The sequence below is a fragment of the Shimia sp. SK013 genome (assembly GCF_001292625.1).
Classification (GTDB): Bacteria; Pseudomonadota; Alphaproteobacteria; order Rhodobacterales; family Rhodobacteraceae; genus Shimia.
Window position 1 is genome coordinate 1 of the sequence record NZ_LAJH01000028.1, and the last position, 227786, is coordinate 227786.

215 protein-coding genes and 1 riboswitch (1 of these 216 running past the window's edge) are annotated in these 227786 nt (G+C 57.6%); of the genes, 102 read left to right on the forward strand and 113 right to left on the reverse strand.

Annotated elements, in window-relative coordinates:
• Positions 1–412, reverse strand: a 412-nt coding sequence (locus SHIM_RS18410) for an Arm DNA-binding domain-containing protein (RefSeq protein ID WP_342585522.1), incomplete at its 3' end; no start/stop codon positions are given.
• 450 nt (positions 413–862) lie between these two features.
• Between SHIM_RS18410 and SHIM_RS18415 the strand changes: the two genes are divergently transcribed.
• Positions 863–1144, forward strand: a complete 282-nt coding sequence (locus tag SHIM_RS18415) for an SCP2 sterol-binding domain-containing protein (protein WP_054004165.1) — start codon at positions 863–865, stop codon at positions 1142–1144.
• Between the two features lie 117 nt (positions 1145–1261).
• Positions 1262–2428, forward strand: a complete 1167-nt coding sequence (locus SHIM_RS18420; RefSeq protein WP_054004166.1) for a nucleotide sugar dehydrogenase — start codon at positions 1262–1264, stop codon at positions 2426–2428.
• 31 nt (positions 2429–2459) lie between these two features.
• On the opposite strand, the gene SHIM_RS18425 is transcribed toward SHIM_RS18420, so the two are convergent.
• Positions 2460–3554, reverse strand: coding sequence for a DUF2793 domain-containing protein (locus SHIM_RS18425; protein ID WP_054004425.1), 1095 nt, complete (start codon positions 3552–3554; stop codon positions 2460–2462).
• 195 nt (positions 3555–3749) lie between these two features.
• Here SHIM_RS18425 and SHIM_RS18430 point away from each other — a divergent pair, with 195 nt between their 5' ends.
• From SHIM_RS18430 to SHIM_RS18440, 3 genes are all read left to right on the forward strand, one after another.
• Positions 3750–4721, forward strand: coding sequence for a glycosyltransferase family 2 protein (locus SHIM_RS18430; RefSeq protein WP_054004167.1), 972 nt, complete (start codon positions 3750–3752; stop codon positions 4719–4721).
• A 96-nt stretch (positions 4722–4817) separates the two neighbouring features.
• Entirely contained in the window at positions 4818–5363 is a 546-nt protein-coding gene (locus SHIM_RS18435; protein ID WP_152926608.1) for a hypothetical protein, read from the forward strand.
• A 51-nt stretch (positions 5364–5414) separates the two neighbouring features.
• Positions 5415–7955: a M10 family metallopeptidase C-terminal domain-containing protein gene (locus SHIM_RS18440; protein WP_082358472.1), complete on the forward strand. Its 2541-nt coding sequence runs from the start codon at positions 5415–5417 to the stop codon at positions 7953–7955.
• Between the two features lie 56 nt (positions 7956–8011).
• On the opposite strand, the gene SHIM_RS18445 is transcribed toward SHIM_RS18440, so the two are convergent.
• Complete coding sequence (locus SHIM_RS18445; protein ID WP_054004170.1) at positions 8012–11065, reverse strand: FG-GAP-like repeat-containing protein; 3054 nt, start codon at positions 11063–11065, stop codon at positions 8012–8014.
• 142 nt (positions 11066–11207) lie between these two features.
• Between SHIM_RS18445 and SHIM_RS18450 the strand changes: the two genes are divergently transcribed.
• Positions 11208–11966: a sulfotransferase domain-containing protein gene (locus SHIM_RS18450; RefSeq protein ID WP_054004171.1), complete on the forward strand. Its 759-nt coding sequence runs from the start codon at positions 11208–11210 to the stop codon at positions 11964–11966.
• A 74-nt stretch (positions 11967–12040) separates the two neighbouring features.
• Here the strand turns inward: SHIM_RS18450 and SHIM_RS18455 are convergent, their stop codons facing one another.
• The 5 genes from SHIM_RS18455 to SHIM_RS20640 all read right to left on the reverse strand — a co-directional run bounded on the left by SHIM_RS18455 (position 12041) and on the right by SHIM_RS20640 (position 17413).
• Complete coding sequence (locus SHIM_RS18455; RefSeq protein ID WP_054004172.1) at positions 12041–13180, reverse strand: hypothetical protein; 1140 nt, start codon at positions 13178–13180, stop codon at positions 12041–12043.
• A 61-nt stretch (positions 13181–13241) separates the two neighbouring features.
• Positions 13242–13538, reverse strand: coding sequence for a hypothetical protein (locus tag SHIM_RS18460; protein WP_152926609.1), 297 nt, complete (start codon positions 13536–13538; stop codon positions 13242–13244).
• Between the two features lie 285 nt (positions 13539–13823).
• Complete coding sequence (locus tag SHIM_RS18465) at positions 13824–14990, reverse strand: tetratricopeptide repeat protein (protein WP_054004174.1); 1167 nt, start codon at positions 14988–14990, stop codon at positions 13824–13826.
• Positions 14987–16522 (reverse strand): tetratricopeptide repeat protein, encoded by a 1536-nt coding sequence (locus SHIM_RS18470; protein ID WP_054004175.1) that lies wholly within the window; start codon positions 16520–16522, stop codon positions 14987–14989. Before SHIM_RS18470 ends, SHIM_RS18465 begins: the two co-directional genes overlap by 4 nt.
• A 105-nt stretch (positions 16523–16627) precedes the next feature.
• Complete coding sequence (locus tag SHIM_RS20640) at positions 16628–17413, reverse strand: prepilin peptidase (RefSeq protein WP_054004176.1); 786 nt, start codon at positions 17411–17413, stop codon at positions 16628–16630.
• A gap of 100 nt (positions 17414–17513) precedes the next feature.
• On the opposite strand from SHIM_RS20640, the gene gspG reads away from it, so the two are divergent.
• The 7 genes from gspG to gspM are packed head-to-tail and all read left to right on the forward strand — an operon-like array spanning position 17514 to position 22015.
• Positions 17514–17978 (forward strand): type II secretion system major pseudopilin GspG, encoded by a 465-nt coding sequence (gene gspG / locus SHIM_RS18480; protein ID WP_054004177.1) that lies wholly within the window; start codon positions 17514–17516, stop codon positions 17976–17978.
• Entirely contained in the window at positions 17975–18436 is a 462-nt protein-coding gene (locus SHIM_RS18485) for a prepilin-type N-terminal cleavage/methylation domain-containing protein (protein ID WP_054004178.1), read from the forward strand. Before gspG ends, SHIM_RS18485 begins: the two co-directional genes overlap by 4 nt.
• The gene (locus tag SHIM_RS18490) at positions 18421–18828 is read left to right on the forward strand and encodes a prepilin-type N-terminal cleavage/methylation domain-containing protein (RefSeq protein WP_054004179.1); all 408 of its coding nucleotides are present in this window, start codon (positions 18421–18423) and stop codon (positions 18826–18828) included. Before SHIM_RS18485 ends, SHIM_RS18490 begins: the two co-directional genes overlap by 16 nt.
• The gene (locus SHIM_RS18495) at positions 18825–19490 is read left to right on the forward strand and encodes a type II secretion system protein GspJ (RefSeq protein WP_054004180.1); all 666 of its coding nucleotides are present in this window, start codon (positions 18825–18827) and stop codon (positions 19488–19490) included. The genes SHIM_RS18490 and SHIM_RS18495 overlap by 4 nt, the downstream gene beginning before the upstream one ends.
• The gene (gene gspK, locus SHIM_RS18500) at positions 19487–20401 is read left to right on the forward strand and encodes a type II secretion system minor pseudopilin GspK (protein ID WP_054004181.1); all 915 of its coding nucleotides are present in this window, start codon (positions 19487–19489) and stop codon (positions 20399–20401) included. The genes SHIM_RS18495 and gspK overlap by 4 nt, the downstream gene beginning before the upstream one ends.
• A 13-nt stretch (positions 20402–20414) precedes the next feature.
• Positions 20415–21527 (forward strand): type II secretion system protein GspL, encoded by a 1113-nt coding sequence (gspL, locus tag SHIM_RS18505; RefSeq protein ID WP_054004182.1) that lies wholly within the window; start codon positions 20415–20417, stop codon positions 21525–21527.
• A complete protein-coding gene (gene gspM, locus SHIM_RS18510; RefSeq protein WP_054004183.1) occupies positions 21524–22015 on the forward strand; it encodes a type II secretion system protein GspM in 492 nt (163 codons plus the stop codon). The genes gspL and gspM overlap by 4 nt, the downstream gene beginning before the upstream one ends.
• A gap of 30 nt (positions 22016–22045) precedes the next feature.
• Here the strand turns inward: gspM and SHIM_RS18515 are convergent, their stop codons facing one another.
• Positions 22046–22579 carry a hypothetical protein gene (locus tag SHIM_RS18515; RefSeq protein WP_054004184.1) on the reverse strand — a complete coding sequence of 178 codons (534 nt, stop codon included), beginning with the start codon at positions 22577–22579 and terminating at the stop codon, positions 22046–22048.
• Between the two features lie 139 nt (positions 22580–22718).
• Here SHIM_RS18515 and SHIM_RS18520 point away from each other — a divergent pair, with 139 nt between their 5' ends.
• The 4 genes from SHIM_RS18520 to SHIM_RS18535 all read left to right on the forward strand — a co-directional run bounded on the left by SHIM_RS18520 (position 22719) and on the right by SHIM_RS18535 (position 28066).
• Positions 22719–23207, forward strand: a complete 489-nt coding sequence (locus SHIM_RS18520; protein WP_054004185.1) for a type II secretion system protein N — start codon at positions 22719–22721, stop codon at positions 23205–23207.
• 242 nt (positions 23208–23449) lie between these two features.
• Positions 23450–25390, forward strand: coding sequence for a secretin N-terminal domain-containing protein (locus tag SHIM_RS18525; RefSeq protein ID WP_054004186.1), 1941 nt, complete (start codon positions 23450–23452; stop codon positions 25388–25390).
• Positions 25332–26855, forward strand: coding sequence for a GspE/PulE family protein (locus tag SHIM_RS18530; protein ID WP_082358474.1), 1524 nt, complete (start codon positions 25332–25334; stop codon positions 26853–26855). The genes SHIM_RS18525 and SHIM_RS18530 overlap by 59 nt, the downstream gene beginning before the upstream one ends.
• Positions 26852–28066 (forward strand): type II secretion system F family protein, encoded by a 1215-nt coding sequence (locus tag SHIM_RS18535; RefSeq protein WP_054004187.1) that lies wholly within the window; start codon positions 26852–26854, stop codon positions 28064–28066. The genes SHIM_RS18530 and SHIM_RS18535 overlap by 4 nt, the downstream gene beginning before the upstream one ends.
• A gap of 18 nt (positions 28067–28084) precedes the next feature.
• Here the strand turns inward: SHIM_RS18535 and SHIM_RS18540 are convergent, their stop codons facing one another.
• Positions 28085–29506 (reverse strand): mannose-1-phosphate guanylyltransferase/mannose-6-phosphate isomerase, encoded by a 1422-nt coding sequence (locus SHIM_RS18540; RefSeq protein ID WP_054004427.1) that lies wholly within the window; start codon positions 29504–29506, stop codon positions 28085–28087.
• 364 nt (positions 29507–29870) lie between these two features.
• On the opposite strand from SHIM_RS18540, the gene SHIM_RS18545 reads away from it, so the two are divergent.
• A complete protein-coding gene (locus SHIM_RS18545; RefSeq protein WP_054004188.1) occupies positions 29871–30473 on the forward strand; it encodes a sugar transferase in 603 nt (200 codons plus the stop codon).
• Positions 30474–30614: 141 nt separating this feature from the next.
• On the opposite strand, the gene SHIM_RS18550 is transcribed toward SHIM_RS18545, so the two are convergent.
• Together SHIM_RS18550 and SHIM_RS18555 are read right to left on the reverse strand one after the other, a co-directional pair.
• A complete protein-coding gene (locus SHIM_RS18550) occupies positions 30615–31313 on the reverse strand; it encodes an ABC transporter ATP-binding protein (protein ID WP_054004189.1) in 699 nt (232 codons plus the stop codon).
• Positions 31310–32377, reverse strand: coding sequence for a sugar transporter (locus tag SHIM_RS18555; RefSeq protein WP_241488927.1), 1068 nt, complete (start codon positions 32375–32377; stop codon positions 31310–31312). Before SHIM_RS18555 ends, SHIM_RS18550 begins: the two co-directional genes overlap by 4 nt.
• A 422-nt stretch (positions 32378–32799) precedes the next feature.
• Between SHIM_RS18555 and SHIM_RS18560 the strand changes: the two genes are divergently transcribed.
• Positions 32800–33597, forward strand: coding sequence for an ABC transporter permease (locus SHIM_RS18560; RefSeq protein ID WP_054004190.1), 798 nt, complete (start codon positions 32800–32802; stop codon positions 33595–33597).
• On the opposite strand, the gene SHIM_RS18565 is transcribed toward SHIM_RS18560, so the two are convergent.
• Together SHIM_RS18565 and SHIM_RS18570 are read right to left on the reverse strand one after the other, a co-directional pair.
• Entirely contained in the window at positions 33588–34832 is a 1245-nt protein-coding gene (locus tag SHIM_RS18565) for a glycosyltransferase (RefSeq protein WP_054004191.1), read from the reverse strand. The genes SHIM_RS18560 and SHIM_RS18565 overlap by 10 nt on opposite strands.
• Positions 34829–36154, reverse strand: a complete 1326-nt coding sequence (locus SHIM_RS18570) for a glycosyltransferase (RefSeq protein ID WP_054004192.1) — start codon at positions 36152–36154, stop codon at positions 34829–34831. Before SHIM_RS18570 ends, SHIM_RS18565 begins: the two co-directional genes overlap by 4 nt.
• Positions 36155–36453: 299 nt before the next feature.
• Between SHIM_RS18570 and SHIM_RS20250 the strand changes: the two genes are divergently transcribed.
• The 3 genes from SHIM_RS20250 (at position 36454) to SHIM_RS18585 (ending at position 41036) form a co-directional block, all read left to right on the forward strand.
• Entirely contained in the window at positions 36454–39450 is a 2997-nt protein-coding gene (locus SHIM_RS20250; RefSeq protein WP_193749966.1) for a calcium-binding protein, read from the forward strand.
• Between the two features lie 191 nt (positions 39451–39641).
• Positions 39642–40118 (forward strand): hypothetical protein, encoded by a 477-nt coding sequence (locus SHIM_RS18580; RefSeq protein ID WP_152926611.1) that lies wholly within the window; start codon positions 39642–39644, stop codon positions 40116–40118.
• A gap of 54 nt (positions 40119–40172) precedes the next feature.
• The gene (locus SHIM_RS18585; protein WP_054004195.1) at positions 40173–41036 is read left to right on the forward strand and encodes a sulfotransferase; all 864 of its coding nucleotides are present in this window, start codon (positions 40173–40175) and stop codon (positions 41034–41036) included.
• A 58-nt stretch (positions 41037–41094) separates the two neighbouring features.
• Here the strand turns inward: SHIM_RS18585 and rfbA are convergent, their stop codons facing one another.
• The 6 genes from rfbA to SHIM_RS18615 all read right to left on the reverse strand — a co-directional run bounded on the left by rfbA (position 41095) and on the right by SHIM_RS18615 (position 46325).
• Positions 41095–41970 (reverse strand): glucose-1-phosphate thymidylyltransferase RfbA, encoded by an 876-nt coding sequence (gene rfbA, locus SHIM_RS18590; RefSeq protein WP_054004196.1) that lies wholly within the window; start codon positions 41968–41970, stop codon positions 41095–41097.
• A gap of 1 nt (position 41971) precedes the next feature.
• A complete protein-coding gene (rfbD, locus tag SHIM_RS18595) occupies positions 41972–42847 on the reverse strand; it encodes a dTDP-4-dehydrorhamnose reductase (RefSeq protein WP_054004197.1) in 876 nt (291 codons plus the stop codon).
• 55 nt (positions 42848–42902) lie between these two features.
• Positions 42903–43952 (reverse strand): dTDP-glucose 4,6-dehydratase, encoded by a 1050-nt coding sequence (gene rfbB, locus SHIM_RS18600; RefSeq protein WP_054004198.1) that lies wholly within the window; start codon positions 43950–43952, stop codon positions 42903–42905.
• A complete protein-coding gene (gene rfbC, locus SHIM_RS18605) occupies positions 43952–44515 on the reverse strand; it encodes a dTDP-4-dehydrorhamnose 3,5-epimerase (protein ID WP_446740613.1) in 564 nt (187 codons plus the stop codon). The genes rfbB and rfbC overlap by 1 nt, the downstream gene beginning before the upstream one ends.
• A 126-nt stretch (positions 44516–44641) precedes the next feature.
• Positions 44642–45358, reverse strand: a complete 717-nt coding sequence (locus SHIM_RS18610; protein WP_054004199.1) for a sulfotransferase-like domain-containing protein — start codon at positions 45356–45358, stop codon at positions 44642–44644.
• 58 nt (positions 45359–45416) lie between these two features.
• Complete coding sequence (locus SHIM_RS18615; protein ID WP_054004200.1) at positions 45417–46325, reverse strand: D-amino acid aminotransferase; 909 nt, start codon at positions 46323–46325, stop codon at positions 45417–45419.
• Between the two features lie 165 nt (positions 46326–46490).
• Between SHIM_RS18615 and msrA (SHIM_RS18620) the strand changes: the two genes are divergently transcribed.
• Positions 46491–47153, forward strand: coding sequence for a peptide-methionine (S)-S-oxide reductase MsrA (gene msrA / locus SHIM_RS18620; RefSeq protein ID WP_054004201.1), 663 nt, complete (start codon positions 46491–46493; stop codon positions 47151–47153).
• 75 nt (positions 47154–47228) lie between these two features.
• Here the strand turns inward: msrA (SHIM_RS18620) and SHIM_RS18625 are convergent, their stop codons facing one another.
• Positions 47229–48098, reverse strand: coding sequence for a ribokinase (locus tag SHIM_RS18625; protein ID WP_054004202.1), 870 nt, complete (start codon positions 48096–48098; stop codon positions 47229–47231).
• Between the two features lie 162 nt (positions 48099–48260).
• Here SHIM_RS18625 and mutS point away from each other — a divergent pair, with 162 nt between their 5' ends.
• On the forward strand, positions 48261–50873 hold the full coding sequence (gene mutS, locus SHIM_RS18630; protein ID WP_054004430.1) for a DNA mismatch repair protein MutS: 2613 nt from the start codon (positions 48261–48263) through the stop codon (positions 50871–50873).
• Between the two features lie 3 nt (positions 50874–50876).
• On the opposite strand, the gene SHIM_RS18635 is transcribed toward mutS, so the two are convergent.
• From SHIM_RS18635 to hrcA, 3 genes are read right to left on the reverse strand one after another with little or no spacing between them, the layout of a single operon-like run.
• Positions 50877–51929, reverse strand: coding sequence for a TPM domain-containing protein (locus SHIM_RS18635; RefSeq protein ID WP_054004203.1), 1053 nt, complete (start codon positions 51927–51929; stop codon positions 50877–50879).
• A gap of 53 nt (positions 51930–51982) precedes the next feature.
• Positions 51983–52543: a nucleotide exchange factor GrpE gene (locus SHIM_RS18640; RefSeq protein WP_054004204.1), complete on the reverse strand. Its 561-nt coding sequence runs from the start codon at positions 52541–52543 to the stop codon at positions 51983–51985.
• A 9-nt stretch (positions 52544–52552) separates the two neighbouring features.
• A complete protein-coding gene (gene hrcA, locus SHIM_RS18645) occupies positions 52553–53617 on the reverse strand; it encodes a heat-inducible transcriptional repressor HrcA (RefSeq protein ID WP_054004205.1) in 1065 nt (354 codons plus the stop codon).
• 116 nt (positions 53618–53733) lie between these two features.
• Between hrcA and rph the strand changes: the two genes are divergently transcribed.
• The 4 genes from rph to SHIM_RS18665 are packed head-to-tail and all read left to right on the forward strand — an operon-like array spanning position 53734 to position 56562.
• A complete protein-coding gene (gene rph, locus SHIM_RS18650) occupies positions 53734–54450 on the forward strand; it encodes a ribonuclease PH (RefSeq protein ID WP_054004206.1) in 717 nt (238 codons plus the stop codon).
• Complete coding sequence (gene rdgB, locus SHIM_RS18655; protein WP_054004207.1) at positions 54447–55058, forward strand: RdgB/HAM1 family non-canonical purine NTP pyrophosphatase; 612 nt, start codon at positions 54447–54449, stop codon at positions 55056–55058. The genes rph and rdgB overlap by 4 nt, the downstream gene beginning before the upstream one ends.
• A complete protein-coding gene (gene hemW / locus SHIM_RS18660) occupies positions 55051–56208 on the forward strand; it encodes a radical SAM family heme chaperone HemW (protein ID WP_054004208.1) in 1158 nt (385 codons plus the stop codon). The genes rdgB and hemW overlap by 8 nt, the downstream gene beginning before the upstream one ends.
• Entirely contained in the window at positions 56209–56562 is a 354-nt protein-coding gene (locus tag SHIM_RS18665) for a YbaN family protein (RefSeq protein ID WP_054004209.1), read from the forward strand.
• On the opposite strand, the gene SHIM_RS18670 is transcribed toward SHIM_RS18665, so the two are convergent.
• The 7 genes from SHIM_RS18670 to SHIM_RS18700 all read right to left on the reverse strand — a co-directional run bounded on the left by SHIM_RS18670 (position 56552) and on the right by SHIM_RS18700 (position 63916).
• Complete coding sequence (locus tag SHIM_RS18670) at positions 56552–57442, reverse strand: ParB/RepB/Spo0J family partition protein (RefSeq protein ID WP_054004210.1); 891 nt, start codon at positions 57440–57442, stop codon at positions 56552–56554. The two genes, SHIM_RS18665 and SHIM_RS18670, sit on opposite strands and share 11 nt — an antisense overlap.
• A gap of 15 nt (positions 57443–57457) precedes the next feature.
• Positions 57458–58261: a ParA family protein gene (locus SHIM_RS18675; protein WP_054004211.1), complete on the reverse strand. Its 804-nt coding sequence runs from the start codon at positions 58259–58261 to the stop codon at positions 57458–57460.
• A complete protein-coding gene (gene rsmG / locus SHIM_RS18680; RefSeq protein ID WP_054004212.1) occupies positions 58254–58877 on the reverse strand; it encodes a 16S rRNA (guanine(527)-N(7))-methyltransferase RsmG in 624 nt (207 codons plus the stop codon). The genes SHIM_RS18675 and rsmG overlap by 8 nt, the downstream gene beginning before the upstream one ends.
• On the reverse strand, positions 58877–60739 hold the full coding sequence (gene mnmG / locus SHIM_RS18685; RefSeq protein WP_054004431.1) for a tRNA uridine-5-carboxymethylaminomethyl(34) synthesis enzyme MnmG: 1863 nt from the start codon (positions 60737–60739) through the stop codon (positions 58877–58879). The genes rsmG and mnmG overlap by 1 nt, the downstream gene beginning before the upstream one ends.
• Before the next feature lie 24 nt (positions 60740–60763).
• Positions 60764–62062 (reverse strand): tRNA uridine-5-carboxymethylaminomethyl(34) synthesis GTPase MnmE, encoded by a 1299-nt coding sequence (gene mnmE, locus SHIM_RS18690; protein ID WP_054004213.1) that lies wholly within the window; start codon positions 62060–62062, stop codon positions 60764–60766.
• Between the two features lie 10 nt (positions 62063–62072).
• Positions 62073–63344 carry a transcription termination factor Rho gene (gene rho, locus SHIM_RS18695; protein ID WP_054004214.1) on the reverse strand — a complete coding sequence of 424 codons (1272 nt, stop codon included), beginning with the start codon at positions 63342–63344 and terminating at the stop codon, positions 62073–62075.
• Between the two features lie 122 nt (positions 63345–63466).
• Complete coding sequence (locus SHIM_RS18700) at positions 63467–63916, reverse strand: CopD family protein (protein ID WP_054004215.1); 450 nt, start codon at positions 63914–63916, stop codon at positions 63467–63469.
• A gap of 411 nt (positions 63917–64327) precedes the next feature.
• Here SHIM_RS18700 and SHIM_RS18705 point away from each other — a divergent pair, with 411 nt between their 5' ends.
• The 4 genes from SHIM_RS18705 to dnaQ are packed head-to-tail and all read left to right on the forward strand — an operon-like array spanning position 64328 to position 67074.
• A complete protein-coding gene (locus SHIM_RS18705; protein ID WP_054004216.1) occupies positions 64328–64927 on the forward strand; it encodes a Maf family protein in 600 nt (199 codons plus the stop codon).
• Positions 64924–65757: a shikimate dehydrogenase gene (locus SHIM_RS18710; protein WP_054004217.1), complete on the forward strand. Its 834-nt coding sequence runs from the start codon at positions 64924–64926 to the stop codon at positions 65755–65757. Before SHIM_RS18705 ends, SHIM_RS18710 begins: the two co-directional genes overlap by 4 nt.
• Complete coding sequence (coaE, locus tag SHIM_RS18715; protein WP_054004218.1) at positions 65754–66347, forward strand: dephospho-CoA kinase; 594 nt, start codon at positions 65754–65756, stop codon at positions 66345–66347. Before SHIM_RS18710 ends, coaE begins: the two co-directional genes overlap by 4 nt.
• Positions 66340–67074: a DNA polymerase III subunit epsilon gene (gene dnaQ / locus SHIM_RS18720; RefSeq protein WP_054004219.1), complete on the forward strand. Its 735-nt coding sequence runs from the start codon at positions 66340–66342 to the stop codon at positions 67072–67074. Before coaE ends, dnaQ begins: the two co-directional genes overlap by 8 nt.
• 34 nt (positions 67075–67108) lie before the next feature.
• On the opposite strand, the gene secB is transcribed toward dnaQ, so the two are convergent.
• A complete protein-coding gene (gene secB, locus SHIM_RS18725) occupies positions 67109–67591 on the reverse strand; it encodes a protein-export chaperone SecB (RefSeq protein ID WP_054004432.1) in 483 nt (160 codons plus the stop codon).
• Between the two features lie 57 nt (positions 67592–67648).
• Complete coding sequence (locus SHIM_RS18730) at positions 67649–68161, reverse strand: FxsA family protein (RefSeq protein ID WP_054004220.1); 513 nt, start codon at positions 68159–68161, stop codon at positions 67649–67651.
• Positions 68162–68265: 104 nt separating this feature from the next.
• Between SHIM_RS18730 and SHIM_RS18735 the strand changes: the two genes are divergently transcribed.
• From SHIM_RS18735 to SHIM_RS18745, 3 genes are read left to right on the forward strand one after another with little or no spacing between them, the layout of a single operon-like run.
• Entirely contained in the window at positions 68266–68922 is a 657-nt protein-coding gene (locus SHIM_RS18735) for a Tim44/TimA family putative adaptor protein (RefSeq protein WP_054004221.1), read from the forward strand.
• Positions 68919–69956, forward strand: coding sequence for a murein transglycosylase A (mltA, locus tag SHIM_RS18740; RefSeq protein WP_054004222.1), 1038 nt, complete (start codon positions 68919–68921; stop codon positions 69954–69956). Before SHIM_RS18735 ends, mltA begins: the two co-directional genes overlap by 4 nt.
• Positions 69953–70531, forward strand: coding sequence for a Smr/MutS family protein (locus SHIM_RS18745; protein WP_054004223.1), 579 nt, complete (start codon positions 69953–69955; stop codon positions 70529–70531). Before mltA ends, SHIM_RS18745 begins: the two co-directional genes overlap by 4 nt.
• Here the strand turns inward: SHIM_RS18745 and SHIM_RS18750 are convergent.
• From SHIM_RS18750 to hslV, 5 genes are all read right to left on the reverse strand, one after another.
• Positions 70528–71754: an MFS transporter gene (locus tag SHIM_RS18750; protein ID WP_054004224.1), complete on the reverse strand. Its 1227-nt coding sequence runs from the start codon at positions 71752–71754 to the stop codon at positions 70528–70530. The two genes, SHIM_RS18745 and SHIM_RS18750, sit on opposite strands and share 4 nt — an antisense overlap.
• Positions 71751–72803, reverse strand: a complete 1053-nt coding sequence (locus SHIM_RS18755; protein WP_193749968.1) for an alpha/beta hydrolase — start codon at positions 72801–72803, stop codon at positions 71751–71753. The genes SHIM_RS18750 and SHIM_RS18755 overlap by 4 nt, the downstream gene beginning before the upstream one ends.
• Positions 72804–72925: 122 nt before the next feature.
• Complete coding sequence (hslU, locus tag SHIM_RS18760; RefSeq protein WP_054004226.1) at positions 72926–74236, reverse strand: ATP-dependent protease ATPase subunit HslU; 1311 nt, start codon at positions 74234–74236, stop codon at positions 72926–72928.
• On the reverse strand, positions 74233–75267 hold the full coding sequence (locus SHIM_RS18765) for an aldo/keto reductase (RefSeq protein ID WP_054004227.1): 1035 nt from the start codon (positions 75265–75267) through the stop codon (positions 74233–74235). The genes hslU and SHIM_RS18765 overlap by 4 nt, the downstream gene beginning before the upstream one ends.
• A complete protein-coding gene (gene hslV, locus SHIM_RS18770) occupies positions 75264–75821 on the reverse strand; it encodes an ATP-dependent protease subunit HslV (RefSeq protein WP_054004228.1) in 558 nt (185 codons plus the stop codon). Before hslV ends, SHIM_RS18765 begins: the two co-directional genes overlap by 4 nt.
• 100 nt (positions 75822–75921) lie before the next feature.
• On the opposite strand from hslV, the gene SHIM_RS18775 reads away from it, so the two are divergent.
• Entirely contained in the window at positions 75922–76827 is a 906-nt protein-coding gene (locus SHIM_RS18775) for a hypothetical protein (RefSeq protein ID WP_054004229.1), read from the forward strand.
• 56 nt (positions 76828–76883) lie between these two features.
• Here the strand turns inward: SHIM_RS18775 and trxA are convergent, their stop codons facing one another.
• From trxA to regB, 8 genes are all read right to left on the reverse strand, one after another.
• Positions 76884–77204: a thioredoxin gene (gene trxA, locus SHIM_RS18780; protein ID WP_054004230.1), complete on the reverse strand. Its 321-nt coding sequence runs from the start codon at positions 77202–77204 to the stop codon at positions 76884–76886.
• 42 nt (positions 77205–77246) lie between these two features.
• Positions 77247–80645: a double-strand break repair helicase AddA gene (gene addA / locus SHIM_RS18785; protein WP_054004231.1), complete on the reverse strand. Its 3399-nt coding sequence runs from the start codon at positions 80643–80645 to the stop codon at positions 77247–77249.
• Complete coding sequence (addB, locus tag SHIM_RS18790) at positions 80642–83569, reverse strand: double-strand break repair protein AddB (protein ID WP_054004232.1); 2928 nt, start codon at positions 83567–83569, stop codon at positions 80642–80644. The genes addA and addB overlap by 4 nt, the downstream gene beginning before the upstream one ends.
• On the reverse strand, positions 83562–84254 hold the full coding sequence (locus tag SHIM_RS18795; protein ID WP_054004233.1) for a nucleotidyltransferase family protein: 693 nt from the start codon (positions 84252–84254) through the stop codon (positions 83562–83564). Before SHIM_RS18795 ends, addB begins: the two co-directional genes overlap by 8 nt.
• On the reverse strand, positions 84230–85249 hold the full coding sequence (locus SHIM_RS18800) for an aminoglycoside phosphotransferase family protein (RefSeq protein ID WP_054004234.1): 1020 nt from the start codon (positions 85247–85249) through the stop codon (positions 84230–84232). The genes SHIM_RS18795 and SHIM_RS18800 overlap by 25 nt, the downstream gene beginning before the upstream one ends.
• Positions 85242–85706: a tRNA (adenosine(37)-N6)-threonylcarbamoyltransferase complex ATPase subunit type 1 TsaE gene (tsaE, locus tag SHIM_RS18805; protein ID WP_054004235.1), complete on the reverse strand. Its 465-nt coding sequence runs from the start codon at positions 85704–85706 to the stop codon at positions 85242–85244. Before tsaE ends, SHIM_RS18800 begins: the two co-directional genes overlap by 8 nt.
• Positions 85707–85743: 37 nt before the next feature.
• Positions 85744–87171, reverse strand: coding sequence for a PAS-domain containing protein (locus SHIM_RS18810; protein ID WP_152926612.1), 1428 nt, complete (start codon positions 87169–87171; stop codon positions 85744–85746).
• 147 nt (positions 87172–87318) lie between these two features.
• The gene (gene regB / locus SHIM_RS18815; protein WP_054004237.1) at positions 87319–88692 is read right to left on the reverse strand and encodes a sensor histidine kinase RegB; all 1374 of its coding nucleotides are present in this window, start codon (positions 88690–88692) and stop codon (positions 87319–87321) included.
• Positions 88693–88776: 84 nt separating this feature from the next.
• Here regB and SHIM_RS18820 point away from each other — a divergent pair, with 84 nt between their 5' ends.
• Together SHIM_RS18820 and SHIM_RS18825 are read left to right on the forward strand one after the other, a co-directional pair.
• Entirely contained in the window at positions 88777–89406 is a 630-nt protein-coding gene (locus SHIM_RS18820; RefSeq protein ID WP_054004238.1) for an SCO family protein, read from the forward strand.
• 69 nt (positions 89407–89475) lie between these two features.
• Entirely contained in the window at positions 89476–90030 is a 555-nt protein-coding gene (locus SHIM_RS18825) for an ActR/PrrA/RegA family redox response regulator transcription factor (RefSeq protein ID WP_054004239.1), read from the forward strand.
• A gap of 164 nt (positions 90031–90194) precedes the next feature.
• Here SHIM_RS18825 and SHIM_RS18830 read toward each other — a convergent pair whose 3' ends face one another.
• Positions 90195–91241, reverse strand: coding sequence for a Glu/Leu/Phe/Val family dehydrogenase (locus SHIM_RS18830; RefSeq protein ID WP_054004240.1), 1047 nt, complete (start codon positions 91239–91241; stop codon positions 90195–90197).
• 145 nt (positions 91242–91386) lie between these two features.
• Here SHIM_RS18830 and SHIM_RS18835 point away from each other — a divergent pair, with 145 nt between their 5' ends.
• Positions 91387–91842: an Lrp/AsnC family transcriptional regulator gene (locus tag SHIM_RS18835; RefSeq protein WP_054004241.1), complete on the forward strand. Its 456-nt coding sequence runs from the start codon at positions 91387–91389 to the stop codon at positions 91840–91842.
• A gap of 6 nt (positions 91843–91848) precedes the next feature.
• Here SHIM_RS18835 and SHIM_RS18840 read toward each other — a convergent pair whose 3' ends face one another.
• The 3 genes from SHIM_RS18840 to SHIM_RS18850 form a co-directional block, all read right to left on the reverse strand.
• Positions 91849–92340, reverse strand: coding sequence for a GNAT family N-acetyltransferase (locus SHIM_RS18840; protein WP_054004242.1), 492 nt, complete (start codon positions 92338–92340; stop codon positions 91849–91851).
• 47 nt (positions 92341–92387) lie between these two features.
• Entirely contained in the window at positions 92388–92951 is a 564-nt protein-coding gene (locus SHIM_RS18845) for an HD domain-containing protein (RefSeq protein ID WP_054004243.1), read from the reverse strand.
• A gap of 112 nt (positions 92952–93063) precedes the next feature.
• On the reverse strand, positions 93064–94017 hold the full coding sequence (locus tag SHIM_RS18850; protein ID WP_193749970.1) for a glycosyltransferase: 954 nt from the start codon (positions 94015–94017) through the stop codon (positions 93064–93066).
• 277 nt (positions 94018–94294) lie between these two features.
• Between SHIM_RS18850 and SHIM_RS18855 the strand changes: the two genes are divergently transcribed.
• Together SHIM_RS18855 and ahcY are read left to right on the forward strand one after the other, a co-directional pair.
• Positions 94295–94630, forward strand: a complete 336-nt coding sequence (locus SHIM_RS18855; protein WP_054004245.1) for a hypothetical protein — start codon at positions 94295–94297, stop codon at positions 94628–94630.
• Positions 94631–94687: 57 nt separating this feature from the next.
• Entirely contained in the window at positions 94688–96070 is a 1383-nt protein-coding gene (gene ahcY, locus SHIM_RS18860) for an adenosylhomocysteinase (protein ID WP_054004246.1), read from the forward strand.
• 275 nt (positions 96071–96345) lie between these two features.
• Here the strand turns inward: ahcY and SHIM_RS18865 are convergent, their stop codons facing one another.
• Both SHIM_RS18865 and SHIM_RS18870 read right to left on the reverse strand, forming a co-directional pair.
• Entirely contained in the window at positions 96346–97224 is an 879-nt protein-coding gene (locus SHIM_RS18865) for a hypothetical protein (protein WP_193749972.1), read from the reverse strand.
• A gap of 256 nt (positions 97225–97480) precedes the next feature.
• Positions 97481–98464, reverse strand: a complete 984-nt coding sequence (locus tag SHIM_RS18870) for a Gfo/Idh/MocA family protein (RefSeq protein ID WP_054004433.1) — start codon at positions 98462–98464, stop codon at positions 97481–97483.
• Positions 98465–98660: 196 nt separating this feature from the next.
• Between SHIM_RS18870 and SHIM_RS18875 the strand changes: the two genes are divergently transcribed.
• Positions 98661–99002, forward strand: coding sequence for a DUF2853 family protein (locus SHIM_RS18875; RefSeq protein ID WP_054004434.1), 342 nt, complete (start codon positions 98661–98663; stop codon positions 99000–99002).
• A 73-nt stretch (positions 99003–99075) separates the two neighbouring features.
• Here SHIM_RS18875 and SHIM_RS18880 read toward each other — a convergent pair whose 3' ends face one another.
• Genes SHIM_RS18880 through tsaD form a run of 5 tightly spaced genes read right to left on the reverse strand, consistent with a single transcriptional unit; the run spans position 99076 to position 102261 of the window.
• Positions 99076–99471, reverse strand: a complete 396-nt coding sequence (locus tag SHIM_RS18880) for a DUF1761 domain-containing protein (protein WP_054004248.1) — start codon at positions 99469–99471, stop codon at positions 99076–99078.
• A 44-nt stretch (positions 99472–99515) separates the two neighbouring features.
• Positions 99516–99935 carry an EVE domain-containing protein gene (locus SHIM_RS18885; RefSeq protein WP_054004249.1) on the reverse strand — a complete coding sequence of 140 codons (420 nt, stop codon included), beginning with the start codon at positions 99933–99935 and terminating at the stop codon, positions 99516–99518.
• Positions 99935–100210 (reverse strand): YciI family protein, encoded by a 276-nt coding sequence (locus SHIM_RS18890; protein ID WP_054004250.1) that lies wholly within the window; start codon positions 100208–100210, stop codon positions 99935–99937. The genes SHIM_RS18885 and SHIM_RS18890 overlap by 1 nt, the downstream gene beginning before the upstream one ends.
• Before the next feature lie 3 nt (positions 100211–100213).
• Entirely contained in the window at positions 100214–101167 is a 954-nt protein-coding gene (locus tag SHIM_RS18895) for an NAD(P)H-dependent glycerol-3-phosphate dehydrogenase (RefSeq protein ID WP_054004251.1), read from the reverse strand.
• Positions 101164–102261, reverse strand: coding sequence for a tRNA (adenosine(37)-N6)-threonylcarbamoyltransferase complex transferase subunit TsaD (gene tsaD, locus SHIM_RS18900; RefSeq protein ID WP_054004435.1), 1098 nt, complete (start codon positions 102259–102261; stop codon positions 101164–101166). The genes SHIM_RS18895 and tsaD overlap by 4 nt, the downstream gene beginning before the upstream one ends.
• Before the next feature lie 76 nt (positions 102262–102337).
• On the opposite strand from tsaD, the gene SHIM_RS18905 reads away from it, so the two are divergent.
• The 3 genes from SHIM_RS18905 to SHIM_RS18915 are packed head-to-tail and all read left to right on the forward strand — an operon-like array spanning position 102338 to position 105911.
• Positions 102338–103072: a uroporphyrinogen-III synthase gene (locus SHIM_RS18905; protein ID WP_054004252.1), complete on the forward strand. Its 735-nt coding sequence runs from the start codon at positions 102338–102340 to the stop codon at positions 103070–103072.
• Between the two features lie 57 nt (positions 103073–103129).
• On the forward strand, positions 103130–104398 hold the full coding sequence (locus SHIM_RS18910) for a COG4223 family protein (protein WP_054004253.1): 1269 nt from the start codon (positions 103130–103132) through the stop codon (positions 104396–104398).
• A 10-nt stretch (positions 104399–104408) separates the two neighbouring features.
• Positions 104409–105911, forward strand: coding sequence for a heme biosynthesis protein HemY (locus SHIM_RS18915; protein ID WP_054004254.1), 1503 nt, complete (start codon positions 104409–104411; stop codon positions 105909–105911).
• A 78-nt stretch (positions 105912–105989) separates the two neighbouring features.
• Here the strand turns inward: SHIM_RS18915 and SHIM_RS18920 are convergent, their stop codons facing one another.
• From SHIM_RS18920 to SHIM_RS18950, 7 genes are all read right to left on the reverse strand, one after another.
• Complete coding sequence (locus SHIM_RS18920) at positions 105990–108416, reverse strand: response regulator (protein ID WP_152926614.1); 2427 nt, start codon at positions 108414–108416, stop codon at positions 105990–105992.
• Between the two features lie 5 nt (positions 108417–108421).
• Positions 108422–109351 carry a phosphate/phosphite/phosphonate ABC transporter substrate-binding protein gene (locus SHIM_RS18925; RefSeq protein WP_054004256.1) on the reverse strand — a complete coding sequence of 310 codons (930 nt, stop codon included), beginning with the start codon at positions 109349–109351 and terminating at the stop codon, positions 108422–108424.
• Between the two features lie 195 nt (positions 109352–109546).
• A complete protein-coding gene (locus tag SHIM_RS18930; RefSeq protein ID WP_054004257.1) occupies positions 109547–110107 on the reverse strand; it encodes a DUF3833 domain-containing protein in 561 nt (186 codons plus the stop codon).
• Positions 110104–111330, reverse strand: a complete 1227-nt coding sequence (locus SHIM_RS18935) for an MFS transporter (RefSeq protein ID WP_054004258.1) — start codon at positions 111328–111330, stop codon at positions 110104–110106. The genes SHIM_RS18930 and SHIM_RS18935 overlap by 4 nt, the downstream gene beginning before the upstream one ends.
• Positions 111330–111824, reverse strand: coding sequence for a hypothetical protein (locus SHIM_RS18940; protein ID WP_082358475.1), 495 nt, complete (start codon positions 111822–111824; stop codon positions 111330–111332). The genes SHIM_RS18935 and SHIM_RS18940 overlap by 1 nt, the downstream gene beginning before the upstream one ends.
• Positions 111817–112974: an SAM-dependent methyltransferase gene (locus tag SHIM_RS18945; RefSeq protein WP_054004260.1), complete on the reverse strand. Its 1158-nt coding sequence runs from the start codon at positions 112972–112974 to the stop codon at positions 111817–111819. Before SHIM_RS18945 ends, SHIM_RS18940 begins: the two co-directional genes overlap by 8 nt.
• Positions 112965–114257, reverse strand: coding sequence for an NAD(P)/FAD-dependent oxidoreductase (locus SHIM_RS18950; RefSeq protein ID WP_054004261.1), 1293 nt, complete (start codon positions 114255–114257; stop codon positions 112965–112967). Before SHIM_RS18950 ends, SHIM_RS18945 begins: the two co-directional genes overlap by 10 nt.
• Positions 114258–114423: 166 nt before the next feature.
• Here SHIM_RS18950 and SHIM_RS18955 point away from each other — a divergent pair, with 166 nt between their 5' ends.
• Positions 114424–115197: a DUF1365 domain-containing protein gene (locus SHIM_RS18955; protein WP_054004262.1), complete on the forward strand. Its 774-nt coding sequence runs from the start codon at positions 114424–114426 to the stop codon at positions 115195–115197.
• A complete protein-coding gene (locus SHIM_RS18960) occupies positions 115194–115919 on the forward strand; it encodes an SDR family NAD(P)-dependent oxidoreductase (RefSeq protein ID WP_082358476.1) in 726 nt (241 codons plus the stop codon). The genes SHIM_RS18955 and SHIM_RS18960 overlap by 4 nt, the downstream gene beginning before the upstream one ends.
• An 11-nt stretch (positions 115920–115930) precedes the next feature.
• Here the strand turns inward: SHIM_RS18960 and SHIM_RS18965 are convergent, their stop codons facing one another.
• The 3 genes from SHIM_RS18965 to SHIM_RS18975 all read right to left on the reverse strand — a co-directional run bounded on the left by SHIM_RS18965 (position 115931) and on the right by SHIM_RS18975 (position 117778).
• Positions 115931–116437 (reverse strand): hypothetical protein, encoded by a 507-nt coding sequence (locus tag SHIM_RS18965; protein ID WP_241488928.1) that lies wholly within the window; start codon positions 116435–116437, stop codon positions 115931–115933.
• Between the two features lie 73 nt (positions 116438–116510).
• Positions 116511–117146 (reverse strand): ChrR family anti-sigma-E factor, encoded by a 636-nt coding sequence (locus SHIM_RS18970; protein WP_054004263.1) that lies wholly within the window; start codon positions 117144–117146, stop codon positions 116511–116513.
• Complete coding sequence (locus tag SHIM_RS18975; RefSeq protein ID WP_082358477.1) at positions 117143–117778, reverse strand: sigma-70 family RNA polymerase sigma factor; 636 nt, start codon at positions 117776–117778, stop codon at positions 117143–117145. Before SHIM_RS18975 ends, SHIM_RS18970 begins: the two co-directional genes overlap by 4 nt.
• Before the next feature lie 247 nt (positions 117779–118025).
• Here SHIM_RS18975 and SHIM_RS18980 point away from each other — a divergent pair, with 247 nt between their 5' ends.
• Positions 118026–120035, forward strand: a complete 2010-nt coding sequence (locus tag SHIM_RS18980; protein ID WP_054004265.1) for a hydantoinase/oxoprolinase family protein — start codon at positions 118026–118028, stop codon at positions 120033–120035.
• 32 nt (positions 120036–120067) lie between these two features.
• Here the strand turns inward: SHIM_RS18980 and msrA (SHIM_RS18985) are convergent, their stop codons facing one another.
• From msrA (SHIM_RS18985) to SHIM_RS19010, 6 genes are all read right to left on the reverse strand, one after another.
• Complete coding sequence (msrA, locus tag SHIM_RS18985; protein WP_054004266.1) at positions 120068–120574, reverse strand: peptide-methionine (S)-S-oxide reductase MsrA; 507 nt, start codon at positions 120572–120574, stop codon at positions 120068–120070.
• Positions 120571–121023 (reverse strand): peptide-methionine (R)-S-oxide reductase MsrB, encoded by a 453-nt coding sequence (msrB, locus tag SHIM_RS18990; RefSeq protein WP_054004267.1) that lies wholly within the window; start codon positions 121021–121023, stop codon positions 120571–120573. Before msrB ends, msrA (SHIM_RS18985) begins: the two co-directional genes overlap by 4 nt.
• A 91-nt stretch (positions 121024–121114) precedes the next feature.
• On the reverse strand, positions 121115–122155 hold the full coding sequence (locus tag SHIM_RS18995; RefSeq protein ID WP_241488929.1) for a GlxA family transcriptional regulator: 1041 nt from the start codon (positions 122153–122155) through the stop codon (positions 121115–121117).
• Positions 122156–122312: 157 nt separating this feature from the next.
• Positions 122313–122720 carry a thioredoxin family protein gene (locus tag SHIM_RS19000; RefSeq protein WP_054004268.1) on the reverse strand — a complete coding sequence of 136 codons (408 nt, stop codon included), beginning with the start codon at positions 122718–122720 and terminating at the stop codon, positions 122313–122315.
• A 16-nt stretch (positions 122721–122736) separates the two neighbouring features.
• Complete coding sequence (locus tag SHIM_RS19005; RefSeq protein ID WP_054004269.1) at positions 122737–123450, reverse strand: cytochrome c biogenesis CcdA family protein; 714 nt, start codon at positions 123448–123450, stop codon at positions 122737–122739.
• Between the two features lie 57 nt (positions 123451–123507).
• On the reverse strand, positions 123508–124383 hold the full coding sequence (locus tag SHIM_RS19010) for a DMT family transporter (protein WP_054004270.1): 876 nt from the start codon (positions 124381–124383) through the stop codon (positions 123508–123510).
• Positions 124384–124722: 339 nt separating this feature from the next.
• Between SHIM_RS19010 and SHIM_RS19015 the strand changes: the two genes are divergently transcribed.
• Together SHIM_RS19015 and cysK are read left to right on the forward strand one after the other, a co-directional pair.
• On the forward strand, positions 124723–125091 hold the full coding sequence (locus SHIM_RS19015; RefSeq protein ID WP_054004271.1) for a VOC family protein: 369 nt from the start codon (positions 124723–124725) through the stop codon (positions 125089–125091).
• A 190-nt stretch (positions 125092–125281) separates the two neighbouring features.
• Positions 125282–126349, forward strand: a complete 1068-nt coding sequence (gene cysK / locus SHIM_RS19020) for a cysteine synthase A (protein ID WP_054004272.1) — start codon at positions 125282–125284, stop codon at positions 126347–126349.
• A 123-nt stretch (positions 126350–126472) separates the two neighbouring features.
• Here the strand turns inward: cysK and SHIM_RS19025 are convergent, their stop codons facing one another.
• The 3 genes from SHIM_RS19025 to ade all read right to left on the reverse strand — a co-directional run bounded on the left by SHIM_RS19025 (position 126473) and on the right by ade (position 130174).
• Entirely contained in the window at positions 126473–126760 is a 288-nt protein-coding gene (locus tag SHIM_RS19025) for an HU family DNA-binding protein (RefSeq protein ID WP_054004273.1), read from the reverse strand.
• Between the two features lie 130 nt (positions 126761–126890).
• Complete coding sequence (locus SHIM_RS19030; protein WP_054004274.1) at positions 126891–128369, reverse strand: AMP nucleosidase; 1479 nt, start codon at positions 128367–128369, stop codon at positions 126891–126893.
• Positions 128366–130174, reverse strand: a complete 1809-nt coding sequence (ade, locus tag SHIM_RS19035; RefSeq protein WP_054004275.1) for an adenine deaminase — start codon at positions 130172–130174, stop codon at positions 128366–128368. The genes SHIM_RS19030 and ade overlap by 4 nt, the downstream gene beginning before the upstream one ends.
• A gap of 303 nt (positions 130175–130477) precedes the next feature.
• On the opposite strand from ade, the gene SHIM_RS19040 reads away from it, so the two are divergent.
• Positions 130478–131233, forward strand: coding sequence for a class II aldolase and adducin N-terminal domain-containing protein (locus SHIM_RS19040; protein WP_054004276.1), 756 nt, complete (start codon positions 130478–130480; stop codon positions 131231–131233).
• A gap of 36 nt (positions 131234–131269) precedes the next feature.
• Complete coding sequence (locus SHIM_RS19045; protein ID WP_054004277.1) at positions 131270–132265, forward strand: sterol desaturase family protein; 996 nt, start codon at positions 131270–131272, stop codon at positions 132263–132265.
• Here the strand turns inward: SHIM_RS19045 and SHIM_RS19050 are convergent.
• Positions 132262–133227 carry a GlxA family transcriptional regulator gene (locus SHIM_RS19050; protein WP_241488930.1) on the reverse strand — a complete coding sequence of 322 codons (966 nt, stop codon included), beginning with the start codon at positions 133225–133227 and terminating at the stop codon, positions 132262–132264. The genes SHIM_RS19045 and SHIM_RS19050 overlap by 4 nt on opposite strands.
• 54 nt (positions 133228–133281) lie before the next feature.
• Between SHIM_RS19050 and SHIM_RS19055 the strand changes: the two genes are divergently transcribed.
• From SHIM_RS19055 to SHIM_RS19075, 4 genes are all read left to right on the forward strand, one after another.
• Complete coding sequence (locus SHIM_RS19055; protein WP_054004279.1) at positions 133282–134442, forward strand: acyl-CoA dehydrogenase family protein; 1161 nt, start codon at positions 133282–133284, stop codon at positions 134440–134442.
• 229 nt (positions 134443–134671) lie between these two features.
• A complete protein-coding gene (locus tag SHIM_RS19065; protein ID WP_054004281.1) occupies positions 134672–136693 on the forward strand; it encodes an acetate--CoA ligase family protein in 2022 nt (673 codons plus the stop codon).
• Positions 136693–137298 (forward strand): DJ-1/PfpI family protein, encoded by a 606-nt coding sequence (locus tag SHIM_RS19070; protein WP_054004282.1) that lies wholly within the window; start codon positions 136693–136695, stop codon positions 137296–137298. The genes SHIM_RS19065 and SHIM_RS19070 overlap by 1 nt, the downstream gene beginning before the upstream one ends.
• A 4-nt stretch (positions 137299–137302) precedes the next feature.
• The gene (locus tag SHIM_RS19075; protein WP_054004439.1) at positions 137303–138088 is read left to right on the forward strand and encodes a carnitinyl-CoA dehydratase; all 786 of its coding nucleotides are present in this window, start codon (positions 137303–137305) and stop codon (positions 138086–138088) included.
• Here the strand turns inward: SHIM_RS19075 and SHIM_RS19080 are convergent, their stop codons facing one another.
• Positions 138089–138721, reverse strand: a complete 633-nt coding sequence (locus SHIM_RS19080; RefSeq protein ID WP_054004283.1) for a class I SAM-dependent DNA methyltransferase — start codon at positions 138719–138721, stop codon at positions 138089–138091. It lies immediately after the preceding gene.
• Between the two features lie 80 nt (positions 138722–138801).
• Here SHIM_RS19080 and SHIM_RS19085 point away from each other — a divergent pair, with 80 nt between their 5' ends.
• Positions 138802–139653: an SDR family oxidoreductase gene (locus tag SHIM_RS19085; protein ID WP_054004284.1), complete on the forward strand. Its 852-nt coding sequence runs from the start codon at positions 138802–138804 to the stop codon at positions 139651–139653.
• 174 nt (positions 139654–139827) lie between these two features.
• Here the strand turns inward: SHIM_RS19085 and dxs are convergent, their stop codons facing one another.
• The 4 genes from dxs to SHIM_RS19105 all read right to left on the reverse strand — a co-directional run bounded on the left by dxs (position 139828) and on the right by SHIM_RS19105 (position 143899).
• Positions 139828–141756, reverse strand: a complete 1929-nt coding sequence (gene dxs, locus SHIM_RS19090) for a 1-deoxy-D-xylulose-5-phosphate synthase (protein ID WP_054004285.1) — start codon at positions 141754–141756, stop codon at positions 139828–139830.
• Positions 141757–141771: 15 nt separating this feature from the next.
• Positions 141772–142641, reverse strand: a complete 870-nt coding sequence (locus SHIM_RS19095) for a polyprenyl synthetase family protein (RefSeq protein ID WP_054004286.1) — start codon at positions 142639–142641, stop codon at positions 141772–141774.
• Between the two features lie 83 nt (positions 142642–142724).
• Entirely contained in the window at positions 142725–142967 is a 243-nt protein-coding gene (locus SHIM_RS19100) for an exodeoxyribonuclease VII small subunit (protein WP_054004287.1), read from the reverse strand.
• Positions 142964–143899, reverse strand: a complete 936-nt coding sequence (locus tag SHIM_RS19105; RefSeq protein WP_054004440.1) for a histone deacetylase family protein — start codon at positions 143897–143899, stop codon at positions 142964–142966. The genes SHIM_RS19100 and SHIM_RS19105 overlap by 4 nt, the downstream gene beginning before the upstream one ends.
• A gap of 203 nt (positions 143900–144102) precedes the next feature.
• On the opposite strand from SHIM_RS19105, the gene SHIM_RS19110 reads away from it, so the two are divergent.
• The gene (locus SHIM_RS19110) at positions 144103–146391 is read left to right on the forward strand and encodes a Hint domain-containing protein (RefSeq protein ID WP_054004288.1); all 2289 of its coding nucleotides are present in this window, start codon (positions 144103–144105) and stop codon (positions 146389–146391) included.
• Positions 146392–146397: 6 nt separating this feature from the next.
• On the opposite strand, the gene SHIM_RS19115 is transcribed toward SHIM_RS19110, so the two are convergent.
• Positions 146398–147099 carry a response regulator gene (locus SHIM_RS19115; protein ID WP_054004289.1) on the reverse strand — a complete coding sequence of 234 codons (702 nt, stop codon included), beginning with the start codon at positions 147097–147099 and terminating at the stop codon, positions 146398–146400.
• 12 nt (positions 147100–147111) lie between these two features.
• Positions 147112–147609 carry a MarR family winged helix-turn-helix transcriptional regulator gene (locus SHIM_RS19120; RefSeq protein ID WP_054004290.1) on the reverse strand — a complete coding sequence of 166 codons (498 nt, stop codon included), beginning with the start codon at positions 147607–147609 and terminating at the stop codon, positions 147112–147114.
• Positions 147610–147777: 168 nt separating this feature from the next.
• Between SHIM_RS19120 and SHIM_RS19125 the strand changes: the two genes are divergently transcribed.
• Positions 147778–148647, forward strand: coding sequence for a branched-chain amino acid aminotransferase (locus SHIM_RS19125; RefSeq protein WP_054004291.1), 870 nt, complete (start codon positions 147778–147780; stop codon positions 148645–148647).
• A gap of 136 nt (positions 148648–148783) precedes the next feature.
• Here SHIM_RS19125 and thiQ read toward each other — a convergent pair whose 3' ends face one another.
• The 3 genes from thiQ to thiB are packed head-to-tail and all read right to left on the reverse strand — an operon-like array spanning position 148784 to position 151993.
• The gene (thiQ, locus tag SHIM_RS19130) at positions 148784–149476 is read right to left on the reverse strand and encodes a thiamine ABC transporter ATP-binding protein (protein WP_054004292.1); all 693 of its coding nucleotides are present in this window, start codon (positions 149474–149476) and stop codon (positions 148784–148786) included.
• Positions 149463–151019, reverse strand: a complete 1557-nt coding sequence (locus SHIM_RS19135; protein ID WP_054004293.1) for a thiamine/thiamine pyrophosphate ABC transporter permease ThiP — start codon at positions 151017–151019, stop codon at positions 149463–149465. Before SHIM_RS19135 ends, thiQ begins: the two co-directional genes overlap by 14 nt.
• Positions 150995–151993 (reverse strand): thiamine ABC transporter substrate binding subunit, encoded by a 999-nt coding sequence (gene thiB, locus SHIM_RS19140; protein WP_054004294.1) that lies wholly within the window; start codon positions 151991–151993, stop codon positions 150995–150997. The genes SHIM_RS19135 and thiB overlap by 25 nt, the downstream gene beginning before the upstream one ends.
• A 37-nt stretch (positions 151994–152030) precedes the next feature.
• Positions 152031–152140: riboswitch (TPP riboswitch) on the reverse strand.
• 148 nt (positions 152141–152288) lie between these two features.
• Here thiB and aroC point away from each other — a divergent pair.
• Both aroC and SHIM_RS19150 read left to right on the forward strand, forming a co-directional pair.
• Complete coding sequence (gene aroC / locus SHIM_RS19145) at positions 152289–153395, forward strand: chorismate synthase (protein ID WP_054004295.1); 1107 nt, start codon at positions 152289–152291, stop codon at positions 153393–153395.
• Positions 153395–154048: an HD domain-containing protein gene (locus SHIM_RS19150; protein WP_054004296.1), complete on the forward strand. Its 654-nt coding sequence runs from the start codon at positions 153395–153397 to the stop codon at positions 154046–154048. The genes aroC and SHIM_RS19150 overlap by 1 nt, the downstream gene beginning before the upstream one ends.
• On the opposite strand, the gene SHIM_RS19155 is transcribed toward SHIM_RS19150, so the two are convergent.
• Positions 154045–155208, reverse strand: a complete 1164-nt coding sequence (locus SHIM_RS19155) for a cytochrome P450 (RefSeq protein WP_054004297.1) — start codon at positions 155206–155208, stop codon at positions 154045–154047. The two genes, SHIM_RS19150 and SHIM_RS19155, sit on opposite strands and share 4 nt — an antisense overlap.
• A gap of 133 nt (positions 155209–155341) precedes the next feature.
• On the opposite strand from SHIM_RS19155, the gene SHIM_RS19160 reads away from it, so the two are divergent.
• Complete coding sequence (locus tag SHIM_RS19160; RefSeq protein ID WP_054004298.1) at positions 155342–156265, forward strand: DMT family transporter; 924 nt, start codon at positions 155342–155344, stop codon at positions 156263–156265.
• 64 nt (positions 156266–156329) lie between these two features.
• Here SHIM_RS19160 and SHIM_RS19165 read toward each other — a convergent pair whose 3' ends face one another.
• Entirely contained in the window at positions 156330–157373 is a 1044-nt protein-coding gene (locus tag SHIM_RS19165) for a TRAP transporter substrate-binding protein (RefSeq protein ID WP_054004299.1), read from the reverse strand.
• 387 nt (positions 157374–157760) lie between these two features.
• Between SHIM_RS19165 and SHIM_RS19170 the strand changes: the two genes are divergently transcribed.
• From SHIM_RS19170 to SHIM_RS19180, 3 genes are read left to right on the forward strand one after another with little or no spacing between them, the layout of a single operon-like run.
• Positions 157761–158465, forward strand: a complete 705-nt coding sequence (locus SHIM_RS19170; RefSeq protein ID WP_054004300.1) for an ABC transporter permease — start codon at positions 157761–157763, stop codon at positions 158463–158465.
• Entirely contained in the window at positions 158459–159178 is a 720-nt protein-coding gene (locus SHIM_RS19175; RefSeq protein WP_054004301.1) for an ATP-binding cassette domain-containing protein, read from the forward strand. Before SHIM_RS19170 ends, SHIM_RS19175 begins: the two co-directional genes overlap by 7 nt.
• Positions 159175–159975, forward strand: a complete 801-nt coding sequence (locus SHIM_RS19180) for a substrate-binding domain-containing protein (RefSeq protein ID WP_054004302.1) — start codon at positions 159175–159177, stop codon at positions 159973–159975. Before SHIM_RS19175 ends, SHIM_RS19180 begins: the two co-directional genes overlap by 4 nt.
• Before the next feature lie 39 nt (positions 159976–160014).
• On the opposite strand, the gene SHIM_RS19185 is transcribed toward SHIM_RS19180, so the two are convergent.
• Genes SHIM_RS19185 through SHIM_RS19200 form a run of 4 tightly spaced genes read right to left on the reverse strand, consistent with a single transcriptional unit; the run spans position 160015 to position 162481 of the window.
• Positions 160015–160494: a DUF6505 family protein gene (locus tag SHIM_RS19185; RefSeq protein WP_054004303.1), complete on the reverse strand. Its 480-nt coding sequence runs from the start codon at positions 160492–160494 to the stop codon at positions 160015–160017.
• A complete protein-coding gene (locus tag SHIM_RS19190) occupies positions 160494–161219 on the reverse strand; it encodes a biotin/lipoate--protein ligase family protein (RefSeq protein WP_054004304.1) in 726 nt (241 codons plus the stop codon). Before SHIM_RS19190 ends, SHIM_RS19185 begins: the two co-directional genes overlap by 1 nt.
• Positions 161216–162280 carry an Mrp/NBP35 family ATP-binding protein gene (locus SHIM_RS19195; RefSeq protein ID WP_054004305.1) on the reverse strand — a complete coding sequence of 355 codons (1065 nt, stop codon included), beginning with the start codon at positions 162278–162280 and terminating at the stop codon, positions 161216–161218. The genes SHIM_RS19190 and SHIM_RS19195 overlap by 4 nt, the downstream gene beginning before the upstream one ends.
• Entirely contained in the window at positions 162281–162481 is a 201-nt protein-coding gene (locus tag SHIM_RS19200; protein ID WP_054004306.1) for a DUF6494 family protein, read from the reverse strand.
• A gap of 68 nt (positions 162482–162549) precedes the next feature.
• On the opposite strand from SHIM_RS19200, the gene SHIM_RS19205 reads away from it, so the two are divergent.
• The gene (locus SHIM_RS19205) at positions 162550–163293 is read left to right on the forward strand and encodes a cytochrome c (RefSeq protein ID WP_241488931.1); all 744 of its coding nucleotides are present in this window, start codon (positions 162550–162552) and stop codon (positions 163291–163293) included.
• Here the strand turns inward: SHIM_RS19205 and SHIM_RS19210 are convergent.
• Positions 163287–165248, reverse strand: a complete 1962-nt coding sequence (locus SHIM_RS19210; protein ID WP_054004308.1) for a 4Fe-4S binding protein — start codon at positions 165246–165248, stop codon at positions 163287–163289. The two genes, SHIM_RS19205 and SHIM_RS19210, sit on opposite strands and share 7 nt — an antisense overlap.
• Positions 165249–165573: 325 nt before the next feature.
• On the opposite strand from SHIM_RS19210, the gene SHIM_RS19215 reads away from it, so the two are divergent.
• The 11 genes from SHIM_RS19215 to SHIM_RS19260 all read left to right on the forward strand — a co-directional run bounded on the left by SHIM_RS19215 (position 165574) and on the right by SHIM_RS19260 (position 177344).
• Positions 165574–166131 (forward strand): DUF3305 domain-containing protein, encoded by a 558-nt coding sequence (locus SHIM_RS19215; RefSeq protein ID WP_054004309.1) that lies wholly within the window; start codon positions 165574–165576, stop codon positions 166129–166131.
• Positions 166128–166748, forward strand: a complete 621-nt coding sequence (locus SHIM_RS19220) for a DUF3306 domain-containing protein (protein ID WP_054004310.1) — start codon at positions 166128–166130, stop codon at positions 166746–166748. Before SHIM_RS19215 ends, SHIM_RS19220 begins: the two co-directional genes overlap by 4 nt.
• Entirely contained in the window at positions 166745–167353 is a 609-nt protein-coding gene (locus SHIM_RS19225) for a TorD/DmsD family molecular chaperone (RefSeq protein ID WP_054004311.1), read from the forward strand. Before SHIM_RS19220 ends, SHIM_RS19225 begins: the two co-directional genes overlap by 4 nt.
• 53 nt (positions 167354–167406) lie before the next feature.
• Positions 167407–167601: a ubiquinol-cytochrome c reductase iron-sulfur subunit N-terminal domain-containing protein gene (locus SHIM_RS19230; RefSeq protein ID WP_054004312.1), complete on the forward strand. Its 195-nt coding sequence runs from the start codon at positions 167407–167409 to the stop codon at positions 167599–167601.
• A gap of 108 nt (positions 167602–167709) precedes the next feature.
• Complete coding sequence (locus SHIM_RS19235; RefSeq protein ID WP_054004313.1) at positions 167710–170604, forward strand: formate dehydrogenase subunit alpha; 2895 nt, start codon at positions 167710–167712, stop codon at positions 170602–170604.
• A gap of 12 nt (positions 170605–170616) precedes the next feature.
• Positions 170617–171210: a formate dehydrogenase FDH3 subunit beta gene (gene fdh3B / locus SHIM_RS19240; protein ID WP_054004314.1), complete on the forward strand. Its 594-nt coding sequence runs from the start codon at positions 170617–170619 to the stop codon at positions 171208–171210.
• Positions 171211–171329: 119 nt separating this feature from the next.
• On the forward strand, positions 171330–172556 hold the full coding sequence (locus tag SHIM_RS19245; RefSeq protein WP_241488932.1) for a formate dehydrogenase subunit gamma: 1227 nt from the start codon (positions 171330–171332) through the stop codon (positions 172554–172556).
• Positions 172557–173855, forward strand: a complete 1299-nt coding sequence (locus SHIM_RS19250; protein ID WP_054004316.1) for a c-type cytochrome — start codon at positions 172557–172559, stop codon at positions 173853–173855. It abuts the gene before it with no gap.
• Position 173856: 1 nt separating this feature from the next.
• The gene (locus tag SHIM_RS20645; RefSeq protein WP_275043959.1) at positions 173857–173982 is read left to right on the forward strand and encodes a hypothetical protein; all 126 of its coding nucleotides are present in this window, start codon (positions 173857–173859) and stop codon (positions 173980–173982) included.
• A 4-nt stretch (positions 173983–173986) separates the two neighbouring features.
• Positions 173987–175369 carry a sigma-54-dependent transcriptional regulator gene (locus SHIM_RS19255; protein ID WP_054004317.1) on the forward strand — a complete coding sequence of 461 codons (1383 nt, stop codon included), beginning with the start codon at positions 173987–173989 and terminating at the stop codon, positions 175367–175369.
• Positions 175362–177344 carry a sensor histidine kinase gene (locus SHIM_RS19260; RefSeq protein ID WP_054004318.1) on the forward strand — a complete coding sequence of 661 codons (1983 nt, stop codon included), beginning with the start codon at positions 175362–175364 and terminating at the stop codon, positions 177342–177344. Before SHIM_RS19255 ends, SHIM_RS19260 begins: the two co-directional genes overlap by 8 nt.
• A gap of 12 nt (positions 177345–177356) precedes the next feature.
• Here the strand turns inward: SHIM_RS19260 and SHIM_RS19265 are convergent, their stop codons facing one another.
• Positions 177357–178307 carry a GlxA family transcriptional regulator gene (locus tag SHIM_RS19265; RefSeq protein ID WP_054004319.1) on the reverse strand — a complete coding sequence of 317 codons (951 nt, stop codon included), beginning with the start codon at positions 178305–178307 and terminating at the stop codon, positions 177357–177359.
• A 111-nt stretch (positions 178308–178418) separates the two neighbouring features.
• Here SHIM_RS19265 and SHIM_RS19270 point away from each other — a divergent pair, with 111 nt between their 5' ends.
• The 6 genes from SHIM_RS19270 (at position 178419) to SHIM_RS19295 (ending at position 185522) form a co-directional block, all read left to right on the forward strand.
• A complete protein-coding gene (locus SHIM_RS19270) occupies positions 178419–179129 on the forward strand; it encodes a GntR family transcriptional regulator (protein ID WP_054004320.1) in 711 nt (236 codons plus the stop codon).
• A gap of 9 nt (positions 179130–179138) precedes the next feature.
• Entirely contained in the window at positions 179139–180056 is a 918-nt protein-coding gene (locus SHIM_RS19275) for a dihydrodipicolinate synthase family protein (protein ID WP_054004321.1), read from the forward strand.
• A gap of 3 nt (positions 180057–180059) precedes the next feature.
• A complete protein-coding gene (locus tag SHIM_RS19280; protein WP_054004322.1) occupies positions 180060–181556 on the forward strand; it encodes an aldehyde dehydrogenase in 1497 nt (498 codons plus the stop codon).
• Complete coding sequence (locus SHIM_RS19285; protein ID WP_054004323.1) at positions 181553–182893, forward strand: NAD(P)/FAD-dependent oxidoreductase; 1341 nt, start codon at positions 181553–181555, stop codon at positions 182891–182893. Before SHIM_RS19280 ends, SHIM_RS19285 begins: the two co-directional genes overlap by 4 nt.
• Positions 182894–183027: 134 nt before the next feature.
• Positions 183028–184746 (forward strand): ATP-binding cassette domain-containing protein, encoded by a 1719-nt coding sequence (locus SHIM_RS19290; RefSeq protein WP_054004324.1) that lies wholly within the window; start codon positions 183028–183030, stop codon positions 184744–184746.
• Positions 184743–185522, forward strand: a complete 780-nt coding sequence (locus tag SHIM_RS19295; RefSeq protein ID WP_054004325.1) for a hypothetical protein — start codon at positions 184743–184745, stop codon at positions 185520–185522. Before SHIM_RS19290 ends, SHIM_RS19295 begins: the two co-directional genes overlap by 4 nt.
• Here the strand turns inward: SHIM_RS19295 and SHIM_RS19300 are convergent.
• From SHIM_RS19300 to SHIM_RS19345, 10 genes are all read right to left on the reverse strand, one after another.
• Positions 185489–186124, reverse strand: coding sequence for a CDP-alcohol phosphatidyltransferase family protein (locus SHIM_RS19300; RefSeq protein WP_054004326.1), 636 nt, complete (start codon positions 186122–186124; stop codon positions 185489–185491). The two genes, SHIM_RS19295 and SHIM_RS19300, sit on opposite strands and share 34 nt — an antisense overlap.
• A gap of 13 nt (positions 186125–186137) precedes the next feature.
• A complete protein-coding gene (locus SHIM_RS19305) occupies positions 186138–187661 on the reverse strand; it encodes a xylulokinase (RefSeq protein ID WP_054004327.1) in 1524 nt (507 codons plus the stop codon).
• An 87-nt stretch (positions 187662–187748) separates the two neighbouring features.
• Complete coding sequence (locus SHIM_RS19310) at positions 187749–188867, reverse strand: glycosyltransferase family 4 protein (RefSeq protein WP_054004328.1); 1119 nt, start codon at positions 188865–188867, stop codon at positions 187749–187751.
• Entirely contained in the window at positions 188864–189979 is a 1116-nt protein-coding gene (locus SHIM_RS19315) for an LptF/LptG family permease (protein WP_054004329.1), read from the reverse strand. The genes SHIM_RS19310 and SHIM_RS19315 overlap by 4 nt, the downstream gene beginning before the upstream one ends.
• A gap of 26 nt (positions 189980–190005) precedes the next feature.
• A complete protein-coding gene (locus SHIM_RS19320) occupies positions 190006–191133 on the reverse strand; it encodes an LptF/LptG family permease (protein ID WP_054004330.1) in 1128 nt (375 codons plus the stop codon).
• A gap of 40 nt (positions 191134–191173) precedes the next feature.
• Positions 191174–192064, reverse strand: coding sequence for a phosphatidate cytidylyltransferase (locus SHIM_RS19325; protein WP_054004331.1), 891 nt, complete (start codon positions 192062–192064; stop codon positions 191174–191176).
• Positions 192061–192861 (reverse strand): SDR family oxidoreductase, encoded by an 801-nt coding sequence (locus tag SHIM_RS19330; RefSeq protein ID WP_054004332.1) that lies wholly within the window; start codon positions 192859–192861, stop codon positions 192061–192063. The genes SHIM_RS19325 and SHIM_RS19330 overlap by 4 nt, the downstream gene beginning before the upstream one ends.
• 2 nt (positions 192862–192863) lie before the next feature.
• Positions 192864–193979 carry an inositol-3-phosphate synthase gene (locus SHIM_RS19335; protein ID WP_054004333.1) on the reverse strand — a complete coding sequence of 372 codons (1116 nt, stop codon included), beginning with the start codon at positions 193977–193979 and terminating at the stop codon, positions 192864–192866.
• Complete coding sequence (locus tag SHIM_RS19340) at positions 193976–194551, reverse strand: DUF4833 domain-containing protein (protein ID WP_054004334.1); 576 nt, start codon at positions 194549–194551, stop codon at positions 193976–193978. Before SHIM_RS19340 ends, SHIM_RS19335 begins: the two co-directional genes overlap by 4 nt.
• A 74-nt stretch (positions 194552–194625) precedes the next feature.
• Positions 194626–195852 (reverse strand): aminotransferase class I/II-fold pyridoxal phosphate-dependent enzyme, encoded by a 1227-nt coding sequence (locus tag SHIM_RS19345; protein WP_054004335.1) that lies wholly within the window; start codon positions 195850–195852, stop codon positions 194626–194628.
• Positions 195853–196290: 438 nt separating this feature from the next.
• Here SHIM_RS19345 and SHIM_RS19350 point away from each other — a divergent pair, with 438 nt between their 5' ends.
• From SHIM_RS19350 to SHIM_RS19365, 4 genes are read left to right on the forward strand one after another with little or no spacing between them, the layout of a single operon-like run.
• Positions 196291–198069, forward strand: coding sequence for an ABC transporter ATP-binding protein (locus SHIM_RS19350; RefSeq protein ID WP_054004336.1), 1779 nt, complete (start codon positions 196291–196293; stop codon positions 198067–198069).
• A gap of 40 nt (positions 198070–198109) precedes the next feature.
• Positions 198110–199966 (forward strand): ABC transporter substrate-binding protein, encoded by a 1857-nt coding sequence (locus SHIM_RS19355; protein WP_241488938.1) that lies wholly within the window; start codon positions 198110–198112, stop codon positions 199964–199966.
• 9 nt (positions 199967–199975) lie between these two features.
• Positions 199976–201004 carry an ABC transporter permease gene (locus tag SHIM_RS19360; RefSeq protein WP_054004338.1) on the forward strand — a complete coding sequence of 343 codons (1029 nt, stop codon included), beginning with the start codon at positions 199976–199978 and terminating at the stop codon, positions 201002–201004.
• A complete protein-coding gene (locus SHIM_RS19365; RefSeq protein ID WP_054004339.1) occupies positions 201001–202152 on the forward strand; it encodes an ABC transporter permease in 1152 nt (383 codons plus the stop codon). Before SHIM_RS19360 ends, SHIM_RS19365 begins: the two co-directional genes overlap by 4 nt.
• Before the next feature lie 61 nt (positions 202153–202213).
• On the opposite strand, the gene SHIM_RS19370 is transcribed toward SHIM_RS19365, so the two are convergent.
• A complete protein-coding gene (locus tag SHIM_RS19370) occupies positions 202214–204556 on the reverse strand; it encodes a mechanosensitive ion channel family protein (protein WP_054004340.1) in 2343 nt (780 codons plus the stop codon).
• Positions 204557–204751: 195 nt separating this feature from the next.
• Here SHIM_RS19370 and SHIM_RS19375 point away from each other — a divergent pair, with 195 nt between their 5' ends.
• The 8 genes from SHIM_RS19375 to SHIM_RS19410 are packed head-to-tail and all read left to right on the forward strand — an operon-like array spanning position 204752 to position 212534.
• Positions 204752–206047, forward strand: coding sequence for a nucleotide sugar dehydrogenase (locus SHIM_RS19375; RefSeq protein WP_241488933.1), 1296 nt, complete (start codon positions 204752–204754; stop codon positions 206045–206047).
• Between the two features lie 33 nt (positions 206048–206080).
• Complete coding sequence (locus SHIM_RS19380) at positions 206081–207286, forward strand: glycosyltransferase family protein (RefSeq protein WP_054004342.1); 1206 nt, start codon at positions 206081–206083, stop codon at positions 207284–207286.
• On the forward strand, positions 207283–208515 hold the full coding sequence (locus tag SHIM_RS19385) for a glycosyltransferase family 4 protein (RefSeq protein WP_054004343.1): 1233 nt from the start codon (positions 207283–207285) through the stop codon (positions 208513–208515). The genes SHIM_RS19380 and SHIM_RS19385 overlap by 4 nt, the downstream gene beginning before the upstream one ends.
• Before the next feature lie 3 nt (positions 208516–208518).
• Positions 208519–209589 carry a glycosyltransferase family 4 protein gene (locus SHIM_RS19390; RefSeq protein ID WP_054004344.1) on the forward strand — a complete coding sequence of 357 codons (1071 nt, stop codon included), beginning with the start codon at positions 208519–208521 and terminating at the stop codon, positions 209587–209589.
• Positions 209586–210173, forward strand: coding sequence for a histidine phosphatase family protein (locus SHIM_RS19395; RefSeq protein WP_054004345.1), 588 nt, complete (start codon positions 209586–209588; stop codon positions 210171–210173). Before SHIM_RS19390 ends, SHIM_RS19395 begins: the two co-directional genes overlap by 4 nt.
• Positions 210170–211312 (forward strand): glycosyltransferase family protein, encoded by a 1143-nt coding sequence (locus tag SHIM_RS19400; RefSeq protein WP_054004346.1) that lies wholly within the window; start codon positions 210170–210172, stop codon positions 211310–211312. The genes SHIM_RS19395 and SHIM_RS19400 overlap by 4 nt, the downstream gene beginning before the upstream one ends.
• A gap of 53 nt (positions 211313–211365) precedes the next feature.
• Positions 211366–212061, forward strand: a complete 696-nt coding sequence (locus tag SHIM_RS19405; RefSeq protein WP_241488934.1) for a polysaccharide deacetylase family protein — start codon at positions 211366–211368, stop codon at positions 212059–212061.
• Positions 212058–212534: a class I SAM-dependent methyltransferase gene (locus SHIM_RS19410; RefSeq protein WP_054004348.1), complete on the forward strand. Its 477-nt coding sequence runs from the start codon at positions 212058–212060 to the stop codon at positions 212532–212534. The genes SHIM_RS19405 and SHIM_RS19410 overlap by 4 nt, the downstream gene beginning before the upstream one ends.
• 88 nt (positions 212535–212622) lie before the next feature.
• Here SHIM_RS19410 and trhO read toward each other — a convergent pair whose 3' ends face one another.
• The 5 genes from trhO to SHIM_RS19435 all read right to left on the reverse strand — a co-directional run bounded on the left by trhO (position 212623) and on the right by SHIM_RS19435 (position 217764).
• Positions 212623–213531: an oxygen-dependent tRNA uridine(34) hydroxylase TrhO gene (gene trhO, locus SHIM_RS19415; RefSeq protein ID WP_054004349.1), complete on the reverse strand. Its 909-nt coding sequence runs from the start codon at positions 213529–213531 to the stop codon at positions 212623–212625.
• A 126-nt stretch (positions 213532–213657) separates the two neighbouring features.
• Entirely contained in the window at positions 213658–214404 is a 747-nt protein-coding gene (locus SHIM_RS19420) for a sulfite exporter TauE/SafE family protein (RefSeq protein WP_054004350.1), read from the reverse strand.
• 64 nt (positions 214405–214468) lie between these two features.
• Positions 214469–215326: a 3-keto-5-aminohexanoate cleavage protein gene (locus tag SHIM_RS20255; RefSeq protein ID WP_054004351.1), complete on the reverse strand. Its 858-nt coding sequence runs from the start codon at positions 215324–215326 to the stop codon at positions 214469–214471.
• Positions 215327–216139, reverse strand: a complete 813-nt coding sequence (locus SHIM_RS20260) for a TIGR03084 family metal-binding protein (RefSeq protein ID WP_241488935.1) — start codon at positions 216137–216139, stop codon at positions 215327–215329.
• A gap of 5 nt (positions 216140–216144) precedes the next feature.
• Complete coding sequence (locus SHIM_RS19435; RefSeq protein ID WP_054004352.1) at positions 216145–217764, reverse strand: acyl-CoA carboxylase subunit beta; 1620 nt, start codon at positions 217762–217764, stop codon at positions 216145–216147.
• A 208-nt stretch (positions 217765–217972) separates the two neighbouring features.
• Between SHIM_RS19435 and SHIM_RS19440 the strand changes: the two genes are divergently transcribed.
• The 6 genes from SHIM_RS19440 (at position 217973) to SHIM_RS19465 (ending at position 225602) form a co-directional block, all read left to right on the forward strand.
• The gene (locus tag SHIM_RS19440; protein WP_054004353.1) at positions 217973–218713 is read left to right on the forward strand and encodes a PaaX family transcriptional regulator C-terminal domain-containing protein; all 741 of its coding nucleotides are present in this window, start codon (positions 217973–217975) and stop codon (positions 218711–218713) included.
• A 4-nt stretch (positions 218714–218717) separates the two neighbouring features.
• Positions 218718–219626: a LysR family transcriptional regulator gene (locus SHIM_RS19445; RefSeq protein WP_054004354.1), complete on the forward strand. Its 909-nt coding sequence runs from the start codon at positions 218718–218720 to the stop codon at positions 219624–219626.
• A 92-nt stretch (positions 219627–219718) separates the two neighbouring features.
• Positions 219719–221809, forward strand: coding sequence for a hydantoinase/oxoprolinase family protein (locus tag SHIM_RS19450; RefSeq protein ID WP_054004355.1), 2091 nt, complete (start codon positions 219719–219721; stop codon positions 221807–221809).
• On the forward strand, positions 221802–223508 hold the full coding sequence (locus SHIM_RS19455) for a hydantoinase B/oxoprolinase family protein (RefSeq protein ID WP_054004356.1): 1707 nt from the start codon (positions 221802–221804) through the stop codon (positions 223506–223508). Before SHIM_RS19450 ends, SHIM_RS19455 begins: the two co-directional genes overlap by 8 nt.
• Positions 223508–224731 carry an NAD(P)/FAD-dependent oxidoreductase gene (locus SHIM_RS19460; RefSeq protein ID WP_054004357.1) on the forward strand — a complete coding sequence of 408 codons (1224 nt, stop codon included), beginning with the start codon at positions 223508–223510 and terminating at the stop codon, positions 224729–224731. Before SHIM_RS19455 ends, SHIM_RS19460 begins: the two co-directional genes overlap by 1 nt.
• Positions 224732–224762: 31 nt before the next feature.
• A complete protein-coding gene (locus SHIM_RS19465; protein ID WP_054004358.1) occupies positions 224763–225602 on the forward strand; it encodes an NAD-dependent epimerase/dehydratase family protein in 840 nt (279 codons plus the stop codon).
• Here the strand turns inward: SHIM_RS19465 and rpiB are convergent.
• Positions 225599–226033, reverse strand: coding sequence for a ribose 5-phosphate isomerase B (rpiB, locus tag SHIM_RS19470; protein WP_054004359.1), 435 nt, complete (start codon positions 226031–226033; stop codon positions 225599–225601). The genes SHIM_RS19465 and rpiB overlap by 4 nt on opposite strands.
• A 260-nt stretch (positions 226034–226293) precedes the next feature.
• On the opposite strand from rpiB, the gene SHIM_RS20265 reads away from it, so the two are divergent.
• Entirely contained in the window at positions 226294–226512 is a 219-nt protein-coding gene (locus tag SHIM_RS20265; protein WP_152926616.1) for a glycine zipper 2TM domain-containing protein, read from the forward strand.
• Positions 226513–226722: 210 nt separating this feature from the next.
• Here the strand turns inward: SHIM_RS20265 and gyrB are convergent, their stop codons facing one another.
• On the reverse strand, positions 226723–227786 hold the 3' end of the coding sequence (gene gyrB, locus SHIM_RS19475; protein ID WP_054004360.1) for a DNA topoisomerase (ATP-hydrolyzing) subunit B. 1357 nt of this gene lie beyond the right edge of the window; only the last 1064 of its 2421 coding nucleotides appear in the window; the start codon falls outside the window, past its right edge — the gene reads right to left on this strand; it ends in the stop codon at positions 226723–226725.

Sequence of the window (227786 nt, forward strand, 5' to 3'; positions counted from 1 at the left end):
GGAAGTCGCGTTGATCCAGATCCGTCACCGGCACGCGACCAAGCTTTGGCAAAACATGAATGTTCAGGGGCGAAAGCCACCGGCCCGCTGTGCCATCGCCTTTCAGTTCGGCTTTACGCGCTTCAAAAGCGTCAGCCGTGATAATGGACAGGGAAAAATCTTCACGCCGCGCCGCCCGCTCTTCGGCTTCACGTTCTTTGATAGGGTCGCGGCCACCTGCGGCCACGTCTCGCCAGCGCTGAGCGGCTTTGCGTGCTTCGGCAAGCCCGAGCGTTGGGAATCCGCCAAGGCCCATCTCTCGCCGCCGTCCGTGAACCGTCACACGCAGTACCCACTGTGCACCACCATCGTTCCGCTTCACCAGCCAAAGCCCAGCGCCATCGCAGTGCTTTCCGGTTGGTGCAGATTTCACGAATGAAGCTGAAAGTCTGTTTTGCGCCCGCATGTTCTATCCACCTAATTATCCCCCTTAAGCTAGTGGATGCCACCGGACAGAGCAAGACATTGCAGGACAGGTTGGTTCATATTTTTAAGGGGATATGGCGCAAGAGTGAACAATGTTAAACATTTAAAAACAATGAGTTGGTGCATCTTCTGGGCACCATTTCTTCCTCCACATCACCTCTATCACTTCAAGTTGCAGAGCAGTCCGGTCACCGATTTTGATTTTGGCGCCAGAGGCTTTAAAGATCCGCCTACACCGAAGGATCAAAACCGCTTTTGTCCCTTGCGTCCCGCAACTCCGGATGAATGTGGGTATCACTTTCCACGAACGCCAATTGATGGTTCCGAAACGTCACACTTGCCTAACTATCCAACGCCTGCCACGGCTGCATCATCACAGGTTTTGAGGATAGAGTTCATGCTGGAACAGGTTGTCGAGCGGATGCAGAAAGAACTGCAATCCAAGGCTTTTGACGGGTCACTGAAGTTTGATTGCGGCGACGAGGGTGTTGTGGTTTTGGCGGATGGCACGGCGTCGCAACAAGACCGCGACGCCGATTGTACCATCAAGATCACCCAGGACAATCTGATCAAGCTGTTGACTGGCAAACTCAACCCCATGACCGGCGTCATGACGGGCAAGCTCAAAGTCTCGGGCGACATGAGTGTCGCCATGAAACTGGGCAAATTGCTGGGCTGAACCAACGAACCGGCGGGTGACGTTTCACCAATGCCGCACCGACGGCTGTGTCGCTTGTGCGAAGACCTACTTCATGGCATTTGTGGCCAAAGAACTTTATGACGGGCGCATCGGTTTATGAAAATTGCAGTTGTCGGTATCGGGTATGTCGGGCTTTCCAACGCCATTCTTCTGGCCCAGAACAACACGGTTGTGGCTGTCGACATCTCCGAGGATCGCGTCTCACAATTGAACGCGCGCCAGTCGCCGATCGAAGACACAGAGATCGAACAGTATTTGGCTGAAAAAGAGCTGGCTCTGACCGCGACAACCAACGCAAATGCGGCGTTTGAAGGCGCCGATTTTGTGGTTGTGGCCACCCCGACAAACTATGATTCCAACACAAATTTCTTTGACACGTCCTCGGTCGAGGCGGTGATCCGCGATGTGCTTTCGGTCAACTCCAAAGCGCTGATTGTTGTCAAATCGACCATTCCAGTCGGCTTTACCAAGCGGGTAAATGCCGAAATGAACACCAACCGCGTGGTGTTCAGTCCCGAGTTTCTGCGCGAAGGCCGCGCGCTTTACGACAACCTGCACCCCTCGCGAATTATCGTCGGCTCCGACACCGATTCCGGCAAAAAGTTTGCTGAGCTGCTCCGTCAGGGCGCGCTTGATCAGGACGTGCCTGTGCTGTTCACCGGCTCTGACGAAGCAGAAGCGATCAAACTGTTCGCCAACACCTATCTTGCGATGCGGGTCGCCTATTTCAACGAATTGGACAGCTACGCACTCGCGCTTGGCATGGACAGCCGTCAGATCATCGAAGGTGTCGGGCATGATCCACGCATCGGGCATCATTATAACAACCCGTCTTTCGGGTACGGCGGTTATTGCCTGCCTAAAGACAGCAAACAGTTGCTGGCCAACTATTCCGAGGTGCCGCAGAACCTGATCCGCGCGGTCGTGGACGCCAACCGCACCCGCAAGGATTTCATTGCCGACAGCATCATCGCACGGCGGCCCAAAGTGGTGGGCGTGCACCGGCTGGTAATGAAGGCAGGATCAGACAATTTCCGGCAAAGCTCCATTCAGGGCATCATGAAAAGGATCAAGGCCAAGGGCATCGAGGTGATTGTCTATGAGCCGGCGTTTCAGGGAGATGAGTTCTTTCACTCACGTGTTTTCCGTGATCTGGACGCGTTCAAGGCCGAGGCTGACGTGATCATCGCCAACCGGGCCTCTGCGGATCTGGACGATGTCGCGGACAAGATTTTCACCCGCGACATTTTTGGGTCGGATTGACTTGGGCCGCGCCGTTTGGTGCGGAATCCTTTTAATACCACCGACCAATTGCCCGCACATAAGCTTCGGTGGAATCCGCAGGGTCAAAATTAGTCGTGCCGCTCAGCCGGTACAACACCGCCCGCATCGATAACGATCCAACACCAATAGGTTCAAACACAAGCGCGCCAATCTCCGCGATATTCGGGGTCGCATTGTCCTTGAACGAAGTGGCATTAACACTGCCTGACACAATTGGCTGAGCGACAAAACCGACGGGGAAATCCCAAGTTCCCGTCAATCGGGAATTGGCCGCAAAAGCCAGATCAACAGTCGCCCAGCACTCCAACGTGCCATCGGCAAATTTAGTAAAGTCACCATTCGCAGAACTGCCCCGTTCGATTGCAGCACCTGTCGGCACGTTGCCGCTTTGGCTCACCGTGCCAACCAGATTGGCCGGCCCATAGCCATAGTCCGCCCGCATCAACCTTCCCGGCGTGTGATCTGCGCCGTCGGCCTGAACGGCGGCACCCGAAACCAAGCCGGATGCATTATCGACACGCAGTGCCTCGGTCCAGGTGGCGCCGTCTGCGGACACTTTGATTGACCAATTATCGTCCCCCGCCAGACCCATTTCCGCGTGACCGGTCCAGTTTGTCTGAAACAACAGCGAGCCCGTATCTGACGTGTCAGCCTTGTTTATTTTAAGCTGGTGACCGTTGCCTTCGTTGCTCAACAAAGTTGCTGCCGAAGACACCGACAGCCGATTGGTGCTGTCGGCGTTGGTGTTTACGCCCAGAAGAGGATGCGATGGCACGACCCATCCTCCGCTGCCGTACACGCGCATCTCGGCTTCGGCCTGTCCCCAGGCGCGCCAACCGGATTGCGGCGCGATAAACATCCAGCCGGTGCCATCCCAATGCGCCAACAAGCCGTCCTGACCGGCCCAGTCACCACTCGCACCATTGCCCAGCGCATAGCGGTCGCCTGCCTCCGGTGCCGACGGCGGGGTCGTGGCGCCAAACCCGCCTACGGTCAGTTGCACAATGGCGTCCAAAACCTGCAACGCCTCGTTATGGGTGACATGTTTCTGGGCCTGCGATGGCATCAGGAATGGCATGTCCAAATTGGGGGATCGGTCCGACATCATGTGTCCTGTGTGTTGCTGCTGTGGCTACAGAACTTGCCGTCCCTTTCTCTACACCGGCTAAATCTACCGTACGCAGGCCTTCTTCCGGGTGTTGCCTTCCCACAAAACCCTGCCGAACAGACACCGCAGGGCTGGACGGGTCGGCCTCACTGTTTTACCCCACAGGGACAAACTCTTTGTGGTGGCCCGCTTATGTCCGTTACCTCCGACCCTTCTGTACGTGTTCCCTCGCTGCTGCCTACACCGCATGTTGGCATCCTGATGGCGGTTTATAACGGTGCGGACTGCCTGCAGGAGCAACTCGACAGCCTGGCCGCACAAAGCCACGGATCATGGTCTCTTTTGGTCAGCGACGACGGATCAACCGACGCGACACGTGCAATCCTGCAAGCTTTTGCAAAGCATCATCCCGTTACGGTTTTGGACGGACCTGGCAACGGCGCTGCGGCCAATTTCATGTCACTCGTTGCGCGCGCGCCTGACCACTTTCCCGCAGACAACTGGTTGGCGTACTGCGATCAGGATGACGTCTGGTTGCCCGAAAAGCTGTCACTCGCGGTGTCCGCTCTGCAAACCTTGGACGCCACCCATCCGGCGCTCTATTGCAGCCGGACTTGGGTCGTTGATGCGCAGCTTGGCGGGCGAAAACACTCAACCGCCCGTCCGCGTCCGCCGGGCTTTCGCAACGCTCTCGCTCAGAACATTGCGGCCGGGAACACAATTCTTTTGAACCCTGTAGGCGCCCGACTGTTGATGCAGGCGGCGCCTGAGGCGAAGGAGGTCGTGATGCACGACTGGTGGTCTTATCAACTGATCACAGGCGCTGGAGGACAGGTGTTCCACGACAACACGCCGACGCTGCTTTATCGTCAGCACGCTGACAACGAAGTGGGCGCCAACACCGGTTGGCGGGCCAAAGGTCAGCGCTTAAAGCGGATGTTGCAGGGCGATTTCAGGGATTGGAATGATGTGAACATCCGCGCCCTTCAGTCCCACCGCGCGCACCTGACCCCGCACGCCACCGCTCAGCTCGATGCCTTTGCAGCGCTGCGCAAAATGCCGGTCACTCAACGCTTGATTGAAATGCGTCATCTAAAGCTCTACCGACAGTCCCGTTCCAGCACCTTTGCTCTCTGGGTGGCCGCAGCGCTAGGTCGCCTCTAAGAGGCTGCAGTCTATGGAGGAAATCCTCCATTGTCCGCGGCGCTTTTGTCTGTAAAAAGACTCGCAAAAGGTTAAAAATCTATTAGTGTATAGCTTGTGTCGAAATCTTGGGTGGGGGCCTTAGATGCGCTGGAAACAGCAACATTTACGGGGTCCATGAGGGAAAAACCATTGGATATTCCAAGAGAGTGGCTGCTGTTCGCGCGTTCGTTTCGTGTGTTTGGTGTGCTTTCTCTCTGTTTTTTGCACCTCAACCCAGGAGGAGGGTATGCAATGGGCGACAGCTCATCTCAAAACGTGATCACATTGTCCTGCCCGCAGGATGTGCCGGACCCGGCAGCACTTTGTGACGCGCTGATCAATGCGATCACCGAAACAAGGCCCAACACCGATATCCGCCAAAGCGATGCTGGCACGGACGCAGTCCTGAAGAACGGGGACATTGCCCTGACACTGCGCCTGTCAAATATTTCAGATACCGGCATTGGCGGGCACCTGGAATGGCGCACCGCAAAAAACTCAGAACTCAACGTCGGCCCGACGGTCGATTTCAATGTCATGGACAAAACCATGTCCGCTAATTTTTACCCAAAGTTTGCACAAGGCCTACTGAAGTCATCGCCGGACCTCTTCACCCGATGACCATTTGGTAACGCCTGTTTCAGACAACCGAATTTAAAAGGATGCAATCCCATGTGTTTCTTGTGCTCCGCAACATCTACATTTGACCCCGGTCGCCACCCTGGTGAAGGCCCCGACGGCGGTGACCCGAGTCTTGCTACCATTTTTGAAAGTGGTGATGCGGCCGCTAGTACGGGAACTTCGGCCACAATGTCGGTCGGTGACACGTTTTCTGGATCCTTGGGTTTTGTTGGTGACCGCGATTGGGTCGCGGTCAACCTGACATCCGGTTCAAATTACGAAGTCGCATTGTCGTCGTTTTCTGCCGACACTTATCTGCGTATCTATGACTCTTCCGGTTCGTTGATCTATTTTAATGACGACATCAATTATCCGTCAAATACCAATTCATTTGTTTCTTTCATCGCTGGATACAGTGGCACTTTCTATGTAGCCGCCGGTTCATTTAACGATGCCGGCACCGGGTCATATACCATGAGCGTTACCGAAGCGGCGGCGCCTACCCCAGCCACTTTGGATGAATTGGCGAACTACCTCACTGACGGGTACTGGAATTTCAATGGTGCCTCCGGCCGATCGTTTGACACGTCCTCCAGCAATGTAATCACTGTTAACCTCACCGGTTTGACCGCTGATGGCCTCGCACTGGCCCGCTGGGCTCTGGAAGTCTGGGAAGCCGTTGTTGACCTGGAATTTGTCGAAACCAGCGGCTCGGCCGATATCACGTTTGACGACAATGACAGCGGCGCCTACGCCACGACCAGCACGAGCGGTGGCAATATCATCAGCTCCGACATCAATGTTTCAACAGCGTGGCTGTCCAATTCAGGCACGCAGATAGGTACGTACAGCCTGCAAACTTATATCCACGAGATCGGCCACGCGCTTGGTCTGGGACACCAGGGTGGATACAACGGATCGGCAACCTATGGCATTGACGAAACATTCTCCAACGACAGTTGGCAGATGTCGATCATGTCATACTTCAGCCAAACAGAAAACACGTCAACTAACGCCTCCTTTGCTTACATCGTAAGCCTGATGATGGCGGACATCGTCGCTGGCCAGAACCTCTACGGCGCAAGCACCGCGACCAATGGCAACACCACTTGGGGGGCTAACACCAATCTGGGCGGTTATTGGGCGACTCTCTTTGGTGAAGTGTTTGATGGTGTGAACAATTCCTCGGTCGCAAACAACGCTGTTGCGTTCACCATTTTTGACAATGGCGGCACTGACACATTTGACCTCTCGCCTGCAACGACCAACAACCGCATTGATATGCGCGGGGGGTATTTCTCAAACATTGCCGGCGGTACTGGCAACGTTGGGATCGCTGAAGGCACAGTTCTCGAAAACCTCATCAGCGGGTCCGGCAACGACACCATCACCGGCAATGACGCTGACAACGAAATCACCGGCGGCGGCGGCAACGATTCAATCGACGGCGGCGCAGGCTCGGACACGGCCGTGATCAACGCCACTCTGGCGAGTGTAACGGTAACAGATCTGGGCGGCGGATCCGTTCGGATCACCTCGTCAGACGGCACCGACGTCTTCGACAACTTCGAGTTCTTCCGCTTCTCCAGCGGCACAGTGACCCTCGCGGTCTTGCTGGGCGGCTCGCCCGCGCCCACAACCGGCGACGACGTCATCGACGGCACCTCCACCCCCGATACCATTGACGGCCTGGCTGGCAATGACACCATCACCGGTCTTGGCGGGGCGGACTCCCTGTTGGGCAATGCTGGCGATGACTCGCTTTTGGGCAGTGCTGGCAACGACACGATCAGCGGCGGTGGCGGCGCGGACCGCATTTACGGCGGCAGCGACGACGACCGGCTTTTGGGTGGCAACGGCGCGGATACGATGTCCGGTGGCTTTAACAACGATACCGTAGACGGCGGCATCGGCAACGATTTGTTGCGCGGCAACGGCGGCAACGACACCCTGCTGGGTGACGAAGGGCGCGACACGCTGATCGGCGGCAACGGCAATGACCGTCTTGATGGCGGTGAAGACAATGACCGCCTTGATGGTGGCACCCGGTCTGACACATTGTATGGCCGCGATGGCGACGACATTTTGCTGGGCGGTGGCGGTGCGGATCACCTTTATGGTGGCGATGGCAATGACACCGGTGAAGGTGGCAACGGCAATGATCGCTTCTTTGGCGGCGGCGGCAATGATGTCTTCTCAGGCGACGGCGGCAACGACCGAGCTTATGGCGAAAACAACAACGACTCGCTGCGTGGCGGCGGCGGTGACGATACGTTGGTCGGCGGCAGCGGCTTTGACACGCTGGACGGCGGGCTTGACAACGACGAGCTGACCGGCGGCGGCAATGCCGACGTGTTTGTCTTTGCGGATGGTCACGGTGATGACACGATCACCGATTTCAACGCCACCAATGGCAACGAAGACATCGACTTCTCCAGTGTCAGCGCGATCACCGACATCGCCGATCTTCTGGCCAATCACATTGTTTCCACTGCGGGCGGCAATGTGGTGATTGATACCGGCGGCGGCAACTCATTGACCCTGCTTGGCGTGGATGTCGCGGATCTCGGCGCAAACGACTTTATCTTCTGATCCGGCGCAGAGTTGTGATCCAAAAAGCGGGTCCCTTCGGGGGCCCGTTTTCCGTTTCACTGTCGGGACACCTGATACCGATTGCCCGCCTCAAGTGCCTGCGGCAAAGGCGTTTCAACGCCATCTGCCCAACGCACCTTGCCGCTGACAATCCGGCTGGCCTGACCAAGGCCCACATGCACCTCTGGCGCATCAAAGCTCATGAAACCGCCACCCAGTTGCACCTCGCGCGTACGAATGACACCAAGGTCATCTGTCACCGTCACAAGCGCGCCTATCCCGTCCCGATTGCCACGCATGTCGCTAAGTCCAAGCACCACCGCATTGCCGGTCTGCCCCGCGTTAACAAAGGCGATAACCGGCCCGTTCACAGGCTGGCTGATGATGTCCAGATCCCCATCCCCATCCATATCAAAAGCCGTCGCAGCGGCCGTCATAAGGTAGTCCTCGAGACCGAAGGCGCCTGACGCCTCAGAAAATGTGCCGTCCCCCTTATTGTGGAAAAACAGGTTTGACGGGCTGACTTCGTTGGGCACCCATGTGCCATTCACGATGTAAACATCCTGAAAGCCATCGTTGTCGAAATCCGCCACTTTGGTGTCCCAGCTCCAGCCGCCAACCTCTAGGCCACGCGCCGCCGCCGAATCCATCAAAGGCCCGCCTGCCGTCTCACTCTCCAACAGCACGTTTGCGCGTTTTATCTGGGGCAAGGCGGCGTCAGCTTCCGCGCTGGTGATCTTGCGCGGCGGCGCAAAATGCAGCTCGCAATAGCTTTGCGCAACCCATTGGTCCGCCGGGATCAGCCGACACACTTTGGGGTCGCGTTTCTGGATTGCCAGATCCTTGATCAACATCGCCTTGCACTCGGCGGCTTGCCGACCCAGCAAGGTTTGGCACTTGCTGGCGTAGCTCGGGTTAAAATTGTTGCCCGACTTGTACCACCGTTTGATCGCCATGTTCTCCTGACAAGTCGCGCGCGCGTCTGCCTGCTCAATCGCGTCGCAGTACTGCGCCAACGGCTGCATCTTGAGCCGATCAGACACCCCCGATGACCGGCCAGCAATCTGCACCGCATAGACTTCGGGCACACCGTCGTTCATCAAATCCGCCACCTTGATCCCCATCGTGGTGGTTGGCACGTGTTCGACCAACCCATCCTGAAAGGTGATCGCGTCAAACCCACCATGCCCGTCACCAAGATAGTAATAATCCGGAATCTCGAAATCATTACCAACCAGCAGGTCTGCATTGCCATCCGCATTGATGTCCGCAAACAGGATCGACAAGGTCTCGCCAGGAATGCCCGGCAAATCAGTGAACCGAGCGCCGGTCAGGACGCCATCATCGTTCCACAGAATACGATTGCGCGACTCTTCCCCCGGAATTCGCCGATACCACCCCGCCGCCCAGTTGCCCAAAGCCACATCCAGATCGCCATCCTGATCCGGATCGCCAAAGCTCAGCGCCAACGCCAAAACCGCGTCTGCGCGGGTTTGTAATGGCGCGGGCTCCGCTGTGCGCAACTGACCTGCGTCATTCTCAATGACAAACATTCCGCGCCGATAGGTTGCCACCACCAGCTCACGCCAACCATCATTGTCGACATCCACCAGAACCGCGTTGAACACAGGCATCTCATCCAGCGGCCCACCCGCCACATCCACGCGACTGAACTGCCCTGCCCCGTCGTTGGCATAGACATAAAGCCCGACTTCGGTTGAGGCGATCACCAGATCAAGGTCTCCGTCGTTGTCAATGTCCCCTGAACTCAGGCTGCGCCCTTCCCAAAAGGGCGGCCACATGTCCCGCATCGAAAATTCCACCGGTTTGTCGATGCCAATTTTGGTGGCTTCAAGTCGCACAAACGGCGTATCAGCAGACGCCGATCGGGGCGCGAATGGAGTTGCCGTCACGACCAGGCTACCGTCCGCCTCGCTGGCTGCTGCTGCCATAAACGGCTGCGTTAATGGTGCCTCTCCCGTAAGAAGCTCAAGCGCCTTGCGGCTTTGATAACTGTGCCAGCCCTGCACAGCAGCACCTGCGACAATTCCACTAATCAGCACAGCACCCGCCATCAGATTGGCCGCCCGTAGACCCATGGATTGCGTAACAATGAACCAGGAATAGACCGAAAAGCTGCCCAATGTGATCAGCAAAGCCATGGCGTAACCATGTGACAACCCCGCCGCCAACAGCACGCCAACAACCACGACGTCAAAGGCGATCGGCACCGGCAAAAATAGCCCCACGGCGGCAATCACCACCAAGGCAAGAAACCCATACGGAAGTGTTGTGATCATCTCTCCGGGCAACAGGGTGATCGCCACGGCGCCGAGAAACCCTGCAAGAAACATCAACGGAACCGTCATGCGCAGGATGAACCAAAGGTTGCGGCCAAAATCTCGTATCACGCCCGCGACCGCCAGTCCTAACCCCTCAATGGATGGCTGACCCAGCTCTTGTGCGCTCCACCCCTGCGGTGCCGGAACGTCCGGCGAGGGCGCGCGGGTCTCATCTGGCAAAAGCCGCGCCACAAGGGGAACAGCAATCAGAATGATGAACAACGACACGGCGATTTTCACGACCACCAAATAAAACGGCAAAAGTGATATCGCCAACGTCAGCACAACCACGTTCAATGTAGGCGAAGCAATCATCGCCGCCAGAGTGGTTTCCGCACGCAACCCGCCCGCATGCATGCCCCGCGCAATCGGCGCCGCACAGTTCACGCACACCCCAAGAGGCGTCCCAATCACCAAACCCAACGCGGCATTGGCAAAGCCCCCGCGAAAACCGCGCTGCGTGACATATCCCATCAGGGTCAGAAAAGTTGCCGCAAACAACACGCCAAACGTCATGCCCTTTTTGTTGGTGTTCAACCAATTCAGGGTGGAATACCCGATCTTCTCAACCGTGCTCATGGCCGCATCAATTGGAACCACAGCATCAAAACTGAGAGGATCCTCCAATTGGATCGCCCCTGACATCATCGCCTTTTCATCCAGAGCTGGATAACGCGATCCCGTCCAGAACAAGACCGCAAGGACAACAATCATCAGTACCGCGATGGAGAAACGTTTTTGGCGCGACGGATCAATAGATTTTATCATTTGTTCATTTTGTCTTTTCGCCCACTTCGCGGCAAGCGCCTAACGGTTCACAGATAGAAACTATTGTACTATCACCATATCTGGGAGAAGCAGGCGAAATGATTGATCTGTAGCCCTGGTAAAGAGTGGGGGATCACGCTCGATGGTGAACGCGGGGCCTGACCCAAAAGTTGATTTTGTTGTTGCTGGAGCCCAGAAGTCGGGTACCCGGGCCCTTAGCTCATTCCTGTTTCAGCACCCCGAGATCGGCCTTGTCAAACCGCCCCGCAGGGAAGCCCATTTCTTCGACCAAGACAAACCACGGTCCCGCGATGGTGACTTCAACGAGTATCACGAATTGTTCTCTGAGGACTCCCTGAACCGAGTGGCCGGAGATGTGACACCAATATACGTTTTCAATCCCGCCGTTTGGCCGCGAGTCAAAGCCTACAATCGCGACATGAAGGTGATTGTGCTGTTACGCGACCCCGTTGAACGCGCCTATTCACAATGGGCTATGGAATTTCAAAAAGCCAAGGAACACCGCAATTTCGGCAGTGCGCTCCTAAATGAAGCTCGGCTTTTTCTGAGTGGACACCGGCACTCTCCAGTTTTCAGCTACATGCAACGCGGGTTCTATTCCGGCCAAATTAAACGTCTCTACAAGCACTTTCCACCAGATCAGTGTCTCATTCTGAAGTCAGACGACCTGCGAAATCGCCACGACACCACACTAAAGACAATTTACAGGTTTCTTGGCGTCACCGAAATCACACCGCCCGAACAAAAATCCGTCCACACCCGCAAATACGACCCAATGCCAAAACTGCTCGCGACCCTATTGCGGGGACTGTTTACTCCTGACATCCGCCGTCTGGAAAAGCTGCTGGATTGGAACTGTAAGGACTGGCGATTGCTCTAAGCCCAGCCAACAAAAAAGGCACTGCGCAATCAACGCAATGCCTTCTTTGTTGCTTAACTTAAGCTAGGTAAACGTTATTCCACCGCTTCCAGAAGGCGCTCAATCTCTGCCTGTTGGGACAAGGTATAAAGCGTTAGCTCTTCAACCTTGCGCAGCAGCGTCAACTGCATGTCGTTCATGTTCAAACCATTCGTGTTGATCTCGGACGCCGAAGGCACATCTGGCAGGTGACCATTCTCATCGATAAACGCCTGCACCTGGCTCAGGCTACGCAGGTCATAGTCATCTTCGAAAACATAGTCTGGTACGGTCAAGCCAGTGCCGTTGATGGTCAGGCCGGCGCCATTGAACACGGCATATTTGTCCGCTGCATAGGACGGACCCGCAATTGTGACTTCGCTGTCTCCAAAATTGATCTGCGAAACAGGCGAGCCACCTGACGTCCCGATAAACCGGCGGTTGCTCGCAAGTGTGGTCTCCATTCGCACCTGAACCGCTCCGGCTGCGGTGTTTTCAAGCAGAATCTGCTGCGCATCAGCCTGCGACGTGCTCCTGATATGCAAATCCCGGCCCGGCGCATCGGTACCAATACCAATGTCGCCGTTGGCAGCAATGAACAGGGAATCTGTCGGCGCACCAGGCTTGGCGCGGAAGACCAGCTTCGATCCGTTGGTCACATCGCGGATAAAGAAGTTCGTCTCGTTTGCGGCAACATCATAAGTCTGTGGCGTAAAGCCATCCGACCCGTCCTGCTCAAGACGCAGGGTCGGGGTGTTGCCTTCGACCACGTGGATATCAACCACCGGGTTGATAGTACTAATACCAATGTCGCCATCAGCCTCAACCACCAGAGCGTTACTCGGTGCGCCCGCTTCGACGCGGAACGGAATGCGACCGGCGGTGCTGTCTTCAATTGCAAGATAATTCGCCCCGCCGTTGGAGGAATCGTTCGCAATCAACCGCCAATCATTGTTCGGGAAACTGGCTGAACTTGACGTGTCATCAAAATTCAGCCGCGTGTTGTTCTCTTTCATGCGAATGGTGTCAAACCCAAAGCTTTCACCGTTTACACAATCGTTGCCAACACAAAGGCTAAATTGGATGATCACATCATCAACGTGCACAATGTCGGCGCTCGCCACGCCGGCCATCATACACAGCGCCGAGGCGCTGCCCGCAAGTGCTCTGAATCTATTGATCTTAAAGTTTTTCATGCTTCAATCTCCCTGAAAAAGTGCTCGGAGCGTTTCTCCGAATGTTTTTTGATTTGGTATTCTAGTTGTTGTCGTCTTCTTTGATGTCTTCCGGGACAACGATCACCCCGCGTGACACCACGAAATGCCCGCTGTCGTGATAGGACTTTGCCACCGAATCACTGGCCGCATCGCCGCGACCGTTGTCGATCACATTGACAATTTTTTCTCGCTCGGACGTCGCTGCGCTCAGCTCGAAGTGATACACGCCATCCACGACATCTCGACCCGGCAATTGGTAAACCGGCGTGCCCGCAGGTTGATACAATTCAACCATTTTGCCGTCGGGTGAAAAAACTTTGAGAGTGGCACTTGTCATGTCACCCCAGTTTTCAAACCATAAGGCATTGGAATTGTGTTGTTTTACCGGCTCAGACGCGAAGACGCCGCCGCCCGAAACAGCCGCGCAAAAAGCCACGCTTAATGCCAAAAGTTTCACAGAGGTTCGAGCCATCCAAATGTCCTTACAAGTCGCGCCAGCTTTGGCAGGCCGTGAAATCTGAAGCGACGCAAAAATTGCCCAGCCTGCTTAGCCAGACACTAACGGGTACAAGGTGCAATATTAACCCATTTTTAACCAATTTTGCAACTTTTTGCCCCTGCGTCACCTTTGGTCGATCCCGGGCCAGCGCGCGGCAGCAGCGGTTTGCGCGTCAAACAATTGCGACGGGGACAATTCAAGACCCAGACCAGCCGCCAATTCACCGGCTTCCGGCATGCCCCCAGCCATCGCCAACGTGACCCACATTTGCCCCAAAACATAATCCTGCAAAACACCCCGCCCCAGAAAATGCAGACGTGCGAGATTGACCATCGACGGCACATGGCCTTTTTCTGCAGCTTTGGTAAACCAGCGCGCAGCGGCGGTCATATTGCCATCTTCCATCAACAGCCAACCAGCCAGAAACTGTGCCACCGGATCCCCCGCCTCAGCTTGCACCAAAAGATCTGGCAGCAGTGCTGCACGCGTTTGAGTATCTTCCGGCAGCACCATCAGACGCGGGTCATAGATACCTGCAACACGGCCACCTTCAATGCCGCGCCCGCCACGGCGATACCACATCGCGGCGGTCTCATCGCTTTGCGGCACACCAAACCCGTTGTCATAAAGCACGCCTAGGTTGGTCATCGCTTGCTTCAAACCCTGCTCCGCCGCCGCAGTAAAAAGCTCTGCCGCTTTGGCATAGTCCTGCGTAACCCCATCGCCCCGCACATACAGCAAACCCAGATTATTAAGAGCCCGCGCATGGCCGGACTCCGCAGGCCACTCATACAATTTCCGCGCCCGCGCAAAATCCTGCGCAACGCCATTGCCATGCTGATATAACACCGCAAGGTTGACGGCTGCATCGGTGTTGCCAGACTCCGCCGCCTGCAAATACAAAGCCGCGGCTTCTTCCGCCTGACCCGTTGCCTCCAACGCTTTTGCCAGATCAAAAACAAAGCCCGCGTCGCCACTTTCTGCCGCCGCCCGCAACCACGCTATGGCGTCTTCCGCTTTGCTTTCCCCACCCCGCGCCAATCCGGAAAACAGGTATTTCCCCATCTGATTTTGCGCCCCGGCGTGACCCATTTCGGCCGCTTGCAGATAAAGCTCCGCGGCCCGACCATGGTTTTGCGGCACCTCGATGCCTTCGTGAAACCGGTTGGCGTCGCTAAAAGCCGCTTCGGCTTGCGTGGTGTCCTGTGCCAACACCGCCACCCCGCCCAGCGCCAACCCCAAGCTAAGGAAAATCCCGCTCCAGCTACGCCGCAAAAGCCGCAGCGTCATTGATCCGAACCTCTTACGGGGTTCTCCGGCTGAAACGCACGCGCCGCCGCCTGCGCGGCCTGAATTTGCTCTGGCGTCATCAAATCGGTCAACACATCACGGCTTTGGCCGGCCTGGCGATGTCCCTGCGCCGCAGACAAGTTCAACCACATATGTGCCGCCTCGAAATCCTGCGCCACGCCCACGCCGGTGCTAAAGGCTTCTCCCAGCTGAAACTGCGCCACAGCATTGCCCTGACGCGCGGCTTTCGTAATCAGCGCCACACCTTCATCGGCACGCGCCGCATCATTCAGCAACAGCGCGCCAAGGGCTGTCGTTGCCGGACCAACGCCAGCCTCAGAAGCCCGCTCCAACCATTTCAATGCAGCCTCGTCGCCATCCATCGCAGCGGCTGCCACCACCGCGACCATGTCATGGGGCGTCGTCAGCCCATCCAGGTCACCACCAACCGCCAGGCGCACCAAAGCGGCCTGCGAAGGCACATGCCCCTCTTGAGCAGCTGTCTGATACAAGCCCACGGCACGGCTCAGATCGGCCTCTACCCCGCGTCCTGCCTCCAAAAAGGCCGCCTGCATGCCAATCGCGCGCAACAAGCCGGTGTCCGCGGCGCTTTCAAAATACGACATTGCCTTGGCATCGTCGCGCTCAACAATCCGACCGGTCCCATAAAGCACCCCCAGATTATACAACGCTCCCGGCTCACCGCCTTCCGCAGCCTTGGTCAACCACATCAGGGCAGCGTCATTGTCTTGATACACACCCTCACCCTGAAGGTATTTCGTGCCAATAATGCGCATCGACAGGATGTGTCCGCCTTCGGCTGCACGCCGATACCAATTCAGCGCCTCATTGCGGTTCTGACTGGCGCCTTTGCCGGTTTCCAGCGCGTTGGCGAGGAAAAACTGCGCATCAACATGCCCGTCACCTGCAGACCGCTCTAGCCAATGCAAAGCTTTTTCCGTGTCCAATTCCGTGCCTGCGCCGCGCGAATACGCTCTGCTCAGGGAATACGCGGCCTCGACATGTCCCAGTTCTGCTGCGGCGCGATACCAGACAAAGGCATCCCGTTCGCTCTGGGCAACGCCGTCACCAGCCTCATAAAGCAACGCCAGATAATACTGTGCTTCCTGATCTCCCCGGGTGGCGCTGTCCTGCAACAGCTTCGCGGCGCGTTCCGGATCGCGCTCCACGTCACCACCGCTCAAAAAGACGCGCGCCAGCAAAGTGTTGGCAGGTGTATAATCTGCCTCAACCGCGCGCTCCAACCAGATGGCAGCCTCCGGCGCATCCACGGGTCCGGCTCGCGGATCCAAAAGAATACGGGCATAGCGATACATCACATTGCCAGCCGGTTCCGTTTCCGCCAAATGCTTTAGCCCTTCCCGCGCGGCGACAAAATCCTGACTGCGATACGCGGCTTCAACCTCCTCCATCGACGCCGGCACCGGCGTGGAGTCTGCGGTTTCTTGGGCCATGGCTCCGCTTGAAATCAAAGCGGTTACGGCGATTGCAAAAGCAAAAATGCGGGTCATTAAACCTCTAAGTCCATTGTAAAAAAACCGTCCACCATCCTCTGGCGCGTCTGTCCGGAGAATGCCTTCAGCCATTGCCCGCGTCCAGAACAGATTGCGCAAGCATCAAAGCGCCAACATCCGCGCCAGCCACAACAATCCTCCCGCCAACGCCAAAGCAGCACCAAACGGCAAGGCAGTGGTCGCAACAAGCGACCGCCCCGTCGCTCGCGCCGCACCTGCTCCGGCAAGTGCCAAAAGCGCAGCGATCAGTACCAACAGCGGTAAATCTATCGGTCCCGAAAGCGCGCCGAGTCCCGCCATTAGCTTGACGTCGCCCAACCCCAGCCCTTCGCGCCCTCTCACCCGCCAATACGCCCAGCGCAGGATCGCAAAGCTCAGCACGCCAAGCCCCGCCCCCAACAACGCTTGCAAAGGATCGCCTGATGGCACCAGCAGCGCACGCAACAAAGCCACGCCCAACAATGCGCCAGTCAACACATCCGGCAGCCGCATCCACCGCAGGTCTGCCGCAAACAACGCTAGCAGCACCCACAACAGCGCCACATCCACCACCAACACCGAAACAGGCCACCCATACGGCCAAAGCGCGACACCCAAACCCGCCAAGCCCAGCGCCGCCACTTCCATCGCAAGCAACCACTGCGGCACCTTGGCGCCACAGTGCCGGCATCGCCCACGATTGACGACAAACGACGCCACAGGCACCAAATCTCGCCACGTCAGCGCCTTTTCGCAGCTTCGACACCGTGACCGCGCCATCATCACGTCTTCGCCGCGCGGCAGGCGATCTACCAAAACCGCGAGAAAAGACCCCACCGCAGGCGACAAGACAATCAGCAACACGGCGATCGTAATTTCATCAATCAAGGTGGCATCTGTCTGAAACATAGCGAAGTTCTACGCACCAAGCACACGTTTGCCAATTGCCAGCATGCCGTGCCCCCGCCTATGATGCCGCCAACACCCGGTGGGACGAGTAGGGCAGACCATGCACACAGACACTCAGCGCAGCACGCGCGGCGACAGCACCTCCGACGCTGGTTTCTCGCTTTTGGAACTGATGGTTGTGGTGGTGATCCTGTCGGTTCTGGCTTTGGTGATTGTGCCACGCGTTATCGATCGCCCTGATCAGGCCCGCGCCGCCCGTGCACAGGCCGACATCGCCGCCATCGCCAGTGCGATAAACCTCTACCGGCTCGACAACTTCCGCTACCCTACCACCGAACAGGGCCTCGCAGCGCTTGTGACCGCGCCCGTGACCGATCCCGTGCCACAAAACTGGGCAACCGGCGGCTATATGGACCGGTTGCCTGTTGATCCGTGGGGCACACCATACCAATACCTCTCCCCCGGTGTGCACGGCGACTTCGACATTATCTCGTATGGCGCTGACGGCGTGCCCGGCGGCAGCGGTGCGGAGGCTGACATCGGGTCCTGGGCCCAAGGCCAGTGAGACCCGCCGCCGACACCGGCGTCACCCTGATAGAACTGCTTGTGGTGGTCGCAGTCATGTCGGTCTTGGCCGTAGGTATTTCCCTGCCTCTGCGCAAGGACACCGCCGGCGCACCGGCAGATGCCGCCAGATTTACCTCCTTGATTGACCGCAGCCAAACGCTCGCGATCCACGGCCAAACCCGCCGCGGTCTGCGAGTGACCCCCAAAGGGGTGTCGTTGATGCAGCAAACGTCGGAAGGGTGGGAAACCTCGGAAAACACCATCCGCTGGCGGGGTCGCGCCAGCTTTCTCGCGACGGGACCTGCGGCCACCAGCAGGCCGCTGGGTGCGCCCGACATCACCTTCCTGCCAAACGGCCAAACCAGCGCTTATGAAATGCGCTTTTTCGGTCGCGGCACCGGATACACACTTTGCCAAAGCGATGGGTGGACAGGGGTGACATGCGCCACAAACTAGACCCTAACACAGGCAAAATCGCACCAAACAGCGATACCGGCATGACCCTACTGGAGCTTGTTGTCGCTATCTTTGTGATGGCAATCGGCACTTTGGCAGTGCTGGCTGCGGTGGACCAATCCGGTGTCAGTATCGGCCAGGAACGCGTCCGTTTATTGGCCGGTCTGGTGGCCGAAAACCGCGCTGAAGCCCTGCGGCTGCCCACCGGCGGCGCACTGCCATCCGAGGTCACAATGGGCGGCCTAAGGTTTTCTGTCACCCAAGAATTGCGCGGCACAGCCGGTGGTTTCACCGAGGCCATCATACGGACGCAGCTAAACGAAGGTGACGGCGGTCCCAGCGCGCTGCGCGTCACTTGGCTTGCCGCCCCCGGCGCGGGTCCCGGCAGATGAGCGCGACCCCCAAAGACCTCCGCGACCATGGTCTGTCGCTGCTGGAACTGGTCGTCGCCATGGCGTTGTTTGCGCTGGTCGCGGTGATGGGGCTGCAATTGCTCACCGGCACACTGCGGATGCGGGACCGGCTTGAGACCACCGCCACCGAAACCGCCGAACTCTCACGCGCCCTCGCCTTGTTGCGCGCCGATTTATCCGCCGCAGTGCCGCTGCTGTTTCAGCCCCCCGACGCCGGCGCGCCACGCTCTGCCTTGATCTCCACGCCGGACGGGTTTCATCTTTCAACGACCGGCCAGCCGGACTTACCGCCCATCGAGGCCCTCGGCTTTCACCGGATCGAATGGCGGGTGACCCCGGATGGCACGCTTACCCGCCGCCTCTGGCCAGTGTTGTCCCCGGCCTCGGCGACCGCACAATCGCCGGAAATCCCTGTATTTACTGACGTGACCGGCCTCTCGCTGCGCAGTTTCTGGTCCGGGCAAGGCTGGGTCTCGGGCACCGCCGATCCGGCGCCCACAGTAGCCGCGACGCCTGCGCAGGACTCCGACCGCGGCCCAATTGCGACCAACAGCTATACCGACCAATTACCAGTGGCCGTCGAAATCACCCTGCAAACCCGTGCCCACGGGACGCTGGTAGTGTTGGAGGTGCTGCAATGACCGCGCCGCGTGGATTTGTGCTGCTGAACGCCCTCATTCTTGTGGGGGCGCTGGCCGCCGTTGCTGTGCTGCTTCTGGCGCGGGCGGGCGAAGGGCAGGCCCGCCGCCTCGCTGATCAGGACACCGCCCGTTTGCGCCTGACGCTCGACGGTGGCGAAGCCATGATGCGCACTGCCCTGATGCGTGACACGCGCAGCGCGGACCACACTGGCGAACTCTGGGCGCGCGCGCTGCGCGATGTACCGCTCGATCTTGGGGCACTTTCGGTGGATCCCGTCGACTTGCAGGGGCGGTTCAACGTCAATTGGCTCACCAATCCCGAAGAAGTCGCCAGCCGCGCCGCTTTTGCCCGCCTGCTACAACGCCTTGGCGTGCCCGCCTCCCGTGGCGAAGACATCACCCGTTTTCTAACGCCAAACAGCGCGCCGGATGTATTTGGCAAACGCGTGCCGCCAATTGCGCCCGCTGGTGGCCCGATCCTGATGATTGACCAACTGCGTATGCTGCCCAGTTTGCGAGACACCGAATTTGACCGCCTCGCTCCTTTCATCTCCGCCCTGCCCGGAGACAGCCAACTCAACGTCAACACAGCGTCGGCCGACGTGTTGGACGCCGTCCTGCCCGGCGTCAGCCGCGCCGCCTGGAGCAAACTGATATCTGACCGCACCCGAGATCCCTTCACTTCAGTCGAGAATTTCCAAACCCGCCTTGGGGCGATCGGCGGCTTTGAGACCGCCGGAGAAATTGACGAAGACCGCTTCAGCGTGAGGTCCGACTGGTTTGAGGCCCGCCTGACAGCAACCGCCAATTCTGACGGCAGTGGCCGCAAAGCGACACGCATCACTGTCTTTGAACGTCGCACGCTTCCGCTTGGGCCCCGCGTGGCCTATCGTCTGACCCAACAGCCCTGAGACAGGAAACGGCATGACACAATCGGGTGACACACCCACTCTCGGCCCCGAAGGGGTGGCGCTGGTGCCCGGAGAGCTGATCCCGGTACTGCCGCTGGATCTTCCCGCAAATCTGCGCGGCAGCACCCGAGAGCAAGTCGCCCGTAGGCAACTGTGTGACAGCGCCGCATTAGACCCTAATACGGCGCAAATTCGCCCTTTTTTGCTTGGCGGCCGTGGTGAGAGCTGGTCCCACGCATTGGTCGCTAACCGCGCCGATATCGCCGCATGGATCAAGGCGGCCCCGACCAACTGCCGTGCTGTTCTGCCCGATTATCTCGCTTTGCCGGTCGAGCCCGATCTCTGGAGCTTACGCCATGATGTCGACAGCAACAGAATCTTGGCCCGTCTCGGACTAAACGACGGGTTTGCCGCTGATCCCGGTTTGGCCCGTCTGCTGCTGGAACGCGCGTTGGAAATTGGTCCAGCCCCCAAATCCATACTCTGGCAAGGGCCGGAAATTGCGGCGCTCACTGATCTTTTTGACGCTGCCGGACTGCCGATCACACAAGAGGCCGGCCGCGCCAAATCCTTTGACCATGGCGAACTTGCGCTTGATCTGCGCCGCGATCCTTTTGCCACACGCGCCCGCCTGCGCCGCTCGGTTTTGCCGTGGCGTTGGCCTGCGTTGGTGGCGCTGCTGGCCGCTGGCGTTTGGGCCACCGCCCAAACCATAGCAATCGACGCACTGACAACCGAAAAACGCGCCGTTCAGGCCCGCACGCTTGAAACTGTCCGCACCAACTTTGTGCCCAGCGGTCCTATTCTGGACGTGCGCGCCCAAGTCAGCCGCGCGCTTGCTCAAACCCGATCCGCTGCCCTCAATACCGAAGACGGCTTGCCGCCTCTTACCCTGTTTGCTGCCACGGTGGACGTCATCTCGGCGCCGGACATCACTCCTGAACGGGTGGAATTCCGATCTGAAGACGGGTTGCGCCTGTTGCTCGAAGTCGCCGACTTCGCCGCCTCCGAGGCGCTGGTCAGCGCGTTGCGCGACAGCGGTCTGGGCGTCGAAGTGATACGGTCTGAGGCGGGTGGCGACCGGGACGGGGTGACGCTGGAATTGCAACTGGAGGATGGCACGTGACCGACCGGTTGATCGATATGCTCGGGCGTCTTTCGGGCCGCGAACGCGCGTTGCTCGGCCTGTTGCTTGGGCTGGTTCTGCCTTTGGCGCTTCGGTTGGCATGGCTCGCGCCGCTGCTCGACGCCCGCGCCGATGCGTTGCGCACCCTACACGAGGCCCGCGCATTAGAGGTTTGGGTCACTGACCGCGCCGCCGAACACGCGCTTTTGTCCGCCGAAACACCCGACAATGCCCCACCGCCAATCGGCGCGTCGGGTGTCGAACAGCGGCTGATCGACGCCAATTTGCGCACCGCGCTGTCCGCCTTGTCAGATCCGGGTGACGGCACGCTGGTGCTGCGCTTTGACACTGTTGGGTTCACGCCGCTGATTTTGTGGCTGTCCGCAAGCGAGCCGGTGTGGGGCTATGAAATCCCCAGCTTCCGGTTTGAGCGCACTGATACACCAGGCATCATTGCGGCCGATTTGACGCTCAGCCCGCGCCAATAGCCGGACACTTTAGTATTGAAGAAACAGTCTCTAACCCAGCGACTTCAGCCGCAATTGGCTGTCTTTCAACCGGCTTGCCAACGCGCCAACGGGATCAAGGTCAGGGCTGGTTTTAATCGCTTCGCCAAGCGCAGATTGCGCGGTTGAGAAGTGACTGCGCGCCGCCACCCGGTCGTCAGCTTGCGCCGCCGCGCGGCCCAGTTCGTGCTCCGCCGTCCCCAACACCGCCAGACCGGCTGCCCGCTCGGCCCCTTCGCTGCCCTGCGACAAGAACCGCGCCTGCTTGCTGGCCTCGGCATAATCGCCGCCGCGCAACAAGCTGTGCGCGTATTCAAGCCGGACACGACTCTCAAGCGGTCCCGCTGTCTCCACCAACTGTGCATAGATCCGGTTTGCCCGATCATAATTTCCGGTTTCCAACGCCCCGCGCGCCGCCTCGTAACGAGACCGGAAACTGCCATTGTCGGAAAAGCTTCCGCCAAAGTTGCCATCCCCGCCGCACCCGACGACGAGACTCAGGCACACGCCGGTCAAAGCGGTTCTGAAAATTGATACTGCCTGCATCACATGCTCTTTATATTCTTTGCAAAAACCCTACCATGAAGCGCGCGCCCGCGTCCACAATCTCGAAAGGTCTTCCGCAGCCAATGCCCATGTGTTCCGCCATCCTCCTTCTGGCCTTTTCAAGCTCTGTGCTGGTGACATGCGTCTGATTGCGGCACTTGCCACGCTTGGCGCGCTGGCCGCGCTGGCCTTTGCAGCGGTAGAACTGCAAGCCGCACTGACCGCCCCTGTGCCTGCTGCGTCCGTGCAAGCGAGCGCCACCACAACCGAACCACAGGTCGCGCGGTCCGAACCGCAACCGCCGCGCCGCTGGCCTGCGGTCTTTGGCATCGCGGTCAAGGAAGAGCCCCAGCCACCCGCACCACCAACTCCTGCCAGCGAACCGCAGCCGCCAGCCCCGCCTGCGCCACCAATCGAAAGCTTGGGATACACGCTCAAGGGCATGGTGCGCTCCGGCTCAGACGACGGCCGTGGCGACTGGGCCATCGTCAGCCACCCCACCGGTGACCGCCTGTTGCGTGTCGGAGATTTGTTAACCGAAGGGGTGACCGTTGCCGAAATCACCGAAGAAGGTCTCTGGGTAGACCGCGACGGCGAACGTGCGCTCTTGGGGTTTGTGGAAGAGTAGGCAAAGCCCACCACTGAGGGGATTTGGCCACAGGCACGCGATGACCGAGACCCTGTGGGGGATTTCCTTAACGACAAACCGACCAGTTTGCGGTAAGCTGCCCGAAAATAACGCCAAAAATGGCGATTTATCATGAGGCACGGGCAGAGCACCCCGCGATACAGACCCTTTTGACTCTGGCATATCTGCCGGTCATCACCCTGTGCGCGCGGATTTCTTGCCCAAAAAGGGCGGACAGATAGATGTTCAGACTCCCAATTCGCACGCTGGCTTTGGCCTTTGCTTTGGCCTTGACGCAAATGACCCTGACAGCACCGCCCGCTTCCGCGCAGGTCGAACTGGACTTGCGCGACGCCGACCTGCGCAGCTTTGTTCAAATCGTGTCCGAAGCCACCAACCGTAATTTTGTTCTGGACCCACAAGTGCGTGGCACAGTGACCGTTCTCGCCCCGCAAGGTCTCGCACCAGATGCGCTTTACGAAGTCTTCCTCAGCGTTCTGGAACTCAACCGCCTGACGGTGGTCGACGGCGGCGCAGTGACCCGCATTGTGCCTATGAATGTCGCACGAGAACTTGCTGATGGCTCAGCACTTCCAACCGACAGCGCCGGGTATGAAACCCGCGTGATTAAGATCAACCACGCCTCGCTGGACGAAGTCATCACAGTGATCCGCCCGCTCTTGCCTTCTGAGGCGGTGATCACGCCTGTGCCGGGCGCAGGGCTGTTGATCCTGTCCGATCGTGGCAAGAACCACCGCCGCATCTCCAACCTGATCGCCCGTTTGGACCAACCGCGCGAAGACACCATCGAGTTGATCCGCCTCAACAATGCCAACGCGGCCGAAATGGTCGGCGTAATCGAGGGCATGGGCCTGCTGCGTGGCGGCGCGACAATTTCCGTTGACCGCCGTTCCAACGCGCTGATTGTGTCCGGCTCCGACGACGTGCGCCACACCATCCGCGCGCTCGCCACCAAACTGGACCAACGCGGCACTGTCACCGTCAGCAGCGTCCAACAGCTCAACTATGCCGATGCCTCGGCTCTGGCCGACGTCGTTTTGCGCAGCTTTTCCGATCAAACCGATCAAGGGCAGCTTGTCCGCGTGGTGCCCGAACCTCAGACCAACGCTCTTCTGATCACCGCCCCGCGCGATGTCATGACAGACATCACCGCTATGGTGCGCCACCTCGACCGCCGCCCGACCCAAGTGCTTGTCGAAGCAGTGATTTTTGAACTTTCCGTCGAAGGCTATTCCGATCTCACAAGCCAGTTTGCAGGCGTGATCAACAATGCCATCGTCGGCGGCGTACAATTCTCCCTAGAGGGCCGCCCCAGCCTCACCAGCCTGATTTCGGCAGCCGTCAACGGCGACGTCGTGAACCCGGGCGACGGCGGCATCATCGGTGGCGGAAATCAAAGCGGGGACAACGCGTTTTTCGGATTCATTTCGGCGCTGGCCTCCACCAGCTCGGTGCGACTGCTGTCGACCCCGTCGATCATGACGCTCAACAACCAAGAAGCCGAAATTGTCGTGGCTCAAAACGTGCCGTTTGTCACCGGCACCTACACGTCGACCGGCACGTCCTCCAATCCGGAAAACCCGTTCCAGACCATCGAGCGCCGCGATGTGGGTCTGACTTTGAACGTCACACCACAGATCAACGCCGATAAAACCGTGCGCCTTTTGATCAAGCAGGAGGTCTCCAACCTCACCCGTCAGGCCTCCGCCGCCGGTGGCGAAATCACCGCGCGACGGGCGCTGTCGACCACCGTTCTGGTGCGAGACGGCAATGTGATCATGCTCGGTGGCCTGCTGGAAAACGAAAGCGGCGCCACCTCGCAAAAGGTGCCCGGCTTGTCCAATATCCCGCTGGTCGGCGGCTTGTTCCGGGGCAAAAACGCCACCAAGAACCAAAGCGTTCTGCTGGTCATGTTGCGCCCCCGCGTCATCAGCACCGAGGCCGAAGGCCAGCGCATCACCAAAAAGGCTGCCAAAGACGCCCGAAAGGCCAGCCTTGCTTTGCAACCCGCAGACAGTCATCTTTACCCCAACACGCCCAATGCAAGCTTTCCGTTTGATGGCGCGGATTTGAACCAACCATTTGACGCGGGATTCCTCGACGATGTCGCCCAAAGCCGAAACCTCCCGCCGCTCCCCACCCGCCTCACCTTCAAAAACTGACGGGCAGGACAGCACCAGCGCGGCCGCGCTGCCGTTTTCCTTTGCGCGTGATCATCAGGTCGCGCGCGACGGCGACGCACTGTTGGTTGGACCCCGGGCCACGTCGCTTGGCCTGCGCGAGGCACGTCGCCGCGCCGCTGGTCCATTTGACATCACACACCTTGGGCAAGACGCCTTTGAACGCGCGTTGGAACGGCTCTATCAGTCGACAAACGCAGGCGCGGCTCCCGACGACGGCCTCTCCTTTGATCTCGAAGACAACACCGGCACCACCCGCCAACGCGACCTGTTGGAAGACGCCGAAGACGCGCCGGTGATCCAACTGGTCAACCAGCTTTTGCGCCGCGCCGTTCTGGCTCGCGCATCGGATTTGCATCTTGAACCCTCTGAATCCGGTCTGCGTGTGCGCATGCGCATCGACGGGTTTTTGCAAACCATCATGGAGCGCGACGACGTGCCGGTGCGCCGCGTAGTCAGTCGCCTCAAGGTCATGGCCGGACTGGACATCGCCGAAACCCGATTGCCGCAAGATGGCCGCATCCCTCTGCGCCTCGGTGGGCGGCTGATCGACACCCGCGTCAGCTCCCTTCCCGGCAACTACGGCGAACGCATTGTGTTGCGGATTTTGGACCGATCCACCGGCCTGATGGATCTTGATGCGCTGGGCCTCGTAACCGATCAAGTGGCGCTGTTGGAGCGCCTTTCGGCTCTGCCAAACGGCATCATCCTAGCCACCGGCCCAACCGGATCGGGCAAAACCACAACACTCTATTCGCTGCTTAAGCTCACCAACCACGACAATCGCAACATCGTCACCGTCGAAGATCCCGTTGAATACGACCTGCCCGGCGTGAACCAGTCTCAGGTCAACGCTGAAATTGGCATGAGTTTTGCTGCCGGCCTGCGCGCAACACTGCGGCAAGACCCCGACGTGATTCTTGTGGGCGAAATCCGCGACACCGAAACCGCCTCTGTGGCCGCGCAGGCCTCCCTCACGGGCCACTTGGTCTTTTCCTCTCTGCACGCCAACTCCTCCATCGGCGCCATCATCCGCCTGCGTGATCTTGGGTTGGACGACTTCCTGATCTCCGCCACTTTGCGCGGCGTGATTGCCCAGCGCCTTTTGCGACGTCTCTGCGGCGAATGCTCCGAACCCGAGACGCCCACCGCAGCTGAGGCCGAACACTTCACCCGCCACAACATCGCCGTGCCTAACGTGATCCATGCACCCAAGGGCTGCGCTTCCTGCAACACCTCTGGCTACGCTGGCCGTGTCGGTATCTTCGAGATGACCGAAGTCGACGACACCTTACGCGCCGCCATCGACGGTGGCGCGTCTGAGATGGAACTGACACGTCTGGGCCTGAGCGAGGAAAAAACCCTCATTGGCCAAGCACTCCTGCAGGTGGCCGCTGGCAAAACCTCCCTCGCCGAAGCTCTGCGAGTCGTGGGCGACGGCGCATGAGACCGTTTTCTTACACCGCATTTGACGCCGAAGGTGCGCGCACCAAGGGACTGATTCTCGCCGACACCGAAGCCGACGCCTCCGCCCGCCTGCGGGCTCAGGGCCTGTTTGTGTCCGACCTCACGGCGTCCCGTAAACGCCCCTCGTTTGGAAACGGCCTGCGCCGCACCGCGCGCCTGAATTCAGACCTGCAAGCGGTATTCACCCGCCAGATGGCCGTGCTCCTCAGTGCCGACATGCCCGTGGAATCCGCGCTCGAAGCGATCCGCACCTCCGGCGATGGCACTGCCCTTGCAACCGTGGCCACCCGCGCCCGTGCCAGCCTGATGCAGGGCGGCACGCTCGCGGAATCTCTGGAAGAGGCCGGTGCAGGATTTCCCGCTTATGTCACCGCCGCCATTCACGCCGGTGAAGGCGCCGGAGAACTGGCCACCGTTTTCGAAGAACTCGCCCGCCATCTGGAAAGCCTTGGCAGCGAACGCGCCGAAATCGTCAGCGCACTGGTTTATCCGGCTTTTGTCGCGGCTGTATCCTTTCTGGTCTGCGCCATCCTGATGGTGAATGTCGCCCCCGAAATCGTCGCAATGTTCGAAATCTCGGGCCAGCCTTTGCCGCCGCTGACCCGCCGCGTGCTGGCCGTCAGCGACTGGATTCGCGATAACATTACGGGCGTATCTATCGCCCTCGTCGCGCTCGCTGTGCTGATCGTGCTGTCCAACCGCGTGCCAGCCATGCGCGCAGTGCGCGACCGCTTTTTGTTACGCTTGCCACTCATCGGCCGCTTGATGCGCCGCGCCGCAGCGGTGCAATACCTGCGCACGCTGGCGTTGGTACTCGCCAGCCGCCAAACCGTACCGGTCGCTGTTGAAAATGCCGCCCGTGTTCTGGACATCGCGCAGTTCCGTGCCGAGGCGGACTCCGTGCAGACAGCCCTGCAAGAAGGCGCAAGCCTGTCAGACGCGCTTGACCGCTTGTCGATCATCCCTCCTGTGGCCCGACAACTGGTTGGCGCTGGCGAGATGTCCGCTCGATTGGCCCCGATGGCCGAACGCAGCGCCATTCTGGTGGAAAGCGACCTGACGTCCGAGCGCAAACGCATCGCGGCCCTGCTTGAGCCGATGTTGATGATGCTTGTCGGCGCTTTTGTTTTGCTGGTTGTGCTGGCCGTACTTCTGCCGATCTTTGATCTGCAAGCGGTGGTGGCGGGCTGACACTTCCACTCCGATCCCCTACCCTCGAGCGTACAGGTCCTCATAGCGGACGATATCATCCTCACCCAGATAAGTGCCGGTTTGCACTTCAATCAGAACCATCGCCACCTTGCCGGGGTTCTCCATCCGGTGCGTCGCGCCCAGCGGGATATAGATCGACTCGTTTTCACTCACCAGTTTGACCTCATCATCCACCGTCACCTTCGCAGTGCCTTCGACAACAATCCAATGCTCGGACCGGTGGTGATGGCTTTGCAAACTCAACGCCGCACCGGGGTCCACATGAATGCGTTTCACTTGGAACCGATCTCCGATCACAAGACTTTCAAACCAGCCCCACGGCCGGTGATCCTTAGGGAACGCCGTCGCCTGACGCGCGGTCTTGGCCTTTAACGCGCTGACTGCGCGCTTAACCTCTTGTGCCCGTGATACGTCTGCCACCAGAACTGCATCCGGCATCGCCACAGCAATCAGGTTTTTCACACCCAGCCCCACAAGCTCCAACCCGTCGTCCTCGGACCGCAACAACGTGTTTTCACAATCAATCGCCGTCGCCGCACCGTGGATCACAACACCCTGCGCGTCCGGACCACTGTCGCGCCAAACCGCGTCCCAGCCGCCAAGATCGGACCACGCCGCGCCAAACGGCACCACCATTAGATTGTCGGCCTTTTCCATCACCGCATAGTCGATCGACACATCCTCGGCGCCGTCCCACGCCTCAGGATCTAGCCGCAGAAACCCGAGGTCAGGCTTTCCGCTGTCCACCGCTGCGCGCACCGGCGCCATCAGGTTGGGCGCGTGGGTTTCAAACGCAGAAATGATGGTTTTCGCTGTGAACAGGAAAATGCCCGCGTTCCACAAATAGGTGCCAGCAGCCAACATCTCCGCCGCCCGATCCGCGTCAGGTTTTTCCACAAACCGCGACAGCGCCACAGGTCGCGCGGCAAAATCGCCGGGATCTTCCACTAATTCCAAATAGCCATAGCCGGTCTCGGCCCGCGTCGGCTTGATGCCAAAGGTCACAATCTGCCCATCCCGCGCCGCTGGCACGCCCGCCGCCGCCGCAGCCCGAAACGCCGCGGCGTCAGGCACCTCATGATCGGACGGCGCCACCAGCAGCAACCCGTTCTCATCGGTCTTGGCCTGCCACATCGCCGCTGCCAAAACCGCAGGCGCTGTATTGCGCCCCGCCGGTTCAATCAGGATTGCGCTGGGATCGATCCCGACACCGGCCAACTGCTCGGTCACGATGAACCGAAAATCCGAATTGGTCAGAACCATGGGCGCTGCGAAATCCGCACCGCTCAATCGCTCAGCTGAGCGTTGAAACAGCGATGTTTCCCCCAATAGTGGCGAAAACTGCTTGGGGTAACTCTTGCGACTCAACGGCCAAAGTCGGGTGCCGGACCCGCCAGAAAGAAGTACAGGGGTGATCAAGTCAGTGGTCGTCAAAGCAAATCCTACTCAAAAAGCCGCGGGAAACGATCAGAGCTTCTCCATCAATTTATCGTTTGGCCTTATCCATCAGTGACTAAGTTGTTGCACAGCCGAAAGTATTTTGACCGGACTTCTTCGGGATGGCTCAAAAATGGTCCGTTTTGTGTGCCTCATCGGGCACAAAAAAGCAACGAACCGCTGGGAATGTGCAAGTCCATGGGCAAGACCGGTTTTCGCGAAAACCCCACCTGCGTTAGGCCAAAAAATCGGGTCCCTGACCGACCTCCCCCTAAAAGCCGTCTGTGATGCAGCGCACCCAAGGAACTGGTTTGCAAAAACCGACAAGAGAGTGGACTGTGCACCCATGACGCCTTTCAAACGCCTGATCGATATTCTCTCTGCCCTGTTTCTCGGGTTGGTTTTATCACCAATCATCATCTGGGTTACGCTGCTTGTTCTGATCCGCGACGGACGCCCCATATTTTTTGTAAGCGAACGGATGAAGACCCCTGAAAAAGGCTTCGGTCTGGTGAAGTTTCGCACCATGCGCCTTGGCAGCGATGACGGAATGGCCACCGGCGGCGACAAGTCGTCACGCGTCACCGAGACAGGCGCGTTTTTGCGGGCCAAACGGCTGGACGAGTTGCCGCAACTCTGGAACCTGTTTCTAGGGCACGTGTCGTTGGTTGGACCGCGTCCGCCACTGCGCCGGTATGTAGAACAGTTCCCCGATATCTATCGCGAAGTACTCAAGGCACGGCCCGGAATCACCGGACTGGCGTCACTTGTTTATCACCGGCACGAAGCTCTGCTGCTGGACCGTTGCGAAACTGCCGAGGAGACCGACCGCATCTATTGCCGCGCCTGCGTGCCGCGCAAGGCAGAACTGGACGTGATCTATCGGGACAATCACAATGTCTGTTGGGATTTTTCGATCATGTTTCAGACTGTTTTTGGCCGCCGCTGACCGTTGCACTGCGCGCGCTGGGCTAACTTGTGAGTTTGTGAATGTCGCACCTACGCAATACCGACGTGATACAGTCGATATGCAGTTAGCGGATTTTGGCCGTTTCGACCCGTTAACTTTTGCGTCTCGCAGCGCAACGCTTCACCCCTGCACAGCCTGCTGTTTGTGGTTTTTGTTCTTGGTCCCTCGGGCAAGATTGTTCTGATAGTGATCGATCGCATCATCGACATTTTTGTGATATGTCAGATGCCCATTTTCCAGAACAGCCCCCTCGGTACATAGCTTTTTGATCGAACGCATCGAGTGTGAAACCATCACCATTCCGCTGTGTTGCAAGCGCTCAAAAAAGACCTCTTCGCTCTTTTGTTTGAACGTCGCATCCCCGACCGACGTGACTTCGTCAACCAAATAGGTGTCGAAGTGAATTCCCATTGAAAGGCCAAACGCCAGACGGGACTTCATGCCTGATGAATAGCTGCGCACTGGCAAATAGAAGTGTTGTCCAAGTTCCGCAAATTCCTTAACGGACTCAACAAGTTCGTCGCTATCAACGCCATAGACTCGCGCCACGAATCTGGTGTTTTGCAAGCCGGTCAGCTGCGGGTGCGCGCAGCCCGCAAACCCCACCGGCCAGGAAATTGTTCCACTCGACAACACCCGCCCGCTGTCCGGAGACATGGTCCCAGCAATCATCTTCATCAAGCTGGATTTACCCGCGCCGTTGCGGCCCAGAATAGCCACCGCAGTGCGCGATGGAAGTGTGGCGTTCACGTTGAGCGCGACAACCTTACTGCGCCCATTCATATGATAGGTTTTGCAAAGGTCCTCAATTTTGATCATCGGCGATCCCGCAAAGAATAGTACACGAGGCACAAGATCATGAAGCTCAGCGTTAACGCGCCAAATGCAAGCGCACTGATCAGAAACCGTTGTGGATATTCGGCCGACTGCGCCAGCGTGGGGTCTTGGTAGGCCGCCACATAGCGCGACTTGCGTTGTGCCTCAGCCAATGCTGAATCGTAGGCCGCCAGCGCTGAAAGGTAACTGCTGTTGGCAAATTCTAGTTCAACCGCAAGCTCCTCGTATTCGCCTACGAGCCGGGAGTAGGTGTCGTCCTCACTTTCCGTCTCGCTGCCAAAGCGGTTGCGCTCTTCGGAAATGCGCTCTTCGATGACTTGGACTTTGCGCTCACCTTGAGTGATGCGCGGGTCACCTGAACGCGCGGTCTGACGCACCATATCTAACTCAATCAATGCCATCGCCAGTTGGGTTTGCAGGTTGTTGAGCAACCCGAGATGGCCCTGCGTGTCCGCCAGCGGATCCACAATCTGGGTGCGCGCCCGGAACGTATTGATAGCTTGCCGCGCCTCTTTCAGGCGCTCGATTGTACGATCCAACACCTCGCGTGCATACCGTGTGGTGTCCTCCCGCGCGATTGCAGTCAACTCATTGATGATGCTGGTGCTTTCGCTCACGATATGCTGTGCGATGCGTTGCGCATCTTCGGGTGTGAACGCGACGACGCGCAGCTCCAAAAGCCCGCTTCGGGTGTCATAGTAAACCTTCACCACCCGGCGCCAATAGGCCTGTATGTCCTCAATGGTGCCATTCGGAGGCATGCCAAAAAGAGGGTCATCAGGGTTTTCATAAATGCTGGCGAGGTCCAAGTCCCGGTTCACAGCCTCGACCATTTGACGGGAACTGATGAATTTATAAAGAATTTCAGTGTCGCTGGTGCTACTGCTGGACAGATCGGTAATGCCACCGAGAATATCTATGCCTGAGCTAACCTCTTCTGACCGCACGGTGAAGCCGACGTAGGACGCGTACTGGTCATGCGCGACCCAATAGAGATAGCCCACCACACCCGCGAGCGGCGCCACAACCCAAAGCAGAAAAAACAAGGCCAGCTTGAAATGCCGGCGACGGAGGCGGGCTGGACTTGCGACGGGCTGGGCAGTTGGCGGCGGACTTTGCCGCTGACCTGCGCTCTGCTGGCCTTGTCTTTGTTGTCCTTGCTTTTGCTGACCCCGTCTCTGGTTTGGGCCTTTTTGTTGACCAGCGTTGCGACCCTGGCCCTTGCGGGCGGGTGGCTTTGTATCTTGATCATCCGCCGACATGTTGCGCTGCTCCGCGTTTTTTCTGTCTGTCGCTGACTGGACAGCCGCACCGTCGGGCTTCTCTGAGCCCGGCTTTGCTTGTTCCTGTTGGGAACTCGGCGAGGTGGTCGTCTTGGTCAAAACTCGCTCTCTCGTTTACTCGAAACCTAAAGTGCATTACATCGGAGCTATAGCATGTGACAGTTAGAAAGCCAGCACTCCTCGCCATGCCACAGACTGAATTTACCGCTCTAAAGCCACGCTCTTTCCGCACTTTGCGTACTCTTTGCGCACTGATGCTGCGCGAGATGTCGACCACTTACGGTCGAACACCTTTTGGGTATTTGTGGGCTATCCTACAACCTGCTGCCGGCGTTTTGTTGCTGACGCTTATCTTCTCTCTCGCCTTGAGACAGCCTGATCTCGGGACAAACTTTCCACTATTTTATGCGTCGGGCCTGCTTCCGCTTTTGGCCTTTCTGGATATCTCCGGCAAACTGTCAAAAGCACTGGAATTCTCCAGAGCATTGCTCGCATTCCCGGCGGTTTCTTATCTTGATGCTATCCTCGCACGCCTTTTTTTGAATACGCTTACGCAGTTGCTCGTGTTTATCGTCGTGGTCGGCTTAATTGCCTTGCTCTATGGGCTAAATCTGCAAATCAACTACAGTCAAATGTTGATTTCATGGCTACTTCTGCTTGGCTTGTCAGCCGGCATCGGAACGTTGAATTGCTACCTTTTCATGCGATTTCCGACTTGGGAACGGGTTTGGGGTGTTCTCACCCGCCCTTTGCTGTTCCTGTCGTGTGTGTTTTACTTGTTCGAGTCGGTTCCACCGCCTTACAACTCCTACCTGTGGTACAACCCTATTATTCACGTCACAGGACAGATGAGGCGCAGCATATACTTCAACTACGACGCGTCATTTGTATCACCACTCTTCGTTTCAATTCTCTCGATCGTCACGCTTTTGCTCGGACTTCTGCTACTTCACCGAACGTCCCGCGACCTTCTTTACCGGTGATCCGACTCAGAAATCAGGTCGTTTAGGCACTCCGCCATTTCGGCTGCCTGCTTGCTGAATCCTGTCACCTCGATTGGCGACTGAAGGGCATGATTGCGTTCTAGCGCGTCTTCGAGATGCGGCAGAAGCTCTTCCGGTCCGTCGCCGATCTGTAGCAACCGGTCAGGGTCAACGGCAGCATGTTCGATGGTGCCCCCACTGTCGGTCTGAATCACCTGAATGCCGCGGGCCAAAGCCTCGCGAATGGTCAACCCAAAGGTTTCTTTCCATTGGGACATAAACAGGAGGACATCAATTTTGGCATAAAAATCATCAATTTCTGCCTGATTATAACGGGGATGAACCTGCCAATTTCCCTTCATTTTGGAATAGTCCGCATCCCGCCACCAGCTGCCGTCCATACTGCCGTCGACCAAATACCCGTCAAAATCTTCGCGGGAGATTTCGGAAAACGCATTTTGAATGATTGGCCACCCCTTGATGTGAGAGGGCCCCCCTACAAAACCAAAGGCGACACGGCCGCCGCTGACGTCACGGCGCTCGGTCTGAGCCTTGAAGAAACCTTCGGAGGGCTCGGTCACGCCGTTTTGCCAAACAATCGTCTTTTTCCCTTCGAGCCCCGACTTAACACTCAGGTCATGGGCAAACCGGCTGGGAAATGTGACCACATCTGCAACGGCCGCGGCCGCTTTTAGGCGCCCAACGCGACTTCGGGCACGTTCGAAATCGTCCACGCACCCACGGCAGCCCTCAATCTGGATGGGATCCTGCCCGCAGTATCGTCCATCCATCCTGATCATGAATTGACGCTCGCATAGCCACCAGAAATCGTGCGTCGACAGAACCATAGGAATCTTGTGACGCTTGATCATCGGCAAAATTCCGGCGCCGAGATCTTGAAGACAATGCATATGGACCGCGTCTGGCCCAATTCTGCGCAAGAGACGTTCCACAACCTCGGTCACTTGAGGGTTGTCGTAAGTTTCGGCATAATTTCGGTGAAACGGCAGATTGATGACGTAGTTCACGATGCCCGCTTGTTCGGTTTTTAGCACCGAATAGGGTGGCAGCCCATCCTGACTGGTGACCGAGATCGCGCTGACCCTGAAGCCGTGCTCACTCTGCAAACGCCGCGCAACTTGTTCTGCTACCACCGTCGCACCGCCATAGGTGAAAGGCGCAAAAAAGACATTGATCACAAGTATATGGGGCGGTTTCGCAGCGATCTTGGTCATTCCTGCACCCAACGAATTATCTCGGGATCAACTACGGGCGCATCAAGACGCGCGCTCCACCGACTCTCAAGGAGCTGACGCGCCTGACGCCCCATTTCCTTGGTGCGGACTTGGTCTGATGCCATTTGATCAAGCGCGTCAGCCCAACTTGCACCCTTTGGCATCACACGCCCTGTCAGTCCGTCTTCGACAACTTCAGCCATATCGCTGACAGATCCGACAATACTGGGAACACCCACGGACGCTGCATCAATAACACGAACTGCACTTTTGCAGCGGTTGAAGATGTCGTCTGTCAGCGGCATCACAGCACAATCAACAGAGGCCAACGTTTCCAGATAGGTTTCGTAGTCGCTGAATGGATGGGTTTCGACCTGATCTCGAAGGCCTTCGGGCAGAAGTTTTAGGTTGAAGTGTCCCAAAATGACCAACTTGCGGTCCGCGCCGCCCGCCAGAAACGCGGTGACATCGTCAACAATCAAGTTGAAGTCGATTTCATGGCCCTGTGACCCACTGGCAAAAGCAACGCGGAACCCTTCCTTACCGGGCGGGGTCGGGGTTTTCATTGCGCGCGCGCCAGCTTGCAAAGCTTGGGTGTCAGCGAAATTGCGACGTACATGAACCGGGCGATTGGAATACAGCTCCGCATGAGCTTTCATTCCTGGAGTAGACACCGACAACATGTCCGCGCTGTTCATGACATCCAAGTACTTTGGCGCCTCGTTCATGAAGTGTTTTTTTTGCCAAGCTGGCAAAGCCTTCATGTTTTCATAGGTGCCGTATGCAGAGACGGAAAACAGTGGGTCGTCGAGATCATACAGTATCGGCAACCGCAAACGCCGCGCTTCATAACTAAGCATACTTGTGACTGGCGTCGTGCAAAGCCGGTAAAACATCACGTGCGTCGCATCTTGTAAAATGGCGGTCGACCGAGCAACATCTTCGTAATGCGAAAAACTATAGTCCACGTCGGCCAAACGCCAAATCTCATCCAGCTGTTCAACCCGGTATTTGCGGCATTGTGGCAAATTCAAATCGCCAATCATCGCCACTTTTCGGCGTCGGCTCAAAACTGCAGGGGCTTGAGAGATGTGAAATCCATCACGCTCAGCCAGATCAAGCCACACTGAGGCCAGATGTTCCGACGGAGGTCGATGACCCAGAGGCTCGCGGCGCCTGATCACAGACGTGATGCCACGCCCTGCCAGTCGGGCAGACACATATTGTCTTGTGCGGGCCAGCGCGCCGCGCAAACCTTCTTCGCGAACCGCCCGTGAAAAGCGCGCGAGTTTGTCGCGTTTGAAAAAATCTAACAAAATCATCACACGTTCCACAGAACTAGAAAGCCAATAATCACCTTATTAGCGTTGCCATCAAGATGTCGAAAGGCTGAATACAAAAGACATGAGCGTTTCAACCACCGGGTAGTCTAAGTTGGGTTAACTGCATACCCAATTACTCGAATTTGAAACTGTTTTTCGAAAGCTCTAAGCTACTTTCCGCCCTTTTGCCACATTTCTGCCCACGGCCGCGCGCGCCCAGCGGGCACCCTAACGGCGTTTGGTTTCGCCTTTTTGGCACAGGTATTTGGTTCATGATTTCACTTGAAATAGCTGGTCGCTTGATCAGTAGCAGTTTCTCGGTAGCATCAGACACTTTTTCTTTCCTTTTGGCACCGGATACAGGTTTGGTCACACTCCTGCACCACGGCGCCAACACTGGCATCGAACTGACTCCGCACTCAGGCACATTGGCCAGCGTCGGAGACGTTTTGACACTCACAAGCGGGCGGGTCTCTCTTGGCGGAGGGTCAGCCCCCGACAGCCTTGCACAACCGGTTTTGGCATTCCTTCAAGTACAGTCAGCCACAAATATGGCCGCCGCCGTTGACATATTTCTGACCGGCGGAACACACGCCAGCAATGGCGGCGTGGCTCTAGCCGGCATGGCCGGACCCTCGACAATTTTGTACGTGGCGGACCCTAATGGAACTGGATTGCGGGTTTTCGAGCAGGGCCCGGATGGCTCTCTGACCCTCATCGACACCGTGGGCGCGTCGCAGGGCGACTACACGAGCACCATTTCGGCCATGAGCCGCGTGACAACAGCCCAAGGGGATTATCTCTTCACCGGTTCGTCAACGGATCACGGGATCGACGTTTATCTCATAGACAGCAATGGAAGACCTCAGCATCAAGGGTCCTTCGGAGCGACCGAAGGCCTGCCGGTTTCCGCAATTACCAATATCACCCCAGTCGATTTGGATGACGTCCAATACCTGATCGTCGCCGCAGCTGGCAGTTCCAGCCTTTCTATCCTTCAAATTGGCGCGAATGGCGCACTTACACTCACTGACCATGTGCTGGACACACAAAACAGTCGTTTTCAGAACGTCACAGCGGTGGACACTGTGACTGTCGATGGTCATGTGTTCGTGTTTGCCGCTGGCGCAGACGATGGACTCACCGTCATGGTGCTAATCCCTGGCGGGCACCTGCTAGCGCTCGACACTTTGGCAGACGGAATTGACACCGGGTTGCAGAATATATCCGCACTGACGGCGTGTGTTGTCGGTGACGAAATTCAGGTGTTTGTCGGTTCGGGTACCGAAGCGGGCCTGACGCAACTGGTGATCGACATTTCCAACCTTGGAGATCTCCTTGTTGCACCTTCTGGGCAGCTCGCTGGCACCACAGGTGACGACGTCTTGGTTCTGGAGGGAGCCGGATCAATCCTTGGTGGCGCAGGAAATGATATCCTCAGAGACGGTGAGGGGCAAAATAACCTGTCCGGTGGCGATGGCGCGGATATTTTTGTTATTGGCGCGGACGGGGCGCATGACATCATAACTGACTTTGAAGTCGGGGTGGATCAGATTGACCTGTCTCTAATGCCTGGCCTTTATTCAATTTCTCAACTCAGTGTGTCCTACACCGCCACGGGTGCGCTTCTCTCGTTTGGCGACGACACATTGGAGATTTTCTCAACTGGTGCAGCTCTGACTGCAGCTACATTGCAAGAGGCCCTGATCGCTGCGATTCAGCACCCAGTCACTTCGCCTGTCACACAGCCGCCTCTGCCTGATCCCGAACCAGAGCCCGAACCGGATCCAAGCCCGGACCCCGACCCCGCTCCACAAGACGAAACGTTGATCGGCACTGCCGTTAACGACGTTCTGCAAGGGGGCACAGGCAACGACACATTGGCGGGATTGGCCGGCAATGACACGCTTAGCGGTGGCGACGACGATGACAGCCTGATTGGCGGCACCGGGAATGACCGTCTTCTAGGTGGAAATGGTGCCGATACGCTGCTTGGCGGCGGACAGGACGACGTAATGACCGGCGGCGCGGGCAATGACTCCGTTGATGGCGGCGGCGGCACGGACCGATTGGTTTTTGAACTGACACGATCCACAGTTGTGGTGAACGACTTGGGCAACGGTATGATCGAGATTATCTGCCCGGTCGGGACCGACCTCGTGACAAACGTCGAGTTCTTCGACTTTTTGGATGGATCCCTAACGCTGGCGGAACTTTTACTCTCGGCGCGACCTTCAGCCGGTATATCTCTCAATGGTACCTACGGGGAAGACACTCTGACAGGAAACACAGGCAACGACACGTTGTCTGGAAGTGCCGGTGCCGACATTATTGCCGGGGCGGATGGCAACGATCTTCTTGATGGCGGTGATCAGGCTGACACATTGACTGGGGACTTCGGCAACGACACCCTTTTCGGGCGCAACGGGCGGGACAGCCTGCAAGGCAACAGTGGCGACGACGTGCTACGAGGCGGAATTGGTAACGATATTCTGGAAGGCGGCGGCGGGCAGGACCACCTGAGAGGTGGATCGGATAACGACACTCTCTTGGGCGGCACCGGGCATGACACACTGCTGGGTGAGTTTGGGCGCGATCGGCTTTTTGGCGGCACCGGCAACGATATGCTGCGTGGAAACGGTGGAAATGACACGCTCAATGGCGGGGCTGGCGACGATACTCTTGTGGGCGGCAATCTTTTTGACCTGTTAGAAGGTGGGGCCGGCAATGACGTGCTGGAAGGCGGCCGGCACGCAGATACGCTGCACGGCCAAAGCGGCGACGACTTCCTTTTTTGGGGGGGTGGCACAGACCGCCTTTATGGCGGGGACGGCAACGATACCGCAGAAGGCGGTTACGGCCACGATCGGTATTGGGGAGGCAACGGACACGACCTGTTCTCTGGCGGCGCGGGCAGTGACATCGCATTTGGCGAAGCCGGAGACGACTATTTGCGCGGCGGGGGTGGTCAAGACACGCTCTTCGGCGGCGCGGGCTTTGATACTTTGGTCGGCGGGGTCAGCGACGATCTGATGACCGGAGGCCTGAACGGAGACATCTTTGAGTTTTCCACCGGCCACGGCAATGACACGATCACTGATTTCAATACATCCAACTCCAACGAACGCCTAGACTTGCAAGCCGTTGTCGCAATCACCGATTTTCAAGATTTGATCAACAACCATATCCTTTCCTCAAGCGGCAACTCAGTTGTTATTGCCACAGGAGATGGTGGACGGATTACATTGCTAGGTGTTCAGCTCAGCGATCTGAATATTAACGACTTCATCTTCTAATTTGAGCGTTAGTCTGCCGATTTAATCTTATTCAAAAAACGCAGAAGAAATGGGTTGCGTACGCATTCCAGCGCCTGATACTTCCTGCATGTCCAAAAATGCAGAAAGTGTTTTGAGATATGTCGCGACCTGACTTTGTTGGCATTGGCGCCCAAAAAGCGGCAACCACTTGGCTGTTCAAACGGTTGAGCATGCATCCAGATGTGTACTTTCCCCGGGGCAAAGAAATTCGTTTTCGGGACCGCCGCGAAACCGTCGGTCGCCCTTTGAAGGAATACCAACGCATTTTCAGCGGCTTACAGGTCAACCATATCGGCGGAAAGACCGGCGACATTACCCCAGCCTATTTGCGGATCTCCGATACTCTTATCAAAAAGTTCAAAGAGCTGGCGCCTGATGTTCGTTTGATGGTTATCTTGCGCAATTCCGTGGAACGGTCAATTTCTGCCGCTGCGCAAGTTATTCGCAACAAAGAATCCTCGGCGGACCAAAGTGATCCACGTGTTTATGACCTAATCGATCAAGCTTTGCTGAACACCACCAGGTCACCGACCCCAAACCGCCTTGAAGTTGCGCCCGAACAAATGGCGCGCCTCAAGAGCACTTATCGCGACGATCTAACCCAGCTAGAGAGTCTGCTAAATCGTTCCTTTGGCTGGGATATCTGAGATCGGGCCAGCCTGTGCACATCGCATCGGACCGCCCGGTCAGGAGAGAAATCTATGAGTGACCACCGCCTTTTTGGTAATTTATTCCTAAGCATCGGCGCGATGAAAGCCGGTACAACCTGGCTTTATACTGTGTTGTCTCGCCATCCAGAGCTACACTTTTCCTTGGAAAAAGAAGTCCACTATTTCTATCATCGATACGTGAATTCAGGTCAGCTAAGCGAAACCAATCGCCTGAAGAATGCCAAACAACGCTACTTGTTTAGGTTCGAGCCCGAGCGCGCAAAAATCGACCGCGTTCGTCAGAACTTGCACTGGGTCAGCTCATATTTGAGCCGCCCTGTTGACGATCATTGGTACAGCAACCTTTTTGATCTCCGCGGACCACAAACATACGCATGTGATTTCTCCAACCTGACGGCGCATGTTCCATCCGAAGCCTGGCCGCACATTCAGGGAGAATGCGACAAACTGCGCGTGCTCTACACAATGCGTGACCCGATCAAGCGTCTTTGGAGCCACACAAAATTCCATTTGCAGATTACCGATCAACTCGAAAAACTCGACAGCTGGACACCCGAAGATTTCCGCGCCTTCGCCAAAAAAGACTTTTTGTGGGACAACGCGGAATATGGTGCTGTTCTGCGACGCGTGAACGACGGATTGCCGCGCGAAACTTGGAAGGCTCTTTTTTACGAAGATCTCCACGCTGATCAACGCGGCACATTGAAGTCCATCGAAGACTTTCTTGGAATCTCCAACTTCAATTACCCGCAGGCACTTTTGGAAAAACGCACAACGGAATCAGTGAAGGTGTCGATGCCGGAGTTTTTCCCTGAGCTGTTTGCCGAAGATGTTTCGCGTATAAAATCCGAATTGACCGATCTAGGTTTCGAGCCGCCTTCCAGCTGGCTGTAGATCAATACTATCGCGTTTTGTAGACGGGCCTTTGGACAACTACTTGTTCATCGGCCCGCTATCCCAGCAAAAGCCGTTCCAGGTATTTGCCGTAAGAATTCTTAGCAAACAGTTTGGCCCGCACTGCCAGCTGATCATGCGAAATCCACCCCTGATCAAATGCAATTTCATCCGGGCTACCGGTTTGTAGCCCCTGCCGTTGCTCAAGCGTGCGCACAAAATTCCCTGCATCCAACAGGGAGCCGTGCGTGCCCGTGTCCAACCACGCATAACCTCGCCCCATACGCTGCACCGACAAGGTGCCCTCGTTCAAATACATTTCCAAAAGCGTGGTAATCTCCAACTCGCCGCGGTCGGAGGGCGCAACCTCGCGCGCGCGTTTCGGCGCATCACCGTCAAGAAAATACAGGCCCGTCACTGCGAAATTTGAAGGTGGCACTTCTGGCTTCTCGATGATGGATACCGCGTTCCCATGCTTGTCAAAATCGACCACGCCATAGCGTTCGGGGTCCGCAACCCGATAGCCAAAAACTGTTCCGCCATCAGTTTTCGCATCAGCGCTGGCGAGGATTTCCGGCAGTCCGTGACCAAAGAAAATATTGTCGCCAAGAACCAAAGTTGACGGCGCGCCATCCAAGAAGTCTTCGGCAAGAATAAATGCCTGGGCCAACCCATCAGGGCTGGGCTGAATGATATAGGTGAACTGCATGCCCCATTGGCTACCGTCCTCCAAAAGGCGCTGAAATTGCGCCTGATCCTCGGGCGTGGTGATGATTGCGACTTCCCGAATACCCGCAAGCATCAGGACGCTGAGGGGGTAGTAGACCATCGGTTTGTCGTAGATCGGCAAAAGCTGTTTTGAAACGCCCATAGTGATTGGGTAAAGCCGCGTACCGGAGCCACCCGCGAGAATAATGCCTTTGCGTTTGGTCATATTAGTTACCTTTCAAATCTTTCAAAACAGCCGCGAGGCTAACTCGCCAGTCTGGACGTGAAATATCAAAGTCTTTTTGTATATCACCGCAATCCATCCGCGAATTCGCGGGCCGTTTCGCCGGTGTCGGATAGTCAGAAGATGGAATATCGGTGACTGCCACCGCGCGTCCGGCTTGGTCAAAAATTTCTCGGGCAAAATCGGCCCAGCTTGCGTCCGGCGCACCCGAGAAATGATAGGTTCCGCCTTCCTGGCCCGCGAGCATTGCGTTTGCGATCTTAATGCAGGCCGCTGCGATATCTGCAGCAGAAGTCGGGCCGCCCACCTGATCCCCGACGATCGTCAGCGCGTCGCGTGTCTCTGCAAGCCGAAGCATCGTTTTGACAAAATTGTTGCCGTGCGAAGAAAACACCCAGCTTGTGCGCAGGATCGCGGCGTTGCCACCTGCGGCCAGAATGCCGTTCTCTCCCGCTAATTTGGATCTGCCATAGGCGCCGAGAGGTCCCGTTGGGCCTGTTGGGCGCCATGGCGTTGTGCCTGACCCATCGAACACATAGTCCGTCGAGATGTGCACGAACGGAAGACCTCGCGCCGCACAGGCTTCGGCCATTGCTTTTGGAGTCTCGCCATTAACACATGTAGCCAAGAGTTCTTCTTCTTCAGCCTTGTCCACCGCTGTGTAGGCCGCCGCATTGATCACCGCGACCGCTTCGGTTTCTGCAATGATCTTCGCGCAGGCATTGGAGTCACTCAGATCCGCATCTTCCCGACCCAACGAGATAACACGGTCACTTTGCCGTTGCAGTTCTGTCGCGACTTGTCCCGTGCGGCCAAAAACCAGAATAGGGGCATCATGTGTTGTCGGCGTTTGGATCATGATCAAACCTTGTTTCGTCTTCTGCGATGAGGAAATTTGCGCGAAGCACCTTTGTTTATCCGGTACCCAGCCTTTTTCCGACGCCATGCCGTTCCTGCAAGGGGCGCCACCAAGCTTCATTATCCAGATACCACGCAACCGTGAGCGCCAGACCTTCTTCTACGGTCACACTTGGTCGCCAGTTTAGCTCTTCGCGAATGCGTGTTGGGTCGATAGCATACCGTGCATCATGTCCGGGTCGATCGGTGACAAACTCGATCTGGTCGCTGTAAGATCCGCCGCCCGCCTTCGGTCGCTTTTCATCAAGGATAGCGCACAGGGTTTGCACCAACTCAAGGTTACTGCGCTCGTTTTCACCACCAATGTTGTAAGACCGGCCCAGTGCGCCTTTTTCGGCAACCAGCAACAGGGCGTCAGCGTGATCTTCGACATAAAGCCAGTCGCGTACGTTTGACCCGTCACCGTAGATTGGCAGATCTTTTCCAGCCAAAGCGTTGAGGATCACAACCGGAATCAGCTTTTCCGGAAAGTGATAAGGTCCGTAGTTGTTTGAACAATTGGTCAGGACAACGGGTAAGCCATAGGTCTCTTGCCATGCGCGCACGAGGTGGTCCGATGCGGCCTTTGACGCCGAATATGGGCTACGGGGATCGTAAGCAGTGGTCTCGGTGAACTGAACGTCAGGGTTACTTGGAAGCGAGCCAAAAACCTCATCGGTTGAAATGTGGTGAAAGCGGAAGGACTCCGGCTTTCCGGCGTCCACCCAATAACTGCGCGCCGCTTCCAGCATATTGTATGTGCCGGTAATGTTGGTTTCTATAAAGTCGCCAGGTCCGTCAATTGAACGGTCAACATGGGACTCGGCGGCCAAGTGCATCACAACTTCAGGCTTGTGTTTGGCAAAGATTTTGTCCAACGCCGTGCGATCACGAATGTCTGCTTTTTCAAAGGTATAGAGCGGGTTATCCGCCACATCCGCAACGTTTTCCAGACAGGCTGCATAAGTGAGCGCGTCAAGGTTTATGACTTCGTGCCCGCGTGACACAGCCAAACGCACAACAGCGGACCCTATAAACCCTGCACCACCGGTAACGAGAAGTTTCATTATGTGAAATCCTCGAAAGTAAAGGGGCTGGCGAAACCTTGGAGCGTCGGGGCTGTAGTGTCTTTTTCCGAAAGGACCGGATCGCCATTAAAGCCCCACTCGATTCCGCAACTGTCCCAACGCAAACCCGCGTCACAATCAGGCGCATAATAATCGGTGCATTTGTAGATGATTTCCGTGTCTGGCAGACGGGTGACAAACCCATGCGCGAAACCAGGCGGTACCCAAAGCTGCTTGCCATTCTCAGCGGTCAATTCTTCACCCACCCACTCGCCGTAAGTTGGGCTGCCGGTGCGGATGTCCACTGCGACGTCGAAAAGCGCGCCTCGACCACAGCGTACCAGCTTCCCTTGAGCATGAGGCGGGGTTTGAAAATGAAGACCCCGGATTGTGCCAACGTCGCTCGAAAGAGAATGATTATCTTGAACAAAATCAATGTCCAAGCCCGCGTCAACCATGCGCTTACGGTTCCAACTTTCGGAAAAAAATCCACGGTGATCGCCAAACCTAGCGGGAGTCAGCAATACGACTCCGGGCAAGCGCGTTTCGGTAACTTCCAACATATGTTTGTACCCTGAAAAACAGCTTTAAGTTCTGCATACACGCTGCAACGCAGCAGGAAAACCCTACTCTTGTTTTACACCAATTTGACCGCAGGCCCTTGCCTATTCTCTCGCAGCCGGACGAAATCAGCAGAGCCTCGCAGACCGCATTTTTTCGTAGTATGGCAACGCCGCTTCCAGAACGGGCATATGCCCGTTCTGAACTAGCGGAAGTGTACCTTCAGCATCAGCAAACCCAGCCGAGTTCCAAACCGACCCATACCAGTGAGGCGCCCAAACACCATCTTGTGCATGGCCCCCTTTGGGCCAGTTCAGCATTCTTGGATCAAATCCTAACCCTATGGCATCACACAGTTTTTCAATCATTTCCTGTGGATTCTCGCGGATGTCGTGGCTGTCAATCACCACCGGTTCTTGCCCCCAAGATGTGACCAGATCGAAGAGTTCCGCCTGTTGGACAAAACCAATATCGGACAGAGCCGGGTTTTCCCGTTTGGCGCTATATGACGCGATCACGCGCGCCGGGTGACGGATTAGGAAAACGTTGGTTACGTCCCGCATCCAATCGCGCGGCACGCCGTCGATCATGTGTTGCGTCATATGCTTTTGATAAAAAACGGCTTTTCCATCGGGATGTGCCTCAGAAAGAGCGTCCGCGACTGCTTTTGGGTTTTGGTCCTGCGCTTCAAGGATCTCTTGTCGCATCGGATGGTCCAGGCCCGTCATCGCCAGGTAGGCCGCATAAAACGGCTCGTCCACCACAGCGCAATCCGGGCGGTTGCCAAAGGCATACATCATGGCCGTCGAAAGGTTGCGGGGGCCGCTCCACATGGCGATTTTCATGGGGCAAAACTCCTGTCTGTATCGCGTCGGTATCGCGACTGTATTGCGTAGGTCCGATTTATGCAGCGTCTTGGGCCACCAAACTCTTATACAGCGCGCGAATGTGCTTGGTCATTTCACCCATCTCGCCTGTACCAATCTGACGTCCGTCAATTTCGCTGATGGGTGTTTGCGCGCCAAAGGTTCCGGTGAGAAACGCCTCATCCGCGCCGTAGGTGTCGACCAAAGAGTAGTTGCGTTCAAACACAGGAATTCCGTCAGCACGGCAAACATCAATCACCTTTTGTCGGGTGATGCCGTTCATGCAGTAATCGCCAGTCGAGGTCCAAACCGCACCCTTGCGCACGATAAAGAAATTGCAGGCGTTGGTCGTATTAACAAAGCCGTTCACATCCAGCATCAGCGCCTCGTCTGCGCCGGCCTTTTCTGCCGCGATGCACGCGAGGATGCAGTTGAGTTTGGAGTGTGAATTCAGCTTGGGGTCTTGTGTCATTGGCAGGCCACGGATGTGCGGGACAGTGGCCAGACGTATCGGACGGGGCAACGAAGGTTTGGAATGCTCCATGATGATTGTCATGGTGGGGCCTTGTTGAGACAGGCCGGGGTGTTGGAACGGGCGTGTTTTCACGCCACGGGTGACCATGAACCGAGCGTGGGCGTCTGTGGTCATGTTGTTGGCGGCGCGGGTGTCCTCCAACGCCTTGATCACGCCAGCCTTGTCCAAACCAATATCGAGATCGATGGCCTTGGCGGCTTCAAACAGACGGTCGATGTGTTCTGCGAGAAAGGCCCAATGACCGTTATAGAGTCGCAGCCCCTCCCACACGCCATCGCCCAGCATGAAACCGCTGTCATAGACCGACACAACGGCCTCGGCCTTGGGCACAACGCGGCCGTTCAGCCAGATCTGGATGTCTTCATTGCGCGCGTCTTCGGCAGCTTGGTGGGTGGTGACATGGTCTGTCATGGTGGGCTCTCCGCTTTGCGTGATTTGGCGACGCTAGATCGGAGTATGGGGAAGGCCAAGTGGTAAAGCGACTTCAAAGCAGATCACCAGAGCGTGACATTTGGTTTCACGGGATTGAGGGTTGGTCCGCACAGGCGCAGAGTGTTTCCAAAGGAGTGTTGCGCCATGTTGAAATTGCAAAACCTGAAACCCGGCCTGTTGTTTGTCCTGATCCTGATCGGGGCCGCTGTGCATGGTCACAAGGCCCACGCGGCGGGAAATGAAAAGTTGATCGTTGCGGGCGGGTGTTTTTGGTGTGTGGAAAGCGATTTTGAAAGCGTTCCAGGGGTGAAAGAGGTGGTGTCCGGCTATACCGGCGGAACGACGAAAAATCCGACCTATAAGCAGGTGACCAAAGGCGGGACCGGTCACTATGAAGCCGTGGAAATTACTTTTGACCCTGCCAAAGTCAGCCGCGAGCAGTTATTGCACATGTTTTTCCGGTCGGTCGACCCGACGGATGCCGGTGGACAATTTTGTGACCGGGGGCACAGCTATAGCACCGCCGTTTTCGTCTCTAACAAGGCCGAAAAGGCGCTGGCAGAAACCGCTAAAGCAGAGGCGCAAACCGAATTGAAGCGCAAAGTTGTGACACCGGTTTTGGCCGCTAAGCGGTTTTATGACGCTGAGGATTATCATCAGGATTACTACAAAGGCAGCAACATCGTTCTGACCCGTTTTGGCCCCAAAAAGCAGAGCGAGGCCTATAAGCGATATCGAAATGCCTGTAAGCGGGACGCCAAGGTTAAGGCGCTTTGGGGACGTGCCGCGCCATTCATTGGCCACTAAGGTAAGGGGCGTTGCCCCTCTTGGCCGTTGGCCCATTCACCCGAAGGTATTTAGCGGAACAAAAAGCCCCGAAGCTTAAAACCTCGCTTCATCCACTTCTTTGAGATCGGGAATAACGTCGGCTGTGCCGTGGCGGGTGACCATTAGAGCGGCTGCCCGAGTGGCCAGAGCGATGGCTTGTTCCATCGGCAAGCCGCGGTCGCGAGCAGCAAGCACAAAACCAGTAAAGGTATCACCGGCGCCGGTGGTGTCCACGGGCGTTACGGGCATGGCGGGGAAGTCGCGGATCGTATCGCCACTTAGCCAGCGCGCGCCTTTGGCCCCAAGCGTGACAATGACGTCAGCGACGCCCAGCGCATCCGGTGTCTTGGCGGTTGCCGCAGTCAGCTGCGCGGCCTCGATTTCGTTGAGGATCAGGAAGTCGAGGAACGGCAGGATGGCGGCGGTGGCAGTTGCGTCAAAAGGGGCGGCAGCATAGGCGACGTAGAGACCAAGTTCCCGGGCAGTTTTGGCGGTATCAGCCTGATTTAGAGTCTCATTCTGCACCAAGAGTGTGTCGCCTGGTGAGGCCTCTGACAAGGCGGCAGCCCGGGTTTTGGACGGGATCTTGTGGTTTGCACCGGGAAGCAAAACAATCGCGTTTTCGCCCGCGTCGTCGACATTGATGATGGCGTGACCTGTGGGGGTGTTATCAAGTGTGGCCACGTGGCGCGTGTCGACACCGGATTCCATCATCTGATCCCGCGCCCAAAGCCCATCCATGCCGACAGCACCAATGTGAATTGTGTGCGCGCCGGCGCGTGCAGCAGCGACAGACATGTTGGCGCCTTTGCCGCCCAGGCCACGGGTAAGACCGTCTGCGGCAAGTGTTTCCCCGGGGCCCGGAAGGTGGGGAACGCGGTAAAAGTAGTCGGCGTTGATGGAGCCGAGGTTGTAGATCGCCATTTGCTGTGCCTCTTTTTGACCACATGATCAATTTCGTGACGCGCTGTCCATGACAGAATGCTTGATTTGCGCGTTTCCTCCAAGGCAGTGGTTTGCTATTTCATTGAGACCAAACCTTGGGGGTTCTGAGCAGTGAAGGCCGAAAAGCCAACCGTCACACCGATGATGGCACAATATCTGGAGATCAAAGCGCAATATCAGAATGCGCTGCTGTTCTATCGGATGGGTGATTTTTACGAGATGTTCTTTGACGACGCGGTTGCGGCGTCTGAGGCGTTGGACATTGCGCTGACCAAACGCGGGAAACATGAGGGCAGTGAAATCCCTATGTGCGGTGTGCCGCATCACGCCGCCGAAGGGTATTTTCTGACGTTGATCCGAAAAGGGTTTCGAGTGGCTGTGTGTGAACAGCTTGAAAGCCCGGCGGAAGCCAAAAAGCGTGGCTATAAGGCCGTTGTGAAGCGGGATGTGGTGCGGCTTGTGACGCCCGGCACGTTGACCGAAGACAGCCTGTTGGACGCGCGGCGACACAATTTTTTGGCCGCCTATGCGGTGGTGCGCGACGAAGCCGCGTTGGCTTGGGCGGATATTTCGACCGGCGCGTTACACGTGATGCCATTGGCGCCGGTGCGATTGGGGCCAGAGCTGGCGCGTCTTGCACCAAGTGAGTTGTTGATTGCGGAAGGTTCCGAGGCCGATCTTGCCCCAATCGTTGAAGATATGGGCGTGTCAGCGACATCGGTGTCGCGCGGCAGTTTCGACTCTGTTTCAGCGGAAAAACGGGTTTCGGCATTGTTCAAAGCGTCATCTCTGGAGGCGTTTGGAACCTTTGGGCGGGCCGAGGCAGGCGCACTTGGGGCGATTGTTGATTACCTGGAGCTGACGCAGAAAGGCAAATTGCCTCTGCTGCAACCACCTGTGCGGGAAGCCTCGCAGGGTGTGATGCAAATTGATGCCGCAACCCGGCGAAATCTGGAGCTGAGCGCAAGCCTATCAGGCGGGCGTGCCGGTTCACTTTTGGCGACGATTGACCGAACCGTGACAGCAAGTGGGGCCCGATTGTTAGAGCGTCGGCTGTCTTCGCCCTCGATGGTTTTGGACACCATCCGGCGGCGGCTGGACTCGGTGTCGTTTATGACGGACCACCGCAATACTGCGCAGGATGTCCGCGAAAGTTTGAAGCGGGTTCCGGATCTGGATCGAGCGCTGTCGCGGCTGTCGCTTGATCGTGGTGGGCCGAGGGATTTGACGGCGGTGCGCAACGGGCTGGGTCAGGCCGGAGAGCTTGCAGAACGTGATTTTGGTACGCTGCCGGAGGATTTGGCAGAGGCGCGGCGGACGCTGGAAGGGCATGACGCATTGCTCGACTTGCTAGAGGATGCGCTGATTGCAGAGCCGCCATTGTTGGCGCGCGACGGTGGGTTCATTGCGGCAGGGTTTGATCCGGAGCTGGATGAAAGCCGAGAGTTGCGCGATGAGGGGCGCGGTGTGATTGCGACCATGCAGGCGCAGTATTCACAACAAACCGGAATTACCGCACTCAAAATCAAGCACAACAATGTGCTGGGCTATTTCATCGAAACCACGGCGAAACACGCGGATGCGATGATGTCGCCACCGCTAAACGAGACCTTTATCCACCGACAGACGACCGCCAATCAGGTGCGGTTCACCACTGTCGAGTTGAGCGAGATGGAGACCAAAATCCTGAACGCGGGAAACCGCGCACTGGAGATCGAGAAGCGGTTGTTTGAGCGTTTGAAAGGCGCGATTTTGGACCGGTCCGCAGAAGTGGCAACGGCGTCCAAAGCACTTGCAGAGTTTGATCTGGCAGGCGCCCTTGCCGAGCTTGCGGTCAATGAAAACTGGACACGGCCAGACGTGAACGAAAGCCGCGATTTTGCGATCGAAGGTGGTCGTCACCCTGTGGTGGAGGCCGCGCTGCGTAAAACCGGCGATCCGTTTGTGGCCAACAATTGTGATCTGTCAGGTGGAGACGCGGCGAGTATCTGGCTGCTGACCGGTCCGAACATGGCCGGTAAATCGACATTCCTGCGGCAAAACGCCTTGATCGCGTTGCTGGCGCAAATGGGCAGCTTTGTGCCCGCAGACAGTGCCAAAATTGGTCTGGTCAGCCAGCTTTTTAGCCGCGTTGGAGCAAGCGATGATCTGGCGCGAGGTCGGTCCACATTCATGGTCGAGATGGTGGAGACGGCTGCCATTCTCAATCAGGCCGACGACCGTGCGCTGGTCATTCTGGATGAGATCGGGCGCGGCACGGCGACTTATGACGGCTTGTCGATCGCCTGGGCGACGCTTGAACATTTGCACGACGTGAACAAATCCCGCGCGCTGTTTGCCACACACTATCACGAGATGACCCAGCTTTCGGGCAAGATGGCCGGCGTGGACAACGCCACCGTTACGGTGCGTGAGTGGGAAGGCGAAGTGATCTTTCTACATGAAGTCATAAAGGGCGCTGCAGATCGCAGTTACGGCGTACAAGTGGCCCAACTCGCGGGGCTTCCAGCCGCCGTGGTGGACCGGGCGCGCGTCGTGCTGGATGCGCTGGAAAAAGGCGAGCGGGAAAGCAAAGCGCACAAAGCACTGATCGATGATCTGCCACTCTTTGCTGCGTCGCCAGCGCCAATGGCAACCGCGCCAAGCGGGCCATCTCCGGTTCAAGAAAAGCTGGCGGATGTGCATCCCGACGGCCTGAGCCCGCGTGAAGCGTTAAACCTGATTTATGAGTTGAAAGATCTCGCGGACAAGTGAGGCTTACCAGCTACCGGAGGCGCCGCCGCCGGACGAGCTGCCACCGCCAAACGACGAGCCGCCCGACGAAGACGAACTTGACGACTGTTTGGGAATCACCCGTTTGACGCTCCAGCTGTCGTGGCAGTGTTTACACGCGTAATCGACGCGTTTTAGGCCGGTCGATGTGGTTGTTGCAGACTCCAGAATGGTGGTGTCACTGTCCAAGGTTTTGTAGCCACAGGACCGACACGCACCGTAACCAGAAAACCATCGCTTGTAGCCTTCGATGGTGCGATGATCGCAGCGCATGCAGTGCCACACGTCGTAGTCGACGCTTTTCACGCGCTCCTCGGTGATTTGGCCTGCTTCCAGATAGTCGTCATCAAGATCTTCTTGAATGCGCTCCATCTTGGAGCGATCATTGGGACACCGGCGCGGACGGTTGCGTTGCCAGCGGCGAAACAGGAAATATGCTCCGCCGGCCAAAGCCGTCCAGATTGCGTAAATCCAATCACCAACGCGATCAGCGGTGCGCTTTGTCGCGTTGAGAGCTCTTTCGGTGCTGGTGGCGTCGAACTCGCCAGGCCACACGCCGGTAAGCTCGCGGATGACACTATCGACCCCACGGGAAATCCCCACGAAGTATTTCCCGTTTTTGAACTGCGGCGTGATCGTTGTGTCGATGATGTTTTTCATCGGGATGTTCTTGTCGGTGCCGTAGCCGGACCCCACCTCGATTCGCATCAAGCGATCATTGACCGCGATCAGCATGATAACCCCATCATTTCGGCCCGCGTCGCCAACCCCCCATTCGTTAAAGAGGCCTGTGGCGAAAGGTTCGATGTCGCCGTTATGTCCGTAGCTGAACATGCTATCGATGATAACAACGGTGAATTCAATGTCCCGCTCTTTGCGTAACTCTACCAGCTTGTTTCTGATTGTGGCCTCTTCTTCCTCGCTGAGGATGAAGGCGAAATCATTGACGTAAAGCTCGTCATAGTCCGGAAAGGATTGGGCTGAGGCGAAAGTCGCCGATAGCAGAATGCCCACGATGCCTGAAATCAGTTTGTGCAAAAGAAAAGCTCCCGAAAACTCGGGAGCTTTGTAGCAGGGATTTCTGCGGCTGTTTAGCCCGGGTTCGAGCTTACGCCCACTTGAGCAGGACGCAACAAGCGATCATGCAGCATGAAGCCTTGTGTCGAAACCTGAATAATCTCTCCAGATTTTGTATTCGGCACGGGCGCCTCAAACATGGCTTCGTGAATGTTTGGATCGAATTTGTCACCAACTTCGGGGGAAATCAGCTCGATGCCGTGTTTGGAGAAGGTCTTCAGAAGCCCACGCATAGTCAGCTCGATGCCCTCAATCAGAGCGGCAGAGGCTTCTTTCTGCTCCTCCGTGATGGTTTCGACAGCACGTTTCATGTTGTCAAAAACCGGCAGCATGTCGCGGGCCAATTTGGAGCCGCCGTACTGTTCGGCTTCACGCCGCGCCCTGTCGCCACGCTTGCGCGCGTTTTCGGCATCAGCCAACGCGCGCATCCAGCGATCTTTCAGCTGATCACGTTCTGCACGCAGCTCATCCAGCTCCAACGCTTCATCGTCGAAGTCGTCCAGAGACTGAGCAAATTCTTCCGCTTCGGCGTCCGCCAAGTCGTCCAGAAAATCATTTTCTTTCGGTTCTGCCATAGTGCACCTCTAACCGCGATCGGAGAGCAGTTTTCCGACCAGTTGCGCCGTGTAATCCACAATCGGCACGATACGTCCATAGTTCAGGCGCTTGGGTCCGATGACCCCGACCGCGCCCACGATCTTTCGATCAGCGTTCATATAAGGGGAAACCACCAAAGAGGAACCCGAAAGTGAAAAAAGTTTGTTCTCTGAGCCGATAAAAATGCGCACACCGTCGCCATCTTCGGCAAGTTGCAGGAAATCGGCAATGTCGCGCTTGCGTTCGAGGTCGTCAAACAGGGTCCGAATGCGATCAAGATCCTCGTCGTTGCCCTCGGCCCCCAGAAGATTCGCCCGGCCGCGCACGATCAGGCGTTCCGGTTGCTCTTCGCCGTCTGCCCACAAAGCGAGTCCGTTTTCGACCATGTCACGCGCAAGGCTGTCGATCTCCTGACGGCGCTTGGCGATTTCCTGCTTCACGGCGGAGCCCAGCTCAGACAGGGTGCGGCCCTCGGCCACGGCATTCAGGAAATTCGCAGCTTCCCGCATCGAACTTGGGGTTTGGCCCAAAGGTGGCGTGAACAGGCGGTTTTCAACGTGACCGTCCGCAAAGACAAGAACCACAAGCGCGCGATCATGCGCGAGGGACACAAATTCGATATGTTTTATTGGCGCTTCGTGTTTGGGCGCCAGCACCAGAGAGGCGCCCTGAGTGACGCCGGAGAGCGCTGTGGACACGCTATCAAGCATGGCACCCACGTCGCCGGAATTATTGCCAAGCGTGGCGTCGATCTTTTCCCGGTCACCCGTGTCCAGATCGCCGACCTCGAGCAGGCCATCCACAAACATCCGCAGGCCCATCTGCGTCGGCACGCGACCTGCGGACACATGTGGGCTGTCCAGCAAGCCGAGGTATTCCAGATCTTGCATCACATTGCGAATGGTCGCAGCGCTGACGCTTTCGGATAACGAGCGGGTAAGAGTACGGGAGCCAACAGGATCGCCAGTATCCAGATAGCTCTCAACCACGCGCCGAAACACTTCGCGGCTGCGGTCGTTCATCTCTTCAAAAATTTTGCTGCTGTCTGTCATTCACCCGTGCCTTTATGATGCCAATAAAATAGCCTGAAAGACAAAGGTCAATCGGGGTTGCGTGTACATAGGTTGCGCGGCTATGCCCTGCTCAACCGAAAAAAGGAAATTTGCCCATGCGTCCCTCTGGCCGTCAGCTTAACGAAATGCGCGAAGTGTCGATTGAAACCAATGTGACCAAACATGCCGAAGGCTCATGTTTGATCAAGATGGGCGACACTCATGTGTTGTGTACTGCTTCGCTTGAAGCGCGCGTTCCGCCATTTATCAAAGGCTCCGGCCTTGGTTGGGTAACCGCTGAATACGGCATGCTGCCACGCTCGACATCGTCGCGGATGCGCCGTGAAGCCGCCGCGGGAAAACAAGGTGGTCGTACCGTAGAAATTCAACGGTTGATCGGCCGGTCATTGCGGGCTGGTGTGGATCGTGTGGCTTTGGGTGAGCGCCAGATCACAGTAGATTGCGACGTCATTCAGGCCGATGGTGGCACGCGCTGCGCGTCAATCACCGGCGGCTGGGTTGCGCTGCGTCTGGCAGTGAACAAGTTGATGAAAGCCGGTGATGTGATCACCGACCCGCTGATTTCACCAGTGGCCGCGGTGTCTTGTGGCATTTATGCCGGTCAGCCTGTGCTTGATCTGGACTATCCGGAAGACAGCGAAGCTGGCGTAGATGGCAACTTTATCATGCTGGCAAACGGTCAGATGATCGAGACACAGATGAGCGCTGAGGGATCCACATACTCCCGTGATCAAATGAACCAACTACTTGATTTGGCTGAAAAAGGTGTGGCCGAGCTGGTCGCTGCGCAAGAGGCCGCGGTGTCTGCATGACGCGTAAGTTTTCCGATAAAAGGCTGCTAATGGCGACCCATAACAAGGGCAAGCTGGAGGAGATGATCCACCTGCTTGAGCCATTCGGCGTGGCGGTGGTGGGCGCGGCGGAAATGAATCTGCCGGAGCCTGAAGAAACCGAAGACACGTTTATCGGAAACGCGCGCATCAAAGCCCATGCGGCGGCCAAGGCCACGGGCCTCCCTGCCCTGTCTGACGACAGCGGGATCACAATTGATGCGCTTGGCGGCGCGCCAGGTGTGTACACCGCTGATTGGGCCGAAACCGGCGACGGTCGGGACTTTGTTCAGGCGATGACGCGGGCACACAATGAGCTTGAGGCCGTAAGTGCGCCTCACCCGCGCTTGGCACAGTTCCGGTCCACTCTCGTTTTGGCATGGCCGGAAGGGCACGACGAGGTGTTTGAAGGCATCGCGCCGGGTAACTTGGTCTGGCCAATGCGTGGTAAAGACGGCTTTGGCTATGACCCCGTGTTTGTGCCTGAAGGGTATGACGTGACATTTGCCGAAATGGATCGTTGGGAGAAAAACAAAATCAGTCATCGAGGGCGCGCTGTGAAAGCCTTTGTGAAAGGCTGTTTTGAGTGACGATTGGCAAAACGGAGGCTTCGGCCTTTATATTCATTGGCCGTTTTGTCAGGCCAAATGCCCTTATTGCGATTTCAACAGTCACGTAAGTCGAGAAATCGACCAATTCCGCTGGCTTAGAGCCTATTTGTCAGAGCTTGACCGTGTTGCAGCCGAAACATCCGGCCGTGTGTTGAATACGGTCTTTTTTGGGGGCGGCACACCCAGTTTGATGGATCCCGAGGTTGTTGCGGCCATTTTGGAACGAGTTCGTAAACTTTGGCCCACATCCAACGACATGGAAATCACACTTGAGGCAAACCCCGGGTCGGTTGAAGCAGGGCGTTTCGCGGCCTATCGTGACGGTGGTGTGAACCGCATTTCGATGGGGATTCAGGCGCTGAATGACCATGATCTAAACCGTTTGGGCCGCATTCACTCGGTAAAAGAGGCCAAAGAAGCCTTTGAAATTGCTAGAAAAACCTTTGACCGAGTCAGTTTCGATCTGATTTACGCTCGACAAGACCAAACACTGGAAGACTGGCGTTTGGAACTGTCCGAAGCCCTGTCCATGGCAATTGACCATCTGTCTTTGTACCAACTCACAATCGAGCAAGGCACCGCTTTTGGCGACCGGTACAACCGTGGAAAACTGCGCGGGCTACCCGAAGACGATTTGGCGGCGGATATGTATGAAGTCACCCAAGATATTTGCGCCAAGGCTGGCATGTTGCCGTATGAGGTGTCAAATTACGCGGCATTAGGCTCTGAATCCCGACACAACCAAATTTACTGGCGCTATGGCGATTATGCTGGAATTGGTCCCGGAGCGCACGCGCGGTTAACCTTGAATGAAAACCGTCTCGCAATTGAGAACTGGCGCAACCCAACAAAGTGGCTGGATTCGGTGGAGGCAGGAAATGGCGAAAACCTGCGTGAAGGTGTGTCACAAGACGAGCAAGCCGCCGAGTTCTTATTGATGGGCCTGCGCCTGAGCGAAGGCATCAGCCTGTCGAGACACGAGGCACTGTCTGGGTCAACTTTGCAAGGCGACCGCGTGGACAACCTGCTGGATCTGGGCATGATTTCCATTGAACATGACAGACTGCGCGTGAAGCCGAAGGGGCGAATGGTATTGAATTCTGTGTTGGCAGAACTGTTGGTGACGTGAATGCGGATCATCTGGCTTTTTGGAGGCCTACTGAGCCTTGGCCTGGGGCTGATTGGCGTTGTGTTGCCATTGTTGCCAACAGTACCGTTCTTGTTGTTGGCGACGTTCTGTTTTGCACGATCGTCCGAAAAGCTTCATCACTGGCTTTTGTCACACAAAACCTTCGGACCGATGATTTCGGATTGGAATCGCAGCGGTGCGATCCGCCCGAAAGCAAAAAGGGCAGCAACTCTGTCTATTGTCGCTGTTTTTGGACTTTCGCTTGTAATGGGTGTGAAAACAACCGTTTTGGTCATTCAAATGGTGGTTTTGAGCGCGGTACTTTTTTTCATCTGGACCCGGCCTAACGGTTAGCCGTCAGAATTCTGCACAACTCATCAAGCTCATCAAGCGTTTGATAAGAAACGGTAATTTTTCCAGATTCTCCGCCAGCCGTGTGATCAACGCTGACTTTCAAGCCCAAGTTTGCCGAAAGATCGCCCTCTAGCGCGACCGTGTCGGCGTCCTTGTGGGTCTTTGGGCGAGTTTTCCTATTTTGCTCAACGAGAGAGGCCGGCTTTTTAGCCATTTTTTCGGTCTGTCGGACCGACAAGCCGCCCTTGATGACTTTCTTGGCCAATTCCGATGCGTTGTCAGACGTCACCAATGCGCGCGCGTGACCTGCAGAAAGGTCACCGGATTTCAGGAAACCAAGGACGTCATCAGGAAGGTTCAACAGCCGCATTAGGTTCGCAATGTGGCTGCGGCTTTTGCCGAGCGCTTCAGAAAGCCTTTCTTGTGTGTGGCCAAACTTGTCCATCAACTGGCGATAGCCCATCGCCTCTTCTACAGGGTTGAGGTCCGCCCGCTGGATGTTCTCAATGATCGCGATCTCAAGCACTTCTGTGTCGTCATAATCACGCACCACCACCGGCAATTCGTGCAGCTGTGCCATCTGCGAAGCACGCCAGCGACGTTCGCCAGCGACGATTTCGTATTTGGTAGCACCTTTTTTGCGCACGATCAGGGGCTGAATGATCCCCTTTTCCCGAATTGAATTGGCAAGATCTTCCAATTGATCTGGTGTGAAATCGCGCCGCGGCTGATCGGGATTGGGTTCAATCCGCTCAATTGGCACGATCATGTCGGGCCTTTGCTGTCCATCTGGACTTTTGCGCGCGTTCTCTTCGGTGACATCGGCCATTAGGGCGCTCAGACCCCGGCCCAAACCGCGTGTTTTCTTCTTGTCTGCCATGCGATGCCTCCGGGCTTAAGCCGCGATTTTCATATGTTTGATCAATAGCTCTTTGGCTAATTGCCGATACGCCTCGGCTCCTTTTGACGCGCTGTCATACTCGGTCACCGGTTGTGCGAAAGACGGCGCTTCAGAGACGCGCACATTACGGGGAATCTTGGTGTCAAAAACAAGATCGCCAAGGTTGTCGCGCGCATCCTGCTCCACTTGTTGAGAAAGGTTATTGCGAGCGTCAAACATGGTCAGGACCACGCCCTCAATACGTAGGGATTGGTTTGCCGTCTGGCGGACTTCTCGAACGGTCAACATGAGTTGTGACAACCCCTCAAGCGCGAAAAACTCACTTTGGAGGGGAATAAGTACCGAATGAGCCGCAATCATCGCATTCACAGTCAAAAGGTTCAAAGATGGCGGGCAATCAATCAGAACGTAGTCGAAGGAGTATTGATCGATTGCAGTCTGTCTCAGCGCGTCATGAAGAAGGAAGCTACGCTTTTCGTTGGACATCAGCTCGATGTCGGCTGAGCTCAGGTCTACTGTCGCCGGAACAATCGAAACGCCGTCGACGTCGGTTGATTTAACAATGTCGTTCAAGTCGACTTCGCCCAGAAGCAAATCGTAGGTGGTGAATTCCCGTTCGTCGACACCCAAGCCCGTCGAGGCGTTCCCTTGTGGGTCAAGATCCACCAAGAGCACCTTGAAGCCCTCTTCGGCGAGCGCGGATGCGAGGTTGATTGTTGTCGTCGTCTTGCCAACGCCGCCCTTTTGATTGGCAATCGCGATGATTTTTGGGCCTTTTGGGCGCGTGGGATCAGACACGTTTGAGCTCTCCGACCTTCAGAATAACTGCTTGGGGTTCTGTTTTACTTTGAATGACATCTGCTTGAAAAGACCACGATTCCTTTGCGGCAGCGACCTCTTTTTCCCAAGTGGCACCTTTTGGAAACAGGGCTGTTCCATCCAGCGCCAGGTGACGCTCCGCGAAATCAAACAATAGGGGCAAGTCGGCCAGCGCGCGGGCACTTAGAATAGAGGCGTTTTGTGGTTCTGCCTGTTCTATCCGAGCCGTAATAACCTTGGCTTTAACTCCGGTTTCGCGCAAGACCGTCCTAAGAAAGGCGCACTTGCGTTGATCGGATTCGATCAGGGTTACGCTTTTGGGGGCGCCTGACTCCTCCATCATCAGGGCGACAACCAGCCCCGGAAATCCCCCGCCGCTACCGATATCAACCCAATGCGATGTGTTTGGCGGTGCCAGACGAAAGATTTGAGCTGAGTCGAGGATGTGGCGGGTCCACAAATCAGCGATGGATGACTTGGATACGAGGTTGATCCGAGGATTCCACTTTGTGAGTAGGTCAGCGAGGGTTCTAAGGCGCTCTGATGTTTCACGTGAAACATCTAGATCCGCGAGAATTGTATCTGCATCCGACATCAAGCTGATTTTTCTCGCTTGGCCTGTCGCAACTTCGCAGAAAGCAACGTTAGAGCGGCCGGAGTCATACCATCGAGGCGCCCCGCCTGCCCCAAATTGGATGGACGTGCAGCGTTGAGTTTGCTTTTCAACTCATTAGAGAGACCTTCGATGACTTCAAAATCGAAACTGGAAGGAATGATTTGGCTTTCATCGCGCTTTATCGCTTCGACATCGCGCTTCTGCCTCTCGATATAGGTTGCGTACAGCGCGTCACGTTCCAATTGCGTGCCAATCTCAGGCTCAATTGACGAGAAGTTGGTATCCAACGGCAAAAGGTCATCAAATTTGACTTCGGGGAACGCAAGAACCTGAAAGGCGGTACGGCGATTTCCGTCCTGGTTTACCGATATTCCTGCAGCATTGATCTCTTTCGGAGTCCGCGCGTCTTTTTGAAGCATAACCTTACCAGAAATGAGCTTCTCTTGCTTTTCGCCAAAAATGCGCCGCCTCGTATCCCCAACAAGTCCAAGATCTACACCGATGGGCGTCAAACGCTGATCCGCATTATCCGCGCGGAGAGAAAGTCGGAATTCAGCACGGGAGGTAAACATGCGATAGGGTTCTGTCACACCGCGTGTGATCAAATCGTCCACCATCACCCCGATATAGCTGTCGGAGCGGCTGAAGTGATGTGGTTCCTTGCCTTGCGCGGACAGAGCAGCGTTAAGGCCTGCAACCAAGCCCTGCGCAGCGGCCTCTTCATATCCTGTGGTCCCGTTGATCTGGCCCGCGAGGTAAAGGCCCGGCACGCCTTTTACCCCTAGAGCAGCATCGAGCGCCCTGGGATCGACGTAGTCATATTCAATGGCATATCCGGGTTGAAGTATTTCAACCTCTTCCAGCCCAAAGATCGACCGAACATACGCCTCTTGCACATCAACCGGCAGCGACGTGGAAATGCCGTTCGGATAGACCGTGTCGTCATCAAGCCCCTCTGGTTCCAGAAATACTTGATGGGATTCTTTGTCGGCAAAGCGCACAACCTTGTCTTCGATCGACGGACAATACCGTGGGCCAACGCCGTCAATGTGCCCGCCATACATAGCGGAGCGCGCAAGGTTTTCCCGAATGATGTCGTGGGTTTTCGCGTTTGTATGTGTAATCCCACACGCAACCTGACGCGCCTGAGGCGCTTTGTTCAGAAAAGAGAACATCACAGGGTCCTCGTCACCGGGTTGACTGTCCAACAAATCCCACTTGATGGTCTTGCCACTCAAACGCGGAGGCGTCCCTGTTTTCAAGCGGCCAAGAGGCAAACCAAAGCTGTCGATGCGTTCCGCCAGCTTAACCGAAGCGTCATCCCCCATGCGCCCACCGGAGCGAGAAACATCGCCAATATGGATAATGCCGCGAAGAAAGGTGCCTGTTGTGAGTACAACGCCGTGAGCCGAAATCGATGACCCATCCGCCAGAACAGCACCGCGAACAGCGCGTCCGTCCATAAGAAAGTCGGTAACTTCCCCTTCGATTATGGTCAGGTTCGGCGTTGCTTCGATCTCTGCCAGCATCTCTGTGCGATAGATTTTGCGATCCGATTGCGCGCGCGGCCCCTGCACCGCTGGACCTTTGCGGCGGTTGAGAAGACGGAATTGAATGCCCGCCTTGTCAGCGATGCGACCCATAAGCCCGTCAAGTGCATCCACTTCGCGTACAAGGTGGCCTTTTCCAAGCCCCCCAATGGCAGGGTTGCAAGACATCACGCCAATGCCGGACTTTTTCAAAGTCACAAGCGCAGTGGAGGCGCCCATACGCGCGGAGGCCGCGGCAGCATCTGCACCGGCGTGTCCGCCTCCGACAACAATGACGTCAAAATGTTTCACGTGAAACACTCCCAAGTTCCCGGGCTATTTGCCTATGCAAAAGCTCAAGAAGATTTCATCCAACAGGTTCTCTACATCGACGTGGCCGACAATGGAATCAAGAGCTCGAATCGCCGTACGCAACTCTTCTGCCCCTACATCATAGCGGTCAGGACCCAATTCGAGAACGGCGCGCGCCGCATTCAATGACTCAGAGGCACGCTTCATAGCGATACGGTGGCGTTCGCGCGTGGCGACGCCAGAGCGGCCGGCCTGAACCGACAGCTTCTCTGTGATCTCCGCAACCAATCCGCCGACGCCAAGCCCGGTTTTCCCGGAAATAGCGTTTTGAGCATCGGAAAGCGTGTCGGCCTTGGCGACGCGCACCACATCATTTTCCAGCGGCGCAAAGTCAGGAATCGTATCGCCGTCAACAAGAAAAACCCGCAAATCCGCGGTCTCAGCGCGCCGGCGTGCGCGCTCAATACCGATGCTTTCGACGTGATCATCTGTTTCGCGCAGACCAGCCGTGTCCAAAAGGGTCACCGGCAGGCCGTTCAATTCCATTCGCACTTCGATCACATCGCGCGTGGTTCCGGCGTATTCCGATGTGATTGCCGCCTCACGCCCGGCAAGTGCATTTAGCAAGGTGGATTTTCCGACGTTGGGCGCACCAAGAATCGCAACCTCGAAACCGGTGCGAATACGTTCAGCCGAATCCACGCCCGCGATTTCGCGATCAAGCTCAGCCCGCACACCAGCCAGAAGACCTGTCACTTCGGGCGTTACGTCAACGGGCACATCCTCGTCGGCGAAATCAATCGTGGCTTCAATCAACGCTGCAGCGCGGATGAGATCCGTACGCCACATGCCCGCAAGATTGCCAAGATCGCCCGAAAGCACACGGAGGGCCTGACGCCGCTGTGCCTCGGTCTCGGCGTCGATTAAATCCGCAAGACCTTCGACCTGGGCAAGATCCAAGCATCCATTTTCCAAAGCGCGGCGGGTGAATTCTCCTGCCTCAGCCAACCGCAGACCGTCCATTTCAGACAACTCACGCAAGACCGCATTCACCACGGCGGTGGATCCGTGCAAGTGCAGCTCCAGAACTTCCTCACCGGTGAAGCTGTTCTTCTCGGGAAAATAGAGAACGAGGGCCTGATCCAGGCGACGTCCGTCTCGATCTTTCAACAGCTTTAGCGCAGCGAGTCGAGGTTCTGGCAAACGCCCGAAAAGCGCCCTACCCGTGTCAGCTGCCCGAGAACCGGACACACGAACGACAGCGACCCCCGCTTTACCGGGGGCCGTTGCTAAGGCGAAAATTGTGTCAGCCACGTAGGCCATCACGCATCCTTTAGGTGTTCATCGAATCAAAGAAATCGCCGTTGGATTTGGTTTGCCGGAGTTTCCCAAGCAAGAATTCCACGGCATCTGTGGTGCCCATCGGGTTGAGGATACGACGCAAAACAAAGGTTTTGGCCAGATCGCCCTTGTCGACGAGCAATTCCTCTTTCCGTGTTCCAGATTTGAGAATGTCGATCGCAGGGAAGACGCGTTTGTCCGCAACTTTGCGGTCCAGAACCAGCTCCGAGTTACCCGTGCCTTTGAATTCTTCGAAGATGACTTCGTCCATACGCGATCCGGTGTCGATCAGCGCGGTGGAAATGATGGTGAGCGAGCCACCTTCCTCGATGTTACGGGCCGCACCAAAGAAACGTTTGGGGCGTTGTAGGGCGTTTGCGTCCACACCACCGGTCAGAACTTTGCCCGAAGATGGGACTACAGTGTTGAACGCACGGCCAAGTCTTGTGATCGAATCGAGAAGAATCACAACATCTCGTTTATGCTCAACGAGCCGCTTGGCTTTTTCGATCACCATTTCGGACACAGCAACGTGGCGGGTTGCAGGTTCGTCAAAGGTCGAGGAGATCACCTCGCCTTTTACCGAGCGCTGCATGTCGGTGACTTCTTCAGGACGTTCGTCGATCAACAACACGATCAGGTAGCATTCTGGGTGGTTGGCCTCGATCGAATGCGCGATATTCTGCAAGATCACGGTTTTACCGGTCCGTGGTGGCGCAACAATCAAGGACCGCTGACCTTTGCCGATCGGGGCGACGAGATCGATCACACGGGCGGATTTGTCTTTGATGGTAGGATCTTCAATCTCCATCTTCAGACGTTCATCCGGATAGAGCGGCGTGAGGTTGTCAAAGGCGATTTTGTGTTTTGCCTTCTCTGGGGCCTCAAAGTTGATCTGAGAGACGCCTGTGAGGGCAAAATAGCGCTCTGTGTCCTCAGGAGCCTTCATTCCGCCGGAGATAGTGTCCCCGGTGCGCAGAGAGAGCTGACGGATCATTTCAGGTGAAACGTAGATGTCATCCGGGCCCGGAAGATAGTTTGCCTCAGGAGACCGCAAGAAGCCAAAGCCGTCCTGCAGCACTTCGAGCACACCGTCGCCAGCGATTTCCCAGCCATCATCCGCGCGTTCGCGCAGAATTTGGAACATTATTTCGCCCTTACGCATCGTAGAGGCGTTTTCGATTTCGAGCTCTTCAGCCATCGCCAAAAGATCTTTTGGGCTTTTTGCCTTCAGATCGCCAAGAGCGAGCTTTTCTTGTGTCATGAAAATATCCTGTGCCCGCCTACACGTGGGCGGGTCGTCATTTTTGTATATGGAAGACACATAGCCCGGACGGGCCAGTTGGGCAGATATCTAAGCGCTGACTCGGTCTGAGTCAATTCACGTTAGAATTTCACGACTACAGACAGAACAATCACAACCATCAAGAGCGTCGGCACTTCGTTCATCATGCGATATTGCCGGCCCGTAAGAGTGTTTTCGCCACGCTCAAACTTCTTGCGCATTTGCATCAACCAATGATCAAACCCGGTCATAGCGATGACGCAGATTGCTTTGGTGTAAGGCCAGACCGCGGACCAGTCCACGATGCCTGGTGTGAAGACAAGCACCAGACCTGCAACCCAAGCAACAATGCCAGCAGGCCCCATGATGTAGCGTTGAAGTTTGTACTCCATGATCTTCAGGGTTTCGTCGAGATTGTCACCCGTTTCAGCGCGTTCCACGTGATAGACAAACAAGCGGGGCAGGTAAAACAATCCTGCCATCCATGAAATCACAGCCATGATGTGAAGAGAAAGCACGTATGGATAGATGTCGGTTAGAAAATATACCATGGGTTCGTTCTCCCAGATCGCTTTGCCCCTCTCTAAATAAATAAAGAAATATAGAAAAGGATGATGATTATTTAGGGAGGTGATTTTCTGTGGATTATTGGGATACCCAAGGAGTTATCCACGTCGGGACAATCAGTCCATTAGTTTTTCACATGCTGGGATGACATGAAAAAAAAGTAACAATGTCAATTACTTAACTGGTATACTCCAGAAGGAATTTTGGGGATAACTCTGCGGACGAATTTGAGAAACCCAGACTTTCCTCAAAGTTCAAGTTATCCTCATCCTCTGTGTGGGAGTCCCTGAAAATCTTCTTGGGACGGATGGAAAATCCACAGCTTGCAAATTTGGTCAAGTCTTTCCAGAAAGAGTCCTGCTATCTCATGGCGATCTGTCCACGGAGTTTTCCACATGACTACCACCCTTGTTCTGGCATCGGGGTCCGCTATTCGGGCGCAGCTCTTGCGAAATGCGAAGGTCGTTTTTGACATTAACCCCGGTCGTGTTGATGAAGATATGATCCGTCGATCTCTGGAAGCAGAAGGCGCACCGCCACGTGACATTGCAGATGCATTGGCCGAATCCAAAGCCCGCAAGATCAGTGTTAAGACCCCGGGCGCACTGGTGCTTGGCTGTGATCAGGTGCTGGATTTTCAAGGTGCGGTCTTGTCCAAGCCAATCGATGCGGATCACGCCCGTGCGCAGTTAACGCAGCTTCGTGGACAGCGGCACATGTTGCATTCTGCAGCCGTTCTTTATGAAAATGGAGAGCCGGTCTGGCGGTTTGTCGGGACGGTTCGGCTTTTTATGCGCAAGTTTAGCGATGCTTATCTGGACGCTTACCTTGCACGTAACTGGGACAGTATTCGCCACTCGGTTGGTGGCTACAAACTTGAGGAAGAAGGCGTGCGATTGTTTGAAAAGATCGATGGGGACTATTTTACGGTTCTCGGGATGCCGCTTGTTGAAATACTGTCCTATCTGACACTGCGGGGAGACCTTGAAACATGACACTGCCTTCTATTCCCCTCGCCGGGGTGATTGGCGATCCGATTGCCCATTCGAAATCACCAACATTGCATGGTCATTGGCTGCGTGAACTGGGCTTGCCAGGACATTATATTCCACTGGAAGTGAAGGCAGGTGATCTCGGGGATGTGCTAACTTCGATGCCGAAGATGGGATTTGTTGGATGTAACGTCACGATTCCGCACAAAGAGCGCGTGATGCAGTTTGTCGACCAGATCACCGATCGCGCGACATTGATCGGCGCGGTGAATACACTGATATTTCGCGAAGATGGAACCATTCTTGGCGACAACACGGACGGCTACGGCTTCATTGAAAATCTAAGACAGAACGCGCCGGATTGGGACCCAAAAGTTGGCCCCGCAGTCGTGCTTGGCGCTGGCGGCGCGGCGCGCGCAGTTGTGGCGTCTTTGTTAGATGCAGGCGTGCCGGAGATCTTGTTGACTAACCGCACGCGCGTGCGCAGCGACAAGCTGCGCGAAGATTTTGGCGCACGGGTGAAGGTGGTGGAGTGGGTGCAAGCCGGTAATATCATTGAAGAGGCGCACACGTTGGTGAACACCACGTCGCTTGGTATGGCCGGCAAGGCAGAATTACGGGTGCCACTGGACGGGCTTCGGGCGGAAACTTTGGTGACGGATCTTGTGTATACACCGATGCGCACGCCGTTGTTGGAGGTTGCCTCGGCAAAAGGATGTCAGACAGTCGACGGACTTGGCATGTTGTTGCATCAGGCCGTTCCGGGGTTTGAGCGCTGGTTTGGGCAGCGGCCAACAGTGAATTTGACCGCGCGCCGAGCGGTTTTGGCATGAGTTTTAGGTTGGGGCTAACTGGATCGATCGGCATGGGAAAGTCGACGACGGCACAGATGTTTGTCGATCTGGGATGTGCGCTTTGGGATGCGGATGCGGCAGTGCATCGGCTTTATGCCAAAGGGGGTGCTGCGGTCGCGCCGATGGCCGAAATTTGTCCCGCCGCCATTGTGGATGGGGCGATTTCCCGTGATCAGTTGCGCGAAGCGATTCAAATGGATGCGAGCCTTTTGGCAAAGATTGAGGCCATAGTGCATCCTCTTGTCGCCGAGGATCGGAGAGATTTCGTGGCAAAATCAGAAAGTGACATTCTGGTTTTTGACATTCCCATTTTGTTTGAAACAGGCGGAAACGCGGCAATGGACGCTGTTGTATGCGTCTCTATTCCAGCGGAACTACAGCGAAAACGGGTTATGGCACGTGGCACGATGAGTGAGGCGCAATTTGAGCAAATTCACGCCAAACAGATGCCGAATGAGGACAAGGTCGCAAAGTCTGACTATGTTGTTTTGACGGACACGCTTGACCATGCGCGGGCGCAAGTGGAGAAGATTGTACAGACAATCAGGGGACAATTGGCAGATGCGTGAGATCGTACTGGATACGGAAACCACTGGATTTGATCCGTTTTCAGGTGACCGGATTGTCGAGATCGGGGCGCTAGAGCTTTATAATCATTTGCCCACGGGCGAGACGTTTCACGTCTATATCAACCCTGAGCGTGGCATGCCGGAAGAGGCGTTTGGCGTGCACGGGATTGGTCCGGATTTGTTGGCTGTTCCTAGGGCTGCAGAGGCCGGCGAGGTCACGCTGAAAGACAAGCCGCTGTTTTCTGCATTTGGTCAGAAGTTTTTGGATTTCATCGGCAATGACAGCCGGCTAGTGATCCACAATGCCAAATTTGATATGAAATTCTTGAACGCTGAGTTGAGCTGGCTGAATCTTCCGCAAATTCCGATGGCCCGTGCTTTGGATACGTTGGAAATTGCCCGAACCAAATTTCCCGGATCTCCTGCGTCTCTGGATGCCTTGTGTCGTCGCTTTGGCATTAACAATTCTGCGCGGACGTTGCACGGCGCGCTGTTGGACTCTGAAATTCTGGCGGAGGTCTATCTTGAACTTATTGGCGGCCGCCAACCCGATCTGGTGCTGGCATCTGGACCTGGGAATACGTCAAAGGGCGGTGATGCGGAGGGTGATTGGCGCCCTGCCCCGCGTCCGCAGAAGCTGGCGACAAGGCTGACCGCGGAAGAAGAGGCCGCGCACAGGGAATTTGTGAAAAAGATGGGCGAGGAAGCGCTTTGGTCCAAGATGTGATAGGCGCCACCCCAAAAGAGCGGCGCCAAATCAATTAGTTGACCGTCGGCTGCTCGGCTGAGCGGCGTGCAATTTCCTGGCGGTAAAGCGCCACAAAATCGATGTTGTCGAGGTTCAGCGGCGGGAAGCCACCGTCGCGTGTCACGTCCGACACGATGCGGCGAACAAACGGGAACAGGATACGCGGGCATTCGATGAGCAGGAACGGGTGCAGTTGGTCTTCCGGCACACCTTCGACGTGGAACACGCCAGCGTAATCCAGCTCGAGGATGAACATTTCGCTGTCATCTTCTTTGTTCTTGGAGGTGATGTTGAGCTTGATCGCCACTTCGTACTGGTGATCTGCGGTCCGCTTTTTGGCGTCCAGATTAACCTGTACCTGCACGTCAGGCTGAGCGTTGCCTGAGGCCCCCTTTTGCGCAAGGATGTTTTCGAACGACATATCGCGCACGAATTGGGTCAGAACATTCATTTTGATCTGTGGCGCCTGAGTGGCTTCGGTGCCGTTTTCGGACATTTGGAACTCCATAGAAATAAGGTTTTGAAGGCTGCTTATCAGGTCAGACCCGCTGCCTCAATGCTTTGTCCAGCCTGAGGGCGGCAGGGACGGATTGCGGGGTGAATCTCCAGAGGGATCGCTTGGCGAATCGACTTCCGAAAATTCGCCGTCGATGACGTCCTCCCCGGCGTGAGTCCGAGTGTTATAGGTGGTTTGGGAGCCGCCCATGGAGAAGCTGGTCACCGTGACCCGACGGCGCAGGTAGTGAAAAACACCGGATCGAATGGCTGGGACCAAAAGCGAGAAGCCAATGGCATCTGTAAAAAAGCCCGGCATCATTAACATTGCGCCCGAAATTAGGATCATCGCGCCATGCGCCAATGGCTCGGTCGGATCGTTAAGTTCGGCGAAGGACCTTTGAAGGTTGCCGATTGCCATCAAACCCTGCGTACGCACCAGCCAGGTGCCCAAAAAAGCGGTCGCCAAAACGATTGCAAGCGTCGGCCAAAGACCAATTGCACCACCCACATTGATGAAAAGGGCTATCTCGATTAACGGAACCGTTACAAAGGCCAATAAAAGCCACATGTCTGCTTTACTCCAAACGTTACTTGGCCAAGGTGGACTTGACCCGTCGCGTGACATACATAAGTCGCAATCAGCTCTGTTTAAATGCCCTTCACGAGGTTCCTATGAACTCACCCCTTTTCAGTCTTTTGGTTCTAGCCGGTATCGCCGTGTTTCTGATCCTGCGTTTGCGTAACGTTTTGGGTACCCGCGAGGGGTTTGAGCCGCCGCGCGAAGCCGCCGCTGCACCGCAACGGGGCGGACCTGCCCTTGAAGTTATCGAAGGCGGTCCGGATCAGGACATTCTGGATCATGCCGAAGAAGGTGGTGAATCCGCTATATCGTTGGCAAAAATGAAGTCTTTGGAACCAGACTTTGGTGTGAACGACTTTTTGCAAGGCGCACGGGGCGCCTATGAAATGATCCTAATGGCATTTGAACGCGGGGACATGGCGTCTATTCTGCCGTTCCTGAGCAAAGACGTATACGAGAGCTTTGCGCAGGTCGTTGACGGGCGCGAGGCTCAGGGTTTGAGCGTGGAAGCTGAATTTGTCGGCGTGCGCGAATTGGCGCTCAAATCCGCAAGTTTTGACGAAGAAACCCGCGAGGGTGAGATTTCCGTAAAATTTATCGGTGAATTGACGTCGGTTGTCCGCGACCGTGCCGGAGACATCGTGGAAGGCAACGAGGACCAGGTAAAGCGCCAAAAAGACATTTGGACTTTTTCGCGCGTCATGGGGTCGGATGATCCCAACTGGCAGCTTGTTGCCACGGGCGAATGATCCAGAGCATTCGGGCAGCACTCACCGCTGTCCTTGTGATGGCGGGAGGAGGCGCGGTGTCTGAGACATCGCTGCAAATATTATCGTATGACGATCTGAACGGGTGGGCTCAGGAAGACCATGAGGCCGCCCGACAGGTTTTTTTGAATACCTGTGGTGACTTTGACGCGCCAGATTGGCAAAGCGTCTGTTCAGCAGCGCGCGGCATCGGTAGTGCGCGCAAATTTTTCGAATTGTTGTTTCGACCTGTTTTGATTGAAGACGGCGCTGATCCGCTTTTTACCGGATACTTTGAGCCGGAGTTAACAGGCGCGCGCAGCCCTTACGGACAATACCGGTTTCCTGTCTATCGTATGCCGCCCGAAGTGCGCGGCGCCGGGCCGTGGATGACACGCCGTGAGATTGAAACCAGCGGTGCGTTGGCAGGGCGGGGCTTGGAAATTGCTTGGGTGGACGACTCGGTTGAGCTGTTTTTTCTGCAAATTCAGGGATCTGGCCGTATCCGTATGTCGGATGGGTCGACGGTGCGGGTCGGCTATGGCGGGTCCAACGGGCGCAATTATCGCTCGATCGGCGCCGAAATGGTGCGGCGCGGAATTTACAACCGTCATCAGGTGAGCGCTGAGGTGATCAAAAACTGGGTGCGGCGCAATCCGGTCGCCGGTGCCGAACTATTGCGTCACAACGACTCATTTGTGTTTTTCCGGGAAGTCAGTCGCGTGGCTGCGGACAAAGGTCCGCTTGGGGCGATGAACCGCTCGATCACTACGATGCGGACGGTGGCGGTTGACCCGAAGTTTACGCCGCTGGGTGCGCCCGTATGGGTCGAGAAAGACGGGGAAAATCCTTTGCGTCGGTTGATGATTGCGCAGGACACCGGGTCTGCGATCAAAGGTGCGCAGCGGGCCGATATCTTTTTTGGCACGGGCGATCTGGCAGGTAAGGCCGCAGGACGGTTGAAGGATCCGGGGCGGATGGTGGTGTTTCTGCCCATTCAACGCGCCTACGCGATGTTGCCGGAGTCGATCCTGTGAAACGCCGGCGTCTGACGGAAGAAGAAATGCAGCTGTGGCGCAAAGTGGCCAGCTCAGCGGAGCGGCTTTTGCCCGAAGCGCGCAGTATTGAAGTGTCCAAGTCAAAGCCCGTAGTGGAAAAGGCGAATGCGTCGCGCATCGGGTCGTTCGAAATTGGCGCCAAATCAAGCAGACCGAGCCGCACGCATGATTTGATGCCGTCAATTTCTGAGCGGATCGCCAAACAGCCGGTCCAGATGGACAAGAAGGCGTTCGGTCGGCTTAAGCGTGGCAAGTTGAAGCCTGAAGGCAAGATTGATTTACACGGTCTGACCGCGCAGCAGGCGCATGGCGCTTTGACCGGTTTCGTGATGCGGTCGCATTCAGAGGGCAAGCGGCTGGTCCTGGTGATCACAGGCAAAGGTAAAAGCAAGTTTGACGACAACCCCATTCCGACCCGACGGGGTGTCCTGAAACATCAAGTGCCTCAATGGTTGTCGTTACCGCCGCTGGCTGGCTGCGTGTTGCAAGTGGCAGAAGCCCATCAAAGCCACGGAGGCAGCGGCGCTTACTACGTCTATTTACGCCGCCACTAGGTGCGAGGAGCGATTGTTGCCGCATAGCGGGCCATTCCGGCACCGACAATCGCGCAGACAATCAAAAAGTATAGGGCAACGCCGATATATTGCTGCTCTAACCCCACGCCAAGATCGATTAGAGTGCCTGTGATGGCCGGACCAATGGCGGACCCAAGCACCATGACGGCGGCGGCGGCGGATTTGATCGCGCCAATGTGGCGTGTGCCGTAAAACTCGGCCCAAAACGCGGATACCAGCGGCCCGTTGGCACCGGCAGTGAGGCCCATCAATATCAAGCCGAAGAAAACGCCAAGGACCGAGTTGGCAACAGAGAACAGAACAAATGCCGCAACCAATGGCAATTGGAACCACGGCAGCAATTTGGCAGTGCCAAATCGATCAATCGCCCAGCCCGCCACCAGCATCGCGAGGATGCCCGTCAGCGTGAAAACAGGAAAAAAGGCGACCAACTCAAAGTGTTGCCAGCCTTTGATCTCAGCAAAAGGCACCTGTTGAAAGAAAAAGGCAGTGTTAAAGGCCGAGGGGCCTATCAGCGCCGGAACCATCACCCAGAACAACCCGTGTGACAGCGCTGCTCGACGGGTCCAGTGAAGGCCACCCATGCCCGCGACGTGTTGGGAGGCCGCCATGGATTTTGGAGTGCGTTCCTGATTTAGCAACCAAATCAGAGTTGGAATGCCTGCAAACACAACACAGGCCGCAATGATCCAGATGCTGCGCCATGTCTCGGCGCTGAGCACGGAAACCACGGCGATGGGGAGGATGGCCTCGCCAAAAGAAAAGCCTAGTCCAGCAATGGCCAATGCGCGGCCGCGAGTGGCGACAAACCAGCGGGCCATGGCGACAACTGCGATGTGGCTGAGCATGCCTTGCCCCGAAAAACGAAGGGCGAAGATCACAAATGGCAAGGTCCACGCCGCATGCGCGCCCGCCATCGCGAGGCAGGCCGCGATCAACAACGCGAGGACCACTGCCCCCAAAGAGCGTACGCGAAAATGGTCGGTCAAAACGCCTGCCCAGACCATCAAAACCGCGGAGGCCAGCGTGCCGGTGGCGTAAATATTTCCCCAAGCGCTGTGGCTTAGGTCATAGGCCGCGCGAATTTCGCCTGCGAAGAGTGAAATGAAAAACGTTTGTCCAAAGCAGGACAGAAACGTCAAAAGCATTCCAGGTATAAGCCAGCGCAGATTCTGGCGCAGAAATGCCAACGTGTCAGTCATAGCGGTCCTGGGTCATCGGTGGGAAAGAGCTCGATAGCCATGGTGTCGCCGATGACCTGCACGGTTTTTGTCAACGTGTTCAGCCCCGGTGTTTCCAGACTATCAATGAGACTTTCCGCAGATTTCTGATCTCGAAGCAGAGAGATCAAGGCCGGAGATTCTGCGAATAGATTGTGATTGTTGCTGTCTGACAGTGCAAAATTAGAGACGTCAATCAAACTGACGGGCAGACCGCCAAGCTGGGCTGGATCCGTGATCTGACCGAGACGTAGATCGGTCCCGTTGATGCGGCTGGACAGGCGCAGCGCGCGGTCTTCGCTTGTTGTCATCAAAAAAAACGGCTGTGGTAAAGATTGATATCTGGCAACACTGCGGTGGAAGACCTCGACGGGCATATCCGGCGCGATCAGAAGCACACTGTCCAAGTGGCGGTGCGACCAACCCGGTTTTTGAATTTCTATCTGGCGCAGCGTTTCGGTGATTAAAAGCGAGCCCCGCGAGTGACCGATCAGAGTTATTTGGTCCGGTCCGTGCTTGCCCAGAGACAGCAGAAGCGTTTCCAGATCGTCGCGCGCATAAAGCACACTTTCGTTGTCGTAGTTATACGCCAGCGCCCGCCCTGCGCTTGGCCAGCTGAACGTCACCAGTGGCCCGGGAATTGCGAAATCCTGTTTGATTTGAGCTGAGCGAAAAAGGGCATTCGCATGCGTGTTATAAAACCCGTGCACAAAGATAACGACTTCGTCTTGGGCGGCAGGTCGCTTGTGGGCGATGTCCCTGATTTCTCGAGAAAACGCGTCTACGGTGTCGAAATTGTGCTGATCCGCGAGTACATAGTGCTGTTCGAAATCGGGTTTGTTGCTGAGCTGTGGTGCTTCTCCGGGTTTTCGGTCGGATGGAAGGCTTATCGTTGCGCGTAGGTATACCGACGAGTCGCCGCGTGTCCGGTCAAAAAAGCCGGCCTCGTTTGTCCCTCGATTTGTGGCGATATAGACGTTCGTTTTTGCTGGAGACGCCATGGCCTCGGGGTAGATTGGCGTATAGACCACCGCTCCGCATGCGCTGAGAGTGGCTATCAGAAAAAAAAAGAAAAGAGCGCGCACAAAAAAGCCCCGGCGATGGTGTTCGCCGGGACTATGCCGCCAAATGCTGGTGGAGACCAGCCGCGTCGTCAAAGCACGTAGCGGCTGACGTCGGTTGATTTCGCGAGGCTACCGAGGTGTTTGTCGACAAATGCAGCGTCAACAGTAACCTCAAGGCCGGATTGGTCTGGTGCAGTAAAGCTCAGATCTTCGAACACGCGTTCCATAACAGTGTAAAGACGTCGCGCGCCGATGTTTTCGACCGATTGGTTGACCTCAGCCGCGATGCGGGCCAGCGCGTGAATGCCGTCATCGGTAAAAGCTACTGTGACTTCTTCGGTGCCCATCAATGCGGTGTATTGGCGGGTCAGCGCGTTGTCGGTTTCCGTCAAAATTCGCACAAAGTCGTCCTCGGTCAAGGCGCGCAGTTCAACACGGATCGGCAGACGACCTTGCAACTCGGGCAGAAGATCCGAAGGCTTTGCGATGTGGAAAGCGCCGGATGCGATAAACAGGATATGGTCGGTTTTCACGGCCCCGTATTTGGTCGAAACGGTGGTGCCTTCGATCAACGGAAGCAAGTCGCGCTGTACGCCTTCGCGGGATACATCCCCGCCGCGGGCTTCTTGACGGGCACAAACTTTGTCGATTTCGTCCAAGAACACGATGCCGTTCTGCTCAACGGCTTCCAGCGCCGCGCGGTTGACGGTTTCGTCGTCCAAAAGTTTGTCGGCCTCATCGGATATCAGCACTTCGTAGCTTTCGGCCACAGTCAGGGATTTGCGCGTGGTGCGCCCACCCATCGCTTTGCCAAAAATATCGCCGAGGTTCATCATGCCCATTTGGCCGCTGGGCTGACCGGGGATGTCGAACATGCCACCCATCGGATTGGATGTGTCGGCCAATTCCAGATCAATCACGGTGTCATCCAGCTCGCCGGTCTTGAGTTTTTTGCGGAACATTTCGCGCGTGCCTTCACGGGCGTCTTTGCCCGCAATGGCCTCGATCACACGTTCTTCTGCGGCAAGGTGTGCCTTGGCTTTCACGTCTTCGCGCATGTTTTCGCGGGTCTGCAAAATGGCGGCGTCCATCAAATCGCGGATGATCTGTTCAACGTCGCGGCCAACATAGCCAACTTCGGTGAATTTGGTCGCCTCGACCTTGATAAAGGGCGCGCGCGCCAATTTTGCCAAGCGGCGACTGATTTCGGTTTTGCCGACGCCGGTGGGGCCGATCATCAGGATGTTCTTGGGGTACACCTCGTCACGCAGATCATCGGACAGTTGCTTGCGCCGCCAGCGGTTGCGAAGGGCAACGGCTACGGCGCGCTTGGCATCACTTTGGCCGATGATGAAACGGTCGAGTTCGGAAACGATTTCGCGGGGGGTCAGATCGGTCACGACAGGGCCTTTGTGAATTGTTCGTCGGTCATCATGTCGTCAAACCATTCCGGATAACGACGGGCGGGGGCGGCAGCGGCATCAATTGCGGCCATTTCTGCCTCGGAGAGGGAGATATTGGCTGCGGCGATGCCGGTTTCAAGTTGGCTGATTTTGGAGGCGCCTAGGATCACCGTGTGATCGCGGCGCTTGTTCAAGATCCAGGCCTGCGCAATTTGTGCGGTGGACGCGTTGTGCGTTTCAGCGGCGGCGTTCATCGCAGTTAAAGCGGCGCCCGCCTGTTGTGGCGGCACTTGCAGGAAATCGCCTTCGGCCAGACGACCCTCGCCCTTTTCAAGATCAGCCGGGTCGTATTTTCCAGACAACAGCCCCCCCGACAAAGGCGACCATGCCATCAGCCCGACGCCCATTTCTTTGCCAAGTCTTAGAACGTCAACTTCGATGTCGCGGCCGACGGCGTTGTAGAGATATTGGCCGGCAATGAATTGTTGCATGCCATTGTCCCGTTGGAATTGGATCGCGCGGGCAAGTTGCCATGCTGGCCAATTGGACACGCCGATGTAGCGAACTTTGCCTGCATCAATCAACGTTTGCAGTGTGCGCAGAGTTTCTTCCATCGGAGTGGTGAAATCGGTTTTGTGCAACACAAGAAGGTCGATCCACTCGGTGCCAAGGCGCCGCAGGCTGCCTTCGACTGAGGAAATGATGTGGTTGCGCGACAGGCCCGCGTTGCCCAGCCGATCAGACTGGCGGAACCCAAATTTGGTGCAGATTACCGCCTGCTCACGTTTGCCCTTGAGGGTTTTGCCGAGGATGTCCTCGGCCTCGCCACCAGTGTAATCGTCGGCAGAGTCAAAAAAGTTCACGCCACGATCCAAGGCAAGATCAACCATGTTCTGCGCGTCACTTTGACCAACTTTTGCAACGCCGGGGATCCAATCGGAGCCATGCGTAAACGTCATCGTGCCCAGCAAAACGCGGGAAACCACGAGGCCGGAGTTGCCCAAACGGGTGTAGTTCATTTCAGTCATTTCTTGATCGTTTCCACAGTTAGGTTGCCGTTGGTGTAAACGCAAATATCGCTGGCGATTGCCATGGCTTTGCGTGCGACCTCTTCGGCGGAAAGATCGGTGTCCATCAGGGCGCGGCCTGCGGCCAGCGCGTAATTGCCGCCCGAGCCAATTGCGGTCACGTCATGTTCGGGTTCCAGAACGTCGCCGGCGCCGGTGATGACAAAGATGTCTTCACCGTCAGACACGATCAACATCGCTTCGAGCTTTTGCAGATATTTGTCGGTGCGCCAGTCCTTGGCCAACTCTACCGAAGCGCGGGCCAATTGGCCCGGCGTTGCTTCAAGCTTGGCTTCAAGACGCTCCAAAAGGGTAAAAGCATCAGCGGTGGAGCCGGCAAATCCAGAGACCACGTCATAGCCACCAGGCGAGAGGCGGCGCACCTTGCGGGCACTGCCCTTGATCACGGTTTGACCCAGTGAGACCTGACCGTCACCGGCAATCACAACCACGCCGTCCTTTTTGACGCCCATGATTGTTGTGCCGTGCCAACCGGGAAATTGATCGTCTGACATAAAACATTCCTCATTGTCTTGCGCCCTATATGAGCCTGCGTAGCGGTTGAGGCAAGGGCGGGACTTGCCCGTGCGCCGGCGAGCGCTTAGCGTCGCTTTTATGACCAGCGCACAGAAAGCCCGTTTCTATCTGCCCGAGGGGCTTCGACAAAGTGCCGAGGCAGGGGAGCACAATTTTCTGAACAAAGTGGCCCACGTGTTGCGTGATGCGGATTTCGAGGTGGTTTTCGAGCCGCCCAATATGGCCGATTCACGTCGTTCGGGGTACTCTCTGTTTCATATGGAGCGTCCGTTCACGCGCAAATCGGTGACTGTCCGGCGCAACTATTTTTATCCGTTCTGGCAGATTGAGCGCACGCATGAACGTTGGAACTGGGATGTGGCCAACGCGCGGTTTGACACAGATGGGATCGATCCAGACGAGGCGGTTCGATTTTATCGGTTCTGGCAGAAGCGACTGTATGATTCGCCGCTTCAAAACCTTGGACATGACGGGTTTGTCTATGTGCCTTTGCAGGGGAAATTGCTGGAAAAAAGATCGTTTCAGCATTGCAGCCCGGTTGAGATGATCGGTCATACATTGGCGCAAGAACCGAACCGCAAAGTGATCGCTGCGTTGCATCCCAAGGAGAGCTACACCGAAGAAGAGTTTGCGGTTTTGGAGCGTTTGGAAGCGGAATACAGCCAGCTTGAATTGCGCATGGGGGACATGGAGGCGCTTTTGTCGCGGTGCGATTATGTGGTGACGCAGAATTCCAGCGTGGCGTTCTCCGGCTTTTTCTTTGGCAAGCCGTGCGTGTTGTTCGGGCTGATTGATTTCCACCACATTGCCGCAAATGTGAGTTTGTTGGGTGTTGCCGAAGCTTTTTACGCTGCCCGCGCCGCTGCGCCGGAGTACGCGCTATATGTCTGGTGGTTCCTGCAGAAGATGTCGATCAATGCGGGTCGGCCTGAGGCCGAAGAACGCATTCGCGCAAGGCTTTTGGCGTTGGATTGGCCGGTTTAGGCAAGAAAAAAAGGCGCCCCGAACGGGACGCCTTTGGGTAGTCAATCTTACAAAGATCAGATCGAGTCGTCGATCCAGCTTTGCAGTGCTGCCTTAGGGGCTGCACCGCTTTTGTTGGACACAACGTTGCCGTCTTTGAAGATGAACAGCGCCGGGATGCCGCGCACACCCAAGGCAGCTGCTGCGCCCGGGTTGCTGTCGACGTCGACCTTGGCGATCTTCACCTTGCCGTCGTATTCGGCGGACAGCTCTTCGAGAGCGGGGCCGATTTGTTTACAAGGGCCGCACCATTCGGCCCAGAAATCGACGACCACAGGGACGTCGGAATTTTTGACTTCTTCATCGAAGGTGGCGTCGGTGACAGCGACGGTTGCCATTGGATATCTCCTGAAAGTGGGAAGCTTTTCGTTTGAGTGAAACTAGGTTTGCGGACCTGCGGCGTCAAGGTATCCTGTGGTTGCGAGTGCTTTTGTCACAAGATCGTGTGGTAGGGGCATGTAGGTCGCGGAGCGGGTCCACAGAATTCCGGTTTCAATTCGGTGGTTTGGATAGATCTGAGCGAGGCCGTGGGCATAAGCACCCATCTGCCGCAACAAACCTTCGGGGGCATGCGAGGGCGCTACCGGCACCGTGGCGTTGGTTTTAAAATCCACTGCCAGGACGCTGTCGGATGTGACAACCAATCTGTCGATGATGCCATGCAAGCGATGCTGGCCTAATGTTGCGGTGAGCGGAACTTCTGCGAGAGTTTGCCCGTCAAACAACCAGGACAGGTCAGCGGCACGCAAAACGCCCTTGGCCTCTGTAAGCAGACTTTCAAAGTCAGCCGGTCCACTTGGTGCCAGATCGTTCTGCAGAAGTGTTTTGGCCACGCCGGACCACTTTTCAGGGTCGTGATCTGGAAAGTGCTCCAGAAGCAGGTGGATTTGAGAGCCGCGCCGTAGGGCGGCCTCTTCGTCAAGCCCTGCGTCTCCGGGCAGGGCTTTCGCGCCGCCGAGGTTGGAAGGTGACAGCGCGATCTTGGTTGGGCGGGGGGCTGGCGCGTCGGTGGTCAGGATGTCTGGCAAATGGGTCTCAGTGGTTTCTGTATCCGTCTTTGGATGCGTTACCGGCCCGGACCAATCTCCATGATCGATCCGCAATCCCTCGCCGCCCGGCATTGGATTTGGCACTGCTCCGGATTTCTGCATGGCGGCATCGACAGTGTCATACCAGCTTTTGCCATCCTTCCCCAATTCGCCAGCGGCGGCCACAATCAACCATTTTTCGGCACGAGTCATGGCCACATAGAGCAAGCGCAACCGCTCCGCCTCGAGCTTCTCCGCCATTTGGTCGCGTGCAGCGTTCAAGCGGCTTGGGGACACATCCTTGGACACGTTCCACAACGCAATGTCGTCTACGTTGACAATCGGTGTATCGGTTCGGGTGATCCTGCGGCCGGTGTCCGGCATGATCACAATTGGCGCTTCGAGCCCTTTGGACCCATGCACCGTCATCACGCGTATGCGGTTCGAGGCGCTGTCCATTTGCCTCTTGATCTCCAGATCATCGGTTTCCATCCATTGCAGAAAACCGGTGAGGCTGGGCACGGATGATTTTTCGTAGGCCAATGCTTGGGACAAGAGCGCATTGATACCGTCCTCGGCTTCACCTCCCAAACGTGACAGCAATTTGCGCCGCCCTTCGTGGCGTGTCAGTACACGTTCGATCAGGTCATAGGGTCGTAAGAAATCCGCCTGTTTGCGGAGATCGTCCAGAATAGCCAGTGTGTCAGGAAATTCATCACGGCGTTTGCGCAGGGCCTCCCACAGGTGTTGTTTGGGAATGCGGCGGTGGGCAAGATCAAACAGCGCCTGTTCAGACCAGCCAAAAAGTGGTGAGCGCAGGATTGTTGCCAGTGACAGGTCGTCCTCGGGCGTTGCAAGAAAGCTCAGCAAAGCGCCCAGATCGCGTACGGCCATTTCCGCGCCAACCTTTAATCGGTCAGCGCCTGCAATCGCCAACCCTTCGGTTTTGCAGGCCCGGATGATTTCGTGAAACAGGTCTGAGCGACGCTGTACCAGAACGAGAAAGTCGCCTTCGCGCACCGGTCGCTGCGTAAAGATGTCATTTGTGCCTTTGGTGGCGGCAATGGTAGCGCCGGTGTCGATCATGCGCCTGATCTCACGGGCGAGGCGCTGGGCCAGAATGACAGTGTGGTGCGTGTCCGCCCGTCGGTCAACGGGATCAAACCAATCGTCTTTTTCCGGTTTGGGAGTCGGGTCGACCACTGGCCAAAGGTCAACCCGTCCCGGCATTTGATCGTGAAAAGCGATGTGGCGGTTTCCGTCCGGGAATCCCGCGTATTCACGGTTCTGGAAGGTTACATCCACAAGGTTCAGGATCGCAGGAGAAGACCGGAACGAGTATTCCAGACTCAAATTTTGCAGAGCATGACCGGAAGGTTCCAGCCTGTCCGAAAATTCGCCGCGCATTCGGTCAAATTCGGCCGGGTCTGCGCCCTGAAAGCTGTAAATCGACTGCTTTTTATCTCCCACGACAAAAATCGTACGGGTGATGTCGGACCGCGCGCCAGTCCCTGAGGTGAATTCCTGAGCAAGTCGTTCGATCACTTGCCATTGCGCGGGACTGGTATCTTGAGCCTCATCCACCAGAATGTGGTCGATACCACCGTCCAGCCGATACAGCACCCATTCGGCCACCGCAGGCTCATTCAAAAGTGAGCGGGCGCGCAGGATCAAGTCATCAAAATCAAGCCATCCACGCTGTTGCTTTTGGTGCTCGTAATGCTGGACAAAGGCGTGAGCAAACCCGTGAAGAGCAGCGCTTCGTTCAACAGCAGCCAGAGCTATCCGGTTTTCCCGCGCCGCTTCGACGCGCAACATCAAAGGTTGAAGTTTTTCGATCAGATCCGGATTGGCCGCCTGCAGTTTCTTGGTCGGAAAAGACCCTAACTTGGCGGAAAACGGCTCCTTGGCGCTTGCACCTGTGAGAAACACACCTTCCATCGTGGCAATGGCTGCTGGGTCATAGGTGGTGATGGTTTGAAGTTTGTCGGCGGCTTTGATGTCCGTGCTGCTGCCGGTGCGTAGCAAAGAGATAAGACTGTTGATCAGTTCCTCTTCTCCGCCAAGAAACACAGAGCTGAGAACCGACGAAGCGTCAAAGTTGGTGGGGAGTTCAAATATTTCACACAGTTCGCCGTACGATTTTGGAGTCCGGAACAGATCAGCTTTTCGGGTGATTTCACCAGTTAGGTCCTCGAGATCCTGTCCGGTGAAGTGAAAGGCGAGGGCTTCTATGAGCGGGGCCTGATTCCCGCGCGCCATGTCTTCGACAATCTCCTCACGCAGCAGCGCGGCGGCGCGGGTTTCCATTTCGGTGAACAAAGGCGAGACGCCCGCTTCAAGCGGAAAGCGGCGCAGAAGGGACGCGCAAAATGAGTGGATCGTCTGAATTTTCAGCCCACCAGGTGTTTCAATGGCGCGGGCAAACAGAGTGCGCGCCTCGGAGAGGTCTTTTGGCCCGGCCTGCGTGCTGGCGCCAAGTTCAGCGAGTTCATCGGTCAGCGCGGCGTCGCTTTTCATTGCCCAACTGCCAAGGCGGTCAAACAGACGGTTTTGCATCTCGCTGGCGGCGGCTTTGGTGTAGGTCAGGCACAAAATATGCTGAGGCATGACCCCTTGGAGCAACAGTCGCGCCACGCGGTCTGTTAGTACGCGGGTTTTTCCGGAGCCTGCGTTGGCCGATAACCAGGTGCTGGCGTCTGGCCTGGCTGCGATAATCTGTTGACGGGTGGCGTCGTTTACTTGGGTCATGTCAACGCCTCTGGTTCTGGATCATCGGTCGCGTCCCATTCGCCAAAGCGCGCCAACTGATCGTAGTCGCTTTCGTCCATGTCCGAACGCATCGCGCGCCGCGCTGTGAAGCCTTTGCCATCGGTGAGGTAGGCCCCAATCAGGCGGGTAAATTCTTCCCAGACGGTCTCGGTTGGTGTTTCGCCAAGCGGCGCGGGCTGATCCTTGGGTTTAGGGCCGAGACCGATATAGATTGCATCCGCCACGACGGCTGGATCGATATCTTTGAACGCGCCGCGCTCGGCCATTGCCGCCTCGAGCAGCAGCTGCTTGTCGAAGTAGGTTTGCTCATCCGCGCTGGGCGGGGCCCCGGTCTTGTAATCATAAAGGATCAGATCGCCTTCGGGGGTGCGGTCAAGCCGGTCGGCAGTGCCCGTCAGGGTAAAGTCGAGGTCATCAAGGTCGGCGCGGGCACCGACTTCGAATTCAATGGGTGTGGCACGCTGGCGGCGTTTGGCCTCCTCGGTGACTATGTGGTCCGCAATTCGATCTAGCCTTGCCTTCCAAAGCGCGCGCGCGGTGGGCCAGGGCACGTTTTGGGCAAGAACAGTCTCTGATATAGCCATCAGGCGTGCCCGTGTGACGAGCTGGTTCTCAGCCACGCTTTCCTTGATCAGCTGTTCCAGAATTTCGTGAACGATGATGCCGCGCAACAAAGCGTCAGGTGAGCGCATCAGCGGGTCAAGGGGTCGCAGGCGCAACACGTGCTTGGCGTAGACTGCATACGGATCGCGGATCAGACGTTTGATTTCTGTGACCGAAAGCCGCCGTGGCCGCGCCGCGGGAGGCGGTGTTGGCGATGGACGGGGCGCTGGTGGTGTTTCCGCGAATGTTTCAAGGGTATGGATGTGTTTGATCCAAACACGCCCTCTATTTCGCATATCTGCAAGTGCCTCTGGCCCGTTTTGGTCTGGAAGGCCTCCCAACAGATTGAGTAACCGATTGACCCATCGCGAGGGCACGGTTTCGGCTTCGTCTGAGCGGATGGCGCGCGTGATCCAGACCTCGGGTGCGCAGACAGCCTGTTGGAAATCATGCGCTGAAAGTCCGATGCGACGTTCCGGCAAAAGCAAACCAGCGTCGTGGCGCATTTTGCGATTTAGCCATGGATCAGGACTTGGAGCCTCAGGCCAACTGCCTTCGTTCAATCCGCCAAGAATTACCAAATCAGCACCTTGAACGCGGGCCTCGAGCGTACCCCAGATCAGAATATGGGGATGACCCTCGTCTCTGTCGCGCACTTCTTCTCGGGCCAGAACCGCGCCAAATAAATCGCTGTAATCGGCGGCCGTGATTGGGCCCGCGACATGTGCGTGTGTTCGCAAGTCTTCAATAACCTGTGCTGCCTTGCGGCCCGCCCCCTCGAGCCACAACCCGCCGGATCCGTCTGTTTGGCCGGCCGCAATTTCCTCGCTCAACGTGATGTGTGCGGCGAGACGCTCTGACAGGTTTAAAGTACCCGGCAGTTCCTTGGCGCAAAAAGTCGATATGACCCATTCGATCCAGTTTTTGTCAACGGAGTCTCTGGAAAGTGCGCAGGTCCTCAGGGTTTCCGGATCAGGATACGTCAGCGCCTGACGGCGTATCCAAAGCTCCAACTCACGGGTCCACAACAGATGTTTGCCGCGATCTTTGTCGCTGTGTGTCAGCGGGTGCTTGAGGAGGGTCAGAAGGGCTTCGGAGGTCAATTCCCGCTGAAACAGGGTCGAAACGTGGCGCAAAAACCGCCCGGGCGGCGACAATTGCAACGGCTGACCCGCGCTGTCATCGGGCACAATGCGCCAGCGATCCAATGCGGCGCTCACTTGGCGGGTCAACATCCGGTCAGGGCTAATTAAGGCGCAGATTTGCCCGTCTTCCGCCGATTTTCGCATCCGCGCCGCGATGGCGAGCGCTTCTTCGCGCTGAGTGGTTGCCTCGATCAAGGTAATTTCGCGTGTGGCCGTTTGCAGATCTCCGAGTTTTGGGCCTTCGGTTAGCCATTGATCGGTAACTGGTGCGGGGCGCATTGCCAGCGACACAAGTTGGTTGCGCGAGGGGTTTGGTGCGGAGCAAGGGTGCCATGGCGTGATTTGCGGCGGGGTGATTGACAGTGCGTCCATCAATTTTCGAAAGCGGAATTGTGGGTGATCTTCCGCCTCCAACGCGTCCGACATTTTCTGCCAAACGTTGGCTGGCATGTCGGTGTCAAAGCCCGGCAAAACAATAGCGCCTTGCGGTAGTTTTGCTACGGCCTGCATCAGCAGCATCATCGTGCCGCGAGACCCGGTGGACCCTGCGAGAATGACCGGATGCTGTGGCGGGACATCGGCCCATTTTTTGGCGAGCCGCTCAATCGTAAGACGTTGGCGGGCTTCCTGCCCCGGTGCCGCCTCCACGTCGTCAAGAAAATGGCGCGCGATTGCAAAGAAATGTTGCGCGCGGGCCCAGTGGCCCGACTGATCCGAGACATCAAGGGATTGGATTGCGTCTACGTCCACACCTTCGCCGGCCATTTCGTCAAACAAACCGGCAAGGCTGTCGGCGAGGTCGTAAATTGAGGCGCGGGCTGCAAGGTCTGGCTGTTGTTCAAGTAGGCGTGTGATCAGTTGGATCAGCTCAAAACGCTGTCGCAAAGGTGATACGGCGGGAGGCAAATCCGCCGCCGCATCACGGGAGAAATCGCCGAGCAGGCGAATGCGCGGCAAAAGCATTGCAGGCCCGTCATCAAACAACTTCGACACCCGTCGCGCCATGCGGGTTGTGTTCACAATCACCTCGACGCGGGCCATATCCTCGGGTGGACGATCCGCCATGCGGTGGCATATTCCATTGACCAAAACCTTGGGGAAATCCGCGCCCGGAGGGACGCCAAAGACGCGAGGGGGTTCGTCGAAATTAAACATCTGAGGCGCTCAGCATTTGTTCTGCGGACGTGATGCCGTCGGGGGACCCGACATCGCACCATTGCCCTGGATAGGGGACCCCGAACAGACGTCCCTTGGCAAGCATCTGGTTCCATAGGAGGTTTAGGGAGAACGCGTCTTCTTGGATGTTTTGCAAGCCGTCGGTTTTCAAGATCTGTACTCCTCCATAGATCACGCCGGGGCCGCGCGTGATGCGTCCGTCGGGTGCCAACGTGAAGTCCCCCTGCCCTTTATGTCCCAGCGCACTCTTTTGTGGAACGCAAACCAACAGCGCGTCCATTTCGGCCGGCCGCCAGGCGCTTAGGGCAATCTTGAACGGGTTCGGTCCCCGCCAGATCGCGTCAGTGTTTGACGTGAAGACAGGCCCGCGCCCCAAAAGTGGAAGCGCGGCGCGCAGGCCTCCGCCGGTTTCGAGAATGTCGGGCGATTCATGAGAGAGACACACATCCGATCCGTCAAAATGCGCGGCCATCTGATCGTGATGGTAGTGTGTGTTGGCGACAATCCTGTCAGGGCTGATGGCATACACATGGTCCAGTGTACGGTCGATCAACGCCCGCCCCTCGACCGGAATCAAAGGTTTGGGCGTGGACTGCGTTAACGCGCCCATTCGGGTGCCAAAACCGGCAGCAAAGAGCATTACAGCGTTTGGATTGTCGCGCATCTATTTTTCATCGACCTAAGGAAACTTGGGGTGGGTTCTGGCAAGACTTGGCGCAAAAGTTTGGAAACCGGTGCCAGCGCCGGATGGTCGAGGTCACGCAAGAGCAGTCGGTACACACGCAGAATAAGGTCCACATAATGTGGCTTGCCGAAATGAAGACAGAGGCGAGCAAACACGCCCAGGATACGCAAATTCCGCTGGGCCCCGAGAACGTGATATGCGGCGTCAAAATCGACGGCATCCGCGCCGGTTGACGCGCAATATCGCGCGATCATCGCGGTTTCGATCTCCGGCGGTACATCGCGGCGTGCGTCTTGCAGCAGTGACACAAGATCATAAGCTGGGTGCGCGCGCTTTGCGTCCTGAAAATCCAGCACGCCGACACGCGCGACGCCGTTTCTCTGTGGCAACCAGAGCAGGTTTTCGGCGTGATAATCCCGGTGCATGAACACGGTTGGCGGCGCGACGTGAAGGGGCAAAAGGGCGGAGAAGTGTGATTTGAACTCTGCAAAAGGGCTTTGCCAATCGGCGGTTCCGGCCATGGCGTACCAGCTGAAGGCGATGTCCGTCATATCGACCATGAGTGCGTTATCAAACGCATCCAGCTCGGGCGCTTGATGCGTATGAATGTGCACCAAAACATCTGTCGCACTTTCATAAAGAGGTATTTCGCGGGTCGGGTCATCGCTGATGATGCGCGCAAAAATGGCATCTCCAAGATCCTCGAGGATCAGGAAACCGTTGACCTGATCGACGTCGTAGATCTCTGGAGCAGAAAGGCCGATACCCCTGAGATAGCGCGCCAGAGTACAGAAAGGACGCACATCTTCGCCCTTGTCAGGAGGTGCGTCCATCAGAATTGCGGTCGCGCCGTCGGGCTTTGCGAGCCTGTCGTATCGGCGGTTGGAGGCATCGCCAGCCACCATTGCGCGGGTTGCGTTTCGCCACTCGGTTTTTGCCAAAAACTGGCCAAGAAGGTCAGCGCGTTCACTCATAAGACAAAGCACCCAAAACGGATTCCCAACGTGGTGTGGTATAGGTTGGTGTCAGGATGCGGGAGCCCGGTGTTTCGCCGAGAGCGAAGTTTAGGGTCAACGCGGTGTCGGGTCGTAACTCCGCAAGTCTGTCAGGCCACTCAACGAGGCAAATGGCGTCTTCAAAAGCGTCTATCAGCCCAAGTTCGACAATCTCGTCCGGTGACGTCAGACGATACAGATCGGTGTGCCAGAGCTCTGAGTGTTCTATTTCGTACATTTGTACAAGTGTGAACGTCGGCGACGGCACGTCTTCTGGAATTTTTAGAAGGGATTGAATCAGGCTGCGGGCAAAGTGGGTTTTTCCGGCGCCAATATCACCTTCCAGCAAGAGCACGTCGCCGACTTGCAGCTTTGCACCAAGCTGAACCGCGAGCGCGGCGGTTTCATCGGCAGAGGAGAGAAGAATTGGCGACATGGCGCCACACTACCTGCCCTGCCTGTGCCTGCAAGCCTCAAGCGGGCTGGGTGACGTCACGCGTGGCTGACCGGCGGAACCTCACCAGAGTTGCGCCGCCGGCGATCGGCGTGAGAGCGACATCGACTAAGCCAAATGTCCGCAGCGCCAGTGTGCCGGTCCAGATTTGACGTGTGCCCTTTGATAAAACTGCGCTTCTGAAATCCTGCCAAGCTGGCGTGTCACAGACCTCTGATGCCCAAAGGGTTGTCGCGTCATGGATTGTGTAGGGCGCAAAGCTGGTGTCCGGATCCGCCTTCCAGAAACTGCGATAAGCATGGTTGCATAGCAGGTGTTCTCCGGATTGAGAAAACAGCGCAACCGGGTCGTCGAGTGCATCCAGAGCGGCGTGTGCGATGTCGATGTCCGACCTGAAACGCCGTGTCAGGGACATTTCCGCCGAGATGTCATCAAACAGGATCGCGATTGCGCCGTCCGGTTGCGGGCGTCCGGTAACCCGGTAAGTTTTCCCAGATGGCAATTCCCATGTTTCGCAATACCCCCCCTGTTCCGCAGATCGTATGATGTCCGCGACGTGCTCTTGCCAGGGTTTAGAACTTTGAGGTTCCGGTGCAATTCGACTTTCTCGCAGGGCGTCAAAAAAAGCGGTGATTGTGGGGTGGTCCGACAATACGGAAGCAGGCAAGTCGGTAAGGGCTGTCAATGATGGGTTGAACAAGACCAACCGTCTGTTTCGATCGAATATCGCCAAGCCGGTCGGCAATTGTGCAAAGGTTTGCGAGAGCGTTTGGACGATGCTGCGTTGGGTCATTTCGGCGCTAACGATGGTATTTGCGTCGACGGCAAAAAACACGGTGCCATGTTTCAACGAAACCGCAGTGACATCGAACCAATAGGTCAAAGCCTCGGATTGTTGATCGATACCGACACGCCACGGGAGAGGTCCAGGTTTTTGGGCCGGGATGTCAAAAAGGTGAGGTGGTTTTTGCGCACGAACGTGCCCCAGGGACAAAGCAAAATTGTGATATGCGAAATTACACCAGGTGATTGCACCAGTGTTGTCGCAGATCCAAATCGGATAAGGCGCCCGCAAGGAGATCTCGGTTTCTATGGGTGGGCCGTCTATGTCAGAAATTTTTTGGCTAAGGATGGAAACACGTGCGACGTCCTGCCATTGGTCGATGGTGATAACACTTGTGTCTTGGGCATTTAGGGGTGCGAGAACGGTGGTTTCCTGATCTTGCACGGTGCCTTGATTTGCAGGGAAGTCCGGGAAGCGTTCCGCCAATAGTCGACGCAGGGCGCGCCAACTGTTTTCGCTTTTGCCTTGGCCTGCCAACAGCCTTAGTCCGGCGGCATTCGCCTCAACCATGACCCCATTTCTGTAAATAAAAATGGCTTCGTCGCCTGAAATTTCGGCTTTGCCGTGCCGATGCTTGCGTGCGTAATATGTTGCCGCAGCCACAGCAGCAACCAGACCGCAGGCTCCCAAAATAACAGAAAAAAAATATATACTCGAATCAAACAAAGCAAATCCCCAACATTGGAGCGCCGGTTAAGCTTTGCGTGAGGTTGGTTAACAGCACGTTAACGGTGCGGAACCGGTCACAGACTATGCTTCGACACGCGGGTTCTGCCCAAGGGAGCCGCTGGATGCGTTGGCATCGAATTTTGAGCGGAGCCAAACCACCTCAACGATGGCGCCCAAACCATCTTCCTTGTGGCCCATTTCCTCGTTTGTGCCGTTTGCGAAACTCAGTTCGGCACCGGTACGTTCGAGCAAAGTTTTGGCAATGAAAAGGCCCAAGCCCATGCCTTCGTACCCGGGGCGCTGCGACCGTTCTTTTTCTGAGCGTCGGCGGCGTATAAAAGGGTCGCCAATGCGGCCAATGAGGTGCGGTGGAAAGCCTTTGCCGTCATCCATAATTCGAACAAACAACCGTTCTTCGTCCCATTCGGTTTCGATCCAGACGGTGGTGCGTGCAAAATCAACCGCGTTTTGAATCAGGTTGCGCAATCCGTGCACGATCTCTGCGGGTCTTGGGATTTCCGGGCCATCGACCAAGCCTAGGTGCTCGAAAAAGATGGCCTTACCTCGGTCCAAATGGGGCTCTGCGGCTTCCTCGATCACGGCGGAAAACGGCGCGCGGCGCAAGTGCAGGTCGTCCTTCCCTGCCCGTCCCATTGAGCGCAAAATATCACGACAGCGATCAGCCTGTTCGCGGATCAAGGCGGCGTCGTCGCGCAGCTCCGGGTTGTCGTCCAGTTCCTCCATCAGCTCGGAGCTGGTCAATTTGATCGTGGCCAGCGGAGTGCCAAGCTCATGAGCGGCAGCAGCCACAACACCCCCCAGATCGGTGAGTTTTTGTTCGCGGGCCAAAGCCATTTGGGTGGCGGCCAAAGCATCCGCCATCGAAGACATCTCGGTTACTACGCGACGTGAATAAAGCGATGAAAACAGGATGGCGATGACGATGGCGCCCCAGTTTCCATATAGAAATACATCAGGAATGCGCAGGATGAAGAACTCCTGCATGCGCAAAGGCAGATGAAAATTCAAAAGCAATGTGACCATCGCAATGGCAAGCGTCGCGACGATCAACGTGGATCGCACAGAAAGAACCAAAGCGGAGACGGTAACAGGACCAACGACTAGGAAAGAGAAAGGATTGTTCAGGCCTCCGGTTAAGAACAGCAAAAAACCGAGTTGCAGGATGTCAAACAGGATCATGAACATGTTTTCGGTTTCGCTGAGCAGCTTGTTTTCCGGAAACACAAAAAGCGCGACAAGGTTGCCGATGACGGACACGCCGACAGCCAGGTAACAAAGGCCGTACTCGATTTCGAGGCCAAACCCGAATTGCGCTACCAGAAGGGCCGACACCTGTCCAACGATGGCGATCCAACGTACCAGTATGATCGTGCGCAAGCGGATCCAATTGCCGCGTCGGTCACTGGACAGAAGCTCGGTCGAGAAATCGGTCATTTGGCGTGTTTTTCCCTTGAGTTCGCGTTTACAATTGTTAGGTCTCTGACACTCATCAATCAACTTGGCATTAGGAATGGTTTTATGATGCGTACATTAGCAGCGGTGGCTGTATTTGTGGTGATCCTTGCTTTGGGCGGGATGTGGTTCGTGTCACAAACAAATTCCGATGACGATCAGTTCGCGCAATGTCGTCAAAGTCAGGTCGCAGGTGGGGCAGGTGCAATTGGTGGGCCATTCACCCTTGTGGATGGGGATGGCAACACCGTTACGGATGCGGACGTGCTCACTGAGCCGACGTTGATTTATTTCGGCTATACCTACTGCCCAGATATCTGCCCGCTAGACGCAACCCGAAATGCTGAGGCGATGGATCTTCTTGAAGAAGCAGGGAAAATCGTCAACGGCGCCTTTATCAGCATTGATCCGGTGCGTGATACGCCGGACGTGATCAAGGAATACACGGGATACCTGCATCCTCGTATGATTGGTCTGACCGGGTCGGCAGAGCAGGTCAAGGCAGCAAGCCAAGCCTATCGCACGTATTACAAAAAACAGCTGCCTGAGGATGGCGACGAGGAGTTCTACCTCGTGGATCATTCGACCTTCAGCTATCTTACCCTGCCGGGGTATGGGTTCGTGGAATACTTCCGCCGAGACACAACGCCAGAGGATATGGCCAAACGCGTTGGCTGTTTTGTTGATAATATGTAGCAGTCGCTGTGTTTGACCCTTTTTGTCTGTCCGGCTAATACTGGATAAATACTGAAGGGAAGAGGCAAAATGGCGGACAAAGAGCTGCCGGAGATCGGGCCGGACAAAACACTACTTCTCGTTGATGATGACGAGCCGTTTCTGAGACGGCTGGCTAAGGCCATGGAAAAACGGGGTTTTGAAGTCGAAACAGCCGGTTCCGTTGCTGCTGGCAAGGCGATTGCGACTGCAAGGCCACCAGCCTATGCGGTGGTTGATCTTCGACTGGAGGACGGCAACGGGCTTGATGTTGTTGAAGTTCTTCGGGAGAAACGTGAAGGCAGCCGAGTGGTGGTGCTGACTGGATATGGGGCCATCGCGACAGCCGTGGCTGCGGTCAAGATCGGCGCGACGGATTACCTGAGCAAACCTGCAGATGCGACGGATATCATGCATGCGCTGCTGAGCTCGGATGATGAATTGCCGCCTCCGCCAGAAAACCCGATGAGCGCGGATCGCGTGCGTTGGGAGCACATCCAGCGGGTTTATGAACTGTGTGATCGCAACGTGTCGGAGACTGCGCGGCGGTTGAACATGCACCGCCGGACGCTGCAGCGCATTTTGGCAAAACGCAGCCCGCGTTAAGGCAAAAACCGCTGTCTGCAATGCGTCGGTATTGCGTCTGTAACGCGTAGGTGCGGTTTTCACTGCCATCGAAAAGAAAACCCGGCCCCAAAAGAGGCCGGGATAGGAAGCCCGCGAAACGGGCGAGGCTGGCACTTCGCGCGGCGCCAGCTGCTATTTGAAAATTAGGCCGCCCTAGAGGCGAGCATTTCATCGACAATCGACGTAGCCACAGCGTCCGGGCTGCAGTTCATCTGTTTGGCGCGGGTCAGCATCGCGTCCAGAGTGATGTCGAGCGTGGCGAGTTTTTCGTCGACATAACCGGCGCGGTCGTCGATTTCGAGGATCTCGGATGCGACATTGATGATGCCGCCAGCGTTGGCGACAAAATCAGGTGCATAAAGAATACCGCGTGCATGCAGGCGGTCGCCATCCTCGGGGGTGGCGAGCTGGTTGTTGGCCCCTCCACAGACAGCACCGACGTTGAGCGCGGCAATCGATGCCTCGTTCAGGATTGCACCGATGGCACAGGGCGCAAAAATGTCAGCTTTGGCGGTGAGGATACCGTCGGCTGTGGCGATTTCGGCGTCGAATTTTTCGCGCATCTGCTGAACGCGTTTTTGGTCGAGGTCGGCCACAATCAGTTTTGCACCCGCATCATGAAGGTATTGGCACAAGTATCCGCCGACGTGACCCAAGCCCTGCACGGACACAGTGCGTCCGGTCAGGTCATCTTTTCCAAACCGATGACGGGACGTGGTTTTGATTGAATTGAAGATGCCGCGCGCGGTGATGGGCGAAGGATCGCCCGACGCATGGCTGCCGTTGGGCAGGCCGGCGACAAATCTAGTTTCCTGCGTCATCAGTTCCATGTCGGCGGGGCTCATGCCCATGTCCTCGGCGCTCCAGTAGCGGCCTTTGAGGGACTCCACAGCGCGGGCGAACGACAACAGTTGCGCGGGAGTCTTTTGCGAGGCGTCGCCCATAATAACGGCCTTGCCACCACCAAGCGGCAGGCCGGCAGCTGCGTTTTTGTAGGTCATGCCGCGGCTGAGGCGCAGGGTGTCGGTCAGAGCAGCGTCTTCGCTGGCGTAGGGACGCATGCGCAGCCCGCCGGCTGCGGGGCCAAGGTGGGTGGAATGCACCGCGATAAAACCGGTTAGGCCGATTTCGGCGTCGTGAACGCGCAAAACAATTTCGTGAGATGGGGTCTGAACAGGGGTGATGCGCATCTGCGGTTTCCTTTGGTCATCCTGGTCGCGAAGTTGAGAGAATTTGGCACAGGTGTGATGGAGGTTTTCACCAAATTTCCAACATGTGTGTGGCGATTGTTGGTGGAAAGGGCTAATTTCAGGGCGAAAAATAGAGGAATCATCTATGGATGCGATTGATCGCAAAATTCTGAGGGCGCTTCAGGATGACGGACGGATGAAACTGTCTGATCTGGCTGAGTCCGTTGGTCTGTCGGCCACGCCATGCGCGCGGCGTTTGGAAAAGCTGCAGGCCGACGGGGTGATCACCGGCTATGGCGCGCGGGTTGATGCCCGCAAGGTGGGTTTGCCGGTAACGATCTTTGTATCGGTAGAGCTGGAGAAGCAGGGATCAGAGGCGATCGAAGCCTTTGAGCGGGCGATACGGCCGTTGGGCGAGGTGATGGAGTGCTATTTGATGAGCGGATCACGCGATATTCTGTTGCGCGTGGTGGCGGCAGATCTGGATGCGTTTGATGCGTTTCTTGAACACCGCCTGATGGCGATCAAAGGCATTCGCAACATGCGGTCCAATTTTGCCCTTCGGGCAATGGTGCAGCGGGATGTGTTGCCCAGCGCCTGAGCGGCGTCAGAGGTTGAAGCGTTTTACGCATTTGGCGACGATGGAGCCGTCGTCCAGCGTGATGTTTTCTTTGCGCTTGTATTGTTCAAACCCGCGCGATTGGTAGTAGGCAAGTCCGCTTGTATTGTCGGCGCGGATTTCGGCGTCGATCCAATTGTATCCCATGCCGCGCGCAGCCGGCTTGGTTGCCTCAAACAGTTTGGATCCGATCCCCAGACCAGTGCGACCGGATTTGACGAAGGTTCCGATCTCGCAGGCCTCGGGCGGCAGGTCACCCCACGGGCCGATCCATTGAAACCCCAAAAGATTGCCGTCGCTGTCTTCGGCGATATGCCAGATGGCCTTGCCGGGATCCGCCATCAACCAACCGCCCAGATCCTTGCGGGTCAGGGGTTTGGTGATGGCAGTGGTGCCTCCGATCGCAATGATTTCATTGAGTAGGTCGAGGGTTTGGCGCAGGTCGCCTTCGCCGCCGGGACGGACTGTAATCTGGGTCATTGGAAAAAGGCCTTTTGGAAAATTCAGAGACTAATTCAGCGCAAAACCTACATTTTGGCAAGCAATTCGATGTGACGGGCGGTGTAGTCGTTGCGGGCCTCGACCGGTGGGCGCAGCCGGATTGAAAGGCCTTCGATGACCTTTGGATCGGGGCGTCCAAACAATTTGTTGGCCTCGGTCACAGAAAAACCTGCGATCTGGGTGGCTTCCATCCAAGCACTGATTTTGTCGGCTTTTTTGATTTGCGCCTTAATGCGTTTGGGCGTCGCGGCGGGCAGGCCAAAGCGGATGTGGATGGCCGCGGTTAGTCGATCGTCGAGTTCGCCATAGGACGGGCCGACGGCCGCTTTGACCGGAGAAATCATGTCGCCAATCACATACTCGGGCGCGTCATGCAGCAGGGCGGCGAGGCGCCATTTCATGGGAGCCGTCGGATACATGCGGCCAAACAGGGTTTCGACCAGTAGGGAATGTTCCGCCACCGAATAGGCAAAATCGCCTTTGGTCTGGCCATTCCAGCGCGCCACGAAGGCAAGGCCATGCGCGATGTCCTCGATCTCGATATCGACTGGGGTGGGGTCCAGCAGATCAAGTCTGCGACCGGAAAGCATGCGTTGCCAAGCTCGTGCCACGGGGAGCCTCTTGTGGTTTGTGGGTGGTCCTTGGTTAGCGGTGAGACGCGGTGCGCGCAACGGGATTGCGCGGGTGAAGGTGTTAGGGGTGTTAGAGTAGGGTGCTGAAGGGAGAGGCGAAACGGCCAACGAGTGCTTCCAGCTTCTCGGGGTGGCGCCGCTGCCAGCGCCAGTTTCGCAAGTTTGTCATTGGCGAGACCCGACGGCCTCCGGGGAGCCAAGTGTGAAACGCCAAATCGCCGCCATGGCGTGCGAAATAGCGTTGGTACTCCCGGATCAAAGCGGGGGAAAAGCGGTTTTCTTTTTGATGGGCGCGCCAGGGCTTTTTGGGACCGCAGAAGTGCAACATTTGAGGATTGGCGAGGCGCGTGAAAGTTGGAAAGATGTGAGTCCATTGCCAGTTCCAAGCTGGATGCAATTCCGCCCATTCGCCGCGCAATTCCAAATTCAGAAGCGATTGGTCGTGGTGTGTGGTCGGCGTATCCGCTTTGCTGATGACCAGAAGGCGGTCAAGCAAATCAGTCTCTAATACACGTGAGCTGTCCATAAGCATCACGCCGGAATTCAAAAACCGTAGGCCGGGGAGGCCCCGTTCTGCGAAATCGTTGATCGGCGCGTCAAGATCCAACCATTGCTGCACGTCGCGCACGCCAGCAACGGGGTGGGGACCCATATCAACGTCAAACAAGCGGTCAAGCGACGGGGACAATAAATAGGTGTCTGTGTCGGCATACAGGATGCGGCGGTAACGGTCGCCAAGGGCCTGCGGCAGCCAGAGCCGGAGATACACTTCGAGGGGCAGCCATTTCAGGGGCAGGTTTAGATCGGTCAGCGGTTTCCGCAAATTCAGCACTTTGTTGCGAATGCCAAGCTTGGTGAGTTCATCCGGCAGGGTCAGAGGCTCGAACGAGCAAATGAGGATGTCAAAATTCCGATCTCCGCTGACATGGGCAGCTTGTCGGGCGGCAAATTGCGCCAGAGGGGCCTGTTGAGCATCTGTGACAAAAGCCAGACAATTTTGGTGAGGTCCGCGCTGTGCGGTCATTGGGGAACTTTCCGGCGAGGCTGCATTTTTTGGAAATATGACGGTCTGGACCTTGAGGCACAACCGACCGTAATTGGATTTGCCCCAAAAATGACACATTTCAGGAGCATCCTTTTTATGTGCCGGTATCACGTGCTGCCAACAAAACAACGTGATCACCCGTGTTTTGAAAACGCGCACGGTGGTGCCGACATAAATAGCGAGGGGGGCACGTTTATTGCTTCCTCCCGCGTGTCCTCCTCACATTGTCTGATCACAGCGTGAAAAGGAGGCTGTTATGTTTAAGCGACTTATTGGTGGAGCTGTGCTTTTTGGCATGGCCGCGACCGCGCCGCCGGTGGCTGCGCAGGGGCTACATTGCGCCGAGCGCGATGATGTGGTGGCGCGGCTTTCCAGCAAGTATTCTGAGGCGTTGACCGCCGGTGGGCTGCAGGGTGTGACCACCAACAAAACCACGCTCGTTGAAGTTTGGGTGTCTGAAAAAACCGGTACGTTTACGGTCATCATGACCAACCCCATGGGGGTAAGTTGTATCGTGGCTGCGGGCACTGATTGGCACCAAGAAACGCGCCCGCAATCCGGTTCCGGCAAATCGGGTGAGGTGCCGTTGTAGAACGGGCCCTGCGATGTTATCTGCACGCGATAGATAACTCGTAAGGAGCTGGGCGCGATGGCGACCGATTATATCGTTAAAGACATCTCACTGGCGGACTTCGGCCGCAAGGAACTGGACATTGCCGAAACCGAGATGCCGGGCCTGATGGCGCTGCGCGCGGAATACGGCGAAAGCAAACCACTCGCGGGCTCGCGCATTGTTGGGTCATTGCACATGACCATTCAAACCGCCTGTCTGATTGAAACGCTGGTTGCGCTGGGCGCGGATGTGCGTTGGGCGAGCTGTAACATCTTTTCCACACAAGACCACGCAGCCGCAGCGATTGCGCAATCTGGCGTGCCGGTTTTCGCGATCAAAGGCCAGTCGCTGGAAGAGCATTGGGATTACCTGGACAAATCGTTCCAGTTCCCAGAAGGCGCAAACCTGATCTTGGATGATGGCGGCGACGCGACACTTTACGTTTTGCTAGGTGCCAAAGCCGAAGCGGGCGAAGAATTGGGTGTTGCGACGTCTGAAGAAGAAGAAGCCATTCACGCGCAGATCAAAAAGCGCATGGCGGCAAGCCCCGGTTGGTTCACCAAGACACGTGCCGACATCATGGGCGTATCGGAAGAAACCACCACAGGCGTGCACCGTCTGTATGATCTGCACAAGAAAGGCGAACTGCCTTTCCCTGCGATCAACGTGAACGATTCTGTCACCAAGTCGAAGTTCGACAACAAATACGGCTGTAAGGAATCGCTGGTCGACGGCGTCCGCCGCGCCACCGACACGATGATGGCCGGCAAAGTGGCTGTTGTCTGTGGTTATGGCGATGTGGGCAAAGGCTCGGCAGCGTCGCTGTCCGGTGCGGGCGCCCGCGTGAAAGTGACCGAAGCGGATCCGATCTGTGCGCTTCAGGCAGCGATGGACGGCTATGAAGTTGTGTTGCTGGAAGAGAGCCTTGATGCGGATCTGTTCATCACCACCACCGGCAACAAAGACGTGATCCGCATCGAGCATATGCGCGAGATGAAGGACATGGCGATTGTTGGCAACATCGGCCACTTCGACAACGAAATTCAGGTCGCGAACTTGAAGAACCACAAGTGGACCAACATCAAAGAACAGGTGGATATGATCGAGATGCCGTCGGGCAACCGGTTGATCCTGCTGTCTGAGGGTCGTTTGCTGAACCTTGGCAACGCCACAGGCCACCCGTCGTTTGTGATGTCCGCGTCGTTCACCAACCAAGTGTTGGCGCAGATTGAATTGTTCACCAAGAACGATCAGTACGACAACGAAGTCTATATCCTGCCCAAACATCTGGACGAGAAGGTGGCCGCGCTGCACCTCGCCAAAGTGGGCGCGAAGCTGTCCAAGCTGACACCGGAGCAGGCGTCCTATATCGGCGTTTCGCCGGAGGGTCCGTTCAAGCCGGAGCACTATCGCTATTAAGCGGTTTTGCTGGTTGAGATACAGAGCGGCGTCCCAGAGATGGGGCGCCGTTTTGTTTTGGGGGAGGTGCAGTTGCGGCGAAAGTCGGGTATGAGCCCAAATGTTTGGTTTTCCGCCATGCAGCAAATGTCGTGTCCTAAGTTACCCAACTGAATTATAGGTCATCATCACAACCTGCAAAACATGGTTCGTTTGGACTATCACAAATATCATAATATTTGCACAAAAGCGGCTCCTTGAGATATTCGGTCTCTTTTGTTCAGCAAATACATCTATTACTGTGAAAGTTTGATCTTTCTTTTTTCGTCTCGCCATTCTGTTTTAGTAAATTTTATCGACAAAATTTGATCCGCAATTGTAGCGTTCTGCGAGTCCAAAACTGACTGCAACTGGGAGATTTGGTTGCTCAGTGATGCGATCTTTTGTTTAAGGTCATTTTTCTCATTTTTGCCATCTGGGGTTTTGACATATGCGCAAAGTTGCTTTGCGTCTCCAAGATCGGATTTTACTGAAAGAATCTTTGACGAGATAGAGTCCCGCTTTGACTTAATTCGACCGATCGTTGACTTTGCGGCTTCTATATTGGCTTTATATCGGTCCAGATCACCTCTTGAATATTTGTTAAAGATACTCTTTGGGTTGAAATCACTTCTGACCTTCTGACCTCCGCGCCCGCTGAATCCATTCCACACTGACTTCTGCCGATTTGACCAATCATAGAAATCATCTTTGGATGCTTTGTTCTTTTTCAGCTTTTGGTATGCTGAATCAAGATCTGACTGGATGGATTTGCTTTCAGAGATCAGCTTGTTGAGAGCGTCATAAAGAACTTTTTTGTCCTCGAAGCAATTTTTCAAATTACTCAGTCGATCAGAGTTATTTTGAAAAAGGATTTCCACCTCACGAAATGCCTTCTCAGCGGTTTTCTTTTCGGCTTTATACTCGTTCAAAACCCCGTTTTTCGTTGTCAGGGTGGCGATGTGAACTTCACTTATTTTGGTCAAATGGATCTTGGTTTCCGCACTTGGAAACCAAAGTTTTTTGAGCTTACTGAGAAATTCCAATGCTTTTTCCTTCGATGCAATAGTTTGTGGCGCATAAATAGGCGTTAAATTTGTCATAACTTCGTAAGCGATACCATGGGGTCCTCGCATCGCTTACATAACTTCGCTTGTGCGCAATATCTGCATCCGAAAGCACACCTTTGCGCCTGTTTCAAAGATAATAGATTTGTCCCGCATAGCCGACAAGCAATGCGGACAGAATATTCAAGCGTTCCCTTATTGCCATAGCGTGCTTTGGCAGCGCCCGAACCGCCCCATCAAACAACAGGTTTGACTTCGGCAAGACGCGGGCGTTTTTTTCCAACCCTCGGTTCGGGCGCGGTGAGTGCTGGTGTCGTAGAGGCGACTATCCCCGCGCTGCCACATCCCAATCCGTCAGAAACTGCATGATCTCTAGGCTATCAGACAGGCGCGGCGAGGGGCGTTGGGTCTCTGTTGCACGGCTGGTCAAAGCGCGTTCGACCATGCGGGTTTGGTGATAGAAGGCGTCGTTGGCGTCATTCACGACGATAGCGCGTTCAGGGCCATCGAACGGCCGCCAGATCATGCGGCTGTCGCCTGCGTCGGGCAGCCACGGGTTGGTGTCAAACCGCAGGGCGCCTTTGGTGGTGATGACCTCAAATCCAAAGGCCATGCCGTGACTGTCGCTGCTTTGCAGAGTGGCGAAAACGCCGTTGTCAAAGCGCACGGACAGCGACGTGTCCTGTACGTTGCCATCGGGGTTTATCGTGCCTTGCGCCGCCATCGTGCGTGCGCCAAAGGCGGTGTCGCCGCACATGGTTTGCACCACGAGATGCAGCAGGGACGCGGGGTAGCAGCCAAGGTTGTAAAGTGTACCGCCACCTGCGGGGTTCACGACCTGCCAGATGTCGGCGGCGTAAAATCCGGACACAGACCGCAGTTCGCCAAATGTCGGGTCACGCATCAGCGACATGAATTGCGCCATCAAAGGATGGGCGAGGTACATGAGACCCTCGGCAAAGAAGAGGTCGCTGGAGTGTACAGCCTGCGCAAGGGTCTCGGCGTCTGTCATGGACACGGTCAGAGACTTTTCGCACAGCACCGGTTTTCCAGCAGCGAGCGCGGCCGCGGTTGCGTCAGCGTGCAGGTGGTTGGGCAGGGCGATATAGACCACATCGACGTCGTCTGAGGCCAAGAGATCAGCGGTATCAGCATAGCCCAGTGGGATTTGATACTGCGCTTGCATGTCGGCCAGCGCAGCCTCGTTGCGGCCCGCGATTGCGGTGGCAACGGAGCCTTTGGACTTGGCAATTGCACCTAGCATGGCGTGTGAAATGAACCCTGTGCCGATGATACCCCAACGCAACATTTTGACCCCATTGGTTGCCGTGAAAACGCGCACACTAGGCGCGCGGTTTGGGATTGGCCAGAGAGCAAACGGGTTTGCGGGGAAAGGCGCGGCAGATTTCCCTTTGTCTGGTGTAAATCCGTGTTTACTGTCTCAGGCAGCCAACAGAGGCACCAAAACGAACAAGGCAATTGCGCCGACGACCTGGGAGATAGTGATGGGCAAACGTGACGAGTTGATCGCCAAATACGCGGATGATCTGAAAAACAAATGCGGAATGACACCGGATATGGACCTTTTGACAAAGGTGACCATCGGGTGTGGTCCGGCGATCTATAACGACGATGCCTCGACAGTGGCAGGTTCGCAGGACAGCGAACTTGAGACTGTCAAAACAAACTTTCTTATGAAAAAACTGGGTCTGGCCGACAGCCCTGCATTGATGGAAGCCATCAATTCGGTGATCGAAACCTACGGCAAATCCGAACGCAACAAATACCGCGCTGTGGTGTATTACATGCTGACCAAGCATTTTGGTAAAGAGGCCGTATACGGCTGATTTATTTGACAGTTTTATATGAAAACGCCCGAAGGATCATCCTTCGGGCGTTTTGCGTTGCGTGGGTGGTTTTCTAAAAAAGAGTCAGAACCGCACCCATGATCGTGCAGCCGAGGGTGGCATATCCGCCGTCGATGATCATCAACGTGCGGCTGCGGCCTGCGAAACCGTAGTTGGTGACAACCCATGGCGCCGCAAGAAAGAGGCCAATGCCGAGGCCGCCAATGATGCCTTTGTCCAATGTTTCAATCGCCGACAACGCAAAGACGTGGCGCATCATGCCCGCGACGATCAACGCGCAAACAAAGGCGAGAATGTAAGGTGTCGGGTTTTTAGAGTTGGTCGGACGACCGTCGTCTCCGATTTCGACTCCTGCGGCTTGCATCCACGGTTTGGCCAGCGCCATGTACCAGATTGAGCCAAATACATAAGAGGCCAAAGCGGCCGCCAACACGGCTAGGTATTCCATAAGGTTCTCCCCGTTTTGTTTATGCGGGGAGTATGCCTAATATTTCAGCTATGAGAACCGCTCATCTCAAGGATGATTTGCCACTCGTCTTCGGACACGGGCTGCACCGATAGGCGGGAGTTTTTCACCAGCACCATATCGGCAAGCCGTGGGTCCGCCTTGATCACATCAAGTGTCACGGGGGATTTGACCGGCGCGATTGCTTTGATGTCGACGCATTCCCAGCGATCGTCATCGGTGGTGCTGTCGGGGTGGGCCTCGGCGCAGACTTCGACGACACCGACGACGGCTCTCTCTTTTTGCGAATGATAGAAAAAGCCGCGGTCCCCCACGGCCATTTCGCGCATGAAGTTCCGCGCCTGATAGTTGCGCACGCCGTCCCATTCTTCGCCCACGTCCCCTTTGGCGACCTGTTGGTCCCAGCCCCAGGTCGAAGGTTCGGATTTGAACAGCCAGTAACGCATCAGCCCAACACCTTGTTCCACGCCTTCAGTTCGACGTTTTCGAACAGGTCGGCGGCCTTATAAGGGTCATTGGCCGCCCAGGTTTCTGCCTCGGCCATGTCGGCGACGTTCAGAATGATCAGCGAGCCGCACATGTCACCCGCGTCGTCCAAAAAGGGACCGGCCATCATGATCGTGTCGCCGGAGCCTTTGAGGTAGGCAACATGGGCGTCGCGGTTGGCTTTGCGGATTTCAAGCGCGCCGGGTTTGTCTTTGGCGATTAGGGCGATCAACATCGGTTATTCCTCTTTGGGTGGTCTTGCGAGCAGCATTTCCATGGCGTCGCGGATTTGCAAGCCCCCTTGAAGGATCGCAACGACTGCGGCGGTGATGGGCATATCGATTTGCATTGTCTTGGCACGGGCAAGCGCGGCGGTCGCTGTTGCGGCGCCTTCGACTGTGACGGTGGGGTCAAAGATTTCGCCACGACCCAGCGACAGGCCAAAGCGGAAATTGCGTGATTGTTCGGACGAGCACGTCAGAGTGAGGTCACCAAAACCGGACAGGCCCGCCAAAGTGTCGGGCTGTGCCCCAAGAGCGCGGGCCATACGCTGCATTTCGGCATAGCCGCGTGTCATGAGAGCCGCGCGGGCGCTGTCGCCAAGACCGGCACCAATGGCAATGCCGCATGCAATGGCGATGACGTTTTTGAGGGCACCGCCAAGCTCTGCACCGACAGTGTCGGTGGTGCGATAGATGCGGATATTCGGTGACTTCAGTCTCTGTTGCAGGGCTTTTCCAACGGTTTCGTCGGGACTTGCCAGCGTGAGTGCAGTCGGCAAACCGCGTGCGATGTCGGCAGCAAAGCTGGGACCGGTGAGGATCGCAGGTGTTGCATCAGGCAGCACGTCGCGGATCAGGGCAACCGGGCCAAGTTGGGTGCCAAGTTCGACGCCCTTGCAGCAGGCAACAAGCGTGCGGCCGGAGAGTTCCGGGTGGGTTTCCAGCAGGCCACGCAGTTTTTGCATCGGAACCGCGAGAAGGACCACATCGTTGAGCGCGGAGGAGAATTGGGCAGTAACAGAGACTGTTTCTGGCAGCGCCACATCGGGAAGGCGCGGGTTGGTTCGGGTGTTTTGCATGCTCTTGGCTGCGTCAGGGTGGCGCGCCCAAAGCGTCACGGGTGTGCCATTTCGGGCGATAGCAATGGCCAAGGCTGTGCCAAACGCACCGGCGCCGAGAACGGAGATCATGCTTTGGCTCCCTTTTTGCCGCTGCCCAACAGTGCGGGAGCGGTTTGATCAAGTGGCCAGCGCGGCCGGGCTGACAGGCTCATGTCATCGCGCGCGCCTGCCTTGAAGCGTTCCAGTCCCGCATAAGCAATCATCGCGGCGTTGTCGGTGCAAAGTGCCAAAGGGGGCGCGGTGAATGTTGCGCCACTTTCGGCACAAACAGTCTCTAACTCGGCGCGAATGGCGGTGTTTGCTGCCACACCGCCGGCCACGGCAAGCAAAGGCTCGGAGGGCCTTTCCGCCATATAGAGCGCCAGCGCGCGGCGGGTTTTTTCGGCTAACACATCAACAACGGCGGCTTGAAAGCTGGCGCAGAGGTCGGCGCGATCCTGAACCGTGAGGCCGCCTTTTTCCGTGATGATTGCGTCTCGGGCGCGCAGCAGAGCGGTCTTTAGGCCAGAGAAAGACATATCGCAGCCGGGACGATCCAGAAGGGGGCGTGGGAGGCGGAAAGCCTTGGGGTTGCCGTTGAGCGCCTCGGCCTGAACCGATGGGCCGCCGGGTTGTGGCAGACCAAGCAGGCGCGCGGTTTTGTCAAAGGCTTCGCCCGGAGCGTCGTCGATGGTGCCGCCGAGGCGGGTGAACTTTTCCGGTCCATGGGCGATCAGGAACTGACAATGGCCGCCGGACACCAGAAGCATCAAGTAGGGGTAGGCCACCTGATCGGTGAGGCGGGGGGTCAAGGCGTGGCCGGCAAGGTGGTTTACGCCCACAAGCGGGATGTCGAGGCCAGCAGAAAGGCCTTTGGCGCACATCACTGCAGACAAGACTCCGCCAATTAGACCCGGGCCCGAGGTGACGGCAATTGCGTCTACTTCGGCGAGCGTTACATTTGCGGCGGCGAGCGCCTCTTCGACGCTGTGGTCAAGTTTTTCGGCGTGGGCGCGTGCGGCGATTTCGGGCACGACACCGCCAAAAGATGCGTGCAGATCGGTCTGGCCGTGCACGATGGAGGCAAGGATTTCAGGCGCCTGATCGCCGGATTGGCGCAGGATTGCTGCCGCGGTGTCATCGCAGCTGCTTTCCAGTCCGAGGATGGTGAGAGGCTTTGTCATGTGTCCTTGCCGTTGCGCCTGTGCCTTGTGGCAGGTAACACCGGAAGGCGGCTCAAACAATCCCGGCGCTTTTTTCATGAGTGATTTGTCCCCATCCATCCTGATCACGCGGCCACAGGCTGCGGCGGAGCGGTTTGAGGAGGCGTTGCGCGCGGCAGGGATTGCAGCGCCTGTGACGGCCTCGCCTTTGATCAAGATTGTGCCAACTGGTGACACCCCATCGTTGGACGCAGTGTCAGGGGTTATTTTCACCTCGGTGAACGGTGTTGAGGCAATGGCGGACGGCGACTTGCCTGCGTGGTGTGTGGGCACGGCCACCGCAGAGGCCGCACGTGCGCGTGGATGGCAGGCGCGGTCAGCCGGTGGCGATGCGGAGGCGCTGTGTGAGCGGGTTCTGGCCGACGCAAAGCGCGAGGCTATTCAGGGGTCGCTGATGCACCTGAGAGGCCGGTTTGCCCGAGGCGAGGTGGCGACGCGATTGAGTGCCGCGGGGGTGCCAACCGGCGAAGCAATTGTCTATGATCAGAAATTATGCGGCCTGTCCGAGGGCGCAAAAGCACTGTTGATGCGGGAAAACCCCGTGATTGTTCCCCTTTTCTCGCCCCGCTCGGCGGCGCAATTTGCAGCAGAGGTGGCGAAGATCGAAGTATCGGCGCCAATGTATGTGGTCGCGATGAGCGCGGCGGTGGCGGCCGAAACGCGGGATTTGAATGCGTTTGTGCTGAAATTAGTGGCACATCCGAGTGCGGCAGAGATGATTGACGCCGTGTTGGGACTGTTGGACGCATCAGATAATGTTGAGGACCGCTGATGGCTGACCTAGATTGGTGCTGCGACTGCGAAATAACCGGATTCGAAAGGACTTCAGGTGGGCAATTCTGACAAGACCGACAAACCGGAAGACGATCAAGTCAAGGCGGACGACGCCAATGCTGACGAGATCGAGGATGCGGAGATTGTTGACGAGACAGAAGATGAGATGGTTGTCGCGGAAGACGAGGCGCCGATTGATCTGAACGAACCCGACGCGGCTGAGGCATACGATGATGCGGAAATGTACGTCGCTGAAGAGGACTTTGCGGAGGATTATGAAGCCTATGACGTCGAAGATGCGAGCGGTGACGAGGCTTTCGTAGAGCCAATGGCAACCGCAACTCCGGAGAAGCGCGGCGGGTTCTTTCCGATGGTGCTTGGTGGCGCGGTTGCGGCGGCAATCGGATTTGGCGGCGCGGTCTTTTTTGGCGATCAGCTTGGTATTGGGGCCAAGACGGATGACGCCATCGCCAAGGTGACGGCCGATCTGGTGGCGCAGAAAGATGCGTTGGCGGCGGTGCACGACAAACTTGGCACGGCGACGGACACTGCTGCGGGGGCGGCGCAAGGCGCGTCCGATGCTGTGGCAGCGACCACAAGTTTGCGGGCTGATATGGATGGCTATGCGTCCGAGCTGAAAACGCTGTCTGACGCGGTGGCGGGGTTTGAAGCGCGCTTGAATGACATTGAGAAACGTCCCCTGAACGAAGGTTTGGGCGCGGCGGCGATTGCGGCATACGAGCGTGAGGTGAACGAGCTAAAAGATTTGGTCGCGGCCCAAAAGGCAGATGCGGCAGAGTTGAAAGACAAGGCGGATTTGTCTGCCAAGGCCGCGTTGGCGCGGTCGGCTGCGACACGGATCGTGGTTGCCCTCGACAGCGGTGCGGCTTTCAGCGGTGCTTTGGTGGATTATCGGTCTGCCACGGGCGCCGAGGTGGACGCAGCGCTGGCAGATCATGCGGAGACCGGTGTCGTCACGCTTGCAGCACTGCTGGAAAGCTATCCTGAGGCAGCGCGGGCGGCATTGGCTAAGGCGCGGGCAGATAAAGTGGATGAAGCGCAGGGCAGCAAGCTCGGTAATTTCCTGAAAAACCAGTTGGGAGCGCGGTCGGTTGAGGCCCGGGAGGGCAGCGATACCGATGCCGTCCTAAGTCGTGCGGAAGCGGCGCTGCGAGATGGCAATCTGGCAGACGCGCTGACCGAGCTGGATGGTTTGGCTGAAGGTCCGAAGGCGGCGCTGGCAGAATGGCGCGGCCAAGCCGAAACCCGATTGAAGGCGACACTTGCCGCTGAAGCGATGGCGCAGAGCCTGAACACAAATTGAAAGTCTGAACATGCTGTGGTCTTTGATTAAGATACTTGTTTTTGTTGCCATTATCGGTGCCGTGACCTTTGGCGCAATCTACCTGCTGGAAAGCGAAGGCGGTTCATTTGTTACTTTCCCCGACATAAATGGTGTCGAATACTCACTTGGCCCGTTTCAAACCGCGCTTGCGCTGATTGCATTGGTGGCCGCGACCTGGCTGGCGATTAGGCTGTTTGGGCTTTTGATTGCGACGCTGAAGGTTCTTGGCGGGGATGAGACTGCAATTGGCCGCTGGTGGAACCGCAACCGCGAAAGGAAAGGCCATCAGGCGTTGGCGGAGAGCATGTTGGCACTGGCCAGCGGCGAAGGTCGTATTGCGTTGGAAAAAGCGCGGCAGGCGGAAAAGAAACTGCACAAGCCAGAGCTGACCAATCTGATCGTGGCGCAAGCTGCCGAGATGAGCGGCGATACTAAGAAGGCTGAGGACGTCTACAAAACACTTCTGAAAGACGAGCGCACGCGGTTTGTGGGTGTTCGTGGCCTGATGAAGCAGAAGCTGGACGAAGGCAAAACCGATGTGGCGCTGAAGCTGGCGGAAACGGCATTTGCCCTCAAGCCGCGCCATGAGGAGGTGCAAGACACCTTGCTGCGCCTGCAGACGGAGAGCGAAGACTGGAGCGGCGCCCGTGGCACGCTGAACGCAAAGCTCAAACATGGCACGATGCCACGAGACGTACATCGCCGTCGCGACGCTGTTTTGGCGCTGGGCGAGGCCAAGGGCATTGTGGATGACGCCAACTCGATCGAAGCGCGCGAGCGGGCGATTGAAGCCAACCGCTTGTCGCCGGATCTGGTGCCCGCTGCGGTGCTGGCGGCCAAAGGCTATATCGATCAAGGGCGACCGCGGAATGCGACGCGCCTGCTGCGCAAAACATGGGACGTGAGCCCGCATCCTGATCTGGCAGCGGCCTATGCGGCCATCGAGCCTGACGAAACGCCTCATGCACGGATCAAACGGTTTAAAACGCTCACCAAGGCGACGCCGGATCATCCCGAGACGCGCATGTTGAACGCCGAGTTGAAGATTGCAGCCGAGGATTTCCCCGGTGCCCGTCGTGCGCTGGGTGATCTGTATGAGGCTGAGCCGACGCAGCGGGCGTTGACCATCATGGCGGCCATTGAACGTGGTGAGGGTGGCAGTGACGCTGTGGTCAAAGGCTATTTGGCGAAGGCACTGACCGCGCCGCGCGGACCTCAGTGGATTTGTGACACCTGCCACAACATTCACGCGGAATGGGCGCCGACCTGTACCAATTGCGGAAGCTTTGACACGTTGAGCTGGAAGGCCCCGCCGGAGACCGAAAGCTTGTCGGCCGCGGGCATCGAAATGTTGCCGCTGATTGTGGGTGCTTTGGAAGACCGCGCGGACCCAGAGGACGCCGTTGAGATCGATGGGGAGGACGTGACTGAAGCGGACACCGTAGAGGCCGAGGCAGAAGCGGTTGTTACGGACGCTAAGACAACCATCTGAGCGCGTCGCTAATCTTGAAATGAAACGAAATGGGGCAGGCGATGGACCTGCCCTTTGGGGTCCGGGCACCAAGCACGGTTACCGCAGCTCCTCCACGATCTGTCTGAGCTCGGCGAGCTTCACCGGCTTGGGCATATGCTCATCCATTCCCGCATCAAGGCAGGCCTGACGATCCTCGGGCGAGGAATGGGCGGTTAAACCAATAATGCGCGTCCGCGTTTGGCTGGTTGCCTCTTCGTGGAGGCGGATCGAGCGGGCGGCTTCGAGGCCGTTCATCAACGGCATGCTGACATCCATCAAGATCAGAACAGGCTCTAGAGTTTTTGCCTGAGTGACGGCTTCGACCCCGTTTTCAGCTGAGGCGAATGGCACGCCCTGACGCTCAAGGAAGATTTCGATCAGCTTTCGGTTTGTGCGATTGTCGTCCACGATCAGAACGGGCTTCATGTTTGTTTGAGTACGTGAGGCCGTTGTGGGCGCGTTTTGCGCCGGTTTCACCCTTGGCGTCGGGGAAATGGCGATCAATTCTGCGGTTTCATTTTCGGTCAATGCCCGCTTTATGTTGGCGGAGATCAACGGTTTTTGAAGCTCGGCATCGGGCCAAACATTGCCTTCATGGCTGTGTGTGAAGGACTCCTTCATGTCGTTGATGAAGATCACCCGCGGCTGCGCAACACCTTTTAAGGCGCGGCAGGCTTGCAGGAAGGTGTCCGCATTCATATCGGACAGTTTGGTTTCGACCAACACTGCGTCAAAAGGGTTTTTTGATCGGGTTGCTTCGCGGAGAGCTTTCAATGCGGCACCGCCGTTTTCAGCGCTTTCGCTGATTGCACCCCAATTGTTGAGCTTTTCGTTGGTAACGAAAAGCGCCACGGGTTCGTTTTGAACCACCAATGTCCGCATGCCTTTGAGGTCAATTTTTTCGGACGCCGGCTGGTCTGCCATTTCAGGCTCAAGGATCGGAATGGCAAAACTGAAGGTGGACCCTTCACCTTTGCAGGACGTCGCCCAGATCCGGCCTCCCATCAATTCGGTGAAGCCCTTTGCGATGGCCAGACCAAGGCCCGTGCCTTGATGCTTTCGACTATAGCTGCCGTCGACCTGAGTGAACTGTTCAAAGACGGTCTCGAGTTTGTCGGGCGGGATGCCTACACCTGTGTCGCAGACGCTGATTTCCATCATCGGAGTGCCGTCTTCATCATCAGTGCGGCGGGCATAGATCATTACATAGCCATCATCGGTGAACTTAAGCGCATTGCCTGCCAGGTTGATGATGACCTGCTTAAGTCGCGCGCTATCGCCAAGGATGAATTCCGGCAATTTAGGGTCAATGCGGGTGATAAGATCCACACCTGCATCGGAGGCTTGAAACGCCAAAACCCGCGCTGTTTTTTCGATGATTTCTTCGAGATTGCAGGGTTCGGTGCGCACTGTCATGTGGCCGCCGTCCATCTTGGAGAAATCCAAAATGTCATTGATGACGTTCAGCAATGATGAACCAGAAGAACGCATTGAATCCAACAGACCCTGTTGCGCGGCAGAAAGGTTGGTGTCGGACAGCAACTCCGCCATGCCGAGAACACCGTTCATTGGCGTGCGAATTTCATGGCTCATGCGGGCTAGGAACTGTGATTTTGCGGTTTCTGCATGTTGTGCAGTTTCCACAGCGGCCTGAAGCTGCAGGTTTTTCTCTTGCAACTCGTCGCTGTACACTTTGAGTTGCTCTTTGGTTTCTTCGAGGTTTTGCACCCGGTGCGCAAGTCGATCCATCATCATGTTGAACGACGAGGCGAGGCTTTCGGTCTCGTCGTTTGTGTGAATGAAAATGCGGTGATCCAGATGCCCTGCTGCTGCTTTCTCGGTGGCCTGTGTCAACTTGGCCAAAGGCTTGGTCAGTCGGCGTGACAGGAAGAAGCTCATCAACAGGCTCGCGAGGATGAAAAGGCTGGCACGCAGGATAGTCTTTTTGCGTTGAGTGCCGGTTTCGCGGTGGAGAATGCCGCTATCAAAATCCACGCGAATCGTGCCGAAATTGAAATTTCCGTAGATCACGGGAATCGCGACTCTTATTTCTTCTGGCCCCTCAACAGACACCACTTCGGAAGTAGATTGCGCTTCATTCACAAGCGGATCATCCACTTCTCCGAGAAAAAGTGTGTGCTGATTTTTAGCGCCGGATACAAGCAAACGGTTGTTTTCATCTACAAAGGACAAGGACAGGATTTCTGGTTGCGCTTCCAGCTCCTCATAGATCACGTCCAGCTCCGAGGGATGACCTTCAAACAGAAACGGAAGCGAGACTTCGACGACCATATGCGCCAGCGACCTGGCCCGCTGTTCGAAGCGCGCCTCGATGAGGGTCTGCTGAGTGGTCGCATTGGAGTAGAACAGAAACGCGACGCAAGTGACCAACAGCGCGCCAAAGTAAAAGAGCGTGCGCCGTTCTAACCCGTAGGTGACCTTGCGCCAAAGTGTCGGCGTGTCAAAGGAAGTCGAGATGGTCACTGGTGTCACCTTGCTTTCTTGGAGGCAGTGTTGGGCGCGGCGGCAATAACTTTGGCGTAAATCAGTCGGTCGATGACGTCCAAGAGCGGGACGAACGTTGCGCGGCCATCGGCAAAAGGCACAAACCGTTCGGTTCCAAAGAACGCGCTGATTGCCACGCGACCCTCGGCGGTTTGATGCATATCGAGAAGGACGCGCGTTATCGCCGCGGACAAGTCGGGGTCAACGTGAGTGCCTTGCATGACGACCTGACGAGGCATTGAGGCGCTGGTTTTGATCACCCGGAAATGGCCGGGGTACACGGTCTCAACATGGTTTATTTCTCGATCATTCAGCGCAGCGGCGTCGGTCCAGCCTCGGGTCAACCAATACATCGTGTTGTTGCCGTCGCCCGTAAACACATAGCCGATCTTGTCAGCCGGCACGTTGCGTTTTCGGGAGCGCAGTTTGACCAATTTGCCACCGGCGCTGGTGATGACATCAGCCGGCATCAAGAATCCGGACGAGGAATCCGGTTCCTCGAAAGCGATCTTGAGACCGGTCAGGTCTTTGATCGTCTGCACCGGGCTGTTTTGAGGCACAACAATGTGGGAATGATAGGTGGCTTCACCGTCTCTGAGCTGGAGCAACAAAGGTTTTGCGTCAACGGCGCGGGACATTTTGGCGGCAATGACAGGAGTGTCGAAATAGAGATCGATATCGCCATATGAAAAGGCGTCGATAAATGACGCCTCCTCGCGATAAACGGAGATCTCGACCTTGGAGATTCCCGCGTCCGACAGTGCATCTTCGAGGTAGCGGGCAAGCGATTCGAATTCGGAAAGCTGGCGACGGACATCATTCTCAAGACTGCCGAGCACAAGTGTCTCTGCATAGGTCGCTTGAACCGGCAAAAGCCACAGCAAGATGAGTATCAACCGTTTTAGTAAGAGCATCAATGCGTCCTTGTTCCGTCACGAAAGCCGTAGACGCAAATTGTTGATTGATGCTTAATTTATTGAGTTTCGAGCCTAAAGGTTAAATTTAAGAAAATTTGCCTGAACTATCCATTTGCCATGCGGGCTTTGTGAGGTGTCGCGCACACTATTGAGTCGTGCACGCGGCACTCACAGGCAGTTTTGTGTCTGCATTCAATCTGAGTGCTGGTCAACCGAGCGCATGGTGGCGTTTAGTTCCGCAACCTTTAGCCCAAATTTGCGCAATTCAGATTTGTTCATAATGGTACCGTTTTCCGTCAAATACAGCCAATCCGTCACGTCCAAAGTCTGACCGCCGGCCTGTTCCGGCAACACGATCTTGTACTGCATTTTCACCGTCGAACCAGAAACCTGCCCGCTTGCCTCACCGACGATATCGTCGGCCGTCGCCGTAAAGGCGCCGTTTTCGCCCAGTTTCAAATACCACTTTCGAGCCTGTTTGGTGCCGTTGGAATAGGTGAAGTCTTCGCTCAGCCTGCCGGTGTCTCCCTCCCAAGTTCCATACATTTTGGCGACGAAACTGTTTGTCATTTTGCCGTTGGGTCCAAAAATGATCCCTTCCGACAAGATTTCACCGGACAAATGCTGTTTGAGAGAGAACGCGGGCTTCGTTTCGGCGTAATTTTTTGGGGTTTGTGCGCGAAAGCTCCAAAACATTTGTTTTGCAACAGCCAAACAAACGACGGAAAAGAAAAACAGAGACAACAGTTTCATACAGAAGATTCCCTTGAAGGAAGTGACCACACAAGCGCCAAGGCGCCGAGTTTAAGGGCGCAAGGAATGACGGCGTAGGCAATGGTCAAAGCCGTCAGGGCTTGCGTAGAGTTCGATTTTCCGGGGACAAAGCCGCTGAAATCCAGAAGTGGCAGCATTGTGAACGCCGCCAAAGCCAGCGCCAGCTTTCCAGCAAAGGACCAGATGCCAAACGCAAGAGATGCGTTTAGTCCGGCATTGTTCAGCGCGACAGAAAACATGGCGGGCAAAAGAACCATGTCGGCCCCTAGGGCGGCCCCGGACATCAAGCACACTATTGCAAAGCCAGCCAGATTTCCCTGCGCCAAAGCCGCCGCGCCAACAAAGCTGAGTATTGCGAGCGGCATAGCCAAAAGAAGCACGGGTTTGGCGCCAAATCTGTGACTCGCTTTTGTCCAAATGGGAACACTGGCAGCGGCGCTGAGAAAGAACAGGATCAGCAACGGCCCCGCCATGCCCTCAAGCAGCAAGCGGTCCTCCACGAAAAACACAAACAATGTCGATGTGATCGCCACTGGCAAGCTGTTGACCAACGCCAAAGCCAAGAGGCGAAGCGCCCCTGCATTGGCCAGCCCTGCGAAGGTAACTTGCTCGCCTGCGACGGGCGGTCGGCGCCACATCGGCATCGTGACAATCCAAAGCCCGACGGCCAACGCGCCGAGAAAAAAACCATAGGCGCGGTATCCCTGATCTGCTGCGCCCATCGCGACCAAAACAGAAGGCGCCGCCGCCGCAACGATCACGCCTGTGAGCATTCCAGCTTCGCGGAAGGCGGCCAAGGTTATCAGGTTTTCCCGGTCTGGCCGCACTGCAAGGGTTGCGCTGCGGCCATACAAAAGGATCATGCCAAGGCTGTATGCGGAAAACAGCAAGACAAGAATGCCGACCAGTTGCAGGACCAAATAAGGCCCTGATTGAAGCGTAAACAATAAGGGAGAGCCGATCGCTAGCCCTGCAGCCGCCAGCGCCGCGAACAGGCTTTGTGCCTTGGGCCAGCGGTCAATTGCCCAACCAATCGCGGGGTCCTGCACCAAATCCACAACACGAATGAGCAGCAGCAAAGGCCCGAGGGCGGCAAGCGTTATGCCAAGTTCTACGGAGGCAAACCGAGGTAAATGGATATAGAGGGGAATGCCCGCCATCGCCAACATCGCGGCAAAAAGGCTGACCCGTGGATAAATCATCACGGCCCCTTGAGCTGCGCTGTGAAAGACTTGGAGCGCGTGTTGTCGCCAAGGAAGATCGCCATAAACCGGGTTTTGATTTGTGGATAACGCAACGTGCACGCAGGGGTGTCATTTAGCCAAAATTCCAGCGTGTCCGGCCCGTCAGACACCGCCAGATAGGTGTCACCCTTGCGCACATCCTGATAGCAGACCTCAAGCCTGTCTCGGACCGGCAATGCGCCACCGGCGCGGGTGAATTCTTTCATTGTACTGTCGACGAGAGCGCGCTCTTTGAGGTTGCGCAGATAGGTCACTTCCAGCGCGAAATCCTCGCTCCAATTCAGCTCTGCACCACCCTTGGTGTAAAGCCGGGCCTCATATAGGGAAATTCCAACGTAGCGAAACGTCGCTGTGCCGCGTAGTTGCGCGCCCGTCAGTTCCCGTTCGACCGAAGAGGCATAGGCCGGAAGCGCGCAAAGCAAGACCGCGATGATCACCGCAAGTCTACGCATGGGCCAACTCGACTTGGACAACATCGGTGTGACCAATGGCAAAAGAGGCCGCACAGATTTCCAGATAGTATTGCCAGTTGCGCTGAAATTCCTCGCCATATCCCATTTCTGTGATGGCGCGTTTTTGCCCCGCTAAACGCGCGGCCCAAATCCGGCACGTTCGGGCATAATCCTGACCAAACCCAAAGGAGTCGCGCACCTGCAGCCCGGCCGCGTTTGCTTGTTGTGTGATTGCTTGATCCGACAACAACATCCCACCTGGAAACACATGCTGGCGGATATAGTCAGACGAGGTTTTGTAGGTGTCGAAAAAGCTGTCTTTCACGGTAATCGCTTGCAGAACAACCCGCCCGCCGAGCGCGAGGTTGCGTTTGAGCGTCGCGAAGTAGCTGGGCCAGTATTTTTCACCGACGGCTTCGATCATTTCGATCGAAACGATATTGTCGAACGTGCCCTCGATGTCGCGGTAATCGCGCAGCTGGATGTCGGCGCGGCCGTCCAGCCGGCATTCGGCATAGCTGTGCTGATTTCGGGAAATTGTGACGCCCGTCACAGAGCGCCCGTCTCGTGTTGCGGCATCCGCAAAACCGCCCCAACCACACCCGATTTCGAGCGTTCTTTCGCCGGCACCCAACTTGGACAGGACACGTGCGTTTTTTCGGCTTTGTGCGCGGCTAAGATCGTGATCATTGCCGTCAAATATGCCGGAGGAATACGTCATCCCGTCATCCAACCACAGCTGGTAGAATTCGTTCCCGACATCATAGTGCGAGCGGATATTTTTCCGTGATCCTCGCCGGGAATTTGACCGCAAAACGGTGTCTACAAGACGGAACTTTGCGCGGTTTACAAAATTTCCTCTGTCATAGGCTTCGAGGTGATCCCGATTGCGCATCGCGAGGCTCATAAGACCCTCTATCGAGGGCGTTTCCCACAAACCCTGAACATAAGTTTCACCAAGACCCACCTGACCGTGTGCCGCCAGCGCAGACACTGCCGCCCAATCGCGAATGACCAGCTCAGCCTCATCACCCGTGTTGCCAAAACGATAAGTCTCGCCCTCTGGCGTGCGCAAAGTCAGGCGCCCTTCATGCAACTGTTCGCAGGTGGACAAAAACTTCGATTTCAATGTTTTGGTGGTCAGAGACATACCTCAACCTCCTGCGGTTGTTGAATCTGATTGATCTCGTCGACAATTCGCATCGCGCTGGCAATGCCGTCCTCATGAAACCCGTGACGGTTCCATGCGCCTGCGAACCAAGTGCGGTTGTGGCCTTGCATGTCGCGGATTGTTTGTTGGGCTTTTAGGGCGGCCCCGTCGAAAATTGGATGGGCGTATTCCACGGAGTCGTAGATCAAGGACGCAGGGATTTCTTTGGACGGGTTGAGAGTGACAAAAAGCGGGTCATCCTCTGGAATGGCCTGCAGTTTGTTCATCCAATAAGTGACGCCAATATCGCCGTCTTGGGACCGATAGGCCCAGCTTGACCAGCACTGCTTTCTTTTCGGCATCTGGTTGGCGTCGCAATGTAACACGGCCTTGTTGGTTTGATAACGAACGCTGCCTAGGGCGTCTTGCTCAGCCGACGTCGCGTCGGCTCCCAAAACCGCCAAGGCCTGATCCGAATGGCAGGCCAGAATGATTTCATCGAATGTCTCGCTTGTTTGACCTTGCACCGAGATTTTCACGCCAAACGGGCCGCGAGAGACAGCCGTCACGGGCGCATTTTTGTGCAACGTGCATCCGCGCGCCACCAAAGCCGTTTCCAAACGGCGCACGTATTCGATGCTGCCACCTTTGACGGTCCACCACTGATGCTCGGGCATGCCGGCCAAAAGGGCGTGGTTGCGGAAAAACTGCACGAGGGACTTGGCAGGGAACTGGCCGACGTCGCTCACGGGTGTCGACCAGATCGCACCGCACATTGGCATTAGGTAGTAGTCGCGAAACCACTTGCCCAATCGCAGCTCGGTGACGAGCTCATCTATGGTTTTGTCCGGATCCCGTGCGGCTGCTTCGGCGCGATGTCCAAACCGCACGATGTCGGCGATCATTTTGTAGAACTGTGGCCGAAAGATATTGCGCTTTTGAGCGAGAATGGCTCGGAGAGTGTTCAGTCCGTATTCGAGCCGACCATCGTCGATCGAGGCGCCAAAGCTCATTTCGCTTTTGATCACAGGTACGTCCAGATCACGAAAAAGACGCGTCAAAAACGGGTACGTCACATAGTTGAAAACGATGAAACCGGTGTCGACGGGTTGATCTCCGCTCTTACCGGCAAGAACCGTGCGCGCATGGCCTCCCAGTCTCGGGGCGGCTTCAAAAAGTGTTATGTCGTGATTGGGCGACAGGTAGTATGCAGCCGAAAGACCAGAGATACCTCCGCCAACAATCGCGATCTTTTTTCGTCCACCGTGAGTCTGGTCAAACATTTGGCCCTCATTTCATGCGTATTTAGAAACCTTTACGCGCGAAGAACGGCGTTGGATCAAAAACGCCTGTTTTCAGAGATTTGGAGGATTTGCGTCGATTTGTTTTTTGCGGCAAAAATCTTGTTGGGAGTTGATCCAGCGCGCGGTGAAGAGCGTATAAGTTAGTATGATGGAGCACATCCAAAGCCAAAGCTTTCACGCCCGACGGGGGGCGATCAAAAACGCCTTTCGCTATGGTGTTGATTATGTGCTGTGCGACCCTGCATCTACGAGCCTTCCATTTCTGCTGTCTCGCAACCGATTCAACCTGTTTTCGGTGTGGGATCACAAACATGGTGGCGCGGTCAATCAGGGGCGTGGAGTGGACTGGTTTCGTGAAATCCTGCAAGAGCGCGGCGCGCCTGTGTCTGAGATGCGTTTGCTGCTGCTGACACAGCCCAGCTTTCTTTGGGCGCATTTTAACCCGGTGAGCTTCTGGATCGCCTTAAAGGACGGCCAACTCGTCGCCTTTGTTGCGGAGGTCAACAACACCTTCGGGGACCGGCACTGCTATTTCTGTGCGCATGACGACTTTCGACCGATACTCAAATCTGATCGTATCAGCGCGGCCAAGCTGATGCATGTCTCGCCGTTTCAGAAAATTTTGGGCCAATACTTTTTCAATTTCGAATTCACGGACAGCAAAATTGATATTCGTATTTCGTTTGAAAACGGAGACGAAGGGGTCTTGGCCACGCTTACTGGCCCACGGCGCCCTGCGTCGTCGGCGTCGCTGCTTTGGGCCGCAATACGCCGTCCATTCGGCGCCTTGCGCGTGCTAACGCTGATCCACTGGCAAGCCTTGAAGCTGTATGTGAAAAAGGCGCCGTTCCTCAAGAAGCCACCGGGACCGGATTTATTGATTTCAAACAGCACATCCGTCGAAGCCGCGTCAAAATGATCCCTATTTCCGGAAAAACCTACTGGCTTGTTGGCGCAAGCGAGGGACTTGGTCGCGCTTTGGCGCGCGCATTGGCCGCTGAGGGCGCGCATTTGGTGCTCTCTGCTCGCAATGTTGATCGGCTGGACAGCCTGAGTGCAGACATTCCCGGCTCACGCGTGTTGGCGATGGATGTGACCGACGCCGCATCTGTGAGCAACGCAATTGCAGCAGTCGGTGACATCGACGGCGTTATCTACAATGCAGGCGCTTATGATCCGATGAATGCCTCGGAATGGGATGCCGAAGCCGCCCTGAAGATGTGTGACGTGAATTTTCTGGGTGCGATGCGCATTCTGGGGCAAATCATTCCGACGTTTTTGAACGCTGGCAAAGGCGACGTGACTTTGATCGGATCTCTTGCGGCCTATCGTGGGCTACCCAATTCGATCGGCTATGGTGCAAGCAAAGCAGCTTTGCGCAGCGTGGCCGAAACCATGCGGCACGATTTGGCAGGCAGTGGGATTGTGGTGCGGCTGGTGAATCCCGGCTTTATCGACACGCGGCTTACCCAGAAAAACACCTTCAAAATGCCGATGCTGATGTCGCCTGAAAAGGCCGCTGCAAGAGTTGTCGGCGCAATGCGGAAGCGGCGATTTCGGACGGATTTCCCGGCCCCATTTTCATGGTTGCTCCGATTGTATTCTGTTTTGCCTGACTTTTTGGTGCTTCGCTTCAAATAGGCGCTACGACGTCAGATAAACGGATCATACGACCACTGAAGCAACCCCTGCCGCTGTCGAGGTCGACAAAATATGTCACCGGGATAGCAGTTTGCGCGTATCTGACCTGCATGGCGCGCAAAAGCGCGCCAGCGTTTGATCTGGATGAGATCAACCTCTGTTAGGCGCCGACCCATGTAATACCGGCAGTACCATTGGAACCAGCCGCGCGGGTCGGGGCCATATATCCATCCCTTTTCGCGCCATGTGCTTAAGGGTTGTCGGCTTTTCACGCCAAAGTAGTTCAGCGAGACATCGGCCGCATCGCTGAGCTTGGCATTTAAAAACCATTCCGGCGGGAACTCTTCGGCACAGTCCCCCATATACCGCCCTTCGAACACGCCCATTTCCAGCATCTCTTGAGGAGAAAAATGCGGCCTAAATGTTTCCGCAAAAGCCTCTCCGACCGGCGCGGTTCGCACATAGGTATAGCCGGACTGCATCCGGTCATTCACCGCGACTTCCGTGGCTTGAAACACTTACAACTTCTCCGGCTGTCCGAGAATTGCAATCGGACAAAGTCTGACAGCGCCTTCTTTCAATGAACGGCGCCTAAATCTGAAACAACGGTTGGAGCAATCGAGGCATAAAAGCCCGGAATTTCAGCGGTGCATCGGTTGCGGCCAAACAAATACAAGGCTCGCCTTCATCGGCAGTTGGTGTGTGTTCAAGATCTTCATTTGCGATCTCAAGGTCGCCAACACCGAACTTGCCGGTTTCGTCACTAAAGCTGCCTTGCAGCACGAGGGTCAGCTCCAGTCCATTGTGGCTGTGATCCGGAACGGCCTGCCCTGGCGGGATATAGAGCAGGCGCACCGACCCCTCATCGCCAGCGGAGATAATGTCCTGACGCACGCCCATACCGAGACTCTTCCATTTCGGCGCACGTCCTTTGAGAGCCTCGATGACGGGGCCGGGATACACACCGGAGCGTTCATAGACCGGCTCGGGGCGGAAGGGGGCATCAAGTTGCGCCAACAAATCCGATTTAAGACTGCTCGAAACGGCAACCTTTTCCCGACTTTCCAATATCGCACCGCCTACGGATTGATGCGCTTCTAGCGCTGCGCGGCATTGGAGGCACAGTGATACATGGCTGGCCACAACAACCGAAAAGGCGTGTGGCAGTGTGCCCGCTGCATAAGCCGTCAGCATCGCATCGGGTATGTGATGTGAAATGGCGCTCATGTCTTGAGATCCTTTAGTTCATGTCGCAATCGCTCCAGACCAAGCCGGATGCGAGATTTTATTGTTCCAAGCGGTAGGCCAGTCTCTTCGCTGATCTGCTGATGCGTCAGTTCACCGAGATAGGCCTTTTCAATGATGAGCCGTTGATCCGGCTTAAGCTCTGCGAGCGCTTTGCGCAGATGACCCGCTTCTTGCTCAACGGCCAGAAGCTGACTGGCATCGGGTTCGCTGGCGGGGTCTTCTTTTAACTCTTCCGGCACAGGTCGACTTTCCTTGCGGAACAAATCGATTTGCCGGTTCCTGGCGATTTGATAGATCCAAGCGGACACTTGCGCCCGATGTGGGTCAAATTGTTCTGCTTTGCGCCAGACAGTCAGCATGACCTCTTGCACAAGCTCTTCGGCTTGGTGATTGGAGGTTCCGGAGCGCATGATGAACCCCTTCAGCCGAGGAGCGAAGAAATCAAAAAGCGATGCAAAAGCGTCCCTGTCTCTCTGGTCTCGAACAGCGATCATCAAGACCGTGTTCTCTGAAAGCTCTGGAGTCTTTTGCGGCACCAATTTTCTTTCACGTCTCGGCGCATCCGGCGGGAGGGACACTGCACGTTTGGGTTCTATGTTTAAGGTCAGCATACACAGAGTACGTCGATGAACACAGATGGTTCACTCTAAAAATAGATTTTTGGATTGGGCCCGTTGTTGAGCCCCATTTCACATCAAAAGCAAAGACCGGTGTTGGGGGCTCGCTGGCATAACTTCTGTGGGCGACGGCGTCGGAACCTTAGGGCAGATACATCTCCTTCTGGTGTCGCAAACAGGCTGGTGGAGCGGGCGTTGCCTCGCTATCCGTTTCACAACGAATAGGAAGGGTAGTGGCAAGATGAGCCTGTCTTTGGGCGTCGATACCGGCGGCACTTATACCGATGCGGTTTTGATCCGCGACGAAAGCGATGTGATTGCGAGCGCCAAGGCGTTGACGACGCGGCATGACCTTGCCGAGGGTATCGGTGCGGCGGTGTCGGCCGTTCTGTCCCAGGCTGCGGTCAATCCAAGTGATGTGACGTTGGCGTCCCTGTCCACGACATTGGCGACCAATGCGTTGGTCGAGGGGCAAGGCGAGCGTGTTGGCTTGATCCTGATTGGTTTTGGCGCTGCAGATTTGGAGAAGCACGGGCTAGATGAAGCGTTGGCTGGTGATCCGGTGGTGGTTTTGGCTGGTGGGCACGATTACGCGGGCGGCGAGGCCGCGCCGATGGACGAGACGACATTGCGCGACTGGGTGGGTGTGCACGGCACGGACGTCAGCGGTTTTGCGGTGGCATCGCAATTTGCGACGCGCAATCCGGCGCATGAGCAACGGGCGGCGGCGTTGGTGGCGGAGATGACCGGGCGACCTGTTAGCGCGTCGCACCATTTGTCGGCCAAGTTGAACGGGCCAAAGCGGGCTTTGACCGCACTTTTGAATGCGCGGCTGATCGGCATGATTGATCGGTTGATCTCACGCGCCGAGGCGCGGTTGAACGCGCTGGGCGTGACCGCGCCGCTGATGGTGGTGCGCGGAGACGGCGCGTTGATTTCTGCAGCCTTCGCTCGGGAGCGGCCGATTGAGACCATCCTGAGTGGACCGGCGGCGTCGATCGTGGGGGCGCGGTGGTTGACAAAGGCGGACGACGCATTGGTCAGCGACATTGGCGGCACTACAACGGATGTGGCGGTTTTGCGCGGTGGGCGGCCAGCGATTGATCCTGACGGTGCGCAGGTCGGACCATTTCGCACCATGGTTGAGGCTGTGGCGATGCGCACTTTTGGCCTTGGCGGTGACAGCGAAGTGCATTTTGTGTCTGAAGGGCTGCAAGGTGGTGTGACGCTTGGACCCAAACGGTTGGTGCCTGTGTCGCTGATGGCGCTGGATGATCCTGAGGGCGTGCACGCGGCGCTGGATGCGCAGCTGGTGCGGGCGGTGCCAGGAGAACATGACGGTCGATTTGTACGTGTCTTGAAAGGCGCGGAGCCTGTGGGGTTGTCTGACCGCGAGACGGCGCTGTTTGGCCGGATTGGCGGTGAGGTCACACCCTTGGGCGATGTGCTGCGCAACCGGATCGAGATCAAGGCGCTACGGCGCTTGGTGACACGTGGACTTGTACAGGTTGCGGGCGTGACGCCGTCGGACGCATCCCACGTTTTGGGCAAAGTGGACGTTTGGGATCAGCAGGCGGCAGAAAAGGCGCTGCGGTTGTTTGGGCGACGTCGCACAGGAGCAGGGCAGATGTTGGCGCCCGAGCCTCTGGATCTGGCGAAGATCATTGTGGATCGTCTGACACATCAGACGAGTTTGGCCTTGTTGGAAACTGGTTTTGCAGAAGAGGACTTGGGGTTTGATCTGCTACCGGAGCAGTTGGCGCGACATGTTTTGATGCAGCGGGGGCTAAACGGCGGGCATCGTGGTTTGATCCGGCTTGAGACCGGGTTGGCAAGCGCGGTGATCGGATTAGGGGCCTCTGCGGCGAGCTATTATCCGGCGGTGGCGGATCGGCTGGGGTGTGCGATGAAATTGCCAGAACACGGCGGGGTGGCCAATGCAATCGGCGCAGTTGTTGGCCGTGTGACCATCCGTCGGGCAGGCACCGTGACCGCGCCCAGCGAAGGCAAATATCGGGTGCATCTCGAGATGGGGCCTGAAGACTTTTTGAGCGAAGAAGAGGCTTTGACGCGGCTGGAAACGCATTTGTCCGAGCTTGCGCGTGAAGACGCAGAGGCTGCGGGTGCTCAGAGCATTCGGGTGCGTGCAGAGCGGGACGTGACCCGCGCAATGGCAGAAGCGCGCGAGGTCTTTATCGAGGCGACGATCACAGTTGAAGCGTCCGGTCGGCCCCGCGTCGCAGAGGGATAGCGCAAGGTGGCCGACCTTAAATCAGTCTCTGATTAGGCGGAAACGTCACGTTTTGGCAGCACCCAGTCGGGACGCACAAAGTGGCAGGTATAGCCATTTGCGTTCTTTTCCAGATAGTCCTGGTGAAACTCTTCCGCGACCCAGAAGTCACCAACCGGTTCAACGTCGGTCACCACTTTGCCGGGCCAAAGACCAGACGCCTCAACATCAGCGATGGTGTCGATGGCGCATGCTTTTTGCGCGTCGTCCGTAAAATAGATTGCAGAACGGTACGACATGCCGAGGTCGTTGCCCTGACGGTTGGGCGTGGTCGGGTCATGGATCTGAAAGAAGAACGCCAGCAATTCGCGATAGCTGATGCGGGTTGGATCAAAGGTGATCTCGATGCCCTCAGCGTGGGTGCCGTGGTCTTTGTAGGTCGCATTGGGCACATCGCCGCCGGTATATCCCACCCGTGTGGACAGCACGCCGTCCATTTTGCGGATCAAATCCTGCATGCCCCAGAAACAGCCGCCGGCCAGAACTGCGCGTTCGCTCATTGGTCGATCTCCTCTACTTGGTCGAGATAGGCGCCGTAGCCTTCGGATTGCATATCGTCGCGATGCACGAACCGCAACGAGGCAGAGTTGATGCAGTAGCGTAAGCCGCCCCGATCGGCGGGGCCGTCCGGAAAAACGTGACCAAGGTGGCTGTCACCGTTGGCCGAGCGCACTTCGGTGCGGACCATGCCGTGCGTGTTGTCGTGGTGTTCGGCAACATGCGCGGTTTCAATTGGTTTGGTAAAGCTGGGCCAACCGCAGCCAGAGTTGTATTTGTCTGAACTGGCGAACAGCGGTTCGCCCGAAACGACATCGACGTAAATACCGGGCTCGTGGTTATACAGCAGCTTGCCAGAGCCGGGGCGTTCTGTGCCACTTTCTTGGGTGACCCAAAACTGTTCGTCGGTCAGTGTGGCGACAACGTCGGGGTCTTTGAAATACTTGGTCATGCGCGTCTCCTTGTCGAGGGCCTTCGCTCGCCCGCCTTACACTGGGGATATGGTATCTGGGGCCCGTTTGAAAAGGGGTATCGCAGGACGGTCAAACCATAGTGATTGCTCGCGAGCGCATACGCAGGGTTGCAGGTTCGAACCGGCCGTCGTCGCGGCTTGGCGATACACCGAAGGATGCGCGGTATGCTTTGGAAAAATGGGTTTGGCTGTTGAAGCCGCAGGCAAAGCAGATTTCGCTGAGCTTCATGTCGGTTTGAAACATCAGGTCGCGGGCCTTGCGCAGGCGCAGGCCGGTGTAGTGGGTTTTGGGCGTGGTGCCGAGATGCTTGCGGAAAAGGCGTTCGAGTTGGCGGGAAGACAGGCCTACGGAGGTGGCGACCTCGGACGGGGTCAGTGGCGCCTCGATGTTGGCGTTCATGATTTCCACGGCGTCGGTCAGTTTGCTGCTGCGCTTGCCGGCACGCAGTTGCAGCGACAAGCGTTGATTGTGGTGTGGGCTGCGCGGCGCGGAATAGACCATTTTCTCGGCCACGTGATTGGCAAGCTCGCGGCCGTGATCCCGCTCGATCAAATAAAGCATCAAATCCATCGAAGCCGCACCTCCGGCGCAGGTGAAGTGCTGTCCATCTATTGCAAACACCCGCTCCAAAAGGTCGATGGCAGGGAAGTTTTCGGCCATGGCGTTGTGGAAATCCCAGTGAACCGTTGCTTGTTTGCCTGTCAAAAGGCCCGCCAAAGCAAGGGTATAGGTGGCACTAGCGACGGAGCCCACTCGCACACCGCGCCGCGCCTCGCGGCGGATCCAATTGAGAATTTGCGGCGTGGAATGGGTGGCGATGTTGTCGCCACCGCAGACGATCAGCGTATCTTGGCGGTCCAGTTCCATAAGCGCGCCGTCAACCATTTGGGCTAGACCGCTGGACGCCGCGACAGGCGCGCCATCGCTGCTGAGCACGTGCCAGTCAAAATGTCTGCGCGCATCAAAGCCGTTGGCCATGCGTAGGGCCTCGAGAGCGCAAGCGAAGCTGATTTGCGAAAACTCCGGGAGCAGCAAGAATACAAAGCGGCGCGGCTTTTCTTCGCCGACGGGGCTCGCTTTGCTACGCGACATGTCGAGGGTCTGGGTCATGATGCGGGTCCCATTGGTGTGGCGAGGCGTGCAGCCTAGCAACGTCACCCCGGGGTTTGATCCTAAGAAATACCAATGCTTTGCATAGGTAGTGTCTATGATTGCATCGTCTGGATCAATCCGAGACGCCAAAGCGTCTCGGCAGAAGAGCGTGTTGTTAGGCCACGGTTGCGGACAGGGCGATGTCCATCAAGTCTTTGATCTGTTGTTTGGAAGTGCCCGCCACGATGCGGCCAAGCTCCTCGGTGCCTTTGAGCACCACGAGGGTCGAGCGGCGGGGAATTTTCAGCTCTTTCGCCAGATCGGATTGGCCGTATTGGTCGTAGTCAACGTGGATGAAAGTGACCTTGGCGTCATAGTCCGGATTGGACTGCATCAAGGCGTTGATGGCGCGGTCTTGCGCGGCGCAGGTTGTGCACCATTCGGTGCCAAAAACCAGAAACACGGTTTCACCGGCGGCGAGGCGCTTTTTCACAAGACCGGGTGTGTAATTTGTGGTGGCCTGTGCGAGGACAGGCAGGGTCAAGGCGGCGACGGTTGACGCGAGGAATGTACGACGTTTCATGGAAAAGTCCTTTTGATCAGAGGGATACGGACAGATCGAGCAACCAGGTTGGCAAGATGCCGACCAGCCAAAATTCGATCACGTGGTGAAGGTTGAAAAACAGCGCGAGGCCAGTGAGCAAGAAGATCGCGCCCATGAAGGGGCGGGATTTGGCCGCGATTCGGCGCATCAGGTCCTGACGGCTTTGCAGTGCCGAACGGGCACCATAGCCAAGGCCAAGAATCAGCGTCGACACACCAGCCGCGAAGGCCACCATGATCAGCGTGGCGTTGACGAGGCTTTCACCCTGACTGGCGAGTGAAATCGCCCCGCCAAGTGTGGGCCCGATGCAGGGCGACCATACCGCGCCCAACAGCAGGCCGCCGAGGAATTGGCCTTGCAATGTGGAGCGGTCCACCGCGTCGAGCGTGCCGTCTGCGTGCGCGGCGACGCCAGCGGTGGCGGTGGAAAATGCCATGGAAAATCGAGGGACGAGCAGGATGGCACCAAAGACCATCATAAGGACGGCGCCTCCACGGGCGAGGGTTTCCGGTGTCAGACCAATGGCGTGCCCAAATACAGTTACGGCCATGCCCAGCACAACAAAGCTGATACTCATGCCCAACGCCAGTGCGGCGGGGCCGTGGCGGCTGGCTTGCAGGGCAGTCGTCAGCACGATCGGCAGCACCGGAACCACGCAGGGGTTGATCAGGGTCAGCAGGCCCGCGCCATATGCAAAGACAAATTCCATAGGTCAGTTGTGCCAACACATTCGGCTTTTGTCATATCAAACCGCAGTGACGCGGCTTCACTTGGGCGTGTGCGATTGTTTCGAAAGTTGCACGGCGAGGATGCCGGTGGCGATGATGGCGACGCCGAGAACGTCAAAGAAACCAAGAGTTTCGCCAAGGATCACTGCGGCGACGGCGACCCCGAAAAACGGGTTCAGGAAATGAAATGTCGCTGCTTTGACCGCGCCGATTCGGGCGACCAGCGCGAACCAGATCCATGTGGCCAGAAGTCCCGGAGCAAAGATGGTATAGGTCAGCGCTGTCAGCATGCGGGGGGTCCAGTTGAACTCCCATGTTTCAAAGACCAGCGAGGCTGCGAAAAGCACAATCGCGCCGACAAACATCTGCAGGCCAACGATCATCATAACGTTGCCACCAGCCGACGCACCGCGCACTGAGAGAGTGGCGACGGCCAGTGCCAACGCCCCGATTACGCACAGGATAACGCCAAACATATCAACGCCTTGCTCCATCCGCGCGCCCATAATCAGGACCGCACCGCCAAAGCCGAGCACCATGCCGATGGCGGCCATTGGGCTGAGCTTTTCGCCAAGCGCGGCCCATCCAAGAAGAGCAACCAGCAGCGGCATGGTGGAGGCGATGATGGACGCCAGTGAGGCCTCGATCGTGGTCATCGCTGTGAAGTTCAGACCCAAATACAAGGCGTTCTGGCAGAGGCCAAAGATAAGCGTCGCCCGCCATTGGGCGCGGGTCAGGTGCCATGTTTGACCCAAAGCGCGGGCGATGGCGACACCGATCAAACCGGCAATAGCAAAGCGGATAGATGAGATCGCCAAGGGAGGCGCGTCAGCCACGATGATGCGCGCAGACGTAAAGGCCGAGGACCAGATGAAGGCAAAGAGCAGCCCCATGCCGATAGCGCGAAGATCCATTTTGGGAGGTCCTGACAAGTGTGTATCGCGGCGATCTAATCCGATTGTGGGGCAAGTCGCAACGGGGCACCGCACCTCATTGGTTAACGTTCTGAAAGGGCCTAATTTTGCGTGTCTGTAAAGCATCGGCATCACGTCGGTATCGCGGTGGTGCTGCGGTGCGGTCGGATGGCGGTTACTGCAACGCGCGTTGTGGGTTGCAACCCCCTGCCGCGCGTCAGCGCGGCCGGGCCCAACCCGAAGGGGCGGGAGCGCGTCGTTGGGTTGGCGTGCGAAGGTCGGCCATTGTCGTGTTGGGCTCTCGTGGCTATGCATTAAGAGCAGCGTAGGGAGGGCGAGATGAATGCGATTACGGGTCAGATCAGTTGGGTCTATACGGAAAGCTTGTCACCCTGTGTGAGGTTCTATCGGGACGCGCTGGGTCTTGAGGTGGTTTTGGACGCGGGAACGGCGATGATTTTTGCCACGTCCGAGGGTGCGCGGATCGGCGTGTGTGAAACCTTTGAAGATCGTGTTGTGACCCCTGAAGGCGGCATGATCACATTGCTGGTTGACGGTGTCGCGGCGGTGGATGCCTGGCACGTGCGGCTTGAAGCGGCGGGTGTGGATTTGCAGGGCGCCCCAGAGAAGATGGACAGGTTCGGCATCTATTCCTTTTTTGTACGCGATCCGAACGGGTACCTGATCGAGATACAGTGCTTTCTGTAAAACAGCGGTTTTGATTTTCTCCCGAGGCGCAAAACCGGTTTAGGGTTGGGGCGCTGGTTGCGGATTTGGTTTCTGATTCTGATCGAGATGCGCGATAGCGGTCCTATTTGGTTTTGACGGGCTTTTGCAGCGCGCAATCGGGATTAGATTTTTGACAAATGACTGATGCAATTTAGCAAGGTGGTAGACCATGAGCATTCGTGAAACCCAAGGCCGCGGCGTGCGGTATGACAGCATTCTGGAAACCGTCGGGAATACGCCGGTTGTGCGTATCAACCGGATCGCGCCTAAGAATGTGAACGTCTTTGTGAAATTTGAAGCCTTCAACCCGGCTGGATCCGTAAAGGACCGGCTGGCGCTGAACATCATCGAGGCGGCAGAACGCGACGGGCGGCTAAAGCCTGGACAAACGGTGGTTGAGGCCACGTCAGGCAACACCGGCATTGGCTTGGCGATGGTCTGTGCCGCCAAAGGCTATCCGCTGGTGATCACCATGTCGGAAGCGTTTTCCGTGGAACGGCGGCAGTTGATGCGGTTTCTGGGGGCCAAGGTTGTTCTGACACCCAAAGCGCAAAAGGGCTTTGGCATGTATTCCAAGGCCAAGGAATTGGCCGAGGCGAATGGCTGGTTTTTGGCAGGTCAATTTGAGACCGCTGATAATGCTGACATCCATGAGGCCACAACGGCACGTGAAATTCTGGCGGATTTCGCAGGCGAAAAGTTGGATTATTTCGTGAGCGGATACGGAACGGGTGGCACGGTGAGCGGCGTCGGTCGTGTGCTGCGGCGCGAAAGCCCTGATACAAAAATCATCCTGTCAGAGCCTGCGAATTCGGCGCTGATCGGATCGGGATATGTGAACACGCGCAACGATGATCATCAGGCCACAGAGAGCCACCCGAATTTTGAGCCGCATCCCATCCAGGGCTGGACGCCGGATTTCATTCCGTGGGTTCTGCAAGAGGCGTTGGACAACGGGCTTTATGATGAGTTGCTGACCGTGTCCGGCCCTGACAGCATCGCGTGGTCGCGTCGTCTGGCGGCCGAAGAAGGTATTTTCACCGGAATTTCGGCGGGGGCGACCTTTGCCACGGCGATGGAGGCGGCACAAACTGCGCCGGAAGGTAGCAATATTCTGGTGATGTTGCCGGATACGGGCGAGCGCTATTTGTCGACGCCGCTGTTTGAGGGCATTGGCGAAGATATGAACGCCGATGAGATCGCGATTTCCCAGTCTACGCCCAGCGCGCAGTTGTGAAATTTGGCTGCGTCTGTTTGAGCAGGCGCAGCACACCCTGTTGGCGCGTAGGCATCGCGCGAGACCGCCAAAGAAAAAGGGCCGCCCGAAGGCGACCCTTTCAGTGTCAGGTGATCAACGCGATCAGCCGTTCACGCTGTCTTTCAGCGCTTTGGCGATGGTCATTTTCACAACCTTGTCTGCGTCTTTCTTGATCTGCTCGCCGGTGGCGGGGTTACGCACCATGCGCTCAGGGCGCTCGCGGCAGTAGATTTTGCCAACGCCGGGCAGGGTCACTGCGCCGCCGCCAGAAACTTCGCGGGTGATCAGTGCGCATACTGCTTCCAGTGCCGCGCCTGCGGATTTCTTGTCCGAACCCATTTCTTCGGCCAAAGCGGCAACGAGTTGGGTCTTGGTCATCGGTTTTGCCATTTCAGGTCTCCATTATTTGCCCGAATGTTGGGCCTCGTGTCGCGCATTTAACGGGATATGGTGGGTGAACACAATAAATTGTGTGTCGAAAAACCCCATTTTTAAGGGTTTTTCGCAAGTTTCCGCTGGGTCAAAGGAAGGCAGTCTCGTCAAATGAGCGCAATTTCCGCGAATGGAGCCGTTCCAGCGGCATTTCCCGCAAGGTCTCCATAGCCCGAATTCCGATCATCAAATGGCGGGCGACCTGCGTCTTATAGAAGTCCGAAGCCATGCCGGGAAGCTTCAATTCGCCATGCAGCGGCTTGTCGCTGACACATAGAAGTGTGCCGTAGGGAACGCGGAACCGATACCCGTTGGCGGCGATTGTGGCGCTTTCCATATCGAGCGCGATGGCACGGGATTGGCTGAGGCGCTGAACGGGACCCGCATGTTCGCGCAGTTCCCAGTTGCGGTTGTCGATGGTGGCGACGGTGCCCGTGCGCATCACACGTTTAAGATCGTAGCCCTTAAGCTCGGTGACCTCGGCCACGGCCTGTTCCATGGCGATCTGCACTTCGGCCAGCGCGGGGATTGGCACCCAGACCGGCAGATCGTCATCCAGCACGTGATCTTCGCGCAAGTAGGCGTGGGCCAGAACGAAGTCGCCGAGGCTTTGCGAATTGCGCAAGCCAGCGCAGTGGCCAACCATGATCCAGGCGTGAGGGCGCAGTACGGCGATGTGGTCGGTGGCGGTTTTGGCGTTTGACGGCCCGACGCCGATATTGACCAATGTGATGCCGGACCCGTCCGCCCGTTTGAGGTGATAGGTCGGCATCTGCGGTTGTTTGTCTACCGGAGCGATTGGCGTTTCGGCGTCGGTGATCTCGACATTGCCGGTGCTGACGAAACTGGTGTAGCCGGATTTTGGATCGGCCAGCATTTGACGCGCGTAGGCTTCGAATTCGGTCACGTAGAACTGGTAGTTGGTGAACAGAACGTGGTTTTGGAAATGGTCGGCATCGGTCGCGGTATAGTGGCTGAGCCGTGCCAGCGAATAATCCACGCGCTGGGCGGTGAAGGGGGCCAGCGGGCCGACCTCATCGTCGTCATGAGTGTGCATACCGTTGACGATGTCATCGTTGGTGGTCGACAGGTCCGGCACATCAAAGATGTCACGAAGTGTGAATTCGGCGGCGCCTTCTTGCGGGACGGTCATGTCACTTTTGGCGGCAACGGCAAAATGCACGGGGATCGGCGTGTCGCTGACACTAATAGTGACCGGAACGCCGTGGTTTCCAACCAACAGCGAGATTTGCTGTTCCAGATAATTGCGGAACAGGTCCGGGCGCGTGATCGTGGCGCGATGGGTGCCGGGTTCGGACACGTGGCCAAAGCTGAGGCGGCTGTCGACTTGCGCAAAGCTGGTCGTGGTGATGCGGATTTCGGGGTAAAAGGCGCGGATACGGTGGCCGTCGGGGCCTTTACGCAAGGCGCGGCGAAATTGGTCACACAAATAAGTGGTGGCGATGCTGTAGAGTTCTTCGAGCCGGTCCACGGCGGCGCTTGCATCGGTGAAGGCTTGCGCGGCCGGAACTGCGGGGGAATGCACGGGGATTTGTTGAGGGGTCATTCGGCAGCCTTAATCACATCAGTCATTTCAAACTTGGTTACATCTACAAGGCCAAGGTCGGAGATCCGCAACTCTGGGATCACCACAAGCGCCAAAAGCGAGTGTTGCATATAAGCGTTGTTGAGCGTGCAGCCGCAAGCCTCCATTGCCTCGACCATATTCTGCGCCTTGGCCGCAACCTCGGTCGCAGGGGCATCAGACATCAGGCCGGCGATGGGCAATTCCACCAGCGCGATCTCTTGTCCGTCCTTATATATGGTCACACCGCCGCCAACCTCGCCAAGGCGGTTTGCAGCCAGCGCCATCATTTCACGGTCGGTGCCGACAACGATCATATGGTGGCTGTCGTGCGCCACGGTGGAGGCCATCGCCATCTTTCCGCTGTAGCCAAAGCCAGATACAAACGCGTTGGACACACCGCCGGTGGCGCGGTGACGTTCTACCAGTGCAATTTGCGCAGTATCAGTCTCTATATCGGGCAAAACGACGCCGTTTTCGACGGAAAGGTCGGCGGTGAGCGCCTTGGTCGGGGCCTGATTTTCGATGACGCCGATGACGTTGGCGGTGACCTTGGTGGCGCCTTCAGGCGCTGTGATCACAAAATCCGCAGCGGTGCGAGGGCGGCCCAGGTTCACAGTCTGGCGCGCGTGGTCCGGCCAGTCGTGGTGCGGGCATTCCACCAACACTTTGCCGTCTTTGGCGACGGTTTTGCCGCGTGCAATGACATGCTCAATCGGCAGGGCCTTGAGGTCGCTGGTCAGAATGACATCGGCGCGACGGCCCGGTGCGATGGAGCCGAGGTCACGTTCCAAACCAAAATGTGTGGCTGTGTTGATCGTCGCCATTTGCAGCGCCACAACCGGATCGCATCCGCAGTCGATCGCGTGGCGCACCACGCGGTTCATATGGCCATCGTTGACCAAAGTGCCGGAATGGCAATCATCGGTGCAGAGAATAAAGCTGCGTGGATCGAGACCTTTTTCCGTGATCGCTGTAATTTGGGTTTCCACGTCATACCAAGCGGAGCCAAGCCGCATCATCGAGCGCATGCCTTGGCGCACGCGGGCAATGGCGTCGGCCTCGCAGGTGCCTTCGTGATCATCAGCAGGACCACCCGCGGCGTAAGCGTGAAAGTTGGGCCCGAGGTCGGGGCTGGCGTAATGGCCACCCACGGTTTTGCCCGCGTTCTGGGTGGCGGCGATCTCGGCAAGCATTTGTTGGCTGCCGTTGACTACACCCGGAAAGTTCATCATTTCGCCCAGACCTATGATGCCGGGCCAGCTCATCGCCTCGGTCACATCATCGGGGCCGATTTCAAAACCTGTGGTCTCCAACCCCGGCGCGGAGGGCGCGCAAGACGGCATCTGCGTGAAGATGTTGACGGGTTGCATCAGCGCTTCGTCATGCATCATGCGCACACCTTCAAGGCCAAGCACATTGGCGATCTCATGCGGGTCGGTGAACATGGTGGTGGTGCCATGGCCAATCACGGCGCGGGCAAATTCGGCCGGCGTCAGCATGCCCGATTCAATGTGCATGTGACCGTCACACAGACCGGGGATCATGAAGCGCCCATTGGCCTCGATCACTTCGGTATCGGGTCCGGTGCAGTGGCCGGCGTCAGGGCCGACATAGGCGATACGCCCTTCGGCAATGGCAATATCATGGTCGGGGAGGATCTCGCGGGTGTGGACGTTGACCCAACGCCCTTTGCGAATAACGGTGTCAGCGGGTTCGCGCCCTGCGGCGACGGCGACCAAGCGGGGGGCCACGTCGGCCCAGCTTTGAAAATGCATATGTTCCATGGCCCAAGGTGACACTTGTTTTGGGGATGTTCAACCAGCCCACAGGTGAAGCTTTTGCGAAAAGTGTTTCAAGGGGATATTGAAACCGAGGGGTGCAAGGTATTGCGACAAAAATCGGCTTTTTGTTCCCCAAATACCTAAAGGCTCAGCAAAGCTGAGCCGGGCCCAACCTCAGCAGATCTTCACCAGAAGATCGAAGAGGGCGGGAGCGCCCCGCGCGGCGGTCCAAATACGACGTCGCAAAGAAGATAGACCCACATCCTTGCGGGTGATGGTCTGAAAACGAGGAACAAGGAGCGAGACATGAGCGTCACGGAATTGCGGCCCAATATGGAGCATTGGCAGGAACGCGTGGATATGGCGGCGGCGTTTCGCTGGGCTGAACGGCTGAATTGGCACGAAGGCGTAGCCAACCACTTTAGCCTCGCGGTCAACGAAGAAGGCACCCAGTTTCTGATGAACCGAAATCAGGTGCATTTTTCGCGCATCAAGGCGAGTGAATTGCTGTTGGTGGACGCCAATGATCCGGAAACGCTGAATGGTCCCGACGCGCCTGATCCCACCGCTTGGGGATTGCATGGCGGCATTCACCGGCATTGCCCGCACGCGCGTTGTGTGATGCATGTGCATTCGATTTTTGCCACCGTTTTGGCCAGCCTGGCCGACAGCAGCTTGCCGCCGATCGATCAAAACTGTGCCACGTTTTTCAACCGCTATGTGATTGATGACGGGTATGGCGGTCTGGCGTTTGAGGACGAAGGCGAGCGCTGTGCCACGCTGCTGACCGATCCAAAGAAGAAGGTGATGATCATGGGCAATCATGGCGTGTTGGTGATCGGCAATTCGGTCGCGGATACGTTCAACCGGCTTTATTATTTTGAGCGCGCGGCGGAGACATATATCCGTGCGCTGCAAACCGGTCAGCCATTGCGCGTGCTGCCTGACGACATCGCCGAGAAAACCGCACGGGAGCTGGAAGAGTATCCCGAGCAGGATGAACGGCATTTGGCGGAATTGAAGGCCATTTTGGACGACGAAAGGTCGACCTACGCCACCTGACACACTGTGAAATGCGCCATTTGGGAGGGTCGCGCGATGCCACATGATTTTGCTGACGATGCCGAGGCTGAGCGGTGGCATTACCGCCCGCCGCACCCAATCACTTTAAACCCGCTTTTTGCGTGGCCACCCAAACCTACGGCAGTGTTGAGGTGGTATCGCGACGCGTGGTTGATGATCACAGCTTTGACGGTGCCATTTGGGATAGCGCTCTTGATCTGGGCCTTTGTCCTGCCGCCGCTGGAGCAGATGCAGACGTTTCACTGGCGATGGGTGGGCACTGTTTGGTTGATGAATGTGATCCCGCAGACGCTGGTGGCGGGTGGGCTGCATTGGTGGCTTTATATGCGCAAGGGTCAGGGCATGCGCAAGAAATTCGACAAGCGCGATCTGACCCGCAAGAACGGCAGTTTCACCTTTAACAATCAGGTTTTGGACAACATCTGGTGGACACTTGGCAGCGCCATGACGGTGGCGACGGTGTATCAGTGTCTGATTTATTGGGCTATGGCGACTGGCAAAGTGCCGGTGATCACATTCGCAGAGCGTCCGGTTTTCTTTGTGATCTGGCTGGCGCTGATCCCGATGTGGTCGAGCCTGCATTTTTATTGGGTGCACCGGCTGGAACATCATCCGCGACTTTATAAACATGTGCATGCCGTGCATCATCGCAACGTGAACGTCGGACCGTGGTCAGGCATTTCAAACCACTGGTTTGAAAACATGCTCTATTTCACCACCTATTTTGTGCATCTGATCGTGCCGTCAAACCCGCTGCATCTGGTGTTTCACGCCAGTTTTCAACAAATCAGCCCGGTGTTCAGCCATTGTGGGTTTGAAAAGCTGGTTGCCAAAGACGCCGAGGTCGCCAAGTCCGGCGATTTCTTCCATCAGCTGCATCACCGATATTTTGAGTGCAACTACGGCACCTCGGAAATTCCGTTTGATCGCTGGTTTGGCACGTTTCATGACGGATCGGCCGAGGGAACAACGCGCACGCGCGCCCATAAGAAACAGATGTACACGCGCTAGCGTTGGTGCCTGAGTGATGTGGGCGTCTCATCAAACCCTGCCTTGAACGCGCGGGTCATGGCGGCCGGGTTTTTGTACCCCGCGCGCACCGCGATTTCCGCGACAGTCAGGTCTGTGTCCATCACCAATTTACGGGCAAGCGTCAGGCGTTGGCGGCGATAAACCGTTGTTGGTGCCGCGCCGAGTTCGGCTTTCATCCGCGCTTCGAGGGTTTTTTGTGTGACACCGGCGCGGCGGGCAATTTGCGGGATCGGCAACGGGTGTTCGAGGTGCTCCTGCATGACTGCGAGCGCGCGGTTCACAATGCGACCAGCCGGTGTCGCGCCGCCGGTGTGGCTGCGGGCGCTGTCGCGGGTCATGAAAAGCTGCGCAACCTCAAGCGCGAGGGCCTGGCCGCGTTGCTGCCCGATCAGATGCAGAACCAGATCAAAAGCCGCCATCGCACCCGAACAGGTCAGGCGCCTGTCGTCGATGACGAAGCGTTCGCGCAGTGCTTCGATATCGGGAAAGCGTTCTTCGAAATTGGTGAGCTCTTCCCAGTGGATGGTGGCTTTGTGTTTGTCCAGAAGGCCCGCCTCGGCCAGCAGCCAGCTGCCGGTGTCCATCGCGCAAAGCGTCGGAAAGCGGGTGGCGGCAGAGCGCAGCGCGGCTTGGGTTTTCCAGCCGCCATGGTCGCGAAAGCCGTAGGAGGGCATGACCACCAACATATCACCGCGCGCTGCACCAAGTTTGTCGTGCGGAGCAACAGAAAGGCCCGAGGAGCTGGTTACGGGAAGGGCGTCCAGTGACAGGAAAGTCCAATCATAAAGCGGCTTGCCCGAGATCATGTTGGCCGCCCGCATGGGTTCCACCGTGTTGGCAAGGCAATGATTGGAGAAACCTTCGAACAGAAGAACGCCAATGTGCTGCGGTGCGGCGGAGGTTTTTTCCCAAAACTGCATGCTTTGGGGGTAATCCTGCATGGTAGTGTAGGTCAAGTCAGTTGAGCTATGCGCAACAGAATTTGGGAGCGCGCCATGCAGTTTGACCTGACCGAAGAGCAGGAGATGATCGTCTCCACCGTCCGCAGCTTTGTGGAGAACGAGATTTACCCCTTTGAGGATGAGGTTGAGCGTACCGGTGTCGTGCCGCATGAATTGGGCGAAAAAATCAAGCAAAAGACCCTCGATCTGGGGTTTTACGCCTGTAATTTCCCTGAGGAAGTGGGGGGCGCTGGTCTGAACCATCTCGACTTCACGCTGGTGGAGCGCGAGTTGGGGCGTGGATCGATGGCGTTGACGCATTTCTTTGGCCGTCCACAGAATATTTTGATGGCGTGTGACGCAGAGCAGCGTGAGAAATATCTTCTGCCCGCAGTGCGCGGCGAGCGCATGGATGCGCTGGCGATGACCGAACCCGGGGCAGGGTCGGACGTGCGCGGCATGAAATGCAGTGCGGTGCGCGACGGTGGCGATTGGGTGGTGAACGGCAACAAGCATTTCATTTCTGGCGCAGAGCATGCGGATTTTTTCATCGTGTTTGTGGCCACTGGTGAGGACGACACACCAAAAGGGCCCAAAAAGCGGATCACGACGTTCCTTGTGGACCGCGACACGCCCGGTTTCACGGTGCGCGATGGCTACAAGTCTGTCAGCCACCGAGGGTACAAAAACATGGTGCTGGAGTTTGATGATTGCCGTTTGCCGGATGCGCAGGTGTTGGGCGAGGTCGATGGCGGGTTTGCCGTGATGAACGAGTGGCTTTATGCAACGCGCCTGACTGTGGCGGCGTTTTGTGTGGGCCGTGCGCGGCGCGCGTTTGATTACGCGTTGGATTATGCCGCGCAGCGTGAACAATTCGGTCAGCCAATCGGCAAATTCCAAGGCGTGGGCTTTCAGATTGCCGACATGATCACCGAGATCGACGCGGCGGATTTGCTGACGATGTCGGCGGCGGCACGGCTGGACCGAGGTTTGCCGTGTAATCGCGAGATCGCGTCGGCCAAGCTTTATGCCAGTGAGATGTTGGCGCGGGTGACAGATGCCGCCATCCAGATCCATGGCGGTATGGGGTTGATGGATGACTATCCGTTGGAACGTTTCTGGCGGGATGCGCGGGTTGAGCGGATCTGGGACGGGACCAGCGAGATTCAACGTCACATCATCAGCCGTGATCTGTTGCGGCCATTGGGCGCGTGATGGTTGCCGAATGGGGGCCAGCCCCCAAACCCCCGGGATATTTAAAGCAAGAGGAGGGACTGCGCATGGCGGCCCCTCCAATGAAAGACAAGATGCCTTCCCCTTGCGCGGTCATCGGCTTCCCAGCCTGTTCCGCGTCTCAAGGGTGGCCGAAGATGGTTAACAAAACCTTGCTTCCTCTTGCCCAAAATATCCTCGCCGAAGGCATAGAATCTTTTGGGGTTCCGCTATGATAAAACGTGACCTCTCGAGATTGATCCAACCGACATCTGTCGCTGTGGTCGGGGGTGGTGCTTGGTGTGGTGAAGTTGTGCGTCAGTTGGAGAAACTCGGTTTTTCCGGCGATATCTGGCCGGTACACCCAAAGGCAGCCGAGGTCGGGGGCTATGCCGCTTTTGCGAGGATCGAAGATTTGCCGCGGGCGCCAGATGCAGCTTTTGTTGGTATCAACCGGCGCGCCACTGTTGAAGCTGTTGCGGCGCTATCTGCGGCGGGGGCAGGAGGTGCGGTGTGTTTTGCCTCAGGTTTTTCGGAAGCGGCAGCGGAGGATGCCAGCGGAAATGATCTGCAGGCCGCGCTGGTGGCGGCGGCTGGGGAGATGCCGATTCTGGGGCCGAACTGCTATGGCCTGATCAATGCGCTGGATGGCGCTGTCTTGTGGCCTGACCAGCATGGCTGCAAACGAGTTGAACGCGGTGTAGCGATCCTTACCCAGAGTTCGAACATCGCGATCAATCTGACAAACCAAATGCGTGGCGTGCCGATTGCATATGTCGCGACGTGCGGGAACATGGCGCAGTTGAGTCAGGCGGAGATTGCCAGCGCGTTTCTGGACGATCCACGGGTCACGGCGATCGGTCTGCATATCGAGGGATTTTCCGATCTGCGGACTTGGGAGGCCTTGGCCGCGAAGGCGTATGCCAAAGGGGTGCCAATTGTTGCCCTGAAAGTGGGCGCAAGCGATGAGGCGCAGGCCGCGACCGTGAGCCACACTGCTTCGTTGGCAGGAAGTGACGCAGGTGCTGAGGCACTGATATCGCGCTTGGGATTTGCCCGGGTGCGGGATCTGACAGTATTTCTGGAAACCCTGAAGCTTTTGCACATGGTTGGGCCGCTAAAAACGCCGACGCTGTCGTCGATCAGTTGTTCGGGCGGTGAAGCGAGCCTGATGGCGGATACTGCGTTGGGCACAGGCCTGAGCTTTCCAGCTTTGAGTGATGAACAACGCCAGACCCTGGGAGAAGTTTTGGGACCGATGGTGGCTTTGGCCAATCCGCTGGATTACCACACCTATATCTGGCGCGACGAAGATGCGATGGCGCGGGCTTGGGGAGCCATGATGGCGGATCATATCGGGATGACGGTCTCGGTCGTCGATTATCCGCCAGAAAACCGACACGACTGGGATTGTGCAACTGCTGCCGCGATCAAGGCGCGGGCCGCGACCGGCCGGCCGATGGCGGTTGTCGCGAGTTTGCCAGAGCTGATGCCCGCAGACACAGCGCGGGAGCTGGCAGCGGGAGGCGTTGTGCCGATGTATGGGCTGCGGGAAGCTGTCGAGGCAGCCGCGGCCACTACCCGATTGCATGTACCAGATGCACAGCCAATAGCATTGCCGGGTGCGGCGCGTGACTCGAAGGTTTTGGACGAAGGTGCTGCCAAAACCGCGCTGGCGGTTTGTGGGCTTGATGTCCCGAAAACAGTCTCTGTTTCAGGGGAAAATTGCCTAAGTGAGGCCGCGTCTCACCTTCGGGCACCGCTAGTCTTGAAGGGGCGCGGCATTGCGCACAAGACCGAAGCGGGTGCTGTGAAATTGGGGTTGTCCCATCAAGAGCTGGATGCGGCGGCGGTTGAAATGCCGACACAGGATTTTCTTGTTGAAGAAATGATCGATGGCGGCGTGGCGGAGTTGCTGATTGGCGTGACGCGCGATCCCGCGCATGGGTTTGTGCTGACATTGGCGGCAGGTGGCGTTTTGACGGAAGTGTTGGCAGACAGCACGTCGTTGTTGATCCCGGCCGGCCGCGAGCAGGTAATTCAGTCTCTAAACAGGCTAAAAGTGGCGAAATTGCTGAGTGGCTATCGTGGGGCTGCGGCGGCCGATATGGACGCTGTTCTTGATGCGATTGAGGCGCTGCAAGCCTATGTACTTGCCAATGTTGACTGCATTGAAGAGGCTGAGATCAACCCGTTGATCTGCACGCCGACGCGTGCCGTGGCGGCGGATGCTTTGGTCAGAAAGGCAGTGTGATGCGGACAATCGGCGCGGTGATTTTTGAAGGATTTGAGATGCTCGACTATTTCGGGCCGCTTGAGATGTTTGCCATGCATCGGGATCAGTTCAAGATTATCGCGGTTGGCGAGGCTGCCAAACCGGTCACGTCTTCGGGCGGACCTGCGGTGGTACCGGATGCGACGTTTGCCGATGGCGACCGCTATGACGTGTTGCTGGTTCCGGGCGGCAAAGGTGTGCGGGCGGAGATTGAGAACGCCGCCATGCTTGAGTGGTTGCGCGCCGCCAGTGCCGGGGCAGAGGTTGTGACCAGTGTCTGCACCGGATCGGCGTTGCTGGCGCGGGCGGGGCTGTTGAACGGACACGCGGCGACGACCAACAAACTGGCCTTTGATTGGGTGCGTGAGGTTAGCCAAACCGACGCGGTGGATTGGCGTCGCAGCGCGCGGTGGGTCAAAGACGGGAAATTTTATACAAGTTCCGGCGTGTCGGCGGGCACGGATGTGAGCCTGCAGGTGATTGCGGATTTGCTTGGCGAAGAGGCGGCGCAGGGAGCGGCGTTTTGGGCGGAATATGAGGCAAACAGAGACGCGGATAATGATCCGTTCGCGCTTGAGGAGTGACGAAATGAACGAGAGCCCAGTAAAAACCCGGCGCATGGGCGCCATTTTGGAAGTCACGCTGGACAGGCCAAAGGCGAACGCGATTGACCTGGTGACTAGCCGCGTGATGGGCGAGGTGTTCCGCGACTTTCGCGACGATCCAGAGCTGCGGGTCGCAATATTGACGGGCGGTGGCGACAAATTCTTTTGCCCCGGCTGGGATCTGAAGGCGGCGGCGGATGGTGATGCCGTGGACGGGGATTATGGTGTTGGCGGGTTTGGCGGCCTGCAGGAACTGCGCGACATGAACAAGCCAGTGATTGCGGCTGTAAACGGGATCGCCTGCGGTGGTGGGCTGGAATTGGCGTTGTCGGCGGACATCATTATTGCGGCGGATCATGCAAGCTTCGCGCTTCCGGAGATCCGATCCGGTACGGTCGCGGATGCTGCGAGCGTCAAGTTGCCCAAGCGCATTCCGTATCATATCGCGATGGAATTGTTGCTGACCGGTCGATGGTTTGATGCCGAAGAGGCGCATCGGTGGGGGCTGGTGAACGAGATCGTTGCGGCCGACACATTGATGGCGCGGGCTTGGGAGCAGGCTGAGGTGTTGGCGTCGGGACCGCCGCTGGTTTATGCGGCGATCAAGGAGATCGTGCGAGATGCGGAAGACTCCAAGTTTCAGGATGCAATGAACCGGATCACCAAACGCCAGTTGCGTTCGGTTGACGTGCTTTATGACAGCGAAGATCAGCTGGAAGGCGCGCGGGCCTTTGCCGAGAAGCGCGACCCGGTGTGGACAGGCAAGTAATCAGGCGACGCGGATAAGAGTGACAAAGGCAGTGTCATCGCTGTGATCGCCGGTGGCGGCGTCGCCGTATATGCGTACCTGTGGCAGACGAATTTCGGTGGTATTGGCCGTAATAGACTCTAGTTTTTTCGCAAACCCTGTGCGTTCAAAGTGCTGGCAGTTGATGGACAAAGCAATCAACCCGCCCGGCGCTGTGATGCGCAAAAGTTCATCGATGGCGTCGGGTCCGACGTGGCCGTTGGTGAATGTGCCGGAGCTGATGATGCCGTGATATGCGTTGTCTGCCACGGGCAATGTGCGGGTCAGGTCACCGGTAAAAAGATACCGGTAGAGGCGTTTTTCACGGGCAACGGCGAGCATTTCGGGCGAGATATCAGTGCCGTCGATCTCAGTGTCCAAAAGCGTGGTCAATGCCTTGGCGCATAGGCCGGTGCCAGCGCCAACATCAAGGACAGGTCCAGCGCCACCGGCGGCGGCAAAATGGCGGGCAACTTGGGTGTGCAGGATGTAATCCGAGGACGTGGCAAAATCGCTGTCGTAGGTGCTTGCCCAATCCGCATAAAGCCGACGGGAGTCTTCGGGCGTACTCAGGGCATAGGCCGCGTCGAGCGAGGGATCGTTTTCTGGGCGCATAGACGCAGTGAAAGCCGGTAACGGACAGAAAGCAAGGCTGTGGTCTTGCAGCTTCGGGCGCGGGGCGGCAAGGTGCGGCCATGACACAGACACTGCTTTCACTTGGACATGGATACACAGCACGCGCGCTGGCGCGACGCTTGGTGCCGCAGGGATGGACGGTCATCGGCACGTTGCGTGATGACACCCAATTTGACGCGGCAAGGGCAGATGGGGTGACGCCGCTGCTTTGGCCCATTGATTTTGAAGAGGCATTGGATGGCGTAAGCCACGTTCTGAGCTCGATCCGACCGGGTGATAACGGCGATCCGGTCCTGCGCGCCGGTCGCACGGCATTGGCGAATGCCAAGGGGCTGAAATGGGTCGGATATCTGTCAACGACGGGTGTTTATGGCGATATGGACGGCGGTTGGGTCGACGAAGATACACCGCTTGATCCCGGTGGCATTCGTGGACAAATGCGGGTGAAAGCAGAGGCGGAATGGCAGGCTGTCGAAGGCTTGCCGCTGCATATTTTCCGTTTGGCTGGCATTTACGGGCCAGGTCGGGGGCCGTTTGCGAAATTGCGGCGCGGTACGGCGCGGAGGATCATCAAGAAAAATCAGGTATTTTCACGCGCACATGTGGACGACATCGCTAAGGTGCTTGAGGCGTCGATGATGCAACCCAATTCGGGGCGGATTTACAACGTTTGCGACGACAGTCCGGCGCCACCGCAAGATATCCTGACCTATGCTGCGGAGCTTTTGGGTATGGAGCCGCCACCCGAAGTGGCGTTTGAGGACGCGGAGATGAGCCCGATGGCACGCAGTTTCTATTCCGACAGCAAACGCGTCAGGAATGATCGGATAAAGCAAGAGCTTGGCGTTGTTCTGAAATATCCGAACTATCGCAATGCGTTGCAGGCGATGTTGGTGGACGAGACCACATAGCTTTTTTGTTCCCTAAATACCTAAAGGCTCAGCGCAGCTGAGCCACGCCCAACACTTTGTCGCGTTCAGCGCAGCTGAGGGTGTCAAACGGGCGGGAGGGCTTCCGTAGATGATCCGAAGGAGTTCCCTGTCGGGCACGCTATCAACCTCGTTGCGCCCAAAATGGGTGCGGCCTCAGGCCGTGCGCTCGCCGATTTGAGAGATGCCCAATGTGTCGAGCACCTTGGTTTCGATCTGCTCGGCGTTCATGGCAGCAACGTCATACATCGTCTTTGGCGAGGCCTGATCGATGAACGTGTCAGGCAACACCATGGAGCGGTATTTCAGACCCGCGTCAAACACGGCGTTTTCGGCCAAAAGCTGGGCGACGTGACTGCCAAATCCGCCAATGGCGCCTTCTTCAATGGTGATCAGCGCCTCGTAGTTGGCTGCAAGTTCAAGGATCATCGCCGCGTCCAGCGGTTTGGCAAAACGGGCGTCGGCAATGGTCGGCGTGATTCCCTTGGCCGTTAGCGCCTCGGCGGCTTTGCGCACCTCTTCGAGGCGCGTGCCAAAAGACAACAGCGCCACGCGTTTTCCTTCGGCGATGATCCGGCCTTTGCCGATCTCCAAAACCTCACCTTTTTCCGGAAGCTCCACCCCTACGCCTTCGCCGCGGGGATAGCGGAACGCGATGGGGCCATCGTCATAAGCGGCGGCTGTCGCGACCATGTGTTTCAGTTCTGCTTCATCGGCAGCGGCCATCACGACCATGCCGGGCAGGTTGGCCATAAAGGCGATGTCAAAGCTGCCGGCATGGGTGGCTCCGTCGGCCCCAACCAGTCCGGCGCGGTCGATAGCGAAACGCACTGGCAGGCGTTGAATCGCTACATCGTGCACCACCTGATCGTAGCCGCGTTGCAGGAAGGTCGAGTAGATCGCGCAAAAGGGTCGCATACCGCCCGCGGCAAGCGCGGCGGAGAACGTCACGCCGTGTTGTTCGGCAATCGCGACGTCAAAGCAGCGGCTTGGGTAGCGTTCGGCAAAGAGATTCAGGCCCGTGCCGTCGGGCATGGCGGCGGTCACGGCACAGATGCGGCTGTCCTCGGCGGCGAGATCTACAAGCGTCTTGCCAAAGACCGACGTGTAAGACGGCGCGTTAGAGGGCGCTTTGTGTTGTTTGCCGGTGATGACATCAAATTTTGCGGTGGCGTGGCCCTTGTCGGGCGCACCTTCGGCGGGGCCGTAGCCTTTGCCCTTTTTTGTGATGATGTGAAGCATCACCGGTCCCGTGGCGCGTTGGCGCAGGGTGCGCAGGATTGGCAGCAACTGGTCCATGTCATGGCCATCAATCGGGCCGATGTAGGAAAAGCCGAGCTCTTCGAACAGGGTGCCGCCAACGGCCATGCCCTTGATCATTTCCTTGGCACGCTTGGCGCCTTCGCGGAAGGGTTCGGGCAGCAGGGACACAGCACCTTTTGCGGCAGCTTTGAGTTCCTGAAAGGGCTCGCCGGCATAGAGGCGGCTCAGGTATTCCGACATCGCGCCCACGGGCGGGGCAATCGACATGTCGTTGTCGTTTAGCACCACAAACAGGCGCTTTTTCAGATGACCTGCGTTGTTCATCGCCTCATAGGCCATGCCTGCGGTGATCGATCCGTCGCCGATCACGGCAATCGCGTCGCCGAGGCCGCCGTCACATTGACCACCAAGATCACGGGCCGTGGCAAAGCCAAGCGCGGCAGAAATCGAGGTAGAGCTGTGCGCCGCGCCAAAGGGGTCGTAGACCGATTCTGAGCGTTTGGTGAAACCAGACAGGCCGTCTTCTTGGCGCAGGGTGCGGATGCGGTCGCGGCGTCCGGTGAGAATTTTGTGCGGGTAACACTGATGGCCGACGTCCCAGACGATCTTGTCGCGTGGCGTGTCAAAGATCGCGTGCAATGCCACGGTCAGTTCGACCACGCCAAGTCCTGCGCCAAGGTGTCCGCCTGTTTCGGAAACCGTTGAAATAGTCTCGGATCGCAATTCATGCGCAATCTGGGTCAGCTCAGCATCGGAAAATTGTTTCAGGTCTTCCGGAGAAGCCACTTGGTCGAGCAGAGGAGTATGAGGTCTGGCGGACATTGCGCGTGCCTTTTGCTAGCTGTCTCGCGAGATAACGAAACGGGCGGCATCCCGCAAGGTATCAGCCTTCGTACCATAAGAAGATAGAGCCTCGCAGGCATCTTCTACAAGGTCGCGGGCGCGGGATTTTGCGCCGTCCAATCCCAGCAGAGAAACAAAAGTGGCTTTGCCGGCGTCGGCGTCTTTGCCAACGGCCTTGCCAACGGTGGCGACGTCGCCTTCGACGTCGAGGATGTCATCGGCGATCTGGAACGCGAGGCCGAGATCGGTGGCATAACGCATCAGCGGCGCGGTATCGGCGCGGGCCATCATCGCGCCAGTGGTGGCGGACCAGGCGATCAACGCACCGGTTTTACCCGCCTGAAGGTGGGTGATTTCGTCTAGCGTCAACGGCAGGGGGGCGGTTTCGGCGGCGATGTCGAGGGCTTGACCCAAGACCATGCCCTGCGCACCCGCCGCGCGCGCGAGGGTCACGGTCAGATCAGCGCGCACCATTGGGTCGGGGTGGCATTCGGGGCGTGAAACGCTTTCAAACCCGAGGGTTTGCAGCGCGTCACCTGCCAGAACGGCGGTGGTTTCGTCCCATTTCACATGCACCGTTGGCAGGCCGCGCCGCAGATCGTCGTCGTCCATGCAGGGCAGATCGTCATGCACAAGCGAATAGGCGTGAATCATCTCGATTGCACCGGCGGGCCAGATGGCGTTTTCGGGCGCGATGCCATGCAATCGCGCGCTTTCAAGCACCAGAAAGGCGCGCAGGCGTTTGCCGCCCGCGCTGGCATAGCGCATGGCCGCGACAACGGGCAGGTCGCCAAGCGGTGCCATCACCATTTGCAGGTGCGTTTCGATCAAGGCGGTGGTTTCTGAAAGTCGGGTTTGGAACATGTGCGTCTTGGTCCTGATGCCCGGACTTCGGGCCAGAAGCGCCCAATCCGGCGGGAATATTTCGCGCGGTTGGGATGCGGAAATTACATGCCTTCGACGGGGGTCAGCCCTTTGGGGTTGCCGTCGCCGTCAAGCGTGATAGCGGCGACTTTTTCCTCGGCTTCTTTGAGTTTGTCTTCGCAGCGTTTTTTCAATTCGGCACCGCGTTCATAGAGCGCGATGGATTTTTCGAGTTCGACGTTGCCGCTTTCCAACTGGCCGACAACTTGTTCCAGCTCGCGCATTGCGGCCTCAAAGCTCATCTCGCTGATTGGTGTGTCACTCATGCGGTTGTCTCCATCAAAACGCTGACGTGGGCGGCGGTAGACGCCGCCAAGGCGTTCAGATCATATCCGCCTTCCAAAGTCGAGACCACCCGCCCTTCGCAATGCGCATCCGCAATCGCGCAGAGTTCGCGCGTGAGCCATGTGAAGTCATCCGTGGACCAGTTGAGTTGCGCCAGCGGATCGTCGGCGTGGGCGTCAAAGCCTGCGGAAATGATCAGCAGTTCGGGTTTGAAGCGGTTCAGGGCCGGAAAGATTTCGGCCTGATAGGTGGCGCGCATCAGACGGCCGTCAGAATGCGGGGGTAGCGGCCAGTTCTGTACGTTGTTGGTAGCGCCGGTTTCACCGGGCAGTCCGGTGCCGGGCCAAAGCGGGTTCTGGTGTGATGTGATGAACAGCGTGCGCGGCTCGTCCCACAAAAGCGCCTGCGTGCCATTGCCGTGGTGCACGTCAAAATCGACCACAGCGACACGGGAGAGGCCATGACGGTCCAATGCGTGTTTTGCGGCGATTGCGGCGTTACCAAACAGGCAAAAACCCATGGGGGTTGATTGCTCGGCGTGATGTCCGGGTGGGCGGCAAGCGACGAAAGCGTTTTGCGCGTCGCCCGCGATCACGGCGTCAACGGCGGCGACGCAACCACCGACAGCGTGGCGGGCAGCCTTGAGAGATCCGGGCGACATATGGGTGTCGCCGTCAAGCGCGACTGTGCCGGTCGCAGGTTCAGCCGCCGTGATGGCGTCGAGGTGGCTTTGCGGGTGGCAGAGCAGGATGTCGCCATCATCGCAATCAGGCGCGTCACGACGATCAAGGGAGGCGAAGTGAGGACCATTCAAGGCGGCATTGATGTGTTCAATGCGGGCAATTTTCTCGGGATGGCCGGTCGGAGTTTGGTGATGAAGCGAACTTTGGTGCGTAAAAAGGGCCGTTGGCATTTGGACTCCGAGCGTTGAGAATTTGTGGTGCCAGTCTGGCATGGCAACCTGGCGTTTGGCGAGAAAAATGCGGGTTGGTTGGTGTAGATTCGCGGGGTCTTGGGCATTTTGAGTCAAGCTTAAAGCGTATTTTATCCAATATCTTAGGTGTAGATTTACCCCGCTACGATAGCCGTCAGCTATTCAACGAGAGTAGCACTATCATGCCCACAACATTTGACGTTATTTCGCTTGGCGTTCTGCCGACCCTTGACCCGACAGAGGGAAATTCAACGGCCGAGAACGCCTCGGTTCTGGTCGGGCAAACCATGGGGGGCGCCGACACACCGCTTTATGATCAGGTGCAGACGTTCTCGCAGCATAATTCAAGCGCTCCCAGGTATTTGACGGACAACACGCAGGCCAATGACCAGTTCACGATCGATGGTGGCGCGCCGCAGACCTATGATGCGTTGGTCGCTTACAATGCGACGATCACCTATGCGGATGGGACGACGGCGGACATTTCAGCGGTGGTTGTCCAATCGACCACCGGCGAGACTTATTTGGTGCCCGAAATGTCGGCCAACGCGGATCATTCTGCGATGCAAGGCGGGGCGATCGAATCGATCACGTTGAACAGTGTTGCCACTGATGCGGCGGATTTGGCGGCGGATCGGATGGACGTGGATTTCATGGAGCCCGACGGCGAGTTCGACGGGACAGCTGGCGACGACGTTATCCAGCTTGGCTCTTTTGACAGCGAAGGTGATTTGATCACTGGCAGCGCCGACTCGGTTGTCGCGGGACTGGGCGATGACACCATTGAAGGTGCAGGCGGCGGCGACACCATCGAAGGCGGCACGGGCAACGACGTCATATCCGGCAACGATGGCGATGACAGTCTTTTGGGTGGTCGTGGGGATGATGTGATTTCCGGTGGCAGTGGCAACGATACAATCGATGCCGGAGCCGGACACGACAGTGTCGATGCTGGTGAAGGGGACGATTTGATCCTTGGGGACAGCGCCTCGGAAACAGTGGGCACCGGCACCATTCAGACAGAATGGTCCGCGCTTCACATGGGGTCGGCTGATGATATGGATCTGCTGGTGGACGGTGCCAGTGTGGCGCTGGGCACTTATGGCGGCGCCGGTGATCCACTTGGGTCCAATCAGGTGCGCGTGCAGGTCGATGATGCCGACAACGACGGCGTTGCCGACAGTGATAACCAAGGCAATCCGGAAACGGTGAACATCGATGGTACGCCGCAAACTCTGGATGCGGTGGCCGTGTTCAACGCCGAGTTGACGTTCGAAGACGGCACCACCGAGATGATCACGGCGGTGGTTTTCCAAACCGAGAGCGGCGATATTTTCCTGGCGCCGGAGATGAGTTTCAACGCGGATGCGGAGGTTATGGTAAGCCAGCCTATCCAGTCGATTGAACTGATCTCGGTTGAGATGGACAGTAACAGTGTCGATCTGGCGGCCAACAGGGTTGATTTTACGTTTGAAGACGGAGAAGAGGCCGGCGACGATTTTATCTCGGCTGGTGAGGGCAATGACACCGTAATTGGCGGCGCCGGTGATGACACCATCCAAGGCGAAGCTGGCAATGACAGCCTGAGTGGGGGCGATGGCGACGACTTCCTTTTCGGGGGCGACGGCGACGACGTGTTTGTTGTGTCCGAGGGTCACGACACAATAAAGGATTTCAACGCCGGCAATTCCGGTGCGCTTGGGGACGGGGATACGACAAACAATGATTTTGTCGATCTGTCGGGCCATTATGACAATCTGAGTGAGATGAACGCCGACCTTGATGATGACGGCATCCTGAACCAATCCAACGTGGTTGATACCCACGGCAGAGCCGTTGATTATTCCGACAACAGCCAGTTCGGCGACGGCAGTTTGACATTCTTTGGCGACGCGCAGCTGACGACGGACAACACAGGTGTGGTCTGTTTCACCACGGGAACCGGCATTCTGACGCCTGAGGGCGAGCGGGCGGTCGAAGATCTGCGGGCGGGTGATGTGGTGTGCACGGCGGACAACGGGCCGCAGCCGATTGTATGGATCGGATCGACAACTTTGAGCCACGCGGAGCTGTTGGCCAATCCCAAATTGATGCCGGTTTTTGTCAGTGCGCAAACACTGGGCAGTGAGCGGTCGCTGTTGGTGTCACCGCAGCACGGGCTGATCCTGCCGGGGACGGACGATACGCTGGTGCGGGCGACCCATTTGAACAGGTTCATGCCCGGGTCGCGCGTGGCGCGTGGCAAACGTGGCGTGACCTATGTGCATATGATGTTTGAAGACCATCAGATCGTGTTCTCAAACGGCTATCCCAGCGAGAGTCTGTTTCCCGGCCCAATGGCGTTGCAAGCCATGGCACCCGACACCAGCGCCGAGATTGAGGCACTGTTTCCCGGTTTGTTGGGCTGTGACAGCAGGCTGGCGACGGTGTCGGTCTATGGCAAAACCGCGCGGGACTTTCGGGTGGCTTAAGGCAGGTTAGTCCGGCGCCAGCATATAGCCCGCGCCACGCACGGTTTGCAGGTAGCGTGGCTGTTTTGGGTCTTCTTCGATCTTGCGGCGCAGACGGGTGATTTGCACATCCACTGCGCGTTCTTGGGCTTGGCCCTTGTCGCGACCAAGTTCCTCAACCAATTGCGTGCGGGTAACAGCCTCGCCCGGGGTTTTGGAGAAAATTCGCATCAGTTGGCTTTCGGTGGCGGTCAGGCGCAGCGGCTCGTCGCCCTGCCACATCTCACCACGGTCGATGTCATATCGGATCGAGCCGAGGTGCAGCACCTTGGGCACGGATTGATCGCCCTCGGGTTCCGGCATGCGCCGCAGGATGGCGTTGATGCGCAACAGAAGTTCTTTGGGTTCAAACGGTTTGGCGAGGTAGTCATCCGCGCCAGCCTCTAGCCCCAGAATACGGTCCTCGGTTTCGCCTTTGGCGGTCAGCAGCATGACAGGTGTGTTCGAGGATTCGCGAATAAAGCGCGTCAGCGAGGTACCATCTTCGCCCGGCATCATGACGTCGAGAACGATCAGGTCGAAGTCGAGCCCTGTCAGGATGCGTCGCGCGTGGGCGGCGTCGCGGGCAGCTGTTACGAGAAAACCGTTGCGCATGAGAAATTTGCGCAGAAGGCTGCGGATGCGTTCGTCGTCGTCAACAATCAGCAGGTGGGGATCGACCTCGTTCATGTGGGTGTTCCCTTATTGGCCACTGTCGCGCAGTGATTTGTATTGGCGGCGCAGTTCACCGTCCATCATCGATTCAAGAACCTGCCGAAAGCCCGAGACGGCATCGGGGCCTGCGTCACGAAAAGCGGACCGCATGCGGGCACGTTGGGCGTCGGACAACCGGTGTTCCAGTGATGTCCCGTCTTCGGTCAGATAAAGGTTGCGTTCGCGGCGGTCGGATTTGCCGACGCGGCTTTCGACAAGCCCGTCTTCGATCAGGGTGCGCAACACCCGGTTCAGGGACTGTTTGGTCACGCCAAGGATCGCCAGCAGGTTGGTCACGGTGGTGCCCGGCGCGCGGTTGATGAAGTGGATCGCGCGGTGATGGGCGCGGCCATAAGCCATCGATTCAAGAATTCTGTCAGGATCGGCGGTGAAGCCGCGATAGGCGAAATACATCGCCTCGATGCCCTGACGCAGTTGCTCATCTGTCAGATAGAGCAGGCTGTCGCTCCTGATGCCTTCGCCCATGTGGCCTCCGGAATTCACATTATGCCTCTTTGAGTGTCACAATATGTCAGCTTTGTTGACACTCCAAGGGCAAACTGGTAGCGAATCGCAGGTTTTGCGCAACTTTATGACCGAAGTGGCCGTAAGTAGCGCAACAAATGAAAATATGGCTTGGTGAAAGGAACGACCATGGCTGGTGCATATGATGATCGTGATGGTGTCATCTGGATGGATGGCGAGTTTGTAGATTGGCGTGAGGCCAAGGTGCATGTGCTGAGCCACGCGCTGCACTATGCAAGTTCGGTCTTTGAGGGCGAGCGGGCTTATAATGGCAAGATTTTCAAAAGCCATGAGCACAATGTGCGTCTGTTCAAGAGCGCTGAGTCGCTGGACATGCCGATGCCCATCACCATTGAAGAGCTGGAAGCGGCCAAAGTGGCGACGCTTGAGAAATCCGGCCTGAAAGACGCCTATGTGCGGGTTGTTGTTTGGCGCGGGTCGGGGGACGATATGGGTGTCGCGTCGGCGAAGAACCCTGTCAGAGTTGCGATCGCGGTTTGGGAATGGGGTGCTTATTATGGCGACGCCAAAATGCAGGGCGCGAAGCTGGACATTGCCGAGTGGAAACGCCCGAGCCCCGAGACCATTCCGGTGCATGCCAAGGCGGCGGGTCTCTATATGATCTGCACGATCTCCAAGCATAAGGCCGAGGCCAAAGGCTGTTCGGATGCTTTGTTCATGGATTATCGCGGTTATGTGGCCGAGGCGACAGGTGCGAATATCTTCTTCGTGAAAGACGGTGAAGTGCATACGCCGTTGCCGGATAGTTTCCTAAATGGCATCACGCGTCAGACCGTGATTGGTATGCTCAAGGATCGCGGCATCACTGTGCATGAGCGTCATATCATGCCCGAAGAGATGACCGATTTTGAGCAATGCTGGTTGACTGGCACCGCGGCAGAAGTGACACCGGTTGGGCAAATTGGCGACTATACCTTTGAGGTGGGCGATATCACGCGTGAGATTGCCGAAGCTTATGAGGCGTTGGTGCGTAAGTAAGCGTAAAAACATCGAGCGCGCCTGCGACGCGCGCTGGTTTTTTTGGGGGGGCCTTTGGGCCCCCTTTTGTTTTGGGGCTTTGCCCCTGCGACAGCACGCTGTCACATCCCCAGGATATTTCAGGCAAGAGGAAAGCTTAGCCGAGGTAGGCCTTGAGCGCGTCTGGCGGAGTGTCGAGCAGGGTTTGCGTGTCTTGAGGCGGGTGCGCCTTTCCGTCGGCCACGAGGATGGTTTGGGGTGCGATCCTGCGCGCGTCGGTCGGGTCGTGGCTGACCATCAGGAGCGTGGCGTTGGTTTCGTCAAGCAGGGCTGCGACGAGATCGAGCATGTCTGTTTTGAGCGCCGGACCCAGAGCGGCGAAAGGTTCATCCAGCAAGATCAGCGGGCGGGATTGCACCAGCACGCGGGCAAGCGCAACGCGGCTTTGTTGGCCGCCGGAGAGTTGAGCGGGTTTGCGGTCCGACATATCGGCGAGGCCGACGCGGGTGAGGGCTGCGGCAACTTTGGCTTGTTCGTCTTGGGTCAGGCGCAGGTTGGGACGCAGTCCGAGACCGACGTTCTGGGCCACGGTCAGGTGTGGGAACAGATTGTTGTCCTGAAACAACATCGCGACAGGGCGTTTGCCGGGTGGCGATTGGGTGAGATCTGTGTCTTGCCAGCGGATGTGGCCATGCTTGGGTGTGAGAAAGCCGGAGATGGCGGCGAGCAGCGTAGATTTTCCGGCGCCAGAAGGGCCAATTATGGCGGTGCGGCTGCCGGTGGCGACAGTGAAGTCGGCGGTTAATTTGAAGTCGTCTTGAGTCAGTGTGAGGGCGTCAAGCGTCAGCATGGGCGCGGCCTCCTTTGTCGAAAATCCAGAAGATGCCGAAAGACAGCGCGAGCAGAAGAACTGCGGCGCCGGACGCGAGTTCCATCCGGTAGGCACCCATCAGCCGGTACATTTGCAATGGTAGCGTGGCGGTTTGCGGGTCAGCAAAGAGCGCGATGACGCCGAGATCACCCATCGACATAGCGGCCGTCAAACCGCACGCGAAACCAAGATTTGGGCGCAGACGAGGGATCAACACCAGGCGCAGCCAAGACAGACCTGTGAGGTTCAGAGACGTGCTGAGGCGATCATAGTTGGCGTGAGTGTCACGCACAGCGGGTACCATTATCCGCAGCGCGAATGGCAGCGCCATGATCGCGTTCACGGTGGCCGTAACGGGCAAAGCGAGCGCAAAGGGATTGGCGATCGGGTTGATCACGATGAAGAGACCAGTGCCGATCACCAGTGGGCTGGCGGCGATGCCCAAGAGGCCGATGGCTTCGAGTCGGGCGCGGTCCGTGCCTGCGGCGATGGCGATCGGCAGCGCGAGGGCGAGCATCAGGAGCGTTGAGGCCAACGCGATCACAAGTGAGGCAAGAGCGGCGGACCAGACCGAAGTTGGGAGCGCGGTGATAGCGGGGGCGCCGCGCAGGGTAACCAGCGCGATGGGCAAGATCAGAAAGAGCGCAGCGAAGGTGATCGTGGTGGCGTCAAGCGCGCGCAGGAGCGGGCTTTGAGCGTCCCAGCGTTGCACCGGGCGGTCGAGGCCGGCACCAAGTCCGTCGCGGTTTGAAAGTTTGAGGGCGACGAGCGCGGCCGCACCCACTAGCGCGATTTGGACGCAAGACAGCAGGGCCGCGCGGCCGAGGTCAAAATCAAACCGAAAGGCTTGGTAGATGGCGAGTTCGACTGTTGTCGCACGCGGGCCGCCGCCGAGTGTGAGCGCCACTGCGAAGCTGCTGAGACAGATGGCGAAGATGATTGCGGCAGCGCCTGGCAGGGTGCGGGTGAGCATGGGGGCCTCAAGCGTGCGGAAAATGTCGCGCGGGGCAAAGCCGAGTTGTGCGGCGAGGCGGAACCGTTCTGACGGGATGTCCTGCCAGCCTTGCAGGATTAGGCGGGTGGCCAGTGGCAGGTTGAAGAACACATGGGCCAACACAACGCCGTGCAGGCCGTAGATGGAAACTTCGGGCAGGCCGAGGGCGCGTAGGGTTTCGTTGAGAATGCCGCTGCGACCAAAAACGGCGAGCAGGCCCATCACGGCTACGATCACCGGAAGGATGAAAGGTGCGCCCAACAGGGAAATCAGCAAGCGGCGGCCGTAGAAGCGGCGGCGGGCAAGGGCGCGGGCAACTGGGATGGCGAGAAGAACGGAAAAGGCGGCAGAAAGCACGGCCTGAAAGACGGTGAAGCGGATTGCGGACCATTCGGCGGGACCAAGGCCACGACCAGCTTCGGCGCGCAAGGCGACGGCGACAAGCGTGCCGAGAACAATCGCGGCGACCAGCGCCGCCGCGATTTTGCCCGGAAGGGCGCGATTTATTGCGACAGAGCTGCGGACCATTCCGCCAGCGCCTCGTCACGGATTGCAGGCACGTCAGCCGGTGCAATCAGGCGGGCCTGTTCGGGGCCAACCGGTGCCGCGAAGGCGTCTGGAACACCAGCCGCAGGCGTGACCGCTGGATACATCCAGTTTGTGGTCGGGATGATCGTTTGGAACGCATCGCTGACCATGAAGGACAGAAACTGGTCAGCCAGTTCGTTTTGGTCTGTAGCGGCCAATTTGCCAGCAACTTCGATTTGCATGTAGTGGCTGTCAAAAGCGGCAGCGGATTTGCTGACGTCTTCTTCGGCGACGATGTGATAGGCGGGCGACGTGGTGTAGCTGAGTACCATGTCGGCTTCGCCTTCAAGGAAGAGGCCGTATGCTTCGGACCAGCCCTTGGTCACGGTCACGATGTTGTCTGACAGCGCTTCCCACATCTTGGGGGCGTCGTCGCCGTATTGTTCCTTGACCCAAAGCAGCAGGCCCAGACCGGGGGTGGAGCTGCGTGGATCCTGGATGACGATTTTCAGATCGGATGCGGCCAGTTCGTCAAATGACGTGGGCGCGGTGTCCAGTTTGGTGTTGTCGTAAACAAAGGCGAAGTAGCCCCAGTCAAACGGCAGGAAGTTTGCGTCCGTCCAGGTGCCGGGCGCGCCAAACGGATTTGGCACATCTACAGTCACGGTTTGACCGTGTTCTGCAAACAGACCGCTGTCTGCGGCGGCGGCGGTCAGGTTGGTGTCCAGACCCAGCACAACGTCGGCGTCCGACCGTGCGCCTTCGAGTTTCACGCGCGCCAGAAGGGCGGCGCCATCGCCTGCGCCAACGAGGTTCAGCTCGCAGTTACAGGTTTCTTCAAAAGCAGTTTTGACCGCAGGGCCGGGGCCCCAGTCGGAAACAAAGCTGTCGTAAGTGTAGACTGTGAGAACGGGTGTCTCGGCCACAGCAGTGGTGGCAGCAAACAGTCCCGCGGCAAAGCTCAGATACTTCATGGTATCCTCCAAATTGCGACGGGCGGAGATAGTCAGGACTCATTCCCTCGACCTTCCCTCCGCCGGTCTTAACCGGTTCAGGTTCAACGGGTTCGCAGTGTGCATCTCAGCCTGCGCGTTTTGACGCAGGCACCCCGAGGTAAGCCGATGTCTAGGGCGCAAGTTGGCAATTGGCAAGCGATCTTGGTGTCGGTCCCGCAACGATTGGATTTTGGTGAGCGTTAATGCGGCGCAATGGCTTTTGATTTTCTGTCAATGACGCTAAGGCTGTCGGCCAAGACTTGGAGGCAGGCTTATGTCGATGAACAGCTTTGGACATCTATTTTGTGTGACCACATGGGGTGAAAGCCATGGGCCGGCGCTGGGCGCGACGGTGGATGGTTGTCCTCCGGGTGTGCCGGTGGATGAGGCGATGTTGCAGGAGTGGCTGGACAAGCGTCGCCCCGGGCAGAACAAGAACACCACCCAGCGCAATGAGCCGGACGCGGTGAAGATCCTTTCGGGTGTGTTTGACGGCAAAACTACGGGCACCTCGATTCAGTTGATGATCGAGAACACCGATCAGCGCAGTCGCGACTATGGCGAGATCAGCCAAACGTTCCGACCCGGTCATGCGGACATCACCTATCATCTGAAATACGGCAACCGCGATTATCGCGGGGGCGGGCGCAGTTCGGCGCGGGAAACGGCGGCACGGGTTGCCGCAGGCGGCATTGCCCGCGCGGCGATCAAAGCGTTGGCGCCGGAGCTTGAGATTAAGGGTTATATGACCCAGATGGGCGCGCTGGAGATTGACCGCACAGCTTTTGACTGGGACGCGATTGGTCAGAACGATTTCTGGATCCCGCAAGGCGCCGATGTGGCGCAGGCGTGGGAGGATTACCTGCAGGCGTTGCGCAAGGAACATGACAGCGTCGGCGGCGTGATCGAAGTTGTTGCACGCGGCGTGCCGGCGGGCATTGGTGCGCCTGTTTATGCCAAGTTAGACACTGATTTGGCGGCGGCGATGATGTCAATTAACGCGGTCAAAGGCGTTGAGATCGGTGAAGGCATGGCGGCGGCGGCCTTGAAAGGCTCGCAAAACGCGGACGAAATTTACATGGGTGCTGACGGCAAACCGGAGTTTTCGTCAAACCATTCAGGCGGCATTCTGGGCGGTATTTCAACCGGACAGGATGTTGTGGTGCGGTTCGCCGTGAAACCGACAAGTTCGATCCTGACGCCGCGCCAATCGATCCGCATTGATGGCAGCTCGACCGAGGTGATCACCAAAGGCCGGCACGATCCCTGCGTGGGTATCCGTGCGGTGCCCGTCGGAGAGGCAATGATGGCCTGCGTGATCTTGGATCACCTGCTGTTGCATCGTGGCCAAGTTGGTGAAAACCAAGGCACGATCGGCTGATGGAAGCCTTGCGGGCAGCGCTGCGTGACGTGGTGTTGGCGCATATGGCGACGGATGCGGCACATGATCTGGCGCATCTGGATCGGGTTTGGGCAAATTGTCAGGAGATAGCGGCGGGTGAAGACGCGCCGGACATGCGCGTGCTTTTGGCGGCGGCGTATCTGCATGATCTGGTGAATCTTCCGAAAGATGACCCGCAACGAGATCAGGCGTCGCGGATGGCGGCGGAGCACTCCGCGCCGGTTTTGACGGGTTTGGATTTCACCGATTCCGAGATCAAGGCAACGCAACATGCGATCGCAACACACAGCTTTTCCGCTGGATTAGAGCCTGATTCAGCGGAAGCGCGCATTTTGCGAGACGCGGACCGTCTGGATGCGCTGGGCGCGATTGGCATTGCCCGCACATTTGCTGTGGCGGGGGATTTGAAGCTGGCGCTTTACGATCCGGTTGATCCGTTTGCAGAACTGCGGGCGTTGGATGATCGTGCTTGGGCGCTGGATCACTGGCCGGTGAAGCTGTTTCGATTGCCGGAGGGGATGACGACCGCCACAGGGCGTGTCGTTGCGGAGAATCGGGTTTCGGAGATGCGGAGCTTTGCAAAAGGTCTGGCGGCGGAGATCGGGACCGTGGTTCCCAAGAGATGGCGTTAGATCTGCCAGCGCACCGGCATGCTAAGAGGGCCGCGGAAAGCCCAGCCACCAAACGGGGTGTCGCCGGCCAGTGTTAGCCCCGCGAGCCGGTCAAAGATCATAGGTAGAGCAACCTCGGCGATCAGGCATTTGGACGCCCAAGCCCCTGCACAGAAATGCGGACCAGCGCCAAAACTGATGGCCTTACTGGCGTTCTGGCTTAAGTCGAAGGCGTCGGGATTGGTGAAGCAGGCGGCGTCGCGGTTGCCGCTGCTGAACATCAAAAACACGCGGTCTTCGAGATCAAATGTGACGCCCTTGGTCTCATGGGGTTTAACGATTCGGCGCGGAGACATGCCGATGGGGGACATCCAGCGGGCGTATTCTTCGAACGCGGCGAGCCATGTGGCGTCGCCGTTGGTGATTTTTGCCAGTTGATCGGGATGGGTCAGCAGCGCCCATGCGGCACCGGCAATGGCGTCGCGGGGCTCGTTTTGCCCTCCGGAAATCGCGAGTTTGATATTGGCGCTGATCTGCGCATCGCTGAGCTCGGCCTGCATCATCACCGAAAGCAGAGACGAATCAGGTGCATCGTGCAGCGCGGGTTTGCGTTGCGCGATATGGGCGTCGATGGAGGCAGTGCAGTTGTGGCAGGTGGCCGTGATGTTGGGGTCACCGGCATAGTTGGCGCAGCCGTCGATCATACCTTGGGACACGCGGTCCATTTCCTGCCATGTCATGTTGGTGAGGCCGGTCATCGCCTTGAGTGCTTCGCCGGAGATCGGGCGGGCGATGTCGGCGACCATGTCGGCTTGGCCATTGGGTTGAACGCGGTCGAGAATGTCGGCTGTGGCAGTCTCAAAGTGTGCCTTCCAGACCCGTTGCACGGTCTTGGGCGACACAGTTGGAAAGATCGCGCGGCGTTCGGCCTGATGCGCGGCGCCGTCTTTGCGCATCATGTTCTGACCCATCAGCACGGTCATCAGGCCGTCGGGTTGGTCGGAGGAGAAGATGTCGGTCTTTTTCTCATTCTCAAAAATATCGTCGCGGCGGGTGATTAGCGTGGCGCCCAGTTGCGGCACATAGGCAATCGGGGTTGTCTCGCGCATACGTGCAAGATCGGGATAAGGGTCGGCCCAGAAGGCTTTGGGGTCGATCTCATAAATCGGGGCGTTTGACATGGTGGCCTTGCGTATTGCTGGCGTGATGCCTCAGCTTACGCTTTGGAGCGGGTTTGCATAGTCCTCGCGCGGCCTTGTGTTTGCGCCACCTGCACGGCACAGTCGCCGCAATTCCCCAGCGGCAAGGCAGATTATGAATCCGGTTCGCGGCATAGCTCTCAAAGTTACGGCGATTGCGCTTTTTTCGGTGATGGCGGCCTTGATCAAGGCCAGCGCAGACAGCGTCCCACCTGGTGAAGCGGTGTTTTTCCGGTCGCTGTTCGCGATGATTGTGATCGTTGTTTGGTTGATGCACCGCGGTGATCTGCAGTCGGGTTTGAAAGCCAACAACAAGATGGGTCACGTCTGGCGCGGGGTGATCGGCACCACCGCCATGGCGATGAATTTCGCGGCGCTGGGCATGTTGCCTTTGCCCGAAGTCACCGCGATCGGGTTCACTGCACCTTTGTTGACGGTCATCTTTGCCGCGATGTTTTTGGGTGAAACAGTGCGCGCCTTTCGTTTGTCAGCGGTCGGGATCGGGATGGTCGGCGTGATGATCGTATTGTGGCCGCGTTTGACCATTTTTCAGGAGTCGCAAGAAGCAACGGTTGCCACGTTGGGTGTGATGCTGGTGTTGGGATCTGCGGTGTTCAGGGCCTTGGCGCAAATCCATATCCGGCAATTGGTTCAAACGGACCAGACATCGGCGATTGTGTTCTACTTTTCACTTACGGCGACCTGTTTGTCGCTGCTGACGCTGCCGTTTGGCTGGGTTGTGCCGACTTGGGATGTGGCATTGATGTTGATCGTTGCGGGGTTGATTGGCGGGGTGGCGCAGATATTGCTGACGACCTGTTACCGGTTTGCGCCCGCCAGCGTGGTGGCGCCCTTTGATTATGCGGCGATGCTGTTTGCTTTGGTGATCGGCTATGTGTGGTTTGACGAAGTGCCGACGGCGGCGATGTTGGTGGGGGCAAGCATCGTGATCTTAGCGGGCATCTTGATCATTTGGCGGGAACGGCAGCTGGGATTGAAGCGTGGCAAGGCACGGTCCAACGTGACGCCGCAAGGATAAGCCGGGCAAAAGAAAACCGGCCGCCCCAAGCGAGGCGACCGGTCAAAGCAAGCGGAAGGTCCGCTTACATGTTGTTTTTCTTATACTCTTCCATGAGCATTTTGGCTTCGTCGATCATCGCCTGACCATCGATACCGCGCTTTTTCATGTCGGCAATCCAAGTGGCATAGATCGGGTCAACCACGGCAGCCCATTCCGCGGCGTCGGCCTCGGACACGGTGAAGATGTTGTTGCCACGATCCGCGGCTGCTTTGCGGGCAGGGGCATCATAGTCTTGCATGGTTTTGCCAGCGAAGACCGAGAACTCAAGCCCTGACTGGCTGTCCATTACGGCTTGCAGATCGGCAGGCAAGCTGTCGTATTTGGCTTTGTTCATCGCCAGAACGAAGGTCAGCGTATAGAGGGCTGTGCCTTCAAATTCTGTGTGATTCTCAACAAGCTCGGGCACTTTCAGGGCGGCGGTGACTTCCCACGGAATCGTGGTGCCATCGATCACGCCTTTGGACAGCGCCTCGGGAACAGCTGGAACTGGCATGCCAACTGGCGAAGCGCCGGTGGCTTTTAGCAGTTCGTTCACCAAGCGAGAGCCACCGCGGATCTTCATGCCTTGCAAATCGGACGGTTTCGCAACTGGCTTGTTGGTGTGGAACATGCCGGGGCCATGGACCCACGCGCCAAAGATTTTCATATCTTTGAATTCGCCGTCCTGCATGTGGTTCTCAAACATCTTCCAGTAGGCGTAGCTGCCGGCGCCGGCGTCTTCGACCATGAAGGGCAGTTCAAAAACCTCGGTGGAGGGGAAGCGGCCAGGCGTGTAGCCGACCACAGTCCAGACCAGATCGACAACGCCGTCTTTGGCCTGATCCATCAGACCGGGAGGGGCACCGCCAAGAGACATGGCGCCGAAGCGTTCGATTTTGATGCGGCCTTCGCTGGCTTCTTCGACGTTGTTCGCCCATGGGTCCAGAATGTGCTTTGGCACGTTGGCCTGCGGTGGCAGGAACTGGTGCAGGCGCAGAGTGACCTCTTGGGCCATCCCGGTGCTTGCGGTCATTGCGAGCGCGGCGGCGCCCCCGATGAAGTTCAAAATGTTTCTACGAGTTGTCATGTGATCCTCCCTTTACACAGACGGATGAAAGTCGGCGCGCACGCGGCGCCACCGGGCTCTCATGTTGCTAGTCATTGATTGAGTCGTGACAGGCATATGCCTTTATGAAACGCCGAATTGCCGATGTCTGGCAACCGTTTGTCGCACCCATTCAGAAAACGCGGTTTGGACCACGCGTAAGACGCTAGGGTCAGATTGTCACTTTGCGCCCCAAGGGGTTGGACATTTTGCACCTGTTTGCGCCTCCTGATTGGCAAGATTTCGAATTCGTGCTTCCCTCCCTTGTCAAACCAGCAAAATGTAACAATCAAGGTTAAAACGCCAAAAGTGCCGAGGAGGGCGCGAAAAAGGCGACAAGGCCAAGGGACGGGGACACACGACGCCGCAATGAACGAGATTGTCGAAGGGCTGCTGAAGGCGGGCCAACTTATCCTCTCATTGGATGCCGATCTGATCGAAATCTCGCTGCGCTCGCTGCGGGTGACGCTGACGGCTGTGCTGATTTCGTCAGTTATCGGTCTGCCTTTGGGCTGTTGGCTGGCGGTGCGCCGGTTCCGGTTTCGCCGCTTTGTGATTGCAACGCTGAATGCCTTGATGGGCCTGCCGCCGGTTGTGGTCGGGTTGATCGTCTACATCCTGCTGAGCCGGTCCGGGCCGTTTGGCGTGTTTGGGCTGCTGTTCACACCCACGGCGATGATCATTGCGCAGGTGATTATTCTGACGCCATTGATCGCGAGCATTTCGCATCAGGCGATCCGCGATCTGTGGGCGGAGTATCACGACCTTCTGATTTCGCTGAACACCACGCGCAGACAGCGCATTGCGACCTTGTTGTGGGACGGACGGCGGGCGTTGCTGACAGCGGCGCTGGCGGGGTTCGGGCGCGGCATCGGAGAGGTCGGCGCGATCATGATTGTGGGCGGCAATATAGATCATGCGACGCGGGTTTTAACGACGGCTATTTCGCTGGAGACCGGCAAGGGTAATTTTGCGCTGGCTTTGGCGCTTGGGTTTGTTTTGATCGGGTTGGCGGTCGCCGTGAACCTGATCATCCACAGCCTGTCGCGCACAGAAAGGAGCGGAAGATGGTAGATTTACCGATCCTTCCGCTGACTGTCACCGATGCCGTTGTCCGGCGGCGGGGTAAGGTGCTTGTTGGACCGATTTCCGCTGAATTAGAGACTGATGGACTCACAATTGTGATGGGGCCGAACGGGGCCGGTAAGACCACGTTGTTGCGTCTTTTGCACGGCATGGAGCGGGTCAGCAAAGGCCAGTTGACGTGGCGGGTGCCAGAGCCAGCGGCGCGGGCGGCGCAGGCGTTTGTGTTTCAGACGCCAATCCTGATGCGGCGGTCGGCTTTGGACAACGTGGCCTATCCGTTATTGGTGCACGGGGTTGCAAAAACAGAGGCGCGGGCGCGGGCGGCAGGCTGGCTGGAGAAGGTCGGATTGGCCGACAGCGGCAGCAAACCGGCGCATGTTTTGTCTGGTGGCGAGCGTCAGAAAATGGCGCTGGCGCGGGCGTTGATCCGCGAGCCGCAGATCGTGTTTCTGGATGAGCCGTGTGCCAATTTGGACGGGCGAGCGACCCGAGAATTCGAAGATTTGTTGGCCGAGACCCGGGCCGAAGGTACCCGTATCGTGATGGCCACCCATGACATCGGGCAGGCACGGCGCTTGGCCGAAGATGTCTGGTTCATCCATCATGGCCGCATTCACGAAGCCGCCCCGGCGGAGGCCTTTTTCGCGACCCCACAAACCCCCGAAGCGCGCGCATTTATCCAAGGAGACATTGTCGAATGACAATCAGAGTAGTTTTGGCCGCAGCCGCGTTGGTTGTGACCGGCGGAGTGGCCGCTGCTGAGGCGATGAAGATGGCCGTCACAACCTCGTTTCACAACTCGGGACTGGCAGACGTTTTGTTGCCGGAGATCAAAGCCGACTTGGGGCTTGAGGTGCATTTGTTGGTTGTTGGCACGGGGCAGGCGATCCGGTTGGGTGAAGCTGGTGATGTGGATGCGATTTTGGTGCATTCGAAAAAGGCGGAAGACGCCTTTGTGGCTGGTGGCTTTGGCACACATCGCACCGAAATCATGTACAACGATTTTGTGTTGATCGGGCCAATGGAAGATCCGGCAAAAATTGCCGGAGCGCGATCTGCGGCTGAGGCGCTGGGCGCCATTGCGGCGGCTGAATCGCAATTTGTCAGCCGCGGTGATGACAGTGGAACTCACAAGAAAGAGCTGTCGCTTTGGGCGGTCTCGGGCGAAGTAGAGCGGGACGTGTCGTGGTATCGCGAGGTTGGCGCGGGCATGGGTGCGGCGTTGAATACGGCGTCGGGCATGAACGCCTATATTATGTCGGATCGGGCCAGCTGGTTGAAGTTCGGCAACAAGGGCGACCTGGCGCTTTTGTTTGCGGGTGATCCGGTGTTGTTCAATCAATACGCCTATCTGCCAGTGAATGCAGACAAGCACGGACATGTACGGGCGGGTTGGGCGGCGAAGCTGGAGGCGTGGTTGGTCAGCGCGCGTGCGAAAGAGTTGATTGATGGGTATCAGATGAACGGGGAGCAGCTTTTCACTTTCAATGCCAAATAGGCAAAATGGGCTTTATTAGAGACTGTTTTTCCTGTTGGGTTACTCGTCCGGCACTGCATGCACTGCGAATTGATCAAGCTCGGCCTCTGCCGGTTTAATCGCGCTGAATTGCTCTCGCACTCCTGTGTCTGACAGCTCTCGGATGACTGTCAAAAGCGTGTTTGGATCGTGTTCATCACAAAGTTCGATCATGTGGCGCAGCTCGTCCTGGGCGACGGGCAAAGCAGCCTCAAGCGACGGCGCGCCGTAGAGGTCGACGAAATGTTTCGCCAGCGCCTGTTCCAAAGTGGCCAATTCGGTTTCTTCGATGGACGTCACGGCCACAAAGGTCACACGGCCAAAGGTTTCAACACCGAGCCAACCGTTGGCAAAAGCTTGGCGGGCTTTGCCGGTCAGGTCGCCGTCCCCCCAGTTGGAGAACTCGAAACCGCCGCTGATGGCCCATTCGCCGGTGCGGGCGGGGTTAAAAAAGATGCGTTGGTCGCTTTCGTCAAAGTGGATCGCGCGGGCGAGGTGCATCAGGGGTCTCCTTGCAAGAGGGTCGAAAGCGGAATCAGGCGGGTGCTGTCGTTGTTGCGCATGAGTATTCCGAAGTGTTCATCGACACCAACGAAGAGGCCGTCATAGGCAGTGTTGCCAAGCGAGAAAGACACGTCTTCGCCTAGCTGGCGGACAAGGCCGCGCCATTCATCGTTCAAAGGTTTTGTGCCGGTATCTTCCATGCGGTTGATCCAGACCAGCGTGTGGCGCACCCAGGCGGACAGAAGATCCTCGGGCGGGATGTCAACGCAGCCTTCTTCGAAGAGGCAGGTTTGATTTGGCGCATTTCCCGGTGTGTCAGGGTCGATTGGCAGCAGTGGCAATTGCAGCCCGACGACCAGCCAGTCCGGTATCTGAGCGGGATCGGTTGAGGATGCAGCGACCTGCATGTGCCCGCAGCTTGCGCCATTCACATAGACGCCGCCGGTCCAATCCAGATGCACGCCGACCTCAGGTGGGGCCAGCGCGCCAAGGGCGTTTTGAAAGCCGATGCCGCAGCAGATCATGACCGACATGGCCTGTTCAAGCGGCACCTCGGGGGCAAAAACAATCGCGGCGCGCAGTTGATCGGCGGCGATGTTGTAGACCACAAGCCCCGCGTCGCAGCCCATTGTGGCCTGCAGCTGAGCCTTGGTAAAAGGATCAGCCGCGCCAGTCAGGCCAAGCCCCTCAAAGAGCGGCGGGAATTGCGGCGTAGAGGTCATGCGTGGCCGCTTTCGATCAGGGTGCGGGCCAACGTGCGGAAAGCCTGTGCCTGCGGTGCGTTTGGTTTGCTGACCACAATGGGTGCGCCCCCGTCGGCGGCGATGCGAATGTCCATGGAAAGCGGGATCTCTGCCAGCAAAGGCACGTCGAGCTTTTCGGCCTCGGCCGCGACGCCGCCATGGCCGAAGACGTGTTCTTCGTGGCCGCAGTTGGAACAAATATGCGTGCTCATGTTCTCGATCATGCCAACGATGGGCGTGCCGAGTTTTTCGAACATGTTGATGCCTTTTCGGGCGTCCAAAAGGGCGATGTCCTGCGGGGTGGAGACGATCACGGCGCCGGTCAATTCAGCTTTTTGCGCAAGCGTCATCTGCACGTCGCCGGTGCCGGGCGGCAGGTCGACGATCAGCACATCCAACGCCCCCCATTGCACCTGATTGAGCATCTGCTGAAGCGCCCCCATCAGCATCGGGCCGCGCCAGACCACGGCCTCTTCCTCGCGGGTCATCAGGCCGATCGACATCATCGTCACGCCGTGGTTGCGCATGGGCAGTATTGTCTTGCCATCGGGGCTGGAAGGTCGGCCGGAGACGCCGAGCATGCGCGGCTGCGAAGGGCCGTAGACATCGGCGTCCAGTAGGCCCACACGGCGTCCTTCGGCGGCGAGCGCAGCGGCGAGATTGGCGGAAACGGTAGATTTTCCAACGCCGCCTTTGCCGGAGGCCACGGCGAGAATCCGGTCGATTCCCGGAATTTTCTGGGGGCCCTGTGGCTGGGCCGGACGGTTTGCTTTCAAGTCCGGCGGCGCGGAAGGTGCGGCGTGGGCGGTCATCACAACAGCCACTTTTTCCACCCCGTCCAGCGCCATGATTTTGTCCTCAGCCTCGGCCTTGACCGGGGTCAAAGCAGCTGAATGGGCGGGGTCGATTTCCATCACGAACCGCACTTCGCCGCCGTCCACGTTGAGAGCGCGTACCATGCCGGATGACGCCAGATCAGAGCCACTGACCGGGTCTTTCAAGCTTTTGAGAACATTGAGAACTTCGTCACGGGTTGCCATTCAGTCGCGTCCTTTGATCTGACCGGTGACGACATGTTCCATGTCCAGCCCGTCAATTGTGAGCACCATTTTGGCGGAGAACTCTTTGCCTGCGGTGGTGTCGGACCCGGCGGTGCGCATGGCGTCCTCGATGGCCTGTTGGCTGGTCACGCCCACCTGCTTGAGAAACTTGCGCATGGTCATGTTGAAATCTTCGCTCATCGTCTCGGTCCTTTTGTGGCGGTTGCCCCATGTTGACGCAATGAGAGCGTCGCATCTAGGCTTGGCGCATGGGATTTGTTCGGTTTCTTTTCGGTCTGTGCGTCTGCATGCTGTGCGGAGCGGCGCCACTGTGGGCGCAGGGCAAGACTCTGACGCTTTCTGCGCCCTCTGAGGTCCGGGACAGCGGATTGTTGGCGTTCATGTTGCCTCGGTTTGCGCTGAAACATGGTGTGCGTGTGACTGTCGTCGAGAGTGACGCGGAGGCGGTATTGGGGGAGGCCGGCGTGCCGGTCTTTGCCAAGGAGGATTTCGGTGTCGGGCTGGTTCTGACCACGGACAGCCCGCATGGCGAAACTTTCGCGGCCTGGCTGACCAGCGATATCGGGTTGCGCACGGTTCTGAGCTTCAAAGTTGATGGAGAGGCGGTGTTCTCCGAACCGGTTGTGGTTCAGGAAGAGGTCGCGGAGGTGGCTCTGAGCGGGGATGCGCGCCGTGGGCAAGACGCCAGTTTGCGGGCTTGCGGACGGTGTCATGTGGTGGGTGAGATCAACCGGATGGCGGGGATCGGATCGACGCCGTCTTTCGCCGTTTTGCGAACCATGGACAACTGGCAAGAACGGTTTGAGATTTTCTATGTGCTGAACCCGCATCCGGCGTTCACGATTATCCCCGATGTGATCGAGGAATTTGACGAAACACGGCCGTCCCCGATTGCGCCGGTAACCGTCACGTTGGAAGAGATCGAGGATATAGTGGCCTATGTCGCCGGGATCGATCCGGCCGACCTTGGGGCGCCCATCGCGCATCAGTGATCCCGACGCTTGGACAGATAGTCGTCCGTGGTGCGTACACGCGGGCGTTCGCCTGCCGCAAAGGGGTTGTCCTTTTGGTGGAACTGCGCATTTACACGGCAATCGTCACACATGCGGATCATGCGGGCGGCATCCGAGGTGGCGAACATGGGGTGTTTGCCTTCGAGCTTTTCGATGATGCGTTCAACGGTGGATTTCACGCCAAACGGTTTGCCGCATTCGACGCAATCATAGGGGGCTTCTTCGTGCACGATCTTTTGTGACAGCGCATCGTCGGCGGTGTTGATTTGTGGTTGCAACGTGATCGCGTTTTCGGGGCAGACATGGGCGCAAAGACCACATTGCAGGCACGCGTCTTCCTGAAAGCGCAGTTGCGGCATGTCGGGGTTATCGCCAAGCGCGCCAGACGGACAAAGCGACGCGCAGGACAGGCAGAGCGTGCAGGCGTCTTTGTCGACCAAAACGGCGCCATAAGGGGCATTTTGGGGCAAAGGCAGCGGCGCGGCGAGGTCCGGTTGCAGGGTTTTTACTGCGAGGCGCGTGACCTGTCGGCGGGTGCCAAGCGGCAGGATGGGTTCGATCTGGGGGGCCTTAGGCGTGACGCCATAAAGCGCATCGCAAAGCTGAACCGGCTCTGATGGTTCCAGAAGGCGGAGTGCATCCGGCGTGCCGGACAGAGCCCGAGCCAACGGCAGTTCTGTGTCGAGCGCACTGCGGTCTGTGGTTGGGGCGACAAGGACATCGATGGTTGCAAATCCAGATGCCAACGCTGCAAGCATTTCCGCGTGCCCAAAGCCTGACACCCGTTCGAGGTCCATCGGGATCACATTGGCAGGCAGGCCGCGGTCAAACCGGGCTGATAGTGAAATCATTTCAGCGCCAAAATCGCGGTCATGCACCAAGAGGCGCGGCGCGGTGCCGCCCGCCGCGCGGAAGGTGTCGGCAAGTCCGGCGATGCGGGTGAACAGAAAGCTGGTGGGTGGATCATCGTAGGTGATGGCGCCAGAGGGGCAGAGCGCTGCACAGGATCCGCAACCGGCACAGACGTTGGGATCAATGTCGATGTGATCGCCATCGGGGCGGATCGCAGAGGTGGGGCAGGCATCCAGACATTTGGTACAGCCGGTTTGTTGGGCGCGGGAGTGGGCGCAAATGGTTGGGTCCAACGCCAGAAAGAAGGGTTTTTCGAAGGTGCCCACAAGGTGGGAGGCTTCGAGAATGGCGGCCCGCAGCGCAGGAGCGCTGGCCGGGTCGGCGTGCAAATAACCTTCGCGTTTCTCATGCGCGGGGAAAAGCGGTGGCTCGCGGCGCAGATCAAGGATGACGTCGCATTCTGTGTGACCTCCGTCGCGGGCGGGTCCGAAAGCGAGAGCGCCACGGCCGGATGGAAGCACTTGTTGCAGAGCATCGATCCGAACGGTGAAACCGCCAAGCGCGCCCTGTGCGGATTTGAGCGTGCCGGCGACCACATCAAAGCCGCGATCAAGCGGGGCATCGTCGGGGGTTTCCAGCAGAACGGTGACGTTCAGGTGATCCTTGAGATCGGCGGCGGCTTGGAGCGCGGCCTCGGGAGCGCCGAGGATAAGGCACAACCCTTCGGAGACAATGTCGAAGGTTTTGACCGGCGGGGACGGACGCAGGGTGTCCGCCAGAAGCGCGGCTTGTTTTGGGCCGGACTGAGCGGCCTCGTCAGACCATCCGGCGCGGTCGCGCAGGTCAACAAATTGCGGTTCCGGTGCATCCAGATCAGCCGCGAGTTCGGTGAACAAGGCGCGCTCTTGCTGGCAGGCGATGATTGCGTCGCCATCCGAAAGCGCGGCTGCGGCTGCGTCGGTCTGGTGCGTGCAGAGGCCTGTGTGAAGCTTGGAGCAGGTGATGCCATCAACGGTTGAAAGCGCGTCGGAATGCACGTTAGACGTGTTTGAACAATCACATAGAATCAATGATTTGGGCATGGGGTCGTCTGGCTCCTCCGGCTGCAATCTCCCGTTTGCGGGGGTCAGAAAGGCACGTTTCCGGAGCCACGTAAACCCCTGTGTCCGGTGCGTAGGGGCAGCGGTAAAGCTGAGTGATTCTATGGGTTATTACCCGAGGGGGACAAACTGTCCTTGCTTTCCCCTAGGGAAGAGGTCAGAGGCGCAAAATGTCCAGTTATTCTGGTCTGCGGCACATTTTTTCTGAAATCCTTTGGCAAAACGGCGCTACGCTGGGATCATATTCTGGATCAAAATATTTTTTGACGTCCGGCGACTTGGCTGGATTGGGAGGAAGACAATAATTATGCGGCAAGCGCCAGTCTCTTTGCCTTTGGGCATCGTGGTGCGCAGGACGCCTTCGGTTAGCCGGTGGGCGCCGTGGGCGTACAAAGCCGTGAGCGTCATTCCGGGCGCGGGGGCTGCAGAGTGGCAGGTGCTGCGCGAAGATGGCGACGTGGTCGAGTACCACGCAGCAACAGTCCCGCTAGAGTTGTGGCACACCGACACCGAAGCCTATTTGACCGGCCTGTCGGCGCGCGTTCCGAGCATTGGTGTTGTGATGCGCGATGGTGCGGACGGTGACACAGATCATCCCTATGACGTGCTGCTGGCGACGGCGTCACCTTACGAATACCAAGACTATGCGGACAGCGGTGAAGAGTTGTTGGAATTGGTGCCAATGCCGGAAGGTTTGGTGGCGTTGATCCGTGATTTTGTTGAAGAGCACCACGAAGAAGAGATGTTCGTGAAGCGGCGGCGTGACAAGTCGCGGGTGGACGGTGTTGAGGACGGGCGCGGCGATCCACGGATTTCGCAGTTGTCGGATGTTTACCGCGCGCCGCGCACCGGGAGGCCAAATTGAACGGCGGTGGTGATTTCTGGGCGCGCCGTAAGGCTGCGGTTGCTGCCGAGGCGGAGGCCGAGAGCCGTGCCGAGGTGCAAGCCGTCGAGGCCGAAGAGCAAGCGGCGCTGGAAGAAAAGCCTGACGCCGAAATTCTGGCGGAGCTGGAGTTGCGCGATCCTGACGACATGCAGGCTGGCGATGATTTCTCGGCCTTTTTGACCAAAGCCGTGCCGGAGCGTTTGCGGCGGCGGGCGTTGCGCAAGCTTTGGCTGACCAATCCCACTTTGGCGAATGTCGACGGGCTGGTGGACTACGGAGAGGACTTCACCGACGGCGCCATGGTCGTTGAAGGGCTTCAGACCGCGTATCAAGTCGGCAAGGGCATGCTCAAACATGTCGAGGAAATGGCCCGAAAAGCTGCGGAAGCTGATGCTGACCTTCAGGACACCTCGGGTGAGGGTGAGCCGGAGGAAGAGATTCTGGAATTGGCGGGGGCCGAGCCGGAGATTGTTCCGATTGAGCCGACTTTTGTTGACCAGAATGAAGAGTTTGAGCTGGAAGAGGTGGCGCCAACGGCGCGCCGCCGGATGAGATTTGAATTTGCAGATGCCGCGCCCGCGATGGAGAGCCAATGACTGATACTGCTGTGCAACCCGCTATTGCCGAAGAGGATCTGCTGCGGGCAGATCTTTATGATTTTCTGTCCGCGCTTTTGGCGGGACCAGCCGACAAAGGTCTGCTGGAGCGCACGGCCGGACTGGCGGGCGATGAAAGTGATTTGGGGCAGGCGGTGAGTACTTTGGCCCGCGTCGCAAGGGCGACCAACGTCAAAGCGGTGGAAAGCGAGTTCAACGCGCTGTTCATCGGGCTTGGGCGGGGCGAGTTGATGCCATTTGCGAGCTACTATTTGACCGGATTTTTGAATGAGAAGCCGCTGGCGAGTCTGCGCGCGGACATGGCCGGGCTGCGCATCACGCGGGCGCCCAACGTTTACGAACCCGAAGACAATATCGCGAGCCTGATGGAGATGATGTCGGGCATGATCCGTGGCCGGTTTGGCGCGGCGGTGCCTGTGGGCCGACAGAAGGATTTCTTTTTCCGCCACATCGCGCCTTGGGCCGAACACTTCTTTTCCGATCTCGAAGCCGCGCAAAACTCGGTGCTGTATGCGCCGGTCGGCACGGTTGGCAAAGCCTTTATGGCGATCGAAACGCAGGCATTCCGCATGGGGGCGGAGTGATCTGAAAGACCCCGAAACTGCCGGACCCCAACCGGCCAAACAAGGAGGAAGCAATGAGCAAGACTGCAGATGACACTGGCACTTCGCGCCGCGATTTTCTGAAAATCGCAACCGCGGCAGCGCCTGCTGCGGCAGCCGTGGCCGTGATGGCGCCTGACAGCGCCGAAGCACAGCCTGCTGATCTGTCCAGCACCAAGATGCAGGACACGGCGCATACCCGCGCCTATCTCGATAGCGCCCGGTTCTAGCCGGACGACATCACTACGCCCCCGACCACCGGTTGCGTGACGCCCACCGGTCGGGATTTCGTGAATACCGAGCCAGTCCCCAAAGCGGGACAGCAAGGGAGGAACACAATGCTTAGGAAAAAGACCAACGGGGTTGCGCGACGCCCCCAGCGGACAAGTATCCTGTCTGCCGCTGCTGAAAAATCAGTGGATCGCCGCACGTTTTTGCGCGGCTCCGGTCTCGCCATTGGCGGGCTGGCAGCGATCGGTGCCACAGGTGGCACCGTTACACAGGCGCAGGCGCAAGATGCAGCCAGCACCGCCGTTCAAACCGTAAAATCCGTCTGCACCCACTGTTCTGTGGGCTGTACCGTGGTTGCCGAAGTGCAAAGCGGCGTTTGGATCGGGCAAGAGCCCGGTTGGGACAGCCCTTTCAACCTTGGCGCCCACTGTGCCAAAGGCGCATCGGTCCGCGAGCACGCCCATGGCGAGCGCCGTCTGAAGTACCCGATGAAAAAAGAGGGTGGTGAGTGGAAACGCATCAGCTGGGAACAGGCGATCGACGAGATCGGCGACGGCATGATGAAGATCCGCGAAGAAAGCGGCCCTGATAGCGTGTATTGGCTGGGGTCTGCCAAGCACAACAACGAACAGGCGTACCTGTTCCGCAAGTTTGCCGCCTATTGGGGCACAAACAACGTGGATCACCAGGCGCGTATCTGTCACTCGACCACGGTTGCGGGTGTTGCGAACACATGGGGCTACGGCGCCATGACCAACAGCTACAACGACATTCACAATTCCAAGGCCATCTTTATCATCGGCGGCAATCCAGCCGAGGCGCACCCTGTCTCGCTGTTGCACGTGCTGCGCGCGAAAGAGCGCAACAACGCACCGCTGATCGTGTGTGACCCGCGCTTTACCCGCACGGCCGCCCATGCAGATGAATATGTGCGGTTCCGTCCCGGCACCGATGTGGCACTGGTTTGGGGACTACTGTGGCACATTTTCGAGAACGGTTGGGAAGACAAAGAGTTCATCCGCACCCGTGTCTGGGGCATGGACCAAATCCGCGAAGAAGTGCGCAATTGGAACCCTGAAGAAGTTGAACGCGTGACCGGTACGCCGGGCACCCAACTGCGCCGCGTGGCGCGCACTATGGTGAACAACCGTCCCGGCACCGTGATATGGTGTATGGGCGGCACACAGCACACCAACGGCAACAACAACACCCGTGCGTATTGCATCCTGCAACTGGCCCTTGGCAACATGGGCACCGAAGGTGGCGGTACCAACATTTTCCGTGGACACGACAACGTGCAAGGCGCGACCGACCTTGGCGTTTTGAGCCACACTTTGCCGGGCTATTATGGCCTGTCCAAAGGGGCGTGGGCGCATTGGGCCCGTGTTTGGGAAGAAGATGGCGAGTGGCTGGGCAATCAGTTTGCCAAGACCACAGGTGCTGACGGCAAGGAAAAATCGCTTCAAAACCTCACCGGTATTCCGGTGTCGCGCTGGATCGATGGCGTTCTTGAAGACCCCGATAACATGGACAATCCCGACAAAGTGCGGGCCATGGTGCTTTGGGGGCATGCGCCCAACAGCCAGACGCGCGGCAAGGAAATGAAGACCGCTATGGAAAACTTGGACATGCTGGTCGTGGTTGACCCGTATCCCACTGTTTCCGCTGTCATGCAGGACCGCACTGATGGTGTCTATCTGTTGCCAGCCTGTACGCAGTTTGAGACCCGTGGCTCTGTTACGGCCTCTAACCGTAGCTTCCAGTGGCGTGATGCCGTTGTGGCGCCGCTGTTTGAGAGCAAGCCGGACCATGAAATCATGGGCATGTTTGCAAACAAGTTTGGCTGGGCTGATCGGTTCTTCCGCAATATCGAGATGGAAGACGAGAACACACCCAATGTTGAAAGCGTCACACGCGAGTTCAACAGAGGTCTGTGGACGATTGGGTACACCGGTCAATCACCGGAGCGCATCAAGTTGCACATGGCGAACCAGCACACCTTTGATCGCACGACGTTGCGCGCCAATGGTGGGCCTGCGGATGGCGACTACTATGGTCTGCCGTGGCCGTGTTGGGGCACCGCAGAGATGAACCATCCGGGCACGCCCAACCTTTATGACATGTCCAAACGTGTCAGTGAGGGTGGCTTGACCTTCCGTGCGCGCTTTGGCGTGGAGCGGGACGGTGACAACCTGTTGGCTGAAGGTGTCGCAAGCGTCGATTCCGAAATTCAGGACGGTTATCCCGAGTTCACCATGCAGATGCTGATGGACCTTGGTTGGGATGGTGATCTGACGGATGAGGAGCGCGCGTCGATTGACGCCGTGGCTGGTCCCAAAACCAACTGGAAAACCGACCTTTCGGGCGGGATCCAGCGGGTTGCGATCAAGCATGAGTGCGCGCCCTTTGGCAATGCCAAGGCCCGTGCGGTTGTGTGGACCTTCCCGGATCCGATCCCACTGCATCGCGAGCCGCTTTATACGCCGCGTCGCGATCTGGTGGAGGACTATCCGACCTATGAGGACCGGAAGTTCTATCGTCTGCCGACCATGTATGCCTCGATCCAGAAGCAGGACTTTAGCAAGGATTATCCAATGGTGCTGACCTCCGGTCGTCTGGTGGAATACGAGGGGGGTGGGGATGAAACCCGATCCAACCCGTGGCTGGCGGAACTGCAACAGGACATGTTTGTCGAGATCAATCCGCGTGATGCGAATAATCTTGGCGTGCGTGACCGGGCGCAGGTCTGGGTCGAAGGGGCGGAGGGCGCCAAGGTCAAAGTCATGGCCATGGTCACCAACCGCGTTGGCGAAGGCGTTGCCTTTATGCCGTTCCACTTTGGCGGCCACTTCGAAGGAAAGGACTTGCGAGACAAATACCCCGCAGGCGCCGATCCATATGTGTTGGGTGAAAGCACCAACACGGCACAGACCTATGGCTATGACAGCGTGACCCAGATGCAGGAGACCAAGTGTACTCTCTGCAAAATCTGGGCAGCATAAGGAGAAAGAGAAATGGCACGAAGTAAGTTTCTCTGCGACAGCGAGCGTTGTATTGAATGCAACGCCTGCGTCACCGCCTGTAAGAACGAGCACGAGGTGCCTTGGGGCATCAACCGGCGTCGCGTTGTGACAATCAACGACGGCAACCCGGGTGAGCGTTCTATTTCGGTGGCATGTATGCACTGCTCGGACGCGCCGTGTATGGCCGTTTGTCCCGTGGATTGTTTTTACCAGACCGAAGAAGGTGTGGTGCTGCACTCCAAGGACCTGTGCATCGGGTGCGGTTATTGTTTCTACGCGTGTCCGTTTGGCGCGCCGCAATATCCGCAGGCCGGCAACTTTGGCAGCCGAGGCAAGATGGACAAGTGTACCTTCTGCGCCGGTGGTCCGGAGGAGAACCATTCCAATGCGGAATTCTCCAAATACGGCCGCAACCGGATTGCCGAGGGCAAGTTGCCACTGTGCGCAGAGATGTGTTCGACCAAGGCGTTGTTGGCGGGTGACGGGGACGTTGTGTCCGGCATCTATCGCGAACGCGTTGTGGCGCGGGGCTTTGGCACCGGCGCTTGGGGTTGGGGCACAGCCTATGAACAGAAAGGTGGCTAAGGCCGCTTGATCTGTGGCGGCCGGGCAAACCGGCCGCCACATTCACAAACGAAATTCAAACTGAATTTAGGGGCGTTTTCCGTGTTGGGAAACGGACCCCGCATTTGGTGATTGATCGGATGAGGTTCCTGATGCGCGCGCTTTTGTGGATTGTTTTGAGTGTGATGCTGGCTTTTCCCGCTGCCGCCGATGACGGGTCTGTGGGCGCGGCTGACCCGCGTGCCACGACGGGCGGCGCGCAAACGCTGGAAGACATCATGGCCCGCCAACGTGGTGACAAGGTTGATGACGCCGATCGTCGGGCCAATACCGGTCAAGGCAATGTCGAAGCGTTGATCGGCCAGCTTGGCACACGCGGCGCGGCGTCGGATGCGGATGTGTTCCGCGCGCTGCGTTATGGCAGTGCAGACACCACAACGACGGCCCGTGGTCCAACGACCGGCCTGCTCATTCAGGATGGCGGTATGCGCTGGCTGACTTTTCGCGAAGGTCCCCTTCTGACGTACGGCCTGTATTTTCTGGGGGGAATGGCACTGATCATCGCGCTGTTTTATGCCTTTAGAGGCAAGATCATGATTGATGGCCCCAAAACCGGCCGCATGATTATTCGTTTTGATGCGTTTGAGCGGTTTTGCCATTGGGTTATGGGGGTGAGTTTCATCCTGCTTGGCATCAGTGGTCTTGTGCTTATTGCGGGGCGCAAGTTCATGATCCCCTGGATGGGGCATGACGCCTATTCATCGATCGCACAGGCGGGGAAATGGGCGCACAACAACATGAGCTGGGCCTTTATGCTAAGCTTGATCTTTGTGTTCATCCTTTGGGTCAAACACAACATTCCGGATCGTGGTGACATTCAGTGGATGGCCAAAGCCGGAGGGCTGTTCTCCAAAGGCGTGCACCCGCCCGCCAAGAAATTTAATGCAGGTCAAAAGATCATTTTCTGGTCGGTGATTGTGCTGGGCGTCTCGATTTCGGTGTCGGGATTGGCTTTGTTGTTCCCATTTGAGATCTCGATGTTTGCCAAGACTTTCAAAATCATCAACATGACCGGCCTTCCGCAGCTGATAAGCGGGGCCGCATTGCCAGAAGCGTTGACGCCATATGGTGAAATGCAACTTGCACAACTGTGGCACGGCATCGTCGCGTTCGTCTTTATTGGCATCATCCTTGCACATATCTATCTTGGCAGCGTTGGCATGGAAGGTGCGATCGAAACGATGGGCACCGGAGAAGTCGACGAGCAATGGGCCAAAGAGCACCATTCGCTTTGGTACGAAGAAGAAATAGCCAAAGCCAAGACTCCGACGGCAGAGACCGCGGAGCAGGCAACACCGGCGGAATAAATGCGACGCGTGGCGTTGATCATCGGGGCCGTAATGTGGGCCACGCAGGCGGTTGCCGGCACGTTCTTCACGTTGGAAGGGCATGGCGGGCCCATTAAGGGGATCGCAGTGTCGCCTGATGGACAAAACATCCTGACTGCGAGTTTCGATTACGCTCTTGGACATTGGCAAGACGGCGCGCCGCGCTGGCTGGAAGGGCATGACGCGGCGGTGAACGCCGTTGTTTTTGTAGATGATGTGCGGGCGGTGTCTGCGGGTGATGATTTTGCCGTCCGGCTTTGGGATTTGCGCGCTGGCACCAGTGCGGTTCTGGGGCATCACAAAGGCAAGGTGGTGTCGCTGAAGTTGGCGCCGGACGGGCAGAGCGTCGCCTCGGCCAGTTGGGACGGCAGCATCGGGGTCTGGCCTTTGGGTGGTGGCACAGCTCGATTTTTGAAGGTCGGCAGCAACGTCAACGACATCGCGTTCAAGGCGGATGGCGCCGCGATCTTGTCGGCGGACTCAGATGGCAACATCCGTGAATGGGATGTCGCCAGCGGCGCGCAGAACGCGCTGTTTGCGAGTAACGGGTTTGGCGTGAACACATTGGTTTTGGATACTGAAAAGGGCTGGTTGGCCTTTGGCGCGGTGGATGGGGTCACGCGGGTGGTCGACCTGCGCACAGCGGAGACGATCAAAGATGTGACGCTGGATCGGCGGCCCATTCTGGCGATGAGCCAGAGTCGCGACGGGCAGTATCTCGCGATTGGGGATGGCGAGGGGTATATCATGATGCTGGACACGTCGGATTGGTCAATCCATGCGGATTTTCGGGCCACGCATCGCGGCCCGATCTGGGCGCTGGCGTTTTCGGCGGATGGTGAGAACCTTCACGCGGGCGGTCTGGACGACGCGATGTTCAGTTGGCCATTGAGTGATCCCGCGGACGCGCCGAAGATGGTCGATGGCCAGCGCAGCTTTCTGAATGGCAATGACAGCGCCAGCAATGGCGAGCGGCAATTTCAGCGCAAATGTTCAATTTGTCATACGCTTACAGGTGACAGCGCGCGACGAGCGGGACCTACGCTTAAGGACGTTTTCGGGCGGCGCGCCGGAACTGTCGCCGACTACAGCTATTCACCAACGCTTTTGCAAAGCGAAGTCGTTTGGACAGCGCAAACCATTGATACGCTTTTTGATTTGGGGCCGGATGTGTATATTCGGGGAACAAAGATGCCGGTTCAGCGCATCAAGGCCCCTCAGGACCGCGCCGACCTGATCGAATTTCTGCGTCACTACAGCGAAACCAGGGAAAACTAAAATGAAGACATTCCTCTTGGCCTGCGTCGCCGTCGTCGGCATCGCCATTGCCGCCTATTATGGCCTAAATGCTGTCGGATTTTCCGCCAGCGACCAAGGAAGCGGCGAGGCCGTTCGGCTGGATTGACAATATGACGCAAACAAAACGCGCCCGCCCCCGAGACTCGGCGGCGTCGGAATTTGGAATTGGTCTTGCGACGGCCTCGGTCCTTGTGGTGGACGACGAGCCGGGCATTCGAAATTTCATCCTGAAAATTTTGCGGCCTGTCGTGGGCCGTGTTGAACAGGCTGCCAATACCGAGGCGGCCTCGCGGCTGCTTGATGCCAATCACTATGACATCGTCATTCTTGACAATGTTATGCCCGGCACAACGGGGTTGGAGTGGCTCGGCGAGCAACGAAAGCTTGGGTTTTTTGCCGATACGATCCTGATTACCGCGTTTGCTGACATGGACACCGCAATCGAGGCGATGCGCGCGGGCGCTGTGGACTTTGTGCTCAAACCGTTCCGGTCAAACCAGATTTTGAACGCTGTGGCACGCTGTGTGGATCGGGTGAACCTGCGGCGCGAAAACTATTTGCTGAAACACGAACTGGCGAGCGGCAATACGCAGGTCCGCGCGCGTCTGTTGGGCGGCTCTCCCGAGATTGCGCAAATTCGGGCGACGCTGGAAAGGGCCGCGCCGCTACCGACGCCGGTGCTGCTGACGGGGGACACTGGCACTGGCAAAGAAGTTGGCGCGCGGGCGTTGCACCTGATGTCTGATCGAGCCGAGAAGCCGTTTGTGCCGATCAATTGCGCGACCATATCAGGCGAGTCCATTGAGGCGGATCTGTTTGGTCGCATTCTGCAAGATCCGGCGGGCCGTACTGTGCGCCAAGACGGGCTGTTTATGAATGCCAACGGCGGCACGTTGTTCATGGATGAAATCATCGAATTGCCCCACGCAGTGCAGGCGTCTTTGTTGCGGGTGATTGAGCATCAACGGGTGCGTCCAGTGGGGTCATCCCGCGAAGTGCCGTTGGACCTGAGGTTTATTTTTGCCACCAATGGTGATCTGCAGGTTGCCGTGGCTGATGGGCGATTTCGGGCGGACTTGTTTCACCGGATCAATGTTCTGAACGTGCAAATGCCCAAGCTCAAGGATCGCATTGGCGACCTGAAAGAGTTGGCTTTGATGTTCATTCAGCAGATCTCGCAAAGCCTTGGGGTGCCGCCGCTAGCTTTGTCCGAAGGCGTATTGCTGCACATGTCGCGCTATGACTGGCCAGGCAATGTGCGTGAGTTGCGCAATTTGGTGGAGCGCTCGTTGATTGTGGGTGAGTGGCCTGCAGAGTTTGCCGCCACCGGCAGTGACGCCGAGGTTGCAGCCGTGGACAGCCTCGCGGCGGTGGAACGGCGGCATATCCTGACGGTGCTGGACGCTTGCGATGGCAACAGGGCGGAAGCGGCGCGCAGGTTGGGCGTGTCGCGCAAGACCATCGACCGCAAATGCGCCATGTGGAATGACTGACAAACCCAACAGCGGGGTGACGCGGGCGCGGTCTGTGCGCATTCGTTTGCTCGCGATTGCGCTTTTGCCGACGCTGGTGATCATGCCGGTGTTTTTCATGGTCACAGCAGCCAATTGGGGCGGCCGTTTTGACAACTTGTTGATTGCCAAGGTCAACGGTGAGCTGACGATTGCAGACCAGTTTCTGACGCAGCTTTTGGACAAAAGCGACCTACAAGTGCGCGCTGTAGCGGAGTCAGCCGAATTTGCTTTGTGGGCCGACAGTGGGCAGGAAAGGGCGTTAGAAGGGCTCTTGGAGGCGGAGCGTCGCGCATTGGGCTTGGATTTCCTGTATTACATGAACGGTGACGGCGCGGTTTTGTCCTCGCCAAGGTTTGCGCGGACCGACACGCTCGCGCATTGGCCTGTGGTCAGTCAGGCCTTGGCAGGGGTGGGCGCCAGTCGGATCGATGTCTTTGCCCGTGAGGATCTCGCGGCGGTGTCGCAGGACTTGGCGGAACGGGCGCGCATCAAGCTGGTGCCAACCGAGGCCGCGGTGCCAACAGATCGCAGCGAAGAAACCCGCGGCATGGTGGTGCACACGGCGACACCAGTGAACGTGGGTCGTGGCGGCGCGCTTGTCGGGGGGGTTCTGCTCAACCGAAATCTGGAATTCATCGATACAATCAACGATCTGGTTTACCCCAGTGCCAGCCTGACCGAAGGCAGCGTTGGGACGGCGACGCTGTTTCTGGACGATGTGCGGGTGTCGACCAATGTGCGGTTGTTTGAAAATGAGCGGGCCTTGGGTACGCGGGTGTCCGCGATTGTGCGCGAAACCGTACTGGAGAAAGGCGAGGTCTGGCTTGATCGCGCCTTTGTGGTGAACGACTGGTATATCTCGGCGTATGAACCGTTGACGGACAGTTTCGGAAATCGGGTTGGAATGCTTTACGTCGGCTTTCTGGACCAGCCGTTTCGCGACGCGAAATTTTCAACGATCCTGACCTTTGCCGTGGCCTTTGCTGTCATTGTTTTGATGTCGGTGCCGATTTTCCTGCGCTGGGCGCGGCAGATCTTTGAGCCGCTTGAGGGGATGTTGCGCACCATCACGCGGGTTGAAGGCGGAGACCTTGGCGCCAGAACCGGCGTGGATAATACCGGCGATGAAATTGGACGGGTGGCAGCGCAGATGGATGAGTTGTTGGAGCAGATCCAAGAACGGGATCGCGAACTGACCCGACGGGTTGCGGCGCGCACCAAAGATCTGGAGACTGCGAACCAGCAGCTGGAGGCCACATCACGTCAACTGGTGGTAAGTGAGAAGCTTGCTGCGGTGGGGGAAATCGCGGCGGGCATTGCACATGAGATCAACAACCCGATTCAAGTGATCCAAGGCAATCTGGACGTGATGAGGCTTGAGCTTGGCGACGAAGCGGATCGTATCGGGACCGAGCTGCAGTTGATCGATGAGCAAGTGCATTCGATTTTCTTGATCGTAAACAAGCTGTTGCAGTTCACGCGCCCAGATGAATTTGCCGAAGGTATGGAGCATCACCGTCCTGCGGATGTGATGCGCGACACGATCCCCTTGGTGCAGCATCTCTTGAACACCGCCGCGATCACTTTGCAGCTGGAAACGCCAAGCCTGAGTGCGGTGGCGATCAACCGTACCGAATTGCAACAAGTGCTGATCAATTTGATTGTAAACGCGATCCACGCGATGCCTGAGGGCGGGGCGCTGACACTTGCGGTGGATGATGAGGCGGGTGGTGTTGAGGTCACGGTTGCGGACACTGGTGTGGGTATGACGCGCGAGGTTTTGGCGCGCATTTTTGACCCGTTTTACACCACCAAGCGCGGCGAGGGCACAGGGCTGGGACTGTCGATTACCCGTAAGCTGGTTGAGCTTTATGACGGCAGCATAGACGTTGTAAGCGAAGTTGGTGTTGGCACCACGTTCCGCGTGTGGTTCCCGGTGGCTGAGGACAAATAGCGCGGTCTCTGGTCAACCGATCTTGGATTGCTGGGCAGTTGGGGTTATGCCGAATTTTCCGCGATAGACGCGGGCAAAGTGACCCGGGCTTTCGAAGCCGCAAGCGAGCGCTATTTCGGTCACGGATTGATCGGTTTGCACCAACAGATTGCGGGCACGGTTTAGGCGCAGGTCCATCAAATACTTTTTGGGAGAACAGTTCAGGTAGCGACCAAAAATTCGTTCCAACTGCCGGGTAGAGATGCCGATTTCCTCGGCAATGAGCGACGGCGAACGCGGGCGCTCGATACAGTCGTTCATGATCTGGATGGCGCGCACAAGGTGCGGATTGCGCATGCCGTGTCGGCTTTGCAGCGACACGCGCTGTTCAGCTGTTCCCTCGCGCACAGCGTTATAGACCATCTGATCAGCGATGGCGATGGCGAGGTCCGACCCGTGTGTGTCTTCGATCAGGTGCAGCATCAAGTCAGCAGTGGCGGTGCCGCCGGAAGCTGTGATGATCGGTTCATCCGCCACAAAAACGCTGCTGACGAGGTTCACATCGGGGAAATCCTCAAGGAAACCGTCGTGGAAATCCCAATGGATCGCCGCGCGCATACCATCGAGCATTCCGGCCTTGGCAAGGATGAAGGCAGCGGAGCAAAGCGCGCCAACCTTGGCCCCTGTGGCGCGCTCGCGACGCAGCGCATTGAGTAAATCGGGGTCCAGGTGTTTGTGCACATTGATGCCGGACAGCGCAAAAACACGGTCGCACTTTGGCAGATTTTTGAAACTGTGGTCGACCAGAGACACGGTGCCGTTGGAGCAAGTCTCACGGTCGCCGTCATGGCTTGCCAACACCCATTCATAAAGGGTTTCACCGGAGATCAGATTGGCAATGCGCAAGGGCTCAATCGCGCAGGAAAACGCGATGTGGGTGAATTCTGGCACCAGAAGAATGGCAAATCGTTCGGTCTTGGTCATGTGGGACGCTAGCACAGGGTTGCAGGCAAGAAGAAATTCTTTCTGTATACATATTGTATTTTTTTACTTAGCGTGTGGTCACGATACGTGATTCCAAATTGGAGAGAGCCAATGTCGGCTGACCCGAAAACCCGCAAAGAAGCGCTTTATGAGTCGGTGAAAGCCGCTGTTCTCACCTTGGAATTGCCGCCGGGGTCCGACCTCGATGAAACTGCATTGAGCGAGGAGTTTTCGTTGTCTCGGACGCCGTTGCGTGAGGTGTTTCGCAATCTGGCGGGCGAGGGATACCTTGATCTGCGCGAAAACCGCGGCGCGCGTGTGAGCGAGATGAGCCATAAGACACTACGCGACTTTTTCCTTGCTGCGCCGATGATTTATGGGGCTGTAATGCGGTTGGCGGCGGTCAATCGGACAGCAGCCCAGATCGACGCGCTGCAAGCCGCGCAGGATGGTTTCCGCGCTGCGCTGCGCAGCGGGTCTGGCAAGGATCGCGCATTGGCCAACAACCGGTTTCACGAAGTCACAGGCGAGATGGCTGACAACATCTATTTGTTGCCCAGTTTTCAACGCTTGTTGATCGACCACGCGCGGATTTCGATGACGTTTTACCGCCCGCTAGGTGATGATATGGCGCGCAATGTCTCTGAGGCCGCCGCACAGCATGACGACGTGATCGCCGCCATCCAAGCGCGGGACGAGGCCGCCTGTGGTCAGTTGGCAATCGATCACTGGAACCTGTCGCGCGGCCAGATCGAACTTTTTGTGATGCCCGCCGGGCTCGACATGCCGCTGGGTGCCTTACCTAGCTCGCGCACAGCTTAGAGGATCAAAATGACGCCAATATTCCAATTCGAAGGCATCTATACGCCTGTGGTGACGCCGCATTATGCGGATGGAAGCGTGAATTTCGACACGCTGGCCAATGTGGTCGCGCATTTGATCGACCGTGGCGTACATGGGTTGATCACCGGGGGATCAACCGGTGAAAACTATGCTCAAACGGTGGCCGAGCGCGTTGAAATCGCGCGGTTTACCCAAGAGCAGATCAAAGGGCGCGTGCCGCTTGTGATGGGCACAGGCGCGATGTTGACGGATGATTCCGTCGCCCTTGCGATTGCCGGGCGCGACATGGGTGCGGATGCCATTTTGCTGGCAAGTCCGCCTTATGCGGTGCCGACGGATCGTGAAAACGCGCTGAACGCTTTGGCGATTGATAAAGCGGCGAACCTGCCGGTGATGCTGTACAATTACCCGCATCGCACGGGCACAATGATGGGTGAAGAGTTCCTTGATCGCGTGGGTCGATCGCGCAATTTTTGCGGCATCAAAGAAAGCTCTGGTGACATCAACCGCGTGCATCTTTTGGCACGAGACTATCCGCATATCCAAATGGGTTGTGGCATGGATGATCAGGCGTTGGAGTTTTTTGCGTGGGGGTCGCGGTTTTGGGTGTGCGGCGGGTCCAATTTTCTGCCGGACGAACATATCGCGCTTTATCAAGCCTGTGCCATCGAAGGGAATTTCGACAAAGGCCGCCGGATCATGAGCGCGATGATGCCGTTGATGCGGGTGTTGGAACAGGGCGGAAAATTCATTCAGACAATCAAATACGGTGTGACGCTGAACGGGATGGACACAGGGCCGATGCGAGCGCCGCTTAAGGGGCTGAACAAAGACGACAAGCGCGCGCTGGAACAGGTGGTGCGTGTGCTGAAGACCACAATTGCTAATATTCAGGCGGAGGGCTGAGACATGGATCTGCTGACAAAAAACGAATACGCGGCGATTGCGGCCCAGATGGACTTTCCCAACGCGGCCTATATCGACGGGGCCTATCGACCAGCGATGTCGGGGGCGACTTTTGCGACGACGAACCCGGCCACTGGCGATGCGTTAACAGAGGTTGCCGCGTGTGGCGCCGAGGATGTTGATTTCGCCGTAGCCAAGGCGCGCGAGGCCTTTGAAGATGGGCGTTGGTCGCGCATGCACCCGTCAGAACGCAAGGATATTCTGATCCGTTTTGCCAAGCTGATGACCCGCAATGCGCGGGAATTGGCAGTTATGGAGAGCCTTGATAGCGGTAAGCCGATTTTTGATTGCGAGACGGTGGATATCCCCGAAACGATCCATTGCATCAAATGGCACGCCGAGGCGATTGATAAGATCTATGACCAGATGGCGCCGAGTTCGGATGACCATATCGCGATGGTCGTACGTGAGCCGATTGGCGTTGTTGGCTTGGTGCTGCCGTGGAACTTCCCTTTGCTTATGCTGGCTTGGAAGATCGGCCCGGCTTTGGCTGCGGGGTGCTCGGTTGTCGTGAAACCCGCTGAAGAGACGTCGTTGACGGCGTTGCGGGTGGCGGAGCTCGCCACCGAGGCCGGTTTGCCGCGCGGTGTGCTGAACGTTGTTCCCGGCGGTGGGGCCGAAGTCGGCGAGCCCATCGGGCGGCACATGGACATCGACATGGTGTCTTTCACCGGATCGACCGCGACGGGCAAGCGGTTCCTTACCTATTCGGCGGAAAGCAACGCCAAAGAAGTTGTCCTTGAGATGGGTGGCAAGAACCCAGCGATTGTGATGGACGATGCAGAAAATCTGGATCGCGTGGCGCAGCATTTGGTGAACGGCGCTTATTGGAATATGGGCGAAAATTGCTCGGCCACGTCGCGGTTGATCGTGCACCACGCGGTGCGGGAAGAGTTGCTGGAGCGGATAGAGCACCACGCACAACACTGGAATGTGGGCGATCCGTTGGATCCGGAAACGCGGATCGGGGCGCTGGTCTCTCAGGCGCACTTTGACAAGGTCAGCGGGTATCTTGAGAAGGCCGAGAAGGTGGTTTTTGGTGGGTCTGCCGGTGGTGGATTTGTTGCGCCGTCCTTGGTTCAACTGCCTGACAACAATCATGTTCTCGCACGCGATGAGATATTTGGACCGGTTCTCGGGGTGATCGAAGTCGACAATTTTGACCAAGCGATTCAGGTTGCCAACGACACAGACTATGGCCTGTGTGCATCGCTGTTTACGGCCAGCGCCAAGCGCGCCATCCGCGGTGCCCGGATGCTTCGGGCGGGGACCGTGACGGTCAACTGTTATGGGGAAGGTGACATCGCCACGCCGTTTGGGGGCTACAAACAATCGGGCTTTGGCGGGCGTGACAATTCCGTGCATGCACATGACCAATACACCCAGCTCAAGACGATCTGGATCGACCTGTCCGAAGACGAAGATGAGGCCGTGCAGTGAATGAATACACTGCGCGCCGCACACCAGTGCAGCGCGGTGTGGCAGCGTGGAATGCGATCCTTGGGCCACAGCCTGCGGCACGGGTTTTGGATGCAAACATCGTCGCGGATTTTTGCGTTGTGGGCGCGGGGTTTGCGGGGTTGTCGGCAGCACGGCGACTGCGCCAGCTGGTGCCAGATGCGCGGATTGTGGTGGTTGAGGCTGGACGCGTTGCCGAGGGCGCGACGGGGCGAAATTCGGGCTTTATGATCGACTTACCGCATGATCTTGCGTCTGAGGATTATGCAGGGGCGGGCGATGACCGACAGGTGACGGCCCTGAACCGCAAAGCGATTGGGTTCGCGGCGCAAGCAGTAGCGGAGTTTGGCATCAAGGCGGATTATTTTGATCCGGTTGGCAAGGTGAATGGCGCAGCCGGGGATGCGGGGCATGGGCACAATGTCAGCTACGCGGCGCATTTGGCGACATTGGGCGAGCCGCATAAGATGCTTGATGCGCAGCAGATGCGCGAGCTGACTGGGTCGCAGCACTATGTTTCCGGTCTTTTTACTCCCGGCACCGTGATGTTGCAGCCTGCGGGATATGTACGCGGGCTGGCTGGCGGCTTGACCGCGCAGGGCGTTGATATCTATGAGAATTCCCCTGTGATCGCGATCCGGAAAAACGACACTTCCTGGGAGGTGGTCACCGCCCAAGGCGCCGTTTCAGCCGGCAAGGTTATCTTGGGTGTGAATGGCCATTTGGAGAGCTTTGGTGTCGCCAAGGGTCGGCTTATGCAGTTGTTTCTGTTTGCGATGATGACAAAGGAACTGGACGCAGAGACACGGGTCAAGCTGGGGGGCGCGGACCGATGGGGCCTTACGCCGTCGGACCCGATGGGTACCACCATGCGGCGGATCGACGGCGGACAGGGAGGGCATCGCATTGTGACCCGAACATGCGCGGTTCTGCGGCCCGGGATGCGGGTCAGAGATGGCGATTTGGCACGGGCAAGGCGCGTCATGACGCGAAAATTTGACCAGCGTTTTCCGCAAGTTAAAGGCTTGGAAATGGAGCATGTTTGGGCGGGACATCTGTGTTTGACGCTCAATGGCGTTGCGGTTGCCCGAGAGATTGAGGACGGTGTGTTTTCGGCCTGTGTGCAGAACGGATTGGGCACGGCCAGAGGCACGCTGACCGGAATTGCAGCGGCAGAAGCGGCGGCGGAAATGCCGTCGGAAATTGCCGATTTCTTTGCAAAAGAAGACCCGCCCAAGCGATTGCCACCGCGCCCCTTTAGTGACATTGGCGCAAATGCCGTGCTGCGATGGCGGGAGTTCAAAGCCCGGGCGGAATAGCCAAAAAGCGGCCTCTGCATCGCGGCTGCAATGCGTCGGTATCGCGTCGGTGGCGTTTGCGCCCGCAGCGCATTGTGTCTCTGGCGCTGAAATCCGAAGTCGGCTAGCGTGGCAGCTGAGCGCGAGTGAGGCAAATGACCATCGAATTCAAAGACATTCCGAGCCCCAATAACGGCAGTTTGCGGGCGATGGTCGAGCGACGCTGGACAGTTCTTCGGTTTCTGCTGCAGGCAAGTGGACTGCTGCGCGATCCACTGATGATCCTGATCCTGATTGCCAGTTTTTCGCGTGCGGGTCTTATTTTTGCGATCAACGAAACTGCGCGGGCGGAAGGTGATATTTTTAACTGGTCGTCGCTGTTGTTGATTGTCAGCGCGATAGCGATGTTGGTCGTGGGATATTTTCAGCGGATGCGGGCGTTTGTTTTGGTGACCTCAGTGTCGCGCCTTTTGCGTAGGCGGACGTCGAAATTGTTGTTGCGGGCCAACATAGATTTTCTTTTGTCGCAGAAGCACGGGAAGGTGTATTCGGCGATGACCTCCGAGATCAACGCGCTGTCCGTCGCGGTCACGTCGATAGCCGATATATTAGGGGCGATTGTCGTTTTGGGGTTTGCGTTGCCTTATCTGGCGTATGTGTCCCCCGCTTCGGGGATCGCGGCCTTGGTTGCGGTGGCCGTCGGCACAATCGGCTTCGTTCTTTTGGACAAGCCTGCCCGCAGATATGGCTTTCAGGCGAGTGCGCTTTTTTCGGAGTATTGCGACCGGGTTGGTGACATGCTGGGCGGTTGGAAAGAACTGCGGCTGAGAAAGACCCGCCGCGACGCTCTGGAAGAAGAAACAATGGAGGTGATCGACAAGCACGTAGGCGCGCGTATGCAGGCACAACAATTGTTTGCCGCCAGCGCAGGCGTGGGGCAATCCGCGATTATCCTATTGCTGTGTTTTGTCGTCATTGGCTTGCCTATAATCCAGATCGCAGATGCCACTGTTTTGTTTCAGGTGTTGACCATCATCTTTCTGGTGAATGGCCCAATTGAAACGCTGTTCAATGCCATGCCAAGCCTGAGTCAGTCTGAAACCGCGTATCACCGTATCCGTTCGGTGGAGCATGCCCTCGCAGGCTCGCAGAGCGTGTCGCTGACCCACGAAGGCCCCCAGATCGACAAGTTTGACGAAATTTCATTGGTCGGAGTTGAGGCAACGGTAGGCGAACAGGACAATCCGGATGCAACGTCGTTTCATCTGGGACCGGTGGATTTGAAGTTTCGACCAGGCGAAACCGTGTTTATCTGCGGTGGCAACGGGTCTGGCAAGACCACGCTCTTGTCGCTTATCACGGGGTTGCGGCATCCATCCAAAGGCGAAGTCCGGTTGAATGGCGAAGCGTTGGATGACGCGATGACGGCTGCCTATCGCGAGTTATTTACGGGCGTGTTTTCCGGTTTCCACCTGTTTGAACACGCCTACGGGCTGTCCGAGTCTGAGTTGGCGGAACTTGAGCGCCGGATTGATCAGCTGGATTTGCGCGGGCGGGTTTCGATGCTGGACGACAAGTTTTCCACCCGGTCGCTGTCTGCTGGACAAAGCCGGCGATTGGCGCTTGCCGTGGCGCTGGCGGAGAAACGTCCGATTATTGTGCTGGATGAGTTTGCCGCCGATCAGGACCCTGCCAACCGCGCGTTTTACTATGATGTGCTGGTGCCGGAATTGAGCGCGTCGGGGCAGTTGGTGTTGGCCGTGACGCACGACGATCATCAATTTAACAAGTGTGACCGACTGATCAAAATGGCTGGCGGCAAGGTGATTTCCGACGAACAATTGACCCCGATGAAAGTGAAGGGCCGGATATGAGCGCGGCAACGTCATTGCCACGAAACGCAACGGTGCTTGGCCTGACCGTTTCAGTGGTGTGTACGACTTTTGTGGTCTGGGTGGTCAACGCGCTGATCTACTCCGCGCGGTGGGAATTCATTGCCCTGCATCCGGAAAGGACCGCGCGCAAGTCACCAACGATCAGCCGCGCCATTTCCGATCCGCGCATCGGCGAGCCTTTTGCAGAATGGATGGCAATCTGCGCGCCGGTTTTGTTTGTCGGGGTGGCCCTGCTGGTCTGGGCGGGGTTGCATGAGTTGAGGCGCAATGGCACCGCCGAGCCGCAGACGCTGCGCTGGTTTTTGCGGATGAGTTGCGTGTTGGTGGTGTTGCAGGCGATGGCGTCGGTGGGTCTGGTGATGCTGAGCCATTGGCGGTTTCCCGATCATCATGCGGGGCATATGGCGGGCAGCTATTTGTTTTTCTTCAGTCAGGCGGCCGTGGTATTTGTCGGGCACCTTGTGTCCAACGGATATGGTCGGTTGCCGCCGCAAGGTCGCGTGATGTTGCCGGTCATGGCGCAGGTGCGGCGGGTATACGTCTGGGTACCGATCTTGCTGGCGGTGGTGTATCTGAGCTGTTTCATACTCAAGGACTTTGATTTTGGCGCGATCAGCAAGCCGCTGTTCACGGTCTATGTGTCGACGGAACCGATGCTGTTGTCGTCGTTTTTGTTCTACGTTCTGAGCTTTGTGCCGGACAGTGTTGTGACGATTTTGCGCTATGTGCGGGGATCGTCGTTGGTGTCGGCCTGAGGGGCCGCGTCAGCGTCGCGCAACATGCCAAAAGCGCGGCGGGCGCGTTGCAAGGCAGTGGCGTGCGACAGGATCGCGAACCCGGCAAGACCGGCCGCGATGATCCAGTCGTCAAAAACGCCCGCAAGCAACAGCATGGCGCAGAGATAGATCACCCGTTCCATCCGTTCGAAAAAATCGGGCCAATCGGTGTTGGAAATGGGCATTTCGATGGCGGTGCGTGCTTTGGCATATGAGGTGATCACGCTGCCGGAAAAGCAGGCCAGCGCCAGAGGCCAAAGGTCGTGCATGAAGGCCAGCGTGGCCAGAACGGCGAGCTCTTGGTAGCGGTCCACCATGGCGTCAAAATAGCCGCCGGATCGAGAAGACAGACCTGTGCGGCGGGCCACGGCGCCGTCCAGCGCGTCAAAGGCAAAGGCCACCGCGAGCGTGAGGCCATAGACCACCGGTGATGCGTGCCAGAGATAAGCCAGCGACGTCAGAAGGATCAGGACCAGACCCGTGGCGGTGACCTGATTTGGCGTCAGGCCGGCCTTGACGAGCGGGGTGGACATCGCTTCCCACATTGGGTCGATTTTGGTCTTAAGCAGCCCGTCAATCATAGTGAACTCCGTTTCAGGCCGTATAGCTGCGGATCGCGGCGCGGCGTAGTTTCTCGAGGCGCGCGGCGCGGACAGCCAGTGCGTCGACGCGGGCGGAATCCGGTGTGTAATGCGCGTTCGGGCGGCTGCGCAGGCGGGTTGCTGCTTCGGCGGGGGAGGCGGCCCAACCCATCGTTTTGGCGGCAAGCGTTGCAGTGCCCAGCATCCCGGCATGGCGGGTTTCGCCAACGAGGATGTCACGGTTGAGCGCATCGGCCAACATCTGCGCCATTTGCGGATTGGCAGCGCCGCCGCCGACCAGCGTTATCGGACCGGTTTTGCGCAGGCCTTTTTCGCGGCTGATCTTGGACATGGCCCAACGCAGGTTGAGCGCGACGCCTTCGAGGGCGGCGCGGCGCATGGCCGTGGCATCGTGGTGTAGGGACAGATCAAAGAACGTGCCGCGCAGGGCGTCGTTGTCGACGGGCATACGTTCGCCCGCCAACCAGGGCAGAAAGAACGGGTCATCAGGCTGTGGCGGGCCGAGGTCGTCACCGGGATGAGCGTTGGCGCCTGCGGTGACTTTGGCGGCCCAGTCGAGCGCGGAGCCGGCGTTTTCCTGGCTGGCGATCAAAAGTGGGCGCATGTCGAGGCCCGAAGTCACGGTGGCATAGGAGTAGGGCACGCTGAGGCGGCGGTTGGGGAGGAAACCGGCGATCCAAGCGGAGGTGGCGAGCGAAATGTGCAGCGCGCCGTCTTCCATCTCGCCCGATCCAAGCGCGGCGGCGGTCACATCTGACGTTCCGGCGAGAACCTGAGTGTTTGGCGAGAGGCCGAGTTCGGCTGCAGCTTGCGGCGTGAGCGTGTCGACAAGTGTGTCGGCGGTCACAATAGGCGCGAGTTTTTCCAGCGGTGCGCCGACGATTTTCGCCAACTGCGGTGACCAACCTTCGCGGCCACTGCGGCTGTCCATCATCCACGACAGGTTGGCGCTTTCGGGGCTGGTGGTCATCACACCGGTGGCGCGGTGCACAAGCCAGTCTTTGGCGTCGATCAGCCAGCGGGTGCGGTCCATAATCTCTGGCTCGTGGTGGTGCATCCACAAGATTTTGGCGGCGGCGTCCATACCGTTTTTGGCAGGCGCGCCATTGGCCAGACGCAGCCAGCGCGCCAGTTTGCCAACCTGATAGCCATGTACCTGAGGAAAGCCACCGATCAGGGCTTGCACAAGTGCGCTGCCGCGTTTGTCGAGCCACGTCATGCAGGGCCGCAGGGCGTGGCCGGTTTCGTCCGCGCAGATCAGGCCGCAAAGTTGGGCGGAAAACACCATAACCGAGGCGCGGTCGCGCAGGTCGGGGATCTGTTGGCGCAGTTCGGCAACGGCGCGGGTCAGGCCGCCCCACCAATCGTCGGGATTTTGTTCGGCTATGCCGCCAGCGCCAAGTGTCAGGGGATAGGTTTCGGTCACGCGGGCAAGGACATTCAAATCGCCATCCACCACACCGACTTTGACGCCGGACGTGCCGAAATCGGCTGAAATAACCAGATCACCTTGCATTGCTGCTCTGTCCTTCAAAGTCTTTTTGTGTGCACGAATGACTATGTCGGGTCTGACATGACCTTAGCGGGTTTGGCAACCGTTGGTTCACCCTAGCGCGCCGTGAAAAAACGCCTCATAGGCTGGGCCGAGATGGCGCACGTCATAGTGATCCGCGTGCCCTTTGGCCCATCGCAGAAGTTTGGTTTGAAGCGCCGGTTGGCTTGCAATCTCCAGCAACTTAGCGGCCAAAGCAGAGGCGTCGCCGGGTGGCACAAGAAGGTCGCTGCCGGAGCCGATCATGACGGTGGCATAGCCGACATTGCTTGCGGCAACCGGCAGGGTGCCAGCGGCCATCGCCTCGATCAGCACGATGCCGAAGCTTTCGCCATGCAAGGCGGGTGCGGCAAAGACATCTGCATTGGCGATCAAGTCACGAGCGGCGGCGTTGTCAGGTGGCGGCACAAAGCTAACGGAGTGCAGGTCGAGATCTTTGGCCTGAGCTTGCAAGTCAGCTTTGCAAGGGCCGTCACCGGCAATGGTCAATTGCGCGTCGGGACGTTCGGCTTGCACCCCTTGCCACGCGTTTAGAAGCGTGGCGGTGCCTTTGCGCTCTTCCAACCGGCCCATGCAGACCACATGAAATCCGTCATTGGGGGTGCTGGCATCGCGGGCGGCGCGCCATTTGGACAGATCGATGGTTGGCGCGAGAGTGCCCGGCACGGGGGAAACGTTGTTAGCGCGCCATTGCTCTTGCGGCGCTTTGGACGGCACCACAATGCCCGCAAGCCGCCGGTTGAACCAATGAGCGGACCGGCGCAAAGCCCAGGCAAGCGGATCAAAGCCGCCGCCGTCGGGCAAGGTGGCGTGAAAAGTGGCGACCGCCGGAATATCAAGCGCGCGCCAGACCTGAAGCGGCAGCATCGGTGTCCAAGGTGTGTGCAAATGGGCGACTTCGGCGCCCCAGTCGCGCAGGGATGCAACACAGGACGCGAGGTCGGCCCGATTGGCGCGGGTGAGTTCAAATTTTGTGCCGTGCACGGCGATTTGGCGCACGCTGCCAAGTTCGATCAACCCGTCGAGATCATTGACCGGCGTATCACCGGGCGGCGCAACAATACGTACGTCATGGCCTTGGGTACGCAGCCAGCCGGTCAGGTCGCGGATGTGGCTTTGCACGCCGCCGGGGCGGTCCATGGCGTAGGGAGTCAGCTGAACGATTTTCACGAGACTTGCTTTCGATCGACAGGCGAGGCGCGGAACAAATACCCCGCGTGCCGCAGTTGTAAGAGGCAGGCAATCGCGAAGGCAATTGCCAAGGGCAGGGCCGCAGACAGTTCCGGCGCTATCCGGCCGTTGATGCCCAATATGAGGAAGGATTTCACAACCACTACAGACAGATATCCCGCTGCTGCGAGTGACAGCAGGCGCGGTGCATTGAGGCGATGGCCCCTGATGCCTGCCTGCGCCAAGGACGCTCCAAGCAGCACAAAAATGCCCGGCAACAAGAGAGCGGCTTTGCGGAAGGCCAATACCGTTGCGGCGTCAGAGGCTGCCGCGGTGCCGCTAAGTTGAACAATATCGCGGGCAACGGCATTGGGCAGGTAATAGCCATGCACATCATACCATTGCAGCTGCGTTGCTCTCAGCGGCAGCGCCATTGTCAAACTGTCGGAGTGGACCGGAGCAAAATCCGTGTCTTGCGTCCAGAGAGTCACGTTTTGCAGGTCCCACAGACCGGTGGTTGGGTCTGGCAGGGCCGAGTCGGCCTCAATCAGGCGGGAGAGGGTCGGCTCGGACAGGCCTTCGAAGATTTTGAGAGACTCCAGTCGGCCGGAGTCGCCGCGAATGATATTGGTGCGTAGGGCCATGTCGTTGTCGAGAATCCATTGGCTGTCCAGACGGGACCCGCCAAACCAGCGGCCGTACCGGCCCAATTGCGTTTCGACTTGGGCTTTTACGGCCACCGGGCGCAGCCAATTCTGAAATCCGAATTGCACGCTGCCGACAACGAGCGCGACGGCCAGAAGGGCCGAAAAATGCACGCGCGGCGACATGCCAGCGGCGCCAAGCACCACATCCTCGCGCCGCAGATGCCGCAATAAAACAGCAACAAATCCGCCGACCACGCAGGCGGTGCCGAGAAGGCGGGTGATAATATCGGTTGCCCGATAAGAGGCGTAAGGTAGCAACAGACGCCACAGCGGAGTGTCGGTCGCATCCGCTTTGGCGCGCAGACTCTCGAGGGTTTTTCCCAAGTCGATGGACAGTGCAATCACCAGCAGCGCAAAGATGACAAACCCGATTGCTTGCAGATAACTGCGCATCATCATCCGCATGGCGATGCCGGTATGGGCACGCAGGTTCAAAGGTCGCGCGCCGCCGGTTTCATCAGCGCCTCCTTTCTGAGGGCAAGAAACAGCAGCGGAGGCGCGAGGTAGAGAAGCACAGAAAGTACGGCGATGGATTGTTCAGGCAGCGCGTTGATCCAGCCGACGACGGTGGCGCGGCTGGCCACGTCGATGGATAGCATCAAGACCCCCGACAACGGCAGAGCCAGAAGGCGGGTCAGGGGGCTGCGGGCGGCGACCAACGCCGCCAACGCCAGAAGTCCGGCAAGCGGCACCATCAAAGCGCGGGTGGCAATGTTTGTGATGCGCTGGGTCTGGCCCTGAGTCACCGCAAGAAATATTTCTGCAGCGCTGCGCTCGCGATTGACGTCAGGAGTGACCTTGGACATGTCAAACGTGAAGTCCGCTGCTGCGACTTCGTAGCGGTTCATGAATGCAGGCGTTGCGGGGGGCGAAAGTGGCACTTCGTGGACAGCTAATTTTTGCAGGACGATGACGTGATTGTCGTGATCCTTGGCGTTGATTTGCCAGTTGCGCGACGTGGCTGCGCGCCAAAAGCCGTTCACGTCGGGTTGAAACACAAACAGATTGCCGTTGTGATCGGGGTTGCCGTTCTTTGAGGGGGTGGACACAAAGGTTGTGTCTTCGATGGTTTGCAATGCCGTCTTGTCGCCAGGCGCCTGGATGCGGTTCAACACGTAATCTTTGCGCAACTCAGCCACCGTGACACGTTCGGAAAATTTGGCGAGAGGCAGGACAAAGCCTGCGTTCAACAAGCTGAGCAGACCGCCGGACAACCCGATGCCGAGGACCAGCGTCACCACCCGCCACCACGGAATGCCGGCCGTGGCCAAAACCACAAGTTCGCCGTTGTCGCGGGCTTCGCCGACCGCAAAATAAACAGCGATCAAAAGGCCAAAGGCCAGCGCCAGATCAAATATCGCGGGCATGCGAAAGATCAACATTTGACCAATCACGGATACGGGGCCGTCCAGCCGCAGCGCAAGTTGCAGCAGGCCAGTGAACTCTTCAGCCAGAAAAATCGCCTCGATCACTGCCAGAATCAGCAACAACCGCCACAGGATCGGCCAGCCAATGATGCGCAACACCGGTTGGCGCAGGAAGGTTTGGTGCAGACTCATGAGGGGATAGTCCCTGTCTGGGGACCTGCTGGCAAGTCGATCAGCACAGAGCCGCCACAATATGAAGCGCGGTAAGTCCGGCGCCAGCGGCGATCCAGCTGTCGAGGCTGTCCAAGAGCCCGCCCTGACGGGCGAGGACAACCGGGAAATCTTTGACGCCGCCAATGCGTTTGAGGCGCGAGGCGGAGAGATCGCCGGCGACAGCCAGCAGACCGACAAGCAGCGCGACGCCGCATGATAACAACAAGGGTTGGTCCAGAACGAGCGCGCCAAGCGCGGTGATCACAATCAAGCACAGAGCGCCGCCCACAAGGCCTTCGACGGTTTTGTTCGGGCTGAGCGTCGGGAAAGCCTTGGTGCGGCCGAAGAGTTTTCCCGAGAGCAGCGCGAGGCTGTCAAACACCTCGACCAGAATGTAGGCGGCGAGGATCAGCCCCGCGAGATCCGCTTGCACCGCGCCATGGGCCAAAAGCGCAAAGGGCAAGATCGGGAACACAAGCATGTCGAGGATGGATTTAGAAGTGCGCGGATTGGAGGCGTTGGGCAATATCACCAGCCGCGCAAACAACAACAGCCAGACGCCAAGCACAGCAACCGCAAGGCGGGCGTCAAGGATGGCGGCGACGGTGAGACCGGTGCTGAGCAATCCGATCAACAGCGGCGCTGGCCCGTCTGGCATGCGCACGGCGGCGGATTCCACCCCGATGCGAAGGGCTGCCAGACCCAACGCAGGAATAAGCACCGGATTGCCGATCAAAAACAGCGCCACAAGCACGCAGATGATCACGGTGGCGCTAAAAAAAACCTTGAGCAACTCGATCCCGACGGCGCGGCGTGCTGGGATCAGGGCAACAGTCGTAAGCAGAACATAGCCGACAAGCACAAGCGTGCCAGCGGTCATCGCCATGTCTGTTACGTGGAGCGGTGTCATTTTCGGCGGTGCTTTTTGATAATGCGGCGTTGGTGCCAGCGCAGAACCGGCGCAAGCAGACTGGAGAGCGCGCCAAGCGCGGTCATTTGGGCGCCGGTGGCCGCGGTGGCGCGGCCTGCGTCCATGGCCTTGAGCAAGCGTTCTGCTACGTCTTGTGGTTTCCAGAGGCCGCCGCCTTCGCCGATTTCGGCGGTGGCTGGAGGCTTGGTAAGGTTCTCCGAGGCCAACATCGCCGTTTCGGTGTCAGACGGATGCAGCACCGTGACCGAAATGTCGGCTTCTGCCAGTTCCAGATGCAGCACTTCGCCCAATCCAGAGAGGGCGAATTTGGATGGGGCATAGGCGCTGTAGCCGTAGATGCCGAAAAACGCCGCAACGGAAGAGACCAACCCAAGTCGCCCTCCGCCGTTGGCGCGCATCGGGTCGACCAGCGCGTGGGCGAAATAGAGCGCCCCGAAGTAGTTCACCGCCATATGGCGTTCGTGGGTGTCCAGTGGTTGTTCAGTAAAGAGGCCCGGTTCTGAAATGCCCGCCGAGGCGATAGCATAGTCCGGCGCGCCCATGCTGCGGACAGCTTCGGATACGGCTGCGGTGATCTCGGTGCGGCTGGAGACATCCACAGCAAATTCCCGCACGGTCACATCCGGGGATTTTGACAGGATGATTTCACGCGCGGCGGCGAGTTTACCGGGGTCGCGGGCGAACAATGCAATGTCGTGGCCCCGGGCTGCGAGCTGAAGGGCCGTTTCAAGGCCGATGCCGCTTGAGCCGCCAGTGACGAAGGCCGGACCGGGCATTATTAGTCCTCGATCCCGTTCGCGAAGTTGACGATCACGTCGTGGGCGTCGGTGTCTTCGATCTGTTCAGGCGGATGTTTGAAGAGAAAGGCAGAGGCGTCCGCGATTGGACCGGACAATCCGCGATCACACGCGATGCGGGCCAAACGAATGGCCACCAGTGCCTCGGCGGCGGCGTTGGGGCTGTCCTCGACATCCAAACGCACCTCGATGTTGGTGCGGGCGCCACCGAACAAGCGGCCTTCGAGCCGCACATAGGCCACTTTGCGGTCATTGAGCCACGGCACGTAGTCCGAGGGGCCGATGCGAATGTCGTTCTCGTCCAGACGCTCTTCCATCACGGCTTGCACGGCTTCGGTTTTGCTTTCGCGCTTGTTCGCTAGGCGGGCGTTTTCGCTCATGTTCAGGAAGTCGGTATTGCCGCCGACGTTGAGTTGATAGGTGCGATCGATTTCGACGCCGCGCATCTCGGCGAGGTTGGCCAAGGTGCGGTGTACGATTGTTGCGCCAAACTGTGCTTTGAAGTCGTCGCCAAGGATCGGGATGCCAGCATTGGTGAATTTCTCCGCCCACACAGGGTGGGAGGCGATGAACACAGGAATGCCGTTGACCACGGCGACGCCGGCCTCAAGCGCGCATTCAACGTAAAATTCGACGGCCTTTTGCGATCCAACAGGCAGGAAGATGATCATCACCTCGGCCCGCAGGTCGCGCAGTTTGGCAACAATCTCGTCTTTGCTCAGGGCAGGCTCCGCCGACAAACGGAAGCTGCGATCTTCGGGTTTGGCCAGCATGTGCGCGGCGACGCCATCGAGATCAGGTCCGCGCAGCACAGGTCCGGTTTGATCGCTGACGTCGGTGTGAAACTGTTCAGTGCAGTTGGGCGGCGCAAAAGCGGCCTCTGCCAGAGTGGTGCCCACTTTGCGTGAATCCACGTCGAAACCGGCCACCAGTTCAATGTCGGAGGGTGTATAGCCCGCCAGATCGGGAAAGCTGACCCCGATCGCGGCATCGCCGACTGCACGGCAGTAGGACACGCCTTGAATGAGTGAACTCGCGCAGTTTCCAACCCCCACAATAACGGTGCGGATCAGTGTTTTGGTCTCATCAGTAGTCATTCGCGGAAGGCTCCACCGGATACGGCAATTGTGTGTGTGGAATACTGGCCCGTCTTCGGGTCAGACGTGTAAAGGCGCAATCGCACAACTCTTGGCAATAGCCCGCTTTCATCCACGTCCAGATATCCATAGATCATTTCAATGTCGCGCCCGTTTTGCCGTGTATAAAGCGTCGCGTCAAAGGGTCCGTTCTGCTTGAGCAGCAATTGTTCGCTTTTTATGCCATTAAACCGCACTTCAAAGCCCGTTCCGTCAGCAAGTGCGCGGGATTTGGTGCCAAATCCAAACATGCGCTCGTACCACCGGAAGGCCATCACATGGCCGCGGCCTGCAAACCGGCGCCAATAGCCGGTGATCGGACGGTCGGGATTCAAGAGCCCATCTTGGTCAAATTGCGCCACCCAAACGATGGTGTTGGCGTTGGTGTTGCGTTGCAGGAAAAAGACCTGATGGCGGTCGTTGGGGTGCTGAAAGGCGGGATTGGCCGATGGCAGTGTGGCGCTTGTGGTGGTGGATACGACAGTCAGCCGCGGTTTGGCTGACAGGTCAGACGCTGACAGCAAAACGCCCATTACTATTAGCCAACAGAAAGTCGCAAGTCGGCACATGTCGGGCGTGAGGTTGAACTTGGCGATGTGCACAAGGGTTATTCCGCACTGATCCTGTTGCGCAGCGCGCGCGCGGCGGAACCGGCCTCGGTCACAGCGGTGATCACGCGGTCGATATCTGCCTCGGTGTGGGTTTCCGAGATGAAAAACCGGATGCGCGGCAGATCTTTGGGCACGCCGATGTGGACCACAGGCGGCGCATAGATGCCTTGTTGCATCAAGGCTTCGGCGACAAAAACGCAGTCTTCGGGGGTGTCGAAAAGAATGGGCACCACGGCCTCGCCAATGGCGGTGCCGGTGTTCAGGCCAGCGTCGCGGGCGCGGCGCAGGAACCGGCGGGAGTTGCCGCGCAGACGTGTTACACGGTCTGGTTCAGCGCGCAAAATGTCGAGCGCCGCATGCGCGGAGGCGACGGTGGCCGGCGCGAGGCCCACGGAATAGACAAATCCGGGCAGGCAGAAGCGCATCCATTCGATTACGTCCGCATTGGCCGCAATGAAGCCGCCGGAGGATGCAAAGCTTTTGGACAGGGTGCCAATGGCGACGTCAACGCGATTCGGATCCACCCCGAAGTGTTCACAAGATCCACGCCCGGTGGGGCCAAGCACGCCGTAGCTGTGGGCTTCGTCCAGCAACAGCCAACAATCGGTGCGCTCTTTGATGTCGAGCAGACGCGGCAGGTCTGTCACGTCGCCGTCCATCGAAAACAGCCCTTCGGTGCAGATGAGAACACGGGAATAACTGTCGCGTTTTTCGGCAAGAATGCGTTCAAGGTCGTCGAGATCGTTGTGCGCGTAGGTCACAAGATCGGATTTCACGCCACGCGCGCCGACCATGATGGAATTGTGCGCCAATTCATCCACAATCACGAGGTCCTTGGGACCAAGCAGCAGCTGAATCACCGACACGTTGGTGAGATAGCCGGAAATCACCGACAGGGTGCCGCCAACGCCCAAAAATTCAGCCATACTGCGTTCCAGAGCCTGATGACCAAGACGTTCGCCGCCCACAAGGCGCGAGGCGCCGGCGCCAGTGCCAAGTGCATCAATGGCCGCTTTTGCAGCGTCGGTGGTGACCGGGTGATGCGCCAGACCCAAGTAGTCGTAGTGCGACATTGAAAGATAGCCGTCTTTCCATTCGTCGGAGCGGGCCTCTAACGCGTCTGTTGGCACGAAATACGGATGTCCGTTTTCGATCAAAGCCTTACCGCTCAGGCGAAACCGTCGGTCCGCATAGCAAAGAAAGCTGTTGTCTGTGTTAGTCATTGTCGTCTCCGTTTGCGGAGCGGCCGAAATCTTACAGCCAAATTATTGAAATTTTGTACGTTCCGTAAACGGGCATCAAGCTGAGGGCTCCGTCCGCAATATGACCGTTAACGACTTGCGGGTCTAGAGAGTTACGTTACGAAATTGGTATCAAATAGCCGCATCTGCTCAGGTGGCGCAGTATCAGGCAGTTTTTGGTGCAGGGTCGTCTTTTGCGGCGATACCAAGACCGGACAGTTAAGTCGGGGCGGAGTTTGGGTTTGTGTGAAGGCGACCAAGAAGCGGGCGCGGCGGCGCGGCGGTGCTCTTTTTCACTCGTTTTCCTGCGGTTGGGATGCGCGAGACGCTTGCGACAATGCAATTAATCATGTTCACTCCGACAGGCGTTCTTTGAAGCAATTCGATAGAGATTGCGGGGCGCGACAGGGGAAAACTGGCGTGACGGCACTTTTGACGGTGGAAAATCTGACAATTGGCTTCGGCGATGCCGCGCCGGTGGTGAACGATGTCAGTTTCTCGGTGCGGCGTGGTGAAACGCTGGCGCTTGTCGGGGAAAGTGGCTCGGGCAAGACGCTGAGTTGTCGCGCGGCCTTGCGTATTTTGCCAGGCGCAGCACAGATGCGGTCCGGGAAAATCACGCTGGCGGGCCGTGAGGGTGCGACGGACGTGGATTTGATGTCCATGAGCGAGCGGCAGATGTGCAACGTTCGCGGCGAACGTATTTCGATGATCTTTCAGGAGCCGATGCGCTCTTTGTCGCCGTTGCACCGGATTGGCAATCAGGTGTCTGAAGTGCTGCGGCTGCACAAGAAAATCAGCAAGGCCGAACGCGTCAAAAGGGTTATGGCGATGTTTGAGCGCGTGGGTTTCAAAGACCCGCAGCGCATTTTTGACAGCTATCCTTTTGAGCTGTCTGGCGGAATGCGTCAGCGCGCGATGATCGCGATGGCGATGGTGGGCCGACCTGACGTGCTGATTGCGGATGAGCCGACAACCGCGCTGGACGTGACCACGCAAGCGCAGGTTTTGGGGCTGATCAAGGATTTGCAGGCCGAATACGGCATGGCCGTGGTGTTGGTGACGCACGATCTGGGTGTGGTTGCGAATATGGCCGACAGCGTCGTGGTGATGAACCGCGGCCGCGTGATGGAAGCTGGACCTGCGCCACTTATTTTGAACGATCCCAAGCATGGGTATACCCGTGATCTGATGGCGGCGGCGCCGGAAATTCCGGCAACCATTCCGGCATCCAAGCGCGAAGAAGACCGCGACTACATTCTGGAAATGCGCGACGTGAGCAAAACCTATGTGCTCAAGGGCAGTTCTGCGTGGAAGCCCAAGTCGGTCATTCAAGCTGTCCGCGGTGTGAATTTTGGCGTGGAGCGTGGCAAGACGTTGGCCGTGGTTGGCGAAAGTGGCTCTGGCAAGACCACAACGGCGCAAATGGCGCTGGGCGCCGAAGTTGCGGATGCGGGATCATCGATCCTGTTCCGGGCCGAAACGGGCGGCGAGGCGGTCAATCTGCAGGGCCTCGACAAAGCCGAGCGGCTGGCGTTTCAACGCAAGGCACAGATGGTGTTTCAGGACCCTTATTCGACCCTGAACCCGCGCATGCGCGTCAAGGAAGCGCTGGTGGAGCCGATGGAAATCCACGGCGTTGGGTCGGTCAGTGATCGTATCGAGCGGGCCGCCGAAATGCTGCGTTGGGTGGGGTTGGGTGAAAATATGCTGACCCGCTATCCACACGCCTTTTCCGGTGGGCAACGCCAGCGCCTGTCCATCGCCCGCGCGCTAATGCTGGGGCCGACGTTTTTGGTGTGCGATGAACCGACCTCTGCTTTGGATGTGTCCGTTCAAGAGCAGGTTTTGCAGCTGCTGGAAGACATCCGCGACCGGTTGAACCTGAGCTATCTGTTTATCAGCCATGACCTTGCCGTGGTGGCACGTATTGCCGATGAAGTGGCGGTGATGAGGTCCGGTCTGGTGGTGGAGCAAGGCCCCCCAGCGGTGCTGTTTCATGATCCGCAACATCCCTACACCAAGGCATTGATCGCGGCCCAGCCGGAGCCGGACATCAACCGCCCGATTGATCTCAACATCGTGTCGCAGGGGGCCGGCGAGCCCTCAAGCTGGCCTGATGCATTCCGTTTTGACGGTCTGGAGGTTCCGCCGCTGACGGAGACCGGACCCAACCACAAGGTGCGTTGTTATGTTTAAGAAAACTCTGTTGGCCGCGGTCATCGGGGCAACAACTGGCATGTTGGCCACCGTGGCGGTGGCGCTGGACCCGATCGAAGGCGCGTTCTGGAAACAGGAAGTTGATGCCGGCAACCTGCCGCCCGTGGCAGAGCGGTTGCCAAGCGTGCCGTTGGTTCCGGATCTTGAGCTGCGCGGCCGCAAGCTGGGCACGCCAGGTGGCACCATGCGCACCATGGTGACCCGCGCCAAAGATGTGCGCCAAATGGTGGTGTATGGCTATGCGCGGCTGGTGGGCTACAACGAGCGCTATGAGATTGTACCAGACATTCTGCAGAGTCTGGACAACGAGAACGACGTAAAATTCACCATGCATTTGCGCCCCGGACACAAATGGTCTGACGGGCATCCTTTTACCTCGGAAGACTTCCGGTACTGGTGGGAGGACGTGGCGACCAATGACTTGCTGTCGCCGTCAGGCCCTATCGATTTTATGCGGGTCGAAGGGCGGTTGCCGACTGTGTCATTCCCGGATGAACACACGGTTGTCTATGAGTGGCACAAGCCCAACCCACAGTTTTTGCAGAAACTGGCAGAAGCGCGGCCGCCGTTCATTTACCGGCCTGCGCATTTTCTGAAGCCGCTGCATGCGGATTATGCCGATGAAGAAACGCTGACCGAGGCGCTTTATGAGGCGCGGGTGCGCAGCTGGGCGGCGTTGCACAATCGCAGCGATAATATGTACAAGTTCGACAATCCTGAACTGCCGACTTTGCAGCCTTGGATGCTGGCCACCAAAGATGGCAAAAGCAGGTTCCTGTTTGTGCGCAATCCCTATTACCACCGCATTGATTTCAACGGCGTGCAGTTGCCTTACATTGACGTGGTTGAAATGCAGGTCGTCGCGCCGGGTCTTGTGGCCGCTAAGGCCAACGCCGGTGAAGTGGATCTGCAGGCGCGTGGGCTTGATTTCAAAGACACTGCGATCCTGAAAAAGGGCGAAAACTCTGGTGAGTACAAAACCTTTTTGTGGGGCAATGGTACCGCATCGCAAATCGCGATTTATCCAAACCTGAACTACAACGACGATTTGTGGCGCGAAACAATGCGCGACGTCCGGTTCCGCCGCGCTCTGTCACTGGGGATCAATCGCAAGATTATCAACAGAGGTCTTTATTTCGGTCTGGCCAAAGAAGGTGGCATGGCTGTGCTGCCGATCAGCCCGTTTTACCGTGAAGAAAACCGCAAAGCATGGGCCGCATATGATGTGGATCAGGCCAATGCGTTGCTGGACGAGATGGGGCTAACGGAGCGTGACAAAGACGGCACACGGTTGTTGCCGGATGGGCGCCCAGCGTGGATCGTGGTGGAAACTGCGGGTGAGCGGCAAGAGGTCGAGAACGCGCTGCAGATCATCATCGACAATTGGAAAGACCTTGGCATCAAGCTTTTGATGCGTCCGTTGGAGCGCGACATCCTGCGCAACCGGGTGTATTCAGGCGAGACGATGGCAGCGGTCTGGTTTGGCTGGGACAATGGTATTCCGCAGTCCTATACCTCGCCGGATTATGTGGCACCCTGGCGGCAGGAGTTCTTTGCCTGGCCGAAGTGGGGCCAATATCATCAAACCAGCGGAGACAGTGGCGAGCCGCCTGACATTGCCCCTGCGATCAAGCTCAACGAACTGGCGCATCAATGGGCGCGTGCATTTTCCGCCGTTGAACGCGGGACTCTCTGGCAGGAAATGGTCGATATCCATGCGGAAAACGTCTTTGCGATAGGTGTTTTGAACAGTGCGCCGCAGCCGGTGGTCGTGTCCAACCGTTTGCGCAACGTACCGGAAAAGGCGATCTGGGCCTGGTCGCCCGGTGCACATTTCGGCGTGTATCGCGTCGATGAATTTTACTTTGCGGAATAGGACGATCTGATGGCGATGCTGCGCTTTGCAGTCTTTCGATTAATTACGATGCTGAGCACGCTGATGGTGGTCTCGGTGTTCGTTTACGCGATTATCAATCTTCCGCCGGGGGATTTCCTGTCCAATCAGATCAACGAGCTGCGCGCGACGGGACAGTCGGCGGGCATCGCGAAAGCGGAGTTCCTGCGTCAGGAATTCTCGATGGATCAGCCGATCTGGAAGCAATACATGATCTGGGTAGGGCTTGTGCCTGGTCCGCATGGGTTTGCGGGCATGTTGCAGGGTGAATTCGGGTGGTCGTTCGAATTTGACAAGCCGGTGAGCGAGCTGGTGGGTGGCGCGTTGTGGATGACCATTTTGGTCAACCTTGCGGCGGTTGTTTTCATCTATGCGGTGGCGTTGCCTCTTGGAGTTTTGGCCGCGGCGCGGTCCAAGACGTGGATCGATTATACCTCGGCATTTGTTGGCTATCTCGGCCTTGCGACGCCGAACTTCTTGCTGGCGTTGATCTTGTTTTACTACGGAAACCGCTATTTGAACCTGCCCATTGGCGGGCTGATGGACCCGAAATTTGAAGGCGAGCCGATGTCGTTTGAAAAAATGAAATCGGTGTTGATCCACCTGATCATTCCGACCTTTGTGATTGGCACATCCGGCGCGGCAGGGATGATGCAGCGTCTGCGGGCGAACCTGTTGGACGAGTTGGGCAAGCCTTATGTGGAAACCGCGCGCGCCAAAGGCATGCGCGAAAGCTCGATGTTGGTTAAGTACCCGTTGCGGGTGGCGTTTAACCCTTTTGTTGCCGACATCGGCACGTTGATTCCCTCGCTGGTATCAGGCTCGGTTCTGGTGTCTGTGGTGCTTGGGTTGCAGACCATCGGGCCCGTGTTGTTGCAGGCGCTGAAATCGCAGGATGTGTTCTTGTCGGCGTTCGTGTTGATGTTTGTGGCGTTGCTGACCTTGATTGGCACCTTGGTGTCGGATCTGTTGCTGGCCTTGTTGGACCCCCGAATTCGGTTCGGAGGGCGTGAGCGATGAGTATTCTGCCTGACGGGCGTTTTGTTGACGATGCCCCATATGAAACCGACATCGGCGCCGAAGTGCGCAACGCCGAATTGGACATGTCCAATGCACGGCTGTTGTGGTTGCGGTTCAGGAAACACAAGCTGGGTCTGATTTCAGCCCTTTTCCTGCTGGTGTCGTATCTGAGCCTGCCTTTCGCCGGCTTCATTTCGCCCTACACGCCCAACGAGCGGTTGGAAGACTACCTTTATGCGCCGCCCCAACTTGTGCGGCTGTTTCACGACGGCAAGTTCATCGGACCGCATGTCTATGAAACCCAAGCCGAGATGGATCTTGAGAGCTTCAGTTGGAAGTATGTGGCCGACACAAGCAGTCCGGCGAAGCTGTCGTTTTTCTGCGAGGGTTCGGACTACAAACTGTCCGGCTTTGTTCCCACGGATAGACATCTGTTCTGCGCGCCCGAGGGGGCGACGGTGTTCCTTTTGGGATCTGACAGGTTGGGTCGGGATGTGTTTTCAAGGATCATGTATGGCGCGCAGTTGTCGTTGACCGTTGGTCTCGTCGGCATCACGGTGTCCTTCCTGATTGGGATCACTCTGGGTTCGATTGCGGGTTACTTCGGTGGATTCCTGGACTGGAGCATCAATCGTGTGATCGAAATTTTGCGCAGTCTGCCCGAATTGCCGCTTTGGCTCGCCTTGTCCGCTGCGGTGCCGTCCCATTGGGGGCCGGTGGCGGTGTTTTTCATCATATCGATCATTCTGGGCATTCTGGATTGGCCCGGATTGGCGAGGGCCGTTCGATCCAAGTTCCTGAGCCTGCGGGAAGAGGAATTTGTGCGCGCTGCCGAGATGATGGGTGCGCGGCCAACGCGTGTGATCAGCAAGCACCTGTTGCCGAACTTCCTGAGCCACCTGATTGCCAGCGCGACGCTGTCGATCCCAGCGATGATTTTGGGTGAGACCGCCCTGAGCTATCTTGGGCTTGGCTTGCGCGCGCCTGCGGTGAGTTGGGGGGTGATGCTCAACGATGCGCAAAACCTTGCATCAATCGAGATCTATTGGTGGACGGCGATCCCGATGCTGCCGATCGTGATTGTGGTGCTTGCCTTCAACTTCTTTGGTGACGGGTTGCGTGACGCGATGGATCCGAACCGGAGCTGATATCTGAAACCTGGCGAAAGAGCAGCAGCGCCCGCATATTGCCTGGCGCTGCTTTTTTGTTTTAGCGGTCGTCCCCGCCGTCTGGCCCGCCCTCCATGGCGTCTTCGTCAATCGCCGCCTCGACGGCGCCGACAATCGCGTCGCGCTCTTTGGGAGTAAGGTTCTCTTCCTCTTTGCCATCAGCAAGACGCACGGTGACCTCGCGGTGGGCGAATTTGATACCTTCGCGGGCAAACAGCTCGCGAATTTCCTGATAGACTTTTTTGCGCACCAGCCATTGATCGCCCGGCTTGGTCATGAATTTCACCCGGATGATCATGGCGCTGTCTTGCATTTCGACAACGCCCTGCGATTTCAGCGGCTGGATAAAGTTGTGGCCAATCACCGGATCGTCCAGAAGCGCGACCCCGAGGTTTTTCACCAGCTTGCGCACCCGTTCGACGTCCGTGTCATAGGTCACACGCAGCTTGAGTTTCATGATCACCCAATCGCGCGAATAGTTTGTGAGATACTGGATTTCCCCAAACGGAACAGTGTGCAGCGGCCCCAAGTGGTGGCGCAGTTGGAAAGACCGGACTGAGATCTTTTCGACGGTGCCTTTGACGCCGCCGATGTCGATATATTCGCCTTTGCGGAAGGCGTCATCAAACAGGAAGAACGCACCGGAAAACACGTCGCGCACCAAGGATTGCGCGCCAAAGCCCACAGCCAGACCGACAACACCGGCACCGGCAAACAGCGGGCTGACGTTGACGCCGAGTTCCAAGAGTACAATCAGGATGATAGAAATCACGATCACCAGCAACATCGTGGCGCGGAACAGCGGTAGCAGTGTGGCAAGGCGGCTTGCACTGTTGCCGCCGCCTTCGTCGCCCAGCTCGCCTTCTTCTTCGTCGCCTTGTTCATCGCGGATTTTACCATCGACCCAGACGCGGAAGGCGTGAAAGACGATGTAGCCAAAGAACAGGATGACCAGCACGTCCAAAAGCCGGTTCGACAGGGAATCTGCCATCATATCGCCTGCGCCAAAAGCAAGGATCGCAGCATAAACGCCGGCAACCACGGCGAGGATGCCGGAAATCCGGCGGGCGAGTTGTTCGAAGGTGTGGATCTGACGGCCTTCGATCTTTTGTTTGAGCGCCTCGATCTCGTCGATCTCGTCCGGCGTTGGTGCGTCGCCTTCTATGTCATTTTCGACGTCTTGATCCGCGTTCATTTCTCGAAGGCGGCGGGCGCGGTCAAAGAATTTCTCGATGCCGAAGTTGATGGTCGCGTAAACCACCACGATGGCCGAGAAAATGGCATAAGCCGCAGCCAACATCGGTACAGCGTCTTCGACTTCAAGGATCAGGTCGAACGCCTGATCGAGGAAGCCATAGATCACATAAACGATAAATACAGGCGCCCAGAAATCACTGATGATCCGCACAGGAATGCTGACCTCATCGCGGGCACGGCCGTTGCGGATCGCGTTGGCAACCGGTTTGTAATTCACCAAGGCCAACAGAATGTTGCCAAACGAGAACAGCGACACAAGAGCAAGCGTCATCAGCGCATAAACATCGTAGTTCAGACCCAATTCCTTGAGCCATTCGCCGAAGACCTGAGAGCAGACATCCATCACTGCGAGCAGGTAGAACCAGCGGTAGAGCCGCTTGGCATCACGTGTCGACAAGGCGGGGATACGGTATTGATCCAAAAACGGAGACAGGATCATGCGCCACATCAGGGCCGCGCAGCGGGCCATGAAATAGGCGAAATAAATAGAGGCAACAGTGAAGCGGATGGCTGTGTCGTCTGACGGCCCCAAAAACACCAGGCTGAGCAAAAAGGCCACCGTCATAGAAAACAGAACGCCAATCACGCCGGCAACAAAACGTACGACGAGGAAAGGCAGCTTGCCGCTGTAACCTTGCGGGTTTTCCTTGATCATCGGCACGACAAAGCGCGCGGCGATACGTTGCCCGTAGATGTAACGCTCTGCAAACAATGCGATAAAGAAGAACCCCAGACACCACAGGAGCACTTGAAAGAACGTAAATATTTCGCCGCTCGGACTGCTGGCACGCAAGATGAAGAGCACTTCGTTCACCGACGCTGGCCACGCATCAAGCCGCCGTTGCAGAAGTTCGCGGAACTGATCGACCTCGGATTGCACTTTCATGATGGCGGTGCCTGAGTCGCCTTCGAGGGCTTCTTGCGTTGCGCTGTCCTCGGAGGAGTCCGCAGGAGCCAATGGATCGCCGTTGGCATCCATGATGATCACAGTCATGCCTTGCTCAGCGGCTTGCTGCATGATTGTGGCCACCGGATTCGAAGTCTCGGTTTGGGTTGCCTCTTGAGCGTTCACCGCGGCCAAAGGCAGCAGCAGAGTGATCAAAAGGGCGGTCAAAAAGCGCAGCATTGATAAGCCTTTCTTAACAGTTGCTTCCGGTCTACCCCGAGAACCGGCGCGGGGTAAACTGTTGATACTGCCGGTTTGCCTCGAACTCGCAGTGACGCGCGCGCAGAATGCTCGGCGGTTTTGGCGTGACAATCCAGAACAAAACAGATAGCGCAAGGCGAGGATTTCTTGGGGCATGACAAGGGACGGACCGCGATGAGCGGTAGGGCAGCAGAGATGCACAATACAGCAGAAAAAATTGCCGTTTTGGGGCAGGGATACGTTGGCTTGCCGCTGACACTTGGTCTGGCACGGGCGGGGTTTGAGGTTGTCGGATTTGACACCAATGCCCGGCTTATTTCGCGTTTGCATGATGGGACCGATCCAAATGGCGAGGCCAGCGGTGCAGCGGTGACCGCAACCAAGGCGCAATTCAGTGCAAATGACGCGGATCTTGCGGGCTGTACGGTCTTTATCCTGACGGTGCCAACCCCGATCACGCGGGCTAAAAAACCCAACCTCGATCCGATCTTTGGGGCTGCAAAGACCGTTGCGCCGCATCTGACAAAGGGTGCGTTGGTGATCCTTGAGAGCACGGTTTATCCCGGCGTGACGGAGGATGTACTTGGCGAAGCGCTGGAGACGGCTACGGGGCTGACGCGCAAGGTGGATTTTAAGCTGGGCTATTCGCCGGAGCGGGTGAATCCGGGCGACACAAAAAACAAGCTTGAGACCATCGTCAAAGTGATTTCGGCGCAGGATGCTGAGACTCTGGATCGGGTTGAGGAGATTTACGCGCCGGTCATCACGGCGGGGCTTTATAAGGCGCAATCGATCAAGACGGCAGAGGCCGCAAAAGTGATCGAAAACACCCAGCGCGACCTGAACATTGCGTTGGTGAATGAATTTGCGCTGATCTTTGACCGGATGGGGTTGGACACGCTTGAAGTGTTGGAGGCAGCAGGCACCAAATGGAATTTCCTGCCGTTCAAGCCCGGTCTGGTGGGCGGGCACTGCATTGGCGTCGATCCGTACTACCTGACCTATCGTGCAGAGCAGTTAGGCTATCACCCAGAAGTGATCCTTGCCGGCCGCCGGATCAACGATCAGATGGGGTCTTATGTGGCGCAGCAGACCATCAAGGCAATGCTGGGCAAAGACATCAACCCTGCGGGCGCGCGGGTCTTGGTCATGGGGTTTGCGTTCAAGGAGAACTGTGCCGACACACGCAACACACGGGTGATTGATATTGTGACCGAATTGCAAAGCTTTTCCGCAGAAGTTGATGTGTGGGATCCACGTGTGGACAGCGAGGCGGTTGCCGAAGAATATGGCATCACGCTTGTTTCCGCGCCGGACGTGGGTGTTTACGACAGCATCATTCTGGCCGTGGGGCACGCGCAGTTTGTCGAGATGGGTGGAGCGGCGATAAGGGTTCTCGGAAAGCCCGAAGCTTTGCTTTACGATATCAAGGGCGTTTTGGCGAAGTCCGAGTCGGACTTGCGACTTTAATAGATTTAGACGAGGCGAATTTTGGTAGAAGCGGTGCAACAGGCAAAGCAACAGGCGCGATCCCCGCGCGTTTTGTTTTACAGCCACGATACCTTTGGGCTGGGACATCTGCGTCGCTCGCGGGCTTTGGCGGGGGCGGTTACGCGTGCGGCGCCCAATGTGTCGGCGCTGATCTTGACCGGATCGCCGGTAGCGGGGCGGTTTCCCTTCCCTGACAACGTTGATCACATCCGGTTGCCCGGTGTGACGAAAACGCCGGACGGCAATTACGAAAGCGAACGGCTGGGTCTGCACATCGACGAGGTGACCGAGCTGCGCGCCGGTCTGATCGATGCGACCGTCAAGCATTTTGATCCCGATATTGTCATTGTCGACAAGGAACCCACTGGATTTCGCGGGGAAATGATTCCGGCGCTGACCTGGCTGCGTCAAAAGCGTAAAGCACACATCGTGCTTGGCTTGCGTGATGTGCTGGATGATCCGGAAACGCTGGCCGTTGAATGGGAGCGCAAAGGTGCCATTGAGGCGTCCGAGCAATACTATGACGAATGCTGGGTATATGGGCTGCGCTCGATCCATGATCCGACGGCGGGATTGGATTTCTCCGCCGCTTTCCGCGCAAAAACACGATTTACCGGCTATCTGCGGCGTGAAGAGCTGCCGGATGGCGAAGTGCCGTCCGATCCCTACATCCTTGTGACACCGGGCGGCGGGGGTGATGGCGCCGGCATGGTGGATCTGGTGCTGTCGGCGTATGAAACCGATCCCACCCTGAGCCCACGGGCCTTGCTGGTTTATGGCCCATTCCTGTCCGGCGAAGTGCGCGCGCAGTTTGAAACCCGGGTGACGAAACTTGGCGATCGGGTGCACGCCGTGGGTTTTGACAGCCGTATGGAAAACCTGATGAACGGCGCCAAAGGCATCGTGTCCATGGGCGGCTATAACACGTTTTGCGAAGTACTTTCGTTTGACAAGCCTGTGGTGATCGTACCGCGCACCCGCCCAAGGTTGGAACAGTTCATCCGCGCCAGTCGGGCCCAAGAGCTGGGTCTTGTGCGGATGTTGGATGAAACCCGCGGCGAGTTGACACCAGAAGCGATGGCGAAAGCGATTCACGGTTTGGCAACGCAACCAAGCCCGTCATCGGCGTTTTGTCCGGGCCTGTTGGACGGGCTGGATGTGGTGTCGGATCGGGCATTGGACATCTTGGGCCTGACCCGCTCGCAAGGGGTGGCATGAACACAGTGAAACGCCCCAAGTTGGCGGTGGTGGTCAAAGGTTGGCCACGCCTGTCAGAGACGTTTATCGCGCAGGAATTGGTGGCGTTAGAAGAAGCGGGATACACGCTTGATCTGTGGTCGTTGCGGTTTCCGACGGACAAAAAAACCCACCCATTACATGACCGGTTGAAGGCCGAGGTCAATTATCTGCCGGAATATCTGCATCAGGAACCACTGCGGCTGGCCAAAGGCGTGTTGCATGCGATGACGCAGCGCGGATTTTGGGCGGCTTGTGGCACGTGGTTCAGGGACTTGCGGCGCGACATGACGCGCAATCGCGTGCGGCGGTTTGGCCAAGCCTGTGTGTTGGCACGTGAACTGAGCGGTGACAGCGACGCGCTTTATGCGCATTTCATGCACACACCGGCATCTGTGGCACGTTATGCGGCGATCCTGCGTCAAATGCCGTGGTCCGTGTCAGCCCATGCCAAGGATATCTGGACATCGCCCGCGTGGGAAAAGCGCGAAAAGTTGCAAGCGGCGACTTTTGGTGCGGCGTTTCTGGCGACCTGCACTGGCATTGGCGCAAAACATCTGGCGGGATTGGCGGATCGTGAGGATCGCGTTGAGCTGATTTATCACGGGTTGGATTTGACACGGTTTCCCGCCCCACCTGCGGCGCGGGATACATCCGGGCCTGTGCGGTTCCTGTCGGTCGGGCGTCTGGTGGAGAAAAAAGGGTTTGATCGGCTGATTGCGGCGCTGGCGTTGCTGCCTGACGATCTGGATTGGCGCTGGGAACACATTGGCGGTGGTGGCTCTGACAGCCGGTTCCGCGATCAGGCCGTGGCCGCTGGGGTGGCGGATCGCATTACGTGGCGTGGAGCTTGTGACCAACCGGAGGTCATTGCGGCGATGCGCGAGGCTGACGTGTTCGTTTTGCCCAGCAGGATTGCCGAGGACGGGGATCGCGACGGGTTGCCCAATGTGTTGATGGAAGCCGCCAGCCAGAAGTTATGCCTGCTGTCGACACCTGTCAGCGCCATTCCGGAATTCATTGATGATGGTGTGCATGGCGTGCTGAGTAGCGATGCGCCGGAGGCTTTGGCGCAGGCCATGGAAACTTTGGCGCGGGATCCGGCGCAGCGGGCGGCTTTGGCCGAGGCGGCCTATGGCCGTTTGACGGCGCATTTCCTGATGCAGCCGGGAATTGCCAAGTTGGACGAGCGTCTGCGCGGGCTGGTGTGAGCCATGGCCCGGATTGCCTTTTACGCTGCACTGAAATCCCCGCATCATCCAGTTGCGTCAGGCGAGCGCACCATCGCGCGCAATCTGATGACGGCACTGGAGCAGCCCGGAAGCACTGTGGATCTGGTCTCGGAGTTTCGTCCATTGGACAAGCGCGGCGATACGGCAGCACAGGCGGGATTTGAGGCTGAGGCCGCCGAGATCGCCGAACAGCTGATCGCGCAGGGCGGCTGGGACGCTTGGGTGAGCTATCACAGCTATTACAAGGCGCCGGATCTTTTGGGGCCGGTGGTCAGCAAGGCGCTGGGCATTCCTTATGTGTTGATCGAGGCCACGCGGGCCTCCAAACGGTTGGGCGGTCCGTGGGATGGCTTTGAACGCAAGGCGGCTGCTGCTTGTGATGCGGCGGATGTGTTGTTTCATTTCACGTCGCGCGATGCGGTCGCTTTGCGGCGGGATCTGCGGGACGGTCAGGTGCTTGTGGCGTTGCCGCCGTTTTTGGGGCATTTCGACTTGCCGGTGGCGACAGAGGCATCTGCGCCCATAATTTTGATGGCGGGCATGATGCGGGCGGGTGACAAGCTGGCTTCTTATGAGATTGCGGCGCAAGTTTTGGCGCACCTGACCGGAGATTGGCAGGTTGAGATTGCTGGTGATGGACCTGAACGTGACCGGGTCGAGGCCTTGATGGCGCCGTTTGGGGATCGGGTGCGGTTTTTGGGAGCTTTGGATGCGTCCGTTATGGCTGAGGCCTATGGGCGGGCGCGGGTGTTTTTTTGGCCCGGTGTGAACGAAGCCTTTGGCATGGTTTATCTTGAGGCACAGGCTTATGGCGTGCCCGTGGTGGCGCAGGATCGCCCTGGCGTGAACGAGGTTGTGGCGCCTGGGGGACTTTGTCCGCAACAGTCGCCAGAGGCCCTTGCGGAGGCGATATCACAGGTGTTGAATGATCCGGCGCAACACGCCGTTCGCGCGTCAACCGCGCAGGAGCGTGTGCGGACGTTTCACCTGATGGGGGCCGCGCAAACGACACTTTGGGACGCGCTTGCCCCCCTGCTTTCGGAGGCCACATGATCCGTTTTGCAATGCTAAGACATGGGCACACCGCGTGGAATCGCGCGGGTCAGATCCAAGGCAGCACAGACATCCCGCTCGACGATCAGGCGCGGGCCGATCTTGGCGGGTTTTGTCTGCCTGAGGGCTGGCGTGACGTTGACCTTTACAGCAGTCCATTGGGCCGCGCGGCAGAGACCGCCGGAATCGTTGCTGGGCGTGCGCCAATCACTGTCGACGCCATCACCGAGATGGATTGGGGCGACTGGGAAGGTCGCAAAGGCGTTGAGTTGAAAGCCGATCCCGCCAATGGTTTTCGTGATATTGAAGATTGGGGCTGGGACTATCGCCCACCAAACGGGGAAAGCCCGCGCGACGTCTGGGCGCGGATCGAACCCTGGTTGATGGGTTTGAAGCAGGACAGTCTTGCGGTTTGTCATATTGGCATCATGCGCATGGTGTTGGCTAAGGCGCACGGCTGGGATTTTGAGGGTCCCGCACCATTTGCCGTTAAACGTAACCGGTTGTTTCTGGTCGAAATCGAGGGCAGTGTATTGCGGGTGTCTGACCCTGATATTGTGCGGTTGGAGAAAGTAACCCCATGAAGGTTCTGATCGCGGTCACGCATCTTTTGGGTACCGGACATTTGGGCCGCGCGTTAACGCTCGGCCGTGCATTTTCAACAGCTGGGCATCAGGTGGTTGTCTTGTCAGGAGGTCGGCCCGCGCCGCATCTGGATGCGTCCGGTGTGACGCTTGTTCAGGTGCCGTCTTTGGCGTCCGACGGCATTAACTTCACCCGACTATTGCGCGAGGACGACCGCGAAGCGGATGCAGATTTTTTGCAGGCCCGACAGGAGTTTGTCGTAAGTGCTCTGCATGATCAGGAGCCGGATGTGGTGATCACCGAGTTGTTTCCTTTTGGGCGAAGGTCTTTGTCGGCAGAGTTTCTGGCGTTGTTGTCAGCATGCGGGGAAATGGCTGCGAGGCCGCTGGTTTTGGGGTCGGTGCGCGACATACTGGCGCCGCCGAGCAAGCCGGAGAAAGCAACCCGGGCGCGGGACATTTTGTTGGCCCATTACGACGGTGTTCTGGTGCATTCGGACGCGGCAATCACCACGCTTGACGAAAGCTGGCCGATCACGCCGGATGTGGGCGCGTTGTTGCGATACACAGGCTATGTCGCGCGAGATCCAGCGGGACCGCATCCCGACGGCACAGGTGCGGGCGATGTGATAGTCAGTGCCGGTGGTGGGTCCGTCGGGCAGGCGTTTTTTGAAGCGGCGGTTGAGGCCGCGCGAGGACACCATCTGCATTGGAGACTGCTGGTGGGCGGCTCAGATCGGGACGCGCGTATCGCGGCGCTGAAGGCTAAGGCCGGCAATCTGCAAATCACAATTGAACCTGTGCGTCCTGATTTCAGAGAGATGCTGACAGGGGCGGCGGCTTCGATCAGCATGTGTGGCTATAACACTGCGCTTGATTTGTTGCAGACCGGTGTTCCTGCGGTGTTGGTGCCGTTTGATGACGGCGGTGAAGTGGAACAAACTTTGCGAGGACAGTCCTTGTCTACGCAAGACGGGATTGAAGTCCTGATGGCGCAAGACATGACGCCTGAGACTTTGGTGTCTGAATTGTCGCGGGTCTTGAAGGCGGGCAAACGCAGTGCGGCGGGCCTTAGGCTGGACGGCGCACAGGAAGCTGTGCGGATTGTAGAGCAAATGCTGGCGAAGGCCGTGGCATGAGGGTGGATTGGACGCCTTTGTTGGAGGAGTTCCGGTTATGGCGCGCGGCGGGCATGACGTTTCCACTTTGGTGGCGTGATGATGATGCGGTTGCGCCAACCGCGGCGTTGGATAAGCTTGAAACCTTAAGTGCAAAGACCGGCGCGCCTGTGCATCTGGCGGTGATTCCACACGATGCGTCTGAGGACTTGGCCCGCAGCTTGAGCGATAAATTTGTGCCGGTGGTGCATGGCTGGGCTCACGCCAACAATCAGGCCGAAGGCAAAAAGGCCGAGTTTGGCGACGGACGCGACCCCGCTGCCGCGCGCGTGGATATGCAGCAATCCATTGCGCGGATGAAAACCTTGTTTGGTGTGCGGCTGGCGCCGATGTTTGTGCCGCCGTGGAACCGGTTTGACCCGAACTTGCTGCCGACTCTGGCTGCGTTGGGATTTGACGCGCTGTCGACCTATTTGCCGCGCAAAGTTGCCGAACCCGTGGCTGGTGTTACTCAGATCAACACGCATATCGACCCGATTTTCTGGCGCGGGACACGCGGTTTGGTGGCACCCGAAACACTTGTGGCGCAAACCGTTGCACTGTTGCAGGCGCGGCGCGCAGGCACTCAGGACAATGACGAACCCCTCGGATATCTGACGCACCACCTTGTGCATGACGCCGATATCTGGGAGTTTTCACATCAGTTTTTACAGGAAATGTGCGACGGGCCTGTGCGGCTTTATCGCCATGATGAAAAGGGATTTTCATGAGCCGTCTCAACAGCATGATGCGCCGCCTTGCGGCACAGGCCGAAGGGTTGGAGTGGGGTTTGACCCAAATTGGCACTTTAGAAGGTGATTTCCTTGAGATGGGACTTGGCAATGGTCGGACTTATGATCACATGCGGGAAATTGCGCCGGACCGCCGGATTTGGGTGATAGATCGCGCGCTGAACTGTCATGAATCCTGTGTGCCGCCCAAAGAAGACTATCTTGAGGGCGAGGCGGAAGACATGCTGCGTAAATTGGCGGCAGATGGCGTGAAAATCGCGTTGGGGCATTACGATTTCGGGTTTGGCGTCAAAGCCAAAGACGTGGCCGAAGCGGCGCGTCTGTCGGAAATGATTGCTGCAGTCATGGCCCCGAATGGTGTTTTGATTTCAGGTCAGCCCTTGGTTGGATTTGAACAGGTGCGTGGGCCTGAAACTGTCGCGCCGGAGCGGTATCACTTTTATCGGGCCTAAGCGGTCGGAAAATGGGCTCGGTGATAGAGAACTGAAAAAGGCTGCGCCACAAACCGGTGCAGCCTTTCGATTTCGAATGCAGTTCTGATCAATCCAGTCCGATGATATGCTGTTCTCCGCGTTCACGGGCCAGCAACATCTGTTTTTGACGCTCCCGGAAGCGGGCTTTGTCTCTCTCAGAAGACTCGTCCACACAGTGGTGGCAACTTACACCTGCTTCGTATTCGGGACGGGCCAGATCTTCGGGCAGAATCGGGCGGCGGCAAGCGTGGCACAAAACGTGCGGGCCTTCCTTCAGCGCGTGACCCACGGAGACACGGCCGTCAAAGACAAAGCATTCGCCATCCCATGTGCTGTCTTCCTGTGGCACCTCTTCGAGGTATTTCAGGATGCCGCCTTTAAGGTGGTACACTTCCTCAACCCCTTGGCTCATCAGGAAGTTGGTGGATTTTTCGCACCGAATCCCGCCGGTGCAGAACATGGCGACGCGTTTGTTGTGGAAGCGATCCTTGTTCTCTTCCCACCATGCCGGGAATTCACGGAAAGACGCGGTTTCCGGATCGACGGCACCCTGAAAAGTGCCAATCGCCACTTCGTAGTCATTGCGGGTGTCGATGGTCACGACGTCGGGTGACTGGATCAACTCGTTCCAGTCCTGTGGTGTAACATAGTTGCCTACATGTGCGGTCGGATCGACATTGGGTTGGCCAAGCGTCACGATCTCTTTCTTGAGCTTCACTTTCATCCGCGGAAAAGGCTTGTCTGACGCGGTGCTGAGTTTCCACTCAAAATTCGCACACCCCGGTAGGGATTGAATGTGTGCTATAATCGCATCGATGCCTTTGCGCGTACCTGCGATGGTGCCGTTGATCCCCTCAGGCGCCAGCAGCAATGTGCCGGTAATGCCTTCTTTGAGGCAAAGCTCGAGCAAAGGTGGACGCAGGGCCTCGTGGTTTTCGAAGCGGCTGAAGTGGTAGAGGGCACAGACTGTAAACATAGCGGTCCATTACGCCCAATTTAGTCTCGCATCAAGATCGATGGACCGGCTGCGACAATCGAGCTTTCTGGTCGATTTTTGGCTTTTGAGTTTCCGAAATTTGCAGGTTGGAGTCAAAATTCGGACCTAGAGGAAAGCGATTAAGCCACCCCAAATCAGGCGCAAGGCAATCAACACAAGGATCACGTTCAGAATGCGATGAAAGCCGTGATCTGTCATGCGGCCGAGAACAAGCTTACCGACCCAAGTGCCAAGCGTGCCGGCGGCGATCAAACCGGCGATGAACAGCGCCCAATCGCCGAAGGCAAAGCCGAGCACACCGAACATCGCAACCTTGAGCCCGTGTTGAACAGTCATCAAAGCCGCATGAGTGGCGGTGTGGGCGTGTCGATCGAGTTTCAACGCCTTGATATAACCCGCCACAAAGGGGCCTGTGGCGCCGAAGAACATCGTCAGAAAGCTGGAGATCACGCCAGTAACGAGGGGCCATTGCGCCAACCATTTTGGCGGGCGGGCAAAGACCACCCAGAGGATGAAGAAGCCGACAACCGATTGAATGACCCAGCCTGGCAGGCTGACCACAACGCTGCCGCCGATGGCGATGCCGACAAGCGAGCCAATGACAAAGGCGGGCAGTGCGGTCCACATCACGTGACGAATGAACATCAAGGCGCGAACGCTGTTTGAACCAAGTTGCACAACGCCGTGTATCGGGATGATGGCTGCAGGCGGCAGCAGCACGGCGCAGGCGGCAAGGAACGCGATGCCGCCACCGATGCCGAAGGCCGCGGTGATGAATGAGCCTGCAAAGCTGGTGGCCAGCAAGGCAAGGGCGGCAAATTGGGTTAGGTCGGAAGGGATCAGGTCCGGCATGGGGGGATCATGACCGTGGTTGCATCGGGGTCAAGGTGAGGAATGGCGGAGTGGCGCCGTTGGGTCAGGCGATTTTGAGCATGGCTCTTGCCTCTTGGGGGCTTGCGATTCCGCGTCCTGCGTTCTCGGCACAGGTGGCCAAAGCCTCGATCAACTGCCCGTTGGAGCGGGTTTTGCTGCCATCAGGCAAATAGAATGTGTCCTCAACGCCGGTGCGTAGCATCCCCCCCAAGTCGGCGGCTTTTTGATGCGTTGCCCAGATGTCCTCGCGGCCAATCAATGTGGCCTGCCAAAAACTGTCCTCAAGAATGTAGGGCATCAGAAATTCCAGCAACTCGGGACTAACGGGCATGCCAGAGGCGACGCCCATCACGAGGTTGTATTGTGCCCGCTGGGTCATGCCGTTTTTGACGTACATCGCCACCGAACGCACGATGCCGGTGTCGAAACATTCGAATTCAGGCAGAGTGCCGGATTCTGTCATGACGTCGATGTGGTCTTGGATCTTGGTGGGCGTGTTTTCAAACATCATAGGCGGCCAGGCCCAATCGCCATTTGAGCGCAGCTTTAGATAGTTGAGCGAGCCCGCGTTGCAGGCCGCGATTTCGGGTTTCAGGGCGCGTACGCAGGCCAGAGCGCCAGAATAATCCGGCCCGACAACGCCGGTGGTGGCGTTGATCAAGATGCCGGGACAAGCGGTGCGGATGGCGTCGACGATGTCAGTCGCGACAGCTGGATCCCAGCTGGGCAGGTGGCCTTTGCCGGGCTCTTGTTGGCGAAAATGGATGTGGATCACCGCTGCACCTGCGTCCATCGCTTCGCGGGCGGAGGCGGCGCATTGGTCAGGGGTCACTGGCACTGGATGCTGTGTCGGGTCGGTCAGCACGCCATTCAGCGCACAGGTCAGGATGGCTTTGGTCATTTACGCCTCCTGCACATGGCGGCTGCCGGAGGTTGGCGGTGTTTCTGGCGGGCCCGCAAAGCATTGCGCGTTGGCCATCCACGTTTGCGCGGCTTCGCCAGTGGCGGTCAGCGCGGTGTCGGCAAAGGCGCGGGTTTGCGTGACGACAGCCGCAAAATCGGTGGCGGGGCCGGTGATGGTGTTGTCGGTGTCTTCGCCAAAGGTCCAGACCTCGCCCGATGGGGCAGTCAGCGTCAGGAGTGGCATGGTTTCGGGCACAGGCAGAGAATGGACCTGATGGGACCAGCCAAATGTGTTCACGCCCAAAACGACGATGTTTTTGACGCGATCAGACTCGGTGCGGGTTTTGCCAAGCGTGTCGAATACCTCAAATCCGTGCGCCCATGTTTCCATTTGGCGGGCGGTCATGGAGGAGCGGGCCGACATAGATGGGCCCACCCAGATCAGGCGTTGTTTTGGATCCATGGTGCGCCAGCGGGCGGCCATGTCGCGGGCCTTGGATATCCAAGCCTCGCGCAGGGTGGTTCCGCGCTCGGATATGGTGGCGTTTTCCACAGAACGGAGCGATCCGGTTTCGTTGAGCGAGGCCATCGCGCCACCGATCATTCTGGTAAAAGCGGCCTCGTCCGTGACGGACATATCAGCGCCGATATTCCAAAAATGCAGGTGCACGAGAACGTCCTCGATTGTCCAGCCTTTGAACTGCGTTGGTTGGCGCAGGCTGTCGGCGTCGAGGTCCGCGAGGGCCGTGTAAAGCGTTTCGGATTCGGTGAGAAAATCGTCGGCTTGGGACAAAGTTGGCGGCTGGGTCATGGGGCTCACATTCTGGCGACGCCAAAGGCGTTGGGGTTGAGGTTGCGTCGGCGGGCGTCGGCAACGGTGTCGAGGCAAAAGGCGATGACCTTGCGGGTGTCGCGCGGGTCGATGACGCCATGATCAAGCACCTTGCCGGAGGTCACAAACGGTGAGGATTGCGCGTCAAACAAGCCTTGAATAGCGGCTTCTTGTTGGGCCATGCGGTCTTCGTCGACGTCAACGCCTTTGCGGGTGGCGCCTGCGCGGGCGACGAGGCTCATGGTCTTGGCAGCTTGCGTACCGCCCATCACGCCGGACCGGGAATTGGGCCAGGCAAAGAGGAAATCCGGTTCATAGGCCACGCCGCACATGCCGTAGTTGCCCGCTCCAAAGGATGCCCCGCAGTAGAAGGTCAATTTGGGCACACGGGTGTTGGCCACGGCTTGGATCATTTTCGATCCGTGTTTGATCATGCCGGCCTGTTCATAGGCGGTGCCGACCATGTAGCCGGTGGTGTTGTTGAGAAACACCAAAGGCGTGCCGGCCTGATCACAGGCCTGAATGAAATGCGTGGCTTTGTTGGCGCCCGCCGGATCAATTGGGCCGTTGTTGGCGAGGATGCCGATGGTGTGGCCGTGAACTTGTGCCTGCAGGCAAAGCGTGGCGGCACCAAAGCCAGGTTTGAATTCATCAAAGTCCGAGCCGTCCACCAGCCGTGCGACCAGCTCCCGCGCGTCATAAGGTTTGGACCAGTCGGCAGGGACGACGCCAGCGATGTCGTCGATCGGATGGTTGGGCGCGGAAAAGTCACGGGTTGGAAGATCGGGCAAGTCACGGTTCCAATCCAACCGCGCCATGACGCGGCGGGCCAACGCGATGGCGTGGATGTCGTCATCTGCGAGGTATTCCACAAGGCCGGATTTGGTGGCGTGCATTTCGGCGCCACCAAGGTCGGCGTCTTTGGCGACCTCCCCCGTTGCGGCGTTCACCAGGGCGGCCCCCGCGAGCGCCGCCATGCCGTTTTTCTTGACCCCAATCACGTAGTCCGACAGGCCCGGCATATATGCACCGCCTGCGGTTGAGGGGCCATGCAGCACCGCAATTGTTGGCAAACCTGCAGCGGAGAGTTTCGCGAGATTGCGGAAGACGCCGCCGCCCAAGGCCCAATCTTCGACCTGATAGTTCATCAGGTTGGCACCAGCGCTTTCCACCAGATGCAAAAACGGCAGTTTCTGGCGCAGGGCGATATCCTGAGCGGACAACATGGCTTGCAGGGATTTGGGGCTCAGCGCGCCTGCGTTGATGCCACTGTCGTCGATCACGATCATGCAGCGCACGCCGGAGACCACGCCGATGCCCATGATGAAGGTCGAGCCGGGCAAGGATTTATCGGGGTCCTTGGTGTCGGCCATGTAGCCTGCGAGGCTGTGCAGGCGCAGGAATGGCGCGCCGGGATCAAGCAGGCGCGCAAGCCGGTCACGTGGCGTGATCTGGCCGCGAGCCTCAAAGCGGGCGCGGCGGTCTTCGGATTTCGCAGCTGTGCGCGCCTCCAACGCGCGAAGCGCGTCGACAGCGGCCAACATGGCTGTCCGATTGTCGGCAAACGCAGGGTCCGCCCGGGTGATTTTTGGTCCTGTCCACATGGGTTGCGCCCTCCTCCTGACACGTCCCTATTTCGGTGTAGTGTGTTCCGCCCGCGCCGAGGCGGCAAGTCGCAACGGATGTGACGTCACGTGCAGGTCGCGTCGTGGTGCGGCTTGAGAAGGTCGTGACGCTCGCCTAGGGTGGGCGCAGATCATCAAGCGGAACAAGACTTTGGAACCCACTGAGCTGCAACAAATTATTGCCCGCGTGGCCAGTGTGGGACCTATCAAAGTCTGGTCGGTTGTGGTGTCTGTGCTGGGCGATTTGATGCAATCGGCTGACGACACTTTGGGCGCGAGTCAGCTGGACGCGTTGGTGGCGCCGATGGGGATCAACAATCAGGCCCTGCGGGTCGCTGTGCACCGTTTGCGCAATGACGGTTGGGTCGACACCCAACGACAGGGGCGGCGGTCGCGATATCAGCTGACTGCGCGAGGATGGGCGGAAACGGAACGGGTGCGACCTGATATTTATGGGGCTGCTCCTCAGCCAAATGGCAAATGCGTGTTTTTGGCGGTGGGTCCGCCCCATCTGGCGGCGCCTGATTTTGCGGCGCAGTTGCCCAAAGACAGCGTTGTTCTGACATCTCGTTCGGGTCTTGTTGCGGGGCGGGACGGGATACCGTTGGATTGGCTTTGTGCGCCTTATGAGGACCGGTCGATGCCTGACTGGGGAAAGGCCGCTGTGGTGCCTGAATCGCTTGCGCGGGAATACGAGGCATTGCGTGCCATTGTGGAGCCATTGCTGAGCTTACCGATGCCGTCTGAAGGTTTGGAATGCGCGGCGTTGCGGCTGGCAGTCCTGCACCATTGGCGGAGGCTGCGGCTGCGGCACGGCGCGTTGCCGGATTTGGTGTTGGGTGAGGATTGGGCTGGCGCGCGGTGTCGATTGGTGGTGCTTGAAGCGCTCAGCCGTTTTGCTCGGCCTGAGCTGAGCGCGCTGGAGTAGAGTTTTGGCGCAGATCACCCTGAAACAGCTGGAAACCTTTGTGAAAGTCGCGGACCTGGGTGGGTTCCGGCGGGCCGCTGAGCAGCTGAACACCACGCAACCGAATGTGTCGGCGCGCATTGCCGCGCTTGAGGCGCAACTGCAGCGCAAGCTGATGGAACGCGACGCCGGGTCGGTTCGGTTGACGCCCTTTGGTGAAATCATGCTGGGCAAGGCCCGATTGGTTCTGGCGTCGATGGACGAATTTGTCGTGGGCGCTGGCAATGACGTGCTGTTTGACGGGGTGCTGCGGTTGGGTGTGACCGAGATGGTGGCGCACAGTTGGTTGGTGCCTTACCTCTCTGCTTTGAAAGACAAATTTCCGAACATTGACGTAGATTTGACCGTGGATTTATCGGCCAATTTGTCTGAAGCCTTGTTCAATCGGGGGCTGGATTTGGCTCTGCAAAGCGGGCCGTTTGGGCGCACCACCGTGCAAGCGCTGCCGTTGGGCAGTTTCCCCTATATCTGGGTGGCATCGCCGTCGTTGGGGATCGGACAAAAGGTTCTGAGCTGGCCGGATCTGGCGGCGTTTTCGATCCTCACCCATGCGCGAGGCACATTGCCGTTTGACCAGATCAGCGATCACATGGCGGGCTTTGCCGACGTGCCGGCGCGGCTGGTGCCGTCGACCAATATGGCGGCGGGCATCCAGATGACGATCGAAGGATTGGGCGTGGCCTGTTTGCCGGAGATCATGGTGCGACAGGAATTGAGGGACGGAAAGTTGGAGGCGTTGCGGTATCTGTGGTGCCCCGATGCGTTGCGGTTTTCCGCCCGTTTTGAAGAGACCGCACCGCATTTTGTGCATGAGGCGGCCGAGTTGGCGGCTCGGGTCAGTTGGTCTGATGTGGGTGTCGCAGACGAACGATAAATTTTTTTGATTGATATAATATAAAAGAATAATTGGAATAGATTGAAACGGCTGCGCTAGGCTTTGGGTCACGAACACGAAGGAGCGCGGGCATGGGTCAGGCCGGAACACGATTGGGCGTTGATATTGGCGGGACGTTTACCGACGTTGTGCTTGAGCGCGGCGGGGCGTGGTTTTCGACCAAAGTTCTGACGACTTATGGCGCGCCGGAAGATGCGATCATCGATGGTATGCACCAGGTTTGTGCCAAGGCGGGCATTTCTCCGGAAGAGATCGGCCAGATCATCCACGGGACCACGTTGGCGACAAATGCGCTGATTGAGCGGCGCGGCGCGAAGACGGCGTTGATCACCACCGAGGGTTTTCGAGATGTGATCGAGATGCGCACCGAAAGCCGGTTTGAGCAATATGACCTGAACCTGACGCTGCCTGCGCCGTTGTTGCCGCGCAACCGGCGCTATGTGGTTCGCGAACGGCTGGACGCGCGGGGCGATGTGCTGGTGCCGTTGGCGCGCGCGGACGTGGAAACGCTGGTCGATGAGATTGGTGCGGCAGGCTATGAAAGCGTCGCGGTGGGCTTGCTGCATTCATACGTGAACGACGCGCATGAGCGACTGATTGCAGAGGTGCTGGCCGAACGTTTGCCGGATGTCTTGGTGTCCCTGTCGTCCGAAGTGTCGCCGCAGATGCGCGAATATGAGCGGTTCAACACCACGATTGCCAACGCCTATATCAAACCGTTGATGGCGTCCTATTTGGGGCGGTTGCGGGCGCGGTTGGCGGATGAAGGCGCGGAGTGTCCGGTGTTTTTGATGCATTCGGGCGGCGGGATCATGTCGCTGGAAAGTGCTGCTGAATTCCCTGTGCGATTGGTCGAAAGCGGACCTGCGGGCGGGGCAATTTTTGCCGCCGACATTGCAGCGCGGCACGGCGTGGAAAAGGCGCTGAGTTTTGATATGGGCGGCACGACCGCCAAGATTTGCCTGATCAAATCGCAGACGCCCAAGACGGCACGCGTGTTTGAAGTGGCGCGGACGTATCGGTTCAAAAAAGGCTCGGGCATGCCGATTTCGATTCCGGTGATCGATATGGTTGAGATCGGCGCGGGCGGCGGATCTCTGGCGCATGTGGACGGGATGAACCAGATCCGCGTTGGCCCCGAAAGCGCCGGATCAGAACCCGGACCGGCGTGTTACGGGCGTGGCGGCGACAAGCCAGCGGTGACGGATGCGGATTTGGTGTTGGGCAAGCTGGACCCCGATAATTTCGCGGGCGGGTCGATCCAATTGCATGCTGCGCAGTCGGCGCAGGCGTTGGAGGCTGTGATCGGCACCAAGCTGGATATGGACGCAACCGAGGCGGCCTTTGGTTTGGCCGAGGTGGTGGATGAGAACATGGCCAACGCAGCGCGGGTACATGCGGTGGAGAACGGCGAAGACTTGGCGGATTATACGATGATCGCCTTTGGCGGGGCCGCGCCATTGCACGCTGCGCGATTGTGCGAAAAGCTGGGCGTTGGGAGGCTGTTGGTGCCCGAAGGTGCGGGCGTGGGATCGGCCATCGGGTTCCTGAAGGCGCCGTTTAGTTTTGAGGCGAACCGGTCGGTGTTCATGCGTCTGGCCGCCTTCGATGCCAGCGCCGTGACGGACTTGTTTGCGGAAATGAAGTCTGAGGCCACGGCTTTTGTGCGGTCTTGTGATGCACAGGCGGCGATCTCGGCCGAGCATCGGGTTTACATGCGCTATGCAGGGCAGGGTTGGGAGATTCCGGTCTCCTTGACGGCTGAACTGGCGACAAAGCCGGATGCGGCAACCTATCAGGCGTTGTTTGAAGCCGAATACAAAACGCTGTTTGGGCGTGTGGTCGAGGGCATGGGCATTGAGATCACGGTGTGGTCCGTGAACGCCTTTACGACGCAAGAACGCGCGGATCGCGTGACTGAGAGTGCACCCGCCGCAACGCCGCAGGCCAGCGGTACGCGGGCCTTGTTTGACCCCGCCAAGGGCGCAGTGTTGCAGGCGGATGTGGTGGAGCGAGGGGCCTTTGCTGCAGGTGCTGTTAAAGCTGGGCCAATGGTCATCACCGAGGCGGAAACCACAATTGTGGTGCCGCAAAGCCGCAGCGTAACCGCACATGCCGATGGCACGCTTGATGTCTTCATACAGGAGAAAACCGATGTCTGAGCCGTCAAAAGTTGTCTTTCAGGTCATGTGGAACCGGTTGATTTCCATCGTCGAGGAACAGGCGCAGGCTTTGGTGCGCACCGCGTTTTCGACCTCGGTTCGTGAAGCAGGCGATTTGTCGGCGGGGGTTTATAACGAGGCGGGCGAAATGTTGGCGCAGGCCGTGACCGGCACGCCGGGCCACGTGAATGCGATGGCAGATGCAGTTGGGCATTTCATCCGCCGGATCGGGCGCGACACCATGGCCGAGGGCGATGTTTATATCACCAACGATCCGTGGGAAGGAACGGGCCACAAGCATGACATCACCGTGGTGACGCCGTCGTTTCATCACGGACATCTGATCGGGTTTTTCGCCTGTACCGCGCATATCACCGACATCGGTGGTCGCGGGTTTGGCGCCGATGCCAATGATGTGCATGAAGAGGGGCTTTATATCCCGATCATGCGGTTTGCCGACAAAGGCGCGGTGGATCAGACGCTGTTGGCGATCATCCGTGGCAACGTGCGCGAGCCGGATCAGTTGGTGGGTGACATTCACGCGCTGGCGACCTGTAACGAGATCGGGCATCGCCGCCTGATCGAGATGATTGCCGAATTTGATCTAGCTGATTTGACCGGCATCTCTGACTTTATCTTGAGCCATTCACGCCAAGCCACGTTGGATGCGATCAATGCGCTGACGCCGGGAGTGGCGGAAGGGCAGATGCGGATCGATGGCTATGACCGCCCGATTGATCTGTGTGTGAAAGTGAGCATCGAAAAAGACCGCATTGTGACTGATTGGGAGGGCACAAGCGGGCTGGACAAGAAAGGCATCAACGTGCCGCTGGTCTATACCAAGGCCTACGCCTGTTATGCGCTGAAATGTGCGATTGCGCCGGAAATTCCCAACAACGCCGCCTCGCTTGCGCCGTTTGAAATCACCGCGCCGGTCAATTCCATCGTGAACGCGGTACATCCCGCGCCTGTCGCGTTGCGGCACGTGATTGGCCATATGGTGCCGGACACGGTCTATGACGCGCTCGACAAGCTGTTGCCGGGATTGGCGCCTGCCCAAGGCGCGGGCTGTTTGTGCAATTTCCAAGTGTCGCTGCGCCCGCGCATGGATGCGCCTGCGCCCGAGGATGCGGTGCGGGCCGAAGTGTTGACGTTTAACTCGGGCGGCTCTGGCGCGCGCGCAACGCTTGACGGCATGAGCGCCACGGCTTTTCCATCCGGCGTGATGACCATGCCAGTAGAGGCCACCGAACAGGTCGGCCCCGTGGTGATTTGGCGCAAGGAATTGCGACCTGACAGTGGCGGCGCGGGGCAGTATCGCGGCGGGCTTGGGCAATACATGAGTGTGGGCGCGCGTGAGGGGCATGAATTCGACATTCAGGCGATGTTTGATCGGGTGGATCATCCGGCGCTGGGCTGTCGTGGGGGCGGCAATGGCGCACCGACCACCATCGCCCGTGGCGATGGCACACCGATGAAGGGCAAGGGCAAACAATTTGTGCCGCATGGCGGTCTGGTGGACATGGCGTTTCCCGGTGGTGCAGGCTATGGCGAGCCGCAGGAAAGGGCGAGGGAGGCCGTGCGGCGCGACCTTGCTTTGGGCTATATCACTGCCGGTTTTGCAGCCGAGCAGTACGGCATGGCCCAAGAGGACATAGACGCGGTTTTGGCGCAGGCCAAACGTGGGGAGGTATTTTGATGGCAGCAGCGGGATTTGCGAGCACGCCGACCAAGACGTCTTATGACGTGGTTATCATCGGGGGCGCCATTATGGGCGCCTCCTCGGCTTGGTTTCTGAGCGATAACAAAGACTTCAACGGGTCCGTTTTGGTGGTCGAGCGTGAACCAAGTTATGAGAATTGCTCGACCGCGCACACCAACTCTTGCATGCGACAGCAGTTTTCCAGCCCCCTGAACGTCAAGATTTCCCAGTTCGCGGCAGATTTTGTCAAAAACCTGCGCACCTATATGGGGGGCGATGTGCGGGTGCCTGAGATGGATATCCAGAACTACGGGTATCTTTATTTGGCAGACAACGTGGGCTTTGCCGATGTGCTGCGGGCGAACCAGAAAGTGCAGCTTGAGAGTGGTGCAGAAACGCGACTGCTGAGTGCTGCGCAGATTGCGGCGGAGTATCCGTTTTACAATGTGGACGACGTGGTTTTGGGGTCGATCAACACCAAAGACGAAGGCTATTGGGACGGGGGCGGCGTGTTTGACTGGTTCCGGCGCAGTTCGCGCGAGAGGGGCGTGGAATATGTCGCCAACGAAGTGGTGGCGATGACCAAAAATGCCGCTGGCACGCGGGTGGACAGCATAACGTTGAAATCGGGCGAGGTGATCGCCTGCGGGCAAGTGGTGAATGCGTCAGGGCCACGGGCCGCGCGCACCGCCAAGATGGCGGGCATCGAGGTGCCGGTGGAACCGCGCAAGCGATTCACATGGATTTTCACGGCCGAGCAGCCGCTGGACCGTGAGTTGCCTCTGACCATTGATCCGACAGGCGTGCATTTCCGCCAAGACGGGCCGAAAAGCTATTTGGCGGGCTGTCCTGCCGACCCTGATCCCGCGGTGGATTTCGATGATTTCAACATGGATCACAACCGTTGGCAGGATCACGTTTGGCCCATCATTGCGACTCGCATTCCGCAGTTTGAAGCGATCAAAGTGGTGACGGAATGGGCGGGTCATTATGCCTATAACACCTTTGACCAGAACGCCATTTTGGGGGCGCATCCAGAGGTCGGGAACTTTGTGTTTCTCAACGGGTTCTCGGGGCACGGGTTGCAACAGTCGCCCGCGATGGGGCGTGGCACGGCGGAGTGGTTGATCTATGGAGGCTATCGCAGTCTCGATTTGTCGCCGTTTGGATTTGAACGGATCGCCGCGGGGCGGCCGTTTGTGGAAAAAGCGGTCATTTAGGCCGCGTCACCGATAAGTTGGGAGAAGCACGATGCTTAAGAAGCTGGTTCTGACGGGGGCAGCCGGACGGTTGGGCTCCTATCTTCGCGAGCCTTTGTCGAAGATGACAGAGGAATTGGTGTGCACCGATATCGCGGAGGGTATTGGTAAGCTCTACCCTGGTGAAAGCTATGTCCGGGCTGATTTGGCCAGCTATGACGAGGTTCACACGGCGCTGGAAGGCGCCGAGATGGTGGTGCATTTTGGCGCGATCGTGGATGAGGCGCCGTTTGAGACCTTGTTAGGGCCGAATTTTATCGGTGCCTACAACGTTTGGGAGGCCGCGTTTCAACATGGCGCGCGGCGTGTGGTTTACGCGAGTTCTATCCACGCGGTTGGTATGCACGCCAAGCAGGATTGTATCGACACTGACGTCGCCCACCGGCCGGATTCGTTTTACGGACTGGCCAAGTGTTTTGCCGAAGATTTGGGGCGGATGTATTGGGACAAGCGGGGCTTGGAATCGGTGCACTTGCGCATTCTGAGCTGTGCACAAGTGACCAGTTCACGGGCGTTGGGCAGTTGGCTGAGTTATGACGACCTCATCCAGCTGGTGACGCGGGCGGTTGAGACGCCCACGGTCGGGTTTAGCGTGGTTTACGGGGTGTCCAACAATGACCGTTCGCCGGTGGACAACACCAAAGCGGGGCAGCTTGGATACCGGCCCAAAGACAATGCCGAACAATTTGCCGCCGAGATTCTGGCGCGAGAGCCGGCAGGAGATCCAACCGACCCGGCGCAGATGTGTCAGGGCGGGCCGTTTTCCGCAGTCGATCTGGGCGAAAGCGGGTTGGCGCAGATGACGATCGTGGACGACCGCAAAGAGACCTAACCCTCGATCATGTCCACGCGGGTGGCGTGACGACCGCCCTCAAAGTCCGCATCCAGAAAGGCGTCAACGATTTCGAGCGCGACGCCTTCGCCGACAACACGCGCGCCGATGGACAGCATGTTGGCGTTGTTATGCTGGCGGATCATCGCGGCGGAAAATGTGTCTGAACACACACCACACCGGATGCCGTCGACCTTGTTGGCGGCCATCATGATACCTTGGCCAGTGCCACACAGGATGATGCCGAGGTCGCACTCGCCATTGGCCACAAGATCAGCCGCCGCTTTGCCGTGGATCGGGTAATGCGTGCTTTCGGGTGAGGTCGGGCCGATGTCGACGACTTCATAGTCTTTGGCGGCGATGTGCTTGGCAACCGCCTGGCGCAGGTCGATGGCGGCGTGGTCACTGGAAAGAGCGATGCGTTTGGTCATTGGTGTGTCCTGAAAATGGGCCGATGTGCGCCTTGTATGGCGATCGCGGCGCGATTGGAAGATGACACAGCAGCGCCGATTCCGTGGGCGGCTGTTGGGCGCAGCGGTGCATCTCCGCTAATTTGATGGCGAAATGATGGAGTTTGTATCGATAATCCGCGGAACTGGCAAAGATATTGGCAAGGGATTGCAGGATCTCTTGTATTATGCAATCAAAATACTAGATAAAGGCCATCGAATGAAACAAAGGAATGGCACATATGAAAGTCGTAGCAATCTCAGCCCTGATAGCGACTCTCGCGACCGTCCCTGCTTGTACTACGCAGCGGGACGTCGAGTGCGCAGGCGCATCGCTCACTGGTGCTGTTGTTGGAGGCCTGATCGGCAACCAGCTTGGCGGCGGTAGCGGAAAAGATGTTTTGACGGCAAGTGGCGCGGCTGCGGGTGGCTTAATGGCCAACCAAGCTGCGGGATGCTGACCTAGAGCCAATCATTCTATCAAAGCAAACAGAATTCCGGTGCGCCGGACCAAGAATTTGGGCGTGTTCCCACTCTCCCTCCTCCCTCCCCTCGGGAACACGACCCAAAGCCCTTTTTAATACGACACGGCTGGCGAGCATCTCTGCTCTGCCAGCCGCATTTCGTTTTGAACCTTGAGTTTGGCGCACCACGTGCCCCGAAGCCAAATGTCAGAAGTCGAGGTTTTCCACGCTAAGCGCGTTTTTCTGGATGAACTCACGGCGGGGTTCCACAACATCGCCCATCAGCTTGGTAAAGAGATCATCCGCGCCGGCGATGTCGTCGACTTTCACCTGCAACAGAACGCGGGCGTCGGGATCAAGCGTGGTCTCCCAAAGCTGATCGGGGTTCATCTCACCCAGACCTTTGTAGCGCTGCAGCGTGAGGCCTTTCTCACCCTCGGCAAGGATTGCTGCGAGCAAGTCGAGTGGGCCGTTGATGATTTGGCTGCGGTCCTTGCGCACCAGCGTCGCCGGAGTGTCGTAGACCTCTTGCAGGCTTTCGGTAAAGCTGCCGGATTTACGCGCCTCACCGGAGCGCAACATCGGACCATCCAGCGTGCGCACTTCCTCGACGCCGCGCAGAATACGGGCCAGTTTGATGCCGTGGTCCTGCGTGATGCGGCCCGCCCACCCCTGTTCATATTCCAGCGCGATCAGGTTCAGCCGTTTTGCCACTTTGTCAGCCACACCTTGCAGGTCGGCATCCACTGCACCGGGCACAAAGGCACCAGCAATGGCGGCCTGTTCCAGAATGTGGCGCGGGTAATGCGTCGGGAAGGCGTCGAGAACCTGTTTCAACTGGCGGGCTTCGGTTACAACGCGGGCCAGATCCTGACCAAGCATTTCAGCACCGGAGCCAAGTTTCAAAGACGCGCCGTCGACGCCCTGGTTGACCAGATAGTCGTCCAGCTCGGATTGGTCTTTCAGGTACACCTCGGACTTACCGCGCGCCACTTTGTACAGTGGAGGTTGGGCGATGTAGAGGTGGCCCATTTCGATCAATTCAGGCATCTGGCGATAGAAGAACGTCAGCAAAAGTGTGCGGATATGCGCGCCGTCGACGTCGGCGTCGGTCATGATGACGACCTTGTGGTAGCGTAGCTTGTCGATGTTGAATTCATCGCGGCCAATACCGGTGCCAAGCGCCATGACGAGGTTGCCGATTTCCTGCGACCCCAACATGCGGTCAAATCGCGCGCGTTCCACGTTCAAGATTTTACCGCGTAGCGGCA

Bases quoted from the DNA above. Each gene is read 5' to 3' on its own strand.
- SHIM_RS18415 (WP_054004165.1), top strand. From the start codon at position 863: ATGCTGGAACAGGTTGTCGAGCGGATGCAGAAAGAACTGCAATCCAAG.
- SHIM_RS18420 (WP_054004166.1), top strand. From the start codon at position 1,262: ATGAAAATTGCAGTTGTCGGTATCGGGTATGTCGGGCTTTCCAACGCC.
- SHIM_RS18425 (WP_054004425.1), bottom strand. From the start codon at position 3,554: ATGTCGGACCGATCCCCCAATTTGGACATGCCATTCCTGATGCCATCG.
- SHIM_RS18430 (WP_054004167.1), top strand. From the start codon at position 3,750: ATGTCCGTTACCTCCGACCCTTCTGTACGTGTTCCCTCGCTGCTGCCT.
- SHIM_RS18440 (WP_082358472.1), top strand. From the start codon at position 5,415: ATGTGTTTCTTGTGCTCCGCAACATCTACATTTGACCCCGGTCGCCAC.
- SHIM_RS18445 (WP_054004170.1), bottom strand. From the start codon at position 11,065: ATGATAAAATCTATTGATCCGTCGCGCCAAAAACGTTTCTCCATCGCG.
- SHIM_RS18450 (WP_054004171.1), top strand. From the start codon at position 11,208: ATGGTGAACGCGGGGCCTGACCCAAAAGTTGATTTTGTTGTTGCTGGA.
- SHIM_RS18455 (WP_054004172.1), bottom strand. From the start codon at position 13,180: ATGAAAAACTTTAAGATCAATAGATTCAGAGCACTTGCGGGCAGCGCC.
- SHIM_RS18460 (WP_152926609.1), bottom strand. From the start codon at position 13,538: ATGACAAGTGCCACTCTCAAAGTTTTTTCACCCGACGGCAAAATGGTT.
- SHIM_RS18465 (WP_054004174.1), bottom strand. From the start codon at position 14,990: ATGACGCTGCGGCTTTTGCGGCGTAGCTGGAGCGGGATTTTCCTTAGC.
- SHIM_RS18470 (WP_054004175.1), bottom strand. From the start codon at position 16,522: ATGACCCGCATTTTTGCTTTTGCAATCGCCGTAACCGCTTTGATTTCA.
- SHIM_RS20640 (WP_054004176.1), bottom strand. From the start codon at position 17,413: ATGTTTCAGACAGATGCCACCTTGATTGATGAAATTACGATCGCCGTG.
- gspG (WP_054004177.1), top strand. From the start codon at position 17,514: ATGCACACAGACACTCAGCGCAGCACGCGCGGCGACAGCACCTCCGAC.
- SHIM_RS18490 (WP_054004179.1), top strand. From the start codon at position 18,421: ATGCGCCACAAACTAGACCCTAACACAGGCAAAATCGCACCAAACAGC.
- SHIM_RS18495 (WP_054004180.1), top strand. From the start codon at position 18,825: ATGAGCGCGACCCCCAAAGACCTCCGCGACCATGGTCTGTCGCTGCTG.
- gspK (WP_054004181.1), top strand. From the start codon at position 19,487: ATGACCGCGCCGCGTGGATTTGTGCTGCTGAACGCCCTCATTCTTGTG.
- gspL (WP_054004182.1), top strand. From the start codon at position 20,415: ATGACACAATCGGGTGACACACCCACTCTCGGCCCCGAAGGGGTGGCG.
- SHIM_RS18515 (WP_054004184.1), bottom strand. From the start codon at position 22,579: ATGCAGGCAGTATCAATTTTCAGAACCGCTTTGACCGGCGTGTGCCTG.
- SHIM_RS18520 (WP_054004185.1), top strand. From the start codon at position 22,719: ATGCGTCTGATTGCGGCACTTGCCACGCTTGGCGCGCTGGCCGCGCTG.
- SHIM_RS18525 (WP_054004186.1), top strand. From the start codon at position 23,450: ATGTTCAGACTCCCAATTCGCACGCTGGCTTTGGCCTTTGCTTTGGCC.
- SHIM_RS18530 (WP_082358474.1), top strand. From the start codon at position 25,332: ATGTCGCCCAAAGCCGAAACCTCCCGCCGCTCCCCACCCGCCTCACCT.
- SHIM_RS18535 (WP_054004187.1), top strand. From the start codon at position 26,852: ATGAGACCGTTTTCTTACACCGCATTTGACGCCGAAGGTGCGCGCACC.
- SHIM_RS18545 (WP_054004188.1), top strand. From the start codon at position 29,871: ATGACGCCTTTCAAACGCCTGATCGATATTCTCTCTGCCCTGTTTCTC.
- SHIM_RS18550 (WP_054004189.1), bottom strand. From the start codon at position 31,313: ATGATCAAAATTGAGGACCTTTGCAAAACCTATCATATGAATGGGCGC.
- SHIM_RS18560 (WP_054004190.1), top strand. From the start codon at position 32,800: ATGCCACAGACTGAATTTACCGCTCTAAAGCCACGCTCTTTCCGCACT.
- SHIM_RS18565 (WP_054004191.1), bottom strand. From the start codon at position 34,832: ATGACCAAGATCGCTGCGAAACCGCCCCATATACTTGTGATCAATGTC.
- SHIM_RS18570 (WP_054004192.1), bottom strand. From the start codon at position 36,154: ATGATTTTGTTAGATTTTTTCAAACGCGACAAACTCGCGCGCTTTTCA.
- SHIM_RS18580 (WP_152926611.1), top strand. From the start codon at position 39,642: ATGCATCCAGATGTGTACTTTCCCCGGGGCAAAGAAATTCGTTTTCGG.
- SHIM_RS18585 (WP_054004195.1), top strand. From the start codon at position 40,173: ATGAGTGACCACCGCCTTTTTGGTAATTTATTCCTAAGCATCGGCGCG.
- rfbA (WP_054004196.1), bottom strand. From the start codon at position 41,970: ATGACCAAACGCAAAGGCATTATTCTCGCGGGTGGCTCCGGTACGCGG.
- rfbD (WP_054004197.1), bottom strand. From the start codon at position 42,847: ATGATCCAAACGCCGACAACACATGATGCCCCTATTCTGGTTTTTGGC.
- rfbB (WP_054004198.1), bottom strand. From the start codon at position 43,952: ATGAAACTTCTCGTTACCGGTGGTGCAGGGTTTATAGGGTCCGCTGTT.
- rfbC (WP_446740613.1), bottom strand. From the start codon at position 44,515: ATGTTGGAAGTTACCGAAACGCGCTTGCCCGGAGTCGTATTGCTGACT.
- SHIM_RS18610 (WP_054004199.1), bottom strand. From the start codon at position 45,358: ATGAAAATCGCCATGTGGAGCGGCCCCCGCAACCTTTCGACGGCCATG.
- SHIM_RS18615 (WP_054004200.1), bottom strand. From the start codon at position 46,325: ATGACAGACCATGTCACCACCCACCAAGCTGCCGAAGACGCGCGCAAT.
- msrA (WP_054004201.1), top strand. From the start codon at position 46,491: ATGTTGAAATTGCAAAACCTGAAACCCGGCCTGTTGTTTGTCCTGATC.
- SHIM_RS18625 (WP_054004202.1), bottom strand. From the start codon at position 48,098: ATGGCGATCTACAACCTCGGCTCCATCAACGCCGACTACTTTTACCGC.
- mutS (WP_054004430.1), top strand. From the start codon at position 48,261: ATGATGGCACAATATCTGGAGATCAAAGCGCAATATCAGAATGCGCTG.
- SHIM_RS18640 (WP_054004204.1), bottom strand. From the start codon at position 52,543: ATGGCAGAACCGAAAGAAAATGATTTTCTGGACGACTTGGCGGACGCC.
- hrcA (WP_054004205.1), bottom strand. From the start codon at position 53,617: ATGACAGACAGCAGCAAAATTTTTGAAGAGATGAACGACCGCAGCCGC.
- rph (WP_054004206.1), top strand. From the start codon at position 53,734: ATGCGTCCCTCTGGCCGTCAGCTTAACGAAATGCGCGAAGTGTCGATT.
- rdgB (WP_054004207.1), top strand. From the start codon at position 54,447: ATGACGCGTAAGTTTTCCGATAAAAGGCTGCTAATGGCGACCCATAAC.
- SHIM_RS18665 (WP_054004209.1), top strand. From the start codon at position 56,209: ATGCGGATCATCTGGCTTTTTGGAGGCCTACTGAGCCTTGGCCTGGGG.
- SHIM_RS18670 (WP_054004210.1), bottom strand. From the start codon at position 57,442: ATGGCAGACAAGAAGAAAACACGCGGTTTGGGCCGGGGTCTGAGCGCC.
- rsmG (WP_054004212.1), bottom strand. From the start codon at position 58,877: ATGTCGGATGCAGATACAATTCTCGCGGATCTAGATGTTTCACGTGAA.
- mnmE (WP_054004213.1), bottom strand. From the start codon at position 62,062: ATGGCCTACGTGGCTGACACAATTTTCGCCTTAGCAACGGCCCCCGGT.
- rho (WP_054004214.1), bottom strand. From the start codon at position 63,344: ATGACACAAGAAAAGCTCGCTCTTGGCGATCTGAAGGCAAAAAGCCCA.
- SHIM_RS18700 (WP_054004215.1), bottom strand. From the start codon at position 63,916: ATGGTATATTTTCTAACCGACATCTATCCATACGTGCTTTCTCTTCAC.
- SHIM_RS18705 (WP_054004216.1), top strand. From the start codon at position 64,328: ATGACTACCACCCTTGTTCTGGCATCGGGGTCCGCTATTCGGGCGCAG.
- SHIM_RS18710 (WP_054004217.1), top strand. From the start codon at position 64,924: ATGACACTGCCTTCTATTCCCCTCGCCGGGGTGATTGGCGATCCGATT.
- coaE (WP_054004218.1), top strand. From the start codon at position 65,754: ATGAGTTTTAGGTTGGGGCTAACTGGATCGATCGGCATGGGAAAGTCG.
- dnaQ (WP_054004219.1), top strand. From the start codon at position 66,340: ATGCGTGAGATCGTACTGGATACGGAAACCACTGGATTTGATCCGTTT.
- secB (WP_054004432.1), bottom strand. From the start codon at position 67,591: ATGTCCGAAAACGGCACCGAAGCCACTCAGGCGCCACAGATCAAAATG.
- SHIM_RS18730 (WP_054004220.1), bottom strand. From the start codon at position 68,161: ATGTGGCTTTTATTGGCCTTTGTAACGGTTCCGTTAATCGAGATAGCC.
- SHIM_RS18735 (WP_054004221.1), top strand. From the start codon at position 68,266: ATGAACTCACCCCTTTTCAGTCTTTTGGTTCTAGCCGGTATCGCCGTG.
- mltA (WP_054004222.1), top strand. From the start codon at position 68,919: ATGATCCAGAGCATTCGGGCAGCACTCACCGCTGTCCTTGTGATGGCG.
- SHIM_RS18750 (WP_054004224.1), bottom strand. From the start codon at position 71,754: ATGACTGACACGTTGGCATTTCTGCGCCAGAATCTGCGCTGGCTTATA.
- SHIM_RS18765 (WP_054004227.1), bottom strand. From the start codon at position 75,267: ATGACTGAAATGAACTACACCCGTTTGGGCAACTCCGGCCTCGTGGTT.
- hslV (WP_054004228.1), bottom strand. From the start codon at position 75,821: ATGTCAGACGATCAATTTCCCGGTTGGCACGGCACAACAATCATGGGC.
- SHIM_RS18775 (WP_054004229.1), top strand. From the start codon at position 75,922: ATGACCAGCGCACAGAAAGCCCGTTTCTATCTGCCCGAGGGGCTTCGA.
- trxA (WP_054004230.1), bottom strand. From the start codon at position 77,204: ATGGCAACCGTCGCTGTCACCGACGCCACCTTCGATGAAGAAGTCAAA.
- addA (WP_054004231.1), bottom strand. From the start codon at position 80,645: ATGACCCAAGTAAACGACGCCACCCGTCAACAGATTATCGCAGCCAGG.
- addB (WP_054004232.1), bottom strand. From the start codon at position 83,569: ATGTTTAATTTCGACGAACCCCCTCGCGTCTTTGGCGTCCCTCCGGGC.
- SHIM_RS18795 (WP_054004233.1), bottom strand. From the start codon at position 84,254: ATGCGCGACAATCCAAACGCTGTAATGCTCTTTGCTGCCGGTTTTGGC.
- SHIM_RS18800 (WP_054004234.1), bottom strand. From the start codon at position 85,249: ATGAGTGAACGCGCTGACCTTCTTGGCCAGTTTTTGGCAAAAACCGAG.
- tsaE (WP_054004235.1), bottom strand. From the start codon at position 85,706: ATGTCGCCAATTCTTCTCTCCTCTGCCGATGAAACCGCCGCGCTCGCG.
- regB (WP_054004237.1), bottom strand. From the start codon at position 88,692: ATGACCGATTTCTCGACCGAGCTTCTGTCCAGTGACCGACGCGGCAAT.
- SHIM_RS18820 (WP_054004238.1), top strand. From the start codon at position 88,777: ATGATGCGTACATTAGCAGCGGTGGCTGTATTTGTGGTGATCCTTGCT.
- SHIM_RS18825 (WP_054004239.1), top strand. From the start codon at position 89,476: ATGGCGGACAAAGAGCTGCCGGAGATCGGGCCGGACAAAACACTACTT.
- SHIM_RS18830 (WP_054004240.1), bottom strand. From the start codon at position 91,241: ATGCGCATCACCCCTGTTCAGACCCCATCTCACGAAATTGTTTTGCGC.
- SHIM_RS18835 (WP_054004241.1), top strand. From the start codon at position 91,387: ATGGATGCGATTGATCGCAAAATTCTGAGGGCGCTTCAGGATGACGGA.
- SHIM_RS18840 (WP_054004242.1), bottom strand. From the start codon at position 92,340: ATGACCCAGATTACAGTCCGTCCCGGCGGCGAAGGCGACCTGCGCCAA.
- SHIM_RS18845 (WP_054004243.1), bottom strand. From the start codon at position 92,951: ATGCTTTCCGGTCGCAGACTTGATCTGCTGGACCCCACCCCAGTCGAT.
- SHIM_RS18850 (WP_193749970.1), bottom strand. From the start codon at position 94,017: ATGACCGCACAGCGCGGACCTCACCAAAATTGTCTGGCTTTTGTCACA.
- SHIM_RS18855 (WP_054004245.1), top strand. From the start codon at position 94,295: ATGTTTAAGCGACTTATTGGTGGAGCTGTGCTTTTTGGCATGGCCGCG.
- ahcY (WP_054004246.1), top strand. From the start codon at position 94,688: ATGGCGACCGATTATATCGTTAAAGACATCTCACTGGCGGACTTCGGC.
- SHIM_RS18865 (WP_193749972.1), bottom strand. From the start codon at position 97,224: ATGCGAGGACCCCATGGTATCGCTTACGAAGTTATGACAAATTTAACG.
- SHIM_RS18870 (WP_054004433.1), bottom strand. From the start codon at position 98,464: ATGTTGCGTTGGGGTATCATCGGCACAGGGTTCATTTCACACGCCATG.
- SHIM_RS18875 (WP_054004434.1), top strand. From the start codon at position 98,661: ATGGGCAAACGTGACGAGTTGATCGCCAAATACGCGGATGATCTGAAA.
- SHIM_RS18880 (WP_054004248.1), bottom strand. From the start codon at position 99,471: ATGGAATACCTAGCCGTGTTGGCGGCCGCTTTGGCCTCTTATGTATTT.
- SHIM_RS18885 (WP_054004249.1), bottom strand. From the start codon at position 99,935: ATGCGTTACTGGCTGTTCAAATCCGAACCTTCGACCTGGGGCTGGGAC.
- SHIM_RS18890 (WP_054004250.1), bottom strand. From the start codon at position 100,210: ATGTTGATCGCCCTAATCGCCAAAGACAAACCCGGCGCGCTTGAAATC.
- SHIM_RS18895 (WP_054004251.1), bottom strand. From the start codon at position 101,167: ATGATCTCCGTTCTCGGCGCCGGTGCGTTTGGCACAGCCTTGGCCATT.
- tsaD (WP_054004435.1), bottom strand. From the start codon at position 102,261: ATGACAAAGCCTCTCACCATCCTCGGACTGGAAAGCAGCTGCGATGAC.
- SHIM_RS18905 (WP_054004252.1), top strand. From the start codon at position 102,338: ATGAGTGATTTGTCCCCATCCATCCTGATCACGCGGCCACAGGCTGCG.
- SHIM_RS18915 (WP_054004254.1), top strand. From the start codon at position 104,409: ATGCTGTGGTCTTTGATTAAGATACTTGTTTTTGTTGCCATTATCGGT.
- SHIM_RS18925 (WP_054004256.1), bottom strand. From the start codon at position 109,351: ATGCTCTTACTAAAACGGTTGATACTCATCTTGCTGTGGCTTTTGCCG.
- SHIM_RS18930 (WP_054004257.1), bottom strand. From the start codon at position 110,107: ATGAAACTGTTGTCTCTGTTTTTCTTTTCCGTCGTTTGTTTGGCTGTT.
- SHIM_RS18935 (WP_054004258.1), bottom strand. From the start codon at position 111,330: ATGATTTATCCACGGGTCAGCCTTTTTGCCGCGATGTTGGCGATGGCG.
- SHIM_RS18940 (WP_082358475.1), bottom strand. From the start codon at position 111,824: ATGCGTAGACTTGCGGTGATCATCGCGGTCTTGCTTTGCGCGCTTCCG.
- SHIM_RS18945 (WP_054004260.1), bottom strand. From the start codon at position 112,974: ATGTCTCTGACCACCAAAACATTGAAATCGAAGTTTTTGTCCACCTGC.
- SHIM_RS18950 (WP_054004261.1), bottom strand. From the start codon at position 114,257: ATGTTTGACCAGACTCACGGTGGACGAAAAAAGATCGCGATTGTTGGC.
- SHIM_RS18955 (WP_054004262.1), top strand. From the start codon at position 114,424: ATGATGGAGCACATCCAAAGCCAAAGCTTTCACGCCCGACGGGGGGCG.
- SHIM_RS18960 (WP_082358476.1), top strand. From the start codon at position 115,194: ATGATCCCTATTTCCGGAAAAACCTACTGGCTTGTTGGCGCAAGCGAG.
- SHIM_RS18970 (WP_054004263.1), bottom strand. From the start codon at position 117,146: ATGAGCGCCATTTCACATCACATACCCGATGCGATGCTGACGGCTTAT.
- SHIM_RS18975 (WP_082358477.1), bottom strand. From the start codon at position 117,778: ATGCTGACCTTAAACATAGAACCCAAACGTGCAGTGTCCCTCCCGCCG.
- SHIM_RS18980 (WP_054004265.1), top strand. From the start codon at position 118,026: ATGAGCCTGTCTTTGGGCGTCGATACCGGCGGCACTTATACCGATGCG.
- msrA (WP_054004266.1), bottom strand. From the start codon at position 120,574: ATGAGCGAACGCGCAGTTCTGGCCGGCGGCTGTTTCTGGGGCATGCAG.
- msrB (WP_054004267.1), bottom strand. From the start codon at position 121,023: ATGACCAAGTATTTCAAAGACCCCGACGTTGTCGCCACACTGACCGAC.
- SHIM_RS18995 (WP_241488929.1), bottom strand. From the start codon at position 122,155: ATGACCCAGACCCTCGACATGTCGCGTAGCAAAGCGAGCCCCGTCGGC.
- SHIM_RS19000 (WP_054004268.1), bottom strand. From the start codon at position 122,720: ATGAAACGTCGTACATTCCTCGCGTCAACCGTCGCCGCCTTGACCCTG.
- SHIM_RS19005 (WP_054004269.1), bottom strand. From the start codon at position 123,450: ATGGAATTTGTCTTTGCATATGGCGCGGGCCTGCTGACCCTGATCAAC.
- SHIM_RS19010 (WP_054004270.1), bottom strand. From the start codon at position 124,383: ATGGATCTTCGCGCTATCGGCATGGGGCTGCTCTTTGCCTTCATCTGG.
- SHIM_RS19015 (WP_054004271.1), top strand. From the start codon at position 124,723: ATGAATGCGATTACGGGTCAGATCAGTTGGGTCTATACGGAAAGCTTG.
- cysK (WP_054004272.1), top strand. From the start codon at position 125,282: ATGAGCATTCGTGAAACCCAAGGCCGCGGCGTGCGGTATGACAGCATT.
- SHIM_RS19025 (WP_054004273.1), bottom strand. From the start codon at position 126,760: ATGGCAAAACCGATGACCAAGACCCAACTCGTTGCCGCTTTGGCCGAA.
- SHIM_RS19030 (WP_054004274.1), bottom strand. From the start codon at position 128,369: ATGACCCCTCAACAAATCCCCGTGCATTCCCCCGCAGTTCCGGCCGCG.
- ade (WP_054004275.1), bottom strand. From the start codon at position 130,174: ATGGAACATATGCATTTTCAAAGCTGGGCCGACGTGGCCCCCCGCTTG.
- SHIM_RS19040 (WP_054004276.1), top strand. From the start codon at position 130,478: ATGAGCGTCACGGAATTGCGGCCCAATATGGAGCATTGGCAGGAACGC.
- SHIM_RS19045 (WP_054004277.1), top strand. From the start codon at position 131,270: ATGCCACATGATTTTGCTGACGATGCCGAGGCTGAGCGGTGGCATTAC.
- SHIM_RS19050 (WP_241488930.1), bottom strand. From the start codon at position 133,227: ATGCAGGATTACCCCCAAAGCATGCAGTTTTGGGAAAAAACCTCCGCC.
- SHIM_RS19055 (WP_054004279.1), top strand. From the start codon at position 133,282: ATGCAGTTTGACCTGACCGAAGAGCAGGAGATGATCGTCTCCACCGTC.
- SHIM_RS19065 (WP_054004281.1), top strand. From the start codon at position 134,672: ATGATAAAACGTGACCTCTCGAGATTGATCCAACCGACATCTGTCGCT.
- SHIM_RS19070 (WP_054004282.1), top strand. From the start codon at position 136,693: ATGCGGACAATCGGCGCGGTGATTTTTGAAGGATTTGAGATGCTCGAC.
- SHIM_RS19075 (WP_054004439.1), top strand. From the start codon at position 137,303: ATGAACGAGAGCCCAGTAAAAACCCGGCGCATGGGCGCCATTTTGGAA.
- SHIM_RS19080 (WP_054004283.1), bottom strand. From the start codon at position 138,721: ATGCGCCCAGAAAACGATCCCTCGCTCGACGCGGCCTATGCCCTGAGT.
- SHIM_RS19085 (WP_054004284.1), top strand. From the start codon at position 138,802: ATGACACAGACACTGCTTTCACTTGGACATGGATACACAGCACGCGCG.
- dxs (WP_054004285.1), bottom strand. From the start codon at position 141,756: ATGTCCGCCAGACCTCATACTCCTCTGCTCGACCAAGTGGCTTCTCCG.
- SHIM_RS19095 (WP_054004286.1), bottom strand. From the start codon at position 142,641: ATGTTCCAAACCCGACTTTCAGAAACCACCGCCTTGATCGAAACGCAC.
- SHIM_RS19100 (WP_054004287.1), bottom strand. From the start codon at position 142,967: ATGAGTGACACACCAATCAGCGAGATGAGCTTTGAGGCCGCAATGCGC.
- SHIM_RS19105 (WP_054004440.1), bottom strand. From the start codon at position 143,899: ATGCCAACGGCCCTTTTTACGCACCAAAGTTCGCTTCATCACCAAACT.
- SHIM_RS19110 (WP_054004288.1), top strand. From the start codon at position 144,103: ATGCCCACAACATTTGACGTTATTTCGCTTGGCGTTCTGCCGACCCTT.
- SHIM_RS19115 (WP_054004289.1), bottom strand. From the start codon at position 147,099: ATGAACGAGGTCGATCCCCACCTGCTGATTGTTGACGACGACGAACGC.
- SHIM_RS19120 (WP_054004290.1), bottom strand. From the start codon at position 147,609: ATGGGCGAAGGCATCAGGAGCGACAGCCTGCTCTATCTGACAGATGAG.
- SHIM_RS19125 (WP_054004291.1), top strand. From the start codon at position 147,778: ATGGCTGGTGCATATGATGATCGTGATGGTGTCATCTGGATGGATGGC.
- thiQ (WP_054004292.1), bottom strand. From the start codon at position 149,476: ATGCTGACGCTTGACGCCCTCACACTGACTCAAGACGACTTCAAATTA.
- SHIM_RS19135 (WP_054004293.1), bottom strand. From the start codon at position 151,019: ATGGTCCGCAGCTCTGTCGCAATAAATCGCGCCCTTCCGGGCAAAATC.
- thiB (WP_054004294.1), bottom strand. From the start codon at position 151,993: ATGAAGTATCTGAGCTTTGCCGCGGGACTGTTTGCTGCCACCACTGCT.
- aroC (WP_054004295.1), top strand. From the start codon at position 152,289: ATGTCGATGAACAGCTTTGGACATCTATTTTGTGTGACCACATGGGGT.
- SHIM_RS19150 (WP_054004296.1), top strand. From the start codon at position 153,395: ATGGAAGCCTTGCGGGCAGCGCTGCGTGACGTGGTGTTGGCGCATATG.
- SHIM_RS19155 (WP_054004297.1), bottom strand. From the start codon at position 155,208: ATGTCAAACGCCCCGATTTATGAGATCGACCCCAAAGCCTTCTGGGCC.
- SHIM_RS19160 (WP_054004298.1), top strand. From the start codon at position 155,342: ATGAATCCGGTTCGCGGCATAGCTCTCAAAGTTACGGCGATTGCGCTT.
- SHIM_RS19165 (WP_054004299.1), bottom strand. From the start codon at position 157,373: ATGACAACTCGTAGAAACATTTTGAACTTCATCGGGGGCGCCGCCGCG.
- SHIM_RS19170 (WP_054004300.1), top strand. From the start codon at position 157,761: ATGAACGAGATTGTCGAAGGGCTGCTGAAGGCGGGCCAACTTATCCTC.
- SHIM_RS19175 (WP_054004301.1), top strand. From the start codon at position 158,459: ATGGTAGATTTACCGATCCTTCCGCTGACTGTCACCGATGCCGTTGTC.
- SHIM_RS19180 (WP_054004302.1), top strand. From the start codon at position 159,175: ATGACAATCAGAGTAGTTTTGGCCGCAGCCGCGTTGGTTGTGACCGGC.
- SHIM_RS19185 (WP_054004303.1), bottom strand. From the start codon at position 160,494: ATGCACCTCGCCCGCGCGATCCACTTTGACGAAAGCGACCAACGCATC.
- SHIM_RS19190 (WP_054004304.1), bottom strand. From the start codon at position 161,219: ATGACCTCTACGCCGCAATTCCCGCCGCTCTTTGAGGGGCTTGGCCTG.
- SHIM_RS19195 (WP_054004305.1), bottom strand. From the start codon at position 162,280: ATGGCAACCCGTGACGAAGTTCTCAATGTTCTCAAAAGCTTGAAAGAC.
- SHIM_RS19200 (WP_054004306.1), bottom strand. From the start codon at position 162,481: ATGAGCGAAGATTTCAACATGACCATGCGCAAGTTTCTCAAGCAGGTG.
- SHIM_RS19205 (WP_241488931.1), top strand. From the start codon at position 162,550: ATGGGATTTGTTCGGTTTCTTTTCGGTCTGTGCGTCTGCATGCTGTGC.
- SHIM_RS19210 (WP_054004308.1), bottom strand. From the start codon at position 165,248: ATGCCCAAATCATTGATTCTATGTGATTGTTCAAACACGTCTAACGTG.
- SHIM_RS19215 (WP_054004309.1), top strand. From the start codon at position 165,574: ATGCGGCAAGCGCCAGTCTCTTTGCCTTTGGGCATCGTGGTGCGCAGG.
- SHIM_RS19225 (WP_054004311.1), top strand. From the start codon at position 166,745: ATGACTGATACTGCTGTGCAACCCGCTATTGCCGAAGAGGATCTGCTG.
- SHIM_RS19230 (WP_054004312.1), top strand. From the start codon at position 167,407: ATGAGCAAGACTGCAGATGACACTGGCACTTCGCGCCGCGATTTTCTG.
- SHIM_RS19235 (WP_054004313.1), top strand. From the start codon at position 167,710: ATGCTTAGGAAAAAGACCAACGGGGTTGCGCGACGCCCCCAGCGGACA.
- fdh3B (WP_054004314.1), top strand. From the start codon at position 170,617: ATGGCACGAAGTAAGTTTCTCTGCGACAGCGAGCGTTGTATTGAATGC.
- SHIM_RS19245 (WP_241488932.1), top strand. From the start codon at position 171,330: ATGAGGTTCCTGATGCGCGCGCTTTTGTGGATTGTTTTGAGTGTGATG.
- SHIM_RS19250 (WP_054004316.1), top strand. From the start codon at position 172,557: ATGCGACGCGTGGCGTTGATCATCGGGGCCGTAATGTGGGCCACGCAG.
- SHIM_RS20645 (WP_275043959.1), top strand. From the start codon at position 173,857: ATGAAGACATTCCTCTTGGCCTGCGTCGCCGTCGTCGGCATCGCCATT.
- SHIM_RS19255 (WP_054004317.1), top strand. From the start codon at position 173,987: ATGACGCAAACAAAACGCGCCCGCCCCCGAGACTCGGCGGCGTCGGAA.
- SHIM_RS19260 (WP_054004318.1), top strand. From the start codon at position 175,362: ATGACTGACAAACCCAACAGCGGGGTGACGCGGGCGCGGTCTGTGCGC.
- SHIM_RS19265 (WP_054004319.1), bottom strand. From the start codon at position 178,307: ATGACCAAGACCGAACGATTTGCCATTCTTCTGGTGCCAGAATTCACC.
- SHIM_RS19270 (WP_054004320.1), top strand. From the start codon at position 178,419: ATGTCGGCTGACCCGAAAACCCGCAAAGAAGCGCTTTATGAGTCGGTG.
- SHIM_RS19275 (WP_054004321.1), top strand. From the start codon at position 179,139: ATGACGCCAATATTCCAATTCGAAGGCATCTATACGCCTGTGGTGACG.
- SHIM_RS19280 (WP_054004322.1), top strand. From the start codon at position 180,060: ATGGATCTGCTGACAAAAAACGAATACGCGGCGATTGCGGCCCAGATG.
- SHIM_RS19290 (WP_054004324.1), top strand. From the start codon at position 183,028: ATGACCATCGAATTCAAAGACATTCCGAGCCCCAATAACGGCAGTTTG.
- SHIM_RS19295 (WP_054004325.1), top strand. From the start codon at position 184,743: ATGAGCGCGGCAACGTCATTGCCACGAAACGCAACGGTGCTTGGCCTG.
- SHIM_RS19300 (WP_054004326.1), bottom strand. From the start codon at position 186,124: ATGATTGACGGGCTGCTTAAGACCAAAATCGACCCAATGTGGGAAGCG.
- SHIM_RS19305 (WP_054004327.1), bottom strand. From the start codon at position 187,661: ATGCAAGGTGATCTGGTTATTTCAGCCGATTTCGGCACGTCCGGCGTC.
- SHIM_RS19315 (WP_054004329.1), bottom strand. From the start codon at position 189,979: ATGCGGATGATGATGCGCAGTTATCTGCAAGCAATCGGGTTTGTCATC.
- SHIM_RS19320 (WP_054004330.1), bottom strand. From the start codon at position 191,133: ATGAGTCTGCACCAAACCTTCCTGCGCCAACCGGTGTTGCGCATCATT.
- SHIM_RS19325 (WP_054004331.1), bottom strand. From the start codon at position 192,064: ATGACACCGCTCCACGTAACAGACATGGCGATGACCGCTGGCACGCTT.
- SHIM_RS19330 (WP_054004332.1), bottom strand. From the start codon at position 192,861: ATGCCCGGTCCGGCCTTCGTCACTGGCGGCTCAAGCGGCATCGGCCTT.
- SHIM_RS19335 (WP_054004333.1), bottom strand. From the start codon at position 193,979: ATGACTACTGATGAGACCAAAACACTGATCCGCACCGTTATTGTGGGG.
- SHIM_RS19340 (WP_054004334.1), bottom strand. From the start codon at position 194,551: ATGGGCGTTTTGCTGTCAGCGTCTGACCTGTCAGCCAAACCGCGGCTG.
- SHIM_RS19345 (WP_054004335.1), bottom strand. From the start codon at position 195,852: ATGACTAACACAGACAACAGCTTTCTTTGCTATGCGGACCGACGGTTT.
- SHIM_RS19355 (WP_241488938.1), top strand. From the start codon at position 198,110: ATGTTGGCCACCGTGGCGGTGGCGCTGGACCCGATCGAAGGCGCGTTC.
- SHIM_RS19360 (WP_054004338.1), top strand. From the start codon at position 199,976: ATGGCGATGCTGCGCTTTGCAGTCTTTCGATTAATTACGATGCTGAGC.
- SHIM_RS19365 (WP_054004339.1), top strand. From the start codon at position 201,001: ATGAGTATTCTGCCTGACGGGCGTTTTGTTGACGATGCCCCATATGAA.
- SHIM_RS19370 (WP_054004340.1), bottom strand. From the start codon at position 204,556: ATGCTGCGCTTTTTGACCGCCCTTTTGATCACTCTGCTGCTGCCTTTG.
- SHIM_RS19375 (WP_241488933.1), top strand. From the start codon at position 204,752: ATGAGCGGTAGGGCAGCAGAGATGCACAATACAGCAGAAAAAATTGCC.
- SHIM_RS19385 (WP_054004343.1), top strand. From the start codon at position 207,283: ATGAACACAGTGAAACGCCCCAAGTTGGCGGTGGTGGTCAAAGGTTGG.
- SHIM_RS19390 (WP_054004344.1), top strand. From the start codon at position 208,519: ATGGCCCGGATTGCCTTTTACGCTGCACTGAAATCCCCGCATCATCCA.
- SHIM_RS19395 (WP_054004345.1), top strand. From the start codon at position 209,586: ATGATCCGTTTTGCAATGCTAAGACATGGGCACACCGCGTGGAATCGC.
- SHIM_RS19400 (WP_054004346.1), top strand. From the start codon at position 210,170: ATGAAGGTTCTGATCGCGGTCACGCATCTTTTGGGTACCGGACATTTG.
- SHIM_RS19405 (WP_241488934.1), top strand. From the start codon at position 211,366: ATGACGTTTCCACTTTGGTGGCGTGATGATGATGCGGTTGCGCCAACC.
- SHIM_RS19410 (WP_054004348.1), top strand. From the start codon at position 212,058: ATGAGCCGTCTCAACAGCATGATGCGCCGCCTTGCGGCACAGGCCGAA.
- trhO (WP_054004349.1), bottom strand. From the start codon at position 213,531: ATGTTTACAGTCTGTGCCCTCTACCACTTCAGCCGCTTCGAAAACCAC.
- SHIM_RS19420 (WP_054004350.1), bottom strand. From the start codon at position 214,404: ATGCCGGACCTGATCCCTTCCGACCTAACCCAATTTGCCGCCCTTGCC.
- SHIM_RS20255 (WP_054004351.1), bottom strand. From the start codon at position 215,326: ATGACCAAAGCCATCCTGACCTGTGCGCTGAATGGCGTGCTGACCGAC.
- SHIM_RS20260 (WP_241488935.1), bottom strand. From the start codon at position 216,139: ATGACCCAGCCGCCAACTTTGTCCCAAGCCGACGATTTTCTCACCGAA.
- SHIM_RS19435 (WP_054004352.1), bottom strand. From the start codon at position 217,764: ATGTGGACAGGACCAAAAATCACCCGGGCGGACCCTGCGTTTGCCGAC.
- SHIM_RS19450 (WP_054004355.1), top strand. From the start codon at position 219,719: ATGGGTCAGGCCGGAACACGATTGGGCGTTGATATTGGCGGGACGTTT.
- SHIM_RS19455 (WP_054004356.1), top strand. From the start codon at position 221,802: ATGTCTGAGCCGTCAAAAGTTGTCTTTCAGGTCATGTGGAACCGGTTG.
- SHIM_RS19460 (WP_054004357.1), top strand. From the start codon at position 223,508: ATGGCAGCAGCGGGATTTGCGAGCACGCCGACCAAGACGTCTTATGAC.
- SHIM_RS19465 (WP_054004358.1), top strand. From the start codon at position 224,763: ATGCTTAAGAAGCTGGTTCTGACGGGGGCAGCCGGACGGTTGGGCTCC.
- rpiB (WP_054004359.1), bottom strand. From the start codon at position 226,033: ATGACCAAACGCATCGCTCTTTCCAGTGACCACGCCGCCATCGACCTG.
- SHIM_RS20265 (WP_152926616.1), top strand. From the start codon at position 226,294: ATGAAAGTCGTAGCAATCTCAGCCCTGATAGCGACTCTCGCGACCGTC.